We start from the raw sequence: 200,000 nt of genomic DNA, 5'->3' as shown, positions 1-200,000 counted from the left end.
AACTTGTACAGTCTTATTGGATTGGCTGTGCAGGGACGCGGTTCCAGGAAATAGCTCCACCGTACAGACCGTACCCGAAACCGACACAGGTGGTCAGGTAGAGTATACCAAGGCGCTTGAGAGAACTATGCTGAAGGAACTCGGCAAATTGCACGCGTAACTTCGGAAGAAGCGTGACCCCTTTTGACGCAAGTCAGATGGGGTGGCACAGACCAGGGGGTAGCGACTGTTTATCAAAAACACAGGGCTCTGCGAAGTCGCAAGACGACGTATAGGGTCTGACGCCTGCCCGGTGCTGGAAGGTTAAGAGGAGAGGTGCAAGCTTTGAATCGAAGCCCCAGTAAACGGCGGCCGTAACTATAACGGTCCTAAGGTAGCGAAATTCCTTGTCGGGTAAGTTCCGACCTGCACGAATGGCGTAACGACTTCCCCGCTGTCTCCAGCATAGACTCAGTGAAATTGAATTCCCCGTGAAGATGCGGGGTTCCTGCGGTTAGACGGAAAGACCCCGTGCACCTTTACTATAGCTTTACACTGGCATTCGTGTCGGCATGTGTAGGATAGGTGGTAGGCTTTGAAGCTTGGACGCCAGTTTGAGTGGAGCCATCCTTGAAATACCACCCTTATCGTCATGGATGTCTAACCGCGGTCCGTTATCCGGATCCGGGACAGTGTATGGTGGGTAGTTTGACTGGGGCGGTCGCCTCCGAAAGAGTAACGGAGGCGCGCGATGGTGGGCTCAGAGCGGTCGGAAATCGCTCGTCGAGTGCAATGGCATAAGCCCGCCTGACTGCGAGACTGACAAGTCGAGCAGAGACGAAAGTCGGTCATAGTGATCCGGTGGTCCCGCGTGGAAGGGCCATCGCTCAACGGATAAAAGGTACGCCGGGGATAACAGGCTGATGACCCCCAAGAGTCCATATCGACGGGGTTGTTTGGCACCTCGATGTCGGCTCATCGCATCCTGGGGCTGGAGCAGGTCCCAAGGGTTTGGCTGTTCGCCAATTAAAGCGGTACGTGAGCTGGGTTCAGAACGTCGTGAGACAGTTCGGTCCCTATCTGCCGTGGGTGTAGGAATATTGACAGGATCTGTCCCTAGTACGAGAGGACCGGGATGGACATATCTCTGGTGGACCTGTTGTCGTGCCAACGGCATAGCAGGGTAGCTATATATGGAAGGGATAACCGCTGAAGGCATCTAAGCGGGAAACCCACCTGAAAACGAGTGTTCCCTATCAGAGCCGTGGAAGACGACCACGTTGATAGGACGGGTGTGGAAGTGCAGTAATGCATGAAGCTTACCGTTACTAATAGCTCGATTGGCTTGATCGTTCTCATTGACCATGCTCATCAAGGGCCCGCAGGGGCCTTGATGATGCTGAAAACAAAGATGTGTTCATAAAAGACAAAAGAGGCATAACGCCTCGCCAGCTTCTCAGATTGTTGCGCTTCGCTGACCTGGTGGTTATTGCGGGGCGGCTGCACCCGTTCCCATTCCGAACACGGCCGTGAAACGCCCCTGCGCCGATGGTACTTCGTCTCAAGACGCGGGAGAGTAGGTCGCTGCCAGGTCTGCAAAACGCAACAAAACAAAATCTTCTCGACGCACAAAGGGCCTCAAGCCCATAACGAGGCCGCATACAACGCGGCCTTTTGGCTTTAAGGCCTATATACAGTATGAAACTTCAACGCACCGGATCTATAACCGGGCGTCCCTTACAGGAGCAGACAGCCTTCGGCAATCTGCTCCGGAAGTCGTGCAAACTGCGTCGCAGTTTACACACCGTGACAAAACCAAAAGGGTTTTGCACACCGGATAAGCCGAAAAGCGGCTTACCTAAATGGCGCGGGGTGGAGCAGCCCGGTAGCTCGTCAGGCTCATAACCTGAAGGCCGCAGGTTCAAATCCTGCCCCCGCAACCACCGAAACTTGTAACGACATCCATTCCTGTTCCCGCTCGGCCAGCACGGCCTCGCAGCGACGCAGGAATTTTGTCTTGTCGGCAAGTGATTTGAACTCTCCGGCAGAACGTTTGCGGACGAACTCCGAAGATTGTCCGTCGTCGAATGATTTGAGACTTTTGGGGCTCTGGAAGAATGGAGTTTCCGGCTCGGTTTGCGGATTGATTTAAGCTGCTTTTGCCTGGTGGTTCAAGCGGCGCTGTTTGATCGTGTCTCGTTTGATCCTTTCGCGTTCGAGCAGGATGGTCTGGCCGCGCCCGAAGTAGACGTCGGCCGGGGTGAGATTGTCGAGGCTCTCGTGGTATCGGCGATGGTTGTAGTGCTCGATGAAGACTGCGATCTGGGCTTCGAGGTCTTCTTTGAAGAAGTAGTTTTCCAGCAGGATGCGGTTCTTCAACGTCTGATGCCAGCGTTCGATTTTGCCCTGCGTTTGCGGATGGCCGGGAGCGCCATGAACCTGGTTGATCCTGTATGTCTCCAGCCATTCGCCCAGATCGGAAGCAACGTAACACGGGCCGTTGTCGGACAGCAGGCGCGGCCGGTGCTCGACCTTGACCTTGTCGCAGCCAGAGGCGGCCAGCGCCAAGTCGAGCGTGGCTGTGACATCGTCTACCTTCATGCTGGTGCACAGCTTCCAGGCGATGATGTATCGCGAGAAGTCATCGAGAATGGTCGACAGGTAGAACCATCCCCAGCCGATGACCTTCAGGTAGGTGAAGTCGGTTTGCCACATCTCGTTCGGCCGCGTGGTCTTGTCCTTGAACTCGTCATTGGCCTTGATGACGATATAGGCTAGCGACGTGATCAGGTCATGAGCTTTGAGCAGGCGATAGACCGAAGCCTCTGATACGAAATAGCTTTCCATGTCGGTGAATTTCACCGCCAGCTCGCGCGGGGACAGATCGGCGTGATCCAGTGCCATTTCGATGATCCTGCCCCTGATATCGTCTGGAATGCGGTTCCAAACCCGTGATGGCGCGGACGTCCGGTCTTCCAGTCCCTCGACACCGTGGGTCTGGAACCGGTCATACCATCTGTAAAATGTTGGCCTGGGAATGCCGAGCCTTTCGAGGGTTTGCCGGACCGACAGATGTGACTGCTCTACCAACCGGATGATCTCAAGCTTTTCGGTGGCGGAATATCTCATTCGTCGTCGCCCCCATGCCCGATCATGCTTTTTTTGAGCAGGCGGTTCTCCAGGGTGAGGTCGGCCAGCGCTTCCTTCAGTTCGCGGCTCTCCTTGCGCAGGGCTTTCACCTCGTCACTCGTTGCCGAACGAGCAGTGTCGCCTGCAAGCCGTTTCTTGCCAGCTTCGAGGAATTCCTTCGACCAGCTATAATACAGGCTCTCGGCGATCCCCTCGCGGCGGCAGATCGCGGCGATGCTGTCTTCGCCACGCAGGCCTTTCAAGACGACCCGGATTTTGTCCTCGGCTGAATGGTGCTTGCGCGTGGCGCGGCGGATATCCTTGATCGTCTTCTCGGCCGCCGACGTCTGCGGCCCGGATTTTTGTCTCATCTTCGCTTCCTTTAACAGAGCTACGACGAGCCGAAAATCCTCTCTTCCCAATTAAGCCAGTTCTGTCTCATGGGTGCTGATGTCGGACAATGCTGCACGACGAGGCCCGAGCCGATCTGCTCAACATTGATCGACATGCGACGACCGTCGTCGGTCCATGTGACGCCGGCTGCAATGTGATCAGGCGGGCAGCAGCGTAGGTATTCGGCCTCCGGCAGGGTGAAGAGCCAGTCGGCAATGTCGATCTTTTCGAGCGGAACGTCGATCTCTGCGGAATAGGCGGACTGGGAGAGAATTTAATCTAGGACCTTGACCATTGGAGTGTTCCTTCTGTTTGTTGGGCGACCGCCCGTTGACGAGAAGGAAAGTGCTCCTGATGCCCGCAGATGATAACGAACTGAATGGTCGAAACGGTTTTGCGCTGTAGGCAAAGATGAGAGCCCCACGGTTCGCTGAACATCTCTCTGTTTACGTCGACGTTGTCCGCACAGGGAGCTTCTCAGCTGCCTCTCGGCGGAGGGCTGTCACGCCTTCGGCTGTGGTTCGACAGATCGATGCGTTCGAACAGGACCTGGGCGTATCCCTCCTTGTTCGCTCGACACGGGCGTTGTCATTGACGGACGCTGGCCGTCACCTGTTTGAGCGCGCCCAGCGCCTGCTCGATGACCTGGCCGATACCCATGCCGAAGTTTCCGCCTTCGATAGTGCGGTCAGCGGCACGCTCCGCATCGCTTGTTTCCCAACCTTCGGGAAACGCTATGTCATTCCTGTTCTCGCATCGCTAGCGCAGGAACACCTGGGCCTGCATGTCGAGCTGGATCTTACCGAGCGGCTGGCTGATCCCGTGGCCGAACGGCTCGACCTCGTGGTGAGGATGGGGGAGCTTGCGGACAGCTCTCTGATTGCCACGAAACTTGCTCCGCTTGATCGCATCCTCGTTGCAAGCCCTGGCTATGTCGACCAATTCGGCGAGCCGGAAGACGAGACTGCGCTCCGCCATCATCGCCTTCTCGACAAGCTCCATGGCAATGATCTGCTCGGATGGTCTGACATTCTCGGCAGCCCAGCCGGCGAGGCCTGCAAGCAGGTGGCTTTCCGGTCCGATGATTTTGAAGCGTTAAACAGCGCCGCGATCGCAGGCATGGGTGTGGCGTTTCTGCCGAGCTGGGTTTCGGGGCCCTTCACGCAGGCAGGTAATCTCATCCGGCTGAAGCTCCGCGGCGAGCGATGGAACGAGCGATCGTCAGGCATCTATCTCCTGCGTGCCCTCCAGGTGCCGTCCGCCAAGGTCAGGGCGTTTACGGAAGCACTCAAGGCCCATATCGGCGCACCACCGAGGTGGAGTTGAAGTGGGGAATGCAACGGCCCGCAGATCAAATCCTGAGGAAGTCAGTGCTCCCACGACTTGCCCAGTAAAGGTTCGATTCTCATCAAGAGCGCTCACGGGCGGTGGGTCTGACGCCGCGCCCATCACGAAGGTCGCTCCAGCCTTCAGTCCATCCGCTACGCATTTTCGGCTAGAAAGATCTGAATATCCGTTGCAATGGAGACTGCTTCTCCCGGTAGCCGCCCTAGGAGTTTTGCGATGGTCTCAACCGCCAATCGGGCTTCCAGAAGTGGTCGTTGGTCAATAACCGCGTTGATCTTTCGGGACTTTAGCAACATCCGTCGGTTAGGCGTGAGTTCATGGGTGATGACCACAGTGTCGTCGATCCTCGCAAGGCGCTGGAGAGTGCTTACAATCGGCATTGCGCCTGCCGACAGATGATAGATGCCTCGCAATCCCGGGTCATCCCGAAAAGCAATCTCTACGACACGTCCTGCCTCCTCCTGATTTTCTCCAGTCTCCAGAACCGCAGCAAGACTGCATTCCGGGTAGCGTTCGGTCATGATGGCTCGAAAGCCGGCTTCCCGTTCGCGATGGCCGGTGATATCGCGTGAGCCTGCAACCACGACGACGCGACCGCCTTCCCGTCCGAGGAAAAGTCCCATCAGGTCACCGGCCACCCGACCAGCCTGCCTGTCGTCCGGCCCGACATAGGCGGCACGCCCGCAATCGGCGAGGTCGGTCGCCAGAGTAACCACCGGGACCTTGCGCGATAGGATTGCTACGGCTTCCCTAACTCGAATATCGTCAGGGCTGGTGATGACGAGGCCGTCATAGGAGCGACAATCGCGGACGGCGGCGGCGATTGCCGCAGGCTTTCGCGGGTCGATGTGATTGACGAAGAATTGCACGTTCAGCGTTGTGTACATTCGCGACGCAAGATCGATACCTTCGCGCAACGCCGCGTGAAACGGGTTGACAGGTGGTTGGATAAGGACCGCGACGCGTAGCGCGCGAGAGGGCGTGCGGTCTAAAGCCCGGTCAATACCGAGAGCACGTGCCGCAGCCAGCACGCGGTCTTCTTTGTCGGTACGCACGCCGCCCCGGTTGTTGAGAACTCGATCCACCGTCGCGGCCGATACCCCGGCTGCCTTTGCAACGTCCGTAATGCTTATCTTTCGTGCAATCATTTGCCTCTCCGCCGCGCATTCTGATTGAATCCCATCAAAATCCAACTTTGTAAATCAGATACCTCCAGTTAAATCTCTGGGCCAAGGAGGGTCGCCCACCAAGTGAGCGACGCCAGGGAAGGACCAGAACATTATGAGTATTACCGTTACCACGGCACCTTGCTGCTGGGGCGTTGACGACGTGCGCAATCCGAACCTCCCCCCGTGGGAGCTCGTTTTCGACGAAATCAAAGCGGCCGGATATGGTGGAATGGAGCTTGGCCCCTACGGCTATGTACCGCTGGACATCGATTTGGTGTCTCAGGCTCTGACGAGCCGAGGGCTCTATATCGTGGCCGGAACGATCTTCAATAATCTTGTCGCTCAGGAAAACCGCGATAGCCTGCTGCGCCAGACGGACGAGATTTGCGCTCTGATTGCCCGACTGCCGAAGCCCCCGACATCTTTGGGCCAGCGATTTTCAGCGCCTTATCTGACTGTCATGGATTGGGGGCACGACGAACGCGACTACGCAGCTGGCCATTCCGACAGAGCGCCCAGACTAGACGACGCGGCCTGGGCCGGGATGATGGACAATATCAGGGCGATATCCGATCTCGCCCGCGAGAAATATGGCGTTCGCGCCACCGTACACCCGCATGCCGGGGGCTACATCGAGTTCGAGGACGAGATTGCCCGTCTCGCTGCTGACATCCCCCGGGAGGTCGCCGGCTTCTGCCTCGACACTGGCCATACCTGGTATGCAGGTATGGACCCTGTCGAAACGCTACGTAAATACGCCAACCGGCTCGACTACATCCACTTCAAGGACATCGACAAGGCCGTCTTCGATCGCGTGATGGGCGAGCACATCCGCTTCTTTGAAGCCTGCGGGCAGGGCGTCATGTGCCCGATCGGCAAGGGCTGTATCGATTATCCCGCAATCCGCGCACTTCTCGACGAGCTTGGCTATGAAGGCTTCATCACCGTGGAGCAGGAACGTGATCCGCGCAACGCCGGCGGGAGCCTGGCCGATGTGAAACTGAGCCGCGACTATCTCAAGTCGGCTGGCTTCTGATAATCCGGGAGTAACCTCATGATTTACGGAACTCGTCAGACGAAACGACCCCTGCGCTGGGCTATGGTGGGCGGTGGCCGGGGAAGCCAGATCGGCTATATTCATCGCAGTGCCGCGCTTCGTGACCGCTACTTCGATCTTGTCGCCGGCGCCTTCGACCTTGATGCCGAGCGCGGCCGCGTCTTCGGTGTTGAGCTGGGGCTGGAGCCTTCGCGGTGCTATGCAGATTGGCGTGCGCTTTTCGCAGAAGAGGCAAAGCGTCCAGATGGGATCGAGGCAGTATCGATAGCAACACCTAACAATACCCATTACGAGATCACCAAGGCTGCGCTGGAAAGCGGGCTGCATGTGGTGTGCGAAAAGCCGCTGTGCTTCTCGGTGGCCGAGGCCGAGGATCTTCAGCGTGTTGCCGCAGAGCGTGGCCGTATTGTCGGTGTGACCTACGGATACAGCGGCCATCAAGTGATCGAACACGCCCGCGAGCTAGTTGCAGCTGGCGAATTGGGTGAAATACGCCTGGTAAACCTGCAATTTGCGCATGGCTTTCACAACGAGGCGGTCGAGCTTCAAAATCCGGCGACCCGCTGGCGCGTCGATCCCAAATTTGCCGGCCCAAGTTATGTCCTCGGCGATATCGGTACACATCCGCTTTATATCTCCGAGGTCATTCTACCGGAGCTCCATATCCAGCGGCTTCTTTGCGCCCGCCAGAGCTTCGTTAAGACGCGTGCGCCGCTCGAAGATAACGCGATGACCCTCATGGAATACGACAACGGCGCCTTTGGCACCGTCTGGTCGAGCGCCGTCAATGCGGGTTCCATGCATGGTCAAAAGGTGCGCGTCGTCGGATCGAAAGCTTCAATCGAGTGGTGGGACGAGCAACCGAACCAGCTTCGCTTCGAGGTTCAGGGCGAGCCGGTGCGAATTTTGGAGCGCGGTATGGGTTACCTGCATGCAAAGGCGCTTGCCGACGATCGTATCGGTGCGGGCCATCCGGAGGGTCTCTTCGAGGCCTGGGCAAACCTTTACGACCGCTTTGCCATCGCCATGGAAGCGCGCAACGAAAACGATGGGGAGCGCCTTTCAGGCCTTCGTTATCCGGGTATCGAGGCAGGCGTCGAAGGCGTTCGCTGGGTGGAGAATTGCGTTCGTTCGGCCGACCTCGGTGGGGTCTGGGTCGACTATCGGTAATTGGGTAGAGGGTGCGATGGTCGTACCCTCCCTCAAAGGGAGCTCTTAAGTAGGGAGGAGAGCAGCATGAAATCCAAATTGGTTATGGCCGCAATGTTGGCGGGCCTAATGGCTGGCACAGCACAGGCTGAAAATATCGGCGTGTCAATGGCCTTGTTCGACGACAACTTTCTGACGGTCCTGCGCAACGGTATGATCGACTATTCCAAGGAACTGAAGGATGTGAATCTTCAGATCGAGGATGCGCAAAACGACGTCGGCAAGCAGCTCAACCAGATCCAGAACTTCGTCGCCTCCGGCGTCGATGCGATCATCGTGAATCCGGTTGACACCGATGCGACGGCCGCCATGACGCAAGCTGCTGCCGCTGCGGGTATCCCGCTCGTCTACGTCAATCGCGAGCCGGCCAATGTGGATCAGCTTCCTGACAAGCAGGCATTCGTTGCCTCCAAGGAAATTGATGCCGGCACTCTTGAAACGCAGGAAGCCTGCCGCCTGCTGAAAGCCGCCGGCAAGACGGAGGCCAAGATCGTCGTTCTTCTCGGCGAACTTTCCAACCAGGCCTCCCGCATGCGCACGCAGGCTATCAAGGACGTGATCACCACGCCCGATTGCCGCTTCATGTCCATTGCGGAAGAACAGGTTGGTAATTGGTCTCGCACGCAGGGCGCTGACCTCGTCACCAACTGGCTGTCGGCTGGCATCAAATTCGATGCTGTTCTTGCGAACAACGACGAAATGGCGATTGGCGCCATCCAGGCGCTCAAGGCCGCAAACGTTCCAATGGATCAGGTGATCGTCGGCGGGATCGATGCCACGCAGGACGCGCTCGCGGCCATGGCAGCCGGAGACCTGGACGTGACGGTCTTCCAGAATGCCGCAGGTCAAGGCAAGGGCGCGGTCGATGCCGCGCTGAAGCTGGCCAAGGGCGATAGCGTGGAAAAGAAGGTCTATGTGCCCTTCGAACTCGTTACACCCGCCAATCTCAAGGACTTCCAGCAAAAGAACTGAGGTTGCAAGAACGGCGAAGGGGTCGAGCACCCCTTCGCAGATTTTTGGGAGGAGGATGTAAATGGCTAGTCCGGCCACGGCGTCAGCAATCAAGCAGGTACTGGAGAAGATAGAGATCGACGGACTCCTCGCGCTTGAGGGAATCCGCAAAGAGTTTCCCGGTGTTCTTGCGCTTGATAACGTCCAGCTTCGCGTCCGCCCGGGAAGTGTGCATGCATTGATGGGTGAGAACGGCGCCGGCAAATCCACTCTCATGAAGATTATCGCCGGCATTTACCAACCCGATGCAGGAGAAATCCGGCTGCGTGGAGAGCCGGTGACCCTGAAATCGCCGCTCGACGCTCTCGAGCAGGGCATCGCCATGATCCATCAGGAACTCCAGTTGATGAACTGGATGACGATTGCCGAAAATATCTGGATACGGCGCGAGCCGCGCAATCGCTTTGGCCTGATCGATCACGGAAAGATGGCCGAGATGACCCGCGAGCTCTTCTCGCGTCTCAATCTCTCACTCGATCCCGGCACCCAGGTTTCCGAGCTGACGGTAGCACAGAAGCAGATGGTCGAGATCGCGCGCGCCGTCAGTTATGAATCGCGTATCCTCATCATGGACGAGCCGACCTCTGCACTGACCGAGCGCGAGGTGGAGCATCTCTTTGCCATCATTCGCGACCTGAGGGCCCACGGTATCGGCATCATCTACATCACTCACAAGATGAACGAACTATTCGAGATCGCCGACGAGTTCACAGTCTTCCGCGACGGCAAGTATATCGGCACACATGCATCGAAGGATGTGACCCGCGACGACATCATTCGTATGATGGTCGGGCGCGAAATCACCAATATGTTTCCAAAGATCGACTGCCCGATCGGCGATGTCATTCTAGAGGTAAACAAACTCACGATTCCGGGTGTCTTCCACGACATTTCGTTTTCGTTGAGGCGCGGTGAAATATTGGGTCTCGCCGGCCTGGTCGGCTCAAAGCGCTCGAATGTCGCCGAAGCCCTTTTTGGCGTGAATCCTGCCGCAAGCGGCCAGATCCTCATCGATAACAAGGCGGTCACAATCAGTAGCCCGAACGAGGCGATGGCGCATGGCATGGCATTCCTCACAGAGGATCGCAAGGAGACCGGGTGCTTTCTCGCTCTTGATTGCCTGGAGAATATTCAATCCGCGCTGATCACGCGATCGCATGTCAAAGCAGGCTTCGTCGATCAGAAGACGTTGACCAGGCTGGCCGCGGATATGGCTGCGAAGCTTAGGGTCAAGACACCGAATCTCCACGAGATCGTTGAAAATCTGTCGGGCGGGAACCAGCAGAAGCTGCTGATCGCACGCTGGCTACTGACAAAGCCACGCATTCTTATCCTGGATGAACCGACGCGCGGGATCGATGTTGGCGCCAAATCGGAAATTCACCGGCTGATTACGGGCCTCGCGGCCGAAGGCGTCGCTGTCCTGATGATTTCGTCGGAGCTTCCGGAAGTTCTCGGTATGAGCGACCGGATCATGGTCATGCATGAGGGGCGCGTTTCCGGGTTTCTCGACCGCGCGGATGCTGACCAGGTCAAAATCATGGATCTCGCGGCGCGCTGACGCGGCGCCGAAGAGGAGGAGAACATATGAATACGATTTCGCAACAAGCTGCGGCCGTAGCAACGACGAAACGCAAGTTGCCGTCCGAGCTGAATATCCTGCTGGTTCTCATCGGCATCTCTCTGACCTTCGAGATCCTCGGCTGGATCCTGCAGGGACAATCGTTTTTGCTCAATCCCCAACGCCTGTCGATCATGATTCTGCAGGTGTCGGTGATCGGCATCATTGCGATCGGTGTCACCCAGGTCATTATTTCCGGCGGCATCGACCTCAGTTCGGGATCGATCGTCGGCGCGACGGCCATGATTGCCATGAGCTTTGCACAAATCGGCACTTTCGAGCGGGCACTGTATCCCGGCCTGACAGACCTTCCGGTTATTGTCCCTGTCGCGATCGGATTGATCGTCGGATTGATCTGTGGGGCCATCAACGGAGCCCTGATTGCCTATACGCGCATTCCGCCGTTTATCGCCACCCTCGGCATGATGGTGACGGCCCGCGGCTTTGCCAAATGGTACACGAAGGGGCAGCCGATCAGCTTTCCGACCGACAGCTTCGCAGCGTTGGGCAAAGGCATGACGCCGGTTCTGATCTTCCTCGTCGTCGCCGTGATCATGCATGTCGTGTTGCGTTACACCCGATACGGAAAGTTCACTTACGCAATCGGTGCCAATGCCCATGCGGCACGCGTGACCGGGATCGATGTCGAGCGTCACACTGTGAAGATATATGCCGTGGCCGGACTGCTTTCCGCTCTGGCCGGGATTGTGGTTGCCGCGCGCGGCCTCACAGCCCAGGCTGGCATGGGCCAGATGTATGAGCTGGATGCCATCGCCATGGCTGTCATCGGCGGCGTGTCGCTGTCAGGCGGACGCGGCTCCGTTCTCGGGACGTGTATCGGCATGGTCATCTTCGGCGTCATCATTTCCGGCTTCACCTTTCTCCGGCTTGATGCCTACTACCAGGAAATGCTGAAGGGCCTGATCATCGTGGCGGCTGTCGTCGCGGACGTTTATCGCCAGAAGAAGCGCGTCAAGAAAGCCTGAAGACCAGCCTTATGAAGAAGCTCGTTGCTGACCTCGACATGTCTCGCGACCTCCGATCATGGCCGCTTATGTGAAGTAAGCGGACCTTGCTGCGGGCCATCCCTCCCTGGCCCGCAGCCCCAAACAGTGCCGTCCAACACAATGTCAACACAACTCCGCCCGGAGGCAGAAATGCGCATCGCAATAGACCCGTTCATGCACCGTCACCTCAGCCTTGAGGAGCTGCCGCGCAAGGTACGCGAGCTTGGCTATAACTGGATCGAGATGAGCCCGCGCGCCGATTTTCTCGAATGGTTCAAGGCGCCCCGCGTCTTCCCGCAGCGGATGAAAGAATTCAAGAAAGCGCTGGCGGCGGAGAATGTGAAAATCGCCTCGCTACTGCCAATGTATCGTTGGGCTTCTAACGACGAGAGCGAACGACAGGCGGCGGTAAAACACTGGAAGCGCGCCATCGAAATCGCCGTCGAAATGGAAATCGATACAATGAATTCCGAATTTGGCCGCGGTCCGCACCCCGACAAAGGCGGCTGCTACTGCTGCCATACCGGCTCGATGATCGAGGCCTGCGAGGACGCCTGGTGGAGATCCATGGAAGAGCTCGTTCCGGTCTTCGAAAGGGAAAACATCCAGCTCAACATCGAGCCCCATCCGGAAGACTGGTGCGAGACACTGCAGCCAGCGCTCGACATCATCCGCACCGTCAATTCGAAGAACGTCAAGTTCCTCTACTGCGCGCCGCATACCTTCTACTTCGGTGATGACACCAAGGCCATGCTGCGCGAAGCAAAAGACGTTCTCGCCCACGTCCATGTAGGCGATACGTTCAATCACAAGGCAAGCTCGGGACTGCGATACATCCTCAACCCGCCCGGTACGCAGGCTCGTGTGCATCAGCACCTCAACATCGGCCAAGGCGAGGTTCCCTGGGATGACTTCTTCGGGACGCTGGGGGAAATCGGTTTTGACGGCATCATGACCGCCTGTGTTTTTGCTTGGGAAGATAAGGCGGATCACTCCGGCAAGTTCATGCTGGCGGAGATGAATCGCTACATCGAAAAATACTGGCCGAAATAAGTCAGGAGCCGCCTGCAGCGCATCTCAGGCCAATGCCAACGCAAGATCAACGGCGTGACCCTGTCGCCCGGTGGGGAAGCTGTGTCCTGCTTAGACCGTCGACCGCGCTACGGCGTTTACGGAGAACGAAATGAAAAAGTCTCTCGATCTTATCACAATCGGACGTTCCTCGGTTGACCTCTACGGAGCACAGGTCGGAGGCCGGCTGGAGGATATGGCGTCCTTCCAGAAATATCTCGGAGGTTCGCCGACAAACATCGCGGCCGGTGCTGCGCGCCTCGGGCTCAAATCGGCACTGATCACGCGTGTCGGCAATGAGCATATGGGCCGGTTCATTCGCGAGGAACTCCAGCGCGAAGGTGTCGATACCCGTGGCGTGGTGACCGATCCGGAGCGGCTGACGGCGCTGGTGTTGCTGGGCATCCGCGACGAGGATCATTTTCCGCTGATCTTCTACCGTGAGAACTGTGCCGACATGGCGCTTTCGGAAGACGACATGGACGAGGATTTTATCGCCGAAGCCCGCGCCGTAGTCGCGACGGGTACGCATCTAAGCCATCCCCGAACGGAGGCTGCCATGCTGAAGGCGTTGGCCGTAGCCCGCAGGAGTGGCGCCCGCACCGGTCTCGACATCGATTATCGTCCCAATCTCTGGGGCTTGGCCGGTCACGGAGACGGTGAGAGCCGCTATATTGAAAGTGCGGCCGTCACCGCCAAATTGCAGAGCCACCTGCCGTTGTTCGACCTAATCGTCGGAACGGAAGAGGAATTCCACATTGCCGGTGGCTCGGCTGACACGATCGAAGCCTTGCGGGTCGTTCGCGAAAGGACGCCTGCCGTCCTGATCTGCAAGCGCGGTGCGGCAGGTGCAGTTGCCATTGCCGGTCCCGTTCCGGACTCCCTGGACGAGGCGATTAGCGGTCGGGGATTCCCTATTGAAGTGTTCAACGTTCTGGGCGCCGGTGACGGCTTCATGGCCGGCCTGTTGAAGGGCTGGCTCGACGACGAACAATGGCCGAAGGCCCTCGAATATGCCAACGCTTGCGGCGCTTTCGCCGTCAGTCGCCACGGCTGCACCCCCGCCTATCCCTCGCTGGAGGAATTGAACTTCTTCCTCAATCGTGGCGTGGTCGAAAAGGCCCTGCGTCATGACAAGGTTCTGGAGCAGTTGCATTGGTCCACCAACCGGCGAGGCGATTGGCCGGTCATGCGGGTGTTCGCCTTCGATCACCGCATTCAACTGGAAGCCATCGAAGGTGCTACGCCTGAACGGATAGGTGAATTCAAGGAACTTTGCCTAAAGGCTGCGTTGAAGGTGCAGGATGGCCAACCCGGCTACGGTATTCTATGCGACAACCGCCTCGGGCGTAATGCTCTGCACGCGGCATCTGGTTCGAGGTTGTGGATCGGACGCCCGGTGGAGTGGCCGGCATCCCGCCCACTGGTGCTGGAACCGGAACTTGGTCCCGACTATGGCGCGCTCGCGGAATGGCCGCTTGAAAACGTCGTTAAGGTCCTTTGCTTCTGCCACCCGACCGACACGTTGGAAATGCGTGAGAAGCAGGAGGCTGTCGTCACGCGGCTGTTCCATGCAGCTAGGCGCAGTCGACTCGAATTCCTGCTGGAAATCATCCCGTCGAAGGTCGGTCCGGTGGATGACACGACTACCGCAGCCTTGATCAGACGGTTCTATGAGATCGGCATTTATCCCGACTGGTGGAAACTGGAGCCGATGGCCACGCATGAAGCGTGGAGCCAAACCTGCCAGGCCATTCACGATCACGACCCCCACGTGCGCGGCATCGTCGTGTTGGGTCTCGACGCACCGGAAGACGTGCTCGCTGAGAGTTTCCGAGTGGCGGCGGGTTATGATCTCGTCAAGGGATTTGCAGTTGGCAGGACGATTTTTGGCGAGGTTGCACGCAATTGGTTCGTTGGCAAGATCGATGACGACGCGGCGGTGATCGCTATGGAGAGGCGCTATCGACGTCTTTGCGACATATGGGATGAGGCGCGAGAAGCGGTAGGAACCGGACAACGCAAAAGTCGCAGCGCCGAAGAGGAGTTTTGAACATGACGAGACAAACTACTCGCCTGACGGCAGCGCAGGCCATGGTCCGCTGGCTTTCGGTTCAGATGAACGAGGACGGGGAGCGGTTCATCGAGGGTGTCTGGGCTATCTTCGGCCATGGTAATGTCGCAGGCATGGGAGAGGCCCTGCACGGTATCGGCGAAAAGCTGCCGACCTGGCGCGGCCAGAACGAACAAACGATGGCGCATGCTGCGATAGCCTATGCCAAGCAGAAGCGCCGCCGGAAAGCCATGGCCGTCACCTCTTCAATCGGTCCGGGCGCGACCAATATGGTGACGGCGGCTGCTTTGGCGCATGTCAACCGCCTGCCGGTGCTGCTTATCCCCGGCGACATTTTCGCAAACCGCCGTCCCGATCCCGTGCTTCAGCAGATCGAGGATTTCGACGACGGCACAGTCAGCGCCAATGACTGCTTCCGTCCCGTCAGCCGGTACTTCGACCGGATCATGCGGCCGGAACATCTTCTGACGGCTCTTCCACGCGCCTTGCGCGTGATGACCGATCCGGCCAATTGCGGCCCGGTGACGCTGGCCTTCTGCCAGGACGTTCAGTCCGAGGCCTGGGACTGGCCGGTCGCCTTTTTTGAACCCCGGATTTGGCGCATCCGCCGCCCGGAAGCCGACGCAAGCGAGGTCGAAGATGCGATCCGCATGATCCGCGCGGCGAAGGCGCCCGTGATTGTATCCGGCGGCGGTGTGCTCTATTCCGGCGCCGAACAGGTGCTCGCCGACTTCGCACGCAGACATGACATCGCCTTCGTGGAAACGCAGGCCGGCAAGGGCGCCAACCCGGCGAGCGACGACCTGAACTTCGGCTCTCCCGGCGTCACTGGTTCGGATTGCGCCAACCGGCTGTGCGGCAAGGCCGATCTGGTCATCGGCGTCGGCACGCGCTTCCAGGATTTCACCACGGGGTCGTGGACGCTGTTCGGCAACGACAGTTGCCGTCTCCTCAGCATCAATCTGCATGGCTACGATGCCGTCAAACATGGCGCTATCGGTGTGGTCGGTGACGCCAAGCTGACGCTCGAACGCATTTCTAGCGGGCTTGGCGATTATCGCGCGCCCGCCCCTGACAAAGGCAGCCGGGCCACTTGGTTGGAAACGGTGAAATCCGTAACCGCTGCCCCTGCGGACGAGCAGGGGGACATGCTGCCAAGCGATGCGCAGGTCATCGGCGCGGTGCAACGCATGGCAACGGACGACACGGTGGCGATGTGTGCCGCCGGCACAATGCCCGGTGCGCTCCAGGTTCTATGGCAATCCGCCCGCAATGGCTACCATATGGAATACGGCTATAGCTGCATGGGCTATGAAGTGGCGGGCGCGATGGGGATCCGCTTGGCCGACTCGTCCAAGGAGGTTATCTGCTTCGTCGGCGACGGCAGTTATATGATGGCTAATTCCGAACTCGTCACCGCCGTCATGATGCGCGTGCCCTTCACGGTCGTGCTGACCGACAACCGCGGCTACGGGTGCATCAACCGGCTGCAACAGGAATGTGGCGGCGCCGAATTCAACAATATGTACAAGGACTCGAATATCGAGGAGCAGCCGGAGATCGATTTCGTCGCACACGCCGCATCGATGGGCGCCCACGCCGAAAAGGCATTAGGCATTGCCGATCTCGAAGCGCGCATCGTCGCGGCACGGGGGCGCACCAAACCGACCGTCATCGTGATCGACACCGAGGCCGTGAGCGGCACGGGCGCGGGCGGGTACTGGTGGGACGTTGCGGTGCCGCAGGTGGGTGGGCCGGAGCGCCTCGAAAAGGCCCGTGCCCGCTACAACACCAATCGTGCGCTCCAGCGTCTGATGAACTGACGACAGGGAAAGGGTAGTCCATGGCAAATCTCATTCGCAAGCCTTTCGGTGACCATGGGAAGATCCATGAGATCACGCCGGCCGGGGCAGGATGGCGCTATGTCGGCTTCTCGCTCTACCGTCTGCGGGCCGGGGAGAGCGCCACCGAGTCCACCGGAGCGATGGAAGCGATCCTGGTGATGGTGGAGGGAAAAGCGATCTTTACCGCTGCGGATAAGGACTGGGGCAAGCTTGGCGATCGCATGGACGTGTTCGAGAAGACGCCGCCTCATTGCCTTTACGTTCCGAACGGAACGCAGTGGGAGGCGAAAGCGACGACCGACTGCACGACCGCTGTGTGCCTGGCACCAGGAAGGGGCGGCCGTGCCGCCCGCCGCATCGGCCCTGATGGTATTAGCCTTACCCAGCGCGGCGAATGTTCGAATGCACGCTATATCAACAACATCGCCATGGAGGCCGAGGACTACTGCGACAGCCTGCTGGTGACGGAAGTATTCACGCCCACAGGTCATTGGTCGTCCTATCCCAGCCACAGACACGACGAGGACGATTTTCCTCGCATCACTTATCTTGAGGAGACCTATTATCATCGCCTCAATCCACCCCAGGGCTTCGGCGTCCAGCGGGTGTACACGGAAGACGGGTCTCTTGATGAGACGATGGCAGTGAAAAACCACGATGTCGTGCTTGTTCCTCGTGGTCATCATCCCTGTGGGGCGCCCTACGGATACGAGATGTATTATCTCAACGTGATGGCAGGGCCGCGCCGTGCATGGCGCTTCCAGGCCGATGCGGATCATGAGTGGTTGATGAAGTAATTGAGCCAGGTGGTACGGGGATGACAAATCTTTTTACGTTGAAGCAGTGGCACGCCCACAGCATTCGATGCAGGCTATGAAAGTCCAATTCAGTTCAGCCTCGAATATGCTCCGCGGATCAACCTGTCGCCTTCGAAAGATGGAGTAAGGCTAGGAGTTTAGAGCGCGCGCAGTGCGGTGGGGCGTCGCCGGTTCATATCCCTTCAAGGCGGAGGCCACGGCAGCGTGGCGCCAAGTGCGGGCTTTCAATGCCTGTTCGTCGGCTTGACATTACAGCCGCTGATTATTTATAACCATCTGGTTGGAAATAATCAGATGGCGCACAGTGGGCAGGAAACGTGTTATCGACCAGCAGGCGGTGCTTGATGCCGCTGAACGGGTTGTCGGGCGGGATGGCGCGGCCAACCTGACCATCGATGCCGTTGCCAAGGAAGCGGGCATCAACAAGGCAAGCGTGCTCTATGATCACAAGTCGAAGCAGGCTCTGCTCGAGGCCGTCGTGGACCGCGCGTTTGAACGAGACAATGCCCATCATTTCGGGATCGAGGAACAGCTCGCCGATCCTGACGACAGGGCAATCCGTGGTCGTATCCTTGCTGCCGCAGCGCCGCCGCCGGAAGAATTCAGAGCCGTCGCGCTTAACCTGAGTGCGGCCCTCGCGCTCGATGCCACGCTGCGCTTGAAGATGCAGGAGAACCAGGCCCGCACCATAGCGCGCATAATGGAGACATCCGCTTCTGCGCGGGGCGCGCTTCTCGCCTATCTGGCGCTTGAGGGACTGAAATTCCTCGAGCATCTCGATTTCCATCACTTTCCCCGTGAGGAGCGCGACAGGCTTCTACGCGAAATCAACTGGCTCGTGACGACGCAACCGGGAGAGAGCGATCTTCCCGATATCGCGGCGGACTGATCCTCCCAAAAGACATCAGGTGAATGACATGACTAAGAGCAATGCCGCACAGGCCGCGGCCACGGATAAACTCGTTCCGTTTCAACAGATCTTTCTGACCGGAGGCAGCGGCTATGTCGGCCGTAATCTGATCCGGCATTTTGCCGCCTGCGGGGTCGCAATCAAGGCTCTTGCGCGCAGTGACAAGTCAGCGGAACTGGTGCGTTCTCTGGGAGCCACTCAGGTCCGTGGCGAACTGTTCGACGATGCGCTTTCTGAGGCCATGGCCGGCTGCGATGCGCTGATCCATGCGGCGGCAGACACCGACCACGGACCCGCCACGGATAGGCAGCGGCGCGTCAATGAAGATGGCACCCGTGCGGTCATGGAGGCGGCTCACCGCGCCGGTATTCGCAAGGTCATTCATCTGAGCACCGAATCCGTTCTCGCCACCGGCAGGGCGCTCGTCAACGTGGATGAGAGCACGCCATTGCCGCTGAAACCGGCCGGCGGTTATTCGCGCACGAAAGCGGCAGCCGAGCGCATCGCGCTTGCCGCCAATGCAGACAATTTTGCCGTCGTCGTCCTGCGCCCGCGTTTCGTCTGGGGGCGGGATGACACGACGGCACTTCCAGCAATCACCGAAGCGGTAAAATCCGGCAAATTTGCCTGGATCAGCGGCGGCACCTATCTCACCTCGACTACCCATATCGGCAATCTTTGCAACGCCGTTGAACTCGCGCTTGCCCATGGACGGGGTGGAGAAGTCTATTTCGTTTCGGATGGCGCGCCGGTCGCCTTCCGCACAATCGTGTCGGGGCTCCTTGATACGCAAGGGCTTCAAATTCCGGATAAGAGCGTGCCGCGCGCCGTCGTCCGTACCGTGGCCATCATCGGTGACATTCTTGCGGCAATCTCCGTCGGTAGGATTGTTCCACCACTGACAAGGCAGGCCTATGCCACCTCTGCGGTGGAAGTCTCGTTGGATATCGGCAAGGCCAGGCGCGAACTCGGATACGAACCGGTAATATCAAGGGAGGAAGGGCTGGCCGAACTACATGCGCTTCAGCACTGATAGTCTTCAAGGCGGATGCGTCGTCAGGCTTGCCCGCCTTGATCCAGTCCACCTTGCCCGCAAGATTGACAGGGCTGCATCCGATGCGGCCTTTCGTTTCTCCAACCAAGCGATCTGCTTCTGCAGCACATCAATAGTGCTGTTGTTTGGCAGTTGGATTGTAAGCAGGTGGGAGGAGAATTCGGACTCGGCAATCAGAAGAGGCAGTGATCTTCACCAAAAAAATTGACGCCTGAGGCCGTGCCCCGCTTAAAGGCCTTTTCGCTGAGGTTATAGCTCAGGTATTGGGTTAACCCGTAGGGGGATCAACCACTAAGGACGATTCGTCCACGGTATGAACATCGGCATCTACTATCGTTCCGCCGTAGGCGGGCTGATGCCTCAGGCGGCTCTCGCAAGCCGCCGGATCGTCTGGCGCGGTTGTCCATACTAGCGCATCAACGCATCGCGCATACGCTGAAGATCGTCGAAACCACTTTCCCGCGCAATCTGGCCCATGGGATGACGGGTCTCCTCGATCATCAGGCGAACGGCCCCAGGGTGCATCTGCTCGATGGCCTTGGTGGGCGTCTGTCCGGTTTTACAACCGCATGGGCACGGTACGCTTGTCTGGGCGATTGACGCCAACGGTCCAGGTGACTTCTCTCTTACCTGGACAGAGCGGGGTGGGCCGCCGGTGCGCGAGCCGACACGACAAGGACATCCGCCATATGCGGTCACTGGCCGCCAAGTCTGAAAACGGCCAAGACCAAGTGTGGCATTGCATTTTTTGACCTTCTCCTATAGTGACCTTTCGTCGCGAAAAACGGCCGCCACAGTGTGGCGGCCGCGCACACGCCAACCGGGCCTCATGCTCTTGCTGGCCAGCGTCTCCCGAAACAGCCGCCCGACATGATTGGGCGAAAATAGTCATCAGCGCCTTGGGGCGTTCGGTGCCTATGTTCAATAGGAGCGCTTAGTGCAAACCCCGATTACGATTATTGGTGCCGGTCTTGGTGGCCTGACACTCGCACGTGTCCTTCACCTTCATGGCATCCCCACAATCATCTACGAGGCCGAAGCCTCCGCAAACGCGAGACCACAAGGCGGCCTCCTCGATATCCACGACTATAACGGTCAGATTGCCCTGAGGGCTGCGGGGCTCTACGAGACCTTTCTCGAGCTCGTTCGCCCCGGCGAGGATGCAAAACGTGTCGTCGACAGGAATGGACATGTTCTGTTCGACAGTCCCGGAGATCATAGCACCCATCGCCCTGAAATCGACCGGGGCGATCTTCGGAACATGCTGATCGACTCCATTCCTCCGGAAACGATCAAATGGGACCACAAGGTCAAGTTGATAACCCCGCTCGGCACCGGCCGCCATGAGGTCGCTTTCGTCAATGGCTCCACCGTTACCACCGACCTGCTCGTGGGTGCCGATGGCGCTTGGTCGAAAGTTCGTCCGCTCCTGTCTGATGCCAAGCCTGTCTACTCCGGCATCTCGTTCATAGAAACGCTGCTTTTCGATGGCGATACGCGCCATAATGCGAGCGCGGAGGCGATTGGCAGCGGTACATTGATGGCCATCGCTCCGGGTCGGGGCATCCTCGCACACCGTTATGCGAACGGAACGCTGCATACCTATGTGGCTTTGACCAAGCCGGAGGAATGGACGAAGTCCATAGACTTCACCGACCCCAAAGCGGGCCTGGCTCAAATCGCAGTGCAATTCGAAGGATGGGCTCCCGCGCTCACCGCCCTCATTACAGATGGCGAGACCGATCCTGTGCTTCGTCCGATCCATGCCTTGCCAGTCGGACACCAATGGCGACGAGTGCCGGGCGTGACATTGCTCGGAGATGCCGCGCATCTGATGTCGCCGTTTGCGGGCGAAGGTGCAAACCTTGCCCTCTATGACGGCACGGAACTCGCAATAGCCCTCGTATCGTCACCCAACGATGTGGAAGCAGCGCTTGCGAACTATGAGAAAAGCCTTTTCCCCAGAAGCACCGAAGTTGCAAATCAGACAGCGCAAAACCTAAGTCGTTTTTTTGGCGACGATGCCCCTGGCAGCGTGGTCGCGCTCTTCGGCGGCATCTCGGGCAAGTAGGTGTAACCGTGTTGCCAATGTCTTCACTGGGCCGATCTGGGGAAAACGTCGGCTCGCTCTTGGCGGAAGGCTTGCAAGACCAAGGCGCAGTTCGAGGACGATTTCGCCAATGTCCAATGACGGCCCACAACCACAGGTGGCTGAGCTGCGCGGACAGAGATCCTAGGGGCTTGCGAGGCAGGCTCTGGTTCAGAGGCCGCCCGCACTTGCCGATAGTGCCCCTCAAACAGAAATTACACCCGAAAGGTCTGAAGATATGCAGTGACGAGGCGGACCAGATGGAGGTGTAGGCTGTCTTGAACTCCATTGGCCGTGTAGCCTTCTAACACCGAGCGAACGGGCCCTGCCATTGCATCGAACGCGATCGCTGCGCTCAAGGATGGATCGGCAAAAGACGCGTCCGAGGCGCTTGCGATCATGGATGCAATGGCCTCCACCGTCCGCGAATATACGCGTGCAACAAGTTCAGGCCCACCCCTTTCCGATGCGACCGCGTATAAGGCTTTTGCCTGCACTGGATCACTGAGCTTCACTGCGAGAAACGCAGAAACGAGAGAGGAAGCCATTTCGGCAACCCGCATGCCCTTCTGTTGGCGGCAGGCCTCATCGATGGCGTCAGCCATTGCGTTGAGGTGTCTCTCGAGGACGGCTGCGATCAGGGCATCACGGTTCGGATAGTATTGGTAAAGGCTCCCGATCGATGTCCCTGCGCGCTCGGCGATCCGTGTCGTCGTCGTTCCGCTCAAGCCGTACCGCGCCAAAACCTGAATGGCAGCGGCTTGCAGCGCATCGATAGTGGCCGTTGATCGGCTCTGGACCGGTGATTTTCTTGGCCTTAGAGCCTCTTTGACTACGCTCATGAAACGCGAATTCCAAAACCAAATATTCCTTCCCATAATTCCAAAAAGACATCAACGCCAGGAGATTTGTCATGAGCAACGACGATTGGATAGCGGCTTTTAAGCTGCGTACTCGTGACATGAGGCGGGTCGGCTATGGAGGCATGCAGCTTGTCGGCAACGACGTCTTCGGCCCGCCAAGAGATCGTGCAAGCGCCCTCCCAGCAGCGTGAAGCAGTCCTTAGTTGTCATCTGCGGGGCCGCCGAGAAGCTCGAATTGCCGGAGCAGGCGATAGCCGCCCTTAACGGCGTCACGGCCTCCAAGGCTTGACGGACCTGGGGCCTGCTCTGGCCCAGTCATGGACGCCTTTGACGGATGCTCTTGTCTCAAAAAGCGCTCTGTCGCGCATCCAGTACACCCTTTCCCTGAAACGCAACATTGAACCAAGAGGAACCAAATGTCCGACGGCCACAATACCCTCACTGTCCTGCTCTGGGAGGCAAGCGCCAAGCCCGGCAGGGAAGCCGACATGAAAGCATTCATGAGCAAGGCCGTCACGGCCTCGCGACATGATGAAGGTTGCATCGACTATGAAGCCCATGAAGTGGCCGGACAGCCCGGCAAGTTCGTCATTTACGAACGTTGGGTCAGTCGAGAAGCTCTTGAGGCACATCTCCATGCGCCCCGCATGGCGGAACTCGTACCGCAGTTGCTTGAAATGATGGACGGCACGATCGAAGCGGGAATTCGCTTTCTTGAGCCGTTTCGACCTGCGAATTGAAAGGGTTAAATGACCTGACAGTTACTTGAAGCGTTGACTGCCACGGAGGGACTTCTCCGAAGTCACCGGTCCCGCAGAAGTGGCTGGGTCCGATGTTTTTTATCTCCCACACCTTGCGGAACTCAGTCGAAATTGGCTGAGTTCCGCGAGGCACCAGCACCCGGATAGCAGACGACAATATGAATCCATGTTTGTTGTCTTGCTGGCGGCCCACATCGCCATTGGTTTCACCCTGTTGATCCTAATACCAATTCGGCAGCCAGTTTCGCTTTTGAAACATCTTGGCTGTCTCCCGATGGGTCGCAGCCGAGCAATATGCGGAGAACGTCGGCACCAAGAAGACAGTCCACGTACCTGCGAGACAGGATATCGGCATCTCCGGAGAAATGAGGAAACCCGATCCGGATGACTTGCAATGCCAGTTCTTCGAAGTGTTCTATGAACGCGCCATAGGCGAGTGGCAACAGAGCCGGAAAAGAACCAGCCTCAGCGATAACAAGACGCATGAGCGCAATGCTGTCAGGATGCAGAATCTTGAGACGCATCTCGATCCCGCTGGTTATCAGCATCTCCCGGACCGGCAGGTTCACAAGATTTTCATAGTATTGCCGCTCATTTTCATCGCGGGCGCGGCAAGCGTCCGTGACCGTTGCCGCAAAGAGGTCCTCCTTGCTTTCTGCGAACCTGTACAGCGTCATGAGCGAAATACCGGCCGCCTCAGCGACTGTTTCCATCGTGGTGCCGGCATAACCGGTTCTGATGAAACAGCGCTTGGCCGCATCGATGATCTCGCTCCTTCGCCGCGCCATTGCCCTGGCCTTGGGGTGACTTTCCGGCCACTCACGCATGCTGTTGACTCCATATGATAGTCAGGACTATCAAATAGCGCAGTGTTCAATACCGCGCGGTTTAACACATCGCCCCTGGAGTCTGCATGAGCAAAACGACGACTTTCGCCTGGACTGGGCAAATCCTGCTGGCTGCGTTTTTCGGCTACGCCGGCTGGACGAAGCTGACGCAGCCTCCGGAGGCCATGGCGGCGATGGGTTGGAATTGGACCCTGGAAGTTCCGACTTGGCTGATTACACTGATCGGCTCTGCGGAGAGCTTGGGCGCGATAGGCCTCATTTTACCTGCCGCACTCGGCATACTTCCTTGGCTGACGACCGCTGCAGTCGCGGGATTGCTCCTGCTCCAATTTGCAGCGATCGCCTTTCATGTCTCTCGACAAGAGTTTTCGGTACTGTGGCTCAATGCGATTGTCGTCGCGATCATCGCCTTGGTTCTGGCGGCACGCTTACGACCAAGCGGCCATCTTTTTAGATCTCCTGCATAAGATAGATCATTTTTTTGCCGCCGTATGACGGAGATTTCCTCCCGCCGCCTTTATCTAATCATCGACGACAGGCCCGATTATGTGGCCTCCCGTTGTCTGAACTCAGGGCCGCACCACATGCCGTGGAGACCAGCACTTGGGCTAGGCCGCGTCGATCAACATTTCGATAAAGGCACGAACAGCCGGGTTGGTACGGCGGCTTTGGGGCCAAACCACAGTGACGTTGTGTCGTTCGACGGCAAATTCTGAGAGGATCGGCGTCAATTGCGCCCGCTTGACCCAGGCGGTCGCGGCAAAACTTGTGGCCATTCCAATTCCGGCGCCGGCCGCGACTGCGGTCATGACGCCTTCGCTTGCATCGACAACGATACCCGATGACGGAACGATTTCGACCTCACGTTCCCTGATACGGAACGGCCATCGAAAAAGCTGGCCCGTGCTTTTGTACCGCAAATTGACCGTCTCATGCTCCGCCAATTCGTCAGGATGTCTCGGGGTGCCATGTTTAGCCAAATATTCTGGCGATGCGTAGCAGCAAAGTCGATGGGGCGACAGACGCCGTGATAGGAGACGCGAGTCGTCAAGTTCTCCGATGCGAATAGCCAGATCAACGCCCTCAGCGATCAGGTCGATCATCTGATCACTGAGACGCAAGTCAATCGTGACGGTCGGGTACCGCTTCCTGAATTCCGCAAGTATTGGAGCGATGACATGCAGACCGATGGGAAGCGACGCCGCAATTTTTAAGTTGCCGGAGGGTGCGGCGCGGGCGGCCTTGGCCACTTGCTCGATTTCTTCCGCGTCGCGAAGTAGGCGAAGCGCCCGCTCATGCAGTTCTCGCCCCTCAGTGGTCAGCGTCAACGAGCGTGTCGTGCGGGTGAAAAGCGAGACCCCGAGACGTTGTTCAAGTCGCTGAACGCTCTTGCTGACGGCCGAGGGGGAAATGGATAGCGATAGGGCCGCGGCCGTGTAGCTTCCCAAAGATCCCGCTTTCGTGAAGGCGATGAGGCCGGTCAATCTGTCCAAGGCGATTTGTTCCGTCATGGAATTATTAAAGTGAATTACAGCGCGATTATCAATGTCAAAACGACACCTTATTTGCTGAGAGACAACAGAATTTCAGAGAGATGAGGTTACAATGACCCAGATGATGCAAGCAGTCCGACTGCACGAATTCGGTGGCCCCGACGTTTTGGTTTATGAGGACGCTGCTCGGCCCGTGCCAGCGAGTGACGAAGTGCTGGTTCGTGTCCATGCGGCGAGCCTCAATCCACCGGATCTTTATTTGCGTGACGGTTATCGAGCGTTGCCTCCCGAATGGCGACCCAACGCTACCTTTCCGCTGATCCTTGGCACCGACGTCTCAGGTGTCGTCGCAGCAACGGGCGAACAAGTTTCGCAATTCAGTGTTGGGGACGAAGTCTATGCCATGGTCCGCTTCCCCGAGGATCTAATGAAAGGCAGTGGTGCTTACGCCGAATACGTCAGCGTGCCCGCATCGGAACTGGCGAAGAAGCCGTCGGGAATAGATCACCTCCACGCGGCCGGCGCGCCGATGTCGGCTCTGACAGTCTGGCAGTTTCTCGTGGAGCTAGGCCATGATGCACCCAATCCCTTTCAGTCCTTTCCGCATGCCCCAATTCCGCTTGAGGGCAAACGTGTCCTGATCAATGGCGCGGGAGGGGGCGTCGGCCATCTGGCAGTTCAGGTTGCGAAATGGAAGGGTGCTGATGTCACTGCGGTCGCCTCTGGGAAGCATGAGACGCTTCTTCGTGAACTCGGCGCAAGCCAGTTCGTCGACTACACCAAGACGTCCGTCGATGCAGCCGGACAGGATTTCGATCTGGTGATGGATGCCGTTGGGGGGCCGAACATTGAACGCTTCTTGAGCGTCATCAAGCCGGGTGGGGCTCTCTTCCTCGTCAATCCCTTGGGCTTTTCCGGCCACGAGGACGCCGCCAGGCGTGGGATTACCGTCTCATCCACCCAGGTCCGATCACATGGCGCGCAACTGGCTGAAATCGGTCGATTGCTCGACGACGGCACAATTCGAGTCGTCATCGACAGCGAGTTTCCATTGGCGGAAGCATCTGCTGCCCATCAGCGAGCTTCGCAAGGCAGCATTCAAGGCAAGATCGTACTGAGGGCGGTTTGATGACACCAGATCACACGAGTGCGGTCACTCCCCCCGAAGGCGCTACAACTAAGGCAAGCATGATGCTGATAGTAACAGGATATATACACGTCGATCCCCAGGGGGTTCCGCAATTTCTTGCGGAACTGAAGGATCTTGCGGCCATGACAAGACAGCGTTCTGGAAACATCTCCTATGATGCCGCAGTTGATGATCCCGCAGCGGGTAGGTTGTTGATCGTGGAACGCTGGGCCAATCAGGAGGCGCTTATTGCTCATCTTGATGCCCAGCAGACGAAAGCTTTCGTTGCGCGATGGCAGGGACGCATGCGGGGCGATGTGCGAAAGTTTGATGCTTCGAACGAACGGGGTTTGCTCGACTGAAAATCATCTCGAACGCCCGGCCCGGCCGGTTCAAGAGATCCCCACGGCCAAAATGAAGGCAGTAATGATGATCTAACAACCGGCGGGAGAATTGAGCGGAAATCGTTTGTCATCCTGCCCTCATTGCGCCGTCGGTTATCGCGTGAAGACGGTCTTTCCGCGCGTGCGGCCCTCGATCATGTTGCGGATCGCTTCGCGGGCTTCCGTCATCGGCACCACGGCACCTATCTCGGGCGTGATATTGTTGCTGATGACGAATTGCATCATGGCCTTCATTTCTTCGAATGTGCCCATAATGGTGCCGCGGATGTCGATCTGTTCCACGAAGATACGCAGCAGATCGGTCTCGGCGGTGTGGCCTGTCGTGATGCCGTTGATCACCAAAACGCCACCCCTTTTGACAGCTTTCAGGCTGTCTGCCCATGTCGCAGCTCCGATATTGTCAACGACCGCGTCAACGCGGCGCGGTAGGGCGTCGCCATGCCGGAATATCCGGTTGGCGCCAAGACGCTCGGCGATCGCTGCCCCTTCGTCGTTTCGCGTCGTGACCCAAACTTCGAAGCCAGCAGCCCGACCCATCTGGATGAGGGCCGTCGACATGCCGCCGGACGCCCCCTGCACGAGAAGGGTCTGGCCGGGGATCAGTCGGGATTTGGTAAAGAGCGAGCGATAAGCCGTCAGCCAGGCCGTGCCGAGCAGTGATGCATTGAGCGGGGACAAACCTTCAGGAATAGGCACAGCGTTGCGCCTGGGGACAGCGACATAGTCAGCCAGCGTTCCCGGCACAAGCTCGCTGAGAACATGCCAGTGAGGGTCAATCGTCTCGTCGCCCTTCCAGTCTTCCGTTCCCATTACGGGGTAGAGCACCACGGGCGTCCCATCTTCGAGCAACCCTGCGGCATCATTGCCCAAGATCATTGGGAATGGGATCGGCTCTTCTTGCGAGGTCATCCCGCGAAGTGTGAAAATGTCGTGCCGGTTCAGGCTGGCATGTGTCACTTTCACTCTGACCCAGCCCTCTCTCACGATCGGATCCGGACGTTCTCCGACGACGAGGGAGGCGAGTGGATCGTTGAAATTGGCTTCTTTCGCGTAGACGGCAAACATTGTCGTTCCATTCAGGTGGTTGAATCTTGATGCGGTGCGACCGAGGCTCCCTGACGGCTTCATCCTTCGGCCAAGGCTGGAGGGCTCCCGGCGTCCTCACTTCCGCGAACGCCGGGACCCTCGCTCATACCGTCCTTATCGTACCGCCATCGATGACAAACTCGGCGCCGTGGATGGCAGCAGCACGGTCAGAGGCGAGGTAGGCGATAAGGTCGGCTACCTCCTCAGGTTCAGCTCCGCGCCCAATGGAGATCCCGCCCAGCGCATCGAGCACGGACTGACGCGCGTCCTCGATCGTGCCGCCATTGGCAGTCCGAAGCATTTCGAGAAAGTCTCCAGTGGCCTCAGTCATGATCCAGCCGGGAGAGACGGAGTTGACCCGCACGCCTTTGGGACCGAGTTCTTTGGAAATTGACTTGCTGTAGGTCCTCAGGGCGGCTTTCGCAGCGGCATAGCCTGTGGTGGATTCGGGCAGCGGCAGGACGGACTGAATTGAGGTGATGTGCACCATGGTGCCCTTGCCCCGCTCCAGCATCTGCGGGATCAACAGGCGATCGAGCCTAACCGTCGCCAGTAGATTAAGGTTCAGCTCGGCGAGCCAGTGGTCGTCCGTCAGCGCGGCGAAGCCACCCGCCGGCGAAGCCGAGCCACCGATGACATGGGCAAGGATGTCGATGCCGCCCAGCCGCTCAACCGCTGCCTTGGCGAGCGCTTCACCACCCTCCGCAGTGGTCAGGTCCGCCTGGACGTATTCAACGCCATCGATAGGATCCTTGATCGTGCGGGCGGCGGTGATAACACGGGCTCCGCCGGCGAGAAAGCGCTCGACCGTGGCGCGGCCCAGACCCTTGGTGCCGCCGCTGACGAGCACGCGCTTGCCAGCGAACTCGTTTGGATCTGCCTGGATGCTCATACCGTGGTCTCCATGCTCTTGATGGCGTCGTTCGAAAGCGTTACGCGATAGGTGAAACGGATCGGGCTGCCCGGGAAGTCTCCATGAGCGGGACCTTCGAGCACGACATCGCCGTCTTCTTCCCGCACAGTGTCAGGCGTGAAGATCGCCTTGACCGCGATCGCTTCGTCCTTCAGTAACCTGCGGATCTCAGCCAGGCCTTCGTAACGCTTGCCGTTGTCGATGAAGACGGCGTCATTCGAGAAAGGCCTCATCATGCCGTCGATATCGAGACGGGCATTTGCCTCAATGTAGTCGGCGATTGGTTTGGGTAGGTTGGTCATGTCCATCTCCTTGATCGTGACGAGGCCAATTTAGCGATGGACTTTTCGCCCGATAAGCGTGACAAACCAGCATGGGGCATCACGGAAAACGGGACAATGACGCGCCATTCATTGATCGAGCTTGAGGCGGTTCTCGCTATCGTTCGGTGCGGCTCGTTTCGAGCGGCGGCGCTCGATCTCGGCATGTCGACCACGGCCATCAGCAACGCGGTGGGCAAACTCGAGCGTCAGCTTGACGTGCGATTGTTCAATCGCACCACGCGCAGCGTCTCGCTCACCTATGCGGGGCGGATCTTCGTCGCACAGATCAAGCCATCGCTTGAGGGCATCCAAAAAGCGATGAACACGGCGCGCTCCCAGCAGGAGACGCCGTCCGGCATCTTGCGCATCAATGCCTTCGCGACGGCGGCGCGCGAGATCATGGCGCCGCTGGTCCTGGGCTATCTGAAGCGTTGCCCGCAGGTTCATATCGACATCGTCACCGAAGGGCGGCTCGTTGACGTCGTAGCGGCGGGCTTTGATCTGGGATTGCGTAGCGCGGATCTGGTACCAAGCGACGCAATCGCCATACCGCTGGGTAAGATGCGACGCATGGCGGTTGCCGCATCGCCCGCGTTTTTCGAGAACCGCACCATCCCCAAAATGCCGCAGGATCTGCTTTCTTACCCCTGTATTCGCGGACGGCTTCCCGATGGTTCATTGCTCCGATGGCGGTTCGAGAGGGACGGCCATGAGCTGCAGCTCGACGTCGAAGGACCGATCACTCTCGACGAAGCCTCCCTTGCCCGGATCGCAGTAACGAACGGCGTGGGGATCGGCTACTTCATGGAGACCGATGTCCGCGAAGACATCGCTGCGGGACGGCTTGTGCGCATTCTCGAAGACTGGACGCCGCCGCTCGTGCCGCTGTGCCTATATTATTATAATCGACGAAATTCCTCCGCGGCTTTCCAGGCCTTTATCGCGCTCGCGCGCGACTTCGCCGCCGGACGGCTCGTGTGGCCTTGAGCCTTCTCGTGCGATTCCGCGCCGCGCGCCGCGGTGCGCCAGGCATTTCGACGACGCGACGATTTGGGCCACCAGCGAACTCTCGCAGCGTGCGGTCGATGCGGAGGCGGGCAGGTCCGGTTTCGCCGTCCGGCACCCCATCATCGGACAGTCCGTTATCGGCCCCCTTCGGACATTCCAAATGAACCAGATGCATGATCTGGCTCGCTTTTCTGCCGGCTTGGATCCGAAGTTATGGCGGGTCGTCGGTTCATGTCCCTTCAGGGTGAGGACATCAAAGACATACTGATCTTTATGCAACATCACGCTGCAATATCCGCAACTTTGCTCTCGTTCGTCCTCAGCATCGCCTCACGGATTTGCTGCCGCAACCATGCGCAGCCCAGATCGGTGTGCATGTGGAGCGGCCAAACCATTGCCACCGGTGGGAAAGAAAGTGCCAGTGGCAGCGGACTGACCTCGAGCCCCAATAGCGGCCCATAACGAAGCGCGATGCGCGAAGATACGGTGGCAATCACTGCAGATGAACGCGCGGTGGCCAATATCGACATGAAATCGGGAGCTGCCGCCACGACTTCCAGGTCTGCACCTGCATGTTCCAGCGCATCCTTAACGCAGCCATGAAGGCTGTCGGTTTGTGAGATCACCGCGTGCTGTGCGGCCATATAGTCATTGCGGCTCACTGGGTTGGAAAGGTTCAGTAGCTGCGGGTTGAAACAGCACAATACGCTGGACTGATACAGGGGCTCGCTATGGTGCCGTGAGTCGGGCAGATAACTGCACCCCACAGACAAATCGATGACACCCGCATCCAGCATCGCGTCGACCTCCTGCGCATCACCACCGCGGGCGAGAATACGGATGCCCGGCGCGATATCCCGCAACCGCGCCGTCAGATCGGGCAGCAATAGCAGTTCCACCTCGCTGGAAAGCCCCAGCCTGAATGTGCGTTGCTCGGTGGCTGGATCGAATGCATCCGCCATCAACACGGCCGCCTGCGCCTGCCGCAGAGCCTGCCGTACCGGGCCGGACAAATTGAGCGCCCGTGCGGTTGGCTTCATCACCTGACCGACACGGATGAAAAGCTCATCCTGAAACAGCGTGCGCAGGGTCGCTATGTTGTGGCTCATCGCAGGCTGCTGAATTTTAAGCCGCTGGGCTGCCCGGGTGACGCTCATCTCTTCCATCATCGCATCGAAAGCGACGAGAAGATTGAGATCAAAGGAACGAAGATTGAAATGATCGATGACGTGCATGAGCGGTATCGATTTGATTGCTGACCGAAGCATCCTTAGCTGATGGGCAGGAACTTGCAAGCCGTTCCGCACCCTCACGTAAGGAGCAAATCCATGCCATCCCGTCGTTCCATTCTCAAAAGCGCTCTGACCGGCTTCGTCACAGCACCCTTCGTCGCTCCATCAATCGTCTTCGCCAAGGCGCCTTATGCCGCTGTTCAGGCACCGGGTTTCTACCGGCTTAAGATCGGCTCCGTAGAGGTCACTGCCCTGTCGGACGGCACCATCGCCCTGCCGCTCGCCAAGCTCTACACCAACACGAGCGAACGACACGCGCAGGGCGCTTTGAATGATGCCTTTCTGCCCGAAATGGTACCAACTTCCGTCAACGCGTTCCTGGTCAACACCGGCGAAAGACTGGTGCTGATTGACGCGGGCACCGGTACCTATCTGGGCCCCTCACTCGGCAGGCTCGCTTCGAACATTGAGGCATCCGGTTACAAGCTGGATGAGATCGACGACGTCGTTCTCACCCATATTCATACCGATCACTCCGGCGGGTTGATGAGCAAAGGCAAACGCACCTTCTCGAACGCCACCTTGCGGGTCAATGAACGAGAGGCAAAATTCTGGCTGAATGCGGCAAACGCCAAGGCGGCGACAGGCATAGTAAAGCAGCATTTCGGCGAGGCGGATCAGTGCGTGACGCCATACGTGGAAGCCGGAAAATTCGAAACCTTCGCGGATAACGCAGCGCCTGTTCCCGGTCTTGGTTCCATTCTTTATGCGGGACATACGCCGGGCCACAGTGCCATCACGCTGGAAAGTGAAGGCCAGAAGATCGTATTCTGGGGTGACATCACCCATGGCGATATCCTGCAATTCGATGAACCCGGCGTCGCCATCGAATTCGATATCGATCAGAAAGCCGCTGTGGCTGCACGCGACGCTGCGTTCAAGCAGGCGGTGGCGGGCAAATATCTGGTGGCAGGCGCGCATCTCGCCTTTCCGGGTATTGGCCATGTCCGCAAAGACAGCACGAATTATGACTGGCTGCCCATCAACTACGCTTAAGGTCTGACAGCCGGCTCTAACAAGGCGAAACATGCGGATCCGTGAAGAGGCTGCACACCAGCCTCTTCTTCCATAGTGACGAACGTCGTTTTCGCTGCGGGCCTTGCCGCTTTCGACCTTCTGGAGCCGCGTGTCCATTCTCACCAATCTGCGCCACCTTGGCCTGGTTCGGGCCGGCCGAATTAGCGAATAGCTGGGCATTATACGTGTCCGATCCCACGCACAAAACCCCGTGTGCCCTGGCGACTGACAGCTAGGATGACGTCGGTTTGTATGCACGAACGTGGTCAATGAGCGCTCGCAGCTTGGGCGCCATATTCCGGCGATTGGGGAAGTAAAGGAAGAAGCCTGGAAATGGCGGCAGATAATCGTCCAACACCGTGATCAACTCGCCGCGATCGATGTATGAACGAAACGTCTCCTCCAACGCAAATGTAATGCCGCCACCAGCGAGTGCGGTCCGTATCATTAGATACAGATCGTTTGTGGTGATTTGCGGCTCAACGGCAACGTCGATAGAAATTCCATCCTCCTCGAACTCCCATCGGTAAGGCGCAGCACTTGGAGACGGACGCCAACCGATACAGCGATGACGCACAAGGTCCCGAGGATGGCGAGGCGTTCCATGGACCTCGAAATATCGCGGCGTCGCGACGACCACTTCTCGCTCTTCTTTCGTCAGTGGCACCGCGACCATGTCCTGCTCGATCACATCACCCAGCCGGACCCCCGCATCGAAGCCGGCAGCTACGATGTCAAAGACGTCGTCGGTCACCGTGACGTCGATCGTGATGCGGGGATGGGCTTCAGCGAAGGACGCGATCAGCGGGCCGGACAAAAACTGTTCGGCAATCGATGTCACCGCGATCCGCAGCAAGCCGCTCGGTCTTGCGTCACCCGCTACATTCTCGAACGCAGATCTGACCTCTGCCATTGGTTGGGACAGTGTTTCGCGGAAGCGGTTGCCCGCCTCGGTCAGCCGCACACTACGGGTCGTGCGGCTAACGAGCGCGATGCCGCAGATATCCTCGAGTCGGCGGATGCCCTGGCTTACGGCCGAGCGTGTAACCCCCAGCCGGTCGGCCGCGGCCCTGAAGTTCCCCTCTTCGGCGACCGCCAGAAACACTGGCACCAAGTTTAGGTCAATTGTCATTGTCGCATCCTGCTAACCAATCACGTTAGCGGAAAGGGAATACAAGCGACAATCAAATTTGTCTACCTATTGCTCGTGGCCGACAAACGTATCTCGCACAGCACGGCAGGCAACAAACAACGATCATCGAAGGAGATATTCCAATGACGAACATCAAGATCACGCTCGCAGCAGCATTGGTTCTGGGGATCTGCGCCGGACCTGTCGCTGCACAGGATAGCACGTGCCCCCGGGAAGGCGCCGAGGCTCCTCTCGCGCTCCATGCCGACTGGATCATGAAGGGCTGGGAGCGTCATGAAGGCGATGGTAAATTCGTGTTCGCAGAAAAGCTGAACAAATATTACGACCTGGAAAACACCAAGGGGGTTTTCTACGACAATTTTGCGCCTGGTAGCACACAGCTCTTTGACAATTCGGCTCGCTACGGCGCCAACTGGGAGGCATTGCAGAACGCCGCCCGATCCGTTCGCCACGGATTGACCGGAGGCCATGACGCAATCGTCGGCGACACAGTTGCTTCGACGACTCTTGGCTTCGTTGGCCGCATTGATCGTCTTGACGGCAAGGTGATCGCTTTTGATGGCCGCTCGCAGCTGGGCTGGGAATGCACTGGTGGCAAATGGAAGATCCGGCACGAACTGAACTACGCCTGGGTCGTCGAACCCGAGACCATTCAGTCTTTCCTGGGCAAGACGGAGGCGGCACAATGACGACCGCAACGCCTTCACACCCTTATGTCGGCATGTGGGTGACCGCAGACGGCCGCATCCGGCACCAGTTGCTTCCGAATGGCCGCTACGACGAGGCCCGTGGCCGACGCGAAAGTGCCTATCAAGGACGATACGAGGTGTCGGGAGATCACATCGAGTACTGGGACGACACCGGCTTTACTGCCGACGGCGATTTCGTCGATGGCGTCCTGTACCACGCGGGAATGGTTCTCTATCGCAATCAGTAGTCTGGACACGCCGGCATAGCCAATGCCGGCGTGTCCAATTCTTTCACTCGATGGGAACATCTGCGTCCGTGAAAAACAGATCAAAAGAAAGCGATGATAATGAGTAAAATCGAAGAGCAGCTCGAGAATTTGGCCTCGCCAGAAGACAGACAAAAACACCTTCGTGGTCTTGCCGTTCTCAAACAGATCGGAGGTGAGAATTTTGGAGGGCCGGTAAGCCAGCTTGCGCGCTTCTCGGAAGATCTGGCGCGGTTCACTATTCAATATCCCTATGGCGATGTGTTGTCGCGGGATGGTCTTGATCTGCGAACACGCCAGATTCTGACCACGGCCACGTTGCTGGCCCACGGATCGGCGCAATCTCAACTGTCTTTTCACCTCAACGGATTATTGAATGCCGGGGGAACCCCCGATGATGTTGTCGACCTGTTGTTTATTTCCGCGGGTCTTGTTGGGTTTCCGACGGCGATCAACGCCGTTCCCATCGTCCGCGATATTCTCGCCGAGCGGGGCGAAACCAGTAATGCCACGGAGGCTCAGGCATCACCTGCCATCCCGGATATCTCCTCCGACCGTCTCGCTGTCCTTGATCGAGTTGCGCCCGAGTTCCTGAAGTGGCGCGAACAGGTCCTTGACGAAGAGATCTTCTGCGCCGTGCACCTGGAGCCGAGGCTGGCCCATCTCGCGTCCGCTGCAATGCTCGGGGCGAGGGGGAAGGTGGGGGCGAGCTTCGACGCCCACATCGCTTCGGCTTTGGCTACGGGCGCAACCCACAGCGACATTGTCGAAATGGTTATCCAACTGAGCGTCTATTCCGGGTTCCCTGCAGCGCTCAACGCTGCTGGCAGAGCGAACAATGTCCTGGTGGCTTCCGAACGACCACAAGCGAATACCCAGAAAAGAGTCCAGACCACCAAAGATGATGAGAAGCGCTTCATGAGCGGGGCCGCAACACTTGCCGCAACATCAGGAGGATCCGGCGCTGATGTGGTCGACAGCTTCAAAGATATTGCTCCTGGTCTGGGTAGGCTTATTGTTGCGCATTGCTACGGCGATATCTTTTCACGCTCAGCGCTTGACCCCAAGGGACGCGAGCTGGGTGCAATCTCTGCTCTCGCCGCCCAGGGAACTATCGCGGCGGAAAAGCCGCTGGGCGTCCATGTCGATGCAGCTCTCAATCTCGGGGCCACCCGGGAAGAGATTATCGAGACCCTCTTCAACGTCATTCCCTATGCTGGCTATCCATTGATCGAAAAAGCTCTGCTGATTGCCGATGATCGTATCTCGTTATTCAACGAAAAGCAGGCTGCTGACTCCGCTTCGTGATGACTGAGGCGCTGGGGTTCCGACCCCTTGGCAGTTTCACGAGCGCTCAAATCTCCATGCGGCAGATGCCAGCATCCACATTGGCGCGATCAGACAATCTCATTGGAGCTTCGTTCTACCGATCCTTGATCGTCACGGGCGATGCTAGCCCAAACCTACGAACGATGGAGTGGATCATGTTGGGCGGTGCAGCAGCCACTTTCATTCGAGCGATGCGAGGGGAGCGTGCCGCCGGGCGGTTGCTTCTTGAGAAAGAGGTCAATGGAGGTTTCCCGAAGGGTGCTACGGAGCCGGAAATATTTACATGTGACGTTGATGTGGATTTCGTTTGCCCCAAAGAGTGCGTTGAGACCGGATTTATTTTCTCATCGGACGAAACCAAATGCTGCATTGCATCATTGATGGTGGTTGTGGGCGGAGATGTGAACCGGGATATGTTCCATTGAACCCTTAGGCAACCTACACAAGCTATGCTCGTTTTAAGAGAGGGTCCGCATTGGAAACCATCGAACCATCCCGCCAAAACGTTTTGCCCCCAATCCCGGCCGTTACCGGAAATCCCATTTATCCAGCGGCACTCGTGCCCGAACTGGAAGAGGTCATTGCGAGGCCCGAGCGGACGTCCCCGGTCGGGCTTGAACAGTATATTGCCGGTCGCACGCTTGTTAGTGGCGATAGTCCGGCGTGGAACGACATGTTCGTGCAGGTCTATTCCCGTCTCAACAAGCAGGAGCCATTTCTTGTTCCTGCTGTTGCAGAACCATTGATCGTTTGGGTGATGTCAGGCGAAGCTGTCGTTGAGGAACGCGACCTTGACGGGGACTGGGTCGCCAACACGGTCACAGTTGGTGATTTTTTCCTGACCCGCTCCCCCACCCCATACGAGATGCGCTGGCGCGCCATCGGCGACGCACCTTTCCAGGTCATGCACCTTTATCTCTCCGTTCCGCTGTTCGAGCGCGTCGCCTATGATGTGCTGGGCTGCGCCGCTCCTCCCGCACTCCGCGATATTTCAGGGGGTAAGGACACGCAGCTGTCACTCCTTCTTTCCGTGATCCACCAAGAACTCACGTCTGAGAGGAAAGGAAGTCAGCTGTTCATTCAGGGTCTTGCCCAGACACTAGCCGTGCATCTGATCCGAAATTATGCCGCGAGTGAAGCCGCGGATGATCGTCAGAATGCACTTCCAGGCTTCAAGCTTCGTCGAGCCGTCGCATATCTTGAGGAAAATTTAGCCGAGCCGTTCAATCTCGCACAGATTGCCGAGACAGTCGGCATGAGTGAATTCCATTTCAGCCGTTTGTTCAAGAAGGCGACCGGGCTCTCGCCCTCGCGCTACTTCATTCGCCAGCGCGTTGCCCGGGCACAGCTTCTTCTGCAGGAGACGGATACGAGCATCATCGAGATTGGCATGTCCGTCGGCTATTCGAGCCCAAGTCACTTCGCCCAGGTCTTCCGTCGGGAAACCGGCCTGCCGCCGAGCCACTACCGGCGGGGCTGATTTTTTTGCCTTGTCGCGATTTCGAGCAAGAGCGCGCCAGGCTCCCAAAGGTGCGAAAGATCGTTTCCGGGTGTTCCGTAAATACCCGGGAGGCAGCGATGAACAACGGTCGGGAACTGCAGCATTGGTGTGATTAGAAGCTAAAGGCTCTTGTTTCGGTGAAACTCAACCCGCACAGTAAGTCACTGACAATTTTGCGCGGAAATTCTAAGTGGTATGACTAACGAAGACATTGAGAGGATTTCCGCTTGGGTAGCACAGCAAGGGCTTCACGGAGCAAGCGAGTCCGTGTTGCTCGGCGGCTTTTGTGCAGCATGTCGTGACGCCGGTTTACCGCTTGACCGCAGTCTTGCACTTATTGACACGCTGCACCCGGTTCACGAGGGGCGCGCCTTTCGATGGGACAGTCAGCAAGTCGTGGAGACAGAGTTTGAGTATGGTCCTAGCAGTTCTGGAGACGCCTTTGAAAATTGGAAGCGCTCAGCCTTCTACTATCTCTGGGCTGGGAAGGAGTCCGATGTCCGACGTCGTATCGGACGAGGAGACCCGACCGATTTCGCGATGCTCGACGACATGCGTAACTCCGGGGTTATAGACTTTGTGGCCTTCATCCATCGATTTGAGAAGCAAGGGACCATTGGAGAGATGGACTGCTTCTTCTCTCACTTCGCGACTCGCGACCCCAGTGGTTTCTCTGATGTCGATCTTCAAAACCTTCGCAAACTTTTGCCGGTTCTTGCATTGGCGATTAAAAGCACTGCGCTTGCGCGGATCGCAAGGACGATTGCCGAAGTCTATCTTGGGCACGACGCAGCACGAAAAGTTTTCGAAGGTAAAATCAACCGGGGCGCGTCGGAACGGATATCCGCGGCCCTGTGGTTCTCGGACCTTGCAAACTATACAAGAATTTCTGCCTCAGTGTCGCCTGAGGAGATCATTCCTCTCCTGAATGATTACAGTGATGCGGTCATCTCAGCAGTCCATGAGGCTGGCGGGACGGTCCTGAAATTAATCGGAGATGGTATCCTGGCAATTTTCAGGGCGGATCGACAGATTGATGCTTGTGACGCCGCGCTGCAGGCCGAAAACCTCCTCCGCCTGAGGCTGAGATCCCTTAATACCCGGAGGACATCGGAAGGCCGTCCCACAACGGAAGTCTGTCTCGGGCTACATATCGGTGATGTCTTCTACGGGAATATCGGAAGCGAGGACCGGCTCGATTTCACTGTGATAGGTCCCGCCGTAAACGAGGTAAGTCGCATCGTTTCATTGTGTCGGTCGCTGGATGTAAACCTGCTAACCTCTTCAAACTTCGCAGACTGTATGGAGGGGCGTAATCGCCAGCGTCTTGCATGCGTAGGCCGGTTCGCACTCAAGGGCGTAGAAGGCGCGCAAATGCTTTACACGCTTGATACTCCCCATCATGCCGTCGGCTGAAAGAGAGTTTTTGCTCCATCAAGCGCCGTTGGCACGCTTGCATCAGCAGCATCAGCTCCAGACGAGTGGCCTCACCTGTAGTGTGTCTCGTCTCCCTAAACATGCCCTGATTTCGGGAAGCGGATAATGGGCCCCCTACCTGATACTTTGATCGGCTCAGCAAACGCAATAGCGCGCGTGGCTGCGGCCGCATGCTCGTTTACGTCGAAATCGACGAAGACTTTCAGTTGGTCTGGCTAGTCCGTCGTTAAACTGGCCTGCCGCCCCAGTCACCATCGCCGAGGCTAGTTTTTAACATCTTACGTTTCGAGCAAGATCGCGACAGGTCGAGCAAGAGCCCGTGAGAAGGGCGCTGATGAACGGCTTAAATTCCTCCTTGTTAAAACGAAACGCCCACCGCGGTGGTGGGCTTCAGACAAGGAATGAAGACAATGACCAACCTCAATGGAAAGATCGCACTGGTGACCGGAGCATCGAGTGGCATTGGAGCCGCGACTGCTGCGAAGCTTGCTGAAGCCGGTGCAAAGGTCGGTATCGCTGCACGGCGCACCGACAAGCTCGAAGATCTCAAGAACCAGATTGAAGCCAAGGGCGGCGAAGCTCTTGTGATCGAAATGGACGTGGTTGACACGAACTCGGTCGATGCGGGCGTGAAGAAGCTGATCGATGCCTATGGTTCGATCGACATCCTCGTCAACAATGCTGGCCTGATGCCGCTCTCCGATATCGACCAGTTCAAGGTCGACGAGTGGCAGCGAATGGTGGACGTTAATGTGAAGGGCCTGCTCAACACGACGGCAGCCGTTTTGCCCCAGATGATCAAGCAGCATTCAGGCCATGTCTTCAACATGTCCTCGATCGCTGGCCGCAAGGTGTTCAAGGGTCTGTCGGTCTACTGCGCGACAAAGCATGCGGTCACGGCTTTCTCTGATGGCCTGCGTATGGAAGTCGGCCAGAAACACGGCATCCGCGTGACCTGCATCCAGCCCGGCGCCGTTGCCACCGAGCTCTACGATCACATCACCGATCCGGGCTACCGCAAGCAGATGGACGAGCTGGCGAGCCAGATGACCTTCCTCCAGGGCGAGGATATCGGCGACACCATCGTCTTCGCCGCCCAGGCCCCGGCTCATGTGGACGTCGCCGAGCTGTTCGTTCTGCCAGTAGAACAGGGTTGGTAACAGACCGGCCCTGAAGGGTCCCTGCCTAGATGCAGGGACCTCTCAAGGGAGATTGTCATGAAGGAATTACCCGCATCTCAAGCATATCGCGTTCTGGAACCTGGCCCAATCGTCATGGTCTCAACGAGCGATAACGGCAAGCCCAATGTGATGACAATGGGCTTCCATATGATGATCCAGCATGACCCGCCGCTGATCGGTTGTGTCATCGGGCCGTGGGATCACAGCTATCAGGCTCTCCGAAAAACCGGAGAATGTGTCATCGCAGTCCCCGGTCTGGATCTCGCCGAAACGGTTGTCGACGTCGGCAATTGTTCGGGCGATCGGGTAGATAAATTCCAGAGGTATGGTCTCAAAACGCGACCTGCCAAGGACGTATCAGCCCCGCTCCTCTCAGACTGCCTGGCCAACATAGAATGCCGGGTCGTCGATACCAGGCTTTCGGATCCCTACAACCTCTTCATCCTTGAAGCGACGAGGATCTGGATCAACGAGACCCGAAAAGAGCGTCGAATGATGCATCACCGCGGCGACGGCACGTTCACCGTCGATGGTGGCATGCTCGATCTCAAAGAACGCATGGTCAAATGGCGCCATCTCCCCTGAGAGGCGCCGGGCCCAAAAAAATCACCTGCAACCCATTACGAAAGGAAGACAACCATGACTGCGTACCTCGTCGTTGACCTCGACATTCACGACATGAAGTCTATCGAAGATTACAGGTCAAAGGCATTGCCGCTCGTCGCCAAAGCCGGCGGCAAGCTCATCGCAATCGACGAAACACCACTGGAGCTGGAGGGCTGGACCGCCACCAACATGCTTATCATCGAATTTCCGGACAAGGATGCGATCCGCCAGCTCTTCGCATCCCCCGAATACGCGCCCTTGGCCGCTCAGCGGCAGGCTGCGGCCGCATCGCGCATCATCGCGATCAACGGCGTCTGAAAGGAGCAAGATCACGACAGCTCCCGCAAAGACGCGGCAGATCTTTTCCAGGCATGCCGTCACTATGCGGGTGTTGCCCTAACCGAGAAGGAGACCTGAAATGGCTGACCTCACCGATGTGGCCTACTTCACCGCAAAGCCGGGCCGCTCAGGAGATCTGGGTGACGAACTGCTTCAGCTCGTCGCTCCGTCCCGAAACGAGGAAGGCTGCCTCCGCTACGAGATCCACCAGTCCAATGACGTTCCCGACGTGTGGATGGTGCTCGAAGACTGGCGGCACGCCTCCGACTTCAAACTGCATATGAGCACACCTTACGTCGAGGTCTTCATGGCGAAGGTCCCGGACCTTTGCGTCGAAGACGTTGAAATCTGCGGCTACCAGCAACGGTCGCCGCAGGTCTGAAACAGAAAGGAGTATATGAAATGAGGACGCAAAACCCTAAAGTCTGGCTCGTAACCGGATGCTCTACAGGCTTCGGTCGCTATATCGCGGAACACCTGCTGGAAGCCGGTGAAAAAGTCGTGGTGACGGCTCGCAAAACCGACAAGATCGCGGATCTTGAGCAGAAGGGCGATGCCCTGATCCTCCCGCTCGACGTCATCGATCGGGATCAGTGCCAAAAGGTTGTTGACGCTGCAGAAGCGCACTTCGGACGCATCGACGTTCTGATCAACAACGCCGGGATCGGTTTCTTCGGTGCTATTGAAGAAACCGCCGAAGCCGACGCCCGCCGCCTGTTTGATGTCAATTTCTTTGGTGTCGCCAACACGATCCATTCGGTGCTTCCGCATATGCGAGCCCGCCGCGGTGGTACGATCGTCAATCTGACATCAATCGGCGGCCTGGTTGGCTACACCGGCGTAGGCTATTACTGCGCGACCAAATTTGCCGTGGAAGGCCTGTCGGATACGCTCCGGAAAGAAGTCGTCCCACTCGGGATCAACGTCATGACCGTCGAGCCAAGCGCGTTCCGGACGGAATGGGCAGGCTCGTCGAACGAGGTCTCCGCGTCCATTGAGGATTACGAGGCGACAGCGGGCGAGGCACGTCGTGCTTACCACGCATCGGTCGGAAAGCAGGCCGGTGATCCCGCGCGCGCAGCAAAGGCGATCCGGAAAGCCGTGCTGGCGCAACAGCCTCCGCATCACCTTCCGCTCGGCAATGACGCCGCGGACGCAGCCCTGAAGAAGGCTGAAGACCTCAAGGCGAACGTCCTTGCCTGGGAAGCTTTGTCTCGTTCCGCCGACTTCCCGACAAACTGAACCAATCCAGTTAAACCCAAACACGAAACCAACACTGCCGCGGCCTTCGCCACGGAGAATGAAGGAGTGTGTCATGTCAAAGCGATTTGATGGAAAGGTAGCAATCGTAACGGGCGGTGGTTCCGGTATCGGCGCCGCCATTGCTAACCGGCTTCTTGAAGAAGGAGCGTCCGTGATGATCTCCGGCAGGACGGAGAAGCGGTTGTCGGACGTTGCCTCCAAGATGCCGGCCGACCGCAGTGGCACCTTTGTCGCGAATGTTTCTTCACGGCCGGACTGCGACGCCCTTGTTGCCGCGACCGTGGAGCGCTTCGGCCGGATCGACACTGTCGTCAATGCCGCCGGCATGAATCTCGTCGGCACCATCGAAGAGACGAGCGATCAGGATTGGGACGAGTGCATTGCCTCTGACCTCTCCGGTGTCTTCTACATGAGCCGTGCAGCGGTCCCGCATCTGAAGGAGACCAAGGGTTCGATCGTCAACATCGGCTCCGTGTCATCCCTTGGTGGCGGCTGGAGCCATGCGGCCTATAATGCTGCAAAGGGTGGGGTTGCGAATTTGACCCGCTCAGCAGCCTGTGACCTCGGCAAGTTCGGTGTCAGAGCCAATACAGTGGCGCCCGGGCTTACTGTCACGGGAATGGTGGATGCTATCATGGATGACGACGCGCTTCTCGATAAGGCGTGGGACCGGATTCCGTTGCGACGGGCAGGCCAACCTGAAGAGATTGCCTCGGCGGTTGCTTTTCTTGCCAGTGATGAAGCGGCCTGGATCACCGGAATTGTCCTGCCTGTCGATGGGGGCCAGACCTGCACCGATGGCGGCCCGGAATGGGGCAAGTAAAAAGCACGAGAAGCCCGGACCATCGTCCGGGCTTTTCTTTTGATCGGGTGCTTCGCTTAGCGGCGGGCGTCGAGGCTGAAACGGCCTGCGCCGAACGCCACGACCTGGAGCAGGCCGCCGGCCATTGCGATGTTCTTGAAGAAGTGGATGAACTGGTTCAGGTCGCTGAGGTTGTTGTGGAACGTCAGTGCCGTGGCAACGCTGAACAGGGCAAGGATCAGAGCGACGATGCGGGTCTGGAAGCCGAGGATCAGGGCAATGCTGCCCAGGAGCTCAGTCACGACCGCTGCACCGTAGGACAGCGGCGGGAAGGGCAGGCCGACCATATTGATATAGCCGATCGTCCCAGCTGGATCAGAGATCTTACTGATTCCGGACAGAAGGAAGATTGCCGCCAGCAGGACGCGGCCGGTGAGAGGCGTGACGCCGTTGATGAGGGCCGAATGGGAGAGAGTTTCAACGCGCTGGGCGATTGCTTCGGAATAAGACATGGACGTTCTCCTTAAGTTTGGGGCGTAGCCACCGTGGCTGCGTCGTGGGGAGAAATTGCCATCATCCAAGCGAACGAAAAAGCTGGATAATATCGCCGATTATCGTCGAGAAAATCGAATGATGGAAGCAAAGAAAAACCCGCGCTTTTTGAGGGCGCGGGTCCGACTGGAGGGTCGAGAAATCAGATAACGGAGAGCAGCCCTCCATCCACGAGGAGCGTGGTACCAGACACATAGCTCGATAGGTCCGAGCCAAGGAAGGCGACAGCATCTCCGACTTCTGCCGGTTTGCCAAGCCGGCGAAGCGGCGTCCTCTGGCGAAAGCCCTCGGAGGCCTGTGCGATGCCGGGGCTGGTGCGAAGAAGCTCGGTGTCGATGGTGCCGGGTGCGACTGCATTGACGCGGATTCCGTCAGGGCCAAGAGCGTCGGCCAATGATTTGGCCATCAGCACAACGCCGCCCTTGCTGGTCGAGTAGGCGACGGTGATGCCGGCGCCAGAGATCCCGCCCATGCTTGCCATGAGGACAATGCTGCCCTGCTTGTTGAGTGCTTTCATCTGACGCGCAGCTGCCTGCGCTCCAAATAGCGGGCCATCGAGATTGACAGACATCAGGCGGCGGTAATCGTCTTCCGGAACCTCCGCCCCGTCTGTCTTCAGCGTAATGCCTGCATTTGCGACCATGACATCGACGCCGCCGAATTCTTCTGCCGCCGCAACGAGGGCGTCGTTGTCAGCCTTGCGGCTGACGTCTGCTTTCACGAAGACGGATTTTGCCCCCAGTTTTCTGATCTCGGAGGCAGTCGGTTCACCGCCTTCGCGCGGTGCTTCCACGACGTCAGAGACGATAACTGCTTTGGCGCCATGTTCGGCAGCCCGGATGGCGATCGCACGGCCAATGCCGCTTGATGCGCCGGTTACGATGACGACCTTGCCGTCGAGAATGTTGCTGTTGCTCATTGTGGTGATCCTTAATGTTCCGGCACTTTGGGAGCCGAGGAGGGCAGGGCGTCGAGTTGTTGCAGAAGATAATAGAGGTTGGCCACGCCCCAGTGTTCGACGATCTGGCCGTCGCGAATGCGCATGGCGTCGACGGTTTCGAACTTGATCTGGCGGCCCGTTGGCGCGATCCCAAGGACGACGCCCTGATGCGTGCCGTGATAGGTCTTGAAAGTCGTCACGATGTCGCCGTCGACCGCTTGCCAGTGAATTTCGGCGTGGAAGTCCGGGAAGGCTTCGCGCAGAGCATGGTAAAGGCGGCGGGCTCCTTCCTTGTCTGGCGTCCCCCCAGGCTGCGGTGTGTGGTCCAGAAAGTCTTCGGCGAAAAGCTGGTCAAAGAGCTCGAAATTACCGCCGGACTGCACCTCGAGTGTGTTACGGCGGACGACTGCTTTCAATGCTTCGTTTTGGTCAGACATGGGATGTTCCTTTCAAGATTGAGCGTCAAAGTTCGAAGCCACCAATCGTCATGCCGCCATCGACGGTCAGCATGTGTCCGGTGACATAGGAGGTGGCTTCGGAGGCAAGCCAGATTGCCGCGGCCGCGATTTCCTCCGGCCTGCCGCCGCGTTTGGCAGGAATGGCGTTTTGAGCGAGTGCGGCAAAGGCGGGGTTTTGTTGGCTGTTTGCCACAACCATTGGCGTTTCAGTCCAGCCGGGCGCAATCGCGTTGACGCGGATGCCGTGCGCCGCATTTTCCATCGCGACAACCCGGGTCAGCCCTTGCACGCCATGCTTTGAAGCAGCGTAGGCACTCATGCCTCCTAGTCCCGTCAAAGCAGCGACCGAAGCTGTGTTTACGATCGAGCCACCGCCACTGCGCTTGATCAACGGGATCTGGTACTTCATCCCGAGAAAAACACTTTGCAGATTGACGGCGATCACCCGTTGAAAATCCTCAAGAGCATAGTCTTCGATGCGCTTCGCAGGGCCGGTTATACCCGCATTGTTGAAGGCCGCATGGAGACAGCCGGATGTAGAACCGATCTGCTCGATCCATCCGACGACCTGGAGTTCGCTTGCTACGTCAAGTTCGGTTGTGAACACCCTGCCATCTTCGGCTCGGATGAGCTCTGCAGTTTGGGTGAGCGCGGCGGCATCGCGATCAGCCAGATGTACTGTTGCGCCGTCGCGAGCGAGCCCAAGTGCTATCGCCCGACCGATCCCAGAGCCTGCACCGGTGACCGCGACAACCTTGTTTGAGAAAAGCGAGGACATGACTTCTCCTTACCAGCCGATCGCAATCGGCTGGTCTGGTTGGAGCTGAATTTTAAGATTGATTTAGGCGGGTTTAGTTGCGGGCAGCGACAAGAGCAGCTGCAGTGCGGGCGACGATCTCGCCCTGGTGGAAGGCACCCGCGAGATCGATCTGCGAAGGCTGGCGCGACCCGTCGCCACCGGCAACTGTCGTTGCCCCGTAAGGAGCGCCACCAACAATTTCTTCAGTGCTCATCTGGCCCTGGTGGCTATAGGGCAGGCCGACGATGATCATGCCAAAGTGCATGAGGTTGGTGATGATCGAGAACAGGGTGGTTTCCTGTCCGCCATGCTGGGTGCCGGTCGATGCGAACGCTGCGCCCACCTTGCCGTTGAGAGCTCCCCGTGCCCACAGGCCACCGGCCTGGTCGAGGAAGGCCGCCATCTGCGACGACATCCGCCCGAAGCGTGTTCCGGTACCGACGATGATCGCGTCATAGTCGGCGAGTTCCGCTACCGTCGCAATCGGTGCGTCCTGGTTGATCTTGAAATGAGCCTTTTCGGCAATTTCGAGCGGGACAGTTTCCGGGACGCGCTTGATCGTCACATCGGCGCCGGTGCTTCGTGCGCCTTCAGCGATTGAGCCCGCCATTGTCTCGATGTGGCCGTAGGACGAGTAGTAGAGAACGAGAACCTTGGTCATTTCTGTAACTCCGTGGGTATGTTGGTGTCGATGAAAGCAACATCTGTTTTTTCATCGTTCGATAAAAGCTGCATAATTTGATCCATAGCGTTCGATTTAATCGACTGTATGTGGCGCCAGAGATCCAAAATTGCCTTCCCTGTAATCGCTCTCTATGGAACGATTTCAGTCCTTCAGCAGGTTGAGCGCGACCAGCGGCTGCCCGAAATGCTGAAGGGACCCGGAGGCTTTGAAACTGCCTAGATCAGACGGAGCGAAACCCAGACGAGCAATGAGGTCTGCTACCTTCTTGCTGGCCTCCGGATAGTTACCTGATAGGAAGAGAACGCGCTTTCCACTCGTTTTCTCCGGATCGGCAGCCAGAACGGCGGCCGGGAGGGTGTTGAACGCCTTGACAAGCTGGGCGCCGGGAAAAAGCTCTGCGACGATCTCCGATGATAGTCGGCCACCGAGGTCGCGCGGTTTGAAGGCGGGAAAGTCAATTGCATTTGTCGCATCGACGATCGTGCGGCCATCCCAGGCAGTCTTTCTGCGGGCGACGTCCGGCACGGCGTCGTAAGGCACGGCCAGAATAAGGACGTCCGACTGAAGAGCCTGATCGAGTTCGACCGCCTCCACCTTGGTATCGAACTTCTCGGTGATTGACTGAAGCGAAGCCGGACCGCGGGTATTGGCGATAACGGCATACACGCCTGCTGCATGAAAACGTTCGGCCAGTGCAGAGCCGATCGCACCGGAACCGATGATTGCATAGGTCGTCATGGTATTTCTCCTTGGTTGTATTTGATTTCAGGTGAAGTTGTCGGGGAGGGGAATGAACTCGTCGTCGCCGGGCACGCCGGGGAATTGTCGTTCGCGCCACTGGTCGGCAGCATGGCGAATGCGCTCCTGGTCCGTGGCCACGAAATTCCAGCGGATGAACCGCTTTTCAGGAAGCGGCTCGCCTCCGAAGGCAAGAAACCGGGCTGGATGGTTCGCTTTCACCACGATCTCGGCGCCCGGCTTGAACACGATGAGACGATCCGGACCATATGTACCGTCTTGCCCGATGATCTCGATTGTACCGGTGACGACGAAGATCGCTCGCTCGATATGCTCTCCGTCGATCCTGTAGCGGGCTCCAGCCTGAAGTTGGATCTCTGCAGAGAAGAGGTCAGAGAAGGTTCTGGCAAGTGAGCGCCGTCCGTGCAGGTTGCCGGCGAGAAGCTTCATATCGATGCCCTCGCCATTGATCGTTGGCAGTTCATGGGTGCCAAGGTGCTGAAAGAGCGGCCCAATCTCTTCCGATTGTTTAGGGAGAGCGATCCAGCTCTGCAGGCCCGTGAGTTTGCCGCCGTCCTTGCGGATATGTTCCGGCGTCCTCTCCGAGTGGACAATGCCGGAACCGGCGACCATCAGATTGACTTCCCCGGGGTTGATCGCCTGCACGTAGCTTTCGCTGTCACGATGCAGCAGCTCACCTTCTAGAAGGTAAGTGAGTGTTGAAAGGCCGATATGTGGGTGAGGGCGGGTATCAATCCCTTCTCCAGCACCGAACCGCACAGGTCCGAAACTGTCGAGAAATATGAACGGCCCGACCATCTGGCGCATGGCTGCGGGCAGGGCCCGGCGGACGGAGAAGCCTCCGAGGTCACGGGTCGAGGGCAGGATAACCTGCGCTATGTCAGCGTTCGACAAATAAGACATTGTCAGCTCCGGCGGTTGAATTCGATGGATTGAAGGTAGGCCCACTAGACGTTTCGGAAAACTGAGATAATTTTGACGAAAACGTTCGAGGAATTGGAAATGTCAGACCCCGGCCAGCCGACGCTGGATCAGCTCAGAGTTTTCATCACGGTCGTCGAGACAGGCAGCTTTGCGGCCGCGTCCAGGAAGCTCAACCGTGCTACTTCTGTGATCAGCTACACGATTGCCAACCTCGAAACGCAGTTGGGTGTCACGCTCTTCGACCGGCTCTCAACGAAGAAGCCGCAGCTGACGTTGGAGGGGAGGACGGTCCTCGCTGAAGCTAAGGGCGTCGCCCATGGCATCGACAATCTCCGGGCTAAAGTTAAAAGTATGCTCCGCGGCGTGGAGCCGGAGGTGCACCTCGCGCTGGACGTCATGCTACCTGCCGCCCGCGTCATGGACGCCTTGAAAGCTTTTCGAAAAGAGTTTCCCAGCGTATCTCTTCGGCTTTATGTCGAAGCCTTGGGCGCCGTGACGCAGATTGTGCTCAATCGAACCGCCGCGATCGGCATCAGTGGCCCACTTGATGTCGAAATCGCGGGCCTGGAGCGCATCGGGGTGGGCTTCGTAAAGCTGATCCCCGTCGCCTCGCCGGATCATCCCTTGGCGGGTGGTTCTCATCCTCCGGGCGCGGCCCGAGGTCATATCCAGCTGGTCTTGACAGACAGATCACCTCTTACCCAAGGGCACGAGTTTGCTGTTGTCGGGAACCATACGTGGCGCCTCGCTGATCTTGGCGCCAAGCACATGCTGCTAAAGGAAGGCATTGGCTGGGGCAACATGCCCGAACCAATGGTGAGAGATGATATACAGGCAGGGCGTCTGGTGCACCTTGATCTCCCTGACTGCAAGGGCGGTCCTTATCGCCTTCAGGCTGTTTACCGAACGGACACACCTCCAGGACCGGCCGCCCGCTTCTTGATCGACCATTTCCAGAGCCAAGATATTGATGATCCAATAGCGGCTGGTTAGGACTTTGGAAAATGCCACAGTCGGGAATTGCAGTGGCGCTGCCATGACCAATGCACTCGAAGACACCAATCGTCGCAGCTTCATCGCTTTCGCTCTGGCCGCCAGCACTGTCGACGTCGCCATTGCGGACACAAGCGCAGCGAACGCCGCCAGCAAAGCTTCGGCTACGGAGAACAAAAAGCACCAGCATGCGTAATTGGCGCCGAAGCGTAGCGCCCTTTCAGCGTCTATGAATGCCCCCAGTCCGTAGGAACCTGCGGCTTGATCTATATGTTCTTCGGCCGGCGAAGAGGGCATTCGGCGTCTGTGGCAGGGGCAACTGAACGCGAATGGGCCGATCTCCGCAACACACCTCACCGTGCTGGACAGCTTGGAAAGTACGGAGAAATTCCATAACACATCTTATCTGGCAAAAAGCCCAGTTCGTCGCTGCACAAGTGAGACTTCGTACAAGTCTAGGTGCAATCAGGCCCCCGCAACCATCTTTACTTGCGACTTGCCCGCCCCTTCGGCGGGCTTTTGCGTTTTTACCGATAGCGTCAGGATTCCAGCGAGATCACCGCGAACGTCGATCTCGAGTTTGCCTTTGACGGGCGTCAGGATGATGTCCTCGACAAGTGAACGGATTACGTTCGCCGCTTCAATACGCTTCTCCTCGGAGTCGTCCTGGAGCGTTTCGTAGAGTTGCTGAACTCGCTTACGATATTGCTGCGCCATTGCAGGATGCAGAAGGGGAGGCGGCTCGTCCGCGGTCGTGAGGAATGCGCTGAGCTCGGCCTTGCGGAGCTTCAACAGATCGCCACGTTCCTTCACGGCTTCGATGGAGATGGCCTCTTTAAGATAGAGGTCCATCAACCGGCCTTCCTCCCGGCTGATCTTCTCAATCTCAGCTTGAGCCGCATCGATATTCGCGCGGCTTTCCATGCGCAGACGATTTGTCTCCTGTGTATAGGCGTCGCAGAACTCCGCAAAGATCGCTGGATCAAGCATCCGGTTTCGGAGCGCGTTGAGCACGCGCGATTCCAACTCGTCGCGGCGAATGTTGACACGGTTGTCGCAGGTGTCCTTGTTCCGCGCGGTCGAGCAGCCGATCAGATTTACCGAGATCGCCGAATAGCCGCCTCCGCAGTAGGCGCATTTGGTAAGCCCTGAGAAGAGGTACTTGGGTCGACGGCGCGTGTTGATGACGGCGACATCGGCGTGGCCGGTTGCGCCGGGCTCGATCCTGTTCTCTCCTTGACGGACCTTTACTGTCTGCCACAGTTCGTCGCCGATGATGCGCAGTTCAGGCGCCTCCTGAACGACCCATTCTGACTCCGGGTTGGGCCGCGCTTGGCGCTTGCCCGTATCGGGATCCTTGACGAAGCGCTGACGGTTCCAGACAATCTCGCCGATATACATCTCGTTGTGAGGATGCCGTTCCCGCGTTTCGGGTTGCCGTTGATCGTGCTGAAGCCCCAGTCGCCCCCGGAAGGGGCCGGTATTCCCTCCTTGTTGAGCGCGAACGCGATGGTCTTGGCAGACTTTCCGGCCGCGTAGTCACGGAATATCCGTTCTACGACCCTGGCCTGGGCCTCGTTGATGGTGCGGTCACCGCGAATAGGCTCGCCATTGCCGTCCAGCTTTTTGACGACATCGTAGCCGTAGGCGTTCCCGCCGCCCGATTTGCCGGCCTCGACCCGCCCGCGCTAACCGCGGCGCGTCTTGTCGGTCAGATCCTTGAGAAACAGGGCGTTCATTGTGCCCTTGAGGCCAATATGAAGATGCGAAACTTCACCTTCGGACAGTGTGAAGATCTTTACGCCCGAATAGGACATCCGCTTGAACAAGCCGGCGATGTCTTCCTGATCGCGCGACAGGCGATCCATCGCCTCGGCCAGGATCAGATCGAAACGACCGCGCGTGGCATCCGAGATCAGCGCCTGAATGCCGGGTCGAAGAAGGGAAGCGCCCGAGATCGCGTGATCGGTGTATTCCTCTACGATGTGCCAACCTTGCTTCTCCGCGTGAAGCCGGCACATGCGGAGCTGGTCCGCGATGGAAGCATCGCGTTGATTGTCGGAGGAATAGCGGGCGTAAATGGCGACTTTCAATTGGGGTCTCCCGTCTTCAGGAGCCGTCCGAACCCCGTTTGTTCGACTGCGCCTCGAAATTCTGACGAGCCATCTGCCTGCCGAGCAACCGGGCGAGTTGCACGAGACGGGGATCTGGATTGCCGCGCGGGGTAAGTGCCAGTTCTGGCGCGTCCAGAAGCATCGCTGCGAGCAGCTCTTCGCGCTCGCTTTCCGATACCCCAGTCCCTGATGGGCGTGCTTTCTGGCTCATGCCCCGCAAAATTCACGCTAAAACCCTGATAAACAACTGAATTCAAAGGTGAGCAGGCGGCGATGGTCGGGGCGGATGCGCGCGTCACGGAGCAGTCCAGCGAAGCATATCGTATGCTGGCATAGTGAAATGACCTACGAAAACTCCGTGAAACCGATCCGTGGCGCATATAAACTTCTCGGTGACCATCCTCCCGCGCTAATTCCATAATGGCAAGGCAGATCGTGAACGAGATTGATAGTATCGTATTGCATTTCGCGCTACAAGTCGCTATTTTCCCCGTAAAGGAGATAAGTTATGGTCGCCACTGTCGAACGCAAGGAATACCCGATCTCAATGCGCTTGCCTGAAGCAGACGTCGCAATGATCGATCGTGCGGCAAGCCTGCGCGGCCGCTCACGAACCGATTTCGTGCGGGAGGCCGCTGTGCGCGCCGCAGAAGAAGTTGTTATGGAGCAGGGGCTCATCCGCATGAGCCCGGAAGGCTTCGCTGATTTTATGGGTGTCTTGTCCCTACCGGCCGCTCCTGTTCCCGAGATGGTGGAACTGGCCAGGCGGCCTGCGCCATGGGAAGCCGGTTACGAGCCGAAGCGATAAGCCGTGGCTTTATCGGCTCCAGAACCGCTCACGGCGGCGCATGATGTTTCCGAGTTTTCCTGCAGTAAACCGACGCTCGATCATTGGCTGAAGACGCGCGCGCTTTCCAATCAGGAGAAAGGTTTCACTGCGGTTCTCGTCGTTCACGAGGCCTGGCGCGTCGTCGGGTATTACGGCTTGGCGCCGACCGCTGTCGTTCCTGCGATCCTGCCGCGCTCGATCCGCACCGGGCAGCCGCCCGATCCGGTTCCCTGTCTTCTCCTCGGCCAGCTTGCCACGGACACGGAATGGGCGGGGAGAGGCATCGGTACAGCTCTGGTGAAACATGCCCTTGAGCGATGCGTCCAGGCCGCCGCTCTGATCGGCGGGCGGGCGTTGATGGTCAACGCCGTCGATCACGAAGCGGCTCAGTTTTGGCAGCGCCGAGGTTTCATGCCCTCGAAGGACGATCCGCTCGTCCTGTTTCGCTCCATCGCCGCAATCGCCGCATCGCTGACGGAGGCGCGGTCGCAAGGGCAGGGCAAATAATCTGAAGTTTTCCCAAGCCAGGCAATTGGGCAAAAGGCATAACGAAGCATTTGATAATGGACCACGAAGACGACATTCTCGTTTCACAATATTCTGAGTATCGGAAAGCTCTCCGCGACATAGAACTGAATAGCCCCGAGTTTCGTAGACACCCTCGGGCTACGTTTTCTGTTGGCGCTCGAACTCGACCGACGACAGCATTCCGTTTCTGACGTGCTTGCGTTTCGGGTTGTAGAACATTTCGATGTAATCGAACACGTCCTGGCGGACTTCGTCTCGTGAGCGATAGACCCTGCGGCGTATGCGTTCACGCTTGAGAAGGTTGAAGAAGCTTTCGGCGACCGCGTTGTCGTGGCAGTTTCCACGACGGCTCATTGAATGAACCAGATTGTGGTGCTTCAAGAACGAAGCCCAGTCCATGCTGGTGAACTGCGAGCCCTGATCCGAATGGACCAGAACCTCGTTCTTCGGCTTGCGTCGCCAAACCGCCATGAGCAAGGCTTGCAGCACGATGTCCGTGGTTTGACGGCTCTGCATTGCCCAGCCGATCACCCGGCGGGAATAGAGATCGATGACGACAGCAAGGTAGGCGAAGCCCTCGCAGGTGCGGATATAGGTGATGTCTGTGACCCACGCTTTGTCCGCAGCTCCGACGTCGAACTGCCGGTCGAGCGCATTGTCGACAACGACAGAGGGTCGGCCGCCATATATGCCGGGACGGCGCTTGTAGCCGATCTCAGCTTTGATCCCGGCAAGCCGTGTCAGACGTGCGACGCGGTTCGGGCAGCACATCTCTCCCTGATCAAGCAGATCGTCATGAAGCTTGCGATAGCCATAGACCTTACCGCTCTCCTGCCAAGCCTGAAACAGTAGATCGGTCTGTCGTTTGTCTTTGCTGGCCCGTTTGCTCAACGGGTTCTTCAGCCAGGCATAGAATCCGCTCGGGTGAACATGAAGAAGCCGACACATCGCCCGCACCGAGAACCGCAGGCGATGCGGGGCAATGAACGCGTACTTCACTTTGCATCCCTGGCGAAGTACGCGGCCGCTTTTTTTAAGATGTCGCGTTCCTCGGTCACGCGAGCCAGTTCTCGCTTGAGCCGTCTGATCTCCTCGGCCTCATCGCTGCCCTTGCCGTTCGACGTGCCGAACTTCTTCTTCCACTCGTAGAGCGAATGCTGGCTGACCCCCAGCCGCTGAGAGACCTCCGCTACCGGATAGCCCCGCTCGGTGATCTGATGCACCGCGTCGCGTTTGAACTCTTCCGTGAAATTGGCTTTGCCCATGTAGGCCTCCTTGCCTCAGTCTTAGGGAAGAAGGCGTCTACAAATCTAGGGGCTATTCAATGATCGAGAGTCGTTCGATCGAGGACAGCGATGGCTGGAGCATCGTACAGATGCTTGCACTTCAGAAGGCGCGAACACTGCGGGCCGAGGAAGAGTACAACAACACGGCTGAAAAAATGACTCGCCTTTGGCTGCACGGTCGGGTCAGCGAGGAAGCACTCCGATCCGTCAAGATCGGGCTGAAGGATGCCGCCAATCACAACGTTGCAACAACCTTGGCGATGTGCCCTATCCTCTTTGATTTGAAGCAGTTCCTGATCATCAACGGGACGTCTATCCCGTTTATCATTGCCGACAATCCTGTTGTGCAAACAAACTGGTTCGGACGAGTCAGAGAGCCCCATCGAATGGGCGGCCTCACTCGCGCCGGTCTGCAAATGTTGATGCCACTTTCGCCTCGCTTCGCGGTGCTCTTACATGACCCGAACGTCTACGGAGCGGATGCCGATGGCAACGTCATCCGACTGAAAAGACGTGACGAGGTTGTAGCACTCAACGAGCTTCAGTGGTTGAACGCGCACAAGAACGTGTACTTTCCTCCCTCTTTTGCTGCCGATGACCTTGATTCCATAATGCGCATTTCACGGGCCGGAACTGCATTGGCAAATTTCACTCGAGCCGAACGCGTTGGCGACAGTTCAAGTTGGAAGATGACAGACAAGGATGAATTTGCGCCACCATCTGAAGGAGTGTCTTCTGAGCTTGTTCTCGTTTCGGGCGGATCTCTATCCAAAGACATTCGCTTGCGCGCGGTCCGTATTCGCAGCCGACCTCGCTATCACGACGACGGTTCCATCGGTTCGTTCGTCCGCGACCCTATTTGGGAGGTGATCGTCGACGACTTTGCAAGGATTGCCACCACACAGGAAATTACCTTGTCTGACTTCTGGGATTTTGTCGCCGACCATCCGTATGAGAACCAAGTCCGCCCGTGGCTGCGGAAGAGCGCACGACGTGGTAGGCGAAAGCTTCTGCGCCGAGCATCGTCAGGTTATATCTGATAGTTATTCGGCCAATATCGTTCATTCCATAATATGGTATTTACATTCTTGGACCCGTTTACCAAGGTGAAGCTCGTTACGCTACTGTACGAAATAGGCCGCTCCGGTCGCCGGTAAGAAGAATTTTTAGTAGGTCATTGGGCGGTTGCGACGATAACAAGTTAAGATTAAATCCTGCCCCCGCAACCCAAAATCCCTATGATGCCAAAGAGCCCCTCCGCGGGCTTTTTGCGTTTCTGGGTCTCGGAAACCGCAGTCTGTGCGATCAGATCCGCGATAACTGCCTTCTGCTCTAGGAAAGCCGGGTTTTTCTGGCCGCAGGCAAAGGCCAGATGCCGCCGGCCTCGTCTATGCGACCGACTACAATGCGGGGCTGGAAATCATCGAATACGGCGGCTGAACCGCAAGACGACAGCTTACCCTTCCTTTCCAACAAGATTGCGGTCACGGGCTTTTCATCCGGCGCCCGCTTCTGAGGCGGGCGTAAAGTCTTTACATTCCCCTTTCTTGATTGGCATATTCGAACATTGGGAAACGGAGGCGGTCTTTCTTCCGAGGGATCGCGGCATTGTTCGATGTCGTTTGCTGACCATGTCAGGGAAATCGAAAGCGTCAGCCAGGGTGTGCAGACCGGGCGTGACGATATCGTCGTGGAGTCCTGGCGGCGCTGCCTCGAGGATTACCAACTCGATCCCTCCCGCGCCCGCGAGGCGGTCATCGTCTCGGAGACCCTTCTGCGCGAGCACCGGCAGCAATCGGAGGATCTTGTCCGCATCGCCCGGTCCGGGCTGGAACGGCTCTATCATCAGGTTGCCGAGCAGAACTACGTGCTGCTTCTATCCGACCGGCAGGGCGTGACGGTCGAATTCCTCGGCGATCCCTCCTTCAACAACAACCTGCGCAAGGCCGGGCTCTTTCTCGGCTCGGAATGGTCGGAGCCGAGAGCTGGAACCTGCGCCGTGGGTGCCTGTATCGCTACCGGCGAGGCACTGACGATCCACCAGACCGACCATTTCGACATGACGCATACGCCACTTTCCTGCACGGCGGCACCGATCTATGACATGCATGGATCCCTGACGGCGGTGCTGGATATCTCGCTGCTCAGTTCGCCGATCCTGAAGACCAGTCAGAACATCGCGCGCCATTTCGTTTCCTCGACGGTGCGCCGGATCGAACTCGCCAATCTGATGGCGCACAGCCGCAACGATCTGGTGCTGCGCTTTGCGGCGGCACCTGAGTTTCTCGATGTGGATCCGGAAGCCGCCATCACGCTTGATGGCTCCGGCCGGATCAGCGGCATGACCCACGGAGGCGCGCGGATTCTCGCGACTTCCTGCGGTCTGGACTGGCGTCGCCCGCAGGACATCATCGGCCAGCCGGTGGTGCGCTTCTTCGATGCGGACGTCAACGAACTCGCCGCGCTCACCCGCAGCCGGCTGCCGCAGGACAGGCGCATCGCGATCCGCGATGGCAGCACGCTCTATGCCCATGCGATCGAACCGCAGCAGAAGACCCGGGGCGTTCCGCTTTCTTCCGAACGGTCCGCCGTTCCGGCCGTCGGCCGGCTCGGCGGCGATACGCCGGAAATGGATGCACTGCGTCGCAAGGTCACCCGGCTCGGGCGCACGTCGCTGCCCATCCTCATCCAGGGGCCGACAGGAACCGGCAAAGAATTCCTCGCGCGCATCATCCATGATGCGAGCGGATTGAAGGGCCGGTTCGTCGCGATCAATTGCGCCGCCATTCCCGACCAGTTGGTGGAAAGTGAGCTGTTCGGCTATCTTCCCGGCGCATTCACCGGTGCGCTGACCAAGGGGCGCAAGGGACTGGTCGAGGAAGCCGATGGCGGCACGCTGTTCCTCGACGAGATCGGTGACATGTCTCCGACCGCGCAAAGCCGGTTGCTCCGCGTGCTTGCAGAAGGAGAGGTACTGCCGGTTGGCGGTTCCGTGCCGCGCAAGGTGGATTTCCGGGTTGTCTCCGCTTCGCACCGGCCGCTATCTTCTCTGGTGGAGGAAGGCCTTTTCCGGGAGGATCTTTATTATCGCCTCAATGCGGCGATGCTCGTCCTGCCGTCGCTTCGCGACCGTGGCGATTTTCCCTGGCTGCTCGACCGTCTCCTGGAAAAGCACGGGACGGCCGGTAAGCCGTTGCGCCTTTCCGATGCGGCGCGCTGCGTGGTTCTCGGATATGACTGGCCGGGAAACATCCGCGAGTTGGACAATGCGCTGGCCTTTGCTGCCGCTCTCTGTGACGGAGGTCTGATCGAGGTTTCCGATCTTCCAGAGCATCTTGGCAGGACGCGTTCGTCGGCGCCGACAGACAAGCGTGAAGCCGAGCTTCGCGCCGTTCTCTCCGCCTGTGACGGTAATGTTTCGGAGGCGGCCCGGCGTCTCGGGATCGACCGCACCACGCTTCATCGGCAGATGCGGCGTTTCAATATCGGCAAGCTTCACTGAGGTGAGCATGGTGCCGCACCTGTGGCGCCACACTTGTCGCATCTCCCGGCGGAAAAGCATTGGCTTGCCGGATGAAAATCTAGGAAACAGCGGCTTTTCCGGGGGTCGGTCCACCATGGCACGCACCTTGCTGCCTAGTCTGCATTACAAAAGCAGAAAAGGGAGTAAACATGCGAGCCCTCCGTTTCCACGCAGCCAAGGACCTGCGTATCGACGACATTCCGGAACCGAAGAACCCGGGCAAGGGGCAGGTTCTTGTGAGCAACCGCTTCGTCGGCATCTGTGGCACCGACCTTCACGAATACAGCTATGGCCCGATCTTCATTCCGACCGAACCGCATCCGTTCACCGGCGCGCATGGCCCGCAGGTTCTCGGCCATGAATTCGGTGGTGTGGTCGAGGCGATCGGCGAGGGTGTTACCTCGGTAAAGGTTGGCGACCGTGTTTCCATCCAGCCGCTGGTGATGCCGCGTTCGGGCGACTATTTCGCCGACCGCGGGCTTTTCCACCTCAGCACGGAGCTAGCCCTGGTGGGCCTGAGCTGGGATGGCGGCGGCATGGCAGAAGCCGCGATCGTCAACGAATATAACGTCCAGAAAATCCCGGATGAGATGACTGACGAGGAAGCCGCGCTGGTCGAGCCGACGGCGGTTGCCGTCTATGCCTGCGACCGCGGCGGTGTGTCCGCCGGCAACAGCGTTCTCGTCACCGGAGCCGGCCCGATCGGCATGCTGACGCTCCTTGCCGCGCGCGCGGCTGGAGCTGCCCAGCTCTTCGTTTCGGACCTCAACGATGCCCGTCTGGAATATGCGAAGGGCATCCTGCCTGACGTCATCACCATCAATCCCAAGCGTGACAATGTGGGCGACGTCGTTCGTTCGCTGACCGAAGGCAATGTCGGGTGTGACGTTGCTATCGAATGTGTCGGCAACGAGCATGCTCTCAAGGCCTGCGTCGATGCCGTGCGCAAGCAGGGCGTGGTGGTGCAGACCGGCCTGCATCCGCATGAAAACCCGATCGACTGGTTCCAGGTGACCTTCCGCGATCTGGAAGTGAAGGGTTCCTGGGCCTATCCGACCCATTACTGGCCCCGCGTCATTCGCCTCATCGCCTCAGGCCTGCTGCCGGCGAAGAAGGTCGTGACCAAGCGCATCACGCTGGATACCGCGGTCAAGGAAGGCTTTGACGCCCTTCTCGACCCGGCCGGTACGCATCTGAAGATCCTGATCGATCTTTCGAAATAAGGCGTCTTCCGCGTCGCCTGCCGGGAAGAGGAGCCCGGCTGGCGTTTGCGGCGATCCCTTGAGATGCCGCCCGCAGAGGCCGCGGCATCGCATCAGGCAGTTTCAAGCAACCATGGAGGAGATGACATGCTTGACGGAAGCCCCAATACCAAAATCGATACCGTTCTCGCCAAACTCGGCCGCGCCCTTGAACAGGGTGATGTCGAGGCCGCGGTCAATCTGTTCCAGGCGGATTGCCATTGGCGCGATCTCGTTACCTTCACCTGGAACCTCAAGACACTGGAAGGTCGGGAGCAGATCCGCGACATGCTGCAGAGCCAGCTTTCGTCGGTTAGGCCCGAAAACTTCGTGCAGGATGCGAAGGAGCCTGCAAGCGAAGACGACGGCGTGACCCAGGGCTGGTTCGAATTCGAAACCGGTACCGCGCGCGGCTACGGCCAGATTCGCCTCAAGAACGGCCTGATCTGGACGCTTCTCACCACCATGAGCGAGCTGAAGGGCCATGAGGAGCCGAAGGGCATCCGACGCCCGATGGGCGCCGAACATGGCCATGACAAGAGCCGCAAGAGCTGGAAGGAAAAGCGCGAGCAGGAAGCTGCCGAGCTCGGCTACAATACTCAGCCCTATGTCGTGATCATCGGCGGCGGGCAGGGCGGCATCGCGCTTGGCGCGCGCCTTCGCCAGCTTGGCGTGCCGACCATCATCATCGAGAAGAACGAGCGGCCGGGCGACAGCTGGCGCAAGCGCTACAAGTCGCTGTGCCTGCATGATCCCGTCTGGTACGACCACCTGCCCTACATCCCTTTCCCGGAAAACTGGCCGGTCTTCACGCCCAAGGACAAGGTCGGCGACTGGCTGGAAATGTACACCAAGGTGATGGAGCTCAACTATTGGGGCTCGACCACCTGCAAGTCTGCGTCGTTCGACGAGGCCACCGGCGAATGGACCGTGGTGGTCGATCGCAACGGCGAAGAGGTGGTTCTGCGGCCGAAGCAGCTGGTGCTGGCAACCGGCATGTCGGGCAAGCCCAATGTTCCGAAGGTCCCCGGACAGGATATCTTCAAGGGCGAGCAACAGCATTCCTCCCAGCATCCGGGACCCGATGCCTATGCCGGCAAGAAGGTCGTGGTGATCGGCTCGAACAACTCTGCCCACGACATCTGCGCAGCGCTCTGGGAAGCAGGAGCCGACGTCACCATGGTGCAGCGCTCCTCCACCCATATCGTTCGGTCGGAATCGCTGATGGAAATCGGCCTTGGCGATCTCTATTCTGAAAGAGCGGTGGCCGCCGGGATGACGACGCGCAAGGCGGATCTGATCTTCGCCTCGCTACCTTATCGCATCATGCATGAATTCCAGATCCCGCTTTACAACCGGATGCGGGAGAAGGATGCGGACTTTTATGCCGCGCTGGAAAAGGCCGGCTTCATGCTGGACTGGGGCGCTGACGGTTCAGGCCTGTTCATGAAGTATCTGCGGCGCGGTTCCGGCTATTACATCGATGTCGGGGCCTGCGATCTGGTGATTGACGGTTCGATCAAGCTCAAGTCCGGCTCGGATGTCGAGCGGCTGACGGAAGATGCCGTGGTGTTGAAGGACGGCACGGTGCTACCGGCCGATCTCGTCGTCTATGCGACCGGCTACGGTTCGATGAACGGCTGGGCCGCCGATCTCATTTCCCGTGAAGTAGCCGACAAGGTCGGCAAATGCTGGGGTGTCGGCTCCGACACGCCCAAGGACCCCGGTCCGTGGGAAGGCGAGCAGCGCAACATGTGGAAGCCGACCCAGCAGGAGGCACTGTGGTTCCACGGCGGCAACCTGCATCAGTCCCGGCATTATTCCCAGTATCTCTCGCTGCAGCTGAAAGCCCGCCAGGTGGGCATCGATACGCCGGTCTATGGGCTGCAGGAGCGCCATCACCTGTCATGATCGAGAATGCCGCGCCGGTCACAGACACCGGCGCGGTATCGTTTTCTGACGGTTTCATGACGGAATTGGAAGAAGGCTGAAAAGGGCCGTTAAGCGGCTGACACGGACAGCACCTAAACACATCGGACATAGCGCGGACAACGTCCCGCCTCCAGTGTTTCAAGGTGCAGCCCCATGAAAATCGTCCAGATCAGCGATACGCATTTCAGTCCGTCCAAGCCGCATTTCAACGGCAACTGGGAACCGGTACGCCGCTGGATCGAGGCAGTGAAACCCGATCTCGTCGTGCATACCGGCGACCTCACCATCGACGGTGCCGACAAGGAAGACGACATCGTCTTCTCGATGGCGCTGCTCGATGAACTCGACGTGCCGGTGCTTATGGTGCCCGGCAATCACGATGTCGGCCATATGCCTGGCTCTCATCAGCCGATCAATGACGAGCGCCTTACCCGCTGGCGGCGTCTCGCCGGCCCTGACCGTTTTGCCAAGGATGTGGGCGAGTGGCGGCTGATCGGCATCAACAGCCTGCTCGTCGGTTCCGGCCATGCCGAAGAGGCGATGCAGCTCAACTGGCTGGCGGAACAGCTGGAGACCCGCGACGGCCGCCGTGTGGCGATGTTCGCCCACAAGCCGCTGTTCGTCGATGATCCTTCTGAAGGCGATACGGGATACTGGGGTGCAACGCCGGCAGAACGCCAGCGTCTGATCGATCTTATTGCGGCTCATGACGTGGCGCTCTACGCCAGCGGTCATCTGCACTGGACATGGCAGGGTGCGTTGAACGACACCAAACTCGTCTGGGCGCCGCCAACATCTTTCATTCTCGACAAGATGGAGCGCGAGATGCCGGGCGAGCGTCTTGTCGGCGGCGTGGTGCATTACCTCGGCGATGAGGTGACGAGCGAGGTCTTCGCTGTCGAAGGGACGACTGCCCACGTTCTCGATGACGTCATCGATGAGGTTTATCCGCGTGCTGCCGCTGTTCCGGTGGAGACGGCCCAATGAGCGCCTTCAGCCTTCGCGGCATCGAAAAATCCTATGGCGGCAACAGCATCCTGAAGGGTGTCAGTCTCGAAGCCGAGGCTGGTGAATTCATCGCGCTGGTCGGGCCGTCGGGCTGCGGCAAGAGCACGCTTCTGCGTATCGTCGCCGGTCTCGACCATGCCGATTGCGGCGAGATCGTCATCGGCGGTACCGATGTGGCGCACAAGGCAGCCGGAGACCGCAACGTCGCCATGGTCTTCCAGTCCTACGCGCTTTATCCGCACCTGACCGCCGCGCAGAATATCGCCGTGCCGCTTGCCATGCGGCGGCTGAGCACGGCCGGCCGTCTGCCTGTGATCGGCGGGATGATCGGCAGCCAGCGCCAGATCCGCGCCGATATCCAGCGTCAGGTCAACGAGATGGCGACGTCGCTCAAGATCGATCACCTGCTCGACCGCAAACCGGGGCAGATGTCCGGCGGCCAGCGCCAGCGCGTGGCTCTTGCCCGCGCCATGGTGCGTCATCCCAACGTCTTCCTGATGGACGAGCCGCTTTCCAATCTGGACGCAAACCTGCGCGTTCATGCCCGCGGCGAGATCGTCGAACTGCATCGCAAGGCCGGCGTGCCGACGCTTTACGTCACGCATGACCAGTCGGAAGCGCTTTCCATGGCTGACCGCGTGGCGGTAATGATCGGCGGCCGGATGCTGCAGCTCGATACGCCCCGCAACATCTATGACGATCCCGCCCATATCGAGGTCGCCCGCTTTCTGGGCCAGCCGCGCATCAACGTGATCTCCACCCGGGTCGATGACAGCGGTCTGGTGCAGGCCGGCGACATCAGGCTTGCCACGCGCAGCTATCTCGTTGCGGGCGCACCGGTTTCCGTCGCCTTCCGACCGGAGTTCGTCCGGCTTGCGGCAAGCAGCGAAGGTGGGCTGCCGGCGAGCGTAGAGCGACTGGAATTCCTCGGTTCGGAAGTCGTGGTGTTTACCCGGCTGGCGGCGATGGAAACCATCGTCGTCGCGAAGATATCGCCCGCCGAGGCCATCGGCCTGTCGGCCGGTCAGCGCGTCGACCTGAAGATTGCTCCCGAAGCGTTGATGGTCTTTGACGAACACGGCGCAAGACTGTCGGCGGATGTCGCTTCGGTCGCCGGGCATCGGGTGGAGGCGCTTCATGGCTAGCCTCGCTTTCGACGGGATGCAGGCGGGTTCGGCTCATTCGCCGGCAAAGGTCGCGCGCCGTCGGGAGGCGCGTATTGCGCTTCTTCTGTCCGCACCCGCGCTCGTGCTGATGCTGCTCTTCATCATCCTGCCGACGATTGCCGTGATCTTCCTAGGCTTCACCGATTTCGAACTCGGTTACGGCAGCTTCCGTTTCGTCGGCTTCGAGAATTATGCCGACCTGATCAGCGACCGGACCTTCCGCAAGTCTCTGTGGAACACCGCGGTCTACGCGGCCATCGTCGCGCCTCTATCCATGGCGCTCGGCCTTGGCATCGCACTTCTCATCGAGGCGGAAGGCTGGGGCAAGGGATTTTTCCGCACGGCCTATTTTCTGCCGGTCGCATCGCTGCTCGTCGCCATGGCGACCGTCTGGCAATATCTCTTCCACCCGACCATCGGCCCGATCAACGCTCTTCTCGATCTGGTGGGCATCACCGGTCCGAACTGGCTCGGCGCGTCCAGCACCGTGTTGACCAGCCTTGCGATCATCGGCATCTGGCAATCGACCGGTTTCAACATGGTGCTGTTCCTGGCCGGTCTCTCCGCGATCCCACGCGAACTCTATCAGGCGGCGGAGATCGATGGCGCGCGCTCGGCTTTCTCGCGCTTCGGTCTCGTGACGTGGCCGATGCTGGGGCCGACCACGCTCTTCGTCACCACGATCAGCATCATCAACGCGGTCAAGGTGTTCGAGACGGTCAAGACGCTGACTGAAGGCGGCCCCAACAAGGCTTCGGAGGTTTTGCTTTTCACCATCTACCAGGAAGGTTTCGTCTACCTGCGGGTCGGCTATGCCTCGGCCATGACGGTGATCTTCCTCGCGATCCTCGTGTCGCTGATGTTTCTCCAGTACCGCGTCATGGACCGGAAGGTGCACTACGCATGACGAACGACGCTCTTTCTCTCGGCCGCATCCTCCGACTTTCGGTTCTGACAATCGGGGCGATCGTTTTCCTCGCGCCCTACATCTTCATGATCTCCACGGCCGGCAAGGCGCAGAGCGATATCTTTTCGTCGTCGCTCTCGCTGATCCCGCAAACCTGGTTCTATGTGGAGAATTTCTCCAAAGCCCTCAGCCGCGTCTCCATGGTTAGCCTGCTTCTCAATGGCGTGGTCGTCTGTGGCCTGATCCTGATCGTGCAGGTGGTGGTCGCCATTCCCTGCGCCTATGCCATGGCAAAGCTCTCCTTCCGGGCAGCGCGGCTGATGATGGCGCTGGTCATGCTCGGCCTGCTGGTGCCGATCCATGCGACCGCGCTGCCGCTTTATGTCGCCTTCGACAGGATGTCGGTGCTGAACAGTTACTTCGCCCTTGTCGCGCCCTTTTCGATCTCCGTCTTCGCCATCTTTCTCTTCCTGCAGTTCTTTCGCGGCATTCCTGATGACCTGATCCATGCGGCGCGGCTCGACGGCATGTCGGAGACGGGCATTGTGATGAGGGTCATCGTGCCCAATGCCTGGCCAGCGATCACCGCCTTCTCGATCTTCTCGGTGGTGGCCCACTGGAACGACCTGTTCTGGCCGCTGATCGTCGTTACCAACCAGGCCTATGCGACGCCGCCGCTCGGACTTCTCTATTTCCGCGCCGCGGAAGCCGGCGACGACTACGGCGCGCTGATGGCCGCGACCCTCATCATCACTCTTCCCCTCGTCCTCGCCTTCCTGCTCGCGCAGAAGCGGTTCGTCGAGGGTATCACCATGACCGGTCTGAAAGGCTGATCGGTCCAACCCAGGAGCACAGCGATGACTCTCTTCAAAAAGGCGATTGCCGCGGCGGCCGTGACGCTGGCGACAATCGTTCCGGCCCATGCCGAAACGACGCTCAATGTTCACTATCCGATGCCCGGTTTCTTCAAGGACGTGATGGACACGATCTCGAAGAAGTTCATGGAAGAAAATCCGGATATCAAGATCACCTTTGCCAATCCTTCCGCGACCTATGAGGAAGGCATCCAGACCATTATGCGTCAGGCCGGCACGGCCGAAATGCCTGACATCACCTTCATCGGCCTCAACCGCCTGCGCATGGTCAACGAGCGCGATATCCCGGTCGATCTCGCGCCGTTCATCGCCAAGGACGGCAACATGGCCGAGCAGGGCTTCTCGGACAACATCCTGAAGCTCGCCCAGGTCAAGGGCAAGCAGGTCGGTCTCGCCTTCGCGACGTCTAACCCTATCATGTATTACAATGCCGACCTCGTTCGCAAAGCCGGCGGCAACCCGGATACCCCGCCGAAGACCTGGGACGAAGTGATTGCGCTTTCCTCCAAGATCAAGGCGCTCGGCGACGGCAATGAAGGCATCGACTTCCGCTGGCAGGGCGACGACTGGATGTTCTCCGCACTTCTGTTCGGCGCCGGCGGCAAGATGCTGAACGACAATGAAAGCGCAGTCGCCTTCAACGGTCCGGAAGGTCAGAAGGCTATTGAACTGCTCGACCGCATGGTCAAGGAAGGCGGTCTGCCGGTCTTCACCAAGCAGGCCGGTGAGCAGGCCTTCGTTGCCGGCAAGGTCGGTTTTGCCTTCCAGACCACTGGCGCGCTGCGCAACACCATCAAGAACGTTGGCGACAAGTTCGACCTGCGCACCGCCCAGATCCCGCTGATCGATCCGGTGAACGGCAAGCTGCCGACCGGCGGTAACGCCGCTGTCATGCTGACCCGCGACGTCGCCAAGCAGGATGCCGCATGGAAGTTCATCAAGTTCGCCGCTGGCCCCTTCGGCGCCTCGGTCGTCGTGCCGGGCACCGGCTATGTGCCGAACAACGAACTCGCTGCCGCTTCGCCTGAATATCTCGGCAACTTCTATAAGGAAAACCCGCTCTTCGTCGCTGGCCTTTCGCAGATGCCGCGTATGATCCCGTGGTATGCCTTCCCGGGTTCCAACGGCGTAAAGGTCACCCAGACGATCGTCGAGAACCTGTCGCGCGTGGTCGAGCAGACGGCTTCGCCGAAGGAAGCTCTGGATGACGCTGCTGCCGAAGTCGAAAGCCTGCTGCCGCGCAGTTGAGGCATCTCACTCACGAGGAGCCAAGAAGCGCCGCCCGAATGGGCGGCGCTTTCGTCGATGCAGGAGGAAGATGAAAGCGTCAGCTCAGCCGACGCACGGTGCCGCCGGCATGCAGCTTGTAACCGATCATCAGGTGACGCGGGGTCGCGGCGTTGTCGGCGATATCGAGCAACAGCGAGGCGGCGGTTGCGCCCATGCTGGTATCGGGCATTTCCACCGTCGTGAGCGGCGGATCGATCAGGCGGCCGATGGCGATGCCGTCGAAGCCGACAACGGAGATGTCACCGGGAACTGTAAGCCCTTCGCGCCTGATCGCCCCAATGACCCCCAGCGCGAGGAGATCGTTGGAAGCGATGATGGCCGTTGGTCGCTGGCGTTTCAGAGGTTCGGCAAGATCGAGTTCGTCATGACCCGTGACGAAGGGGATCTGCAGCGCATCGAGCACGGGCAGACCGGCGGCGGCCATGGCCTCGCAATGGCCGTCATAGCGCAGCTTGGCCCGGTCGGACGCCTCGAAATGGCCGGAGACGAAAAGGATTCGCCGATGGCCATGTTCGATCAGATATTCTGTGATTTCCTGCCCGGCGAGCCGGTTGTCGGTCGTCACTGCCGCAGGAAAGCGTGGTGTTGGCAGGTTGTTGAGCAGCACGGTTGGCGGCATGGCAAAGGGCAGGGACAGTTCGCTCTTCAGCGGGTTGCACACCGTAAGGATCAGGCCTGTTGGCTTCTCGGAAAGGAGATATTCGATGGCTTCCGCCTCGCGCGCCGGGTCGTAGTCCGATTGTGCGATCAGTACGCCGATCCCGGAAACGCGCATGCGGTTTTGGATGCCGAGCAGCGAAGCGGCAAAGACGGGATTGGTGATGCTCGGGATCAGCACGCCGATGGCGGACCGGCGGCGGATCATCGGGGCGGGGCGTTCCGTCCGGCGATAACCGAGGTCGGAGGCCGCCTTGCGCACGCGCCGCACCATGCCTTCGCTCACCGGACCGCTGCGGTTGAGGACCCGGCTGACGGTGGCTGTCGAGCAGCCGGCTTTGGATGCGATGTCCTGAAGCGTCGACATTTGGCCCTCGGCGCGGTTTCGGGTCCTTCGGTCCCCACGGACCTGCCTGGCGATGATCCGATAACGGGTCGTTGTGACACTGGTTTGAAGGTCGTCACAAAGAGAGCGGCTGCCGCCGGTTGATATTCTCGGCGGCAGCCAGTCTTTTCACTCGGCGGCGACAGCAGTCTTGTGACTGTTCAGCGCGATGAGATTGCGGGCGCGTTCAAGGCTTTCCGGCTGTTCGGCACGGTAGCGGGCGCCTATTTCCATCATCAGCACGGTGCCGGGCAGGAATTCCAGCTCGCTGAAGATGTCGTCCCAATCGATGTCGCCCCAGCCGAGCGGCATGTGAAGGTCGCCGATGCCCATCGCGGTGTTTTCCTGCGGATGGTAGCCCTGATAAAAGCCCTGCGGACGGCCGAAGGAATCATGGACATGCAGATGCCCGGCGACGGGCGCCATGGCACGGAGTTGGTCGCGGAAGTTGAGCCCGCGATAGGTCGATTCGATATAGGCGTGGCTGAAGTCGATCAGCGCGACAATGTTCGGATGGTTCAGGGCCTTTACGGTTGCCGCCACCTCGGCCGGCGTCTGGCGATACTGGCCGGGCTCGGTGGTGAAGATGTTCTCCAGCGCGATCCTCACGCCATACGGCTTGCAGAACTCGGCGAGTTCGAGCAGCGCCTCCCGTTCGCGAAGGTCAGCTCCGGCGCGTTCGGCAATCTGGTCGGCGCGCAGGCAACCGCCGTGCTGGACGAGGATGCGTGCACCAACCCGGTCGCAGATCTCGACCAACGCCTTGGCGGCGTCAAGCTGGTAGCGGCAGGTCACCGGATCCATGAAGTTCGAGGATACGAGGCCGTGCACCGTGTAGCGGAAGTCGAACTGGCTGGTGAGCGCGATGAGGCGGTCGGCCCGTTCCCTGATGATGCGACCGCCGGCGATCAGGTCGACACTCGTGATGCCGAGTTCGACCGTGTCGACGCCGATTTCGGCAAGTGCGCGCAGATCCTGTTCGAGGCTGGCGAATTCGCCGTCTTTCGAGCCGACGTTGAAGCCGGTTCCAATGATATTGCTCATGGTTATCTCCCGAGAGGTGTGAGGAAGGTCATACGTGTTCGGTGATCTCGGCGCGGAGGCGCAGCGCAAGGTCGGGGTTGTCGGAGGTCAGATGGCCGATGCCCCGTTCGAGCCACGGCCGGATCAGTGCCTCCTCGTTGAGCGTCCAGACGCAGAGGCGTTCGAGCGGCAGCCGTGCGGTGATGAGGTCCCATTCGGCCTGCATCAGTTCGTGATGGATGGCGACGATGTCGACGAGGCCATCGACCTGGTCGAGAAAGGCGGCAAGTCCGCCCTGCCGGTCGGCCCAGTCCTTGTTCACTGACACGAGACGGGCGACCTGCGGCGCGGCTTTACGGCAGCCTTCGAGGATCGAGGTGTCGAAGGAGGTGAGGTGCGAGCGTTCCGTGACGCCGAAGCGGATTGTTTCTTCGACAACCTTTTCGACGATGCCCGGATAAGGCTTGCCGTTTTCATCGATCTTGATCTCGATGTGCAGGTCCTTGCCCGAGGGGGCAAGAACGGCAAGCACATCGGCGAGAGTCGGGATGGTATCGTCGGAGCCCTTCAGCTTCGTCGTCTTGCGGGTCTCAGGCGAAAGCGCGCGAACCGGGCCGGTGTCTTCGGCGGTGCGGTCGAGTGTTGCATCGTGGATGACGATCAGCTCTCCCGCATCCGTCAGGTGAACGTCGAATTCCACGGCGTCAACGCCGAGCGCAAGCACGTTGCGGAAGCCGGTGAGGCCGTTTTCGGGCCAGAGATTGCGGGCGCCGCGGTGGCCGGTGATCTTTGTCATGGGTCTGTCCTGATCGATGAGTTTGAAAACGTTCAGCGCACGGTGGGGTCGAGTTTGTCCCGCAGCCAGTCGCCGACGAGCGAAATGGAGAGCGTCGTCAGCATGATGACGAGGGCGGGCGCGAGCATGATCCAGGGTGCGCGGGTGAGATATTCGCGGCCGAAGCCGACCATGTTGCCGAGGCTGGTTTCGGGCGGCTGGACGCCGAGGCCAAGGAAGGAAAGTCCGCTTTCCATGAGAATGATCTCGGGGAAGGTCAACGTCATCGAGACAATGAGGGTCGAGGCGACGTTTGGCAGAATGTGACGCATGTAGACCCTGAGCGGTGTCGCGCCGAGCTGCACCACCGCGGCGGCATAGCCCTGCGCGCTTGCCGAAATCGCAAGGCCGCGGGCGATGCGGGCATAGCGTTCCCAGCCGTAGAAACCCATCAGGCAGACGAGCAGCGTCATCGACGAGCCGAAGAAGGCAAGCACGGCGAGCGACATGATGAGGAAGGGAAGCGCTGCCTGGAAGTCGGCGAGAACCAGCACCAGATGCTCGACGGTGCCGCGGAACTTTGCCGCGAGAAAACCGAGCGTGGTGCCGAAGACGGCGGAAATGATCGTCGCGCCGAAGGCAATGACGAGCGACACGCGGATCGACTGGATGAGACGCGAAAGGACGTCGCGGCCGAGTTCGTCGGTGCCGAGCAGGTGGCCGGGATGGCCGGGCAAAGCGAGACGGCTTCTGAGGTCCATGGCGGTGATGCCGTAGGGTCGGATGCTGTCGGCGAAGACGGCGACGAACACCATTGCCGCAAGCCAGAAGATACCCAGTCCGACGGATAGAGGCACATTGCGGCGAAGCATGCGGATCAGGCGCATGGTTCCCCGCGGGGCTGGATGAGCGTGAGAGATCTCGATGGAGGTCATGGCTTCATCCTCTTCAATGGGCTGCCTGGGTGCGAAGCCTGGGGTCGAGCCAGCCGTAAAGCAGATCGACAACGAGATTTGAGAACACCATGGCGGCGGCGATGATCAGCAGGATACACTGCACGACCGCGAGGTCGCGATTGGTGACCGAGACCACCAGCAGGCGGCCGATGCCGGGCCATGAGAAGATCGACTCGACCACGACCGCGCCGGCGATCAGCGAGCCGACCATGAAGCCGACAATGGTGACGATCGGGACGGCCGCGTTCGGCAGGGCGTGGCGCCAGACGACATCAGGCCATTTCAGCCCCTTGGCGGAGGCCGTGCGGATATAGGGCTGGCCCATCACCTCGATCATGGCGCTGCGGGAGAAGCGGGCGAGGATGCCGATGCCGCCGATGCTCATGGTCAGGGTCGGCAGGATGCCATGCATCCATGTGTCCTGCCCACCGGACGGAAGCACGCCGAGGATGACGGAGAAGATCAGCACCAGCAGCAGGCCCATGACGAAGGATGGGATGGTGAAGCCGAAGATCGCCGCAAGGATCACGCCTCGGTCGATGCTGCTCTGGCGGTGAAGCGCGGCATAGACGCCGGCGGGAATGCCGATGGCGAGCTTCAGCAGCAGGGCCGGAATGGTAAGCTGCAGCGTGGCCGGCACGCGTTCGATGACGAGTTGCAGGGCGGATGCCTTGTCGCGCATCGAGACGCCGAAATCGCCGGTGAAGATCGACTTGATATAGGCGAGGTACTGGATCCACAGCGGCTGATCGAGGCCCCAGGCGGCGCGGAAGGCATCGATCGATTCCTGCGGCACGTCGGGGCCGAGCATGACCTGTGCCGGGTCGCCGGACATGCGCAGCACGATGAAGGCGAAGGTGACTACCGCGAGAATGGTGATGAGTGCCCTGAACAATCGCGTGAGAACGAAACGGATCATGATTTCCCTTTCCTCTTCAGGCGGCCATCGAGGCGTCGTCGCCGTCGATCATGTGACAGGCGGCGGTGCGGCCGTTGCCGAGTTCGCGCAAAGCCGGAACCGAACTGCGGCAGATATCGCCGGCAAACGGACAGCGCGGGTGGAAGGCGCAACCTGCCGGACGATTGGCCGGGTTCGGTGGTTCCCCCTGCAGGATCATGCGGCCGGTCAACGGTTTTCCCGGAACGGGTACGCTTGAAACCAGCGCCCTGGTGTAAGGATGGCGGGGTGAATGAAAGATCACGTCCGACGAGGCTTCCTCGACGATCCGGCCGAGATACATGACGGCGACACGGTCGGCGATGTTGCGCACTACTTTGAGGTCATGGCTGATGAATACCATGGCGATATCGTTTTTCTCCTGCAGATCGCGCAGCATGTTGACGACCTGCGCCTGGATGGAGACGTCGAGCGCCGAGACCGGTTCATCGCAGACGATGAGTTTCGGGCGGGTTGCGAGCGCCCGGGCAATGACGGCGCGCTGGCGCTGTCCGCCGGAGAGTTCGTGGGGATAGCGGTCGGCCTGATCGTGGCGCAGGCCAACGGCGGCCATCAGTTCCTCGACGCGGGCGGCACGTTCGTTCTTTTCAAGCAGGCCGTGAATCTCGAGTGGTTCACCTATCTGGGTAGCGATGGTCAGGCGGCGGTCGAGAGCTGCAAGCGGATCCTGATAGACGAGCTGCATGCGGGCGCGCAAAGCTCGCCATTGCGGCGTGCCGAAGGTAGGCATGGGTTGTCCTTCGAAGGTCACTTCGCCGCTCTGGGCGGGGTCGATACCGAGCAGCATGCGCCCGAGCGTCGACTTGCCGGAGCCGGATTCGCCCACGATGCCAAGCGTCTCTCCGGGCTGGACGGTGAGGGACACGCCATCGACAGCGCGGACAGGTGTGGGTCTGCCCAGCAGGCCGTGGCGGATCTGGTAGATGCGGACGAGTTCTTCGGCCTTGATGAGAGGTTCTGACACTTAGACGCTCTCCAGTATCTTCGTCTCGACGCGTCTGATCGTCTTGACGGGAACGGGGTTGAGGCAGGCGAGCAGTCGGCCGTCGTTCATCGTCTCCAGCGCGGGCCGCAGGGCGTGGCAATCGTCTTCGGCGTGGGCGCAGCGCGGGGAAAAGGCGCAACCGGTCGGAAGATGCTTCGGGTTCGGCACAGTGCCGGGAATGGGGATCAGTCTTTCGCGCGGTCCATCGAGGCGCGGGATCGCGTCGAACAGGCCGCGGGTATAGGGATGGCGAGGTTCGCCGAAGAGCTGGGCGATGCCGCCTTCTTCGACGATCCGGCCTGCATACATGACGCAGACGCGCTCGCAGACCTGGCTGACGGCGCCGAGATCGTGGCTGATAAAGACCGTCGCCATGCCGGTTTCATTGCGAATCTGGATGAGGAGATCGAGGATCTGCGCCTGGATCGTCGCGTCGAGCGCGGTCGTGGGTTCGTCGGCGATCAGGAGGTCGGGCTCGCCGGCAAGCGCCATGGCGATCATCAACCGCTGGCACTGGCCGCCGGAGAATTCGTGAGGATAGAGATCGAAGCGGCGGCGAGCATCGGGAATGCCGACCATATCGAGCAATCTCAGGGCTTCGGCCTTGGCCGCCTCTCCACGCAGGCCGCGATGGAGGGAGAGTGCCTCGGTGATCTGACGGCCGATCCGCAAAACGGGATTGAGCGAGCTCGACGGGTCCTGGAAAATCATTGCGATCTTGCCGCCGCGCACGGCTTCCAGAGCAGATCTCGGGCCGCCGCAGAGTTCCTTTCCGTCGACGCGGACCGATCCGCTGACGGTCGCCTTGCCGGGCAGAAGCCCAAGCGCCGCAAGCCAGGTGACGGATTTTCCGCAGCCGGATTCGCCGACAAGGCCGAGAGCTTCGCCGGGTTTCACATCGAGATTTATGCCGTGCAGGACCTGCACGCCGTTAAAGGCGACTTTCAGGTCGCGGATTTCCACGAGATGGGTGTTCATGGCGATCACCTTTCAAGGGCAGTTAGGGCTTTATGGCCAATGCGGAGCAATCGGGCACTCGCCTGTGGCATTGCAGGATGAGAGATCCGGCGGCGCGTGGCCGCCGGATCGCATCGGACCGATCACATGGTCCAGTTGTTGGAACGGAAGTCCATGGCGAAGGCCGGCGCGGCCTTCCACTTCAGCGAGGACTTCATGCCGGTGAAGACCGCGTTCTGGTGCAGGACCTGATAGGCTGGGTCTTCGCGTTCGGCGATTTCCAGCATGCGGGCGATGGCCTTCTTGCGCAGCGCGCGGTCTGTCGAGGTTTCCATAACGACGGAAAGTTCGTTGACCTCGGCATTCGACCAGTCCTTCTTCTGCTGCATTTCGCCGTTCGGGCCGAACTGCACCACCATCGGGGTGATCGGGTCGTTGATGGTGTTGGAAGCGGACCAGTCGCGTACGCCCTTGACGCCCTGCGGATCGTGGATCTGCGCCCAGTTTTCCTTCATCTCGATCTCGACGTTGAGGCCGACCTGCTTCCACATCTCGACCATGATCTGCGCGTTGGCGGTCTGGTTGGTGTAGTAGTTGTTGAGCAGGCGGTAAGGGATCGGGTCGCCCTTGTAGTTGGCTTCCTTGAGGAGCTTCCGGGCGAGGTCCGGGTTGAATTCCGGTGCGGCCCAGCCATCGATGAACATGTCGGTGGCCTTGAAGGATTCAAACTGCAGACCGGCGGGAACGACGGTCAGGCCACCCCAGAGGGCCTCGACGATCGCCTGACGGTCGATCGAATGGGTCATGGCGCGACGGACCAGCGGGTTGGCGAGGATTTCGTTCTGGGTGTTGAACACCGAAATGCGATGGTTCCAGATGGTCGAGCTCTGCACTTCGAAGCCGGGTGCTGTCTGTACCGTTGCAATCTGGTCCGGCGGCAGATCGCACGCGAAGTCGTACTGGCCGGAAAGCAGGCCGTTGACGCGCGAGGCGACTTCCGGAACCTCGACGAAACGGATTTCCTCGAGCGGCGGGCGGCCACCCCAGTATTCATCGAAGGCGACAAGTGTTAGCGAGACGTCCGGCTTGTATTCGCCGACCATGTAGGGGCCGGTGGTGATCGGCTTGCGGGCCCAGTCGGTGTAGCTTGCGGCTTCATCCCAGGCGCGGCGGTTGGCGATCTGGCTACCGCCGGAATAGAGCCGGCCTTCCAGCGTTACGTCCGGCGTGGCGTTGTGGAAGCGGACGGTATACTTGTCGACGGCTTCGACACCGGCGAGTGCCGGCCACAGGCGACGGCCGATGCCGGGAACGATTGCCGGCAGTTCCTTGACGGTGGTTGGCTTGTTGTCGGATTCGAAGATCGTCTTGCCGCCCTTCGGTTCGGTATTGCCGAACACGCGCTCCTTGGAGAAGGAGAAGACGACGTCGTCCGCCGTCAATTCGTCGCCGTTGTGGAACTTCACGCCCTGGCGCAGCTTGAGTTCAAGCGTCTTGTCGTCGATGCGGCGCCATTCTGTGGCGAGGCCGGGAACTGGACCCTGGTTGCCCATCCAGTCACGCAGGATCAGACCTTCCCAAAAGTTCGGGAAGAAAATGCGCTCGCCGACGTTGGACTGTTCGTTCCAGACGTCGAGGGTATTGTTGTTGGTGATCTTCTGCACGGCGATCGTCACTGAGGGGCGCTTGCCCTGGCTGAAAACCGAGCGTGGCAGGATGAGGCTGCCGGCGGTCGCGCCCATAAGTCCGAGCGCGTTACGTCGTGTGATGGGAAGCATCGGGATACTCCTTTTCGCAAGAGGACGGCATGGAAAGCGGAAGCAGTGTTCTTGCGCCTTCCGGATGTCCGTCTGTTAATGGACCCATGAATTTTTGGTGATATTGCCCGCCGCGGAGGCCGCGACGCGCAGCGATCAGGCGTCCACGGGGAGATCCGCGACATCGCGTCCAAAGGAATGGCGCGCTGGCGGGGACAGGACCGTGTCGAAAGCTCTTGAAAGTTCATCCGCGCCGGTGGCGACGCAGATTGCGCCGGCGCCTGCCAGCACTGCGTGACGTCCTTCCCGCGGATCGGCGGGATCGACGAAGCCGATAGCCCTCATGCCGGCGGCGACCGCACCCGTAATGCCGTGGGCGCTATCGTCGATGACAAGGCAGCGCGAAGGTTCGACGCCGAACCGCTCGGCGCAGAGAAGAAAGAGATCCGGCGCAGGCTTCGGCCTGTCGACCATCTCGGCGCTGAAGACGTTCGGCGAAAACTCGTTCCAGAGATCGAACAGGCCAAGACTGTTCTTCAGCCGCTCCACCGTGCTGTTGGAGGCGACGCATTTCGGTTGACGCAGGGCGCGCACGACCGGGACGATGCCGGGCATCGGGGTCAGCGCGTGGGCGAACTCGGGGTAAAGATTGGCCGAGGCTTCTGCGAAGACACTTTCGACATCCTCTATGCCCAGTTCCTCGGCGCAGATGCGTTTCGCGTCCGTTTCGGAGTAGCCGGTGAAACGGCGGTGGACCTCGGCATGGGAAATGTCCGAGCCGGCGTTGCGCAGGGCCTGCCAGAATACCCGGCTGGCAAGCGGCTCGCTGTCGATCAATACGCCGTCGCAATCGAAGATGATGAGATCTGCTGTCACTATTCCAATGCCCGTCCTGTCCGGCTTTGCCGGGGCGGAGACGCAGGATCGGTAAAATCTGCCTCGTCGCCGCCATGTGGTTGCCGATCGGGGGAGTTTCCGGGACATTGCGCCTGGACCCGCGATCGTCTATGCGGCGTCTCTAGGTTACATATGTTACGCCAGTGTGACATTTGAGCGGAGGTTGTTTTGGAAAATCAGGAACTGATGGTGCGGGCCTCGTGGCTTTACCATGTGGAGGGGCTGACCCAGGCGCAGATCGGCGAGCGCATGAATCTCACGCGCCGGCGGGTCAACGAACTTCTGGCTGCCGCTCTGGAGAAGGGTGTGGTTCGTGTCAGCTTCAGTTCACCGCTGGCGGAAAATGTCGAACTGGAAGCGCGACTATGCGAACGTTACGGACTGCAGGACGCGGTTGTGGCCCCGACGCCGGAAGATCTCTCCCATATGCATGCGGTCATAGGCCGGGCATCGGCGGCATTCCTCGATCGTTTCATTCAGGTGCGCAAACCTGCCTCGATCGGTGTCGGTTGGGGGGCGACGCTGCACGAGACCGTCCAGCAGATGACGGGTACGAGTGAGCCGGAAATGCGGATACGCTCGCTGATGGGCGGCCTGACCCGCGGATCGGAGATCAATACCTTCGAAATCGTCAGAAGCCTGGCCAAGGTGCTGAACGCTAAATGCCATTACTTCGCGGCGCCGATCTATGCGGGCAGCGAGGAGGCTCATGACGTGATCATGGCGCAGCCGGTGTTTCGCGATTTTCTTCGGGACGGATCGAGTGTCGAGCTTTCCTTCCTGAGCGTCGGTGATGTCACCGGCCAGTCCCTTCAGGTTCGCTATGGCCTGCCGCAGCATGTCGATATCGGCGAACTCGTCGCCGCTGGAGCCGTGGGAGATTTGCTCGGGCGTTATCTCGACAGGGACGGGCGGCCTGTCGACCATCCGCTGAACCTGCAGGTGATCTCTCCCGATCTCGACGCCTATCGCGGTATTCCGACCCGGATCATCGCCTCGGGCGGACCGCACAAGCATGCGATCCTCGGTGCGACGCTCAAGGCGGGGTTGGCAACGGTCGTCATTACGGATGCAGACAGCGCCCGCTGGCTGCTTTCAGAACGGAGTTGACGGGCCTGTGATGGAAGGCGGGCAACTCCCGGGGAGCTGCCCACTTTTCGAATTTATCAGGCGTGATGGCAAGGTGCTAAATGACGTTCCACGCCGGTCTCGGGTCTGCGCACTTGCGCAGAAACGGCTTCGAGACCTTGATGACACCTTGCCCCGAAACCTGCCGGTTGATGTTGATGACAAGCGGGCGGGTCGCGATGCGCAAGGTCGTCGCATTGATCCCGGCTGGCACCTGGAAAGGCGGAATCTTGAGCCAGCCGGAAAAGCCGTCGGCTGCAAGCGGTAGATCCTGTGTCGTATAGTCCGCATTCTGCAGGCCGCCGCGGGCAATGAAGGCCTGAGCATTGGCGGCATTGTAGAATTCCATCTGCCAATAGACGGAAAGCCAGCCATCCCAGGGGTTGAGTTCCACATGGACGCCCGATTCCAGCCAGTCGGTTCCCGGGACTATACCGGCCGTAGAGAGAGTCAATGCGGCGCTCCTGGCGACGCGCCATTCCTCGTGGCGATTGCCTGAAAGCGTGCCGCTTGGCGTGATGGTAACCACCTGCGTCTTGTAGCTTCCCGTGGTCTCGACCGAGCATGCAGCCGTGCTGTCGCCGCTGGCACGCGTGATCGCGAGCGTGCTGACGCGTGTGCCCGAGGTGCCGGCGTTGCTTGCGGCGGTCGTGGATGCGAAGGCCGCGTCGCTCCAAAGGTTCGAAGCGGAGAGCACGGCAGTGTCAGCGACATTGATATGTTCGCCGGCGCTTACCATGGATTGCAGGATCGGCAGAAGGACGCCGGACATGCGTTCCGCGCCCTTGGGATTGGGATGAAGGACATCGCCGCCGAACAGGGTCGGGTCAAAACCGGGATAGTTGAAACCCAAGCCGGTCAGATCGCAGACCCGCAGCCCTTCGCGGGTTGCCTGCGCCTTGATCCACGCGTTGACGCTGGCAACCATGACTGCCTTTTCCGATCCTTCCTCCCAGGCACCCCGGTCCGTGATGGTCTGGATGACGGTCCATATGCCTTCGTCGCGCAGCAGGGTCAGTTGCCTGTCGAGGCGCTCGATCAGCTTGCGAGGGGAGTTCATGCCTTCGCCGCTTGAAATATCGTTTGTGCCGATGTCGAGATAGACGATGCCCGGCAGCATCGAGGCGACATAAGGAGTCCTCGAGATGGTTCCGGGAGCGTTGCCTTCCGCAACGATATGGTCGCCGCCGCGCCCCTGGAAGGCGCCGCTGATATAGTTGTCGTTGCCCAGATTGTTGTTCAGGTCATACCAGGCGTCGAGGTTGAAGCGATTGTCGCGCAGCCTGATCCAGGGAAGAACGCCGCGCACGATGCTGGTCGCCAGATCTTTCGGAATGCCATCCGCAACGATCGCCCAACCGCCACGCTGGATGAAGGAGTGGCCAAAGCCGACAACCTTTGCGCTTGCGGCCAGAGGCAGCGCCGGAAGCGGACGGCGGACGTTGATGGCAAGCGCCTGGCTTATGCTGCGTTCGCCATCGCTGGCCGTCAGGATGATCTTCGGCGAGGGGGCGGTGCCGTGGTTCAGCGGGCTTGTGCCCGTTACGAGGTTGTTGCCGGACAGCGCGAACATGCCGCCGGCATCATCGTCCAGGGTGAAGCTCCACGAGCCGGACGTGGTATTTTCCACCGAGATCTCTCCGACCTGAGAACCGGCGGCGCTGTCGTCATCGATCGCCTGCCCGGACAGGCGAATGAATGGTCGGCCGGCCGCAAGAGCCTGCCCCGACAATGAAAGTCCGATACCGATCATGGCCGCACCTCCGCCGAGGACGGCGCGACGGGTGGACAGCAACGAGGATTTCGGTTCATGGCAATTCCCTTCCTGAAGAACTGCCTGAAAGCCTAGCGTGCTCCTGGATGAGGGGGACGCGAAGCCCATTTTTGACCGCCGGTTTCGCATCGGTTTCTCCTCTAATCGCTTGTTCTGACTACTATGAGTAGCGAATGCTCAGGGCGCGGTCTTCCCCGGTTTGCAACCGTTTCCCACAAGATAGCGGACCAGTATCGGCGCCATGATCTCTCCCGCCCTTTCAGGTCGTGGATGCAGCCCGTCGGGGATCGCGTTTTCGAGGTCGGCTTCTGAAAGGGCATTCCACGCAGGCCTGAAATCGACGAAACCCATGCCGCGACTTTCGGCTTCCTCTCGATGGGCGTCTATGTAGGAGGACAGAAACGGCCTCATCCAGCCGCGCAGGCCGAAAACCGGGTTCATTGCCATGACCACGATCCTGGCCTGTGGGGCGCCCTTATGCAGACCGTCGAGGATTGCTGCGACGTTCGAGCGGCTGGTGGAAACGCTCATCCAGCGATCGATGGCCGCATCGTTGGCGTAGAACTCCATCAATATGATATCCGGCTTCTCTCCCGCCACCCGGTCTATCTGGCCGAGCGCCCAATTGGTGGTGGAGCCGGCCAATGCCACGGTCCTGACCGCCACCGGCTCCTGCAGGCAGGCGGAAAGGGTCTTCTCGAGCATCTCCGGCCAGCCTCCCCGAGACGTGAGAGAGGTTCCAAGCGCTACGATTTTCAATGGCGGGTTCTCGCCGATATTGGTTTGAGCTTGAGCCGAAAGTGACGTCAGAAACAAGAAGGCTAGTGAAACGAGTTGTCTTCCGATCACCATGGTGTGGTTATCGGCCTGTTGTTATTACCAAATTTCTCTGGCGACAGGCTGCTGTTTCTCTTTGGAATTATCCTGGCTGGAACGCCAACGGCTATCGAATTGTCGGGAACGTTGCGCAATACCACTGCATTCGCTCCTATCGTTACATTGTTGCCGATCGTTATTGCGCCGAGTATTTTCGCGCCCGCGCCGATATCGATGTAATCGCCTATCGTCGGTACGTCTTTCGGCTTTTCGGCAATCTTGTTTCCGATTGTTACGCCGTGGCGAATTCTGGCGTAATCCCCTATCCTGGCTTCCGAGTTTATAACGATGCAGCCGGTGTGTTCTATGAGAAAAGCTTTTCCTATCCGCGCATTCGGTCCGATATAAACGCCGAGAAACATCTCCGATACTTTCATCAGGAAGAAGTGCAGCATCTTTGCCGGAAATCTCACGGGCAAAAATCGAGTATTTCTCGAAAAAGTTCCATACCTGTGTATCGCTCCCGCCCAAAACCCCTGGGACACGATCGGATACCTGTAACGTTTATAGTCAGATATGATAACTTTCATTCCACTTCTCATTTCCTGGCGTAGATGCCAATTTTGAAGTTCTCTCCCAGTTATTTTGTCGTTTTTCTTTTGCCTGGGATGAAGTTCTCGTTAGGCGTGCCGAGAAGACAAAGGACGCCAATGCCAACATGAACGGTGTCGTTGTTGAGCTGATGGCGTTGTCGGTACGGCAATACACGAAGAAACTGACGCACATGAGGACGAACGCGAAATTGCGCCCGGTTGCCGGTCGCAGCCATATCGCCACGCACATCAGGGCGATGAGAGCGAAGATCACGGTTGCACCGACGTAGCCGGTTTCCACGGTAACGCGGAGATATTCGTTATGGGCGGCCATTGTCTGGGCAAGGAACGCAACATCGCCGGGAATGACCAGAATCTGATGTCCAAGTCCAATACCGAAATAGGGATAGGCGTCAGCCACTCGCTGGAGTGCATCCCAGATCAGGTCTCGACCGCTGAGGGATTCACTGCCGAAACGGGTGAGAATGGATTCGCCGAAAAGAAGCACGAAACCCGCGGCGGCCGGAATGACCGCGCCGACTGACGCCGCGCGCATGAGGAAACTGCGGTTGACCATGACGAAGTACACATAGCCGCAGATGGCCACGGAAAGAGCGAGCGGCATGCGGGCGGCAGAGAGAACGAGAATGATCAGGTTTACGAAGGCCAGCGGAAGATAGATCTTCTTGTTCAGGAAGGCGGCTCCGAGCATGGCCGCAACGGAGCCGAGATAGCCGGCGGTGCCGAGGCCTGCCGGAATGCTGCTACCCTGCAGGCGTGGCGCACCGAGGAAGTCGACATAGAAAAGCGTTCTGATGCCCACCACCTCATAAATGCTGCCCATGACCACCATGATGATGGGCAGCGCGGTCAGGAGCCGGATCATCGTGTTCCGATCCTTCTCGGTCGGCGTTCCGGCGAGCAACAGGAATGTCGCGCTCAGACTGAAGACCGAGCGGACATAACGATTGAAACTCAAATTGTAGTATGAGGACAGGAATGCCGATATCAGCGTCATCAGCAGCATAAGTACTATCAGTATAAGTACGTCCCACCGTACCTTGCGCGTGAACAGGAACAGCATCCCCAGGCCGAAAAGCATCGACTTTTCGACAGGGTTGGAATCGATGTGGACGAAATTGTCCACGCCGACACCTACGAACAGGATGAAAAACGTCAGGGCATAGCGAAAAAGCATCTGCCAGTTATCCCCTTGCTCCGTTCATGCCAGCCTCCCGATAGATGATACGGATCCCATCCGTAGACCTCTATCGGGAATTCATGGCAAGACAAAGTCCTACTGAATGATACGTCCGGTGACGGCCTTGAAGCGGGACGCGAGTTCGTCACGCTTGCTTTCGAAGACACGATCATCGCTCAGATAGGACGTTGCGCCGGCTGCCTTGCGAAGCGCTTCGGTCGTTGCGTCCAACGCGCGTTTGTCGATGAACTTGCGCAGGGGTGTCGCCACACCGGATGTCAGCGCCGGCTTGGCGATGTGCTTGTGAAGTCCGACGACGATATTGCGCCGAGGGATCCACCACGGGGTCTGCCGGACCTTCTGGTAGTTCTCGTAGTGGCGAAGTGCATTTTCCGGTCTGGCATCGCGTACGGCGAAATTGCCGGCGCGCAGCGGCAGCGTCGCGTTGCGGATCAATTCGACGGCCGAACTGGAGGGCAGGCGGATCGCGTTGTAGGGCATGTCCAACGACATGGTCCAGTCGAGCCATTTGAAGGTGTTGATTTCAGAAGACGTCTGCACCGGGATCCACGGCACGCGCAGCGTATCGGCGACGATGGCTGCATGCATGGCGTCGGCGATGACCAGGCGGGCGGTTCGCAGCCTTTCGGTCGTCGCCTTGCTCTCCCAGCGAGGGCTCAGATATTCGATGCCGGCAGCGGCGCAGGCTTCCTCGAGTTGTACGTCGTCCATGCCGAAATGGTGGGGCATGAAGACGATGCCGTGCCGCTCGCTTTCCGGCGCCGGCTGGCACTGCGGAAGGTAGCTCAGCAGGGCCGCGCCGTCGGTGACGTAGGCATCCGATCCAAGATTCATGATCTTCGCAGACAATGGCCCGCGTACGCAGGCAATCGTTGTCTTGGACAGGATGCTGCTGTCAGGCAGTGGGCCATAGCCGACGCCGCTGCTGAAGATCACCCATTTCTTGGCATCAGGCATGGTCTGGTCGATGAGGGTGCCGATGCCGCAGAACAGGGTCTCTGCGTCGTCGCGCCAGAGGCCGGGAGCAAGAGATTCCCAAAGCCAGCCGTTGATTTCGTCGCCGTAGTTGCTGAGCGAATGGCGATAGTAGTGAAGCCTGAAACTATCGTGCATAGGGGCCTTTCCGAAGCTTTTTCAGAGCCAGAGTTGCTACCGACTTTACGTTGGCGGGATAGATGCCGGAAAGCTCCCCGATCGCAGTCACGAGGACATAGATCAGTATGCCGACCGCGACTTCCAGCAGAAGCGTTACGTAAATGTCGTGCGTTAGATCGAAGCTGCGCAGAGCGAAGACGGCAGCCAGCATGAGCAGGCTGGCGGTCAACGGACCTATGCAGCGGGCAAAGACGTTGCGGAACGTGAAGCCGAGGCTTCTGCGGATGGCGATGGCGTTCAAAAGGACGAACAGATAGACGCGCGCTACATGTACGAGGAGAACAACCTCGATGCTGAACTGCGATGAGAAGAACACCGTCACGACGGTAAACAGCAACTGGAAGAGGGACTGCCGCCGGAGGAAGCCGGTGTTGCCGGTTGCAAGCATTGCGGACGGAAACATGTAGTTCAGCGGCAGGGCAACAAAGCTGAGGCACAACCAACGCAACATGCCTCCTGCCTGCTCCCAGTTCTGGCCGAACAGCAAGGTAACCACATCCGATGATACCAGAATGACGCCTGCAAAGACTGGGTAGGCGATGACCGCGAGAGCACCGACATAGTCGCCGAAAACCTTCCGCATGCGTTCCGCGGGCAGATCCGGTTGCGTCAGGGAACTGACGGCGACATTTGCCACGGGCTGCAGGGTGAATTGCAGCAGCAGGTCGAAGAGGCGCCAGGCAATGCGCAGATTGCCGAGGATGACGAAGCCGAAATAATGCCCGATGAAAAGGTCGATCACACGGCTGTTCGCCATGCCGATCAGGTTGGCCAGAGACACGTCGAAGCCGGCGCGTGCGAGGGGTTTAAGCCTCGCCAAACTGAACCGCATGCGCGGCATCCAAGGCCGATAGGCTGCAAGCGCGAGACTGTTTACGAGAGTGAACAGCAGTTTCTGGGCGACCAGTGCGTAATAGCCGTAGCCCATATGGGCCATGACCACGGATACGATCCCGCTGATCAGCGTCGCGCTTACATTGCGGAATGCGATGCCGCGGAAAGCGAGGTCACGACGTAGCAGATATTCGTTCGCCAGAGTGACGTTCTGGATGAGGGGGATGGGGGCGAGCAGAAACAGGATGATCGGGATCCTGTCGTCTCCATAGAGATCTCCGGCAAAGGCGCCCAGGCCGATAATCACGGCCATCAACACCACGCCAAGTCCGACCAGGAACCAGTGCGAGGTGTGCACATCGACGTTGTCCTGATCCTTGCTTTGCAGCAAGGCCTCGACCTGGCCAAAACGCGCGGCGATCGTCAGCAGGTCGACGATGGCTGCGGCCATCGCAACCACACCGAAATCCGATGGCGCAAGCTGCGCCGCCAGATAGAAGAACAGCGCCGTTGCGGCGAGCTGTTGTCCCCAATTGGCCGCAAAGCTCCAGGCGGAGGCGGCTATCGTTGAGGTTCTCCGGCTCATGATCGCGTGCCTTTCTGCAGCAAGCGCTCCAGCTTGCGCTTTGCAAGCGGTGGAACGACCAGCAGGCTTTCAGGGGACTGCAGGATCAACCGCACCGCCTTGGCGAAATTGCGCTGGCGCAGCGCGATTTCGATGCCGCCGAACGAACTCAATCGGCGAAGCATCGTCGAACGGTATGTCAGGGCGGCGACGGACTTCTCCGAGACCATTCCTCGATATTCGGAAAGGAACCGGCCGATGGCGTCCGACATGGATTTGAAGTTGACTGCCTGGGACTGGCTGAGCGATGCCGGTCTGCGCCGGTATATATAGCCGTCATGGCCCACGCCGAGGCATTTCATTCCCTTGGCGAAGAGGGTGGCATAGAAGATGAAGTCTTCGCTGACGCGCATGTCGAGCGGGAAGCCGACACCCTGCTGGTGCAGCCAGTCGCGCTTGATCATGGCCTTCATGTATCCGGGTCGGAGATAGCGGTCGATCTTGCCCTCTTCGGCGAAGAAGGTCTCGGCGGTGAAGGGTTCTACCTTTCCGGGCGTCAGGAAGCGGAAGCCCGAAAATTCATGCGGGCCGTCGGGGTAACGCCTGACGCTCTGGTTGTCGACGGCGGCATTCGCATCGCTGCCCGAAACGGCGGCAACGAGTTTCTCGATGCGGCGCGGATCGTAGAGGTCGTCGGCGTCGAGGAATGTGACCCATTCTCCGCTCGCCATCGCCATGGCCTTGTTGCGTGCGGCCGAGGGGCCGCCGTTTTCGTCTAGCAGGACAGGTTGGATGCGGGCATCGGCGGCGGCAAGACGCTGGATGATCTCGCGCGAACGATCCTTGGATGCATCGTCCACGACGATGCATTCGACGTCCTGATGGGTCTGCCCCAGCACCGAGGCGATCGCCTCCTCGATGAACTGCTCGCCGTTGAAGCATGGAATGACGACGGATACTTTCATTCTTTCCCACTTCTCCTGGACCATGTGCCGAAGACCGGACGCGCTTGCATGCGACCGCTTATTCTTTCACCCGGTCCTTCAGGCGTCCGAACTTCAGGGTTTCGATTCCGCTGCGAATGACCTGTGCCGGGTTGCCGGCGGCGGCGCTGTTCGGAGGAATGTCCTTGGTGACCACGGCTCCGGAGCCGATGACGCAGTTGTCGCCGATCGTCACGCCGGGGAGAATGATGCTGCGGGCGCCGATGAAGCAGTTCTTGCCGATCCGCGTGTCCGTCTTGATGGCGCGGGTCATGTCATGGGCGAGGATGGCGGCATCGAATGCGATATAGGTGCCTTCGCCGATATGGATGCCCCTTGGGTGGGTCTTGTCCAGCCGGGCACTCAGCGACATGACAACGGTCGGGTGGATGTCCATGCCCCAGACCTTTGTCAGGTAAAGGCGCTTGCAGCCGACAACGAGACGCTGGAGCTTGATGAATTGGTTCAACGAACGAAGCATGGATGACCTTATCGCTTATACAACTGGTGCGTCGGGATTATCTGGCAAACGCCCGCGTCAGGGCCGAAAAGTAATCCTTCCAGGGCATTTGCCCCCGGGCGGCGAGCATGCTTCCAACGAGAAGCTTGCGCCCCAGCGCCTGTATCTCCGAGGGGCGCGACCGCACATTCTTGGCGATGGCCCGAAGAGAGCCGGGATAGTATTTTGCCTTCAGGGCTTTATTGGGGTCGCGGTGGCCGATACAGCGAGCGTCGACATAGGCGGCCTTGCGGGCACCCTGAAATGCACGCATCGCGTAGTCGGTATCCTCGCCGCCCGAAAGGGCTGCGCCAACACCGAGCTGCTCGTCGAAGCCGCCGATCCTTGCGGCAAGCGCGCCGCGTAGGAAGATGGTGTTCGACGAGGCAAAGGAGATAACGGTCTGCAACCGGGGCCTGGTTGCCGTGTAAGACGCCGCCGAACGCGGTTCCATGCCGTAGCGGCAGTACCAGAAATCGAGCGACGGGTCGGCGGAGAAGGCCTTGTGGATGGTGTCGAGCGTATCTTCGGGATACCAGCAGTCGTCGTCGGGGAAGGCCACGATGCCGTTGAGTGCGAGACGACGCTTGGCGTCTTCACCGGTCAAGAGCATGTTGCGCGCGGCCGATAACGACCGGCGATCCGGGATGGCGGACACCTGAGCCCAGGCGGGGCCGTTTGCGATGAAGCGTTCCGCGGTGGCGGCGTCACAACGCTGCAGCAGGAGGAACAGGACGACGTCCACGTCCGGATTACGCTGCTTGAAGGCATCGATCGAGCCAAGCATCCGGGTGATGTCGTCATCGCGGCCCGACTGCATGTCCGTGGTCGAAAACAGGGTGATGGGGAGCGCGGCTCCACTTTCGGTCATGGGCAAACTTCCTGCAACTCGGTTACTTTGTTTTCGCGGGTTTTGCCGAACGGCCTGCCGTTGGAAATGGCCAGCGAAGGAACACGCCCGGCGACTTCCATGTCAAGCTGGCGCAAGCGTCTTGTTTTGGGCATTGTTGCTGGTTGCAACGTGTTTCCGTTCAAGTCTTTCAGCCCCAGATTGATTTTCGGCTATAGTTATTTGGCGGGTTCGTACGGCTTCTCTTGCGACACGGCAGGCGTTATTTGTGCGGAGCCGCGTCGGCTACAGATGCCATCGGTCCCAATGCGTATTCCCATGGGTAATACTATAGTCCGAGCCATCGCAGATCATCAACCCCGATTTGCCGCACTGCACAATTAACCTTTACGGGCCAGTCGGCCAACCTTCCCGGTGGCAAGGGAAACCCCTTGGCGCGCAATGGTTTGGCGTCCGGTGAACGGTTTATCCGAGCAGATTGGATGTCGAGTGCCAGCGCCAGGCGGTGCGAATGATATCCTCGAGCGAGGATTGCGGTTCCCAGCCGAGCACCTGCCTTGCCTTGTCGTTATTGGCGACAAGAGCGGGTGAATCTCCCTCGCGGCGGTCGACATAGTCCACCGGGAAAGCGCGCCCCGAGACCGTCTCGATCGTCTGGAGCAGTTCCTTCACGGTCGTGCCGGTGCCGGTGCCGAGATTGAGCGCCACAGAGGATCCGCCATCCAGAAGGTATTCCAGGGCGCGGACATGAGCATCGGCGAGATCGAGCACGTGGATATAGTCGCGCACGCAGGTGCCGTCCCGTGTCTCATAATCGCTTCCGAATACCTTAAAGCCGGCCCGGCGTCCGAGGGCGGCCTCGATCGCGAGCGGAATGGCATGGGTTTCTGGGGTATGCCATTCGCCGATGCGGCCCTCGGGGTCGGCGCCTGCCGCATTGAAGTAGCGCAGGACGGCGGAACGCAGGCCGACATAGGCGTCATAGTCCGCCAGCGCCTGCTCGATGATCCACTTGGTGCGGCCGTAAGGATTGATCGGCTGCTGGCGGTGGGTTTCGTCCATCGGAACCTGTTCCGGCAGACCATAGGTCGCGCAGGTGGACGAGAAGACGAAGGCCTTGATGCCAGCTGCCTGAGCCGCAGACAGCAGGGTGAGGGAGCCGATCACGTTGTTTTCGTAAAAGGATGGCGGGTCCTTGACGCTCTCGCCGACCTCGATCAGCGCGGCGAAGTGCATGATGGCCGCTGGCTTGTATTTGCTCAGGACCTCGTTCAGGCGGGTTCGATCACGGATGTCGCCCTTTTCGAGAGGACCCCATTTGACGAATTCCGAATGGCCGTTCGACAGGTTGTCGTAAACGATCGGCAGGAAACCTTTTTGCGAGAGTTGCAGGCAGGTGTGCGAGCCAATGTAGCCAGCACCGCCGACTACCAGAACAGGCGTTTCCGTCATCAGTAATAAGGCTCCCGTTGCAGTGCACACTTTTCTAGGGACTGTATCAGCAAAAGACAAGCCGGCGTTTCCGCCGGCTCTGCTTTCGAAATAACCCTATATGGGAGAAGGAAAATCAAAGGCAGACTGTCTGCCTTTGATCTCTTTTCCCGCCGGCCGCTCAGAATTCCGTGTCGGCGCCCGGCACTTCGGCGGTGTCACGACCGCCGATGATGATGGAGCGTTTTCCGACGTGGTTGGCCGGGCCGACAAGCCCTTCCTGCTCCATGCGCTCCACCAGCGATGCCGCCTTGTTGTAGCCGATCGAGAGCCGCCGCTGGATATAGGAGGTCGAGCACTTCTTGTCGCGAAGGACCACCTTGACCGCCTTGTCGTAGAGGTCGCTGGCATCCTCTTCGCCAATGGCAGACTTGTCGAAGACCGCGCCGCCATCCTCGGGCGCTTCTTCCGCCTCGTCGGCGTCTTCGGTCACGGTGCCGAGATATTCGGGGCGGCCCTGCGTCTTCAGGTGAGCGACGACCTTTTCGACTTCCTCGTCGGAAACGAAGGGTCCGTGGACGCGGGCAATGCGTCCGCCGCCCATCATGTGCAGCATATCGCCCTGGCCGAGCAGGTGTTCGGCGCCCTGTTCGCCAAGAATGGTGCGGCTATCGATCTTCGACGTCACCTGGAAGGAGATGCGTGTGGGGAAGTTGGCCTTGATCGTGCCGGTGATGACGTCGACCGAGGGGCGCTGGGTTGCCATGATGAGATGGATGCCGGCGGCACGCGCCATCTGCGCGAGACGCTGGATTGCGCCTTCGATCTCCTTGCCGGCAACCATCATCAGGTCGGCCATCTCGTCGACGATGACGACGATGTATGGCATCGCAGCGAGATCCATTTCCTCCTGCTCGAAGATCGGCTCACCCGTCGAACGGTCGAAACCGGTCTGGACGCTGCAGAGGATCGTCTCGCCCTTGGCACGGGCCGAAGCGGCACGGGCGTTATAGCCGTCGATATTGCGCACGCCGAGCCGCGACATCTTGCGATAGCGGTCTTCCATCTCGCGGACGGCCCATTTCAGCGCCATGACGGCCTTCTTGGGATCGGTCACGACGGGGGTCAGCAGGTGCGGGATACCGTCATAGACGGAAAGTTCCAGCATCTTGGGGTCGACCATGATCAGGCGGCATTCTTCCGGCCGCAGGCGATAAAGCAGGGACAGGATCATGGTGTTGATGGCGACCGACTTGCCGGAGCCGGTGGTGCCGGCGACAAGCAGGTGAGGCATCTTGGCGAGTTCGGCGATTACCGGTTCGCCGCCGATGGTCTTGCCAAGCGCCATGGCGAGCTTGAAGCGCGTCTCCGTGTAATCATGGGACTCGATCAGTTCGCGCAGATAGACGGTCTCGCGCACCGGGTTCGGCAGTTCGATGCCGATGACGTTGCGACCGGGCACGACTGCAACGCGAGCAGATAGGGCTGACATGGAGCGGGCGATATCGTCCGACAGGCCGATGACGCGGGACGACTTCACGCCCGGTGCCGGCTCGAATTCGTAGAGCGTGACGACCGGGCCGGGGCGAACGTCGATGATCTCGCCTTTAATGCCGAAATCCTCCAGCACGCTCTCCAGAAGGCCGGCGCTCTGTTCCAGCGCTTCGGGCGTCATCGCCGTCGTTTCCTGGAACTGCGGTTCCTGGAGGAGGTCGATAGGCGGGTATTCGTATTCACCTTCGGCCAGAGCCACTACCCGGCGGAAGACCGGCTGGCTTGGCTGCAGCATGGGAACGGCATCAACGATCACGTTTTCGACCGGCGCTTCCGGTACCGGTTCCTGGAGAACGGCGGCTTGCGCTATCTCCTCGACGATCTCGGCGGAAGCTACGTCCTGATCTGGTTCACGCAGCCCGACTTCGCGGTAAAGCGCGATGACCGACCACTCCGGCGCCTGGAAGGCCGGCAAAGCCACCTGCGGCAATATGGGAGCGGGCTGTGGCGCGAGAATCGAGGCCCTTACAACGGTTGCCTTCACGACAGGAGGCTTGCGCGCGGGTGCTGCCGCCGGACGGACCGGCTGCGCCATTCTGGCGAAAACCGGATTCTGCGGTGTGACGGTGTCTGCGCGAAGCGGTTCGATATCGTCGGCGCCGCCATCGAGGTTCATTGCTTCCCAGAAGACATGGTCCGAGAGATAGGCAGCATAGGCCGGTATGGTGGGAGCGGGCACGGCTGCCGATGTATTGCGTTCAGCCTGTTCCTGCGGCTGCGACGAGGTGTTCGGCTGCTGCGGCTCGACAATGGTCGCGACCGGAGCGGCCACATTCATTTCGGGGGTCTGTGTCTGGGACTTTTCCAAAACGGCGGCCTGCTGCAATCCGGCAGACGCAGCTTCTTCCCGCTGGCGAGCGAGTTCTCGACGCAGCTTGTAGGTGAGGGCGCGCGCGCCGGTAGCGTCCGGCGGCTGGGGCAGTATGACGGACAGCCCGGCGCGGCGCTCCTCGCGGGGAGCGGCAGGCTGCGGAGGCGTTGCCTGCGCGGTTACGGCCGCGGCGACTGCCGGGGCGACGTTTGCAGTTGGCGCTGGCACGGGTTCCGGAACGGCCGATGCTGGCACGACCGGTGCCAGTTCGGCGTTTTCTGGCGCCGGCCGACGGCTTATCGCGGTCTCCGGTGTTCGTGTGAAACGCACGTTCGGCGCCATGGCAAAGGCGCTCTGCCAGGCCGGCATTTCGGAGCGGCCCTCGATCTCGCTTGCCGCAAGGGCATCGGTATGGTGACCGTTTACACTCGGGGGTGCGGCGGGCGTTCTTTCCTGACGTGCGGCTTCAGGGCGCCGAAGCACCGCCGGAGCCGGCTCGTGGGCGTTTCCTTCCCCTATGTTATTGTCAGGATTCAAGAAATTGGAGCGGGGGAGATGCATGGCAACCTGTACACTCGTTATACGCGGACAATGAACATGCCTTTTCAATAGAAAATAAACGTTAACCACCTCTTGCCGAGGCGGCGGACATGCCCTGTTTCGGGGCGCTCAGGACGAGTGCAGAGCGCCAATTTCCAAGCAGGTTCAAGGCCTCTCGTGAGGTAAAAAAATTTTGTTAAATTTGCTTCTTCGAATGAATGGACGCGTCAGGCAACATGATTGCTCGACTGGGGGCGCAGTTGCACGATGTCCTGATCCACCAGAGCCAGTGCCTGATCGAGATGTCCCTCGAACACGAGGCTGCCTTCGTCTGAGATGACGGTGATTTCCGGCATGCCGGCGAGCCTGACGGCATGGGATTGCGACAGGCCTTCTTCGATGCCCTGCCGCAACAGGTCATAGTAGCGCGTACCGGGGCCGGTGATGGTGATCGGCATATGTTCATAGAGGCTGAGAAGCCGGGATAGCCCGTTGCCGAGTGCAAGGCCCGCCTGCCGGAAGGCATGGACGCTGCCTCGGTCGCCGCGGTTGGCAAGTGCCGCGATCTTGTCCACCTCCGACAGGGGCACGAATTTTGCCGGCAGCGTGTCGATCGGTACCTCGAAGGCGGTCCGCAGAATAGCGTAGAAGCCGGCATAAGCCTCGATGCAGCCGCGGCCACCACAGCGACAGAGCGCACCGTTCGCCAGATGCAGCATATGCCCGAAGTTCGGAGACGCGAGGACGTAACCGCCAACCGGAGATTGCGAGGCGAGGCCCAGACCGATGCTGTGGCCGAGGGAGAGTGCCGCAAGCGAGCGTCTGGCCATTTGTCCCGATCTCTCGACACGGCCAGCAAGTGCGCCCGCTACGAGTTGCGTCTCGTTGGCAAGCAGGATCCGGGCTTTCCAGTCTCGCGACAGAAGCGACTGAAAGTCGATCTGTTCGCTGCCGAGCACTGGGGACCAGATGAGGATCGGCCGTTCCGCATCGACCAGCCCCTTGCTGCTGATGGAAATTGCCAGCACCGCATCCCTGTCGAGGGCGGCGCGGCTTACGGTTCTTTCCAAGCCTGCCTCAAGGGCCGCGGAAAAGGCGGCTGCTCCGCCGGATGGCATTCGGGGTTCCGCAAAGCGGTCGATCAGTCGGCCGGAGTAATCCACAAGCGAGTATTCGAAGGTGTCGGAGGAAATGCTGACGATGATGAGATAGCCGCAATCGCGTCGCGGTTCGAACAGGACGCGCGGGCGGCCTCTTCCGCCTACCGGCTGGTGCTCGGATTTCACCAGGATTTCCGCGCGCTCGAGTTCGGCCGTGATGGCGGAAACCGTTGCGGATGACAGGCCGGTCGCAGCGGAAAGTTCAGTGTGGGCCAGCCGGCCGCCGCGCCTCAGCGCCGCGAGCACCAGCGCGCTGTTCTGCCGGCGGATGATTTCCGTGCTGCTGGATTTCGTCGGAAACATCGATCCCCGTTCCTGCCCGTCACCAACCTGCCGGTAGCGTGGCGAGTGTTCGCCACAACAACCGAAGGCATTTCCCTGTCAACCTGCAAAAGCCGTTGAGCCGTTTTTCGGTCGATTTTTCACCTGCGCAGGATTGCAGATGATGGCCGGATTTTACCGGAAATTGTCGTGTTGACAGTGCCTGTAATCTCTGACATCTATTTTCTCGACTGTCGAGAAAAATATTGGAGGCTCGACGGCACAATCGTGGCAGCCGGCGGGAGCAGAGGAATTGCATCCGGCAGCCCACATCGGGAGGACATCATGAAATCTATTTTCAAGCTGATGGCGGGAACTGCCATCATCGTTTCCATGCATTCTGCCGTTGCCATGGCAGCGGACGTCGTCGTTGGCGTTTCCTGGTCGAATTTCCAGGAAGAGCGCTGGAAGACCGACGAGGCCGCGATCAAGAAGGCGCTTGAAGCTGCCGGAGCCAAGTACATTTCCGCCGACGCGCAGTCCTCGGCTGCAAAGCAGCTGACCGATGTCGAATCGCTGATTTCCCAGGGTGCCAACGCCCTGATCGTACTTGCGCAGGATTCCGATGCGATCGGTCCCGCCATCGAGAAGGCCACGGCTGAAGGTATCCCGGTCGTCGGTTATGACCGCCTGATCGAGAACCCGGAAGCCTTCTACATCACCTTCGACAACAAGGAAGTGGGCCGCTTGCAGGCGCGCGAAGTGTTCAAGGTCAAGCCGGAAGGCAACTACGTCTTCATCAAGGGCTCGTCTTCCGATCCGAATGCTGACTTCCTTTTTGCAGGCCAGCAGGAAGTGCTGAAGGAAGCAATGGACGCAGGAAAGATCAAGAATGTCGGCGAGGCCTATACCGACGGCTGGAAGCCCGAGATCGCCCAGAAGAACATGGAGCAGTTCCTGACGGCCAACGACAACAAGGTTGATGCGGTCGTCGCTTCGAACGACGGCACCGCAGGTGGCGCGATTGCGGCTCTGGAAGCCCAGGGGCTTGCCGGTTCCGTGCCGGTTTCGGGTCAGGACGCGGATAAGGCTGCCCTGAACCGCGTCGCGCTCGGCACCCAGACCGTTTCGGTGTGGAAGGACAGCCGCGAACTCGGCAAGAACGCTGCGGAAATCGCTCTGCTTCTCGCTGGCGGCAAGACCATGGACGACGTCCCCGGCGTGCAGAGCTTCAATGGCGGCCCGAAGGGTGTTGCGATGAAGTCGGTCTTCCTCGCCCCGCTTCCGATCACCAAGGACAACCTCAACGTCGTGATCGACGCTGGCTGGATCAGCAAGGCGGAAGCCTGCCAGGGCGTCAAGGCGGGTTCTGTCGCCGCCTGCAACTAAGCGGCGGGCGCAATGCCTCGAATGCCGCAGCGGGGTCGCTGCGGCATTTGTCGCGCGATAGGCGAAGGGACGAAAAACCTTGTCATCAGTGAATGAAGAGTGGAGGGGCGGCAACGCAATGGCCGGCACGATGCAGACCACAACATCGAAGAATGCAGGAACGTCCAGCGGCGGGGCAATCGCCTCGTTCTTCCGGGCGACGGAGATCGACACGCGCCTTCTCGGCATGGTCGGGGCCCTTCTCATCATATGGATCGGCTTCGAGATTCTGACCGGCGGATTGTTCCTGACGCCCCGCAACCTGTGGAACCTTTCGGTGCAGACCTCCTCGGTGGCTGTGATGGCGACCGGCATGGTTCTGGTCATCGTCACGCGCAACATCGACCTTTCCGTCGGTTCCATTCTCGGCTTTACCGGGATGATCATGGGTGTGCTGCAGGCCAAGCTGCTCCCGGGCATTCTCGGTTTCGACCATCCCGCCACATGGATCCTCGCTCTTGCCGGAGGCATCGTCGTCGGCGGGCTGATCGGCATGTTCCATGGCGCGATCATCGCTTTCCTCAACGTGCCGTCCTTCATCGTCACGCTCGGTGGCCTGCTGGTCTGGCGCGGCGCGACATGGTTCGTCACCAGCGGCCAGACCGTTGCCCCCATGGACGCCAATTTCCGTTTGATGGGCGGCGGCACCGATGGCTCCATCGGATGGACCGCAAGCTGGATCGTCGGCGTCATCGCCTGTATCGGCATCGTTGCCGGGATCATTCATTCGCGCCGTCAGCGCAAGCGTTTCGGCTTTCCGCAGCGGCCGCTCTGGGCAGAGTATTTCCTCTCCGCACTCGGTTGCTTCATCGTTCTCGGCTCCGTGCAGGTGGCAAACAGCTATTACTGGCCGACGAACATCGCCCGGCGCTATGCCGATGCCAACGGCATTGCATGGCCAGATGGCGGGCTGCTGATTTCCCACGGCGTCGCCATTCCTGTGCTGATCGCGCTCGGCGTCGGCCTTGTCATGACCTTTGTCGCCACGCGGCTGCGGTTCGGGCGCTATGTCTTTGCAATCGGCGGCAACCCGGAAGCGGCGGAACTCGCCGGCATCAAGACCCGCTGGGTCACGGTCCGCATCTTCGCGATCATGGGCATTCTCTGCGCCATCGCAGCCGCAATCTCTACCGCCCGCCTCAATGCGGCGACCAACGCCCAGGGCGAACTCGACGAGCTCTATACGATTGCCGCAGCCGTCATCGGCGGCACGTCCCTTGCCGGTGGCACCGGCACCGTTGCCGGGGCCATCCTGGGCGCGCTGGTCATGCAGTCGCTGCAGTCCGGCATGGTGCTTCTCGGCATCGATACACCCTTCCAGCGCATCGTCGTCGGCGTCGTCCTCGTTGTCGCCGTCTGGCTCGATACCGTCTATCGCGCTCGCGCCAAGTAATCAGGAGTTTCCATCATGACGGAGCAACGCACTCCCCTCGTGGAAATGAAGGACATTTCCATCTCCTTCGGCGGTATTCACGCCGTCGACAGGGCATCCGTCGATCTCTTTCCCGGCGAAGTCGTGGCCCTTCTCGGCCATAACGGTGCGGGCAAATCGACGCTGATCAAGATCCTCTCCGGCGCCTATCGGCGCGATAGCGGCGATATCCTGATCAACGGCACGTCGGCCGATATCCGCAATCCGCGCGACGCCAAGGCTTATGGCATCGAGACGATCTACCAGACGCTCGCGGTGGCCGATAACGTCGATGCCGCCGCCAATCTCTATCTTGGCCGCGAACTGAAGACGCCGTGGGGCACGCTCGACGACGTCGCCATGGAAGCCAAGGCGCGCGAGGTGATGGGCCGTCTCAACCCGAACTTCAAGCGCTTCAAGGAACCGGTAAAGGCTCTTTCCGGCGGTCAGCGGCAATCTGTGGCGATCGCCCGAGCAATCCTGTTCGACGCCCGTATCCTGATCATGGACGAACCGACTGCGGCGCTCGGGCCCCAGGAGACGGCGCAGGTCGGCGATCTCATCCGGCAGCTGAAGTCGGAAGGTATCGGCATCTTCCTCATCAGCCACGATATCCACGACGTCTTCGATCTGGCGGACAGGGTGTTCGTCATGAAGAACGGTCAGGTGGTCGGGCATGCGCGCACCGAGGATGTCACCAAGGACGAAGTGCTCGGGATGATCATCATGGGTAAGTGCCCGCCTGGCGCGATCCCCGGTCCGGGCGCCATGCGCGGCTGACGAATTGCTTTCGGCACTCGTGCCGGAAGCTTCCTCCCGGACAAGATATGGCGTCCTTTGCGCGTGTCAGGTCTTATTGCGTCTGTTCGATGCCGGCGAAGAGGTCGTCGTCGAGGTGCACGAAGCCATTGTCCTTCTGCCGGGATCTCAGCACATTCGGCGTGCAGCCGAAGGTCTGGCGGAAACGTCGGCCGAAATGGCTGGAATTTGCAAATCCCACTTCAAGCGCGATGTCGATCAGCGGCTTCGAGGTCTGCAGCACGAGGCTTCGGGCGCGCCGCATCCGCAGTCTCGCATAGACCGCGCCGGGCGACATCTTGAGCCTGCGGTGGAAGAGCCGTTCCATCTGCCGGCGTGAAAGGTTCATCGATTTCGCGACATCGTCCATCGAAACCGGCTTGTCGAGGTTGTTCTCCATGAAGATCAGCGCAAGCCGCATCTTGGAGTCCTTGTGCTCGGTCGAAAGCGGGTTGCGCGGCTGGATCTCGCGGCCTTCGCGCCGACGCTCGATCTGCAGGATCTGAAGGGCGTTCTTTTCGGCCGTATTGCCGATGTGCCGGCGCACGAGGCTCGCCGCGAGGTCGGCCACCGCGCTTCCGCCAGCGCAGGTGATGATATCGCGATCCTCGACGTAAAGCTGGTTGCTGACAAGCCGGTGGTCGGGAAACCGGTCGAGATAATCGTGATGATGCAGCCAGCTTACGCAGGCGGTGCGGTTCTTCATCAGGCCCGCCTGCGCCAGAATGAAGCTGCCGGTGCAGACCCCGATGACTTTCACCTTTTCATTGATGGCGCGCTTCAGATAGCGCTCCATCTCCCCGTCGATCGGGTTCTCGACATTCAGCAAGCCGCCGACGACGGCCAGATAGTCGAATTCCCTGGGCGCCGGCAATCCGGTTCCCGGCGCGATCTGCACGCCGCAGCTTGAGCGGATGAAATGGCCATGGGCGCTGAGGATCTGCCAGTCGCAATTCTTGCGTGTCGAGCGATCCTCGTCGTCGCTGGCAAGCCGCAACGTATCGACGAACAGCGCAAAGGCGCTGAGCGTGAAGCTCTTGCTCAGGATGAAGCCGACCTTGAGGGGCTGGCGCGGCTTGATGGGCTCGGAACTGGTCATGATGCGATCAGCAAGGCTTTCCCGAACGGACAAAAGGGATATCGACGACCGGCGATTTTACCGCCTTCAATCAAAAGCGCCATCCGTGTTTTTTTGAAGCATCGACATGCGGAATTTCGTTGAGGTCGACGAGGGGGCGGCGGGCAATGTTTCCGGTGTGAAGGATGATTGAGCGAAGGGCAATCAGCGCTCCAGGATCGCGGCACAATCGTTTTCTGTGCATTGTCTCGAACCACACCTTAATCTGGACCAACCGAACCGTTCCTGCCGGAAGTTACCTTGTTATACTCCCTTCGGGCGTTATGGTCCGGTCCGTTTACGGCAGGCTTTTGCGGAGACAGATCGGTCGCCGCATGTTTGGTCGGCCGATAGCCCAGGTTCTACGCACGACGGACGAGACGCATTCCATGATATTCGGCATGCCCTATGGCGACCTTCTTCTTCTGATCCTCGCCCTGCTTGCGGCCGGCGCGCTTACCGGAGTGCTTGCCGGCCTGTTCGGCGTCGGCGGCGGCACTGTCATCGTGCCGATCCTCTACGAACTCTTCCGCATTCTGGAAGTGCCGGAGGCAGTGCGGATGCAGCTCTGTATCGGCACCTCGCTTGCGGTGATCATTCCGACTTCTTTCCGTTCTTTCCTGACCCACAAGCGCAAGGGCGCAGTCGATCTTTCGGTGCTGCGCATCTGGGCGGTGCCGATCGTCGCCGGCGTACTCGGCGGCAGCGTGATTGCCCGCTATGCTTCACCGGAAATCTTCAAGGTCGTCTTCGTGGTGGTGGCCGGCTTTTCGGCGATACGCCTGTTGTTCGGCCGTGACAGCTGGCGTCTTGGCGACGACCTGCCGGGCAGCCTGCCGATGAGGATTTACGGCGTGGTGATCGGCGTGCTGTCGTCCCTGATGGGTATCGGCGGCGGACAGCTTTCCACCATGGTCCTGACCTTTTACCGCCGGCCGATCCATCAGGCGGTCGCCACGTCCGCCGGCGTTGGCATGCTGGTGTCGGTGCCGGGTGCGCTCGGCTACATGTATGCCGGCTGGGGTCGCGCCGCCGATTACCCCGATGTCATGGCGCTGCAGTTTCCGCTCTCGATCGGGTTCGTCTCACTGATCGGGGCTGCGCTCTTCATCCCGACCAGCGTGATGTGTGCTTCATTCGGCGCGACGCTCGCGCATGCGCTTTCCCGCCGCAAGCTGGAGATCGCCTTCGGCCTGTTCCTGCTGGCAGTCAGTGTCCGCTTCCTGCTGACGCTTTGACAGGCTTGCCCTCCCTCACGGATGGCTGGCGTCCGGGTCCGTTGGCGTTCCGGTGACCAGCCGGGGCACGGCGGCGATGAGCGCCTTTGCCGCCGCCGATTGCGGATTGCCGATCACAGCGTCGGCCGGTCCCGTCTCCACGATTCGGCCCTCATGCATGATCGCGATCCGGTGCGAGACGGCTCTCAGAACGGCAAGGTCATGGGAAATAAAGAGATAGGCGATGCCGCGTTCCTGCTGCAACTCGACGAGAAGTTCGAGAATGCGGCGTCTCACCGAGGCATCCAGTGCGGATACCGCCTCATCAAGGACGATCAGCGACGGACGCGTGGCGATGGCGCGGGCGATTGCCACGCGTTGGCGCTGGCCGCCCGATAGCTCGCGGATCGAACGCCCGGCATAGGACGCTGGCAAGCCGACGCGTTCGAGCAGGCCGGCGATTTCGCGTGACCGTTTTGCCCGCTCGACGATGTCGTGAATGCGCAGCGGATCCTCGAGCACGGAGCCGACCGTTGCGCGCGGGTTGAACGCGCCGAGCACATCCTGAAACACCATCTGCATTCCGCGGCGCTGTTGCCTGAGCCGCGAACCGGAAAGCGCCAGCCAGCCCTCACCGGAGAAATGCACCTGTCCGGCGTCGGCGGCAAGCAGCCGCAGCAGCACGCGGGCGAGCGTCGATTTCCCGCTGCCCGAGGCGCCGGCAAGGCCGAGCGTCTGTCCCTCGGCGAGTGTGAACGACACGCCATCGAGGGCCGTGATGCGGCGGCCATGGCGCATATAGCTTTTGGTCAATCCATCGACGGTCAGAAGGGTCATCGGGGAGTGTCCCTTCCGACCAGCGGCGGCGAGGACAAATCGAGATGGTTCGCGATCAGGCTTCTGGCATAGGCGGTTTGCGGGGCCGCGAGCACGGTTCGGATCGGGCCTTGCTCGACCAGATGGCCACCCTCGAAGATGGCAACGCGATCGGCAAACCCCGAGGCAAGCGCCAGATCATGGGTGATGAAAAGCAGTGTCATGCCGTTTTCGCGGACGAGTTCATCGAGCAGAGAAACGATTTCGGCCTGCACCACCATGTCGAGCGCGCTCGTCGCCTCGTCTGCGATCAGGAAGGAGGGGCGGGCGGAGATGGCCGTGGCAATTGCGATGCGCTGGCGCTGGCCGCCGGAAAACTGGTGCGGATAGGCCTTCAGCGCCTTTTCCGGATGGGGAATGCGAACGCGGTGCAGTAGATCCAGCGCAAGTTCATACGCTTCCTTCCAGCCGATGCCGAGATGCCGGCGGGCGCCTTCGGCAATCTGCTCGCCGATGGGCAGGACAGGATTGAGACTCGCTGTTGGATCCTGAAAGACAAAGCCGATGTCCCGACCGGGTCTCGGTAGTTCGCTCCGGGAGGGCCAGTCGATTTTGCCCCGGACGCTTGTCCCTTCCGGCAGCAGGCCGGCAATGGCGCGGGCGAGCGTGCTTTTTCCCGAGCCGCTTTCGCCGATGATGGCGAGCCGCTCGCCTTCGATCAAATCGAGGCTTACATCGCGAAGTGCTGCCGGCTGTGTGGCGTCCTTTCCGTAGGTTATCGAGAGCTGCCGGATGGTGCAGAGAACGTTGCTCATGGCGTGTCATCCTTCCCGTCCTTCAGCGCCCTGTCCAGGCCTTCGCCGACGAGATAGACCGCGATCACCGTGACAACGAGAGCGAGCCCCGGAACGATCGAGAGCCAGGGCGATGAACGCAAAACGTTGCGCCCCTCCGCAATCATCGAGCCCCAGGTGACCATGTTCGGGTCGCCAAGTCCGAGGAAAGAAAGTGCCGCTTCGGTCAGAATCGCCGCGGCGACGATGACGGCGGAGAGCGCGAGCACCGGCGGCAGGACATTCGGCAGGATTTCCTTCAATGCGATTTCGACCGGATGCATGCCGATGACGCGGGCGGAGGCGACATAGTCCTGCTCTCGCGCCGACAGGACCTGCGCACGGGTCAGGCGTGCCGGGTCCGACCATGCGCCGAGTGCGATGGCCAGCACCACCACCGGCATCGATCCTCCCATGACGCTGACGAAGGCGAGCGCCAGCAGGAAACCGGGAACGATCTGGAAGGCGTCGACGACGCGCATCAGCGCTTCATCGACAAGGCCGCCGGCAAAGCCCGCAGTCAGGCCGACGCTCAGTCCCAGCGCAAGGGCTGCGATGGCGGCCGCCAGTCCGACGGCAAGCGAGGTGCGCGCACCATGCAGCAGGCCTGCAAACACGTCACGGCCCAGCCGGTCGGTGCCGAGGGGAAGAGCGGGATCGGTGAAAGGGGCGACAAGGGCGCGGCCGGCTATGCGCAGCGGATCACCGGGCGAGAAAACCGGCGCCAGCAGGGCGATCAAGGCAAGCAGGAGCAGCAGGGCAAGACCGATCGCACCTTCGGGCGTGGCCAGCAGCTTTTTCGCGAGCCTCAAGGTGTGGCCTCCGAAACGCCCACTCGGGGATCGAGCCAGGAATATAGCATGTCGATCACGAGGTTGATGAGGATCACGAGAATGGCGGAGGTGAGGATGATGCCCATCAGAAGGGGGGCGTCGCGACCGCTGACGGCTTCCTGCGCCAGCCTTCCGAAACCCGGTATGGCGAATATACTCTCGATCACGACACTGCCGCCGAGCATGGCGGCGGACCGCAGGCCCAGCATGGTGACGAGCGGCAACAGCGCGTTTCTTGCAACGTGGCGCAACACGATCCGTGTCCGTGAAAGACCACGAGCGCGGGCGAAGAGAACGAACTCGAGCGTCCAGACCTCGGCCATGCCGGCGCGCATCACGCGAAGGAAGAGAGCAAGATAGATCAGCGCGAGGGTTGCGACGGGGAGAGCGAGGTGTGCCGCAATGTCGGCCGCGCGCGCGAGGCCGGTACGGCCCGAGGCAATGGTCTCGATGCCGGATACCGGCAGCCAGCGAAGCTGGACGGAAAACAGGATGCTGAGCATCAGGCTGAGCCAGAAGCCCGGTATGGCATAGAGGATGAGCGATGTGGTGGAAAGCAGCCTGTCACGCAGGCTGCTGGGTCTGGCGCCAGCGAGAATACCGAGCGCTGTGCCGAGACCGAAGGCAAGTGCTGTGGCGCTGCCCATCAGGAGCAGGGTGTTTGGAAGGCGTTCAAGGAGAAGGCCGAGTACGGGTCGGTCGAAGGCGACCGACCAGCCGAGGTCGAGCCGGGCAAGCGAGGACAGGTAGAGCCAGAGCCTTGCCATCATCGACTGATCGAGGCCGTAGCTCTGCCTCAAGGACTGGACGAGAGAGGGATCACCGCCGCCGATCGAGACGAGATAGGCGTCAACCGCATCGCCGGAGGCGGATTCCAGCAGGAGAAAGGTCAGGAACACGATAATCAGCAGCACCGGAATGCTGCTGATTGCACGTCTTCTGATCAATCGGATTGCGCGCGTCACGCCCGGGCTGGCCTTGGTTGGTCAATGAGAAGGGGCCAAGCTAGCACGCTGCACCATCAGGATTGAAGCGCCGTGTCGGCCCAGTTGGAGACCGCCCAACGCGGATTGCTCGCGACGTTGAGAACCGTGTCGCGCGCCACGGTGATAAAACCCCATTCCGCAACGTTGATCAGCGGCAGGTCGGCTGCGACGCGTTGCTGGAATGTCCGGTAAAGCGCGGTGCGGGCATCGGCATCCACCGTTTCCGCAGCCTTGGCGATGATGCCGTCGAGTTCGGCACTGGCATAGCCGCCCTGATTGGAGAAGGGCACGCCTGCCGGAATGCCGGATTGAACGAGAATGGTCGTCGAGATTGCCGGGTCGCCGCGGAAGACCGGGGGCGCCACCGCCAGATCGAAGTCGTGATCGGTGTAGACGGCTTTCTGATGCGCGGCCGAGTCGGCGTTGACGAGTTCGGCGTCGATGCCGACGACTGCAAGCGCCTGACGGAGATAGTCGCCGAACTGCCGTGTCTCGTTGAAGTAGGGGGCGGGCCGAAGCTTCAGCGAGAAACGCGTGCCGTTTTCGCTGCGCGGGTATCCCGCCTCGTCCAGCAGGGCATTGGCCTTGGCGACATCGAAATCATAGGTCTGGACGTCCGGATCGTAGAATTCCGGTGCGTTCTTCGGAACAGGCCCGGTGGAAGCTGTGGCATAGCCGAGGAAGATGGTGTCGACGACGAACTTGCGGTCGATGGCATGGGCGATTGCCTGCCGCACCTTGAGGTCGGCAAGCTCCTTGCGGCGGTGGTTGATCTCGACCACGAGCTGATAGGTGAGCGCTTCATAGCCCTTGGTGATGACCTTGATGCCCGGAACCTTGGAGATGCGGTCGAGGTCTGCCAGCGGCACGGCGGAAAAGGCGGCGAGCTGGATTTCTTCCGCTTCCAGAGCCGAGGCGGCCGCTGCGCGGTCCGGGAGCACGCGATAGATTACCTCATCGAGCTTCGGCTCGTCCTTCTCCCAGTAATCGGGATTGCGTTCCAGCCGGTAATATTCGCCCGGCTTGTGCTCGGCAAATCGGAAGGGGCCAGTGCCGACGGGGCTGGTGTTCGCCGGGTTCGCGGCGATATCGGTTCCCTCGTAGAGATGCTTTGGCACGACGCTGCTGACGACGGGCAGGGCGTTGCGGATCAGCTGCAACGGCGTAGGCTTAGAGAAGCGGCAGATTGCGGTCAGCTCATCGGGCGTCTCGACCGTGTCGAGATTGGCGAAGACGATGCGCCCGAGGTTTTGCAGCGGCTTCCATATGTTCAGGGCGGAGAAGGCAACATCGGCGGAAGTGAAGGGCTTGCCGTCATGCCATTTCACGCCCTCGCGCAATTTGAAGGTGATGCTGCGGCCATCTTCCGCGCCTTCCCAGGAGAGCGCGAGCCGTGGCGAAAGGCCGTCTTTACCTTCGAAGGAGGCTTCTGCCAGAGGTTCGACGACCTTGCTGGAGATGAAGAAGACGCCGTTCGATGCCACGATTGCCGGGTTGAGGTTCTTCGGCTCGGAGTCTGCCGCAACGATCAGACGCCCGCCGCCTTCAGCGCTCTGGGCAAAGGAAAACGATGGCAGAGCGGTGGAAGCGAGCAGCCAGCCGGCGCCCTTCAGCAGGGAACGGCGGGAAACGACAGAATGGGTCATTGATCTTTTCCAGGTGGGATTGCGGTGCCGTCATATTCGGCCGTAAAGCGGGCCGCCGGAAGTCATGAAAATCCTGTCCATCCAGCGGTCGTGGCAAATCATTGTAAGGACTGCGCCGGGAAAGAAAAGGTCGTTCACCTGAGGAGGATGCTGGAAAGTGTCCGGTGCAGTTCGGCGCGGTAGCTGTCATCCTTCCGGGCCGTCTCTGTGAAGCGCGCAAGGTAGGGGCGGGTGGCGGCAGTCATCGCCATGGCGCTGGCAAAGGCATAGAACAGAAAGTCCGGATCGCCGGCTGGAGCCTTGCCGCGTGCCTGTGCGACCCGGATGCGGGCGACGAACAGGCCTCGCATCATGGCGCCGATTTTTTCGAAGGCATATTCGAAGCGTTCATCCCGGTCGGCGAATTCGTTGAGCATGAACATTGCGAGTTCCGGGCGATCGCAAAGATGGTTGCAGAGCACTGCTATGGCCTGAGGCAGGGCATCTTCGACATCCGGTTCCGGAAGATTTCGCAGGCGATCAACGAGTTCTTCAGCGACGCCGTCGATCGTCGCTTTCCACAGTCCGAGCTTGGAGCCATAGAGGCGGCCGACATAGGCGACGTCGACATCGGCTCTCTCCGCGATCAAGCGCAAGCTCGTGCCTTCATATCCGAATTCGGCGAAGGTGAAGGTCGCCTTCTCGACGATCGTTCCGGCTTTCAGCTCCTGTCCCAGCGGCGGGCGGCCACGGCGACGCGTTTCCTTCATACTGTTACTCGGCCTCAGCGACCACCGGTGTTGCCGGTGTGTCGGGTTTCAGCCGGAACCAGGCCACATAGAGCGCGGGCAGGAAAACAAGTGTCAGCAACGTGCCGACGATGATGCCGCCCATCATTGCGTACGCCATCGGCCCCCAGAACACTTCGCGGGCAATCGGGATCAGGCCGAGACTTGCGGCGGCGGCGGTCAGCAGGATCGGTCGCGTTCGATGCTGGGTCGCTTCAACCACCGCCTCCCATGGCGCCTTGCCCTCCGCTCGCAATTCCTCGATCTGCACCACCAGGATGACCGAGTTGCGGATCAGGATGCCGATTAGCGCGAGTACACCGAGGATTGCCACGAAGCCCATCGGAGCGCCGCTGGGCAAAAGGGCCGCGACGACGCCGATCAGGGCGAGCGGCGCGACGGAGAACACCAGGAAGAGCCGCGAAAAGCTCTGCAGCTGGACCATCAGGATGGTCGCCATGGTCAGCAGCATGTATGGCACGACGGCGGCAATCGGCTGCTGGCTTTCCGCGCTGGATTCCACCGTGCCGCCGATCTCGAGCGTGAAGCCCGGCGGTAGCGTTTTGCGGAATTCATCGACGTCGCCCGTCAATTGTTCGACCACGGTCGCCGGCTGGGTCGCGTCGAGAACGCCGGCCTTTACCGAGATCGTCGGTATGCGGTCGCGCCGCCAGATGACCGGCTGTTCGGTCTCGTAGCGGAAGTTGGCGACTGCGGCGAGAGGCACCGAGTTTCCGTTCGAGCCGGTAAGCTGCAGGTCTTCAAGCGTGTCGATCGAGCTGCGCTCCTGCGGATTGGCGCGGGCCACCACGTTCACGAGATAGACGTCATCATTGATCTGGGTGACGGTCGTGCCGCCGACGACGCTGTTGAGGACTGTCGCGATGTCCTTGGACGAGACGCCGAGCAGGCGGGCCTTGTCCTGAAGCACATCGACGCGTAGCACGCGAGCCGGTTCCATCCAGTCGTAGACCACGTCGCCGACATGCGGGTTGCGCGCCATGATGCCGGCCAGTTCCTGCGCCTTCAGCTTCAGGGTCTCGATGTCCTCGCTGGAAATGCGGTACTGGACGGGTCGGCCGACGGGCGGGCCGATGTCGAGCAGCTTCACATAAGCGTCTGTCGCCGGGAAGGTCTTCTTGAGATAGTCCTGAAACTGGCGCTTGAGCCTGTCGCGGGCTTCCAGATCCTTGGTGATGATGATCGTCTGGCCGAAGGCCGGATCCGGGGGCTGCACGTCGAAAGCCAGAACGAAGCGGACCGATCCCTGGCCGACATAACTCGAATAGCGGATCACGTCGGGATTGCCGGCAAGCTGTTCCTTCTCGAAGCGTTCGATCTCGGCGTTGGTTTCGGCAATCGAGACGTTCTGCGGCAGCGACCAGTCGACGATGAGTTCCACGCGGTCGGAGGACGGAAAGAACTGCTGCTGGACGAATTGCATGCCATAGATCGACAGCCCGAAGACGGCGATGGTGGTGGCGATCGTCGCATAGCGCCAGCGCATGGTCAGATGCAGGAAGTTTTCGAATATGCGGCCGGCGCGGCTCTTCTTGTGTTCGTGCTTCTTCAGCTTTTCCGACAGGATGGTTGCGCCGAGCAGCGGCGTGAAAAGAACGGCCACGATCCATGAGGTGAGAAGCGAGACGGCGAGCACCACGAAGAGGGTGAAGGTGAATTCGCCGGCCGCACTGCTGTTCAACCCGATCGGGATGAAGCCAGCGACGGTGACGAGGGTGCCGGTCAGCATCGGAAAGGCGGTCGATGTGTAGACATAGGTTGCCGCCTTCTTCATGGGATCGCCAAGTTCGAGGCGCGCCACCATCATCTCAACGGCGATCATCGCGTCATCCACCAAGAGGCCAAGGGCGATGATGAGCGCGCCGAGCGAAATGCGTTGCAGCGAGATTTCGAGCAGCGACATGACGAGGAAAGTGATCGCCAGCGTCAGCGGGATCGAGAGCGCCACCACGAAACCGGCGCGCAGGCCGAGCGATACGAAGCTGACCACCAGAACGATCACGACCGCTTCGAACAGGGCCTGGGTGAAGCCGGAAACCGCTTCCTCCACCACCTGGGGCTGGTCGGAGACGAGATGCACGCCGACGCCGACAGGAAGCTTCGACTCGATGTCGTGCATCTCCGCCTTCAGCGCCTTGCCGAATTCGAGAAGGTTGGCGCCCTGTTTCATACCGATCGCAAGCCCGATGGCCGGCTGGCCGTTGAAGCGGAAGAGATCGCTCGGCGGATCGGTATAGCCGCGGCGGATGGTGGCGATGTCGCTCAGGCGGAAGAAGCGGTCGTTGACGCGGAGATTGACCTCCCTCAGGCTTTCCTCGCTGGAAAACTGGCCGCCGACGCGAACGCTGATGCGTTCGGGGCCGGACTGGATGACGCCGGAGGGCGCCGTCGCATTCTGGGCCTGCAGGGTTGAGAGCACGGCCGTCTGGTCGAGGCCGAGAGAGGCGAGCTGGCGGGTGGAGAATTCGAGGAAGATCACTTCATCGCGTGCACCGACGAGATCGACCTTGCCGATATTGTCGACCGCGAGGATTCGGGTTCTGGCTTCCTCGACATAATCGCGCAGTTGCCGCTCGCTCAGCCCGTCGGCGGTGAAGGCGTAGATGTTGCCGAAGACGTCGCCGAAATCGTCGTTGAACTGCGGTCCGACGACACCGGAGGGGAATTCCCCCTTGATGTCGGCCATCATGTTGCGGATCTTCTGCCAGATCTGCGCCACGTTGCGGGCCTTGGTGGTCGGCTTCAACTCGACGAAGATCAGGGTGGAGCCAGGACGGGTGATCGACTTGGTGTAGTCGAGGCTGTCGAGTTCCTCGAGCTTGCGTTCGATGCGTTCCGTCACCTGCTTCGTGGTGTCGGAAACAGAAGCGCCCGGCCATTGGGCCGAGATCGTCATGGTCTTGATGGTGAAGGAGGGGTCTTCCTCGCGACCGATTTCCACGAAGGAAAGCGCGCCGGCCAACATGAAAATGATCATCAGGTACCAGACAAGCGATCGATGCCTGAGGGCCCAATCCGAAAGGTTGAAGGACTTCATGGCTTGTTTCCTTCCGGAAGAATGACTTTCTGACGGTCCTCGAGCGTGTGTACGCCGGCAATCGCCACGCGGGCGCCCGGCTGGAGGCCGGTGGCAACAGTGAAGATCCCGTCCTCACGATGGGCAACCCCGATCTCCTGCTTGACCGCGATGCTGTCCTTTTCGTCGATCAGCCAGACATAGGCCTTGCCGTCCTGTTCGAGCAGGGCGGAGGCCGGAAGCGTCAGCGCCGGGGTGCCGTTACGCTCCAGCGTGGCACGAACCGTCGTGCCGAGACGGAAGGATGGCGGCGGGTCGATGAGCGCGATGCGAACGCGCAGTGTGCGCGTGATCGCATCCGCCTCGGGAGCGACTTCGCGCACGCTGCCCGCAACGACGGCGCTCGGGTCCATCTGCAATGCGATCCGGAACTTCGTTCCGATGGCGATGGGGCCGCTGTCGACGGGAATATCGACGACCGCGTCCCTGAGATCAGGCCGCGCGATCGTCACCACGGCATCGCCGGGTTCGACAATCTGTCCGACTTCGGCAGCGGTGGCCGTCACGACGGCATCGAAGGTCGCTTCGACCTGGGCATAGGAAAGCTGTTCCTCCGCCTTTGCCAGTGCCGCCTGGGCACGGCTTACCGTGGCTTCCGCTGCAATCGCGGCCTGATCGGCGCTTTCGACCGTGGACTGGCTGGACGCCTGTGTCGTCAGAAGCGCACGCTGGCGCTCGGCAGCGGCCTGGGCGTTGGTGAGCTGGGCAAGCGCGCTTCCGACCTCGGCGGAAGCCGAGCGAACGGCAAGCTCCAGCGCCGTCGGATCGATTGCAGCAAGGCGTTCGCCGCGAGCAACCGTGTCGCCGACATCGACATCGCGGGAAATGAGGCGGCCGATGATGCGGAAACCGATGTCCGTCTTGATCTGCGGTTCGACCGTTCCCGCATATTCTTCGCTGCGCGCAGGTTTCAGTTCTGTAACGGCCGTCAGTACCGGCCTCGGCTGTGTAGTCTTGTCGGCGTCCTCGCTGCTGTCGCAGGCTGAAAGCGCGAGCGTTGCGAGCATCAGGCAGCCCGCTCTTCGGATGAAGCCGTTCATTGGGTTACCTCCGGAAGAACGGTGACGGTCTGCCCGTTGCGCAGGAGCTTGGTGCCCTCGCTGACCACGATCGTGCCGGGTTCCAGTCCGTCGGACACGAGTATCCGGCCCTTTTCATAAAGGAAGATATGGATCCTGCGCCGCTCGACGGTATTGGTCTTCGGATCGAGCACCCAGACGGCGGGCTCCCCGGCCTCTGTCGCAAGTGCCGTCCACGGAAGCGTGATGATCTCGACCTGCTGCAGCGTACCCGTGCCGGTAACGGCGGAGCCGAGGGTCATCGCTTCGGGCGTGTCTGCAAGGCCGACCTTCACCCGCACGGTGCCGGTCGATGGATCGACGGTCGGCGAGATCTCGCGGATCTTGCCGATGGCCGTTACCTTGGGATCGTTGACCAGCGCAATATTCATCTCGTCGGAGACACGCGCGCCGGCGTTGATGAAGGGCGTTTCATAGAAGCGGAAGATCGCGTCCCGCTGGCCGTTATGGGCAAGACGGAAAACCGTCTGCGCCGCTTGCGTCAATTGCCCGATTTCCGCCTTGCGCTCGACGATGACGCCATCGGCCTCGGCCTTCAGGAGCGTGTAACCGAGCGCTTCCCTGGCGTTGGCTAGAGCGGCGCGAGCACCCTCGGCGGAGTTGACCGCGCTGTTATAGGCAGCGTTAGCCGCATCGAAGTCGCTGCGGGTGGTGAAACCCTTGGTCAGCAGTTCCTGCTGGCGGCGCAGCGTTGCCTGACGCTGGTCGACCAGCGATTCCGCAGAACGGACCGTTGCTTCCGCCGAAGCAAGGTCGGCCTGCTGTTCCTCGGCATCGAGCCGCGCCAGCACGTCACCGGCTTTCACCTGGCTTCCGACATCGGCATTACGCTCGATGATGCGGCCGGAAACCCGGAAGGAAAGGTCGCTCACCGTGCGCGCGCTGATTTCACCCGTCAGCGTGATGGTGCGCGCATAGGGGGCCTTTTCCGCAACGATCGTGCGTACGAAGGTTTCCGCGCGGGGTGTCTCGCCCTTTTCGTCGCCGCAGCCGGAGAGCGCCAGCGGTATCGCCAGCGCCACGAGCGCCGGCCAATGCCGCCAGCCGATCGATGTCTGCTGTCTGGACCACGGATGCGCTGGCGCGCGCCGACGAGGGAAAGGTAGCATCCGTTTCCTGCTCCGGTTGACGGTATTGGAATGCAGCCCCTTTTTGTGGGGCCGCGCAAGTTGAATTTAATCAATGAGTGTTGATTAAATTCTTCCAATCGGAAAGCAAGCGGAATTTCGGATCAGGCCCCTGCGGCGCTGTGGGCCGTATCCCTTGCGCGGGCAACCCATGCCGCACCTTCGTGGGCATGATGGAAGCCGTTGGAGAGTGGGGCCGATGGATAAATCGCGCGCAGTCTCTCGATCGCTTCGGCAGGCTCCATGTTGCCGTCGAGAACCGACCGGTAAAGACTTGCGACGGCTACCATGTCGCAATCCTGTGGCGAGAGGCGGAAGCCGGAAATCCCGACAGCCGTCAAGTCGGCCAGCTCGCCGAGCAGCGCCTGACAGGTGTGGGAAACGGTCTGGACGCCGTTGAGCACCAGAAAGGATTGGCGGTCGAGGGTTTTCACCGGCAGACCGTCGGGATCATCACCGCAGACGAACTGGCAGTTATCCTTGATATGGCCCTTTGCGCGGGCATGGGCGCAACGCGCCGAAATCGCAAGCGGCATGCGGCCGAAGGCAAAGACTTCCAGCGCGATATCGGGTGTTTGTTCCGCGATTGCTTTCACCGAGGAGAAAGGTAGTTCCGGCGGCAGACAGATGCTCGTTGCGCCGCGTCCGCCCAGAAGTCTCGCCGTCGCCGCGTTGTAGACGTTGACCAGCGGACCTATCGAATGGGGCTTGCCATTCAGCAGGCCGAGCGCGGAAAGATCATTCGCTTCAACCGGATGCTCGCTGTTGGCGATCATGTCGCGGACATGGCGGCTTTCGCGTTCCAGCGTCACCAGCGCGAGCGTCGAGAGTACGACGGTCTTTCCCGCGGCTTCCAGCCGTTCGATGACATCGGCGAGATGGGGTTCGATGAAGTGCTGGCGCTTGGAACAGACGGTTTCGCCGATTACGATGCGGTCGAAGGGTGCTTCGTCGGCGATGCGGAAGTGAAAATCGCGCCACTTCGGGCCGTCCCAGAGATAGTAGACGGGACCCATTGTCAGCGAGGGGGTCGGATGGGGCATGGTCATCTCCAGCGCTTTTCGTAGGCCCCCGACGTGGTCTTCTGACCTTCGCTCAGGGTGCTGAGGCGGGAAAGCAGCGCGGTCCGGCTTGCCGGTTCGGCGGCCAGCGCTTTTTTGAGGGTCGAGACGACTTCCGCGACATAGGCCTTGCCGCGCTGACGTCCCTCGATCTTGAGCGCGCTGACGCCGGCCGCCTTCAGGGCTTCGATCTCGCCCATGACATCCAGCGAGACAGGATCCTCGAATGCATAGGCATGGGTTTCGGCAATGTCGAAGCGTCCCTTGCAGAGGGTGGGATAGCCGGCTGCCTCTCCGCGCGGGAAACGGTTGATGGTGTATTCGCCGAGTTCGGAGACGAGATCGTCGCCTTCGTTGCGATAGTGAACATGGCTTGCGGGGGAACAGACACCGTTCATGTTCGGCGACTTTCCCGTCGCATAGGAGGACAGCGAACAGCGGCCCTCCGCCATGACGCAGAGGCCGCCGAAGACGAAGACCTCGATTTCGCAACGGATCTGTCTGGCGATGCGGGCGATGTCGCCGATCGTCAGCGTTCTGGGCAGGACCACCCGTTTGGCGTTGAAGGCGTCGATCAGGAAATTGATGGCATCGGCATTCGATGCGGAAGCCTGCACGGAGACATGTAGCCGTTGTTCCGGGTAACGCTCCGCGACATGGGCCATGAGGCCGAAATCGGCGAGGATCAGGGCATCGGCACCGAGTGCGACCGCATCGGCGGCGGCGCGGTACCAGATTTGCTCGTCGCCGGCGCGCATGAAGGTGTTGAGGGCGACAAAGGTCTGGGTGCCGCGTTTTCGGGCGTAAGCGATTGCTTCACGCAGTTCCTCGCGGCTGAAATTGAGGCCCGGGAAGTTGCGTGCGTTGGTTTCGTCGCGAAAGCCGCAATAGACGGCATCGGCGCCGGCATCGACGGCTTCGCGGAAGGCGGCGGGCGTGCCGGCGGGGCAGATCAGTTCCATGCGGTGTTCTCCCCGGTGAGCGCCCGGCGGCGGATTTCGCTGGCAACGCGGCTGAAGATCGGTCCGAAAGGCCCGGCCAGGGCGGAGAGATCGCGGGGCAGGTCTATGTTGCAGTCGTCGAGCGCATTGCGCATGGCGAGCATGGCTTCCATGTCGCCGGTAACGACGAGATCGCGGGAAAAGAACAGCGCATCGGCATCGCAGCGTCCTTCAAGCAAGGCGAGCAGCAGGAAGAGCGGACCTTCCACCGATGCATCGGCCTCAGTGACCGAGGACTTGCGCTGCACCTTGATGGCGGGTGCTCCCGGATCGACGATGAAGGCGAGCGGCAGGTCGGCGGGCAGAAAGGCGAAGCGCTTCGCCTTGTGCTCTCCCAGCCGCTCGAACAGCTTCGGATGCTCCTTCAGCATCCGTCTGAACAGCATCCCGGTCGCTCGATCGATCGCCGGAAGCGGCATGAGGTCGAGCGGCATTGCGAGCGTTGCAGGAAATTTCATGGGCCTCGGTCTCTCGGGGACAGCTATCGGATCGCAAGCTAGCCGTAGCGACGGGCAACGGGTTTGAGCTATCGCAAAGACGGGGAGATTTTGCCGGGCCACACATTTGACATGACAAGCCCTCCCTCTCCGCCCCGCCGCTATGACAGCCTCCAGCATTTCGCCGCCGAGCTTGAGCGAACCGGGCGGCTCAAGCGGATTTCCCGTCCTGTCTCGCTGGTGCATGAAGTCACGGAAATCCATCGCCGCGTGCTGGCAGACGATGGGCCGGCGCTGCTCTTCGAAAAGCCGGTGAATGCTGCGGGCGAGGTGGTGCCCGTGCCGCTGCTTGCCAATCTTTTCGGGACACGCGAGCGCATTGAGTGGGGTTTCGGCCTGGCCAGCGGCCGGATCGGCGACCTTGCCGCTCTTCTTGGGGAATTGCGGGAGCCAAGGCCGCCGGCCTCGTTTCGGGAAGCGCTTGGCAAGCTGCCGTTGGTGCATTCAGCACTTTCGCTCGGGGTGCGCCGGGTTTCGCGCGCGGCCTGCCAGGATGTGGTCTGGCAAGGCGATGATCTCGATCTTGGGCGGTTGCCCATCCAGTGGTGCTGGCCGGGAGAACCTGCGCCACTCGTCAGCTGGCCGTTGGTGATTACCTGTTCGCCCGACGATCCCGATGACGTTAACGTCGGAATCTACCGCATGCAGGTGCTGGGCAGGGACCGCCTCATCATGCGCTGGCTCGCCCATCGGGGCGGCGCGAAACACCATCGCCAGTGGCAGAAGCTTGGGCGGGACATGCCTGTTGCCGTGGTAATCGGCAGCGATCCCGCTACCATTCTTTCAGCGGTGATGCCGCTTCCGGAAGGCATGAGCGAGCTTGGTTTTGCCGGCGTCCTGAAGAGAAGACGCAGCCGGGTGGCGAAAGCCGTCAGCCAAGCGCTTCTCGTTCCGGCCAATGCCGAGATCGTGCTGGAGGGAACCGTTTCGATGACCGAGACGGCGGAGGAAGGGCCTTACGGGGATCACACCGGCTATTACAACTCCGTCGAGCGTTTTCCGGTGATGACGCTTTCGGCAATCACCATGCGGGAGAACCCCTTCTACCTCTCGACCTATACCGGCCGTCCGCCGGACGAGCCTTCGAAGCTCGGCGAGGCTATGACCGAGCTCTTCATCCCGCTGGTGAAGAAGCAGTTTCCCGAAATCTCCGACCTCTGGTTGCCGCCGGAAGCCTGTTCCTATCGCGCGATGGTGGTGTCGATCGACAAGCGGTATCCGGGGCAGGCGAGGCGGGTGATGATGGGGCTTTGGTCCATGCTGCCGCAATTCAGCTATACGAAGCTCATCATCGCCGTCGATCCCGATGTCGATGTGCGAAACTGGGACGATGTTGTCTGGGCGCTCTCCACCCGCTTCGATGCGGGCAGGGATACCGTGCTGATCAACGACACGCCGATTGATTATCTCGACTTTGCCTCGCCGAAGCATGGTCTTGGCGCGAAACTCGGTCTCGACGCGACTGTCAAGATCGGTCCGGAGACCGACCGGGAGTGGGGCCGAGTCCTGAAGATGACGCCCGAGGTCGGGGCGAAGGTCGATGCCATCTGGCACGAACTCGGACTTGGAGATCCGGCATGACGGGCACCAGCAAACGGGTGGTGCTTGGAGTGTCCGGCGCTTCGGGGGCGGCGATTGCGCTGAGGATCGGCGAGCGGATTGCCGCGCTTGCCGGTGTCGAGCTGCATCTCGTCGTGACGCGTTCGGCGCTCAGGACCTTTACCCAGGAACTCGGCGCGGATGCCATCGGCCGGCTGGTCGGGCTCGCGGACCGCTATTACAAAATCGATGACATCGGTGCCGCCATCGCCAGCGGATCATTCCGCACCGCGGGCATGATCGTTGCGCCCTGCTCGATGAAGAGCCTTGCCGGGATCGCGACGGGGCTTTCCGACAATCTGCTGGTCCGGGCAGCCGATGTGCATTTGAAGGAACGGCGTCCGCTTGTCCTTCTAGCAAGGGAAACGCCGCTGCATCTCGGCCATCTGCGCAACATGACCGCCGTGACGGAAACGGGGGCCATCGTGATGCCGCCGGTGCCGGCCTTCTATCGCCGGCCGCAGACGCTGGACGATATCGTCGACCACATCGCCGCGCGCGCCATCGATCTTCTCAAGCTGACGGAAGAGCCGCTCGCCGTCGAATGGCGGGGAGAGCAGGGCAGTTAATACGAAAGCGCCGTTATCGGGTCTGCGCCGAAAAGCGCGGCGTGACCGCCCATCAGCAGCCAGATTGTGATGGCGGCCGTGATCGCCAGAGACAGGGCAAGCGGCGCATCGATGCGAAGACGGGCCTTGCCCTTGAACAGGCCGGCAAGGGGCGTCATCGGGTAACGGGCGGCAAGTGCCGGCCAGCCGGAGCCGATCCGCCGGCGGGCGCGCCGGTCGAGAATGAAAAGTCCGCCCACGGAGAACAGGCCGAGGCCGCCGAACAGTACGAGCGAGCGGAGGTCGCCGTTGACCACGAGGTGGCCGAGCGACCAGAGCGTGAAGCCCCATTGCACCGGATGGCGCGTGATCTCGACGATTGCGCCGGGCTCTTCGCCATGGCGAAAGCTGATCGAGAATGGATTGGTCGAGAGCAAGCCGGCGGTCACCAGAATGAGGCCGAGCGGGGCAAGCACAAGCGTCACGATCGCCTGCCAGCCGGCCGGTGCCCAGAGTTCGATATAATCGGTGTTCAGTGCGGCATGGAAAAGCCAGGCGAGCACGATAACCGAAACCAGAGAGTAAAGGCTGAGGTAGGTCCTGCGTCCAAGCAGAGCGATTGCACCGGCGCGGACCGGTGGCAGTGCCGGGATCGAGTGCAATGCCAGAAAGGCGACAAGCGCCATAAGAAGCTGGCTCACATCAGGATCTCCCGCCCCTCCGCCTCGGCGACGCACAATGCCTCGATCATCAGCTTCTCGGCAGCGACGTGCCGGCGGATGCACTCGAAGAAGCCGCGAAGCATGTAGCCTACCGTGTCGAAAGACAGGCGGCAACGACCTTCGATCATCGCTTTCAGCGTCAGGGAAATCTCTTCGGCCGCAAGCCCGTCGCAGCGGTGCTCGCCCTTCAGTCGCTCGATCATCATCGCGGCGAAACACGACCCGGCGCTTCGGTCGAAATCGGGGAAAAGAACCCGTTCTTCCAGTTGCTGCGTCTGCCGGAGCAGCGGCGTGGCCGACTGCGCCACCTCGCGGCAAAGGTCCTCGTTGATGTCGAAAGGCAGCGAGTCCGCAATCTCTTCGAGCTTGAGACAAAGGGTAAGCAAAGCATCGTGGTTCCTGCCGAGGGCGGCAAGATCCTGTGCATTGAGTGGTGATCGGGACGTCATCTCCGCCTCCTCATTGTCCGACGAACAGGATGGCCGCGATGGCGACGGAGGCGAGCACCGCCGAGATGGTACCGCCGCGCTGAAGCACACCCATCCTGTGCAGGGTGACGGCGAAGCCGACGATAACGGGTGTCACCACGGCAAGTCCGATCTGTGCGTCTGTCATAAGCAGAATCTCCTTCGATGCTGCAGACTATGCCCGCCAACTGCGCGCTTCTTTGTGTTTGCTCAAAGAGGCCGGCGATGGTGGCGGCTAGAAAAGCGCCATGAACGCAAGCGCCAGATCACCGAACCAGTCCGTCACGAGTGTCGCCGAAGAGGAGGGCGATACGCTTCTCCTCTGGATACTCGTATGGAGCGAACTCGTCGCCTTCGGCATCCTGCTTGCCGGGTTCCTTGTAATGTCTGTACTGGAACCGGAGCGTTTCGCAGTAGCGCGGCACTATCTCAATCCGGGGCTCGCGGCGTTCAATACGGTCATTTTGCTCTCCAGCGGATGGCAGGCGGCGCTCGCCGCCCGTAGGGCTGCATCCATCATGGAGGTCCGTCGCTCACTGTGTTTTGCCGCGGCTCTCGGCTTTGCCTTCATGGCGATCAAGCTTGCCGAATATGCCGGCGAGATCGGGCATGCGGGGGAACAGGCGCTGAGCGGCTTCTTCGAGATCTACTTCCTCATCACGGGCTTCCATCTGCTGCACGTCGTCTTCGGCTCGGTCATCCTCCTCATTGTCGCGTGGCGGCCGGCACGGCAGAACGTGTTGCTGATCACCACGCTCTGGCATGTGATCGATCTCGTCTGGATCGTCATGTTTCCCATTCTCTATCTGGCATGATGCGATGACCGACGCTTCCTGGGGGAAATTGTTCGGCAACTTCGCGACGCTGATGGTGTTCTCTTCCGGCGGGGCTGCGCTCGCGGCGCTCAGCGGGGGTCTTCTGGTGCCAATCGCGGCGGTCCTGCTGATCGCCGTGGCGAAGACGCGTCTCGTTATTCTGGATTTCATGGGGCTCCGCTCCCAGGGGCGCGGCATGCGTCTGGCGCTCCTTTCATGGCCGGTGCTTTTCCTCCTCGCGGCGTTCGCGCGGTCGGCTGCGTTCGCCTTGTTCGTCGTCGCCTGAGCGGATCGTTCGCTTGTTTGCAGAAGCGCAAAGAAGGCTTTCTCCCTGCCGCTAGAAAGGGAGCGTCCCGCAGCCTGCGCGTCCTGATCATCGCGCGGGCTGCGGGCGGGGATTTCAACAGGCCGGCGGGTACTGACCGCGGGCGAAAGAAAGGACCAGGGGATGGCAGAGCGCCTGACCAAGACAGGGGCCCGCAATGTCTTTTACGGCGGGTCCATCTTCTTCTTCACGATCTTCGTTGGGCTTACAGCCCACAGTCATTACTACATGCGTACCACGTCCACGGACGAGACGACGCTGACCGACAGCGTCGCCCGGGGCAAGCATGTCTGGGAGAAGAACTCCTGCATCAATTGTCACACCCTGCTGGGTGAGGGCGCCTATTTCGCGCCGGAACTCGGCAATGTCTGGAAGCGCTGGGGTGGTGACACCGATCCCGAAGGTGCGCGCGAGACGCTGAAATCATGGATGGCGGCCCAACCCTCCGGCATCGAGGGACGGCGGCAGATGCCGCAGTTCAACCTGACGGAACAGGAACTCAATGATCTTTCCGATTTCCTCGAATGGACGAGCCGGATCAAGACGCAGAACTGGCCGCCGAATGACGCCGGCTGAGCAACGTCGATCCAAGGAGAACCTACTCATGAAGTACCAGACACAGAAGGTCGCGATGCTGTATTTCTACGGCGCGCTCGGCCTGTTTCTCGCTCAGGTCCTGTTCGGCGTGCTCGCCGGCACGATCTATGTCCTTCCCAATACGCTTTCCGAGCTGCTGCCCTTCAACATCGTCCGGATGATCCATACCAACGCACTGATCGTCTGGCTGCTGATGGGCTTCATGGGCGCCACCTATTATCTCCTGCCGGAAGAGGCGGAGACGGAACTCTACAGTCCGAAAATCGCCATCGCGCAGTTCTGGCTCTTTCTCGTGGCGGCGGCAATCGCCGTGGTCGGCTATCTCTTCCATATCCATGAGGGGCGCGAGTTCCTCGAACAGCCCTTCGCCATCAAGGTCGGCATCGTGATCGTCTGCCTGATGTTCCTGTTCAATATCACGCTGACGGTGCTGAAGGGCCGCAAGACGGTCGTCACCAACATCCTGATCTTCGGTCTCTGGGGTGTGGCGATCTTCTTCCTTTTCGCCTTCTACAATCCGGCGAACCTCGCGCTCGACAAGATGTACTGGTGGTACGTCGTCCATCTGTGGGTCGAGGGCGTTTGGGAACTGATTATGGCCTCCGTGCTCGCCTTCCTGATGATCAAGCTCAACGGCATCGACCGTGAAGTGGTCGAGAAGTGGCTCTATGTCATCGTCGGTCTGGCGCTGTTCTCCGGCATTCTCGGAACGGGCCACCATTACTACTGGATCGGCGCTCCGGGCTACTGGCAGTGGATCGGCTCGCTGTTCTCCACGCTTGAAGTCGCTCCGTTCTTCACCATGGTCATCTTCACCTTCGTCATGACCTGGAAGGCCGGCCGCAAGCATCCGAACCGGGCGGCGCTGCTCTGGTCTATCGGCTGCTCGGTCATGGCTTTCTTCGGCGCGGGCGTCTGGGGCTTCCTGCACACGCTGTCGTCGGTCAACTATTATACCCACGGCACGCAGGTCACCGCGGCCCATGGCCACCTCGCCTTCTTCGGCGCCTATGTGATGCTGAACCTTGCCGTCATGGCCTATGCGGTTCCCGAGATCCGCGGACGCCAGCCCTATAACCAGTGGCTTTCCATCGCAAGCTTCTGGGCCATGTGCACGGCAATGTCGGTCATGACCTTCGCGCTCACCTTCGCGGGCGTGCTGCAGGTGCATCTGCAGCGGGTTCTCGGCGAAAGCTACATGGCCGTGCAGGACCAGCTCGCCTTGTTCTACTGGATCCGCCTCGGCTCTGGCGTCGTCGTGCTTGTCTCTGCACTGATGTTTATCTGGTCGATCCTGGTGCCCGGCAAGGAGCGCGAGCCCGCCTTCGGCGGCATCGTGGAACCGGCTGAGTAACGAAAACGGCCGTCTTCTCCTTTCGGGGGCGGCGGCCGCATCAAACGTCCTTGCCCGAAAGGAAAACACCCCATGAACCTGATGCTCACCAATCCGCCTTCGCCCGACATCCCGGCCTATTCTCCGGCGGGCAACGAATGCGCGCTTTTCGAGACCGCCTGGACGCGCCAGCTGCCGCTGCTGCTCAAGGGGCCGACCGGATGCGGCAAGACCCGTTTCGTCAGCCACATGGCGGCCCGACTCGGCCTGCCGCTTTCGACGGTTTCCTGCCATGACGACCTTGCCGCCGCCGACCTGACCGGCCGCTACCTGCTCAAGGGCGGCGATACGGTGTGGGTGGACGGGCCGCTGACACGCGCCGTGCGCGAGGGCGGGATCTGCTATCTGGACGAGGTGGTGGAAGCCCGCAAGGACGTGGCCGTTGTACTCCATCCTCTCACCGACGACCGGCGCATCCTGCCGCTCGAACGCACCGGCGAACAGCTCGAAGCGCCGCCGGGCTTCATGCTCGTCGTTTCCTACAATCCCGGTTACCAGAACCTCCTGAAGACGCTGAAGCCCTCCACCCGCCAGCGCTTCGTCGCCATCGAATTCGATTTCCTTCCGAAGGATCGCGAGATCGAGGTCGTATCCTCCGAGAGCGGACTTGGCCCCGGAGAGGTTGCCCCGCTGGTCGAACTGGCGCGGCGGTTGAGGGTGCTCAAGGGCCACGACATCGAAGAGGGCGTATCGACCCGTCTCCTCGTCTATTGCGCCAGCCTGATCGATGCCGGCCTTTCACCGCGCGATGCCGTCCGCTCGACCATGATCGAGCCTTTGACCGACGAGCCGGATGTGCGGGCTGCACTGATCGAACTATCGCAGGCGGTTATCCGCTAGGAGACGAGCGATGCTGGACTTCCTCGAGCTTGAAGAAACCGTGGGGCGTGCCTGGCATAACATTGCCGGTAATACCCGGACATGGCCGCGCTATCCGCAGGCTGCCATATCGCTGGAGGAGATCCAGCCGATGCTGGCCGTCTGCTTTCGCGGGTTCGGCGGCGAGCGCACGGTGCAGGTGGCGCCGGCCCGCGGACGAACCTCCGGTCATCGGCTGAAGTTTCGCCAGCGTCTGGGTCTTGGAGAGGAAAAGCTGGTGCAGCCCGGCCGCGACCACGCCACGCTCATGCTTCCCCCGGTGATCGATCTGATGCCGGAGGCCGATCTGAACCGCGATCTTTATGTCTGGCTGGCTGCGATGATGGCGGTGATGCCGCTGGAACCGGTGCCGGATGCCGATCCCCTGCGGCGGGATCTTTCTGTGCTTGAGCAGGCGCGGGTGACGGTGGAAGATGTCATCGCAGCCTTTCCCGGCATGGCGGATCGGTATGCCCGTTTATGCCTAGCGCTCCTTGCCGAACGCCGGCGGGGCAAGCTGCCGCGCATCGAGCAGATGGTGGAGGAACGCATCGTCGATCTTCTGCGCAAGGGGGCGGGCCTCGCTTCGCTGCATCCGCCCGTGATCCTGCCGGCGAAGGCGCCGCCCGGATACCTGCCGATGCTGCCGGTGCCGCTCTGGCCGGATGCGTTGCTGCGCGAAGAAAGTGCCCTCCGCGAGGTGGAGGATCGGCCGGCTGCGGGCGGCGACAGGCAGGCCATGGCTGCGGGTCGGCACATCGCGACACGGGAGAAGACCGATGGTCGCGACAAGGATCGCAGCCCGTTCATCCTCAACCGGTTCGAAAAGATCCTGGCGATGGCGGAAATGGTCAATGTCGACCGCCCCGGCGACGACAGCGACGATCACGATGCAGCGGCGGCGGAAGAGCTTGACGACATGACGCTCGGCGAACGGAAGGGCCGGCCATCCGCCCGTTTCCGTTTCGATCTCGATCTGCCGCCCGAAGCGCTGGACCGCACGCCATTGACGGCCGAGCTTTCCTATCCGGAATGGGACTACAGGCAGGGCGTCTATCTCAAGGATTATTGCCGGGTGCTTGCAACACCCGCGCCGGAAGAGGGAGCTTCTCTGGCGACGGATGCGGCGATGAAGGGCCTGATGCGCCGGGTGCGGCGGCAGTTCGAAGTGCTGCGCCCGAAGCACGAAATGCTCCGTGCCCAGCTCGATGGCGTCGATCTCGACCTCGATGCCGTCGTGCGCAGCCGCAGTGATCTTGCCGCTGGCGGAGAGGGCAGCGACCGCATCCATCTGATGAGCCGGCCGCAGGCCCATGATCTCGCCGTGACGCTGCTTGTCGACGTTTCTCTCTCGACGGATGCATGGTTCGACGACCGTCGCGTGCTCGATGTGGAGAAGGAGGCTCTGCTCGTGCTGGCCAATGGCCTTGCCGCCTGCGGCGACAATCATTCGATCCTGACGTTCACCTCCCGGCGCAGGTCGTGGGTCCGCGTCGAAACCGTGAAGGACTTCGGCGAGAAGATGGGACCGGCAATCGAACGGCGTATCGGCGCGCTGAAGCCCGGCTACTATACCCGGATCGGGGCGGCGATCCGTCATGCCTCTGCGGGGCTCGCAAAGCAGCCGAACCAGCGGCAGCTGCTATTGGTACTGACGGACGGAAAGCCGAACGACGTCGATCACTATGAGGGCCGTTTTGCGCTGGAGGACAGCCGCCGCGCGGTGATGGAAGCCAGACGCAAGGGTATCCGGGTGTTCGGCGTGACGGTCGACCGCGATGCCAAATCCTATGTGCCGGCGATCTTCGGCCAACACGGTTATGCGATCGTCTCCAATATCGCGAAATTGCCGGCAGCCCTGCCGGCGATCTATCGCAGCCTTGCGGGTTAGGCGGTCCGCGAGGCGCGGAAAAGGCCCGGCATCGGGGTGTTGCCGGGCCTTTTCTCATTCAAGTGTGTTTGACGAGTTGGGGTTTCAGGCGGCTCTCGAATGGGTGCGGCCGGCTTCGCCGAGATAGGCGTCGAAGCTTGCGGCGACAACGCGGATCACGAAGCGATAGTCGCTGCTTACGCGAATGATGCCATCTCCGATCTCGATGATGCCGTCACTGGCCAGTCTCTCGATCATCGTATTGCCTTCCGTCAGCAGGCCGGTGTCAAAGCCGTGGCGGCGGGCGAGGCCGTCGAGATCAGCCTCGAAATCACACATCAGGCGTTCGATCACGTCGGCGCGAAGCCGATCCTCCCTCGTCAGCCGGTAACCCTTCGAGGTGGCAAGCTGTCCCGAGGCGATCCGTTGGGCATACTGGCCGATGGCGACTTCGTTCTGCACATAACCTTCCGCGGTCCTGCCGATGGCGGATGCGCCGAAGCCGATGAGCGTGCGGCAGGCGTCTGTCGTGTAGCCCTGAAAATTGCGATGCAGGCGCCCGTTTTCAGCGGCAAGGCTGAGTTCGTCTTCGGGACGTGCAAAATGATCGAGGCCGATGCGCCGGTAGCCGGCCGCAACAAGCGTTTCGGCGATGGCCTCCGCCTGGGCATGACGCTCAGTGGTATCGGGGAGGGTCTGTTCGTCGATCAGTCGCTGATGTTTCTTGAAAGAAGGAATATGAGCATAGCCGAAGACCGCGAAACGATCCGGCTGCATGGCGATCGCCGTTCGGGTGGTCTCGATGCAGGAGGCGACGGTCTGGTGGGGCAGGCCGTAGATCAGATCGAAGTTGATGCTGTCGATGCCGGATCCGCGAAGCCTATCCGTAGCCCATGCCGTCTGCTCCGCGGTCTGTATGCGGTTGATGGCCTTCTGCACGACCCGGTCGAAGCTCTGGACCCCGAGGCTTGCGCGGGTAACGCCGGCTTCGGCGAGTGCGCCGATCATGTCGCCGGTCAAGGTGCGTGGATCGATCTCGACGGCGATGTCCACGCCGGGCATTACGTCGAGCCTTTTCTGCATGAAGGCGGAGAGGTCGAGGAATTCCTTGGGCTTCATGATCGTGGGCGTGCCGCCGCCGAAATGGATGTTGCGTACCTTCAGCGGCTTGCCGGCCGTCTTTGCGACGATGGATATCTCGCGCTTGAGCACGTCGAGATAGTCGAGGATCGGCTCGTCCTTGAGGGTGATCGAGGTATGACAGCCGCAATACCAGCACATCGACCGGCAGAACGGGATGTGAAGATAGAGCGATACTGGCTCGCCCGCCGGGATCTGGGTGAGCCAGTCGCTATAGGTGCCGGCGCCGATGGAGGGGGAAAAACGCGGCGCGGTTGGATAGCTGGTGTAGCGGGGCAGGCGGGCTTCGCCGTATTTTTCGACGATATCAAGGGACATGGGGCGGCACTCCGTTCGAAACTGCCAGGAGCCTAGATCGCGGTCCGCTTTTGCTCTTTGCCAAATCCCAAGCAACGGAGCGAAAGCTGGATGATGTTCTCGATATTATTTGCGCAGCGACAAGTTCTCATCGCTCCCTTGGGGCTAGGTTTCGCTCGCAGGCCGGAGCCCGGGCCTCACAAAGACGACTTCGGGCCGATGAAGGACAAGAACGACCCATGAACCAGACCACGCAAGAAAAGCCCTCGATCGATGTTCGCACCGTGCCGCCGGCCGAGCGGCATCCCCGCATCTTCGGCATGCTCAATGCACTGCTTCCCGGTGGGGCCATGCTGATCACGAGCGATCACGATCCGCGACCGCTGCACTATCAGCTCGAGATGCATTTCTCCGGCATGTTCGGCTGGGAATATCTCGAGCAGGGTCCGGACGTCTGGCGCGTCGAAATCGAGAGGCTGCAGAACAGCGGCTGCGACTGCTGCTGCGGCGCGGATCATTGAGGCGCGTAGTTTCTCGCTGAGTGAGGTGATCGATATGCCGGGAGCAAGCCTTTCCCGCTGGACCATGAGCTATTTCGCCGCCGCCTGTCTTCTCCTGCTTGCGGGAGAGGGCTTGCTGGCGGTGGGTTATGGCAATCCGGTTGCCGGCATTTCCGGCGGCGATGTGCTGGCCGTCGTTCATCTGATTACCGCCGGATGGCTTGGTCTCCTGATGTCGGGAGCCCTGCTGCAGTTCGTGCCGGTGCTCGCGGCAAAGCCGCTGCGGGCTGGGAGGCTGGCGCTTCCGGCCCTCGTTGCGATCCTTGCCGGCGAAGTCGGGCTGGTGTCCGGCTTCGCCCTTATTGCCTCGGGCATGGCGGTGTCGGAGCATCTTCTGGCCTGTGGAGCATTGCTTCTGGCGGTGGGTTACCTCGGCGTGGCCGTTATGGTGGCACGTACATTTCTCGACGCCCGGCCCCTGCCGCTGGCGGGGCGTTTCGTGGCGCTCGGTATCGTCGGCCTGATCGGCACGCTGTGTCTCGGCGTCTTCATGGCGTTCGGACTGTCGGGATTGCTGCCGGGGGAACTTCTGGCGCTCGTGACCGATATTCTGCCTTTGCACGTGATTTTCGGGATTGGCGGCTGGCTGACGCTCTCGGCGCTCGGCGTGAGCTACAAGCTGTTGCCGATGTTCCTGCTTGCGAGCGAGCCTTCCGGCCGCCGGCCCAATACGGTTCTGCTAGGCGGGGCTTCCGTCCTTGTGCTTCTCGTCTTATTGGTGCTGTTGACCGTGTTCGATGTCAGCGGCGTGTTTGCCGCCCTGTTGCTCGGGATCGTTACGGGCATCGGCCTCCTTCTTTACGGTCTCGACCTCTCGGCGATCCTGAAGGCTCGGCGGCGTCGGGAGATGGAGTTGAACAGCATTGGGAGCCTTGCGGCTTTCCTCTGGCTTTTTATCGCATTCGTCTGGCTGGCGGTGGCGTTTCTCCTTGACCGGCTTGAAGAGCAGATGCCGGCCATCGTCTATCTTGCCGGCTTCGGCTGGCTGACCGGTCTCGGTCTCGCCCAGCTCTACAAGATCGTGCCGTTTCTCACCTGGCTTGAATGCTATGGCCCGGTGCTGGGACGCGTTCCCACGCCGCGGGTTCAGGATATCGTGCGCGAGCAGCGTGCCCGACTGTGGTTTCTGGCCTTTCATGCGGGCGTGACGACCGCCACGCTTGCCCTCATGATTGGTCACTCCTTCCTTTTTCGCGTGGGCGTTGTTCTGCAGTTCGGAGCAACTCTTGCGCTGGTCCTTGAATTCTTGCGCGCAAGACGTCTTGCAGATGTCGATGCCGACTTGCGCTTGCCGAAAGGCACCATCCGCCCCTATCTCTTTCTGCCATCCCCCGACCTCAGGAGGTAATGATGACACGACCATACAAGGAACTCGATGTGCGCCCCATACTGCGCAATGGAGGTGAGCCGTTTCAGGCCATCATGGAGGCTGTGCAATCGCTCGCGCCGGGTGAAGGGCTGCGACTGCTGGCGACTTTCAAGCCTGAGCCGCTGTTTCGCGTGATGGGCAAGCGCGGCTTCGGCCATGAAGTCTCGCAGATCGGCGGAGGTGACTGGCAGGTGCTCTTCACGCCTGAGGCCGGCGGTCCTGCTGACATTTCCGCATCGGCCAGCGGAAACGACGCCGCTGCATGGGCCGAGCCGGTGTTTCATCTCGACCTCACCGATCTTGATCCGCCGGAACCGATGACGCGCATTCTGGCGAGGATCGAACTCATGGATCCCGGCGAGGTTCTTTTTGCCCTTCTTTCACGGGAGCCGGTTTTTCTCATGCCGGAACTGGAGAAGCGCGGGCATCAATGGGTCGGCAATTTCGATGAAGGTGGCTCTGCCTATCGGATGCTGATACGTGTCGGTGAGGCCCGGGAGTAACTGACGTGAGCGACGATGCTGTGAGTGCCCTCGTGGCGCGTATCTATGACGCGCTGAGTGGTATCCTTGATCCCGAAATTGGCGGAAACATCGTCGATCTCGGGCTGATTTATGAAGTCACGGTAGACACCGACGGTGTCGTCGCGATTGCCATGACAACGACCTCGCGCGGTTGCCCGGCTGCGGGTTTCCTGAGGGACGCGGTCGAGGCGAGCGTGGTTGGGGTCGACGGGGTGAGCCGGGTGGCTGTCGAGTTGGTTTACGAGCCGCGCTGGACGCCGGACAGGATCCGCGCCTCCGCGCTGACGGTCGTCAGCCGGCATTGAGCAGAGGCATTGCAGGTTCATGAACGAAAACGCCCGGTCTGTGAACCGGGCGTTTTCGTTTATCCTGCTGCTGTCAGCCGCGGCGAACGCGGGCGAGCATCGGACCGTATTCCGCAAGGAAGAGGCCGAAGGCGGTCAGCCATGCCAAACCGGCAAGACTGTAAAGCGTCATGGCCTGGTCAGGCAGAATGTCGGCAAGCGGTCTGAGGATCGCGGCCATGAGGATTGCGGCATAGGAAACGTTGGTAAGCCATGAGGACGCCAGTTGCCTGCCGGTGTGGCCGCGAGTGGCGCGGGTCATCACCGCCAGCATCATCGCCGTCATCGCCCCGACTGTCATGACATGCATGATCGCGGTATCGCCGAGGCCGATGCGGTCACCGAGCGCGATTGCCGCAAATCCCAGCGGCAGGAAAGCGTAGGCGACATGCAGGATGAAGAGCAGCTTTTCCGGCCACACCGCCAGACCGCGCCAACGCCTCAGCCTTGCTGCATGGGCGATGCCGGCGATCGCGGCAAGCGCAAGCGTTGCCGGCTCATTTGGGCGAAGGCTCCAGCAGGCCAGCGCCAGCGCGCCGATTATAATGACCGCTGTGTCGAAGCGTCCGTAAGATGCCGGAAAACGCGTCTCACCCTTCTGGTTCAGCCAGTTGCGGCTGAAGCTCGGAATGATGCGACCGCCGATGATCATGATGAGGACGAGATAGGCTGAAACCGCCAGTCTCTCGACCATACCGCCGTGCTCTCCGGCCAGCGTGTCCAGATGGAAACCGATATTGGCGAGCGACAGCACGGTCAGAACGCCGAGCACCTTCAGATCCTTCCACTTGCGTCCGGTGATGATTTCCCGGGAGCAAATGAAGAGCAGAACCGGAAGGAAAAGGCTCTCGATGGCGACCGAGGGCACAATGCCGATCAGGTCCGGCCAGAGCATCAGCAGGCGGCCTGCCACCCAGAGCGCGAACAAGCCGGCGAGCGGCAGTCCCGAAACCGGCAGTCGGCCGGTCCAGTTGGGAACTGCGGTCAGAAGAAATCCAGCGACCACGGCAGAGGAAAAGCCGAACAGCATTTCATGGGCATGCCAGTGATGAGCGCCGTAAGAGCCGCCGACTTCGACAATTCCGGCCAGCGCCGCGATCCAGAGGATCATGGCCGTCATGGCGACGATTGCCGCGCCGAGAAAGAAGGGGCGAAAGCCATAGGAAAACAGGACCGGTCCTGTTTTGGACAGTCCGCGTGGAATTCCGCCCGCCGGGCGGCTCGTCTGTTGGCTGGTGTTCATGGAGCGTCTCCGACTGCTTGATAAACCGCAATCGTTTTAGAAAGAAACTTTTTGCCGCTCTTTGTGCATTCGCAAGCAAATGGCTGCGCGGTTCTTCTTCTGATCTTTGTCATTTCATGACCTGCCAAAATGACGCAGTGAAAACCCCCGTCGAAGAAGTTTGTTCTGGCACAAATTACCTTTTACGATCGGGAGTAGAACTCTTGTCAACGGACGATATCCGCTCCGCTCTACCACAAGGAGACATTCCGATGACTGAGCAGTTTCAGGTAACCCGCCGCACAATCCTGGCCGGCGTGGCCTTTGCCGGCGCCCTGGCGCCGATCATCAATACTTCCGAGGCCCGCGCCGAAGGAGGTGGCATCAAGACCAATGCGGCAGCAACCGCTGCCGACATCGCCAAGCTTCCCCGGGAAAAGGTCGAACTGGTCAAACCTCCGTTCGTCCACGCCCACACGCAGAAGGCCGAAGGCGGTCCGAAGGTCGTCGAGTTCACTTTGACGATCAAGGAACAGAAGATGATCCTGGACGATGCGGGCACGGAAGTGCACGCCATGACCTTCAACGGTTCGGTTCCCGGCCCTTTGATGGTGGTGCACGAGGGAGATTATGTCGAGCTGACTTTGATCAACCCGGACACCAATACGCTGCAGCACAACATCGACTTCCATGCTGCAACCGGTGCACTGGGCGGCGGCGCGCTGACGTTGGTCAATCCCGGAGAGCAGACGGTGCTCCGCTTCAAGGCCACCAAGGCCGGCGTCTTCGTCTACCACTGCGCACCTCCCGGAATGGTTCCGTGGCACGTTACCTCGGGCATGAACGGCGCGATCATGGTGCTGCCGCGTGACGGCCTGAAGGATGCCAAGGGCAACGACCTGACCTATGACAAGATCTACTATGTCGGCGAACAGGACTTCTACGTTCCCAAGGACGAGAACGGCAACTTCAAGAAATACGAGAGCGCCGGCGATGCCTATGCCGATACGTTGGAGGTCATGCGGTCGCTCACTCCGAGCCACATCGTCTTCAACGGTGCGGTTGGCGCGCTCACGGGCCAGAACGCCATGAAGGCAGAGGTCGGCGACCGGGTCCTGATTGTCCATTCGCAGGCCAACCGCGATACCCGTCCGCACCTGATCGGCGGGCATGGCGATTATGTCTGGGCTAACGGCAAGTTCCACAACGCGCCGGACACCGACCAGGAAACCTGGTTCATCCCCGGAGGTGCCGCAGGCGCTGCCTACTACACCTTCCATCAGCCGGGCATATATGCCTACGTTAACCACAACCTGATCGAGGCCTTCGAGCTTGGCGCCGCCGCCCACTTCACTGTCACCGGTGAATGGAACGACGACCTGATGACCTCGGTACTGGCGCCGAGCGCAAGCTGAATGACAGAGGATCCGCGTCTGCCGCAAGCGGGCGCGGATCCGCCACGTCCATCGCGGCCTTGGGGAGGTCGTCATGCTTTCCGTTCATGCAAATCGTTCCGTTTCCGCCCTGTCGCTGATGCTGCCGGGGGTGCTGCTGCTTGGCCTTGCGGGGGCGCTTGCCCTACGCACCGGTATCGTGCCTCAGCCCGGCGTGGTTTCGGTGGCATCGCCGGAGACCGTTCTCATCGAGCCGCGGGCCTTCAGCTACCGGCAGGCGGGCGAGTTCTTCAAAGCAGGATTTGCCGTCGATGCCCCGATGCTGGAACGGGAAGCTGCCCAGGCTTTAACGATCACCAGATACCAGATTTCTGCCGCCGAATATGACCGTTGTGTCGCGGACGGAGCATGTCCGGCGCGGGAATCGAAGATGCCCTCTTCTTCCGACATGCCCGCGACCGGCGTCAGCTATGACGATGCGACCGGCTATGCGGTCTGGCTCAGCCAGCACAGCGATGCCGTGTGGTCGTTGCCGAGCGACGAGCAGCTTGCTTTCGCTGCAGGCTCAAAATTTCCAGACGATGCGCTTGGCGTCGATCCCGACAGCAAGAACCCTGCGCTCAGATGGCTGGCCGACTATCAGCGTGAAGCCGCCCGCAAGGCATCGCGGGAGCCCGCTCCGCAACCCTTCGGATATTTCGGCGAGAACGAATATGGACTTGCTGATTTCGCCGGCAATGTCTGGGAATGGACGACCACTTGCAACCGCCGCGTCAACCTCGGGGCCTCGGGCGAGGTCATCGACAGCGTCGAAAGCTGCGGCATCTATATCGCCACCGGCAAGCATCGTGCGCCGCTCAGCGCCTTCGTGCGTGAGCCGAAGGGTGGCGGATGCTCGGTGGGTACACCCCCCGATAATGTCGGCTTCCGTCTTGTGCGGGACGAACGCTGGATTGCGCGCCTCTTTTTTACCTTCCGCCAGGCAAGGCTCTAGTCTAAAGGAATCGATGATGTTGCATTTGCGGATACAGGGCGTGCGCACGCGCGCACCCTGTTCGTAACGTTCGATGCCGGAGGAAAGGGTTGCGGGAGTGAAGATTGACCGGACCGTCGTGAAGACGCTCCCGTTGTTCGATCGCATGAGCGACGAAGAGCTGGACAGGCTGCTCTCATACGCGACTTCGCGTCGTGTGCCGCAGGGCGAAGCCGTGTTCGAACAGGGACAGCCGGCAATCAGTTTCTTCCTTCTCCTCCATGGACGTCTCAAGGTCACTCAGGTGACGGAGGACGGGCAGCAGATCATCGTGCGTGTCGTCCATCCCGGAGATCTCTTCGGTTTTGCCAAGGCGCTGCAGCGGACGGATTATCCCGGTACCGCGATTGCCGCGGCCGAGAGCGTGACGCTGTGCTGGCCGACCGATCTCTGGCCGAATTTCGTCGAGCATAATCCCCGCCTCGCTGTCAGCGCCATGCAGACCATCGGCCAGCGGTTGGAGGAGGCTCATACCCGCATTCGGGAGATGTCGACCCAGGAAGTGGAGCGTCGCGTCGCCCATGCGGTGCTGCGTCTGGCGCGCAAGGCCGGGCGAAAGGAAGCTGGCGGCATCCGCATCGACTTCCCGATTTCCCGGCAGGACATTGCCGAAATGACCGGTACCACGCTGCACACCGTCTCGCGCATTCTCAGCGCCTGGGAGTCGCGCGGCTTCGTCGAGGGCGGGCGCCAGAAGTTGCTGGTGATCGATCTTGAAGGCCTTGCCGAACTGGCGGACGGCGCTCGAGATTAATTTCCATCAGTATTGAACACGCCGGCTTCGCCGCTTCGCACAAATTGCGCTTTGCTATTTGTGCAATGACAAAGAAGGTGCGGGCTCACGGGCGTATCTCCTTGTTCAACAGGCCCGAGGGGCCTCTTTCAAGGAGCAAGACAATGACCATGATGATGAAGCGTCTCGTTGCCGCCGCCGCGATCCTCGCCGCTTTTGCCGGCACTGCCGCTGCCGCAGATTACGAAGTTCATATGTTGAACAAGGGCAAGGACGGTGCGATGGTCTTCGAACCGGCAGGCATAAAGATCGCAGCAGGCGATACTGTGACCTTCATTCCGACCGACAAGGGCCATAATGCCGAGAGCATCAAGGGCATGATCCCGAATGGTGCCGCCGAGTTCAAGGGCAAGATGAGCGAGACGATCAAGGTGACCTTCGACGTGCCCGGCGTCTACGGTGTCAAGTGCGCACCGCATGTGGGCATGGGTATGGTCGGCGTGGTCGTCGTCAACGATCCGAGCGCGAACCTCGATGCCTTCAAGACCGTCAAGCTGCCGAAGAAGGCCCAGGAGCGTATCGACGCCGCACTTGCCAGCGTGCAGTAATATAGCTTACCACCGCGTCCTGCGGGACGTCCCAAGGGCCGCTCCTGCAAAGAGAGCGGCCCTTTGTCTTGTGAGCGCCGGCCTAGACGTATTCCAATGCTCGCTACCGGGAAACACGTCAGGATGCGATTGCCCAGCCCAGCGCCGAGGCCGCGCCCCAGATCAGCCCGCCGGACGTGCCGAGTGCGATTGCGGCAAGCACGATGCCGAACAGTGTCGCGAGGCCGTCTCTTTCCATGAGGCCAATGGCTATTACCACGAGTGCGCCCACCGGCAGGAAATTGCCGAAGGGAATGGGCAGGGCGATGGCCACGGCGAGAAGGAAGACCGGAACGCCGAGCAGCGTCTGTGCCCTGTGGCCGGTGAGCGCCCGCAACCGACCACGTTGCAACAGGGCCTCGACCCTGCGGACGAGGGGCGCGGTATGGCGGACAACGAGCGTCACGATGGATGCCGAGAGCTTTCGGTCAGCGAGTGCGCGCGGCAACCAGATGCGCCTGTAGCCGGCGATGATCTGCAGGGAAACGATGGCAAGGCAGGTGCCGAAGAACATGCCGAACGGTCCGGGGATCGGGGTTAGCGCCGGCAGGGAGAGGATGAGGATTGTGAAGGCGATGCTGGTCCGGCCCATGGCGTCCAGCAACTCTCCGAGCGAAAGCGTGCCTGCGCGGGTGGCGGTTTCGGCCAGGGCCTCGAGCTTGGCGGAGGTAATGCCGGCGCGTTGCTCTTCGGTTTCGTCCTTCACTCGGATCCTCTTTTCTGTTGGAAGCGATTTCCGCCATCACCCTTGGCACGGGCTGGCCGGACTGATGTAAGAACGCGGGCCGACGGGGCAAGGTTCGGCACAAAAAGGCCCATATTGCTTACGGCCGGGACTAGGTATTCCATTTCGTAATACGAAAAGAGCCGGCGCAAAGGCCGGCTCTTTCGTTTCCACCGTCAGTTTCTGAGGTCAGATGTTTTCAGCGATGGTTTCCCGGCTGTGCTGTAGTTCCTCTTCCCGTTCCCTGCGGTTGTAGCGGATCGAGGACCAGAGCGAGATGCCGATCAGGGCGGCGCCGCCAAGGCCGGTGATGACCTCGGGGATGTGTACCAGCGTCTGGCAGTACATGATCACCGAGAGGATCAGGATGGCGTAGAAGGCTCCGTGTTCCAGATAGCGGTATTCGGCGAGCGTTCCCTTATCGACCAGCATGATGGTCATCGAGCGAACGTACATTGCGCCGATGCCGAGGCCGATCGCGATGACGAACAGGTTCTGGCTGAGCGCGAATGCGCCGATGACGCCATCGAAGGAGAAGCTGGCGTCGAGCACTTCGAGATAGATGAAGGCGCCGAGGCCACCCTTGGCGGCCGCCGACATGGTCTTCTGCGACTGGTCGAGCAGGCCGCCCAGAACTTCCACCGCAAGGAAGGTCAGAAGGCCGTAGATCGCGGAATGCACGAAGGTATTGGCTTCCTCGCCTTCCAGCAGGTTGGAGAACAGGAGGATGAGGAGCAGCACGAAGGCGATCTCGATACCCTTAATCGAAGCGGAGCGCGCCATGTGCTTCTCAAGGAAGACGATCCAGTGCACTTCTTTTTCGTGGTCGAAGAAGTAGGTGAGGCCCACCATCATCAGGAAGGTACCGCCGAAGGCGGCAATGGGCAGATGCGCGTCGTTCATGATGCGCGCGTATTCAGCCGGTTCGCGCGCCGCAAGGAAGAGCGCCTCGATCGGGCCGATACCGGCGGCGATGACCACGATCAGCAGCGGGAAGACGATACGCATCCCGAACACGGCGATGATGATACCCCAGGTCAGGAAGCGATGCTGCCAGACGGGGGTCATGTCCTTAAGCTTGTTGGCATTGACGATGGCGTTGTCGAAGGAAAGCGAAATTTCCAGAACGGCAAGCACCGCGCAGATGAAGAAGACAGTCGCCATGCCGCCAAGCGTGCCGGTGGTCTGCCATCCGAGCCATGCACCGATCGCGAGGCCGGCGGCGGTGACGATAAAAGCCCATTTAAAGTAGGAAAGGGTTGGTTGTCCGGTCGAAGGCGTGCTCATTGGCGTGCCTCCGGAAGGTTGAATGCGAAAAGATACAGGAAATCGGCGTGCACGGCGTCGCATGCACGCGGGAGAGGCATGATCTGAAGAGTCATGTTTTTGAATCCGCCGGCTCATCTTGCTGGCGGTACCGACATCACGAGAGCGCCGTAAACTCTCGCCAGAGGGGCCCGGCACCAGAAGTTTGGTCCGCAACGCAAGGCACAAGGCGTTGCGCGACAAGCCGGTTTTATCTCAGCGTGACCATCCGTCAAGCCTTGAATCCGCCAACCCGCTGCTCAGGTAGGGTCGCGCGTGCAAGATTTCCAGTGCGGGCTTAATTTTTGTCAGAAACAATCAGTCGCCGAGTTCGATCGAGAATGCGGGGCTGCCTGCCAGCGTGTTGCTGACCGTGCAGATTTCCTCGGCCGCGTGGATGATCTTCAGGCGAGTGTCGGCTTCGACCTCGCCTGCAATGGTGATGCGGACATCGAAGCGCGTGACCCGTGAGGGGCCTTCATGGGCTTTCTCGCCTTTCACCTCGGCAGTGATGCCGGTGACCTTGTCCATGACATGCATCTGCGTTGCGGCGATGCGGGCGCTCATGGCGAGACAGGCGGCAAGCGATGCGTAAAGCAGGTCAACGGGGTTGAAGCCTGGCTGGCTGTGGCCGGTGACGATATCGATTTCGCCTCCGGTGGCCGATACGACATGAGGAAAGCCGCGATGGCCGAGCGTTGCCGTTGCGCCAGTCTGTCTCGTCTTCAGTTCCGTCATGGCCTCGATCCCTTTTCCTGTCCGTCATGGCTTACGCTTGTCCAGGCTGGCGGGCAAGTCGAGCATCTCTTTGACTTGATAAGCAACACGTTCAGGATCGCACGAAAAAGCCCACGGTTGCCGCGCGGCCAGCGGCGTCGATGACCGTCAGCGTCGAATAGCCGACACCTTCCGGTGTCCACTCAGTCGTGCGCCGGCGAGTGGGTTCGGAAAGCGGCTTGCCATTGGCAAGCCAGCGGAACGGCGCTCGCCCGGACTGCAGTTTTAGGGCAAGGGGCAGGGGCGCGCCATCTGGACCGATGCCGAGTTCGATCTGGGCGCCTTCCGGCGGATAGACGATCTGCGGCGGTTTTTCGCGCGTCGAGGCGGACAGGAGACCGCTCGGATCGAGCGAGAAGCGGCGCTGGCTGATCGGCAGCTCCGATTGGGCGATGCGGTTTGCGCCGCGCGGGGCGGAGGGAAGCGGAGTGCCTGACAGTCCCGATTTCGAAAAGGCTTCGAACAGAAGGGGAGCCGCCGTCGCATAACCGGAAATGCCTGCTACCGCGGCATTGTCGGGGCGGCCGATCCAGACGCCGAGGACATAACGGCCGTCGAAGCCTACAGACCAGGCGTCACGATAGCCATAGCTGGTGCCGGTCTTGTAGGCGATGCCGATGGTGGGGCTGCCGGATGGAGGCAGAACGCCCGAGAGGATGTCGGTGACATTCCATGCGGCGACGGGTTCGAACAGGGCGGCGGTGTTCTCTATCTCGCCGGGCTGGTCGTTGATACCGTCACCCAGCCGAACCGGCGTCCTGCGGTTGGCGAGGCCGGCATAGAGCTGGACGAGTTCCTTGAGCGTCAGGCCGGCGCCTCCGAGCGCGATGGCAAGTCCGGGTGCTTCCGCGGTCGGCAGGCGCGGACGCACCTCGGCGCGACGCAGCCTTACCATCAGCTTCGAAGGGCCGAGCGCATCGAGTAGCCGCACCGCTGGTACGTTCAGGGAGAGTTGCAGGGCCTGGCGGATGCTGACATCACCCTGATAGCTCATGTCGAAATTCTTCGGCCGATAACCGAAGAAGTCCGCCGGGCGATCCTCGACGATGGTTTCCTGTGCGACCAGTCCTTCCTCGAAGGCCAGTCCGTAGATGAACGGCTTCAGTGTCGAGCCGGGCGAGCGGCTGACGCGGGTCATGTCGATCCAGCCGGAGCGGGAGGCATCGAAATAATCGGCCGCGCCGATCTCGGCGACGATTTCCCCGGTCTCCGCATCGGCCATCAGCATGGCGAGCGACACCTTCGGATCGAGACGTTGGGAGGTTGCTCGCGCAACGGTTTCGAGCCGCTGCTGCACATCCCGGCGAAGCGTTGTCCGATATGTTGTTTCGGTCGGCGCCTTGCGTCTTGCTGCTTCCGCCAGATGGGCGGCGAGTGCCGGCAATTGCAGGCGTTTTTCCGGCAGGGGGGCGATTTCGGCGCGGGCGATCTCGCCGGATTCCAGCACGCCGGCGTTTTCCATCCGTTGCAGGACACGCTTGCGGGAGGCTTCGGCGTTTTCCCTGTAGCGGTCGGGGCGGCGTCGTTCCGGCAGTTGCGGCAGCGCGACCAGCAAGGCGGCTTCCGCCGTCGAGAGACGTTTCGGTTCCTTGCCGAAATAGGCAAGGCTTGCCGCCCGCACGCCCTCGAGATTGCCGCCATAGGGCGCGTGGGTGAGATAGAGGTCGAGGATCTCCGATTTTTCCAGCCGCCGTTCGATCTGCAGGGCGCGGGCAATCTGGATGAGCTTGGCCGTCAGCGACCGTTCGCGACGCGGCTCGATCAGGCGGGCGACCTGCATGCTGAGCGTCGAGCCGCCCGAAACGATGCGGCCATTGGTCAGCAATTGCCAACCGGCGCGGCCGAACGCCATGAGGTCGATACCGGAATGCTCGTAGAACCGCCGATCCTCATAGGCGACCAGCATTTTCACGAGTTGCGGATCTACATCGGCAGCCGTCGTCTTCAGACGCCACAGCCCGTCCTTCGTCGCGAAGGCACGCAGCAATTGCCCATCGGCGTCCAGCACTTCTGCCGAGACCGTGGCGGCCTCCGGCAATGGCGGCGGGAAGGCGCGATCGGCTGCGTCGAGGGCAAGGAGCGCCACGGTTGCTGCAACAGCAGCACCTGCAAGGCTCCAACCCGCGACGCGCAGCTTTCCCATCACCCTTTTCCCGTTACTCCGCCGCCGAGACCTGCATGCGGCCGGTGGCTGTGCGGGCCGAGAACTGCGGCCGGTACATGTCCTCGACCGAGGCCGCCGGATGCTCGTATGTGCCGGGCGTCACGGCGCGGACGACATAGGCGAGGGTGATCTCGCCGTTCTCGTTGGCCGGCCGGTCGATTGCCGCGACGAAGCGGTCGTTGCGGAATTCGAGATGGGCCGTTTCCGTCTCGCCGATCCAGTCGAAGTTGGCGAGTGCCGCACTGTCGACGAGGCTCGGATTGTCGATCTCGAAGCCGGCGGGAAGCAGGTCGGTGATCAGTAATTGCGCCGGCCAGTCGTCATTTTCGGTGACGTTGAGAACGACGACATAGCGCTCGTTCTGTGCGGCTTCGCTGACATTCGCCTCCTCGCCATCCAGCGTGTAGTAGGTGCGGGTGATGTCGAAGCCCTCGCCGCCGGCCGGCAGCGGAGCCTTCGGTGCCGCGACCGTGGTGATTGCCGCTGAAACCGGATCGCTGCTTTTATTGGTCAGCGTGACGGCATGCTGGAGCAGGGCGTCGCCGGTGATGCTCGCCTGATAGGTGCGGTTATGCTGAGCGCCGTTGACGTCGAGCGACAGGCCGTCGTCACCCTTCTGCAGGGCGCGGGCGGCCAGCAGAAGCCAGGTCTGCTCCTGGGTGCTGAGATACTGCTTTTCACGCCATTCGTCGGTCACGACCTTGGCGAGTGCCGGCACGATCGGCGGAACCGGGCGGCTTTCGGCGGCAAGCGCAAGCACGGCCGCCCCATCGCGCAGCGACGAGCCGTAGTCCGAGCGGTTGAGGCTGACCTTGGTCAGGCGTGCTTCTTCCGACATGCCGGCTGCGTCGAGGAAGACCGAGCGCGAGCGTTCGGCATCGCCATAGAGCGAAAGTGCCGCGGCCAGATGCGCCTTCGAAAGCGGGGTCGGGAAGTCGCCGAGCATGGTATCCGCATAGTAGCGCAGGTCACTGATCGCGGCCTTGCGATTGCGCGCCAGCACGTAGAGCGAATAGGCGATCTCGTTGCCGCGGCTGCGGATATCGGCGTCATAGCCGATGCGGTTCTGCAGGTTTTCGATTGCCTGCAGCATCGCCTGTTCCGGCACTTCGAACTTCTGCTCGCGGGCGCGGGTGAGGAAATCGGTGACATAGGCATCGAGCCACAGGTCCTCATAGCCCGGAGCCCAGAGGCCGAAGCTGCCGCTGGAGGATTGGTAAGAAAGAACCCGGTAGATCGCGTCCTGCACCCGCTTCTTCACATCCTCGTCGTCTGGCAGGCCCGAGATCTTGGAAAGCTCGCTCAGATAAAGCAATGGCAGCGCACGGCTGGTGGTCTGCTCGGCGCATCCATAGGGATAGCGGTCGAGACCCATCAGCAGGGCCGGAAGGTCGAAGCCATCGGCGCGGCTGACATTGAGGCTGACCGCCGCATCCTGCAGCAGGCTGTCGGCGAGCAGGTCGGCATCGACGGTCAGGCTCTTGCCGGGAGCGAGAGACAGAACCCGGCGTTCCGTCACCGGTAGGGATACCGGGCGAACGGGGACTTCGAGGCTCTGGTCGAGCGACAAGCCGGAAGCGTTGGACAGCGCGATGTCGATGGTCGCCGGGCCCGGCTCGACGCCGGTGACGGGCAGTGTCACGATCGTCTTACCACCGGCTTCCAGGCTGATGGTCTGGGTCGTGGCCTGTGGATCGATGCGAACCGCATCGTTGGACGAAACCGCAAGAGTGTAATCGCCGGTGGGCGCATCGGTTGCGGCGATGTCGAGACGCAGTTCGGTTTCGTCGCCGGGGGCGAGGAATTTCGGCATGCTGGCCGTGACCACCACCGGATCGCGGATGATGACATCGGTCTCGGCATGGCCGACGCCGGATTTCGACCAGGCGACGGCCATCACGCGGGCCGTCCCGTTGAACTGAGGAATATCGAAAGACACGGTGGCGCGGCCATCGGCATCGAGCTTCACCGGACCGGCGAAGAAGGCGACCAGCTTTTCCTTCGGCGGATTGCCCTGAAGCGGGCTTTGTGCACCGTCGCCACCTGTGCGCAGGCGTCCCATCGCGCCGAGCGATCCGTCGATCAGGCGGCCGTAAAGGTCGCGGATCTCAAGACCCAGACGGCGCTGGCCGAAATACCAGTCTTCCGGGTTTGGGGTTTCGTAACGGGTCAGGTTGAGGATGCCGACATCGACGGCAGCGACCATGACATAGGCTTCCTCGCCAATGCCTGCGCCCGGCACCTCGATGGGGATCTCAAGCGGTTGACGCGGCAGGGTCTGCTTAGGCGGATCGAGCTTAATGGCGAGCTTGTCCTTGCCCGGATCGACCTTCAGCCAGCTTACGCCGATGGCGCGCGCCGGCATGCGGCTTTCCTGCGCGTCGCCGGGCCGGAAGAGTGTTGCGGTAACATAGGCGCCGGCACCGAACTCGGCGGTGACAGGAATGGCGACTTCTCCGCCTTCGGCGGGAATGGTCGCCACCTGCGAGGTGACGAGGGATTCGGTGCCGACGGTTACAAGCAGTTCGCCGGCAAAGCGCGGCGAGACCTTCAGCGTCGCCGTATCGCCGATGGCGTAGCTTTCCTTGTCGAGCCCGATTTCAAGCGCATCGGGTGTTTCCGTGGTGCTCGCCTCGACAAACCAGCCGGCGTCGAATTCCACGCTGGTCGCGGGACCGTTGAGGATCGCCGTTTCGATTTCGAGGCGGTAGCGGCCCCATTGTACCGGGGCGGATACCTCGGCTCCATCGGCGGAAATATCGACGGTGCCATCCGCCACCTGCTTGGTGCTGATGATCGGCTCGTAGCGCCAGGATGTACCCTCGCGATACCACTGGTAATTCCGCTCGAGGCTGACGAGTTTCCACTTTGCGCCGGAAAGCGCCTGACGCTTGCCGTCGGGACCGAGCGCGATGACGTTGAACTTCGCGATCGAATTTTCGGCAAGGTCGCCGGTGAATTCGGGCTTGATGCCGATCATCGGGCCTTCGGGGCGAACCGGAAGCGTGAGCTTGCGCTCCACGGCGCGGCCACCACCTTCGACAAGGCGCAGCACGACTTCGGCGTTGAGAAGCTGCGTTGTCGACGGCAGTTCGCCAAGTTCGACGTCGAAGGTCGTCTTGCCGTCCTCATCCAGCGGTTCCAGCGCTTCAAGCGGCACCTGGGTTTCTTCGCCGGCCTCCTCGTCGGCAAGGCCAAAGACATAGCGCTCATAGTCCGGATGGCTCCGGGTCGGGCGGATGTTGACCTCACCTTCCAGCGACAGGCCGGCAGCGGGTGCGCCATAGAGATAGCGTCCGTCGACGCTGACCGGGACAGAGGCGCCGGCTTCGATGTCCTTCGCTTCGCTGGTGATGTCGAACTCCAGCCTATCCGGCACGAAATCGTCGACCAGGAAGGTCTGGCGAGCGATGGCCTCCTTCTTCGGATCGGTGTGGATCGCGAGGCTCCAGGTGCCGCGCATGGAATTAGCGAGCAGGGGCAGCTCGACAGCATAGCCGCCGAGCGTTTCGCTGGTGACCACCATGCGGCGGAATTCAACGCCGTCCGGCCGGGAGAAGATGAAGGTCAGCGGCAGCCGGTCGATGGAGTCGGCCTCGATGTCGCGGGCGAGAGCTGCGGCATGCACGGTCTCGCCGGGGCGGTAGATGCCGCGTTCGGTCCATGCGAGAAGATCGATCGCGCCGGGAGCAGGCCGGCCGGTGACACCACGGTCCGAAAGGTCGAAGCCGGCGCGGGTCATGTCGAGGAAAACGTTGTCGTCGTCCTGCGAACGGGCGGTGATGACGGCCGGAGCAAGAGCCGCGCCGGCGCGGATCAGGCCGGCATCGAAGCGGGCATGGCCATAGTCATCCGTCTTCGCCGTTGCCAGCACCTCGTTGTTCTTGGCGATAAGCTGGAGATCGACGCCAGCCAGCGGCTTTGCCGTCGCAAGCGAGCGGGCAAAGACGTGCAGACCATCGGTGCCGGCAAAGGTGGAAAGCCCGATATCGGAGACGACGAACCACTGGGTCGGACGGCTGTCCCAGTTCTCGGAGCTGGCATTGGCGACGGATGCCGTCATCACGTAGATGCCGGGCTTGCGCTGGGGCAGGACCTCATCCACCGGGAAGCTGGTGACGACGTCCTTGTTGAGTTCGGTGGCGATATCGATCGAGCCTTGCCACACGAGTTCGCCGGTTTCGCTCTCGATGCGGTCGGCGCTGTAGCCGTCGAGCTGGGTGAGGAACTGAGAGGCGGAAAGCAGGGGAGCGACGTTGCGGTCGCCGATGCGGTAGAGCTTGAGGTTGGCGCTGTCGGTGTTGACCGAAACCAGCGGGATGCCGCGCCGCGCCGTGGACGGCAGGACGAAACTGTCGCCGGTGAAGCGGACCGATGCGGAACGGTCGCGGACATAGATGTCGAGATCGACCTGCGCTTCGAGGCTTTCCTTGACGGAGGAGGGCAGGCCGGCGCGCAGCGCCAGCTTGTAGCGGGCGCCATGGGTCAGGCCTTCGACGCAGATCTGGTTGTCCTTGGCTTCAAGTGCCTTGGGTGCTGCGCCGTCGAGTGTCACGAAGGGCGTGTAATCCACCCCGCGCTTGACCAGTGGATCGGAGAACTCGACGCAGGCGCGCGGCGTCAGGCTGTCGGCATCGACGCTATTGGATACGACGCGAAAGCCCTTGCGGGAACGCAGGTCGTTATAGGCGGCCTGCACTGTCTTGGCGGTGACGAGCTTGAGGCTTTCCTTGTAGGCGTTCAGCGCGTTGCGGTAGTCCTCGGAGTTCTCCAGCCCCTTGGCAAGGGTGGCGAGTGCATCGGCGCGGGTTTGGGTGTCGCGGCTCAAGAGGTAGCCATTGAGTGCGGCGAGCACGCCCTGTCCGGTGACGCTGCTGTTGCCGGTAATTGTATTGGCAGCACGGGCCATTTCCAGCCAGATGGCGGTGTCGTCAGGCGTGATCGCGAGCGCACCCTTGAAGGCATAGAGTGCCGCGTCGATGTTGTTGTTTGCGAGCGACTGACGGGCGATGACGAGGAGGGCGCCCTGGCCGAGTTGCTGCTGGTCTTCTCCGAGCGCGAGGTCTGCGCGCTGCGTGCGGGCATCCTCCATCAACTGGTCGGAGACGAAATCGGGACGCTTGGCTACCCCGAGATCCTCCGCAACGCCCGCTTCCACTACGCGACCGGCAATCGCGCCGGCAAAGGTGTTGAGCTGGTTGAAGTCGGATTTCAGGAAACACCACTTCACCTTTGGATTGTAGGTGAAGGCGCGGCAGGAGCCATCGGCGATGCAGCTTGCCTCGCACTCGTCGAGCGAGAGGTTCTTCTCGGTTCTGAGATCAAAGCCGAAGTAATCGCCGTCCGGAGTCGTGACGATGCTGCGGGTGTCGGCCGCGACAACAGGCGTTGCCAGCAGCGAGATTGCCAGGAATTTTGCGAGAAAACCAAAAGCCTTGCGCCCAGACATCCTGTCCCTCCCACGCTGACCGTTTTATTAGGAGGTACTCTTCTTCCATAACAACAGCTTGTCAATTGGACCGAAGATGAGGCTGTGCGTGATGACACAGTCTCGTTTTATTTTTCGGTGGGCACCGAACGGACGTTCACATGGGCGAGACGTCCGGCGCCCCAGCCATTGATCGCGGCGCCAAGGCCGAGTGCGACGAAAAGTAGTGCCGATGCCGAAAAACTTCCCGTCCAGCTTCTTATCAGCCCGACCAAAAGGGGGCCGATTGCCGCCAGAAGATATCCGATGAACTGCGCCATCCCCGAGAGATGGGCGGCGACATGGGAATCCGGCGAGCGTAGCACGATGGCGGTCATGGCAACGGCAATCAGGCCGCCCTGACCAATGCCCTGAAGCACGGCCCATATCCATATCGTGGAGAGTGGTGCGAAGAGGAGACCGAGCAAGGCGACGACTGCGAATACGACCAGCGTAACATTGATAAGCCGCTGGTCGCGTCCGCGCACCGCGATCTGCGGCGATATGATGCAGGACGCCGACTGTACCATCACGGAGACCGAGACGATGGCGCCGGCGGTCACCCCGTCGATGCCGCGTTCGCGCAAAATGGGGACCAGCCAGCCGAAGACGCAATAGGCGAGCGCCGATTGCAGCCCCATGAATAGCGTGACCTGCCAGGCCAGCCTGTCGCGCCATAGGCCTTCGATGCGAATGCCGCTGCCCTTGGCGGGTTTGGCGCTTCGCAATGCCTGCGGCAGCCAGATTAATGCCACCACAAAGGCGGGCAGTGCCCAGAAGGCAAGCGCCGCGCCGAGCGAACCGCCGAAGGCTTTTCCCACTGGCAGGCTTAAGCCCGCAGCGCCTGCAGCTCCGGCACAGAGCGCCATGGTGTAGAAACCGGTCATCAGCGCCGTGCGATCGGGAAAATCCCGTTTGACCAGGCCCGGCAGGAGCACATTGCCGATGGCAATGCAGGCGCCAGCAAGGGCGGTGCCGAAGAAGAGCAGCGGAAGCGAGGAAAGGCCCCGCAACGCGGTTCCGGTTGCCAGCAGGAAGACGGCGAGGAGCAGGGTTCTTTCCGCACCGATCCTCTGGGCAAGGCGAGGCGCCAGCGGAGAGAAGAGACCGAGGCAGATGACGGGAATGGTGGTGAGCAGGCTGGTGCCGAGGGCGGAAAGCCCGAGTTCGGAACGGATTTCAGGCAGCAGGGCCGATGCACTGGAGAAAACCGGGCGAAGGTTGAAGGCGATCAGTACGAGGCTGACGGCCAGCAGCCAGCGAGTGGCCGGACCTGTGGTCTCGGTGATGGCGGTTGAAGGCGCATCTTCGGCGTCGATCAGAAGCTCGTCCGCGAGGTCGAGCGTATGGCTATCGGCGTTGTCGGTCATCAGTCGTTCCGGCGGTCGAGATAGGCAAAGACCGGGGCCATGAAACGACGCACGGCGGCGTCCGCCTTGTCGGGCTCGCCGGTTTCGATCGCATCGACGATTGCCATATGGGCGGCCATGTCGGGTTCGGGCAGGTCGCCCATAGTCGTGGCCTCGATGGTTTCCGCGATGGTGGCGGAGAAGAAGTCGTAGAGCTCGACCATGGCCCGATTGTTGGAAGCAGCAACGACGGCCCGGTGGAAGGCGAAGTCGCGCGCGATGAACGCAGCGCGGTCGCCCTTGTCGGAGTTGCCGCGCTGGGCGAGCAGGGCGCGCAGGCGGGCGATGGTTGCGGCGTTGGCGCGAAGTGTGGCGAGACGGGCTGCCTCGACGTCGAGGGCGCAGCGTGCCTCGAAACGATCGCGCAGGCTGGCCCGACGAGCGAGATCCAGCGCGCCATCGGTTTCCACAAGGGAGCGCACATAGGTTCCCGAACCGTGGCGCACGTCGAGAAGTCCCTGCGAAGCCAGAACCCGAACGGCCTCGCGAATGGTGCCACGGCTGACGCCGAGCGTTTCCGAAAGGGAAGCTTCGTTGGGAACGCGGGAACCGACCGCCCAGCGACCGCTACGGATTTCCGCGCGCAGCGCTTCGGCAGCGGTATCGGCGAGACTGGTTTTGTGAAGCGTCTTCATGGCATGATGATTAAGTCATCAGATGACTTTGGTCAAGCTTGCCGTTACAAGATGTCTGCTGGCCGCTCATTCAGGATGTCAGTTCGCTCCGACCAGCCTGCCGGGCATTGAACTCACGAACCTGTTCCAGAAGCCATTGCGAAAAGGCGGTGGCGGGTGGGTAAGCCATCTTCGAAAGGGGCCTGACAAGGTAATAGGCGCTGGCGCTCCTGACCTCATGGTTCCAGGCGCGAACAAGTTGTCCGCTGGAAAGCTCGGGTTCGATCAGGAAGGTCGGGACAAGGGCGATGCCGAGACCCGCGAGGCAGGCCTGCACCACGTTGGAAATCTGTTCGAAGCGCATGCCGCCACCGCGGCCGTTTGGTATGTCCAGACTTGCGAACCAGTGCTCCCATGCGCGGGGGCGCGACGCGAGATCGAAGAGCGGCATGGAGAGCAGGTCTTGCGCACTCGCGACCGGGTGATCGCGCAGGAAGGCCGGGCTGCAGACAGGCGCCACCATCTCCTGCATCAGGAACTGGCAATCGGTGCCGGGCCAGTTCGGATCACCGATATGAATGGCGGCGTCCAGCCCGGAGCTTTCGAAATCGAACTGCCCGATGCGGGTGGCGAAATCGATGATGATAGAGGGATTGCGGGCGAGGAAGTCCGGTATGCGCGGCATCAGCCAACGGGTGCCGAACGTCGGCAGCATCGCAAGACGCAAATGGGTGTCGCCCGCCTTGGCCATCGCCTCCAGCGAAAGCGTACGGATCGTCGCCAGCGCGTCGCCGATGCCCTTGGCGTAATCGCGGCCGATGGGTGTCAATTCGACGCCGCGATTGTTGCGCTCGAAGAGCTTGACGCCGAGCTGATCTTCCAGAAGGGATATCTGCCGGCTGATGGCCCCTTGCGTCAGCGCCAGTTCGTTGGCTGCGGCGGAAAAGCTTCCAAGCTTGGCCACGGAATCGAAGGCCGCGAGCGCGCTGGTGGAAGGCAGGAAACGGCGTTGATGGGTCAGCATCCGATATGAATAGACCTGATGGCAGCATGAGTAAACATGGCTTGCGCAAGGGGGCGATTTCGTCAATCTGGCCTAAAATCTGAAGAGGATATGAGTGATGAGCGATATGCGGCCCTTTTCCTGGAGCGATCCTTTCCTGATGGCGGAGGCTCTTTCCGAAGACGAGCGGATGATCCAGTCGGCGGCAGCGTCCTTTGCCGAAAGCGAGCTTTTGCCGCGCGTGAACGAGGCGTATCTCGGGGAAACGGTCGAGCCGGAAATCTTCCGCCTCATGGGGCAGGCCGGTTTGCTCGGCCTGACGCTGCCGGAAAAATACGGCGCAGCCGGTGCGAACTACGTGTCCTACGGCCTCGTCGCCCGTGAAGTGGAGCGCGTCGATTCCGGTTATCGCTCGATGATGAGCGTGCAGTCGTCGCTGGTCATCCATCCTATCTATGCCTATGGCTCCGAGGAGCAGAAGGACAAGTACTTGCCCGGTCTCGTTTCTGGCGAGTTGATCGGTTGCTTCGGCTTGACCGAGCCGGATGCCGGCTCCGATCCGGGCGGCATGAAGACACGCGCCGAGAAGATCGAGGGCGGTTATCGCCTGCGCGGTTCCAAGATGTGGATTTCCAATGCGCCGATCGCCGACGTTTTCGTCGTCTGGGCGAAGTCGGAAGCGCATGGCGGCGAGATTCGCGGCTTCGTGCTGGAAAAGGGCATGAAGGGCCTGTCGGCGCCGAAGATCGGCGGCAAGCTTTCCCTGCGTGCCTCGGTGACCGGCGAGATCGTGCTTGATGGCGTAGAAGTTGGCGAAGACGCATTGCTGCCGGGCGTATCCGGTCTCAAGGGGCCGTTCGGCTGCCTCAACCGCGCCCGCTACGGCATTTCATGGGGTGTGCTCGGTGCGGCAGAAGATTGCTGGTTCCGTGCCCGTCAATACGGCCTCGAGCGCAAGCAGTTCGGCAAGCCACTGGCCGGAACGCAGCTTTACCAGAAAAAGCTTGCCGACATGCAGACGGAAATCACGCTTGGCCTTTTTGCCTCGCTGCGCGTCGGCCGGCTGATGGACGAGCACCAGTTCGCGCCGGAAATGATCTCGCTGGTCAAGCGCAACAATTGCGGTAAGGCGCTCGATATCGCCCGCATGGCCCGCGACATGCACGGCGGCAACGGTATCCAGATCGAATACCATGTCATGCGCCACGCCCAGAACCTCGAGACAGTGAATACCTACGAGGGAACCCATGACGTGCATGCGCTGATCCTCGGCCGTGCCCAGACCGGCATTCAGGCGTTCTTCTGAGTCTTCTCCCGATCGCCAAACCGGATCGCAGCTCACGCAAAAGGCCCATCATTCGATGGGCCTTTTGTTTTTCCTTCTTCACCCGAAGCGCGCGACCTGCCTCAGTGCCGTCCGGCCCGTCCGGGGGTGGAGGAATAGGTCGCGGAAACCGGGTCGCTGGCGGGGAAGGAATCTTCCAGACCTTCTTCGAGCTGGGTTTCCAGTTCTTCGGCATCCTGCGAGCGGCGCGCGCTCAGCACGGCATCCGACAGGCCGGTCTCATCCGTTCCGAGACGGTCGCGCATGGCGGACCGATCGTCGGCACCGGCAAACGAACCGACCTCAAGCAGGAATGCGCGGGCCTTTTCCAGCGCGTTATGGTGATTGATGCCGTTCATTTCGGTCTGCTTCATGTGAACCGAAACGATCTCGCCTCCATCGCAGACGAACTCGACCGTGAAACCCGGTTTGCGGCCCGCATCTTCGTGAACCTGTGTACTGATGACCTGCATCGCCTTTCTCCCTTCTGGAGCGCTTCGGCGAAAATGGAAACGCCGAAGCGGCTCTCATTGTTGTGAGTATGTTCCGGTGGGCTGATCGGCAGCCTTCTCCCGGAAGTACCTGTCCGGGAGATACAACGTTCGAACATCCTCAAGGTTCCACAGCGACGATGGTTGAAAAGAAGGAATTCATTAACCAAAAACAACATGAATTCATGGAAAACCGAACAATACTGGATGGACCGCGTTCTGTTGCAAAAGGAGACAAATCATGCAGCCAAACGCAGAAGCACTTGAGGCCGATACGGTCCTGATCGTCGAGGACGATGCGCTGATTTCCATGGATGCGGCGGAAAGCGTCGCCCGTGCCGGTGTGAACGTCATGACGGTGGAAACTGTGGCGGATGCACTCGAGGTTCTGGATCACGAGCGGATCTCGGCGGCTATCCTAGATTTCCATGTACGCGACGGCGCCGTCACACCTGTCGTGGAGCGATTGCAGCGATCGGGCGTTCCCTTCCGCATCGTGTCGGGTTCGCCGCTTTCTGAAATCGCAGCTAAAGGCATCCCGCTCGACCTCTGTGCTCAGAAGCCGGCGGATTATCTGAAGGTTCTCATTTCCTTGATCGGTGATCGGCCCTGGGTTTCGCTGAGGGCCAGTCATTGAAGCTTCGCCCGGAAGATCAGGCCGTGCGGCGCTGGTCCAGAAGCCGTGTTAGTGTACGCTCGACGACGTCGACCATCACCATGGTCTGGTGATCGACCTCGATATTCAGCTCGTCGCCCGGCTTGTAGCGCGGGAATGTGGTCTGGCGCAGCGTTTCGGGAATGAGGTTGATGGTGAACTCGTTCCTGTCTGCGTCGGCAACCGTCAGGCTCGCGCCGTTGACGGCGAGAAAACCACGCGGAAAGACGTATTTCGCCCATTCCTCCGGAACCGCAAAGCGGATGAAGGCGCCGGGCATTTCCATCTTCGCATCCACCAGCTTCGCGGTCGTCGCGATATGACCGGCGATGGCGTGGCCGCCGTTCTCGTCGGTCGGCTTGGCGGAGCGCTCGATGTTGACGTCATCGCCCTGATGCAGGGTGTCGAGATTGGTACGCGACAGAGTCGCATCCATGGCGTCGAAGGTCACGGTGTTGCCGCTGATCGAGGTTGCCGAGAGGCAGACGCCTTCCACCGCAACGCTGCCGCCGATCTGCAGGTCCTCCAGCAGGTGTTCGGGAAGTTCGACTGAGAGCGTGGTGTAACCGTCATGGCGGATGATGTCGGTTACGGGGGCCACGGTCTGAACGATACCGGTATACATTGCCAATCCTGTGTGTTTCCTCGGCGCACAACCGCCGGAACTTTAGCGAAATCCTCACAAAGGTAATGTCTGTCCGACCAAAGACAACCGCGAAATCGGGACGCTGCGTCAAGATTTTCTGAACGGTCATACTGGAGACCTTTGCGAGTTGCAAAGCGAGGCCTGCTTTGCCATGAAACGAAAAATGGTTCGGCGACCGAGGGACATGGAAGGACATCCCCAATGCAGCCCCACGCCTTTTGGCAGGACATTCATCCGGCCGGCAGTTTCGATCCTTCCGGTCCGCATGAGGCGCGCTTTCCGGCTACGCTCGACAATGGCCGGCAGATGCTCCTGCCGATACGCACGCTTGCGGACGGGCGGCACGGGATTGCCTCGCTGATCGTCAATCAGGCAAGCTTTGCCGTGTTGCGCGCCCTTGCCGAAGATCTCGCCGCAAAGCTCGAAGCCTATCGGCCGGAAGTTATAGTCGGACTTCCGACGCTCGGCCTGACACTTGCTGCTGCCGTTGCCGAGGCCCTGGGGCATACGCGTTATGTGCCGCTCGGGACCTCGCGCAAGTTCTGGTACGAGGACGAGCTTTCCGTTCCGCTGACCTCGATCACCACCCCGAACCAGCAGAAGCGGCTTTATGTCGATCCCCGCATGTTGCCTCTCATCCAGGGGCGCCGGGTCGTGCTGATCGACGACGTGATGTCGAGCGGCGCTTCCATGGCTGCGGGGCTTTCCCTGCTTGCGGCGGTCGGCGTCGAGCCGGTTGCGGTCGGGGCGGCCATGCTGCAGACGGACCGTTGGCGAAAGGCCATAGCTGCGGCTGGTACTCAATGGCCCGAGCGCGTAGTCGGGGTATTCTCGACGCCGCTTCTGGTTCGAAGTGGCGATGGCGGCTGGGTTGCTGCTCCCCCCAGCCTTTAGAAGCGTTGAACGAGGCGTGCTGCGCGGCTATACCGGATCGGCCGGGCAAGCGTTTTATCGCCGGGTAGTTTTCTTTGATTTGTCATATTGGAACGGTAGCTTCGGGCATGTCGAAAATTCTCTCCATCGCACTCAATCCCGCTATCGATATTTCCAGCGACGCGGACGAAGTGCGGCACACGCACAAGACCCGTACGCATAACCAGCGCCAGCACGCAGGCGGCGGCGGCATCAATGTAGCGCGCATCATCGTCGAACTCGGCGGTCATTGCGAACTGCTCTACCTTTCCGGCGGAGCGACCGGCGAATTGCTGGAAACCATGCTGCGGCCGCTCGGTATCCGGCAGCATGTGATGAAGATCCACGATCCGGTGCGGGTCGCCTACAATGTGCACGAGCTTTCGACCAATCTCGAATACCGCTTCGTGCCCGAGGGGCCGCTGGTCAGCGAAGCGGAACTAGCGCCGGTATTCGATCTGCTCGAAACCACCGATGCGGATTACGTCGTCGCCAGCGGCAGCCTGCCGCGCGGCGTGCCGATGGATACCTATCTTCGCATGGCCGAAATCGCCCAGCGAAAGGGCCAGCGCTTCGTGCTGGACACATCCGGCGATGCGCTCCGCGAAACACTTGCAAGCTGCCATGTCTTTCTGGTGAAGCCGAGCCTTGGGGAACTCGAAGGGCTCGTCGGACGCAAGCTCGATCACGAAAGCGTCGGTCCAGCGGCTCAGGAAGTCATCCATCGCGGTGCAGCGCAGTATATCGCCGTCACGCTCGGTGCCGACGGGGCGGTTCTGGTCAGCTCCGACAGCATCACGCGCGTTCCCGCAATCAAGGTCACGGTGCAATCGGCCGTCGGCGCGGGCGACAGCTTTGTGGCAGGCATGACATGGTCGCTCTCCAAGGGGCGGGATATCGTCGACGCCTTCCGTCTCGGCATGGCGGCGGGTGCCGCGGCAGTGATGACATCGGGCACCGAGCTTTGCCGGCAGAAGGATATTCTGAGCCTTTACGACGCCAGCAAGGGCTGAAGTCGTCTGCGATTGATCGCGAACCCTGTTAATGAGACGGACGGAAATATTTCCGTCCGTTTTGTCCGATCCGAGTCCTTCGCTCAGCGAAGTCCGAGAGCGGCTTCGGTTTCAGCAACCTTGCGCTTCACCTCCATAAAGCTGTCGGGGCTGACCGACATGGAGTCGATGCCGCATTTCACCAGAAATTCGGCAAACTCCGGATGATCGCTCGGCGCCTGACCGCACAGGCCGATCTTGGCCCCGGCCTTGTTGGCTTCGGCGATGACCTTTTCGATCATCCACTTTACGGCTTCGTCCTGCTCGTCGAAGAGATCCGCCAGTTCGCCGGAATCGCGATCGACGCCGAGGGTCAGCTGGGTGAGGTCGTTCGAGCCGATGGAGAAGCCGTCGAAGCGGTCGGCAAACTTGGCGGCCAGGATGACGTTGGAGGGGATCTCGCACATCACATAGACCTGCAAGCCGTTTTCACCGCGCTTCAGGCCATTCTCCGCCATCACGGCAAGCACCTTGTCCGCTTCTCCGACCGAGCGGCAGAATGGGATCATGACGACGACATTGGTGAAGCCCATCTCGTCGCGCAGCCGCCTGATTGCCTTGCACTCGAGCGAGAAGCCTTCCCGGTATCGCGGTGAGTAATAGCGTGATGCCCCGCGAAAGCCGATCATCGGGTTTTCTTCGTCCGGCTCGAATTCCGCGCCGCCCAGAAGGCCGGCATATTCGTTGGTCTTGAAGTCGCTCATGCGAACGATCACCGGCTTCGGATGGACGGCGGCTGCAAGGCGGGCAAGGCCACGGGCGAGCTTGTCGACGAAGTAATCGGTCTTGTCGTCGTAGCCGGCGGTCAGCGCGGCGATCTCGGCCTTGGCTGCCTCGTCCTTCAGGCGGTCGAAGTGGACCAGCGCCATTGGATGGACCCGGATCGCATTGCTGACAACGAATTCCATGCGAGCAAGACCGATGCCATCGGAGGGCATTCGCCACCAGCGGAAGGCGGAGCCGGGATTGGCGAGATTGAGCATGACCTGCGTGCGGGTTGCGGGCAGGTCGCTGACATCGAGTTCCTTCACCGCATAGTCCGCAATGCCCTCGTAGACGAAGCCTTCATCGCCTTCGGCGCAGGAGATCGTTACCTCCTCGCCGCTGTGAAGCAATTCAGTGGCGTTGCCCGTGCCGACCACGGCCGGCAGGCCGAGTTCGCGGCTGACGATGGCCGCATGCGAGGTGCGCCCGCCGTGATCCGTCACGATTGCCGCGGCCCGTTTCATGATCGGCACCCAGTCGGGGTCGGTGGTCTGGGTGACGAGAATGGAGCCATCGATGAACTGGTCGATGTCCCTGACGCTTTCGATGAGGCAAACCTGTCCGCTGGCCACCGCATCGCCGATCGAAAGTCCCTTCGCCAGCACCTTGCCCTTGTTGTTGATGCTGTAGGACTTGAAGACGCCGGCGCCACGCCGAGCCTGAACGGTTTCCGGGCGGGCCTGAACAATGAACATTTCGCCCGTCTTTCCGTCGCGCGCCCATTCCATGTCCATGGGGCAACCGTAATGCGCCTCGATGATGACGGCCCAGCGGGCGAGATCGAGGATTTCCGGTTCGCTCAGCACATAGGCTGCGCGTTCGGCCTTGGATGTCGGCACGTTGCGCGTCGGTTTCTCGCCGGTCGCGTAGATCATCTTGATCGCCTTGGCGCCTTTCTTCTTCTCGATCAGCGGCTTCAACGCGGCGTCGGCCAGCAGAGGCTTGAATACCTGGTATTCGTCCGGATCGACGGCGCCCTGCACGACGTTTTCACCCAGACCCCAGGCAGCGTTGATCAGCACCACCTTGTCGAAGCCGGTTTCGGTATCGATGGAGAACATGACGCCCGAGCCGCCAATATCGGAGCGGACCATGCGCTGCACGCCGATGGAGAGCGCGACCTTCATGTGGTCGAAACCCTTGGCCTTGCGGTAGCTGATGGCGCGGTCGGTAAACAGCGAAGCATAGCAGCGGCGGCAGGCGTCGATCAGGGCAGCCTCGCCCTTGATGTTCAGGAAGGTTTCCTGCTGGCCGGCGAAGCTCGCATCCGGCAGGTCTTCCGCCGTGGCGCTGGAACGCACGGCAACCTCGATCTCTTCAAGCCCCGCACGTTTCGAAAGCTCGCGATAGGCGGCGCGGATCGCTGCTTCGGTTTCAGCCGGCCAGTCGCCCTTCAGGAAGATATTGCGGATCGCCTCGCCGGTTTCGGCAAGCGTCGCCTTGCCCGCCTCCCATTCTGCGAGAAGCGCGGTCATCCGGTCCCTCAGCTTGTTGGCCTCGACATAGTCCCAATAGGCGTCGGCCGTGGTGGCAAATCCCGGAGGCACCCGGATGCCCTTTGCGGCCAGGGTCCGGACCATCTCTCCGAGCGAGGCGTTCTTGCCGCCCACTTTGGGGACATCCCCGCGATTGAGGTTTTCGAACCATGCAATGGTTTGCAACTTTGCGGACATGAAGGCCTCCCGTGCCACAATAGCTTCCTTAGTTGCCAGAAACGCTCTGGATGTTGTGCAGCATAATCATATCGGCAATCGCTGCCTTGATAACGATCAAATCGACGTACGGCTCGCGGCTGGCGTCTATCGGCGCCCTCATGCCGCGCGGAGAGATTTGGTGCGCGCGCCTTCGATTTCCTGTGTCTTTTTGTCCGGTTTTTTCCGCAGAACTTGGTTTATTACTTGTCAAAAGAAGTCAAGTTTACTATCGAAGACGAAGTCGCGGCCCACCCGATCCCAAGCGGGCAGGGCTGTCTCGTCCTGTTCAGTCATTGCCAAAAGGAGTTCCCAGTGTTTCTTCGTCATTCGGGACCTTCCGCCGCGGCCGCCTTTGTGGCCTGCATGATGATCCTCGCCGCGCAGCCGGTCGTTGCTCAGGAGACGGCTCCCGCCGTCTCTGCATCGGAGGCTCCGGCCGCAATGCCGGTTGCTCCCGCGCCTGCCGTAAGTGCCGATACCACCGCTCCGGCCCCGGTTATCGCGCAGGAGGTTCCTGCCTCGGCCGCATCCGACGCCGCTCCCGTTGCCGGCGAACAGGCTGCTCCTGTTGCTGTCCAGCCGGTTGCGACCGAGCAGCCGGTAGCACAGCAGCCTGAGAGGTCGCAGCCTGTCGCTCGGGACGCTGCCCCGGTGGCAGTCGAACCGGCGGTTTCCGCTCCTGTTGAAGCCGCTCCGATCGAGGCTACGGAAACCCTCCTGCCCGATCTCTCCGCTCCGCGCGGGGATCTACCGCACAACCTTTCGCCTTTCGGCATGTTCATGGCTGCCGACTGGGTGGTCAAGTCCGTTATGATCGCGCTGGCTCTTGCCTCGCTGGCCACCTGGACGGTCTGGCTGGTCAAGACGCTGCAGCTCACCGGCGCTCGTATCCGTGCGAAGAAGGGTGTGCGCGCAGTTATCAAGGCCGCAACGCTTGGGCAGGCACTCTCGCATGTCGAACGCCGCGGTGGCGTCGTGGCCGGCATGGTACGCGCTGCCAATCACGAGGTTCGTCTTTCGGATGCTGCCATCGATTATGCAGGCGGCGAGGGCGTCAAGGAACGTGTTTCCTCCGCTCTGGCACGAATTGAGGTCGGCGCGGGCCGGAACATGGCCAAAGGCACCGGTGTTCTTGCGACCATCGGTTCGGTTGCTCCGTTCGTCGGCCTGTTTGGCACGGTTTGGGGCATCATGAATTCGTTCATCGGCATTTCCCAGTCCAACACGACCAACCTTGCCGTCGTCGCGCCCGGTATCGCCGAAGCGCTTCTGGCAACCGCGATCGGCCTTGTCGCCGCTATCCCCGCGGTCATCATCTACAACATGTTCGCACGCTCCGTGACAGCCTATCGCCAGCTTCTGGCGGATGCCGCGGCCGGCATCGAGCGGCTCGTCAGCCGCGACCTCGATTTCCGCAAGGTGCCGAATGACGGTCGCCATGCCAGCGTGAAGTTTGCTGCGGAGTAAGAACGATGGCAGGCGGTATTCGCGAGAACCACTCCGGCGACGAACTCCAGGAAAGCCACGAGATCAACGTCACGCCATTCATCGACGTCATGCTCGTGCTGCTGATCATCTTCATGGTGGCGGCGCCGCTTGCCACCGTCGATGTCAGCGTCGACCTGCCTGCCTCCACCGCCAAGCCGGCGGAGCGTCCCGATGAGCCGGTTTATGTGACGCTCAAGGAAGACATGTCGCTGGCGCTTGGCAACGAGACCGTGGCGCGTGATGCTCTCGGCACGAACCTGGACCGTCTGACCGAAGGCAACAAGGATGCGCGCATCTTCCTGCGCGCCGACAAGGCTGTCGATTACGGCGCGTTCATGGAGGTGATGAACCTCCTGCGTGACGCCGGATACCTGAAGATCGCCTTGGTCGGCCTTGAAACGCTGCCTGCTGCACAGGCGCCCGCTGCATCGAACCCGGCCGCACCGACTGCTCCTGCCGAAGGCCAGACCCCATGACTGGCCCTGGCGGATTTCGGTCTCGGTTCGCTGTTGGTGAACTGCTGCTGTGGACGTCCGCCGCCGTGCTGGTGGCGAGCGCCCATGCAGGCGCTGTCGCCTTTCTGATGCGGTCGACGCCGGAACCCTTGGGTGAACCCGCGCCGCCGGCTGCTATCATGATCGAGATGGCAGACATACCGGTGGCAGCAAACACCGAAGAAGAACAGATCGTAAATGATCAGACGGATGCGGAAGAGGTGAAATCGGATTCCATCATTCCGGAGCCGATTGTGGAGCCTCCGCCGGCGCCCGATCCGGAACCGACGCCTGAGCCAGTAGAAGAAGTGGTTGAAGAGCTGCCGCCGCCGGAACCGGAACCCCTGCCGGAGCCTGTTGAAGAGCCGCCGCCGGAAGTGGTGGAGGAGGTCGACCCGATCGAGCAGCAGGTATTGGCTCAGCTCGAAAACGTTGCCGTGCCGGTCCCGGTGGTACGCCCTCCCGAACCGAGGAAGGTCGAGGAACAGCCCAAGAAGAGGCCGGAAAAGAAGGTTGAGAGGAAGAAGCCGACACCACAGCCTCCTGCTTCTCAGGCCGCCCGTCAGGCGAAACTCGACACCATGAAGTCTGACCGCACCGCGGCCAAGCAGACGAGCAGCGGCGGCAACAACAGCATATCGCCTGCAAAATGGATGGATCGCGTTCGAGCTCACATTCTCCGGCGCGCAAAAACGGTGCCCGTAAAGCAATCAACTATCGTAAATCTGTACTTCACGTTTGATGGCTCTGGGAACGTACTTTCCGTTTCCGCAAAGAGTGCGTCGGACGATGCAGCACTGGAGGCGGCCGCTATCGCTATCGTACGTCGTTCTTCACCACTCCCGCCGCCGGTGGATAACGTTGCCAACCATTTGTCTGTCGCTGTGAAGTTTGACGCTAGATAATTCGGCGCCAACCGGTGTCTGTGGACAGACCGTGTTTGCTGACCTGGCTCGGGCCTTGAACCCATCAGGCTGATTGAGTTGCGCTTCCCTTGGGCTTAACCGAGCTGAACCGGAGGGAAGCGCATCTCCGGTGCCGGCCCCGCCGCCGGGCGTCAACAAGACGATCACGGCACCAGTGCGGTTCAATCTCCGGTAAGCAGTAAACCCCTTGCCATGTTGCGCTGCGTCGTACAGGTTTAGCTGTCGACGGAGCCAGAGGGATTTCATGGAATTGCTGCAGGCCTATGAGGCGGAATATGCGTTGATCGAGTCCTGGCTCGATATGGTTTTGCCTCAGGCTTGTGTCGATGCCGGTCTCGAAGTCATGGCGTCTAAACCGCCCGAGCATGTGAGCATCATTGCCCGCGACGAACGCTGGCTGCGTGTGTCGCAGGAGGATTGCGTCGATGCGCTCCTCAACGTCTACACCAACACCACCCGCTGCAATGTGGTGATTATAGCCGATCCGTCGACGCCGGCAGATTTCCTCGCCGAAAAGGTCAGGGCGACGACTGTCGGCGCCAAGCAGATCGGCTGGACGTTTCTGGCGGTGGACGACCGCCGCCTCGTCTGTTTTTTCGAGGATATGGATCTTACGGCCTCATCGGGCCGCAATTCCGGCTGGGTGGCGCGCGATCTTGCCCGGATGCTGCGTTGGCTGTTGTCCAGAGGCACCGCTTTTTGAGCCCGACCCGCGACGAAGCGTAGAACTCCAGACGCGGCATTTTCTTTGAGACAATGGATTCAGTCAGGGAAGGCTTACGCTCTTCCCGACAGTGGTCTCTCACACGCAGACAGATTCGGCCTTCACGACGAGGGACAGCACCCTCTCCACAAGTTCATTGGTCGGCACCGTTGTTGCGAGCCGGATCCAGTTCATTTCACCGATATCCTTCGCAAGCTGGCGTTCCAGAATATCCGTCGTCGCATCCGACTGTCCCTGCGGGCGGGCGGCGATCCTGGCTTTCAGGGTTTCGGCGTCTGCCTCCAGCCATATGCCGGTGAAGGCTATTCCGGCCTCGGCTGCAACGGACTCGATGTGCCTGCGTTCCTCCGGCCGGTCGAACACGGCATCCACCACGACCGCGCCATTGCCGGCGATGATTTTCGCGGCGCGGGTGGCGAGGCTGTCATAGACCCTTTGAGAAACTTCAGGCTGGTAGGCCTCAAGCGGCAGACGCTCGTCGACGGCTATGCCGAACATCGCCTTGCGTAAGCGGTCGCTTTCCAGAAGCCGGGCTCCGGGTGCAGTTCCAAGCCGTGGCGCAAGCGCATCGGCCAGCGTCGATTTGCCTGAGCCGCTGAGGCCGCCGATCGCGATCAGCCGGGGTGTGCCGGGTTTCAGCAGTTCGGCCGCGAAGTCGAAATAGCGGCGGGCGCTCTGTGTAAGGCCACCATTTGCGTCGCCTGCTTCCTCGATCTGGGTTCCCGTCACATGCGCGCGCACGGCGGCCCGCACGGCCATGAAGAAGGGAAGCAGGGCATAGCCGTTATCGTCGCCGGTGCGGTCGAGATAGCGGTTCATCACGATATTGGCGAAGTCCGGGAAACCGCGGTGCCAGAGATCCATCAACAGGAAGGCAAGATCGTAGAGCACATCGACGGTGGCGATCTGGTCGTTGAAGTCGATACAATCGAACATGCGTGGACCCGCAGCGCTCATGAAAAGGTTCCGGAGGTGGAGGTCGCCGTGACAGAGGCGCACCTTGTCCTGCTCCTCGCGGCAGTCCATTAGGGATGCATGACCTTGCCAGGCGGCGCGGAAAGTCTTGGCCAGACGCGCGATCTCTTCCGGCGGAAAGATATGGCTGGTGGCAAAGCCGGCCTCGTTGATATCGAGCACGCCAGCCAGATTGGCGGAGCCGCTACCGGCGTGAACGACCTGCGCCTTGGCATGGAAGCTTGCGACGAGGCCGGCGGTTTCCTCCATGATCCGGGTCGTCAACCTGCCTTCCTGCGCCATGCGGTCGAAGAGGTCATGCTGGGCAAAGCGGGTCATCTCGACGATCACGTCGACTGATTCGCCGGTTCCGTTGAAGGCAAGCCGGCCATCGGCTTCGCGGGTGATCCGGCGGATGCCGAGATAGAGATCGGGGGTCGCACGGCCGTTCAGTTCGACCTCGCGCTGGCAGTAATAGAGCCTGAGATCGTATGTTGAGAAATCGACATAGGGTAGCTTCACCGCCCGCTTCAGCTTGAAGGCGCGGCCATCGATCAGAAAGACGAAGGAGATATGGGTCTCGATGACCTCGACCCGTCCGGAGAAGCCGTAGCTTTCGGCGCTGCCGAGGAATTCGATGGCCGCCGACTGATCGTGAATATCCATTCGCCCTCCGCGGGAGCCGTCAAGTTCACTCCCGGTACCTTGTCCGATTCCGACAGGGAAGGCCAGTCTTTCGCGCCCGACCTTCGTCGCAGACCGGTCTTGGAAGCTAAAGCCTGGAATGAAAAAGGCCACACGATCCCTGCGGATCGCGCGGCCTGATATTGTTTATCGGCTAGTATCAGCCCACGTCGAACTTGACGCCTTGGGCGAGCGGCAGGGTGCGGCCGTAGTTCACGGTATTGGTCGCGCGGCGCATATAGGCCTTCCAGGCGTCCGAACCGCTTTCACGGCCGCCACCGGTTTCCTTTTCGCCGCCGAAGGCGCCACCGATTTCGGCGCCCGAGGGGCCGATGTTGACGTTGGCGATGCCGCAATCCGAGCCACGGTCCGAAACGAAGGCTTCCGCCTCGCGCAGATCGTTGGTGAAGATCGAGGAGGAGAGGCCCTGCGGCACGTCATTGTTCAGCGCGAGTGCATCGTCGAAGTCGCTATACTTGATGACGTAGAGGATCGGGGCGAAGGTTTCCTCGACGACCGGGCCGGTCTGGGCCGGCATCTCGACGAGAGCCGGGCGCACGTAGAAGGCGTCTGCGGCTTCTTCGGTATTGACGCGGTCACCGCCCGCCACCTTGCCGCCGGCTGCCTTGGCGGCTTCAAGGGCCGTCTGCATACGGTCGAAAGCGCCCTTGTCGATCAGCGGGCCGATCAGGGTGCCGGTTTCCAGCGGGTTGCCGATGGAAACTGAGCCGTAGGCCTTGATGAGGCGCGGAACCAGCGTGTCGTAAACGCTTTCGTGGACGAACAGGCGACGCAGGCTGGTGCAGCGCTGGCCGGCCGTGCCCATGGCGGCAAAGGCGACGCCACGCAGGGTCAGGTCGAGGTCGGCGGTCGGGCAGACGATTGCCGCGTTGTTGCCGCCGAGTTCGAGGATCGAGCGGCCGAAACGGCCGGCGACGCGCGGACCGACGGCGCGGCCCATGGCGGTGGAGCCGGTTGCGGAGATCAGCGGAACCTTCGGATTGTCGACGAGGATTTCACCGATGTCACGGCCGCCGATTAGAAGCGTCGAGAGGTTTGCCGGAGCCTTGTTGCCGTCTGCGACATAGCGGCTGACAGCCTTTTCGAAGATCGCTTGGGTGGCGATGGCGGTGAGCGGGGTCTTTTCCGATGGCTTCCAGATGGTCGAGTTGCCGCAGACGAGCGCCAGCGCCGAGTTCCACGACCAGACGGCGACCGGGAAGTTGAAGGCGGAGATGATGCCGGTGACGCCGAGCGGATGCCAGCTTTCCATCATGCGGTGTTCTGAGCGTTCGGTGGCGATCGTCAGGCCGTAAAGCTGACGGGAAAGGCCGACTGCGAAATCGCAGATGTCGATCATTTCCTGAACTTCGCCGAGACCTTCGGATGTGATCTTGCCGACTTCGATGGAGACGAGACGACCGAGGTCAGCCTTGGCGGCGCGCAGTTCCTCGCCGAGCAGGCGGATGAGTTCGCCACGCTTGGGAGCCGGTACGAGGCGCCATTCGAGGAAGGCCTGGTGGGCGGCTTCGATTGCAGCCTTGGTGCCGGCGGCGTCGATTTCGCTGAGGGCGGCGATCTGTTCGCCGTTGATCGGGGAGCGGACGGTTAGCGAGCCGCCGGTCAGGGCCGAGGCGGGTACGCCGAGCTTGGCCATGATGGATGCGACTTCCGCTGCGAAATTCTGTTTGGCAAGGGTCATGGAGTTCCTTCCGGTATCCTGTTGTGTTCCGTTGTCGTTTCGTGGTTCGGCGTGTTCCGCTTTCAGAAGCGTTCGCCGGCAAAATGGGCGATCTGGGCGCCTGCCTCGTAATAGGCGCCCTTGAGGTTGCGAAGAGGGGCCTCTTTCACATCCGTAACCGGCAATGGCATCTCCTCCTCGGAGAGTTCGCCCAGAATATGGCGTGCCAGCGTCTTACCGAAAACCGTGCCGGGTGCAATGCCGCGGCCGTTATAGCCGGAGAAGCCCACGACATTCGGCGCGAACTTGTGGAAGCGCGGAATGGCGTCGTCGGTCATGCCGATGCGGCCAAACCACTCGGCCTCGAAGGCGATATCCCCAAGTTCGGGGAAAAGCCTCTTCAGCGAGCGCTTCGCCCAGGAGCGATGGATGGACGCGCCGGTATTGCGCAGCGCGCCGACGCTGCCGAATACAAGGCGACCGGCCCTGTCCATGCGGAAAGAGGAGAGGATTTCCTTGGTGTCCCAGCATCCCTCGCGGCCCGGCAGGATCTTTTCGAGCTGGGTCTTCGACAACGGCACCGTGGCGAAGTTGAAGTAGGGCAGCAGCACCTGTTCGTTGCGAACCTGTTCCCATGGGCCGGTCGAATAGAATTCCGAGGCGACGACGATCCAGTTGGCCGTGACGGAGCCGTTCTTCGTCCTGACGATCCAGCGGTTGCCGTTGCGCTCGGTCGAGATGGCGGCGCTGCCGGTGTGGATCTTCGCGCCGGCGGCTATGGCCGCCTTGGCAAGGCCGCGCACATAGGCGAGCGGCTGCAGCGTACCGGCGCGCATGTCGAGAAGCGAGCCGCTATAGGCCTTCGTTCCAATACGCTTTGCCGTTTCCTCTGCTGAAAGGACACGGACATCGGCGCCTCGTGCGGCCCATTGCGCACAGCGCTCCTTGATTTCCTTCAGGCCTTCCTCGCCGACGGCGCAATGCAGGGTGCCGTTCTTCTCGATCTCGCATTCGATGTTGTGTTTTTCGACCAGTTCACGCACCAGCAGGGGCGCATTGCCGAGAAGGTCGAGTACCCGTTCGCCATAGACCGGGCCGAGTACGCCCGGAATTTCCAGCGGCATGACCCACATGCCGCCATTGATCAGGCCGACATTGCGGCCCGCGCCGCCAAAGCCGATTTCGGTGGCCTCGAGCAGGACGACCTTCGTGCCCGCCTGAGCAAGATGAAGGGCAGCGGAAATGCCAGTGTAGCCACCGCCGACGATCACGACGTCCGCATCGGCATTGCCGGACAGGGCTGGAGTCGAAGGGGCCGCGGGAGCGGTTCTTTCCCATAGACCGTGGGAGCGGGGGTCGTTCAGCATGATGCCATCCTCTGACGTGGCCGTGACAACTGGCCTCAAAGACGCGTTCCGGGCGGGATGGCACGGCGGCTGCTTCGTCCCTCCCCGGAGGAAGCAGCGTTCGTCGGCGCGTCATTCCGAAACGTAAAGTCTTGCGAAATTTAGAAGACGAAACTAACCCGTTCCAACGATAATTTCTCAAGAGTTCATTCCAGAGGCGCATGACATGCTGGCGGCCAGACGCTTTCTTCCGTCACTCTCCCTGCTGGCCGCTTTCGAGGCCGCGGCGCGCACCGGCAGTATTACGGCGGCGGCGCGTGAACTGGATCTCACCCAGAGCGCGGTCAGCCGCCAGATCAAGGCACTGGAAACCCAGCTCGGCGTGGAGCTTTTCCTGCGCGAGCGTCAGACGATCCGCCTCACCGTTGCCGGTGACGGCTATGCACGCGAGATCCGCGAGGCCCTGCGTCGCATCTCCAGCGCCTCGCTCAACCTTCGGGCAAACCCGGATGGCGGCTCGCTCAATCTCGCCATTCTGCCGACCTTCGGCGCGCGGTGGCTCGCCCCGCGGCTGGGCAAGTTCCTGTCCGCTCATCCCGGTATCACCATCAATATGGTCACGCGCCTGTCACCTTTCGATTTCCGGCTGGATTCCATCGACGCGGCCATTCATTTCGGCGATCCGGTATGGCCCGGCGCGGAGCTTGATTTCCTGATGCGGGAGACGACGCTGCCGATGTGCAGCCCGGCATTCAGGGACGCACACAAGCTGGACGAGCCGGCGGATATTCTCGATGCGCCCCTGCTGCACCTGACGACGCGTCCGGATGCCTGGGAGCGCTGGCTGACAGGTCGCGGGGTGGCCTTCGAAAGTGTCCATGGCATGTTGTTCGACCAGTTCGCCACGGTGGCGCAGGCGGCCATTGGCGGGCTTGGCGTTGCGCTTCTGCCCGTCTTTCTGTTTCGTGATGAACTGGAACGGGGCGAACTGGTGCCGGCAATCGAGGGTGAGGCCGAGAGTGCCGAACGCTATTATCTCGCCTTCACGCGGGAGAGGGCTGACTATCCGCCGCTTTCCGCATTCCGGGAGTGGATCGTCGAGGAAGCGCGCGATGCGCTCGTTGTCAAAGGGTCTGGCTTGTCGCCAGAATGATGGCGAAGACAAGATGGGTGATGTGATGCAGCGTCTGGTCGGTGCCAAGCAGCCACCAGAAGCCGGTTGTCGTCGTGGTCAAAGCGTAGTGCTGCTGGATGATAGCCTTCGACCGATCGATGGCGAAGTGGATGGCAAAGTCGACGGCGCCGATCCATGCCAGCGGCGGGGCGAGCGTGGCAAAGATTGCGGTGGTCAGGGCACCATGGACGGCGGCATGAATTGTGAGCGGCACGAGCCAGCCTTGCACCCGTTCCTTGCCGAGCGCCATCCATTTGGTCTGCAAGATGAAATCCGCAAGCAGATGCTTGGCCAGAAACAACGCGATACCGTTCATCATCCACGTGGTGGAGATCTGGTCAGGCAAGGTTAACATCATACTCCCTTCGGCAGGGTGGGCTGCGGACCAAGGATAAACCGGCGCGTAAAGCAATGGGAAGACGGATTCTGAGCGAGCTGGTGTTGCGATGTGTGAAATGTTGACGACATCGGAAAAGATCCGATGTCGCGGTTATCGTGAATTAAGATCTTTCGCTGTCGCTAAAATGTTCTACCAGCCCTCGCAAAGTACCTTTTCGAGCATGTCGGCGAAGAAATCGGCGCTCTCGCGGCTCAGGCACAGCGGCGGTTTTATTTTCAAAACGTTAAGATGATCGCCTGTCGGCTGCATGATGACGCCGAGATCCAGCAGCCTGTCGCAGATTGCCGCGGTCTCTTCCGTTGCCGGCTCCAGCGTTTCCTGGTCGCGGATGAATTCCAGCCCGAGATAAAGCCCCATGCCATGGACGGCGCCGACCAGCGGAAAGCGCTGACCGAGCGCCTGAAGCCGGGATTTCAGGTAATCGCCGGTGTCGCGCGCGTTCTCCTGCAAAGCTTCATCGCGCATGATATCGAGCACCGTCATGCCGACGACGCAGCTGACAGGGCTGCCGCCGGCAGAGGAGAAGAAATAGCCTTCCTTTTCCAGGCTGTCGGCGATTTCCCGGCGGGTGATGACAGCGCCGAGTGGCTGGCCGTTGCCCATTCCCTTGGCGATGGTGACGATATCGGGAACGACGCCCTGTTCCTCGAAGCCCCAGAAGTAGTGTCCAAGACGCCCGTAGCCGACCTGAACCTCGTCGGCGATGCACACGCCGCCACGCTCGCGCACCTTGGCATAGACTTCGCTGAGATAACCCGGGGGCAGGGGAATGCCGCCCGCATTGCCGTAGACGCTTTCGCAGATGAAGCCCGCGAGGCCTTCGCCCACCAGATCGAGCGCTTCCAGCGCCGCCTCGACGCGCGCAACATAATCCGGGGTCGATGACGCCCCGCGAAAGGGGCCGCGATAGGTGTTGGGCGCGGTGACGGGGTGCACCCAGTCGGGACGCGTTTCGAGCGCTTTCGGGTTGTCGGCGATGGAGGTGGAAACGGCGTCGCTCGCCACCGTCCAGCCGTGATAGGCCTCAAGCAGGCTGATGATGTTGCGGGCTCCGCTATGGGCCCAGGCGAGGCGCAGTGCGAGGTCGACGGCTTCTGAACCGCTGTTGACGAGGAAGACCGTATCGAGGCCATCAGGCGCAAGCGAAGCCAGACGGTCGGAAAATTCCGCGACGGCCGCATAATGGAAGCGCGAGTTGGTGTTGAGCAGCGACCACTGACGGCCGGCAGCGCGCGCGAGTCGCGGATGGCCGTGGCCGAGGATCGTGACGTTGTTGACCATATCGAGATAGGCGCGGCCAGTCACATCGAACATGTGTTCCTTCCAGCCGCGCTCGATTTGCGGCGGTTCGGCGTAATAATTCTTCTGCGGCCTGGCGAAGCTCTTGTGCCGCTTTTCCAGCAGTTCGCGGCTCGTGGGGGCGGGCGCATCCAGATCGACGCCAAGGAGTGGTGACGGCGACGGAGCAAGCCTCGACCACGCGGCCGCGTGCCCGGGTCGGGCAAAGAGTGGCGGCACGAGGTTGGCGTCGCGGCAAAGCTGCAGCCTGAGACCACCGACGGAGCCCGGATGGCCGGAGACAACGCCGATCGGATCGCCCGCGGAGACCGCGGTCTCATGTTCGAGCGGGGATTCAAGCCCGTCGAGATGCAGGCGAATGTCCGGGGACGAAAGAATGAGGTGATGGCCATCCTTCAGCAGCGTTCCGTCGAAGGGGGCGACAGCCTGCGCTTCAGCCGGCACGCAGACATCGACATGCAGCGCGAAAGTCGCAGGCGCGCGCGGCAAGAGCGGCTGGGTGTAGGACAACCGGTATTCGCCGTAGCGGGTCGAGGCCGCGCCGGTTTCGGTGGCGGCCCGGGCGAGCACGCGCCAGTCGATTTCCGGGTCGGACCAGTTGTTTTCCGCAAGCTCCGCACTCAGTACCGAGAGATCGGTCAGGTGAATGGCTTCCGGTGCGATGTCCGGAAGGAGACGGCCGATCGCCGGCAACGCCTTGTCCGCGATGCCGGTAAGCTGGAGGATTGCGGTCTCCATCAGCACGAATGGAACCGAGGTCGCAACCTCGAACATCTCGCGCTCGTGGTCGGCATTACCGATGACATATTCGTTGTCCGGATCGATGGCGAGCTGCTGCTCGGTGCTGGCGACAAGCACGCCGGCACGGGCGACGACCAGAGGCCAGAGCGCCCGCAGCTCTTCTTCGTTCAGCGGATGGATATTCTGGAACGCGCGAATGGCGGGCAGAATGAAGAAAGGGTCGCCGTCTGCATGGTGCAGCAGGGCGGTGCAGGTCACCGCAAGGTCGGCCACCAGCCAGCCGGAGATGACGTCGCCGAAGTCGATCACGCCATCGGGCATCAGCCGGCCGCCGGCATCGGGCCGGGCCACGACGTTGTCGTCGGTGATGTCGTGATGGATCGCCTGGGTGCGGAGCGCCGGCGCGAGGGGCTGAATGCGCTTGACCGCTGAAATCATCGCCTTGGCGATGCGGTCGCGGCGATCCTGATCGGTCACGGATTTCAGGAGATGCAGGGCGACCGGGCCGGCGCGGCGAAGATCCCATTGCAGATCACGCTGCAGGCCGGCGTGGCTGAAGCCTTCCAGCCCTCTGGCGATGCGGGCGGAAACCGCTCCGAGTTCGGCAACCACGGAAGGGGCTAGATACTTGCGGCGGGTCAGGGATTCGCCTTCGAGGAAAGTCAGGAGCCGGACCTGATAGTCTTCGCCTTCCAGCGAGAGGAAGAGGATGTCCTCGCCGGTTTCCGGTGCGGCAACCGGCTGGGGGATGCGCGGCATGCCGGGCAGTGAGCCGAGATGACGCATTGCGGCATTCTGTGCTTCCAGCTCTACGGTCGCATATTCCGCACGGCAGATCTTGAGAACGAAATGGGCTTCGCCGGTGTCGATCAGGTAGTTGCGATCCTGCTGGCTTCCCAGTTCGCGGATCGTACCTTCCAGCCGGTAATGGTCCTTCAGGATTTCCCGGGCCTGCGCCTCCGACACATTTGGTCTCGGCAGCTCGGTGCGCTGAAGAAGAGCGGAGTCCGGCATGCTTGTTTCCCCTCGTGAATCACAGCTGTGACATTATCAGAGGAAGTGACCGCGTCCATACCACGCCGCAACGGGACGGCGGGTCGCCGTCCCTTGTGTCGAGCTGTCTTCAGCCCATGCGCTCGGAAGCGTAGGAACCCGGGCTGGCCGGGAAGACGACGGTGCGGTTGCCGTTGATGAAGGTGCGATGATGGATATGGGCGTGTATGGCGCGGGCGAGCACCTGGCTTTCGACATCGCGGCCGATCGAAACATAGTCATCCGCGGACTGGGCATGGGTGATGCGGGCAACGTCCTGCTCGATGATCGGGCCTTCGTCGAGGTCCGCGGTGACATAGTGGGCGGTTGCGCCGATCAGCTTCACGCCACGTTCGAAGGCCTGCTTGTAGGGGTTTGCGCCCTTGAAGCTCGGCAGGAAGGAGTGGTGAATGTTGATGATCTTGCCGGACATCTTCTTGCAGAGGCTGTCGGACAGCACCTGCATGTAGCGGGCGAGCACGATCAGTTCCGTGCCGGTCTGCTCGACGAGGTCCAGAAGCTGTGCTTCCGCCTGCGGCTTGTTCTCCTTCGTCACCTTGATGTGGTAAAAGGGTATGTCGTGATTGACCACGACCTTCTGGTAATCGAAATGGTTCGATACCACGCCGACGATGTCGATAGGCAGCGCGCCGATCTTCCAGCGATAGAGAAGGTCGTTCAGGCAGTGGCCGAAGCGCGATACCATCAAGAGCACCTTCATCCGCTGCGCGGCGTCGTGGAATTCGCAATCCATGCCGAACTTCTCGGCAATCGGGGCAAAGCCTTCCACCAGCGTGTCGCGCTTTGCGCCTTCCTCGGAAATGAAGCTCACGCGCATGAAGAACTTGCCGGTGCCGAGGTCATCGAACTGGGAGCTATCGACAATGTTGCAACCGGCGCCGGCCAGATAACCGGAAATGGCGGCGACGATGCCCCTCGTGGACTTGCAGGAAACCGTCAGTACATAGCTCGTCATGTTCTCATCCTCTACTCGCTCGGCAAACCGCGCGGGCTGTCTCTACTCTAATCAAAAGGCGTCGGATAGATCCGACGCCATGATTCGGGAATGGCGAATTGTCGCCCGAACGGAAGTTCCGGCAGCCCTAGATATCGAGTGTGGTGGTGCGTTCCCACTCGGTAAAATGGGCGGCGTAGGCGTTCCATTCATTGTGCTTGAGCTTAAGATAGGCGGCGGAAAACTCCGTTCCCATTGCGCCTTTCAAAAGCGTATCCCCGTCGTATTCACGAAGCGCATCGAGAAGATTGAGCGGAAGACGCGGCGCGTCCTTTACCAGATGGCCTTCCTGATACATGTCGATATCGTAGTGCGGGCCGGGGTCGGCCTTGTTGCGGACGCCGTTGATACCGCAGGCGATGATGACGGCCTGCAGGAGATAGGGGTTCACGGCGCCGTCAGGCAGACGCAGTTCGAAGCGGCCGGGGCCGGGCACGCGCACCATATGGGTGCGGTTGTTGCCGGTCCAGGTGACGGTGTTCGGCGACCATGTGGCGCCGGAGATGGTGCGCGGCGCGTTGATGCGCTTGTAGGAGTTGACCGTTGGATTGGTAATGGCGGCGATTGCCGAGGCATGCGCCATGATGCCGCCGAGGAAATTTCGGCCCTTGGCCGAAAGGCCGAAGTCCGCGTCGCCATCGGCAAAGACATTGACCTTGCCGTGTGCATCCCAGACCGAGATGTGGCAATGGCAGCCATTGCCGGTCAATCCCTTGAAGGGTTTCGGCATGAAGGTAGCGCGAAGCCCATGTTTCTCCGCGACCGATTTCACCATGAACTTGAAGAAGGAGTGCTTGTCGGCGGTTTTCAGCGCGTCGTCGAATTCCCAGTTCATCTCGAACTGGCCGTTCGCGTCCTCGTGGTCGTTCTGGTAGGGACCCCAGCCAAGTTCCAGCATGTAGTCGCAGATTTCGGAAATCACATCGTAGCGACGCAGCAGCGCCTGCTGGTCGTAGCAGGGTTTCTCGGCAGTATCGGCTCGGTCGGAGATTTCCGAGCCGTCGGCGGAAATCAGGAAGAATTCGGCCTCAACGCCGGTCTTTACGCGCATCCCGTCGGCGGCGGCTTCCGCGATCAGCCGTTTCAACACGTTGCGCGGAGCCTGCTCGACCGGCTTTCCTTCCATGTAGCAGTCGGCCGCCACCCAGGCGACTTCCTTCTTCCAAGGGAGCTGTATGACGGAAGAGGCGTCCGGCAAAGCGAAAAGGTCTGGATGGGCCGGCGTCATGTCGAGCCATGTGGCGAAGCCGGCAAAACCCGCGCCTTCCTCCTGCATGCCCTTGATCGCCGCGGTGGGAACGAGCTTTGCCCGCTGTCCGCCGAAGAGATCGGTATAACTGATCATGAAATATTTGACGCCATGCTCCTTGGCATAGCTTTCGAGATCCAGTGTCACTTCGTTCCCCTTTTGGATTTTATGAAGACACTTCTGGCGATGTAAGCGGGGTTGGCTGGGAGGATCAGAAACCTCCCTTGCCGGGGTACCAGCTGGTGCCGGCAAGTGGCACCTGCGCCATGGCGGCGGCTTCCATGGTCAGCGCGCAGAGGTCTTCCGGCTCCAGATTATGAAGCTTGTTCTTGCCGCAGGCGCGGGCGATGGTCTGGGCCTCGAGCGTCATGACCTTCAGGTAGTTTGCGAGCCTGCGGCCGGCGATCTCCGGATCGAGCCGCCTGGCGAGTTCCGGGTCCTGCGTGGTGATGCCGGCGGGGTCCTTGCCCTCGTGCCAGTCGTCATAGGCGCCGGCCGTGGTGCCGAGCTTTTGGTATTCCGCCTCCCAATGGGGATCGTTGTCGCCGATGGCGACCAGCGCGGCGGTGCCGATCGAAACGGCATCGGCGCCGAGCGCCAGCGCCTTGGCGACGTCGGCGCCCGACCGAATACCACCGGAAACGACGAGCTGGACCTTGCGGTGCATGCCGAGATCCTGAAGCGCCTGCACGGCCGGACGGATGCAGGCGAGTGTCGGCATACCGACATGTTCGATGAAGACGTCCTGCGTTGCTGCGGTGCCGCCCTGCATGCCGTCGAGAACCACGACATCGGCCCCGGCCTTCACGGCCAGTGCCGTGTCATAGTATGGGCGTGCGCCGCCGACCTTGATGTAGATGGGTTTTTCCCAGTCGGTGATTTCGCGCAGCTCAAGGATCTTGATTTCCAGATCGTCGGGGCCGGTCCAGTCGGGGTGACGGCAGGCCGAACGCTGGTCGATACCCTTGGGCAAAGTGCGCATTTCGGCGACGCGGTCGGAAATCTTCTGGCCAAGCAGCATGCCGCCGCCGCCGGGCTTGGCGCCCTGTCCGACCACGACCTCGATCGCATCGGCGCGGCGGAGATCCTTCGGGTTCATGCCGTAGCGGGAGGGCAGGTACTGGTAGACGAGCTTTTCCGAGTGGCCGCGCTCCTCGTCGGTCATGCCGCCGTCACCCGTCGTGGTGGAGGTTCCGGCGAGCGTCGCGCCGCGTCCTAGCGCTTCCTTGGCATTGCCGGAAAGCGCGCCGAAGCTCATGCCGGCAATGGTGATCGGGATCTTCAGCTCGATAGGCTTCTTAGCAAATCGGGTGCCTAGAACGACCGAGGTGTCGCATTTCTCGCGGTAACCTTCGAGCGGATAGCGGGAGATCGACGCGCCAAGGAACAGGAGGTCGTCGAAATGGGGCACCTTGCGCTTGGTGCCGCCACCGCGAATGTCATAGATGCCGGTTGCTGCCGCGCGGCGGATTTCGGCAAGCGTATAGTCGTCGAAGGTGGCTGACTTGCGCGGCGGGGTGTAGGGGTTCTGATAGCTCATGGCTGTTCCTCGCCTCAGTACGCGTCGGCGTTGTCGATGTTGAAATTGTAGAGCTTGCGGGCGGAGCCGTAGCGCTTGAACTCTTCCGGCTTGACGTCTTTGACGCCTGCCTTCTCCAGGAGAGCGGCGAGCTTTTCGAGATGCTTCGGCTTCATCTGTTTTTCGACGCAATCCGCGCCGAGGCTTTTCACCGTGCCGCGCACGAAGAGCTTCGCTTCGTAGAGACTGTCGCCCAGGGCCTCGCCGGCATCGCCGAGCACGACCAAATGGCCTGATTGCCCCATGAAGGCGGACATGTGGCCGATGCTGCCATGGACGACGATGTCGATACCCTTCATCGAGATGCCGCAGCGCGAGGCGGCATTGCCCTTGATAACGAGAAGCCCGCCGCGGCCGGTTGCGCCGGCATATTGCGAAGCATCGCCTTCGATGACGACAGTGCCGGACATCATGTTCTCGGCGACGCCGGGACCGGCCGAACCGTGCACGGTGACCGTGCCGCCGTCGTTCATGCCGGCGCAATAGTACCCAACGGAACCCTTCACCTCGACGGTAACGGGGCTGTCGATGCCGACGGCGACGGCGTGGCTGCCGCGCGGGTTCACCACTTCGAAGACGGTGTCGTTGGCACCCTTCTCTATCTGGTGAAGGGCGCTGTTGAGTTCGCGGAGCGGCGTTTGGGAGAGGTCAAAGACTGGCATGGTTCAGGCGGCTTTCTCGTGATCCCAGAAATAGACGGTCGCCGGTTCCGGCTCCCAGATCCTGGCGTTTTCGATGCCGGGCAGGCCGACGAGTGCACGATATTCGGAGCCGAAGGCGACGTACTGGTCGGTCTCGGCCATTACTGCAGGCTTGCAGGCGATCGGATCGCGCAGCACGCCGAAGCCGGATTTCGTGCCGACGACGAAGGTGAAGAAGCCATCGAGATCGTCGAGGGCGCTTTCCAGCGCCTTGCCAAGATCCTTGCCCTTGGCCATTTCCGCGGTGAGATAGGCGGCTGCGACCTCGGAGTCGTTGTCGGTTTCGAAGGCCATACCTTCCCGCTTCAGCTCGCGGCGCAGGTTGTTGTGGTTCGAAAGCGAGCCGTTGTGCACGAGGCATTGGTCGGGACCGGTGGAGAAGGGGTGGGCGCCGAGGGTGGTGACCGCGCTTTCCGTCGCCATGCGGGTGTGGCCGATGCCGTGGGTACCGCCCATGGCGCGCACGTCGAAACGGGAAACCACATCCTTCGGCAGGCCGGTTTCCTTGTAGATCTCGACGCTCTCGCCCGAACCCATGATCCTGATGTCGGGACGGATTTCGGCGAGTACTGAGCGGATCTCGCCAAGCTTGCCTTCCTCGATCTCGATGACGGCATGGGTGCTTTTCAGCGTCACGCTTGCCGGAATTCCCGCCTTGGCGAGGTCCGCTTCCAGGCCGGGTAATTCCTGTTCCGGCTCGGTGGATTGTACCGTGATCTTGGCCCTGCCCGCGGGCGCGCCGCCATAGATCGCGATGCCCGCCGAATCCGGCCCGCGGTCGGTCATGGTGATCAACATGTCCGAGAGCAGGGCGCCAAGTTGGGGTTCAAGGCTCTTGTCCTTGAGGAACAGGCCGACGATTCCGCACATCGCTCTTCTCCTTGCCAGTGTGCAACTGCACAATGGCTAGCAAAGGAAAAACTCCAAATCAACCCGAGAGAAATTTAATTTCCTACAGTGAAATTTATGTTGAATGTGGCGAAGGTTTAGCCGTCAATTCACAGGCTGCGGCCCTTTTTCGGCGTGGTGCCGTAGAGTTCCCGGTAGCGGCGGGCAAAATGGGCGGGGCTGGCAAAGCCGCAGGCGAAGGCGATTTCCGACACGGAAAGGGCGCTCTGTTGAAGCAGCTTGCGGGCGTGTTCGAGCCTGAGCCGACGGTATTCCTGCAGGAAGGTCGAGGCGAGATGTTCGGCGAACAACCGGTCGAGATGGCGGGGCGTGATACCGGCAAACCGCGCCATGGCATCCCGGTCGAGCGGATGTTCGATCGTCGCTTCCATCTTCTCAAGCACTGCGAGCAGCGCCGGATGATGAAGGCCATGGCGTTCGGCGAGTGAAGCCCGCTGAGGTTCGGCGGATGAGGCGACATGGGTATGCAGGTACCAGTCGCTGACGCGGGTGGCGAAGGCGGGGCCGAAGCGGGCGGATATCAGTGCATGCATCATGTCGAGAGGCGCCACACCGCCGCCGCAGGTCAGGAGATTGCGGTCGAAGATATAGCGCGCCTGCTCGGGCTTGAGGCCCGGAAAATCCTCGATGAGAGCAGGTGCGTGTTCCCAGTGGATGGTGAAGCGGTGATCGGTCAGGAGGCCGGCGGCAGCAAGCAGATAGGGTCCGCCCGATATCCCGCCGATCGTCACGCCATCACGCTCGAAGGCGCGCAGGCTGGCATGAACGGTCGGCCATTGCCAGCCGGAGGGATGGCCGCCGGCAATGACGAAGAGCGAATGCAGACGTTCCCGCTTCGCCGAAGCCAGCGGTTCGGCGGGGACGACGGCGCCAGAAGAGGAGGGAACAAGTTCACCTGACGGCGAATACACGTGGACGCGATAGAGTTCCCGCCCGGCAAGCAGGTTGACCGCCCGCAGCGGCTCGACGGCGGAGGCATAGCACATGAGGGCAAAGCCGGGGATCAGAATGAAACCCACATCCTGCACATTGTTGTCGGTTTCCCGCATGCTGCTCCGCGTCCCGGAATTTCGATGCCAATTGCCGTGCGGCCAGAAAACATGAGTGCGGAAAAGCTTGCAAGGGAGATGCCGGCTGGGTGCCTTTTCAGGCCGGCTCCACGAGAACGATGCCGAGTACGATGTCACGGCTGTAGCCCAGTGTTTCGAGGAGATCGTCGACGTCGGAACCGGTTGTCCGGCCGATCTCCATGAGAACCACGATCGTATCGGCTTCATGAACGAGTTGGGGAAGACATTTCGCTGCCGGTGTTCCGCAGGCGTTGATGACCACCATGTCGGCATTCGAAGGGTGAGAAATATTGTCGTAGCGGGAGAAGGTGCGACCGATGCCGGCGAAAGCCGTCACTTTCCCCGCCGAGGCTAGATGTTCGTATTTCAGGAGTTCCGCGAGCGGAGCTGATCCTTCCGTTGCCGCGTCGGCAAGGCCCGTTACCCCCTGTCGAGGCGCAGTGCCTAGGCGTGTTACCTTTGGCTTCAATGCACCGGGGGCGTATAGAATATCGCGGCCGGCGTCGACCAGCGCCTGCACGACGTCCGCTGCCACCCCGCGCGGTTCGTCGATATCGCCGATGCCGAGCAAGAGAACCGTCCCTCGACGTCCCGATGGCATGGCAGCCTGTAGCCTGTCCGCCACATCGTGAATGCCGTCATTGGCAGCCCGGGGCGATGCCGTGCGGGTTGACCGGCCAAACCGCAGGAGCCGTGAGAGGCCGGAGGATTTCCGGGTTGCCTGCATCGCGGAAGAGACGCGGCCAAGGATCGGGAAGCCGGTCTGTTTCATGAGGGTTTGTTCCGACAAGCGTCTGGAGACAGGCAGGCGGGTCAGGAAGGTGAGGCCGCTACCGATGGCGAGGCCGCCAAGCAGGACAGCCCCCAGAAGAGGCCATATCCTGACGGGTGGTTGCCTTTCCACCGGCACGGCGGCAGTGAGGATGCGTGAATTGAGCGTCACAAGGGATTGCTGCCGCCTGTATTCCTCTACCCGGTCCATTGCTTCCCTGTAGGGCGCGTGCGTCGCTTCGGCCTCGGTCTCGAGCTGACGCAGCCTGCTTCGGACGGCAGCGCTGTCGACGCTTGCTTTTGTCAGGATCTCCAGTTGACCGGCAAGCGAACGGGTGTTGGCGGTTGCGCGCTGGTAGCTGGATCGCAGCGATTGCCTGAGACGGTCGATCTCCGTCCGCATCGTCTGCTTCACACTGGTCATCTGCGTGTCGATGGCGCGCATCTGCGGATGGTCCGGGCCGAGATGGATGGCGAGTTCCGAATACCTCTCCTGCAACGCATCAAAACGTTCGCGCAAGCGCGCGATGGCGCCGGATTGAAGGACTTCGGGAATGGTTCCCTGTTCCAGCGAACCGACTGTCAGGTTGCGCGCCTGTTCGTATATGGTGCGCTGCTGTTCCTCGGTATTGCGGGCATCAAGCAGTTGCTGGTTGAGGTTGGCGAGCTGCTGGTCGGCCAGCTGTCCCACCTGCTCGGCACCGACAAGGCCGTTTTCCGCCTTGAACGTTTCCAAGGCGAGATCGGCCTTGCGAACGCTCTCTCCCAGTTCGTCCACCCTTGCGGTGAGGGCATCGGCGGTGCGTTTCGTCTCTTCATCGCGCGCCTCCTTCAATTGCCGGAGATAGACGTTTGCCGCGGTGTCGGCGATCTGTGCCGCACGTGTTCCGTCCGGATGTTTGGCGGTGATCCTGAAGACGCTGGATTTGCCGGCCCTGGCGATGGTCAGGCGCGCCCGCAACCTTTCGGTGATGGCGCTCGGCATAGCGGGAGGGGCCTGGTCCGATAAGGCGCTTCGCGTGGCGAAAACCGGGTCGTTTGCCAGGTCGAGTTCGGTGGCGATGGCGTCGAGAACCCGGCGTGACTGCAACACATAGATCTGACTGTCGAGAGTGGACGGATCGGGGCGGGTGCTTCTTACCCCACCATTCGTGTTGGTCGTTGCGAGGTCGGCCGGGTCTACCAGCAGTTCCGTGGTCGCGGCAAAGCTCGACTGTTGGCGGAAGACATGGATTGCAGCCAGGAGAGCACAGAACGCGACGGCGCAGGCCACGAGGAGCAGCCAGCGTTTCAACAGTCCCGTCTGTCGCAAAATGCCGATACCCGTTCTCCCGTCAGAAGCGCCATATCGCGGATTGCCGCCTTACCAAGCGTTTTCCGCGTCGATCCTGTCCACGTACGTGTCCGGTCCAATCGCATTCGGCCGCGAGCGCACCTCCGACCGAGCGCGATTTCGGATAAATCCTCTCCACTCCACACTTAACCAAGCCTGAACGCAAGCTATTGCAAGTATTAACCTTGCTCGCAAGCAAGCGGTGCGTGGAAGGCGGCACAACACCTGATGTTAAGAGTTGCCAGCGTTGAGAATAGGCCATCGCGAGGCATTCTCCCGGAGTTGCAGATTTTCTCCGGAGCCGCAAACCAGGCAGGTGAAAAATGGCGTTCAGCTCTTCCACAGCCGGATCGATTCCGCTCGGCAAGTCAGGCTCTCCACTCGTCGTGCAGGTCGTCCGTCAGTATCCGCCAAGTCGCGGCGGGCTGGAAGACGTCGTTTCCAATCTCAGCCGGTTGCTTTTGAAACGGGGTTTCCGCGTTCGCGTCGTCACGCTCGATCGTCTCTTCGTGGATCCCGGTACGACGCTGCCCGCGCATGACGTGATCGACGGTGTCGAGGTGGTGCGTATCCCGTGGAAGGGAAGCTCCCGTTATCCCGTCGCTCCGCAGGTGTTCCGCCATATCGGCGATGCGGATCTCGTGCATGTGCATGCGATCGACTTTTTCTTCGATGCGCTGGCCTGGACGCGACCGTTTCACGGCAAACCGATGGTCGCGACGACCCATGGCGGTTTTTTCCACACGAAGAATTATGCGGCGATCAAGAATGTCTGGTTCAAGACGGTGACCCGGCTTTCGGCGTCCGCCTATCGCTCCGTCGTCTGCTGCAGCCAGTCGGATCTCGACCTGTTCGCGCAGATCGCGAACCGACGTTCCGTGCTCGTCGAGAACGGCGTCGACAACGAGAAATTCGCGCGTCTTTCTTCGCCGGTGCCGCAGCGCCGCATCATCACCATCGGGCGCTTTTCCGTGAACAAGCGGCTGGACCGGCTGTTCGACACCATCTACGCGCTCAACAAGATCGAGCCCGGCTGGGCACTCGATGTCGTTGGCTCCGTCTCGGATCACAGCGAGGCGGATATCCGCAACGAAATCGCGCGTCGCGGACTGGAGGGGCAGGTTACCCTGCATGTCGGGCTGGAGAATTCGGAGGTCCGCAAGCTGATCGGCCTCGCATCGCTTTTCGCTTCCGCATCGGAATATGAGGGTTTCGGCCTCGTTGCCGTCGAGGCGATGAGTGCCGGTCTCGTTCCGGTCCTGCATACCAACGACGCCTATAATGCGCTCGGCAATCGGCATGGCGGCATCTTCCTTGCCGATTTCGCCCGGCCGGAAGAGGCGGCGGCGGCTGTCCGCAAGGCTTACCAATACCTGTCGTCCGATCCGGAAGCTGTTCGCAACGCCATGATCGATGCGGCTGCGACCCATGCCTGGGCGAGCGTCGCGGATCGTTATGCCGCAATTTACGAGGATGCGCTTCGCGGACGTCCTGTCCGGGCGAGTGCCTGAGCCGATGGTCGAGCCTCGCATGCCCCGCCGTGTGCTCATCGTTAGCGGCCAGCATTTTGCTGCCGCGCCGCGCAAGGTCGACCTGCATTTCATGGCCGACGCCTTGCGGGCGCAGGGGGATCACGTCGATTTCCTCACCTGCCGGCTCAGCCCGATCAGCCGTTTCCTGAAGGACGGGCGCTATGCCTATGCCCGCAGGCGGGTGCTCAATCGCTGGGTAGAGATCGGTCCGGGGTTCGAGGAATTCATCTGGTTCGCTCCTTTCCACCCGATGAACCTGAAGAAGCCGTTCCTCAATCGCCTGTCCGGGCTCTTCTTCCGGCATTATGCGGATCTGCTGCCGAAGGCTGTGCAAGATCGCCTTCCGGGCTATACTCATGTGCTGATCGAAAGCGGGCCTGCGCCGCTTCTCACCCCGCTCATTCGCCGCAAGGCACCGGATGCGCAGATCGTCTATCACGCTGCCGACCGGCTGAAGACCATCGGGGTGCATCCGGTGATCGAAGAGGTGCTCAATGAGAGTATCGGTCTCTATGACCTCGTCCACATCATGGCGGAGGCCATGCGGCCGGATTTTCCCGCCGATGCGCCGGTTCTCTATCTGCCGCACGGCATCAGCAAGGGGGTCTTCGATCAGGCAACTGCAAGCCCCTATGCAAAGCCGCTCAATGCCGTCAGCGTCGGCGACATGCTGTTCGATGCCAATGTGATCGATACGCTTTCGGCGGCCAATCCGGATTGGACATTTCATCTCTTCGGCAAGAAGACGCTCCCGGCAAAGCCGCGGGATAACATTGTCGTCCATGGCGAAATCGCCTTCGAGACGATCGTACCTTTCATCAAGTTCGCCGATATCGGTCTCGCGCCTTATCGCCTGAGTGACGGTGCCGACTATCTCAGCCAGTCGAGCCTGAAGATGATCCAGTACAGCTATTCGAGGCTGCCGATCGTGGCGCCTGCATTCGCGGCAGGGGGACGGGCGCATGTCTGCGCCTACGATCCCGCGGATCTGGCATCCATTCGCGAGGCTTTTTCAAAGGCCGAAGTCTACGACCGCAGCAGGATCGACGTGTCCGGGATCAGAACCTGGGAAGAAGCCGTGCAGGTTATCTTCCCGGCAGACAGGTCAGGTTAACCACATTTCAAACTCATCCGCCCGGAAGGCGGCGCAGAAGAGCAATTTTCAACGATTTCCCACTACAAGCGCTGGATGTACGCACCTGTATGATGCAGGGCCTGGATAGAGGTAAAATGGTAAAGCGGATCGTCGCAAACTCGGCTCTGAATGCTGCCGCAGGCATGTCCCTGCTGATGATCGGTTTTGCCTGCTCCATCATCACCGCCCGTCTTCTCGGGCCGGAAGCCAACGGTATCATCGCATTCTCGCTCTGGCTTGCCGCCACGGCAGCGCTGATTGCCGAACTCGGTACCGGCATCACCCTTCTCCGGTTGCTGCCCCAGCTTCGCGCGCAAGGGTATGGTGACGACGCTCGGCGTGGCTTTGCGGTCTATCTGCTTCGCCCGGTCGTCCTTGCGACCATTGCCATCACCATACTCTACGGCGGCATCTACTGGCTTGCGGAACACGAACACTGGGCCACGAATACACCCGTCGTGCTGATCTTCACCGGCATCCTGCTGTTCGTGCAGTCGATCGGATCCTTTACAAAGAATGTGATGCTCGGAGAGCAGGACGTTGCCGCCTTCTTCCGCATATCGGTGGTGGCAGGTTTGTTGCAGTTCGGGGGCGTGCTGTTCGGCGCGATCTTCTTCGGGATACCCGGGGCGCTTTGCGGCTATATCCTCGGCTTCATCGTCCAGTTTTTCTATTCGCTCAGCCTGTTCCGCAGTCCGGCCAATCTGTGTGGTATCGCACCGCGCTATCTGGTGACATCGTCGGCTATGCTGTCGGTGCAGTACATCATCGAGTCGATCTTCCTCACCCGTGTCGAGATCTACTTCCTCGAACGTTCCCATGGCGTCGAGATGGTGGGTTACTATGCGGCTGCGTTGTCGCTGGCGAACCTTGCCCTGCAATTGCCCGTCCAGCTGACTGGCAGCCTCGTCCCTTATTATTCGGAGAAGATACATGCCAACGGGCATGGGCGCTTGCCGGTCGAGGTGTTCGAAAGCGTTGTCCGCAGCCTGTCCTACATCACTCTTCCGATGAGCTTCGGGCTTGCCGTCATCGCGCCGCGTCTGGTGACGACCGTCTTCGGCGAAGCCTTTTCGGAAAGCGGCCCGATGCTCACCATCCTCGCGCTGGTCACGCCGATCTATGTCTTCGGGCTTGTCTGCTCGCAATATCTGCTGTCGCTCGACCGGGTACGTGCCCGTCTCATCATATGCTTCATCGGGGCCGTCATCATGGTCGGTGGGGCCTTGTTGGTGGTGCCCGAATTCTCCGGCGAGGGTGCGGCATCCATCCGTTTCGTCGTATTCCTGGTCATGGCGATCCTGACGCTGCGGCAACTGGAATTCGTGGGATCGTTGCGCAGCATGTATGTGACGCTCGTCAAGGTGACGATTGCCGCAACCCTTTGCGCAGGCGCTGCCTATGGCGTTCTTAACGTCGTTCCGGGCTTGGCGGGCCTGGTTCTGTCAATTGGTTGCGGCGCGCTTGTCTATATCGCGGCCCTTAGGTTGTTCGGGGCCATTCCGGCGGAAGATCTCGTAGCCATTGAGAGCATTGTGGTGCGCCTGCCGGGACCGGCGGCATCGCTGGCCAACAGGCTGCTCGGTTTTCTTGTCGCCAAGCCACGGGTCTTCGAGGGGAGTAACTGACGCGGGGTTGCGCGCGGTGAAGGGGGAGCCATGAACGCCTTGTCGAAGTTGCCAATGGAAAACTCAGGACCTGCCCTGAAGCCGGCCGTGTCGGCGGCGCGGCCGGTCACGTTTTCCGGTAAGGTCGGCCTTTTCATGCCATCAGCCGCCCCGACCCACGATCTCGCAGTGCTGTTTGTCAGCCCGTGGGGGCTGGAGGAGCTTTGCGTTCACAAATTCTGGCGGGTGCTTGCCGATGCGCTTTCGGCGGGCGGGATCGCCAGCCTGCGCTTCGACTATTCCGGGACCGGTGACGCGTTGGACATTGCCGATGGGGCGGCTTCCGGGCTCGCTCTCTGGGAAAACGATATCGTCGAAGCGGCAGCGCAGTTGCGGACCTTGTCCGGCTGTAAAACCGTTGCCGTCGTGAGTCAGGGGCTTGGCTCCATGCTTGCCCTGCGGGTGCTGGAACGGCTGGATGACGTCGCAGGCATTGCCTGCCTTGCGCCCGTAACCTCGGGCCGCGCCTATCTCAGGGAATTGCAGATCTGGTCCCGCATGGTGGATGAAGGGCTTGGTATACCGGAAAAGGACCGCATTCGCGATCAGGTCTCGATAGCCGGGCTGCGCATGCCGGAGGACATTGCGGCCGATATCCGCAAGGTCGTGGTATCAGGTACCGCTACTCGCTATGCCTTTGTCGCGTGCCGCCCGGACCGGCCGGGAGACAGGGAACTTGCCGAAGCGCTGCGGCGCGACGGTGCCGATGTTCTCGAGATCAATTATGCCGGTTATGATGCGTTCATTTCCAACCCGCTGATTTCGGTCATGCCGGAGAGCGTTGGCGAGAAGCTGGTGTCGTGGGTTTCTGGCCTGCGGGGTCCACAGCCTGCAAGCGGAGACCGTGTATCATCGATGACCAACGCGCCGAGCGAGTTGCGTGGCCCTGAATTCCGGGAACTGCCGGTAACCTTCGGCAACCACGGCAGGCTCTATGGCGTCCTCTGCCAGCCGCTCGGTGAGCGGAAGGGCGCCACGACCATCATTCTCGGAACGGCCTATGACCGGCATGCGGGCTGGGGACGCTCCGGCGTCGAAATGGCGAGGCGGCTTGCGGGCGAGGGGATCGCGTCCCTGCGGTTCGATGCCGCCAATGTCGGTGACAGCCCGCCGGTGCCGGGTGGGCCGGAGCAGATCCTCTACAATCCCTCGCAGCTCGACGATGTCGCGGCCGCTGTCGATTTTCTTGAAAAAAGCGAACTGCTGCCGGCGGTCATCTGCGGTCGTTGCAGCGGCAGCTATCTCGGATTTCGCAGCGTCGTCGCCGATAAACGGCTTCAGGGCGCGGTGATCGCCAATCCCTATGCCTTTCAGTGGGATCCGGCGCTCGATGTCGATGTTGTCATCCATTCCGCCCCGCGCCAGCTTCACGAATATCGCAGTCGGATGCTGAAGCTCGAGACATTTCGTCGTCTGGCGAAGGGGGAGGTCGATGTCGTGGGGGCGGCAACGAACATGGTGCGGGCCGTCGCGCGCCGGCTGAAGCGTTATCTGCTGCCGGTTCTCAACCGCTTTTCAGGCAGCGGTTCGCTGCATTCCCAGATTGTTGGCGAGTTCCAGGCGTTGCAGGATCGCGATGCAGCGATAGGCTTGATCTACAGCGAAGACGATGTCGGCCTTGTGCATCTCGCCGAGCATTTTGGCGAGGGCGGACGCGGGCTTTCCCGTTATTCCAATGTCCGGATGACGATCCTGCCGGATGCGGATCACAATCTCACGCCGGTTGCCGCACGCGAAGCCTATCTTCGCGCGGTACAGGACATGGCGGTTCTCAAAAACTGAAACGGCGCTGCGAGCCGAGGTGGGAGACTGTTCCCGCCGGCTTGCCTTCTCCAGACGCGCCCGTAGGGCGAAGGCGGATGCGTCGGCTTGCGCCCGGCGGAAGATGGAACCAGTTTTCCTCCGCGTCGTGGGTCTCTGTCGCGATATGGACGGACTGGGCGAAAACGCTGGTGGACAGGTCTAGCATCCAGCCTTCCTCTGTCTCTTGCAGGGCGAGCGCCAGTTCTGCCGGGTGAAGGGCGGCCTTGCGGCCCTGCGGGAAATGAAAGGCTTCCGCGAGTACGGCACCCGTTTCACCATCCAGAAGGCGTGCGACGGTTATGTCATGGGACGGCGGGCCGAAACGGAAGGCATAGGTGGTATCGAAGAAAGCGCCGAACAGATCGGTGCAGGCGATCGTTTCACCGGCATGGGGCGCAAGTACCATCTCGCGCTTGCCGCTCACGACGGGCTGTAGGCCTTCCCGAAGGCACGCGACTTCAATAACGACTTCCCTGGTGGTTGTGGTGTCGTTGAGGAGGTGAACGTCAAGGCCGTTGGTGCCCTCGTCGGTCAACGCGACCTGCAATGGGCGGAAGGCACGCTTCAGGGCATGCCAGACGGACTTGGGCTTTCCGGTTGAATCGACGACGCCCCAGCCGGCGCCGGGCTGAAGATCCTGCAGGGTCCAGACGAGGGCGCCGTTACAGGTCGATTTCGGCCTGCGCCATTCGGCATAGGTCTCGGTTACGACCTCGGCGACGGCGGCGCGGGAGAAATCGAGATAACGGCCGGCATCCTCGCGGCGCAGGCGGGCGGGGTCGAAGCCGTAGAGATCGCCGAGATAGTGGTCGCGGACATCCTCGAAATCCCAGGATGCCCCACGGTCGCGCGGCACACGCGCCTTCCAGCGGGGATCATGAGCGGGTGCGACCGGAAGGTGCCGGTCGAGGGTTTCCTGTTCGGGCACATTGGCGAAGGCGAGGCTCTCGGCGGCGAAACGCACTTCGGCGCGACGGGCGTCCTCCAGCGGGCGGCAATAGGCGCCGACGCCATAATAATGGGTGACGCCGGAATTCGGCGAGAAGGGCATGGTCCCGCCGGAAGGCGAGTTCTCGACATAGGCAACGCCTGGCCGTGCATCGGAAACGATACGGGCAAGGACTTCCGCAAAGAACGGCGTTTTCCAGATCCGTTCCGGCAGGCCCAGCATGGCGGCCTGCTGGTAGACCTCGCTGCCACCGCAGACGACGGCGAGCGATGGCGACGCCTGTGTTGTCGACAGCAATTGCCGGATTTCGGTGTCGATCGAAGCGAGGAAGGCCTCGTCCGCGACGGGATAGTCGAAATTCGCGAACATCAGGTCCTGCCAGACCATGATGCCGAGCCGGTCGCAGAGGCGGAAGAAATCGGGGCTCTCATAGCTCATGGTGCCGCCGATGCGGATCATGTTCATGTTTGCCTCGGCCGCCTTTGCAAGCCAGGGAGCGTAGTCTTCTGCCGCGCCGGGTAGGCGAAGGATATCGGCATTGGTCCAGACGGCGCCGCGGCAGAAGATGCGCGTGCCGTTGACCAGAAGAGCGAAGTCCTGCCCGTCGGTTCCACGGTTGATCTCGATTCGCCTGAAACCGGTGAGGCCGAGCGAATGGCGCTTGCCGTCGATGTCGAGGGTGACGTCATGCAGTTTCGGTTCGCCGTGGGTGCGTGGCCACCATGGCTGCACCTCGGGCAGGGAAAGCTTGGCCTGCCAGCGTCCGTCGGCGGTTCGTGCGAAAACGGCTTGCCGACCGTCGCAGCCGAGGCGAAGGCTTTTGGCGGTCTCCGGCAGAAGAAATGAAACCGAGAGGCTTCCCGTTCCGTCTTCCGCAAGGCCGCTGCGGATCGAGAGATCCTTGACACCGTCACCTTCCGTCCTGATCAGGCTGATCGGGCGAAACGGGCCGACAGGGTGAATTTCCGGGCACCAGCCGGGCATGCGCCCGAGCGGCGTGGTCCGGACAAGCCTGAGACCCTGATTGTCCATCAGGCCGGAACGCCAGCGGGCTCGGGGGCCGCGCTTGGCGAGTTCATCTACCAGCGCGCGGAAGCATATGGCGATTTCGTCCCTGCCGGTCAGGACAAGTTCGAGGTCATGCGCCTGATACATGCTTGAGGAGGAGAGCCTGAGCTCTCCGTTCAGATAGATTTCGGCGATGGTCGCAAGGCCGGCGAACCGCAGGATGGCCGGCCCCGGCTCTTCGCCTTCCAGCGAACGGAAATACCAGGCGTCCTTGTCATGCAGGGACTGGGGCTTTTCGGGATCGAAGAGGCCGGCCCCGGCAAGGGCTGAGGCGACGGTTCCGGGAACCGGCGCGGGGATGCGGGCGGACGGACGATGCACGTCGCGCGCGGTGACATAACGTCCCGCCTCGGTGACGAGCATCGTCCAGCCGCTTTCGAGCGGTCGCTCGTCAGCGCCGAGATAGGTCGTCATGCCGGTCATGTGTCAGCGCGCCCCGTGAAATTGCACCCGATTGTGCTCTAGGCCGGATCTTGTCTTCAGGAAAGCGTCTTGCCAAGCTCGCTCATCAGTCTGTCCCAGGCTTCCGCCGCCGGGTCGAGAGCCGAAGCCAGAGGATCGAACTTCTTGCGAGTGACGGCGCGTGCAAGCTGGAACTGCACCGATTTCGCCACTTCCGAAATCTTCAACGCCTGCTCGACGACCGGAACGAAGCTCTCCTCCGAAAGCCAGGTGAGATGGCTTGCCAGAAGTTCGAAATTGGCGCCGAACTGACGGAGCGTGTTGAAGGCGTATTTGTGGAAGTAGCCGAACGGACGCTCCGCGATCGCCTCGACCTGTGCCGGAAAGACGGCAGCAAAGGCCGCGATCGGGTTGGCGTGAGGCCGGCGGTCGTAGTGACGGCGGAGCAGTTTTGCGGCGACCGTGCGCTTGTGTTCGCGGGGAACCGGTTTTGCCGGAAACTTGGCGAACTCCGTGTAAGGCAGGAAGGGCAGGGTGCCTTCCGAGACGTTCAGCTGGAAGAGGCCGTCGAAGTCCTCGCCATCGACATGGAAGAAACCGCCATTGTGGAAATAATCCATGGAGCGACCGGCCATGTCGAGCCGGTTGATCGCGACCGTCGTCTTGCCGTGGTCCTGCCTGTAGCCGACACCGCGGGTGTCGGGCATGTAGAAGCTGTCCATCTCGACGAGGCAGATGCGGCCGCGCCGGATCTGTTCCGTGACATGAGCCTCGACGCTATCGAAGATCGCCAGTTCCGTGACGCGGATACCGTAGAGTTCCTCGAGGTCTTCCAGCGGCACCTTGAAGAAGGTGAACTGGTCGCCCTCGAAATCCTGCGTCAGGGTGAAGCCCAGCATGGCTTCGGGCGCGACATGATGGCTTGCCAGCACCTCGATCCAGAGGTCGACATAGCAGTTGGTCTCCGGCCACATCCGGTCGCTCGCATGCAGGGCATGCGTTACGTATGTGGCCGGCTCGATGCCGGGAAAGACTGCGTTCATCGGTCGGCTCAGCCCCAGAGTGCTGCGCGGACCGATGCCGGCCATGCCTCGGTGTCGAGGCCATGGTGATGGAAGAGCGCAAGCGCGATGCGCTCGAGGCCGAAGCCGACGCAGGCCGTGTGCGCGACGGCTCCGTCCGCAAGGTTGAGGCCCCACTTCGTGCCGAAGGCGTCCTGATGGTAGTTGAAGCTCATGCAGGCCGTGGGCTTGGTGACCGATGTAATCGGGATCAGCAGTTCGAACTTCAGGTTCTGGTCGCGCTGGTTGTTGGCCATCATCTTGCCGGCGCGGCCGAAGAAAGGATCGTTGGCCACGTCGATTTCGACCGGAAGCTCGACTTCGGCCATCATCTTGACGCCACGGTCCATCCAGATCTGGCGGAACTCGGTGACGTCGGCCTGCGTGCCCATGCGGACATATTCGCGCATGCGGAAAAGCTGCTGGCGCGCCGGGTCGTTCGATGGTTCGTGGCGGAAGCAGTAGGACTGCAGGTCGTAGAGGCCGCCGGCTTCCGGCAGGTTGCCGCGTTTGGCGACGGTCGGATAGAGCGGATAGCAGGCCGCCGGCGTCAGCACGATATCGGTCGCCTTCTGCTCGGCCGTCCAGTCGCTGCCTTCGTCCATGCATTTCAGCAGGCTGACGTGATCCAGTTCGCAGCCGCAGAAGCTGTGCACCGTGCCCGCAAGCTGCGGGAAGCTCTTCATGTAGCCGCTCTTTTCGAAATAGGCCCGGTTCATGCCGGGCGGAAAGCGGATCGCTTCCGCGCCGTCGGCAGCGCCATAGCGGTCGATGAGGCGTTCGAACGCCGCGATCACGTCTTCGAAGCGGCCGCTGCGGCCGTAAAGGCCGTCGACACCGGTTTCGATCAGGAGACCGCTTTCGAAGAGGCGGTCGAGAAAGCTTACCTGCATATCCATGGCTTTTACCCCAGCAATCCGGTTTCCTGCTTGTGAACGAGCAGCATGGTGGAGGTGTTGGCGAGAATGCGATCGTTCGAGATCATCAGTTCCGCCGAGTGGGCGTCGCGCAGATGGCGACCGAGACTATAGGGCGTACCGTTCTTGTAGCCCATGATGCCGCAGATGCGCATGGCCTGGTTGATGACCGGCAAGATCATCTCCGAGGAGGCGATCTTGACGTTGTTCATTGCAACGGCGAAGCCCATTGAAGACAGGCGGTCGGAATCCTTGCGTGCGGTTTCGAAGGTTTCTAGGCCGGTCACGATATTGGCGCGGATCGCCTGCAACTGGCTCGACATTTCCGCGAGTTGCACGAGGCCCGGAGGCTGCGTGCCCGGCGCCTTGCGGGCGGCGGCGCGGACGAAGTTCTGGGCGCGGGTGAAGGCGTCGACGGCGATGCCGTACCAGAGGGCGCTCCACAGAAGATGCGCATTCGCCAGCATCGACTGTGCGGCGATTTCCGCGAAAGGCAGCGGCAGGATCTGTTCTGCCGGAGCCTCCCCGCGGAAGATAAAGCCATCGGAGCAGGTGCCGCGCATGCCAAGCGTATCCCAGGTCTGGGTGTGCTCGAGCGTGTACTGGTCCTTGGTGAAGACGGTCATCACCTGATCGGTGGATGCTGCATCCTTGTGGCTGCGGGAGGTAATGAGGATCGCGTCGGAATCGGCACCGTAGGAGATGACGGTTGCGTCCTTCTCCAGGCGGCAGACGCCGTCCTTGACCTCAATGGCGCAGATGCTGTTGCGCATGTTGCCGCCGATGCCGGCTTCCGTGGTTGCGGAGCCAAGCAGGAGCTGTTCGGCGACGACGCGGCGCATGAAGGCACGGTGCCATTCGGCCTCTCCCCCGTGGGAGACGAGGCTCGACGTCTTGATCTGGTGCATGGCGAAGATCATCGCGCTCGACGCGCAGGACTGCGCCAGCAGGGTGCAGGTTTCGGCGATCTCGGCGTGGGAAAGTCCCTCGCCGCCGAACTCGACCGGGATCATGATGCCCATCAGCCGTTCGGCCTTCATGGCGTCGATCGCCTCGCGCGGGAAGCGTCCCGCCTTGTCGACTTCATCCGCATAGGCTGCCGCTACCGCCGCCACGCGTGTCACCCTGCTTTTCAGGCTCTTGTCGATAGATCTTGCCGAGAGGTCCATTATGCGACCTTTCTGTCTTCCAGGATCGTCGAGAGAGTGGTCTCGATAGCGGCGATGCTGACGAAGGATTTGCGGTTGAGCAGATGGTCCGGGAATTCCAGATCGAAGGCTTCTTCAAGACCAAGCATCAACTGGACGGAGGCGAAAGAAGAAAGACCGGCTGCGTAAAGATCGGCCTCATCGGAAATCGCCTCGACGGATGTTGACAGTCCACCAACCTTGGCCAGCAGAGAACGAATGGTTTCGTTCATGTTTCTCCCCTTCTTGTACATGAATTTCCAAATTTCGGGGAATTTCTACTGCAGCAAGGCATAAGATTCCGCTAAGTCACGTAGTTAAATAAACGTGATTGCGTCTTATCAATTTGAATGAATTGTATGAAGGCGGCCGGAAAAGTCTTTCACGGCAGGAAACTTGCTGTCGCGTTTTCGCGGTGGCCGCTCAAGGATAACGATGGGTTGTCCCATTTCGGTCCAGTATTGCAAAGGTGTCGCCATCAGCTTCGTGGATGGCGCCTTCGCCGACCGCGACCTTGCCGTAACCGCCCGGCAGATCGAGAATATAGGTCGGAATGCAAAGGCCGGAGACCCGGGCGCGAAGCTCGCGCATGATGGCCTGCCCCTCGGCGATCGTCAGGCGGAAATGTCCCGTTCCGGGCGCCATGTCGGGATGGTGCAGATAATAGGGTTTTACGCGAGCCTCGACGAAAGCGCGCATCAGTTCCGCAAGGATTGTGGCATCGTCGTTGATGCCGCGCAGCAGTACGCTTTGGCTGACCATCATGATCCCCGCATCGACAAGCCGGCCGCAGGCATCCCGTGCGGCCTTTGTCATCTCGCGCGGATGGTTGGCATGGAGCGCCAGATAGACGGTCTTGCCACCGGTTTTCAGCGCTTCGATCATCTTGGCGTCGACGCTATCAGGATCGACGACGGGCACGCGGCTGTGAATGCGAACGATCTTCACATGCGGCATCGAGGCAAGCTCGACCATGATGGCGCGGAGCCGGCGAGGCGACATTACCAGCGGGTCGCCGCCGGTCAGGATCACTTCCCAGATCTCGTCATGGCTGCGGATATAGTCCAGTGCGGCTGCAAGCTTCTCAGAACTCAGGTTGCCGTCCCCCTGTGGCCCCACCATTTCGCGGCGGAAACAGAAGCGACAATAGACCGGGCAGACATGCACGGCCTTCAACAGAACCCGGTCGGGATAGCGGTGAACGATGCCTTCGACGGGTGTGTGAGCATGATCGCCGATCGGGTCGTCCCGTTCGCCTTCGGCTTCCACCAGTTCGGCGGGCGTTGGCAGGAACTGGGCGGCAATCGGGTCTGCCGGGTCCGTCCGGTCGATCAGTCCGGCGACCGTCGGCGTGAGCGCCACGGCATAGCGATCCGCGACCTGCCGGATGCCGGAGGTGTCTGAGGTCGGCAGTAGCCCGGAGGCGACGAGATCGTCGATGGTGCGCAGGGTGTTTGCGCTCAACGGGTAACCTCCGCAACGGGAGCCCACATGACTTGATCGATCCTGAGCGCGCCGGTTGCCAGCATCACGAGACGGTCGAAGCCGAGCGCGATGCCGGAGGCTTCCGGCATGACCGCCAGCGCATCGAGGAAATCCTCGTCCAGCGGATAGGTCTCGCCGTAGATGCGCTGCTTTTCCGCCATCTCCGCCTGGAAGCGGCGGCGCTGTTCGGCTGGATCCGTGAGCTCCCCGAAAGCGTTGGCGAGTTCGACGCCGCAGGCATAGAGCTCGAAGCGTTCAGCGACACGCGGGTCGCGGGTGGACGGACGTGCAAGGGCCGCTTCGGCAACCGGATATTCATCGAGAATGGTGGCGCGTCCGAAGCCGAGATGCGGCTCCACCTTCTCCACGATCACACGGCTGAAAAGATCGGCCCAAGTGTCGTCGTCGGCGATGCGGATACCGGCTCGTGTGAGTTCAGCGGCGAGGCGGTCGCGATCTGTTGCGCCTTCGGGCTCCACCGAGGAGAGGAGATCGATCCCCGCGTGACGCTCGAAGGCCTCTGCGACTGACAGTCTTTCCGGCTCGGCAAAGGGATCGCATTCGCCGCTGCGGAAGGCGAAGCGGCTGGTTTTTGTAGTGTCGGCCGCGAGTTGGAGGATCTCAGCGCAATCCGCCATCAGCCGTTCATAGCTCTCTCCGGCCCGGTACCATTCCAGCATGGTGAACTCGGGATGATGCAGCGGACCACGTTCGCGGTTGCGATAGACATGGGCAAAGCAGGCGATCCGTGGCTCGCCTGCTGCGAGCAGCTTCTTGCAGGCGAATTCGGGGGAAGTGTGCAGGTAGAGCGGTGCCGCCTCGCCGTCATTGCCGATGGCTTCGGTTGAAAAGGCATGCAGATGCGCCTCGTTGCCGGGGGAAACCTGTAGAGTGGCGGTGTCGACCTCGATGAAATCGCGCGCAGCGAAATAACCGCGCAACGCCGCCTGGATCGCATTCCGTCCAAGCAGGAAGGGCCTGCGATCGGCATGGATCGAGGGCATCCACCAGGAGGGAGAGGCGGGTCTGCGATCGGTCATTCAGGCTTTCTCTGTCCTTGTTGCAACACGGGCTGGCTATTTCGCCGATTTTAGGTTAGTTGCGCCCAAGAAATTTGATGACGTCATACGGACGGCGGGTCGTCCTTTACGATGGCTCACAGGCAGATACAAGGAATTCCCATGGTCAAGATCATCGCTTCTTCCGTCCGCAAGGGCAATGTCCTCGAGGTCGACGGCAAGCTCTACGTCGTGCTTACCGCCCAGAATTTCCATCCGGGCAAGGGCACGCCGGTTACCCAGGTCGATATGCGCCGTATCGTCGATGGCGTGAAGGTTTCCGAACGCTGGCGCACGACCGAGCAGGTCGAGCGCGCTTTCGTTGAAGACCTGAACTTCCAGTTCCTCTACGAGGACGGCGAAGGCTTCCACTTCATGAACCCGGAAAGCTATGACCAGGTCGTCGTCGACGTGGATACCATGGGCGACATGAAGGCCTACCTGCAGGAAGGCATGACCTGCGTCCTGTCGATCCATGAAGGCATTCCGCTTTCCGTCGAACTGCCGCGTCACGTCACGCTCGAGATCGTCGAGACCGAACCGGTCGTGAAGGGACAGACCGCTTCTTCTTCCTATAAGCCGGCAATCCTTTCGAACGGAATCCGCACTCTGGTGCCGCCGCATATCGACGCCGGCACCCGCGTCGTCATCGCGACCGAAGACAATTCCTACGTCGAGCGCGCGAAGAACTAATCTGGTTCGACTTCGTTTAAAAGAAAGGCCCCCGGAACTTATGTTCCGGGGGCCTTTCTTTTTGTTGCTTCGGTTCTACGAACGCGGATAGATTTTCGCTTCGACGGCTAGGCGGCACCAGTTTCGGTCGCCGATTTCCTTTTCGCATTCGGAGACCGTCGCCTCCAGTTCCGCTTCCGCCTTTTCCCGCGCTGCCGTTTTGGCTGCTATCTCGCGGTTTCGCTGATCTTCGAACTGCTCCTTGCGGGAGGTATAGGCCGAGGCCACGTCCGCGCCGCAGATCGCGGTAACGCGACCCAAGTCGGCACCCCGGATCGGATAAAGCCAGTCGGGATCGTAACCGCGTTCCTTGGCCACGGCGAGGACGGAGTCCATGTCGGTCGTGCAGATGATCGTGGTGTCGATACAGCCGGCCTTGCGGAGATGCTGATAGATCGAGTCTTCCTTGACCTTGTCGTAGCGTCCGGGTGTGATCACATCGAACCCGTCCTTCTTCTGGCCATCCGCGCAAGCTCCGGTCATCTTGCGGAAGTCGCGGTATTCGATCGCGGTTTCCAGCGCGCTCATGTCGAAGATGTTTTCGGCAAGCCGTTCGGTGTTATCAGCGGTTTTCGATGTGCTTTCGGCCGTTCTGGCCGTGTTGTCAGCCGTTTCCCTTGTATTATCGGCAATCTGCTTGACCGATTCCTCCATGCTGAGCAGCTTCTGCTGGACATGAGCCATGAATTCGCTTCCGCTGGCAATCCGGCCTTCCGGCGATCCTCCGGTGGTCGACCAGAGGCCGAGGCAGGTGAGTACCGCGCCGAATACGGCGGACGATTTGGTGAGGTCGCTTTCCCAACCTAGCCTGCGGGCCAGCGGATAGGCGCTTATCAGGAGCACAACGCCGGCGGCGAGCATCCAGTAGATGTAAGGCCCTACCGGGGTGGCGAGATCACCTGCAAGCCCGATGGCGCCGCTGATTACGCCAAACTCCAGTAGCTTGCCCGCGCCGGTAAAGTTATTGGAAAATTTCTTGAGCACGGCTTTTTCCCTCTCATTTCGAGGGCAGTTGATAGCGGTCAACGCTTACGGTCCGGCGAAGCTGAAGGCTAAAAATCTATGCAATGCCGCGTTCGGTGCCGGAAAAAAACCGGGAGAATGGTTCTCCCGGTTTCTTGTCAGATGATGGATCTGATGCTTATTCGATGCCGCCGAGGCACATGTACTTGATCTCGGTGTAGTCATCGATGCCGTACTTGGAGCCCTCGCGGCCGAGGCCGGACTGCTTGATACCGCCGAAGGGTGCCGTTTCGGTGGAGATCAGGCCGGTGTTGATGCCGACCATGCCGTATTCCAGCGCTTCGGCGACCCGGAAGATCTTCGCCACGTCCTTCGAGTAGAAGTAGGAGGCAAGACCGAACTCGGTGTTGTTGGCGAGTTCGATGACCTGCTCTTCGGTTTCGAACTTGAAGAGCGGCGCGACCGGGCCGAAGGTTTCCTCGGTGGAGACCCGCATGTCGGGCGTCACGCCGGTCAGGATGGTCGGTTCGAAGAACAGGCCGCCCTGGGGGGCCGGCTTACCACCGAGTTCGACCTTGGCGCCCTTGGAAACGGCGTCGGCGACGTGTTCCTCAACCTTCTTCAGGGCGTTCTTGTCGATGAGCGGGCCGGTGGTGACGCCTTCGGCGAAGCCGTCGCCGACCTTCATCTTGCCAACGCGTTCCGCGAGCTTCTTGGCGAAGGCGTCATAGACGTTGGCCTGAACGTAGAGACGGTTGGCGCAGACGCAGGTCTGGCCGGCGTTGCGGTACTTGGAGATCATCGCGCCTTCGACGGCCGCATCGAGATCGGCGTCGTCGAAGACGATGAACGGGGCGTTGCCGCCGAGTTCGAGGCCGAGCTTGAGGATCTGGTCCGCACCCTGACGCATCAAGATCTTGCCGACATTGGTCGAGCCGGTGAAGGTGAGCTTGCGCACCTTGTCGTTCGCGCAAAGCTCCTGGCCAACCATGGCCGCGTCCGTGGAGGTCAGCACCGAGAACACCCCGGCCGGTACGCCAGCACGCTCGGCAAGGATGGCTAGCGCGAGAGCCGAGAGCGGCGTCTGGGCTGCCGGCTTCGACACCATGGCGCAACCGACAGCGAGAGCCGGAGCCATCTTGCGGGCAAGCATGGCGTTCGGGAAGTTCCACGGCGTGATCGCGCCGACGACGCCGACCGGCTGCTTGACAACGATGATCCGCTTGTCGGCCTGGTGGCCGGGGATCGTGTCGCCATAGACGCGCTTGGCTTCCTCGCCGAACCATTCGACATAGGATGCACCATAGAGGATCTCGCCGCGGGCTTCCGGCCACGGCTTGCCCATTTCCATGGTCAGGATGGTGGCGAGGTCATCGGCATTGGCAACCATCAGGTCGAAGAGCTTGCGAAGGACCGCGGCGCGCTCCTTGCCGGTCTTCTTCGCCCATGCCTTCTGCGCGATATAAGCCGCGTCGATGGCGCGGGCGACCTCCACCTTGCCGAGAGCCGGCAAGGTGGCGATGACGTCGCCCGTCGAGGGGTTTGTGACTTCGAAGGTCTTGCCGCTCTCGCTCGCGGACACCCATTCGGTGCCGACGAGGGTTTTGTCGGTGACGAGCGACGTGTCCTTCAGCTTCGATGTGAGAAGGGTCGATATGGTCATGACTTGGCCTTTGCTGCGCATTCGCGGAGAGAGGTTTCGATGATATCGAGAGCTTCGTTAAAGACTTCGTCCTGAATGGTGATCGGGGACAGGAAGCGGATGACATTACCGTAGACGCCGCAAGTCAGGAGAACCAGACCCTTTTCCAGAGCCTTCAGGCGAACGGCGTTGGTGAAGTCGGCATCCGGTTTGATCGAGCCGGGATGGCCGAATTCGACGGCAACCATGAAGCCAGGGCCGCGGATGTCGGAGATCTGCGGAATGTCGGCGCGCAGGCCTTCGAGGCGTTGCTTCAGGCGGCTGCCGAGCTGGTTGGCGCGGTCGCACAGCTTTTCTTCCTCGATGACGTCGAGAACGGCATGGGCGGCAGCGATCGCCAGGGGGTTTCCGGCGTAGGTGCCGCCGAGGCCGCCGGGGCCGGGAACGTCCATCAGTTCGGCGCGGCCGGTGACGGCCGAAAGCGGGAAGCCGCCGGCAAGGCTCTTGGCCATGGTGACGAGATCAGGGGATACGTCATGGTGTTCCATCGCGAACAGCTTGCCAGTACGGGCAAAGCCGGTCTGCACTTCGTCGGCGATCATCAGCATGCCGTGTTCGTCGCAGATCTGGCGAACGGCCTTCATCAGCGCGCGCGGAACTTCGTAGAAGCCACCTTCGCCCTGGATCGGCTCAAGAATGATGGCGGCGACGCGCTTCGGGTCGACGTCGGCCTTGAACAGCTTGTCGAGAACGTCGAGCGATTCCTCGACGCTGATGCCGTGCATCTCGATCGGGAAGGGAACGTGGAAGACGTCGCCCATCATCTGGCCGAAGCCGACCTTGTAGGGGACGACCTTGCCGGTCAGGGTCATGCCCATGAAGGTGCGGCCGTGGAAAGCGCCGGTGAAGGCGATGACGGCGTTGCGGCCGGTGGCGGCGCGGGCGATCTTGACCGCGTTTTCGACGGCTTCCGCGCCGGTGGTGGTAAAGATCGTCTTCTTCGGGCCGGAGATCGGAACGAGCTTGTTCAGGCGCTCGGCCAGGGCGACGTAGTTTTCGTACGGCATGACCTGGTGGCAGGTATGGGTGAAGGCATCAAGCTGCTTCTTTACGGCCTCGATGACCTTGGGATGGCGATGGCCCGTGTTGAGAACGGCGATGCCGCCTGCGAAGTCGATGTAGCGATTGCCTTCGACGTCCCAGATCTCCGCATTCTCTGCCTTGGCGGCATAGATCTGCGTCGTCATGCCGACGCCACGGGAAATGGCCGCGTCCTTGCGAGCTGCGATTTCGGAGTTTTTCATTCTCGGATTCCCTTTGGTAGCAGTTGACCTTCGGCGTCGGGCTTATTTTCGATCGCGAGGTTGCATATTCCCTACATTTTTTCTGTAGACTTGCAATATGGTTTGACGCATTTATCACGCATGGCAATGACAACGCGCTGACAGGGACCGGCCTATGGATGACGTCCGCTTCAAGATTGCCGAAGCCGCCCGTATGGCGGGGGTTTCCGCCTCGACGCTGAGACTTTGGGAGACGCAGGAACTGATCCAGCCGATCCGCACGCCCTCGGGCCAGCGGCTCTACGACCTCGCGCTTGTCGAGCGCTTGAAGATAATTGCATGGCTTCGTAGCGAAAAGGGCCTCAACCCGGCTGCGATCCGCGAAAGCCTTCGCGAGGAGGTTCCTCCGGCGGTGGAGGCCGAGATCGCTGAAATCCTCGAGGACGACGACACGGAGACCTCCGAAATCGCCGTCGGGCAGAAGGTGCGGCGGCTTCGACGGGATGCCGGGAAAACGCTTGAGACCGTGGCGCAGGCGACGGGCGTTTCCGTTTCTCAGCTTTCGACCTTCGAGCGCACTTCATACGGCCTGTCGTTCACGGCGCTGCATACGGTCGCAAGCTATCTCGGGACGACAGTCGCCAATCTCAGCGGGCAGGAGCAGGGGGATGGCGGGGAATCCCTCATCCGGGACGGCAAATGGCCGACATGGCCGACGACTTCATCCGGCGTGACAATCCAAGTGTTGGCGGAAGGGCGCAACCAGATGGAATGCAATCGCTTCCAACTTGCTCCCGGCGCATCGAGCGAAGGCGCCTATCAGCATGAGGGCGAGGAATTCATGCATGTGCTATCAGGCAGTCTGGAGATCATTCTGGACGGCGACCGGTTCTTCGAGCTCAATGCCGGCGACAGCTTTTATTTCGAAAGCCGCAGGCCGCATTCCTGGCACAATACGTCCGATGGAGAGACGGTGCTTATCTGGATCAATACGCCCGCCACTTTCTGACGGCTTCACGGTCGCCTTCCGGCGAGCGATGATTAATCGACATTACGGGCATGAAAAAACCCGGTGGCTCTTGGAGCTACCGGGTTTTCAAAGCTTGGTTGAAAGCCGACCTTAGTTGGTCTTCGGCTTCTTGCTGTCGAAGGCATAGCCACCGCCGATAGCGACGTTCAGCGAGACGTAGTCGGCTGCCATCTGCTGTACGGCCTGGGCTAGGCTTGCCTGAGCGGTCGATACCGAGCGCTGGGCATCCAGAACGTCGAGCAGCGAGGATGCGCCGTCGCGGTAGCTGGCGGTCGAAAGCTGCAGGGCTTCCTCGTAGGAGCGAACGGTTGCGGTGAGTGCGGCCACGGTCTGGCTGTCGCGGTTGACGGCGGCCAGTGCGTTCTCGACTTCCTCGACGGCGCTCAGCACGGTCGACTTCCAGGCGAGATAGGCTTCGCGAGCCGAGGATTCCGCGATGTCGACATTGGCCTTCAGACGACCGCCATCGAGGATCGGCAGCGAAAGGCTCGGGCCGAAGGACCATGAGGTGAAGGATCCCTTCAGCGGCTTGGTCGAGATGTAGGACGGGGTGATCGAGCCGCCCAGCGTGATTGTCGGGTAGAGCTGGGCTTCGGCCACACCGATTTCGGCGACGGCTGAAGCCAGCGTACGTTCGGCCTTGCGAATGTCAGGACGGTTGCGGATCAGGTCGGCCGGAACGCCGGCATTGACGCTGCGGCGAGCGACCGGCTGGGGCGCCCCCTTCTGCAGTTCGGAAACCAGCGCGGAGGCAGGCTTGCCGAGCAGCGTTGCGATGTGGTGAGCCGACTGGCGGAAGTTGGTTTCCAGGCCGGGCAGATCAGCCAGCGTGGAGTTGACCAGACCTTCGGACTGCACCACGTCGAGACGCGAAGCCGCACCGGCTTCAAGCTGCAGCTTGGTGAGTTCCAGGGTTTCGCGACGCGATGCCAGGTTCTTTTTGGCGATGGCGATGCGCTCCTGGTAGTACCGGGCGTTGATGTAAGAGGTCGTCAGATCCGACAGGTAGGAGAGCTTGGCGACATCCGCGCTTGCGTAGGCGCCGTCGAGCGAGGCCTCGGCCCCTTCCTTCGCACGCTTGTACTGACCGAAGAGGTCGAGCAGCCAGGATACGGTCAATCCACCGCTGGTCGTCGAGCGCGTGTCCTGCTTGCTGAAGCCGCCATCGGCGCCGCTGACAGACTCGCTGGCGCTGCCGTCCAGGCTGGGCAGGGCGCCCGCGCCGGCCACAGTCACATTCGCCTCGGCGGCGGTGATGCGTTCCAATGCCTGAAGAATGTCAAGATTCTGGTTCAAGCCTTCATCGACATAGGCATTCAGCCGCTTGTCGTTAAAGGCCGTCCACCAGGGGGCCATGGCCACATCGCCGGTGCTCTTGGAGCCGCCTTCGCCGAATTTCTCGGGAAGGGGCATTTCAGGAGCCTTGTGATCCGGGCCAGTGACGCAACCCGAGAGCAGAAGTAATGCAAGGGGGGCGGCTACGCGTATGGATACCATCATACTATCCTAGTTTTTTGCTCGGTTGCGTCGCGCGTCAGGCGCGTCGTCATATGTCTCTGGCGCTGCGCCTATCGTTCCAAGAGGAATCAATTATGGTAAATATCTGCTTAACGTAACGATATCCATATCCTCATGACAGCGCTTCCTTCGGTTTTGCACGGGTTGTGACTTTTCGGACGACCACGAAGAACGACGGCACGAAGAAGATGCCGAGCGCCGTGGCTGCCAGCATGCCGCCGAGAACGCCGATACCGATCGAGTTCTGGGCAGCGGAGCCAGCGCCGGTGGCGATGGCAAGCGGCACGACGCCGAGGATGAAGGCCAGCGACGTCATGATGATGGGACGAAGGCGCAGGCGTGCTGCCTCCAGCGTCGCATCCATCAGGCTGGTGCCGCCCGTCATTCGGTCCTTGGCGAACTCCACGATCAGGATGGCGTTCTTCGCGGCGAGACCGATGGTCGTCAGCAGGCCCACCTTGAAGTAGACGTCGTTTGCCTGGCCGAAGTAGTAGGCGGCGGCGAGAGCACCGAGCACGCCAACCGGGACGGCCATGATAACCGAGAACGGAATGGACCAGCTTTCATAAAGCGCCGCAAGGCAGAGGAAGACGATCAGGACCGACAGGGCATAGAGCGCCGGGGCCTGAGAGCCGGACAGGCGTTCCTGATAGGAGATGCCCTGCCAGGCCACCGTGTAGCCGCCTCCGAGGTCGGCCGTCAGCTTTTCCATTTCGTCCATGGCGTCGCCGGAGCTGACGCCTGCACCGCCTGCACCTTCCAGGGAGATGGCGCTCGTGCCGTTGAAGCGGGCCAGTGTCGGTGCGCCGCCCACCCAATCGACCTGGCTGAAGGCAGAAAAGGGAACCATCTCGCCTTCGGAGTTGCGGGCGTACCAGTGGGTCAGGTCGTCGGGCTGCATGCGATAGGGCGCATCGCCCTGCACATAGACGGGCTTCAGTTCGCTGTTCAGCGTGAAGTCGTTGACATCCCGGCCGGCGAAGATCGTCGACAGCATCGAATTGACGGAAGCAAGGTCGAGACCCATGGCGCCCATCTTTTCCTGATCCAGCAGGATCTTCAGCTGGCTTTCCGCATCGGGGCTGTTGGAACGCAGGGTGCTGATCTTGGCATTGGAGCTTCCGAGGCCAATGAGCTTCTTGGATGCCTGGGTCAGCGCATCGGTTCCGGTCTTGCCGCTGTCCACGATATACATCGAGAAGCCGCTGGAGTTGCCGAGGCCGGGAATGGCCGGCGGCTGCAGTGGGAATACCTGCGCATCCCGGATGGTGAAGAAGTAGCCCATGGCGCGCCGCACGATGGCGGATGCTGCCAGATCAGGGCTCTTGCGCTCATCGAAGTCTTTCAGCTTGGCGAAAACCATCGCGTAGTTCTGTCCCTGGCCGACGAAGCTGAAACCGGAGACGGCGAATACGTCCTTGACCGCATCCTTTTCCTTGTCGAGGTAGTAATCCTCGATCTTCCTGATGACTTCCTGCGTGCGGGCTTCGGTCGCGCCGTTCGGAAGCTGGACGATCGTCATGAGCACGCCCTGGTCTTCCTGCGGAAGGAAGGAGCTGGGCAGGCGGGTGAAGATCCATGCGCAGCCGCCGATGACGATCACGAACATCAGCATGACGCGCATCGGACGCTTCAGGAGGTAACCGATCGTCGAGACGTAACCATTGGTCGTGCGGTCGAAGGTCCGGTTGAACCAGGCTGCGGGGCCTCTCTTCGGCTTCGTGTGGTCGACAGGCTTCAGCATCGTGGCGCAGAGCGCCGGCGTCAGAACGATGGCTACCACGGCCGACAGCAGCATCGCCGAGACGATGGTGATGGAGAACTGGCGGTAGATGATGCCGGTGGAGCCGCCAAAGAAGGCCATCGGAATGAACACGGCGGTGAGCACGAGCGCGATGCCGATGATGGCGCCGGTGATTTCACCCATCGATTTTTCCGTCGCCTCAAGCGGTGACAGGTGCTCCTCGGACATGATGCGCTCGACGTTTTCCACGACCACGATGGCGTCGTCGACGAGCAGGCCGATCGCCAGAACCATGGCAAACATGGTGAGCGTATTGATCGAGTATCCCGTTATGGCAAGGATGCCGAAGGTGCCCAGCAGAACGACGGGAACGGCGATCATCGGAATGAAGGTCGCACGCAAATTCTGCAGGAAGATCAGGAGCACGAAGAAGACGAGCACGATTGCTTCGATCAGCGTGTGAACCACTTTCTCGATGGAGAGCTGAACGAACGGCGTCGTGTCATAGGGGTAGGTGATGACCACGTTTTCCGGCAGCGACGGCGCCACGGTGTTTAGCGCCGCCTTCACACGCGCTGCGGTGTCGAGAGCGTTTGCACCGGTCGCGAGGTTGACGGCGAAGCCGGTCGCCGGATTGCGGTTCGACCGGGTGTTGGTCGAGTAGCTTTCTTGGCCGATCTCGATACGCGCCACATCGCTCAGGCGAACGGTCGCGCCGTCGGTCTCTACCTTCAGGATGATCGATTCGAAGTCGGAAACGGTCTGGAGCTGGCTCTGCGCCGTGACGGTCACGTTGAGCTGCTGCCCCGGAGCCACCGGCTGTGCACCGAGAGAACCGACGGAAACTTGCGTGTTCTGGGCTTCGATGGCCGTGGTGATGTCTGTCGGGGTGAGCTGGAACTTGTTCAGCTTGAAGGGGTCGAGCCAGACGCGCATGGCGTAGCCCGTACCGAAAACCTGAATGCTGCCCACGCCTTCGAGACGCTTGATCTGGTCTTCGATCTGGGTGGAGAAGATATCCCCGAGTTCGACCGGCCTGCGCTTGGCGTCGGTGGAGACCAGCGCGCCGACGAGAAGAATACTGGAAGTCGAGCGGGTTACCTCGATGCCGGCGGTCTGTACGACATCTGGGAGCTGAGACTGAACGAGCTGCAGCTTGTTCTGCACCTGCACCTGGGCGATATCCGGCTCGATGCTGTTGCCGAAGGTCAGCGTGACCGTCGCGCGGCCGGTGCTGGACGACGAGGTCATGTAGGTCAGGTCGTCGAGGCCGGTCATGCCGTCCTCGATGATCGTGGTCACCGACTTCTCGACCGTCTCGGCGCTCGCGCCGTTATACGTCGCGGAAATGCGCACGGTGGTCGGCGCTATCTCTGGATACTGCGAAATCGACAGGGTCGAGATTGCCAGAGCGCCGCCCAGCATGATCACGATCGCGATCACCCAGGCAAAGATCGGGCGGTGGATAAAGAACTTGGCCATTGGTTACCCCTTTGCGCCTGATTGCTGCCCGTAAAGCCGCACGATCATGGCTTTGCAGCCGGGGCCGCTTCCGGCGCCTTGGGTGCTTCGACGACGAAGCCGTTTTCATCCACGGTGGCTTCCACCGGCGCGACGGTCGCGCCGTCACCAATCCACTGAAAGCCATCCACGATCAGCTTGTCGCCATCGGCGATGCCATCGGCGACAAGCCAGTTGTTGCCGGAAACGCTGCTCTGTTCGAACACGCGCGTCTCGACAACGTTCTGGGCGTTGACGAACTTGGCGGTGAGTTCGCCGCGAGCATTGCGGGTCGCCGCACGCTGGGGAATGAGGTAACCATTTTCCTTGCCGACGGTGACGCTTGCACGCACGTACATGCCGGGCAGAATCAGGTTGTCCGGATTGTCAAAGACCGCACGGATCGAGAAGGTGCCGGTGGTCTCGCTGACGGCCATTTCAGACATGTCGAGCTTGCCGATGATCGGATACTGGGTGCCATCCTCCATAGTCAGCCGAATATCGGCAATCTGGCCGCCGGGCTGGTTTACGCGACCGGCGGTGATGGCTTCACGCAGACGCAGGAGGTTTGCGCTGGACTCCGTCAGGTCGATGTAAATGGGGTCGAGCCGACGCAGAGTGGTCAGCTTGTCCGTCTGGTTGGCGGTGACCACGTTGCCGATGGAGAAGGTCGAGACGCTGGTAACCCCTTCGAAGGGCGCCTTGATATCGGTCAGCGCAAGATTGATTTCCGCGGCGTTCAAAGCAGCCTTTGCCTGGGCCACATCTGCTTGCGCCTGCAGCAGCGTTACCTTGGCGTTTTCATATTCGATCTGGGTCGCGCCGCTGTTGACCAGTCGCTCATAGCGGGCAAGGTTCGATTGCGCTGTCGGTACACTCGCCTCGGCCTTTGCGAGGCTCGCCTGCGCCTGGGCCACTTCGGCGCGGTAGGTGTCATCCTCGATCTTGTAGAGAAGGTCACCCTCGTTGACTTCGCTGCCTTCCTTGAAGGCGATCTGTTTGATCACGCCGCTGACGCGCGGGCGGATATCCGCGGTCTGGAAGGCGTCCGCACGACCCGGCAGAAGGCTGCTCAGCGGATGTTCGGCCTTTTTCATCGCCACGACGCTGACAGGTGACGGCGGGCGTTCGGCGCCTGCTGAGCCTGCATTCTTGCCCGATGAGCCGGAATCACTGCAACCTGCGATGACGGCGGTGAGCAATACGATTGCCGAGGTCAGGTGAATGCGTCGTTTCATGGTTTTTCCACGTCGAGATTGAGGCAGCCCAGGACGCATCGCTATAGCACGCAGGCGCAACGGTGAAATTAACTCTCGTTAATTTTTGTTATTGGTGCTGCGTGTGACGAGATAGCCACGGGACTCGCCATTGCAGGCAGTCTTGCGAAGTGACGTATGTTAAAATTCGTCACTTATCAAGGGTGGTTTGCAGCGCAGCATTGATCAGACGAGCAACTTCCTCGCAACGTGTTGCCAATATGTCGGGCTGCTCGTTGGCGATCATGACAGGATGTAGAACGCAGGCGAGGGCATAGAACGCGGCGTCGGCCGCGCGACGGCTGTCCTGTGGGGCGAATTCGCCATCTCTGGCGCCGTCCACAATGATTGCTTCAAGCGCGCTCCGCACGATATCGCGATATCGGTGTCCGCATTGAAGATCGTCTTTTGCCGTCAGCAGGATCATTTCAAAGATATAAGGATTTTCCTCAAGGTCGCGCCTGTGACTGGCCATCAGGTGGCGCGCGAGGTCAAGTAGCCTTTCACGCGCCGGCCGACTGCTATCGACCGAGGCAAGGCCGGCGAACTTGACTTCCATATGGCGGGCGGCAATCGCATCCACCAAGCTCGCCTTGGAATGAAAATGCTTGAACACGTTGGCGGGAGACATGCCCAGCGCATGGGCGATGTCGGCGATGGCCGCATTGGCATAGCCTCGGGTGCGGAAGAGTTCTTCCGCCTTGTTGAGGATGTCCTCCCGGGTCTCGCCCGCAGGCCGGCGCACACGACGGGGCTGTCGCTCGGCGGCTACGTCCGAACAGGAGGCTGTCGTTGTGCGATGGGCCTTGCGTGCGTCTGACACGGGAACGTCACCTCCGGGGGAAATAGGTGGCCAGGTTCTCTCTTATACGATCGCGCGGCGTTTCTCCGCGATTATCCGGCTCGAATGTCTCGCCGGTGATCGCCTCATAGGCCTTAATGTAAACCTTGGAAGTCTGTTCGACCAGTTCCCGTGGGATTTCCGGAATATCGTCCTTGTACGGATCGCAGCGCTCGGCGACCCAGGCGCGGACGAAATCCTTGTCGAAACTCTCCGGCCGTTTTCCAGCCTCGAAGCTCGCCCGATAGCTGTCCGCGATCCAGTAGCGGCTGCTGTCGGGCGTGTGGATTTCGTCTGCGAGCAGAATATTGCCGTCAGCGTCGGTGCCGAACTCATACTTGGTATCGACAAGAATGAGGCCGCGTTCGGCAGCAAGCTTCTGCCCGCGGGCAAAGAGCGCAAGTGCATAAGCCGCCACGGTGTCCCACTGGTTCTGGGTCAGCAGGCCTTCCGAGACGATCTGTTCCGGTGTCAACGGCTCGTCGTGCCCGCCATCGAAAGCCTTGCTGGTCGGCGTGATGATTGCCTGGGGCAGGGCCTGATTGTCACGCATGCCGTCCGGAAGCGTAACGCCGTACATCGTCCGCTGACCTTTCTTATAGAGCGTCAGAATGGATGTACCCGTGGTGCCGGCGAGATAGCCGCGCACCACCATCTCTACCGG

179 protein-coding genes, 1 tRNA gene, 2 rRNA genes and 2 pseudogenes (2 of these 184 only partly in view) are annotated in these 200,000 nt (G+C 60.7%); 83 read left to right on the top strand and 101 right to left on the bottom strand.

The window, feature by feature from the left end; translation table 11 throughout:
- The 3 genes from NBH21_RS21525 to NBH21_RS21515 form a co-directional block, all read left to right on the top strand.
- Window positions 1-1,332 (top strand): 23S ribosomal RNA (locus tag NBH21_RS21525); it begins 1,466 nt to the left of the window's first position.
- Window positions 1,333-1,457: 125 nt separating this feature from the next.
- A 5S ribosomal RNA gene (gene rrf, locus NBH21_RS21520) occupies window positions 1,458-1,572 on the top strand.
- 273 nt (window positions 1,573-1,845) lie between these two features.
- Window positions 1,846-1,922: transfer RNA gene (locus NBH21_RS21515), tRNA-Met, on the top strand.
- A gap of 205 nt (window positions 1,923-2,127) precedes the next feature.
- Here the strand turns inward: NBH21_RS21515 and NBH21_RS21510 are convergent.
- Window positions 2,128-3,479, bottom strand: a protein-coding gene (locus NBH21_RS21510; protein ID WP_250914837.1) for an IS3 family transposase whose coding sequence is annotated in 2 segments (ribosomal slippage) — window positions 2,128-3,143 and window positions 3,143-3,479 — 1,353 coding nt in all. Because the reading frame shifts where the segments join, the coding sequence is not laid out codon by codon here.
- 89 nt (window positions 3,480-3,568) lie between these two features.
- Window positions 3,569-3,775, bottom strand: a pseudogene (locus NBH21_RS21505) (hypothetical protein); the annotation flags it as partial.
- A 137-nt stretch (window positions 3,776-3,912) separates the two neighbouring features.
- Here NBH21_RS21505 and NBH21_RS21500 point away from each other — a divergent pair.
- The gene (locus tag NBH21_RS21500; protein ID WP_250914838.1) at window positions 3,913-4,827 is read left to right on the top strand and encodes a LysR family transcriptional regulator; all 915 of its coding nucleotides are present in this window, start codon (window positions 3,913-3,915) and stop codon (window positions 4,825-4,827) included.
- A gap of 155 nt (window positions 4,828-4,982) precedes the next feature.
- Here the strand turns inward: NBH21_RS21500 and NBH21_RS21495 are convergent, their stop codons facing one another.
- The gene (locus NBH21_RS21495; protein ID WP_250914839.1) at window positions 4,983-5,996 is read right to left on the bottom strand and encodes a LacI family DNA-binding transcriptional regulator; all 1,014 of its coding nucleotides are present in this window, start codon (window positions 5,994-5,996) and stop codon (window positions 4,983-4,985) included.
- A 133-nt stretch (window positions 5,997-6,129) separates the two neighbouring features.
- On the opposite strand from NBH21_RS21495, the gene NBH21_RS21490 reads away from it, so the two are divergent.
- From NBH21_RS21490 to NBH21_RS21440, 11 genes are all read left to right on the top strand, one after another.
- Complete coding sequence (locus NBH21_RS21490; RefSeq protein WP_250914840.1) at window positions 6,130-7,053, top strand: TIM barrel protein; 924 nt, start codon at window positions 6,130-6,132, stop codon at window positions 7,051-7,053.
- Window positions 7,054-7,071: 18 nt separating this feature from the next.
- Complete coding sequence (locus NBH21_RS21485; protein WP_250914841.1) at window positions 7,072-8,244, top strand: Gfo/Idh/MocA family protein; 1,173 nt, start codon at window positions 7,072-7,074, stop codon at window positions 8,242-8,244.
- An 84-nt stretch (window positions 8,245-8,328) separates the two neighbouring features.
- A complete protein-coding gene (locus NBH21_RS21480; protein WP_425340462.1) occupies window positions 8,329-9,255 on the top strand; it encodes a sugar ABC transporter substrate-binding protein in 927 nt (308 codons plus the stop codon).
- A 61-nt stretch (window positions 9,256-9,316) separates the two neighbouring features.
- Entirely contained in the window at window positions 9,317-10,855 is a 1,539-nt protein-coding gene (locus NBH21_RS21475; protein WP_250914843.1) for a sugar ABC transporter ATP-binding protein, read from the top strand.
- A gap of 26 nt (window positions 10,856-10,881) precedes the next feature.
- Window positions 10,882-11,901: an ABC transporter permease gene (locus NBH21_RS21470; RefSeq protein ID WP_210058652.1), complete on the top strand. Its 1,020-nt coding sequence runs from the start codon at window positions 10,882-10,884 to the stop codon at window positions 11,899-11,901.
- Window positions 11,902-12,072: 171 nt separating this feature from the next.
- Entirely contained in the window at window positions 12,073-12,975 is a 903-nt protein-coding gene (locus tag NBH21_RS21465) for a sugar phosphate isomerase/epimerase family protein (protein ID WP_210058651.1), read from the top strand.
- Between the two features lie 130 nt (window positions 12,976-13,105).
- On the top strand, window positions 13,106-15,046 hold the full coding sequence (locus tag NBH21_RS21460) for a bifunctional 5-dehydro-2-deoxygluconokinase/5-dehydro-2-deoxyphosphogluconate aldolase (protein ID WP_250914844.1): 1,941 nt from the start codon (window positions 13,106-13,108) through the stop codon (window positions 15,044-15,046).
- Between the two features lie 2 nt (window positions 15,047-15,048).
- Window positions 15,049-16,890 carry a 3D-(3,5/4)-trihydroxycyclohexane-1,2-dione acylhydrolase (decyclizing) gene (gene iolD / locus NBH21_RS21455; protein WP_250914845.1) on the top strand — a complete coding sequence of 614 codons (1,842 nt, stop codon included), beginning with the start codon at window positions 15,049-15,051 and terminating at the stop codon, window positions 16,888-16,890.
- 20 nt (window positions 16,891-16,910) lie between these two features.
- Entirely contained in the window at window positions 16,911-17,708 is a 798-nt protein-coding gene (iolB, locus tag NBH21_RS21450; protein WP_250914846.1) for a 5-deoxy-glucuronate isomerase, read from the top strand.
- A gap of 325 nt (window positions 17,709-18,033) precedes the next feature.
- The gene (locus NBH21_RS21445) at window positions 18,034-18,618 is read left to right on the top strand and encodes a TetR family transcriptional regulator (RefSeq protein WP_250914847.1); all 585 of its coding nucleotides are present in this window, start codon (window positions 18,034-18,036) and stop codon (window positions 18,616-18,618) included.
- Window positions 18,619-18,646: 28 nt separating this feature from the next.
- Window positions 18,647-19,672, top strand: a complete 1,026-nt coding sequence (locus NBH21_RS21440; protein ID WP_250914848.1) for an NAD-dependent epimerase/dehydratase family protein — start codon at window positions 18,647-18,649, stop codon at window positions 19,670-19,672.
- A gap of 429 nt (window positions 19,673-20,101) precedes the next feature.
- Here NBH21_RS21440 and NBH21_RS21435 read toward each other — a convergent pair whose 3' ends face one another.
- The gene (locus NBH21_RS21435) at window positions 20,102-20,218 is read right to left on the bottom strand and encodes a helix-turn-helix domain-containing protein (protein ID WP_250914849.1); all 117 of its coding nucleotides are present in this window, start codon (window positions 20,216-20,218) and stop codon (window positions 20,102-20,104) included.
- Window positions 20,219-20,630: 412 nt separating this feature from the next.
- On the opposite strand from NBH21_RS21435, the gene NBH21_RS21430 reads away from it, so the two are divergent.
- Window positions 20,631-21,764, top strand: coding sequence for an FAD-dependent oxidoreductase (locus NBH21_RS21430; protein WP_250914850.1), 1,134 nt, complete (start codon window positions 20,631-20,633; stop codon window positions 21,762-21,764).
- A gap of 233 nt (window positions 21,765-21,997) precedes the next feature.
- Here the strand turns inward: NBH21_RS21430 and NBH21_RS21425 are convergent, their stop codons facing one another.
- A complete protein-coding gene (locus NBH21_RS21425; RefSeq protein WP_250914851.1) occupies window positions 21,998-22,624 on the bottom strand; it encodes a TetR/AcrR family transcriptional regulator in 627 nt (208 codons plus the stop codon).
- Window positions 22,625-23,061: 437 nt separating this feature from the next.
- Between NBH21_RS21425 and NBH21_RS21420 the strand changes: the two genes are divergently transcribed.
- On the top strand, window positions 23,062-23,385 hold the full coding sequence (locus NBH21_RS21420; protein WP_250914852.1) for a putative quinol monooxygenase: 324 nt from the start codon (window positions 23,062-23,064) through the stop codon (window positions 23,383-23,385).
- A gap of 227 nt (window positions 23,386-23,612) precedes the next feature.
- Here the strand turns inward: NBH21_RS21420 and NBH21_RS21415 are convergent, their stop codons facing one another.
- Window positions 23,613-24,233, bottom strand: coding sequence for a TetR/AcrR family transcriptional regulator (locus NBH21_RS21415; RefSeq protein WP_250914853.1), 621 nt, complete (start codon window positions 24,231-24,233; stop codon window positions 23,613-23,615).
- Between the two features lie 86 nt (window positions 24,234-24,319).
- Here NBH21_RS21415 and NBH21_RS21410 point away from each other — a divergent pair, with 86 nt between their 5' ends.
- Complete coding sequence (locus NBH21_RS21410; protein ID WP_250914854.1) at window positions 24,320-24,721, top strand: DoxX family protein; 402 nt, start codon at window positions 24,320-24,322, stop codon at window positions 24,719-24,721.
- A 141-nt stretch (window positions 24,722-24,862) separates the two neighbouring features.
- Here the strand turns inward: NBH21_RS21410 and NBH21_RS21405 are convergent, their stop codons facing one another.
- Window positions 24,863-25,765 carry a LysR family transcriptional regulator gene (locus NBH21_RS21405; protein WP_250914855.1) on the bottom strand — a complete coding sequence of 301 codons (903 nt, stop codon included), beginning with the start codon at window positions 25,763-25,765 and terminating at the stop codon, window positions 24,863-24,865.
- 94 nt (window positions 25,766-25,859) lie between these two features.
- Here NBH21_RS21405 and NBH21_RS21400 point away from each other — a divergent pair, with 94 nt between their 5' ends.
- Together NBH21_RS21400 and NBH21_RS21395 are read left to right on the top strand one after the other, a co-directional pair.
- Window positions 25,860-26,876, top strand: a complete 1,017-nt coding sequence (locus NBH21_RS21400; RefSeq protein WP_250914856.1) for an NADP-dependent oxidoreductase — start codon at window positions 25,860-25,862, stop codon at window positions 26,874-26,876.
- A complete protein-coding gene (locus NBH21_RS21395) occupies window positions 26,876-27,238 on the top strand; it encodes a putative quinol monooxygenase (RefSeq protein ID WP_250914857.1) in 363 nt (120 codons plus the stop codon). The genes NBH21_RS21400 and NBH21_RS21395 overlap by 1 nt, the downstream gene beginning before the upstream one ends.
- Before the next feature lie 135 nt (window positions 27,239-27,373).
- On the opposite strand, the gene NBH21_RS21390 is transcribed toward NBH21_RS21395, so the two are convergent.
- The 3 genes from NBH21_RS21390 to NBH21_RS21380 all read right to left on the bottom strand — a co-directional run bounded on the left by NBH21_RS21390 (window position 27,374) and on the right by NBH21_RS21380 (window position 29,581).
- Window positions 27,374-28,345, bottom strand: coding sequence for a zinc-binding dehydrogenase (locus NBH21_RS21390; protein ID WP_250914858.1), 972 nt, complete (start codon window positions 28,343-28,345; stop codon window positions 27,374-27,376).
- A gap of 124 nt (window positions 28,346-28,469) precedes the next feature.
- On the bottom strand, window positions 28,470-29,258 hold the full coding sequence (locus NBH21_RS21385) for an SDR family oxidoreductase (RefSeq protein WP_250914859.1): 789 nt from the start codon (window positions 29,256-29,258) through the stop codon (window positions 28,470-28,472).
- Complete coding sequence (locus NBH21_RS21380; RefSeq protein WP_250914860.1) at window positions 29,255-29,581, bottom strand: nuclear transport factor 2 family protein; 327 nt, start codon at window positions 29,579-29,581, stop codon at window positions 29,255-29,257. Before NBH21_RS21380 ends, NBH21_RS21385 begins: the two co-directional genes overlap by 4 nt.
- Window positions 29,582-29,677: 96 nt before the next feature.
- Here NBH21_RS21380 and NBH21_RS21375 point away from each other — a divergent pair, with 96 nt between their 5' ends.
- A complete protein-coding gene (locus NBH21_RS21375) occupies window positions 29,678-30,589 on the top strand; it encodes a LysR family transcriptional regulator (protein ID WP_250914861.1) in 912 nt (303 codons plus the stop codon).
- A gap of 302 nt (window positions 30,590-30,891) precedes the next feature.
- Here the strand turns inward: NBH21_RS21375 and NBH21_RS21370 are convergent, their stop codons facing one another.
- The gene (locus NBH21_RS21370) at window positions 30,892-31,845 is read right to left on the bottom strand and encodes a LysR family transcriptional regulator (protein ID WP_250914862.1); all 954 of its coding nucleotides are present in this window, start codon (window positions 31,843-31,845) and stop codon (window positions 30,892-30,894) included.
- 93 nt (window positions 31,846-31,938) lie between these two features.
- Between NBH21_RS21370 and NBH21_RS21365 the strand changes: the two genes are divergently transcribed.
- Window positions 31,939-32,898, top strand: a complete 960-nt coding sequence (locus NBH21_RS21365; protein ID WP_250914863.1) for an MBL fold metallo-hydrolase — start codon at window positions 31,939-31,941, stop codon at window positions 32,896-32,898.
- 253 nt (window positions 32,899-33,151) lie between these two features.
- On the opposite strand, the gene NBH21_RS21360 is transcribed toward NBH21_RS21365, so the two are convergent.
- Entirely contained in the window at window positions 33,152-34,051 is a 900-nt protein-coding gene (locus NBH21_RS21360; RefSeq protein ID WP_250914864.1) for a LysR family transcriptional regulator, read from the bottom strand.
- Between the two features lie 143 nt (window positions 34,052-34,194).
- Between NBH21_RS21360 and NBH21_RS21355 the strand changes: the two genes are divergently transcribed.
- The 12 genes from NBH21_RS21355 to budC all read left to right on the top strand — a co-directional run bounded on the left by NBH21_RS21355 (window position 34,195) and on the right by budC (window position 43,506).
- A complete protein-coding gene (locus tag NBH21_RS21355; protein WP_210058641.1) occupies window positions 34,195-34,761 on the top strand; it encodes an invasion associated locus B family protein in 567 nt (188 codons plus the stop codon).
- A complete protein-coding gene (locus tag NBH21_RS21350) occupies window positions 34,758-35,009 on the top strand; it encodes an Atu4866 domain-containing protein (protein WP_210058639.1) in 252 nt (83 codons plus the stop codon). The genes NBH21_RS21355 and NBH21_RS21350 overlap by 4 nt, the downstream gene beginning before the upstream one ends.
- Before the next feature lie 99 nt (window positions 35,010-35,108).
- Window positions 35,109-36,335 carry a carboxymuconolactone decarboxylase family protein gene (locus NBH21_RS21345; RefSeq protein ID WP_250914865.1) on the top strand — a complete coding sequence of 409 codons (1,227 nt, stop codon included), beginning with the start codon at window positions 35,109-35,111 and terminating at the stop codon, window positions 36,333-36,335.
- Window positions 36,336-36,511: 176 nt separating this feature from the next.
- Window positions 36,512-36,781, top strand: coding sequence for a hypothetical protein (locus tag NBH21_RS21340; RefSeq protein WP_250914866.1), 270 nt, complete (start codon window positions 36,512-36,514; stop codon window positions 36,779-36,781).
- A gap of 50 nt (window positions 36,782-36,831) precedes the next feature.
- On the top strand, window positions 36,832-37,836 hold the full coding sequence (locus tag NBH21_RS21335; protein ID WP_250914867.1) for a helix-turn-helix domain-containing protein: 1,005 nt from the start codon (window positions 36,832-36,834) through the stop codon (window positions 37,834-37,836).
- A gap of 216 nt (window positions 37,837-38,052) precedes the next feature.
- Window positions 38,053-39,273: an adenylate/guanylate cyclase domain-containing protein gene (locus NBH21_RS21330; RefSeq protein ID WP_250914868.1), complete on the top strand. Its 1,221-nt coding sequence runs from the start codon at window positions 38,053-38,055 to the stop codon at window positions 39,271-39,273.
- A gap of 431 nt (window positions 39,274-39,704) precedes the next feature.
- Window positions 39,705-40,454: an SDR family oxidoreductase gene (locus NBH21_RS21325; protein ID WP_210058634.1), complete on the top strand. Its 750-nt coding sequence runs from the start codon at window positions 39,705-39,707 to the stop codon at window positions 40,452-40,454.
- 57 nt (window positions 40,455-40,511) lie between these two features.
- Window positions 40,512-41,060 (top strand): flavin reductase family protein, encoded by a 549-nt coding sequence (locus tag NBH21_RS21320; protein ID WP_250914869.1) that lies wholly within the window; start codon window positions 40,512-40,514, stop codon window positions 41,058-41,060.
- A gap of 54 nt (window positions 41,061-41,114) precedes the next feature.
- Window positions 41,115-41,399, top strand: coding sequence for a DUF1330 domain-containing protein (locus tag NBH21_RS21315; RefSeq protein WP_003518744.1), 285 nt, complete (start codon window positions 41,115-41,117; stop codon window positions 41,397-41,399).
- A gap of 100 nt (window positions 41,400-41,499) precedes the next feature.
- The gene (locus NBH21_RS21310; protein WP_250914870.1) at window positions 41,500-41,802 is read left to right on the top strand and encodes a putative quinol monooxygenase; all 303 of its coding nucleotides are present in this window, start codon (window positions 41,500-41,502) and stop codon (window positions 41,800-41,802) included.
- A gap of 20 nt (window positions 41,803-41,822) precedes the next feature.
- A complete protein-coding gene (locus NBH21_RS21305) occupies window positions 41,823-42,662 on the top strand; it encodes an oxidoreductase (RefSeq protein ID WP_250914871.1) in 840 nt (279 codons plus the stop codon).
- Window positions 42,663-42,735: 73 nt separating this feature from the next.
- Complete coding sequence (budC, locus tag NBH21_RS21300) at window positions 42,736-43,506, top strand: meso-2,3-butanediol dehydrogenase (RefSeq protein ID WP_250914872.1); 771 nt, start codon at window positions 42,736-42,738, stop codon at window positions 43,504-43,506.
- A gap of 56 nt (window positions 43,507-43,562) precedes the next feature.
- Here the strand turns inward: budC and NBH21_RS21295 are convergent, their stop codons facing one another.
- The 7 genes from NBH21_RS21295 to NBH21_RS21265 form a co-directional block, all read right to left on the bottom strand.
- A complete protein-coding gene (locus NBH21_RS21295; protein WP_112682971.1) occupies window positions 43,563-43,997 on the bottom strand; it encodes a DoxX family protein in 435 nt (144 codons plus the stop codon).
- Between the two features lie 182 nt (window positions 43,998-44,179).
- Window positions 44,180-44,956, bottom strand: a complete 777-nt coding sequence (locus NBH21_RS21290) for an SDR family oxidoreductase (RefSeq protein ID WP_250914873.1) — start codon at window positions 44,954-44,956, stop codon at window positions 44,180-44,182.
- A gap of 11 nt (window positions 44,957-44,967) precedes the next feature.
- Window positions 44,968-45,414, bottom strand: coding sequence for an ester cyclase (locus NBH21_RS21285; protein ID WP_250914874.1), 447 nt, complete (start codon window positions 45,412-45,414; stop codon window positions 44,968-44,970).
- A gap of 25 nt (window positions 45,415-45,439) precedes the next feature.
- Complete coding sequence (locus NBH21_RS21280) at window positions 45,440-46,213, bottom strand: SDR family NAD(P)-dependent oxidoreductase (RefSeq protein ID WP_250914875.1); 774 nt, start codon at window positions 46,211-46,213, stop codon at window positions 45,440-45,442.
- Window positions 46,214-46,286: 73 nt separating this feature from the next.
- Window positions 46,287-46,895, bottom strand: a complete 609-nt coding sequence (wrbA, locus tag NBH21_RS21275) for an NAD(P)H:quinone oxidoreductase (RefSeq protein ID WP_154962234.1) — start codon at window positions 46,893-46,895, stop codon at window positions 46,287-46,289.
- 165 nt (window positions 46,896-47,060) lie between these two features.
- Entirely contained in the window at window positions 47,061-47,657 is a 597-nt protein-coding gene (locus tag NBH21_RS21270) for an NADPH-dependent F420 reductase (RefSeq protein ID WP_250914876.1), read from the bottom strand.
- A gap of 27 nt (window positions 47,658-47,684) precedes the next feature.
- The gene (locus NBH21_RS21265) at window positions 47,685-48,581 is read right to left on the bottom strand and encodes a pirin family protein (protein WP_250914877.1); all 897 of its coding nucleotides are present in this window, start codon (window positions 48,579-48,581) and stop codon (window positions 47,685-47,687) included.
- Between the two features lie 99 nt (window positions 48,582-48,680).
- Here NBH21_RS21265 and NBH21_RS21260 point away from each other — a divergent pair, with 99 nt between their 5' ends.
- Both NBH21_RS21260 and NBH21_RS21255 read left to right on the top strand, forming a co-directional pair.
- Entirely contained in the window at window positions 48,681-49,595 is a 915-nt protein-coding gene (locus NBH21_RS21260) for a LysR family transcriptional regulator (protein ID WP_250914996.1), read from the top strand.
- Window positions 49,596-49,638: 43 nt separating this feature from the next.
- The gene (locus NBH21_RS21255) at window positions 49,639-49,791 is read left to right on the top strand and encodes a hypothetical protein (protein ID WP_210059102.1); all 153 of its coding nucleotides are present in this window, start codon (window positions 49,639-49,641) and stop codon (window positions 49,789-49,791) included.
- A 269-nt stretch (window positions 49,792-50,060) separates the two neighbouring features.
- On the opposite strand, the gene NBH21_RS21250 is transcribed toward NBH21_RS21255, so the two are convergent.
- The 4 genes and pseudogenes from NBH21_RS21250 to NBH21_RS21235 form a co-directional block, all read right to left on the bottom strand.
- Entirely contained in the window at window positions 50,061-50,996 is a 936-nt protein-coding gene (locus tag NBH21_RS21250) for a recombinase zinc ribbon domain-containing protein (RefSeq protein WP_250914878.1), read from the bottom strand.
- A gap of 98 nt (window positions 50,997-51,094) precedes the next feature.
- Window positions 51,095-51,145 (bottom strand): annotated as a pseudogene (locus NBH21_RS26180) (hypothetical protein); the annotation flags it as partial.
- 138 nt (window positions 51,146-51,283) lie between these two features.
- A complete protein-coding gene (locus NBH21_RS21240) occupies window positions 51,284-51,688 on the bottom strand; it encodes a recombinase family protein (protein WP_250914879.1) in 405 nt (134 codons plus the stop codon).
- A 16-nt stretch (window positions 51,689-51,704) separates the two neighbouring features.
- On the bottom strand, window positions 51,705-51,920 hold the full coding sequence (locus NBH21_RS21235) for a hypothetical protein (RefSeq protein WP_250914880.1): 216 nt from the start codon (window positions 51,918-51,920) through the stop codon (window positions 51,705-51,707).
- Between the two features lie 297 nt (window positions 51,921-52,217).
- On the opposite strand from NBH21_RS21235, the gene NBH21_RS21230 reads away from it, so the two are divergent.
- Both NBH21_RS21230 and NBH21_RS21225 read left to right on the top strand, forming a co-directional pair.
- On the top strand, window positions 52,218-52,517 hold the full coding sequence (locus NBH21_RS21230; protein ID WP_250914881.1) for a type II toxin-antitoxin system TacA family antitoxin: 300 nt from the start codon (window positions 52,218-52,220) through the stop codon (window positions 52,515-52,517).
- Between the two features lie 3 nt (window positions 52,518-52,520).
- The gene (locus NBH21_RS21225) at window positions 52,521-53,045 is read left to right on the top strand and encodes a GNAT family N-acetyltransferase (protein ID WP_250914882.1); all 525 of its coding nucleotides are present in this window, start codon (window positions 52,521-52,523) and stop codon (window positions 53,043-53,045) included.
- Between the two features lie 159 nt (window positions 53,046-53,204).
- Here NBH21_RS21225 and NBH21_RS21220 read toward each other — a convergent pair.
- Window positions 53,205-54,331 (bottom strand): IS3 family transposase gene (locus NBH21_RS21220; protein ID WP_250914883.1). Its coding sequence is split into 2 segments (ribosomal slippage): window positions 53,205-54,106 and window positions 54,106-54,331, totalling 1,128 coding nucleotides; the frame shifts between segments, so codons are not numbered across the junction.
- Between the two features lie 59 nt (window positions 54,332-54,390).
- Here NBH21_RS21220 and NBH21_RS21215 point away from each other — a divergent pair.
- The 9 genes from NBH21_RS21215 (at window position 54,391) to NBH21_RS21175 (ending at window position 66,252) form a co-directional block, all read left to right on the top strand.
- On the top strand, window positions 54,391-55,392 hold the full coding sequence (locus NBH21_RS21215) for a DUF4238 domain-containing protein (protein ID WP_250914884.1): 1,002 nt from the start codon (window positions 54,391-54,393) through the stop codon (window positions 55,390-55,392).
- 575 nt (window positions 55,393-55,967) lie between these two features.
- The gene (locus tag NBH21_RS21210) at window positions 55,968-57,854 is read left to right on the top strand and encodes a sigma-54-dependent Fis family transcriptional regulator (protein ID WP_250914885.1); all 1,887 of its coding nucleotides are present in this window, start codon (window positions 55,968-55,970) and stop codon (window positions 57,852-57,854) included.
- A gap of 170 nt (window positions 57,855-58,024) precedes the next feature.
- Window positions 58,025-59,098 carry a 2,3-butanediol dehydrogenase gene (locus NBH21_RS21205; RefSeq protein ID WP_250914886.1) on the top strand — a complete coding sequence of 358 codons (1,074 nt, stop codon included), beginning with the start codon at window positions 58,025-58,027 and terminating at the stop codon, window positions 59,096-59,098.
- A 126-nt stretch (window positions 59,099-59,224) separates the two neighbouring features.
- The gene (locus NBH21_RS21200; protein WP_250914887.1) at window positions 59,225-61,027 is read left to right on the top strand and encodes an NAD(P)/FAD-dependent oxidoreductase; all 1,803 of its coding nucleotides are present in this window, start codon (window positions 59,225-59,227) and stop codon (window positions 61,025-61,027) included.
- 174 nt (window positions 61,028-61,201) lie between these two features.
- A complete protein-coding gene (locus NBH21_RS21195; protein WP_250914888.1) occupies window positions 61,202-62,035 on the top strand; it encodes a metallophosphoesterase family protein in 834 nt (277 codons plus the stop codon).
- The gene (locus tag NBH21_RS21190; RefSeq protein WP_250914889.1) at window positions 62,032-63,201 is read left to right on the top strand and encodes an ABC transporter ATP-binding protein; all 1,170 of its coding nucleotides are present in this window, start codon (window positions 62,032-62,034) and stop codon (window positions 63,199-63,201) included. The genes NBH21_RS21195 and NBH21_RS21190 overlap by 4 nt, the downstream gene beginning before the upstream one ends.
- 16 nt (window positions 63,202-63,217) lie before the next feature.
- Window positions 63,218-64,129, top strand: a complete 912-nt coding sequence (locus NBH21_RS21185; RefSeq protein WP_250914997.1) for a carbohydrate ABC transporter permease — start codon at window positions 63,218-63,220, stop codon at window positions 64,127-64,129.
- A complete protein-coding gene (locus NBH21_RS21180) occupies window positions 64,126-64,962 on the top strand; it encodes a carbohydrate ABC transporter permease (RefSeq protein ID WP_250914890.1) in 837 nt (278 codons plus the stop codon). The genes NBH21_RS21185 and NBH21_RS21180 overlap by 4 nt, the downstream gene beginning before the upstream one ends.
- 24 nt (window positions 64,963-64,986) lie before the next feature.
- Window positions 64,987-66,252, top strand: a complete 1,266-nt coding sequence (locus tag NBH21_RS21175) for an ABC transporter substrate-binding protein (protein WP_250914891.1) — start codon at window positions 64,987-64,989, stop codon at window positions 66,250-66,252.
- 79 nt (window positions 66,253-66,331) lie between these two features.
- On the opposite strand, the gene NBH21_RS21170 is transcribed toward NBH21_RS21175, so the two are convergent.
- From NBH21_RS21170 to NBH21_RS21130, 9 genes are all read right to left on the bottom strand, one after another.
- Entirely contained in the window at window positions 66,332-67,318 is a 987-nt protein-coding gene (locus tag NBH21_RS21170) for a LacI family DNA-binding transcriptional regulator (protein ID WP_250914892.1), read from the bottom strand.
- Between the two features lie 147 nt (window positions 67,319-67,465).
- Window positions 67,466-68,380 carry a TIM barrel protein gene (locus NBH21_RS21165; RefSeq protein WP_250914893.1) on the bottom strand — a complete coding sequence of 305 codons (915 nt, stop codon included), beginning with the start codon at window positions 68,378-68,380 and terminating at the stop codon, window positions 67,466-67,468.
- 28 nt (window positions 68,381-68,408) lie between these two features.
- Window positions 68,409-69,155, bottom strand: coding sequence for a glycerophosphodiester phosphodiesterase family protein (locus NBH21_RS21160; RefSeq protein ID WP_250914894.1), 747 nt, complete (start codon window positions 69,153-69,155; stop codon window positions 68,409-68,411).
- A gap of 32 nt (window positions 69,156-69,187) precedes the next feature.
- Window positions 69,188-70,021, bottom strand: a complete 834-nt coding sequence (locus tag NBH21_RS21155) for an ABC transporter permease (protein ID WP_250914998.1) — start codon at window positions 70,019-70,021, stop codon at window positions 69,188-69,190.
- Between the two features lie 61 nt (window positions 70,022-70,082).
- The gene (locus tag NBH21_RS21150) at window positions 70,083-71,009 is read right to left on the bottom strand and encodes an ABC transporter permease (RefSeq protein ID WP_250914895.1); all 927 of its coding nucleotides are present in this window, start codon (window positions 71,007-71,009) and stop codon (window positions 70,083-70,085) included.
- 16 nt (window positions 71,010-71,025) lie between these two features.
- Window positions 71,026-72,012 (bottom strand): ABC transporter ATP-binding protein, encoded by a 987-nt coding sequence (locus NBH21_RS21145; protein WP_250914896.1) that lies wholly within the window; start codon window positions 72,010-72,012, stop codon window positions 71,026-71,028.
- A complete protein-coding gene (locus tag NBH21_RS21140) occupies window positions 72,013-73,011 on the bottom strand; it encodes an ABC transporter ATP-binding protein (protein WP_250914897.1) in 999 nt (332 codons plus the stop codon). It lies immediately after the preceding gene.
- Between the two features lie 122 nt (window positions 73,012-73,133).
- Entirely contained in the window at window positions 73,134-74,768 is a 1,635-nt protein-coding gene (locus tag NBH21_RS21135) for an ABC transporter substrate-binding protein (RefSeq protein ID WP_250914898.1), read from the bottom strand.
- 135 nt (window positions 74,769-74,903) lie between these two features.
- Window positions 74,904-75,623, bottom strand: coding sequence for an HAD family hydrolase (locus NBH21_RS21130; RefSeq protein WP_250914899.1), 720 nt, complete (start codon window positions 75,621-75,623; stop codon window positions 74,904-74,906).
- A 207-nt stretch (window positions 75,624-75,830) separates the two neighbouring features.
- Here NBH21_RS21130 and NBH21_RS21125 point away from each other — a divergent pair, with 207 nt between their 5' ends.
- Complete coding sequence (locus NBH21_RS21125) at window positions 75,831-76,754, top strand: sugar-binding transcriptional regulator (RefSeq protein WP_425340461.1); 924 nt, start codon at window positions 75,831-75,833, stop codon at window positions 76,752-76,754.
- 76 nt (window positions 76,755-76,830) lie between these two features.
- On the opposite strand, the gene NBH21_RS21120 is transcribed toward NBH21_RS21125, so the two are convergent.
- The 12 genes from NBH21_RS21120 to NBH21_RS21065 all read right to left on the bottom strand — a co-directional run bounded on the left by NBH21_RS21120 (window position 76,831) and on the right by NBH21_RS21065 (window position 91,862).
- Window positions 76,831-78,525: an SGNH/GDSL hydrolase family protein gene (locus NBH21_RS21120; RefSeq protein WP_250914901.1), complete on the bottom strand. Its 1,695-nt coding sequence runs from the start codon at window positions 78,523-78,525 to the stop codon at window positions 76,831-76,833.
- A 198-nt stretch (window positions 78,526-78,723) separates the two neighbouring features.
- Entirely contained in the window at window positions 78,724-79,398 is a 675-nt protein-coding gene (locus tag NBH21_RS21115) for an SGNH/GDSL hydrolase family protein (RefSeq protein ID WP_425340458.1), read from the bottom strand.
- A complete protein-coding gene (locus NBH21_RS21110; RefSeq protein ID WP_250914903.1) occupies window positions 79,392-79,952 on the bottom strand; it encodes a serine O-acetyltransferase in 561 nt (186 codons plus the stop codon). Before NBH21_RS21110 ends, NBH21_RS21115 begins: the two co-directional genes overlap by 7 nt.
- Window positions 79,933-81,153 (bottom strand): O-antigen ligase family protein, encoded by a 1,221-nt coding sequence (locus NBH21_RS21105; RefSeq protein WP_250914904.1) that lies wholly within the window; start codon window positions 81,151-81,153, stop codon window positions 79,933-79,935. Before NBH21_RS21105 ends, NBH21_RS21110 begins: the two co-directional genes overlap by 20 nt.
- Window positions 81,154-81,252: 99 nt before the next feature.
- Window positions 81,253-82,290 (bottom strand): polysaccharide pyruvyl transferase family protein, encoded by a 1,038-nt coding sequence (locus tag NBH21_RS21100; protein ID WP_250914905.1) that lies wholly within the window; start codon window positions 82,288-82,290, stop codon window positions 81,253-81,255.
- Window positions 82,280-83,752, bottom strand: coding sequence for an oligosaccharide flippase family protein (locus tag NBH21_RS21095; RefSeq protein ID WP_250914906.1), 1,473 nt, complete (start codon window positions 83,750-83,752; stop codon window positions 82,280-82,282). Before NBH21_RS21095 ends, NBH21_RS21100 begins: the two co-directional genes overlap by 11 nt.
- Window positions 83,749-84,696, bottom strand: a complete 948-nt coding sequence (locus tag NBH21_RS21090) for a glycosyltransferase family 2 protein (protein WP_250914907.1) — start codon at window positions 84,694-84,696, stop codon at window positions 83,749-83,751. The genes NBH21_RS21095 and NBH21_RS21090 overlap by 4 nt, the downstream gene beginning before the upstream one ends.
- A gap of 58 nt (window positions 84,697-84,754) precedes the next feature.
- Window positions 84,755-85,195, bottom strand: coding sequence for an acyltransferase (locus NBH21_RS21085; protein ID WP_250914908.1), 441 nt, complete (start codon window positions 85,193-85,195; stop codon window positions 84,755-84,757).
- 37 nt (window positions 85,196-85,232) lie between these two features.
- Complete coding sequence (locus NBH21_RS21080) at window positions 85,233-86,084, bottom strand: glycosyltransferase family A protein (RefSeq protein ID WP_250914909.1); 852 nt, start codon at window positions 86,082-86,084, stop codon at window positions 85,233-85,235.
- A gap of 444 nt (window positions 86,085-86,528) precedes the next feature.
- Entirely contained in the window at window positions 86,529-87,515 is a 987-nt protein-coding gene (gene galE, locus NBH21_RS21075; protein WP_250914910.1) for a UDP-glucose 4-epimerase GalE, read from the bottom strand.
- 160 nt (window positions 87,516-87,675) lie between these two features.
- Window positions 87,676-90,441, bottom strand: a complete 2,766-nt coding sequence (locus tag NBH21_RS21070; RefSeq protein ID WP_425340460.1) for a DNA translocase FtsK — start codon at window positions 90,439-90,441, stop codon at window positions 87,676-87,678.
- A 185-nt stretch (window positions 90,442-90,626) separates the two neighbouring features.
- Window positions 90,627-91,862 carry an ROK family transcriptional regulator gene (locus NBH21_RS21065; protein ID WP_250914912.1) on the bottom strand — a complete coding sequence of 412 codons (1,236 nt, stop codon included), beginning with the start codon at window positions 91,860-91,862 and terminating at the stop codon, window positions 90,627-90,629.
- Window positions 91,863-92,165: 303 nt separating this feature from the next.
- On the opposite strand from NBH21_RS21065, the gene xylF reads away from it, so the two are divergent.
- The 3 genes from xylF (at window position 92,166) to NBH21_RS21050 (ending at window position 95,439) form a co-directional block, all read left to right on the top strand.
- Complete coding sequence (xylF, locus tag NBH21_RS21060; RefSeq protein ID WP_250914913.1) at window positions 92,166-93,209, top strand: D-xylose ABC transporter substrate-binding protein; 1,044 nt, start codon at window positions 92,166-92,168, stop codon at window positions 93,207-93,209.
- Between the two features lie 130 nt (window positions 93,210-93,339).
- Window positions 93,340-94,641 carry a sugar ABC transporter permease gene (locus NBH21_RS21055; RefSeq protein WP_250914999.1) on the top strand — a complete coding sequence of 434 codons (1,302 nt, stop codon included), beginning with the start codon at window positions 93,340-93,342 and terminating at the stop codon, window positions 94,639-94,641.
- A 15-nt stretch (window positions 94,642-94,656) separates the two neighbouring features.
- Complete coding sequence (locus NBH21_RS21050) at window positions 94,657-95,439, top strand: ATP-binding cassette domain-containing protein (protein WP_250914914.1); 783 nt, start codon at window positions 94,657-94,659, stop codon at window positions 95,437-95,439.
- Window positions 95,440-95,512: 73 nt separating this feature from the next.
- Here the strand turns inward: NBH21_RS21050 and NBH21_RS21045 are convergent, their stop codons facing one another.
- Window positions 95,513-96,556, bottom strand: coding sequence for a GlxA family transcriptional regulator (locus NBH21_RS21045; protein ID WP_250914915.1), 1,044 nt, complete (start codon window positions 96,554-96,556; stop codon window positions 95,513-95,515).
- A gap of 407 nt (window positions 96,557-96,963) precedes the next feature.
- On the opposite strand from NBH21_RS21045, the gene NBH21_RS21040 reads away from it, so the two are divergent.
- The gene (locus NBH21_RS21040; protein ID WP_250914916.1) at window positions 96,964-97,812 is read left to right on the top strand and encodes a sulfite exporter TauE/SafE family protein; all 849 of its coding nucleotides are present in this window, start codon (window positions 96,964-96,966) and stop codon (window positions 97,810-97,812) included.
- Between the two features lie 15 nt (window positions 97,813-97,827).
- Here the strand turns inward: NBH21_RS21040 and NBH21_RS21035 are convergent, their stop codons facing one another.
- From NBH21_RS21035 to ubiT, 12 genes are all read right to left on the bottom strand, one after another.
- Window positions 97,828-98,628, bottom strand: a complete 801-nt coding sequence (locus tag NBH21_RS21035) for an ABC transporter ATP-binding protein (RefSeq protein WP_250914917.1) — start codon at window positions 98,626-98,628, stop codon at window positions 97,828-97,830.
- The gene (locus tag NBH21_RS21030) at window positions 98,625-99,422 is read right to left on the bottom strand and encodes an ABC transporter ATP-binding protein (RefSeq protein WP_250914918.1); all 798 of its coding nucleotides are present in this window, start codon (window positions 99,420-99,422) and stop codon (window positions 98,625-98,627) included. The genes NBH21_RS21035 and NBH21_RS21030 overlap by 4 nt, the downstream gene beginning before the upstream one ends.
- Window positions 99,419-100,252 carry an ABC transporter permease gene (locus NBH21_RS21025; RefSeq protein ID WP_250914919.1) on the bottom strand — a complete coding sequence of 278 codons (834 nt, stop codon included), beginning with the start codon at window positions 100,250-100,252 and terminating at the stop codon, window positions 99,419-99,421. Before NBH21_RS21025 ends, NBH21_RS21030 begins: the two co-directional genes overlap by 4 nt.
- Complete coding sequence (locus NBH21_RS21020) at window positions 100,249-101,238, bottom strand: ABC transporter permease (protein WP_250914920.1); 990 nt, start codon at window positions 101,236-101,238, stop codon at window positions 100,249-100,251. The genes NBH21_RS21025 and NBH21_RS21020 overlap by 4 nt, the downstream gene beginning before the upstream one ends.
- Before the next feature lie 56 nt (window positions 101,239-101,294).
- A complete protein-coding gene (locus tag NBH21_RS21015; RefSeq protein ID WP_250914921.1) occupies window positions 101,295-102,905 on the bottom strand; it encodes an ABC transporter substrate-binding protein in 1,611 nt (536 codons plus the stop codon).
- A 134-nt stretch (window positions 102,906-103,039) separates the two neighbouring features.
- A complete protein-coding gene (locus NBH21_RS21010) occupies window positions 103,040-103,654 on the bottom strand; it encodes a TetR/AcrR family transcriptional regulator (protein ID WP_250914922.1) in 615 nt (204 codons plus the stop codon).
- Window positions 103,655-103,658: 4 nt separating this feature from the next.
- On the bottom strand, window positions 103,659-106,730 hold the full coding sequence (locus NBH21_RS21005) for an efflux RND transporter permease subunit (protein WP_250914923.1): 3,072 nt from the start codon (window positions 106,728-106,730) through the stop codon (window positions 103,659-103,661).
- On the bottom strand, window positions 106,727-107,809 hold the full coding sequence (locus NBH21_RS21000; protein ID WP_250914924.1) for an efflux RND transporter periplasmic adaptor subunit: 1,083 nt from the start codon (window positions 107,807-107,809) through the stop codon (window positions 106,727-106,729). Before NBH21_RS21000 ends, NBH21_RS21005 begins: the two co-directional genes overlap by 4 nt.
- A complete protein-coding gene (locus NBH21_RS20995) occupies window positions 107,806-108,957 on the bottom strand; it encodes an efflux RND transporter periplasmic adaptor subunit (protein WP_250914925.1) in 1,152 nt (383 codons plus the stop codon). The genes NBH21_RS21000 and NBH21_RS20995 overlap by 4 nt, the downstream gene beginning before the upstream one ends.
- 122 nt (window positions 108,958-109,079) lie before the next feature.
- The gene (ubiV, locus tag NBH21_RS20990; RefSeq protein ID WP_250914926.1) at window positions 109,080-110,018 is read right to left on the bottom strand and encodes a ubiquinone anaerobic biosynthesis protein UbiV; all 939 of its coding nucleotides are present in this window, start codon (window positions 110,016-110,018) and stop codon (window positions 109,080-109,082) included.
- 2 nt (window positions 110,019-110,020) lie between these two features.
- The gene (ubiU, locus tag NBH21_RS20985; RefSeq protein WP_250914927.1) at window positions 110,021-110,998 is read right to left on the bottom strand and encodes a ubiquinone anaerobic biosynthesis protein UbiU; all 978 of its coding nucleotides are present in this window, start codon (window positions 110,996-110,998) and stop codon (window positions 110,021-110,023) included.
- The gene (ubiT, locus tag NBH21_RS20980) at window positions 110,989-111,495 is read right to left on the bottom strand and encodes a ubiquinone anaerobic biosynthesis accessory factor UbiT (RefSeq protein ID WP_250914928.1); all 507 of its coding nucleotides are present in this window, start codon (window positions 111,493-111,495) and stop codon (window positions 110,989-110,991) included. The genes ubiU and ubiT overlap by 10 nt, the downstream gene beginning before the upstream one ends.
- Before the next feature lie 111 nt (window positions 111,496-111,606).
- On the opposite strand from ubiT, the gene NBH21_RS20975 reads away from it, so the two are divergent.
- Both NBH21_RS20975 and NBH21_RS20970 read left to right on the top strand, forming a co-directional pair.
- Entirely contained in the window at window positions 111,607-113,115 is a 1,509-nt protein-coding gene (locus tag NBH21_RS20975; RefSeq protein WP_250914929.1) for a UbiD family decarboxylase, read from the top strand.
- Window positions 113,112-113,702, top strand: a complete 591-nt coding sequence (locus NBH21_RS20970) for a UbiX family flavin prenyltransferase (protein WP_250914930.1) — start codon at window positions 113,112-113,114, stop codon at window positions 113,700-113,702. The genes NBH21_RS20975 and NBH21_RS20970 overlap by 4 nt, the downstream gene beginning before the upstream one ends.
- On the opposite strand, the gene NBH21_RS20965 is transcribed toward NBH21_RS20970, so the two are convergent.
- Genes NBH21_RS20965 through NBH21_RS20955 form a run of 3 tightly spaced genes read right to left on the bottom strand, consistent with a single transcriptional unit; the run spans window position 113,699 to window position 115,018 of the window.
- Entirely contained in the window at window positions 113,699-114,382 is a 684-nt protein-coding gene (locus NBH21_RS20965; RefSeq protein WP_250914931.1) for an NnrU family protein, read from the bottom strand. The genes NBH21_RS20970 and NBH21_RS20965 overlap by 4 nt on opposite strands.
- Complete coding sequence (locus NBH21_RS20960) at window positions 114,379-114,852, bottom strand: hemerythrin domain-containing protein (protein WP_250914932.1); 474 nt, start codon at window positions 114,850-114,852, stop codon at window positions 114,379-114,381. The genes NBH21_RS20965 and NBH21_RS20960 overlap by 4 nt, the downstream gene beginning before the upstream one ends.
- Before the next feature lie 10 nt (window positions 114,853-114,862).
- Window positions 114,863-115,018: a hypothetical protein gene (locus NBH21_RS20955; RefSeq protein WP_099059362.1), complete on the bottom strand. Its 156-nt coding sequence runs from the start codon at window positions 115,016-115,018 to the stop codon at window positions 114,863-114,865.
- Between the two features lie 100 nt (window positions 115,019-115,118).
- Between NBH21_RS20955 and NBH21_RS20950 the strand changes: the two genes are divergently transcribed.
- From NBH21_RS20950 to NBH21_RS20925, 6 genes are all read left to right on the top strand, one after another.
- Window positions 115,119-115,685 carry a cytochrome c oxidase subunit 3 gene (locus NBH21_RS20950; protein ID WP_250914933.1) on the top strand — a complete coding sequence of 189 codons (567 nt, stop codon included), beginning with the start codon at window positions 115,119-115,121 and terminating at the stop codon, window positions 115,683-115,685.
- Between the two features lie 4 nt (window positions 115,686-115,689).
- The gene (locus NBH21_RS20945) at window positions 115,690-115,971 is read left to right on the top strand and encodes a cytochrome C oxidase subunit IV family protein (RefSeq protein ID WP_250914934.1); all 282 of its coding nucleotides are present in this window, start codon (window positions 115,690-115,692) and stop codon (window positions 115,969-115,971) included.
- 162 nt (window positions 115,972-116,133) lie between these two features.
- The gene (locus NBH21_RS20940; RefSeq protein WP_250914935.1) at window positions 116,134-116,586 is read left to right on the top strand and encodes a c-type cytochrome; all 453 of its coding nucleotides are present in this window, start codon (window positions 116,134-116,136) and stop codon (window positions 116,584-116,586) included.
- Window positions 116,587-116,614: 28 nt separating this feature from the next.
- Window positions 116,615-117,961, top strand: a complete 1,347-nt coding sequence (locus NBH21_RS20935) for a nitric-oxide reductase large subunit (protein WP_250914936.1) — start codon at window positions 116,615-116,617, stop codon at window positions 117,959-117,961.
- A gap of 72 nt (window positions 117,962-118,033) precedes the next feature.
- Window positions 118,034-118,840 (top strand): CbbQ/NirQ/NorQ/GpvN family protein, encoded by an 807-nt coding sequence (locus NBH21_RS20930; protein ID WP_250914937.1) that lies wholly within the window; start codon window positions 118,034-118,036, stop codon window positions 118,838-118,840.
- A gap of 10 nt (window positions 118,841-118,850) precedes the next feature.
- The gene (locus NBH21_RS20925) at window positions 118,851-120,749 is read left to right on the top strand and encodes a nitric oxide reductase activation protein NorD (protein WP_250914938.1); all 1,899 of its coding nucleotides are present in this window, start codon (window positions 118,851-118,853) and stop codon (window positions 120,747-120,749) included.
- An 84-nt stretch (window positions 120,750-120,833) separates the two neighbouring features.
- On the opposite strand, the gene hemN is transcribed toward NBH21_RS20925, so the two are convergent.
- Window positions 120,834-122,186, bottom strand: coding sequence for an oxygen-independent coproporphyrinogen III oxidase (gene hemN / locus NBH21_RS20920; RefSeq protein WP_250914939.1), 1,353 nt, complete (start codon window positions 122,184-122,186; stop codon window positions 120,834-120,836).
- Window positions 122,187-122,404: 218 nt separating this feature from the next.
- Between hemN and NBH21_RS20915 the strand changes: the two genes are divergently transcribed.
- The 4 genes from NBH21_RS20915 to NBH21_RS20900 are packed head-to-tail and all read left to right on the top strand — an operon-like array spanning window position 122,405 to window position 124,923.
- The gene (locus NBH21_RS20915; RefSeq protein ID WP_099059354.1) at window positions 122,405-122,686 is read left to right on the top strand and encodes a DUF2249 domain-containing protein; all 282 of its coding nucleotides are present in this window, start codon (window positions 122,405-122,407) and stop codon (window positions 122,684-122,686) included.
- Between the two features lie 34 nt (window positions 122,687-122,720).
- Window positions 122,721-124,073 carry a hypothetical protein gene (locus NBH21_RS20910; RefSeq protein WP_250914940.1) on the top strand — a complete coding sequence of 451 codons (1,353 nt, stop codon included), beginning with the start codon at window positions 122,721-122,723 and terminating at the stop codon, window positions 124,071-124,073.
- A 2-nt stretch (window positions 124,074-124,075) separates the two neighbouring features.
- Window positions 124,076-124,597 (top strand): DUF2249 domain-containing protein, encoded by a 522-nt coding sequence (locus NBH21_RS20905; protein WP_163905904.1) that lies wholly within the window; start codon window positions 124,076-124,078, stop codon window positions 124,595-124,597.
- Window positions 124,598-124,602: 5 nt separating this feature from the next.
- A complete protein-coding gene (locus tag NBH21_RS20900; RefSeq protein ID WP_250914941.1) occupies window positions 124,603-124,923 on the top strand; it encodes a metal-sulfur cluster assembly factor in 321 nt (106 codons plus the stop codon).
- A 73-nt stretch (window positions 124,924-124,996) separates the two neighbouring features.
- Here the strand turns inward: NBH21_RS20900 and NBH21_RS20895 are convergent, their stop codons facing one another.
- On the bottom strand, window positions 124,997-126,205 hold the full coding sequence (locus NBH21_RS20895; RefSeq protein WP_250914942.1) for an NnrS family protein: 1,209 nt from the start codon (window positions 126,203-126,205) through the stop codon (window positions 124,997-124,999).
- 251 nt (window positions 126,206-126,456) lie between these two features.
- On the opposite strand from NBH21_RS20895, the gene nirK reads away from it, so the two are divergent.
- From nirK to NBH21_RS20875, 4 genes are all read left to right on the top strand, one after another.
- A complete protein-coding gene (gene nirK / locus NBH21_RS20890) occupies window positions 126,457-127,599 on the top strand; it encodes a copper-containing nitrite reductase (protein WP_163901662.1) in 1,143 nt (380 codons plus the stop codon).
- A gap of 73 nt (window positions 127,600-127,672) precedes the next feature.
- Window positions 127,673-128,572 carry an SUMF1/EgtB/PvdO family nonheme iron enzyme gene (locus NBH21_RS20885; protein WP_250914943.1) on the top strand — a complete coding sequence of 300 codons (900 nt, stop codon included), beginning with the start codon at window positions 127,673-127,675 and terminating at the stop codon, window positions 128,570-128,572.
- A gap of 97 nt (window positions 128,573-128,669) precedes the next feature.
- A complete protein-coding gene (locus NBH21_RS20880) occupies window positions 128,670-129,365 on the top strand; it encodes a Crp/Fnr family transcriptional regulator (protein WP_163901660.1) in 696 nt (231 codons plus the stop codon).
- Between the two features lie 149 nt (window positions 129,366-129,514).
- Window positions 129,515-129,952, top strand: a complete 438-nt coding sequence (locus tag NBH21_RS20875) for a pseudoazurin (protein ID WP_425314401.1) — start codon at window positions 129,515-129,517, stop codon at window positions 129,950-129,952.
- Between the two features lie 118 nt (window positions 129,953-130,070).
- Here NBH21_RS20875 and NBH21_RS20870 read toward each other — a convergent pair whose 3' ends face one another.
- From NBH21_RS20870 to NBH21_RS20835, 8 genes are all read right to left on the bottom strand, one after another.
- A complete protein-coding gene (locus tag NBH21_RS20870; protein WP_250914944.1) occupies window positions 130,071-130,697 on the bottom strand; it encodes an exopolysaccharide biosynthesis protein in 627 nt (208 codons plus the stop codon).
- 207 nt (window positions 130,698-130,904) lie between these two features.
- Window positions 130,905-132,002 (bottom strand): DUF475 domain-containing protein, encoded by a 1,098-nt coding sequence (locus NBH21_RS20865; protein ID WP_250914945.1) that lies wholly within the window; start codon window positions 132,000-132,002, stop codon window positions 130,905-130,907.
- A gap of 336 nt (window positions 132,003-132,338) precedes the next feature.
- Window positions 132,339-132,758, bottom strand: a complete 420-nt coding sequence (locus tag NBH21_RS20860; RefSeq protein ID WP_250914946.1) for an OsmC family protein — start codon at window positions 132,756-132,758, stop codon at window positions 132,339-132,341.
- Window positions 132,759-132,849: 91 nt separating this feature from the next.
- The gene (gene pbpC / locus NBH21_RS20855; RefSeq protein ID WP_250914947.1) at window positions 132,850-134,940 is read right to left on the bottom strand and encodes a penicillin-binding protein 1C; all 2,091 of its coding nucleotides are present in this window, start codon (window positions 134,938-134,940) and stop codon (window positions 132,850-132,852) included.
- Between the two features lie 13 nt (window positions 134,941-134,953).
- Window positions 134,954-140,410: an alpha-2-macroglobulin family protein gene (locus tag NBH21_RS20850; RefSeq protein WP_250914948.1), complete on the bottom strand. Its 5,457-nt coding sequence runs from the start codon at window positions 140,408-140,410 to the stop codon at window positions 134,954-134,956.
- A gap of 107 nt (window positions 140,411-140,517) precedes the next feature.
- Window positions 140,518-141,798, bottom strand: coding sequence for a CynX/NimT family MFS transporter (locus NBH21_RS20845; protein WP_250914949.1), 1,281 nt, complete (start codon window positions 141,796-141,798; stop codon window positions 140,518-140,520).
- On the bottom strand, window positions 141,798-142,472 hold the full coding sequence (locus NBH21_RS20840) for a FadR/GntR family transcriptional regulator (RefSeq protein ID WP_250914950.1): 675 nt from the start codon (window positions 142,470-142,472) through the stop codon (window positions 141,798-141,800). The genes NBH21_RS20845 and NBH21_RS20840 overlap by 1 nt, the downstream gene beginning before the upstream one ends.
- Before the next feature lie 70 nt (window positions 142,473-142,542).
- The gene (locus NBH21_RS20835) at window positions 142,543-143,475 is read right to left on the bottom strand and encodes a LysR family transcriptional regulator (protein ID WP_250914951.1); all 933 of its coding nucleotides are present in this window, start codon (window positions 143,473-143,475) and stop codon (window positions 142,543-142,545) included.
- Window positions 143,476-143,581: 106 nt separating this feature from the next.
- Here NBH21_RS20835 and NBH21_RS20830 point away from each other — a divergent pair, with 106 nt between their 5' ends.
- Complete coding sequence (locus NBH21_RS20830; protein ID WP_425340459.1) at window positions 143,582-144,760, top strand: acyl-CoA dehydrogenase; 1,179 nt, start codon at window positions 143,582-143,584, stop codon at window positions 144,758-144,760.
- Between the two features lie 101 nt (window positions 144,761-144,861).
- Here NBH21_RS20830 and NBH21_RS20825 read toward each other — a convergent pair whose 3' ends face one another.
- Window positions 144,862-145,251, bottom strand: coding sequence for a hypothetical protein (locus NBH21_RS20825; RefSeq protein ID WP_250914953.1), 390 nt, complete (start codon window positions 145,249-145,251; stop codon window positions 144,862-144,864).
- 259 nt (window positions 145,252-145,510) lie between these two features.
- Between NBH21_RS20825 and NBH21_RS20820 the strand changes: the two genes are divergently transcribed.
- Window positions 145,511-145,906 (top strand): response regulator, encoded by a 396-nt coding sequence (locus NBH21_RS20820; protein ID WP_250914954.1) that lies wholly within the window; start codon window positions 145,511-145,513, stop codon window positions 145,904-145,906.
- Window positions 145,907-145,922: 16 nt separating this feature from the next.
- Here the strand turns inward: NBH21_RS20820 and NBH21_RS20815 are convergent, their stop codons facing one another.
- Window positions 145,923-146,549, bottom strand: coding sequence for a riboflavin synthase subunit alpha (locus NBH21_RS20815; RefSeq protein WP_250914955.1), 627 nt, complete (start codon window positions 146,547-146,549; stop codon window positions 145,923-145,925).
- Between the two features lie 222 nt (window positions 146,550-146,771).
- Between NBH21_RS20815 and NBH21_RS20810 the strand changes: the two genes are divergently transcribed.
- Window positions 146,772-147,464, top strand: coding sequence for a phosphoribosyltransferase (locus NBH21_RS20810; protein ID WP_250914956.1), 693 nt, complete (start codon window positions 146,772-146,774; stop codon window positions 147,462-147,464).
- A 107-nt stretch (window positions 147,465-147,571) separates the two neighbouring features.
- Window positions 147,572-148,495, top strand: coding sequence for a 1-phosphofructokinase family hexose kinase (locus NBH21_RS20805; RefSeq protein ID WP_250914957.1), 924 nt, complete (start codon window positions 147,572-147,574; stop codon window positions 148,493-148,495).
- A gap of 83 nt (window positions 148,496-148,578) precedes the next feature.
- On the opposite strand, the gene ppsA is transcribed toward NBH21_RS20805, so the two are convergent.
- The gene (gene ppsA, locus NBH21_RS20800) at window positions 148,579-150,972 is read right to left on the bottom strand and encodes a phosphoenolpyruvate synthase (RefSeq protein WP_250914958.1); all 2,394 of its coding nucleotides are present in this window, start codon (window positions 150,970-150,972) and stop codon (window positions 148,579-148,581) included.
- Window positions 150,973-151,305: 333 nt separating this feature from the next.
- Here ppsA and exbB point away from each other — a divergent pair, with 333 nt between their 5' ends.
- The 4 genes from exbB to NBH21_RS20780 all read left to right on the top strand — a co-directional run bounded on the left by exbB (window position 151,306) and on the right by NBH21_RS20780 (window position 154,604).
- A complete protein-coding gene (gene exbB / locus NBH21_RS20795) occupies window positions 151,306-152,460 on the top strand; it encodes a tonB-system energizer ExbB (protein ID WP_425340457.1) in 1,155 nt (384 codons plus the stop codon).
- 5 nt (window positions 152,461-152,465) lie between these two features.
- On the top strand, window positions 152,466-152,957 hold the full coding sequence (gene exbD / locus NBH21_RS20790) for a TonB system transport protein ExbD (protein ID WP_250914959.1): 492 nt from the start codon (window positions 152,466-152,468) through the stop codon (window positions 152,955-152,957).
- On the top strand, window positions 152,954-153,880 hold the full coding sequence (locus NBH21_RS20785) for a TonB family protein (protein WP_250914960.1): 927 nt from the start codon (window positions 152,954-152,956) through the stop codon (window positions 153,878-153,880). The genes exbD and NBH21_RS20785 overlap by 4 nt, the downstream gene beginning before the upstream one ends.
- Before the next feature lie 265 nt (window positions 153,881-154,145).
- Window positions 154,146-154,604 (top strand): hypothetical protein, encoded by a 459-nt coding sequence (locus tag NBH21_RS20780; RefSeq protein WP_250914961.1) that lies wholly within the window; start codon window positions 154,146-154,148, stop codon window positions 154,602-154,604.
- A 99-nt stretch (window positions 154,605-154,703) separates the two neighbouring features.
- On the opposite strand, the gene NBH21_RS20775 is transcribed toward NBH21_RS20780, so the two are convergent.
- The 3 genes from NBH21_RS20775 to NBH21_RS20765 form a co-directional block, all read right to left on the bottom strand.
- Window positions 154,704-156,245 (bottom strand): bifunctional aminoglycoside phosphotransferase/ATP-binding protein, encoded by a 1,542-nt coding sequence (locus NBH21_RS20775; RefSeq protein ID WP_250914962.1) that lies wholly within the window; start codon window positions 156,243-156,245, stop codon window positions 154,704-154,706.
- Between the two features lie 178 nt (window positions 156,246-156,423).
- On the bottom strand, window positions 156,424-157,965 hold the full coding sequence (gene amaB, locus NBH21_RS20770) for an L-piperidine-6-carboxylate dehydrogenase (RefSeq protein ID WP_250914963.1): 1,542 nt from the start codon (window positions 157,963-157,965) through the stop codon (window positions 156,424-156,426).
- A gap of 62 nt (window positions 157,966-158,027) precedes the next feature.
- The gene (locus NBH21_RS20765; protein ID WP_250914964.1) at window positions 158,028-159,311 is read right to left on the bottom strand and encodes an NAD(P)/FAD-dependent oxidoreductase; all 1,284 of its coding nucleotides are present in this window, start codon (window positions 159,309-159,311) and stop codon (window positions 158,028-158,030) included.
- 205 nt (window positions 159,312-159,516) lie between these two features.
- Between NBH21_RS20765 and NBH21_RS20760 the strand changes: the two genes are divergently transcribed.
- A complete protein-coding gene (locus tag NBH21_RS20760; RefSeq protein ID WP_250914965.1) occupies window positions 159,517-160,443 on the top strand; it encodes a LysR family transcriptional regulator in 927 nt (308 codons plus the stop codon).
- Here NBH21_RS20760 and NBH21_RS20755 read toward each other — a convergent pair.
- The 9 genes from NBH21_RS20755 to NBH21_RS20715 form a co-directional block, all read right to left on the bottom strand.
- Window positions 160,415-160,819, bottom strand: a complete 405-nt coding sequence (locus NBH21_RS20755) for a DUF3307 domain-containing protein (RefSeq protein ID WP_250914966.1) — start codon at window positions 160,817-160,819, stop codon at window positions 160,415-160,417. The genes NBH21_RS20760 and NBH21_RS20755 overlap by 29 nt on opposite strands.
- A gap of 174 nt (window positions 160,820-160,993) precedes the next feature.
- On the bottom strand, window positions 160,994-163,918 hold the full coding sequence (locus NBH21_RS20750; RefSeq protein WP_250914967.1) for an aminotransferase: 2,925 nt from the start codon (window positions 163,916-163,918) through the stop codon (window positions 160,994-160,996).
- 109 nt (window positions 163,919-164,027) lie between these two features.
- A complete protein-coding gene (gene purU / locus NBH21_RS20745) occupies window positions 164,028-164,912 on the bottom strand; it encodes a formyltetrahydrofolate deformylase (RefSeq protein ID WP_163901614.1) in 885 nt (294 codons plus the stop codon).
- Window positions 164,913-165,039: 127 nt separating this feature from the next.
- Complete coding sequence (glnT, locus tag NBH21_RS20740; protein ID WP_250914968.1) at window positions 165,040-166,347, bottom strand: type III glutamate--ammonia ligase; 1,308 nt, start codon at window positions 166,345-166,347, stop codon at window positions 165,040-165,042.
- Between the two features lie 64 nt (window positions 166,348-166,411).
- Window positions 166,412-167,740 carry an FMN-binding glutamate synthase family protein gene (locus tag NBH21_RS20735; RefSeq protein WP_250914969.1) on the bottom strand — a complete coding sequence of 443 codons (1,329 nt, stop codon included), beginning with the start codon at window positions 167,738-167,740 and terminating at the stop codon, window positions 166,412-166,414.
- A 14-nt stretch (window positions 167,741-167,754) separates the two neighbouring features.
- Complete coding sequence (locus NBH21_RS20730; protein ID WP_250914970.1) at window positions 167,755-168,441, bottom strand: GXGXG domain-containing protein; 687 nt, start codon at window positions 168,439-168,441, stop codon at window positions 167,755-167,757.
- 3 nt (window positions 168,442-168,444) lie between these two features.
- Window positions 168,445-169,350, bottom strand: coding sequence for a class II glutamine amidotransferase (locus NBH21_RS20725; protein ID WP_250914971.1), 906 nt, complete (start codon window positions 169,348-169,350; stop codon window positions 168,445-168,447).
- A gap of 128 nt (window positions 169,351-169,478) precedes the next feature.
- Entirely contained in the window at window positions 169,479-170,438 is a 960-nt protein-coding gene (locus NBH21_RS20720) for a GlxA family transcriptional regulator (RefSeq protein ID WP_250914972.1), read from the bottom strand.
- Between the two features lie 97 nt (window positions 170,439-170,535).
- Window positions 170,536-172,524 (bottom strand): GumC family protein, encoded by a 1,989-nt coding sequence (locus NBH21_RS20715; protein WP_250914973.1) that lies wholly within the window; start codon window positions 172,522-172,524, stop codon window positions 170,536-170,538.
- 362 nt (window positions 172,525-172,886) lie between these two features.
- Between NBH21_RS20715 and NBH21_RS20710 the strand changes: the two genes are divergently transcribed.
- The 4 genes from NBH21_RS20710 (at window position 172,887) to NBH21_RS20695 (ending at window position 178,679) form a co-directional block, all read left to right on the top strand.
- Entirely contained in the window at window positions 172,887-174,074 is a 1,188-nt protein-coding gene (locus NBH21_RS20710; protein WP_250914974.1) for a glycosyltransferase family 4 protein, read from the top strand.
- Window positions 174,075-174,093: 19 nt separating this feature from the next.
- On the top strand, window positions 174,094-175,209 hold the full coding sequence (locus NBH21_RS20705) for a GumK N-terminal domain-containing glycosyltransferase (protein WP_250914975.1): 1,116 nt from the start codon (window positions 174,094-174,096) through the stop codon (window positions 175,207-175,209).
- A gap of 116 nt (window positions 175,210-175,325) precedes the next feature.
- Window positions 175,326-176,858, top strand: coding sequence for an oligosaccharide flippase family protein (locus NBH21_RS20700; RefSeq protein WP_250914976.1), 1,533 nt, complete (start codon window positions 175,326-175,328; stop codon window positions 176,856-176,858).
- Window positions 176,859-176,912: 54 nt separating this feature from the next.
- Window positions 176,913-178,679, top strand: a complete 1,767-nt coding sequence (locus tag NBH21_RS20695) for an alpha/beta hydrolase family protein (RefSeq protein ID WP_250914977.1) — start codon at window positions 176,913-176,915, stop codon at window positions 178,677-178,679.
- Here the strand turns inward: NBH21_RS20695 and NBH21_RS20690 are convergent.
- The 7 genes from NBH21_RS20690 to epmA all read right to left on the bottom strand — a co-directional run bounded on the left by NBH21_RS20690 (window position 178,669) and on the right by epmA (window position 186,809).
- The gene (locus tag NBH21_RS20690) at window positions 178,669-181,131 is read right to left on the bottom strand and encodes a glycosyl hydrolase 2 galactose-binding domain-containing protein (RefSeq protein ID WP_250915001.1); all 2,463 of its coding nucleotides are present in this window, start codon (window positions 181,129-181,131) and stop codon (window positions 178,669-178,671) included. The two genes, NBH21_RS20695 and NBH21_RS20690, sit on opposite strands and share 11 nt — an antisense overlap.
- A 65-nt stretch (window positions 181,132-181,196) precedes the next feature.
- The gene (locus NBH21_RS20685; RefSeq protein WP_250914978.1) at window positions 181,197-182,162 is read right to left on the bottom strand and encodes a DUF1839 family protein; all 966 of its coding nucleotides are present in this window, start codon (window positions 182,160-182,162) and stop codon (window positions 181,197-181,199) included.
- An 8-nt stretch (window positions 182,163-182,170) separates the two neighbouring features.
- Window positions 182,171-183,079: an amino acid--[acyl-carrier-protein] ligase gene (locus tag NBH21_RS20680; protein ID WP_250914979.1), complete on the bottom strand. Its 909-nt coding sequence runs from the start codon at window positions 183,077-183,079 to the stop codon at window positions 182,171-182,173.
- Between the two features lie 5 nt (window positions 183,080-183,084).
- Entirely contained in the window at window positions 183,085-184,266 is a 1,182-nt protein-coding gene (locus NBH21_RS20675) for an acyl-CoA dehydrogenase family protein (RefSeq protein ID WP_250914980.1), read from the bottom strand.
- Window positions 184,266-184,517 (bottom strand): acyl carrier protein, encoded by a 252-nt coding sequence (locus tag NBH21_RS20670; RefSeq protein ID WP_250914981.1) that lies wholly within the window; start codon window positions 184,515-184,517, stop codon window positions 184,266-184,268. Before NBH21_RS20670 ends, NBH21_RS20675 begins: the two co-directional genes overlap by 1 nt.
- Before the next feature lie 190 nt (window positions 184,518-184,707).
- Window positions 184,708-185,748 (bottom strand): lysine-2,3-aminomutase-like protein, encoded by a 1,041-nt coding sequence (locus NBH21_RS20665; RefSeq protein ID WP_250914982.1) that lies wholly within the window; start codon window positions 185,746-185,748, stop codon window positions 184,708-184,710.
- Window positions 185,745-186,809 carry an EF-P lysine aminoacylase EpmA gene (gene epmA, locus NBH21_RS20660; protein WP_250914983.1) on the bottom strand — a complete coding sequence of 355 codons (1,065 nt, stop codon included), beginning with the start codon at window positions 186,807-186,809 and terminating at the stop codon, window positions 185,745-185,747. Before epmA ends, NBH21_RS20665 begins: the two co-directional genes overlap by 4 nt.
- Window positions 186,810-186,950: 141 nt before the next feature.
- On the opposite strand from epmA, the gene efp reads away from it, so the two are divergent.
- Entirely contained in the window at window positions 186,951-187,520 is a 570-nt protein-coding gene (gene efp, locus NBH21_RS20655) for an elongation factor P (RefSeq protein WP_250914984.1), read from the top strand.
- 75 nt (window positions 187,521-187,595) lie between these two features.
- Here the strand turns inward: efp and NBH21_RS20650 are convergent, their stop codons facing one another.
- The 3 genes from NBH21_RS20650 to NBH21_RS20640 all read right to left on the bottom strand — a co-directional run bounded on the left by NBH21_RS20650 (window position 187,596) and on the right by NBH21_RS20640 (window position 191,468).
- On the bottom strand, window positions 187,596-188,543 hold the full coding sequence (locus NBH21_RS20650) for a hypothetical protein (protein WP_250914985.1): 948 nt from the start codon (window positions 188,541-188,543) through the stop codon (window positions 187,596-187,598).
- 157 nt (window positions 188,544-188,700) lie between these two features.
- Window positions 188,701-190,185, bottom strand: a complete 1,485-nt coding sequence (locus tag NBH21_RS20645) for an NAD-dependent succinate-semialdehyde dehydrogenase (protein WP_250914986.1) — start codon at window positions 190,183-190,185, stop codon at window positions 188,701-188,703.
- Window positions 190,182-191,468 carry a 4-aminobutyrate--2-oxoglutarate transaminase gene (locus NBH21_RS20640; RefSeq protein WP_250914987.1) on the bottom strand — a complete coding sequence of 429 codons (1,287 nt, stop codon included), beginning with the start codon at window positions 191,466-191,468 and terminating at the stop codon, window positions 190,182-190,184. Before NBH21_RS20640 ends, NBH21_RS20645 begins: the two co-directional genes overlap by 4 nt.
- A 154-nt stretch (window positions 191,469-191,622) precedes the next feature.
- Between NBH21_RS20640 and NBH21_RS20635 the strand changes: the two genes are divergently transcribed.
- Window positions 191,623-192,456, top strand: a complete 834-nt coding sequence (locus tag NBH21_RS20635) for a MerR family transcriptional regulator (protein WP_250914988.1) — start codon at window positions 191,623-191,625, stop codon at window positions 192,454-192,456.
- A 111-nt stretch (window positions 192,457-192,567) separates the two neighbouring features.
- Here NBH21_RS20635 and NBH21_RS20630 read toward each other — a convergent pair whose 3' ends face one another.
- The 5 genes from NBH21_RS20630 to NBH21_RS20610 all read right to left on the bottom strand — a co-directional run.
- Window positions 192,568-193,974, bottom strand: coding sequence for an efflux transporter outer membrane subunit (locus NBH21_RS20630; RefSeq protein WP_250914989.1), 1,407 nt, complete (start codon window positions 193,972-193,974; stop codon window positions 192,568-192,570).
- Between the two features lie 133 nt (window positions 193,975-194,107).
- On the bottom strand, window positions 194,108-197,221 hold the full coding sequence (locus NBH21_RS20625; RefSeq protein WP_250914990.1) for an efflux RND transporter permease subunit: 3,114 nt from the start codon (window positions 197,219-197,221) through the stop codon (window positions 194,108-194,110).
- A gap of 44 nt (window positions 197,222-197,265) precedes the next feature.
- The gene (locus tag NBH21_RS20620) at window positions 197,266-198,477 is read right to left on the bottom strand and encodes an efflux RND transporter periplasmic adaptor subunit (protein WP_250914991.1); all 1,212 of its coding nucleotides are present in this window, start codon (window positions 198,475-198,477) and stop codon (window positions 197,266-197,268) included.
- 169 nt (window positions 198,478-198,646) lie between these two features.
- Window positions 198,647-199,318, bottom strand: coding sequence for a TetR/AcrR family transcriptional regulator (locus NBH21_RS26175; protein WP_250914992.1), 672 nt, complete (start codon window positions 199,316-199,318; stop codon window positions 198,647-198,649).
- A 7-nt stretch (window positions 199,319-199,325) separates the two neighbouring features.
- On the bottom strand, window positions 199,326-200,000 hold the 3' portion of the coding sequence (locus NBH21_RS20610; protein WP_250914993.1) for a phosphoribosylaminoimidazolesuccinocarboxamide synthase. It continues 276 nt past the right edge of the window; the window shows 675 of its 951 coding nt (coding positions 277-951); the start codon falls outside the window, past its right edge; the stop codon is at window positions 199,326-199,328.

The sequence above is a fragment of the Ciceribacter sichuanensis genome (genome assembly GCF_024055605.1).
Taxonomy (GTDB): Bacteria; Pseudomonadota; Alphaproteobacteria; order Rhizobiales; family Rhizobiaceae; genus Allorhizobium; species Allorhizobium sichuanense.
The sequence above is the reverse complement of the archived record's forward strand: the minus strand, read 5'-3'. Positions and strand labels throughout refer to the sequence as shown.

Coding starts and splice junctions, on each gene's coding strand:
- NBH21_RS21500 (WP_250914838.1), top strand. CDS start 3,913: ATGAGAGCCCCACGGTTCGCTGAACATCTCTCTGTTTACGTCGACGTT.
- NBH21_RS21495 (WP_250914839.1), bottom strand. CDS start 5,996: ATGATTGCACGAAAGATAAGCATTACGGACGTTGCAAAGGCAGCCGGG.
- NBH21_RS21490 (WP_250914840.1), top strand. CDS start 6,130: ATGAGTATTACCGTTACCACGGCACCTTGCTGCTGGGGCGTTGACGAC.
- NBH21_RS21485 (WP_250914841.1), top strand. CDS start 7,072: ATGATTTACGGAACTCGTCAGACGAAACGACCCCTGCGCTGGGCTATG.
- NBH21_RS21480 (WP_425340462.1), top strand. CDS start 8,329: ATGGCCGCAATGTTGGCGGGCCTAATGGCTGGCACAGCACAGGCTGAA.
- NBH21_RS21475 (WP_250914843.1), top strand. CDS start 9,317: ATGGCTAGTCCGGCCACGGCGTCAGCAATCAAGCAGGTACTGGAGAAG.
- NBH21_RS21470 (WP_210058652.1), top strand. CDS start 10,882: ATGAATACGATTTCGCAACAAGCTGCGGCCGTAGCAACGACGAAACGC.
- NBH21_RS21465 (WP_210058651.1), top strand. CDS start 12,073: ATGCGCATCGCAATAGACCCGTTCATGCACCGTCACCTCAGCCTTGAG.
- NBH21_RS21460 (WP_250914844.1), top strand. CDS start 13,106: ATGAAAAAGTCTCTCGATCTTATCACAATCGGACGTTCCTCGGTTGAC.
- iolD (WP_250914845.1), top strand. CDS start 15,049: ATGACGAGACAAACTACTCGCCTGACGGCAGCGCAGGCCATGGTCCGC.
- iolB (WP_250914846.1), top strand. CDS start 16,911: ATGGCAAATCTCATTCGCAAGCCTTTCGGTGACCATGGGAAGATCCAT.
- NBH21_RS21440 (WP_250914848.1), top strand. CDS start 18,647: ATGACTAAGAGCAATGCCGCACAGGCCGCGGCCACGGATAAACTCGTT.
- NBH21_RS21435 (WP_250914849.1), bottom strand. CDS start 20,218: ATGCACCCTGGGGCCGTTCGCCTGATGATCGAGGAGACCCGTCATCCC.
- NBH21_RS21425 (WP_250914851.1), bottom strand. CDS start 22,624: ATGAGCGTAGTCAAAGAGGCTCTAAGGCCAAGAAAATCACCGGTCCAG.
- NBH21_RS21420 (WP_250914852.1), top strand. CDS start 23,062: ATGTCCGACGGCCACAATACCCTCACTGTCCTGCTCTGGGAGGCAAGC.
- NBH21_RS21415 (WP_250914853.1), bottom strand. CDS start 24,233: ATGCGTGAGTGGCCGGAAAGTCACCCCAAGGCCAGGGCAATGGCGCGG.
- NBH21_RS21410 (WP_250914854.1), top strand. CDS start 24,320: ATGAGCAAAACGACGACTTTCGCCTGGACTGGGCAAATCCTGCTGGCT.
- NBH21_RS21405 (WP_250914855.1), bottom strand. CDS start 25,765: ATGACGGAACAAATCGCCTTGGACAGATTGACCGGCCTCATCGCCTTC.
- NBH21_RS21400 (WP_250914856.1), top strand. CDS start 25,860: ATGACCCAGATGATGCAAGCAGTCCGACTGCACGAATTCGGTGGCCCC.
- NBH21_RS21395 (WP_250914857.1), top strand. CDS start 26,876: ATGACACCAGATCACACGAGTGCGGTCACTCCCCCCGAAGGCGCTACA.
- NBH21_RS21390 (WP_250914858.1), bottom strand. CDS start 28,345: ATGTTTGCCGTCTACGCGAAAGAAGCCAATTTCAACGATCCACTCGCC.
- NBH21_RS21385 (WP_250914859.1), bottom strand. CDS start 29,258: ATGAGCATCCAGGCAGATCCAAACGAGTTCGCTGGCAAGCGCGTGCTC.
- NBH21_RS21380 (WP_250914860.1), bottom strand. CDS start 29,581: ATGACCAACCTACCCAAACCAATCGCCGACTACATTGAGGCAAATGCC.
- NBH21_RS21375 (WP_250914861.1), top strand. CDS start 29,678: ATGACGCGCCATTCATTGATCGAGCTTGAGGCGGTTCTCGCTATCGTT.
- NBH21_RS21370 (WP_250914862.1), bottom strand. CDS start 31,845: ATGCACGTCATCGATCATTTCAATCTTCGTTCCTTTGATCTCAATCTT.
- NBH21_RS21365 (WP_250914863.1), top strand. CDS start 31,939: ATGCCATCCCGTCGTTCCATTCTCAAAAGCGCTCTGACCGGCTTCGTC.
- NBH21_RS21360 (WP_250914864.1), bottom strand. CDS start 34,051: ATGACAATTGACCTAAACTTGGTGCCAGTGTTTCTGGCGGTCGCCGAA.
- NBH21_RS21355 (WP_210058641.1), top strand. CDS start 34,195: ATGACGAACATCAAGATCACGCTCGCAGCAGCATTGGTTCTGGGGATC.
- NBH21_RS21350 (WP_210058639.1), top strand. CDS start 34,758: ATGACGACCGCAACGCCTTCACACCCTTATGTCGGCATGTGGGTGACC.
- NBH21_RS21345 (WP_250914865.1), top strand. CDS start 35,109: ATGAGTAAAATCGAAGAGCAGCTCGAGAATTTGGCCTCGCCAGAAGAC.
- NBH21_RS21340 (WP_250914866.1), top strand. CDS start 36,512: ATGTTGGGCGGTGCAGCAGCCACTTTCATTCGAGCGATGCGAGGGGAG.
- NBH21_RS21330 (WP_250914868.1), top strand. CDS start 38,053: ATGACTAACGAAGACATTGAGAGGATTTCCGCTTGGGTAGCACAGCAA.
- NBH21_RS21325 (WP_210058634.1), top strand. CDS start 39,705: ATGACCAACCTCAATGGAAAGATCGCACTGGTGACCGGAGCATCGAGT.
- NBH21_RS21320 (WP_250914869.1), top strand. CDS start 40,512: ATGAAGGAATTACCCGCATCTCAAGCATATCGCGTTCTGGAACCTGGC.
- NBH21_RS21315 (WP_003518744.1), top strand. CDS start 41,115: ATGACTGCGTACCTCGTCGTTGACCTCGACATTCACGACATGAAGTCT.
- NBH21_RS21310 (WP_250914870.1), top strand. CDS start 41,500: ATGGCTGACCTCACCGATGTGGCCTACTTCACCGCAAAGCCGGGCCGC.
- NBH21_RS21305 (WP_250914871.1), top strand. CDS start 41,823: ATGAGGACGCAAAACCCTAAAGTCTGGCTCGTAACCGGATGCTCTACA.
- budC (WP_250914872.1), top strand. CDS start 42,736: ATGTCAAAGCGATTTGATGGAAAGGTAGCAATCGTAACGGGCGGTGGT.
- NBH21_RS21295 (WP_112682971.1), bottom strand. CDS start 43,997: ATGTCTTATTCCGAAGCAATCGCCCAGCGCGTTGAAACTCTCTCCCAT.
- NBH21_RS21290 (WP_250914873.1), bottom strand. CDS start 44,956: ATGAGCAACAGCAACATTCTCGACGGCAAGGTCGTCATCGTAACCGGC.
- NBH21_RS21285 (WP_250914874.1), bottom strand. CDS start 45,414: ATGTCTGACCAAAACGAAGCATTGAAAGCAGTCGTCCGCCGTAACACA.
- NBH21_RS21280 (WP_250914875.1), bottom strand. CDS start 46,213: ATGTCCTCGCTTTTCTCAAACAAGGTTGTCGCGGTCACCGGTGCAGGC.
- wrbA (WP_154962234.1), bottom strand. CDS start 46,895: ATGACCAAGGTTCTCGTTCTCTACTACTCGTCCTACGGCCACATCGAG.
- NBH21_RS21270 (WP_250914876.1), bottom strand. CDS start 47,657: ATGACGACCTATGCAATCATCGGTTCCGGTGCGATCGGCTCTGCACTG.
- NBH21_RS21265 (WP_250914877.1), bottom strand. CDS start 48,581: ATGTCTTATTTGTCGAACGCTGACATAGCGCAGGTTATCCTGCCCTCG.
- NBH21_RS21260 (WP_250914996.1), top strand. CDS start 48,681: ATGTCAGACCCCGGCCAGCCGACGCTGGATCAGCTCAGAGTTTTCATC.
- NBH21_RS21255 (WP_210059102.1), top strand. CDS start 49,639: ATGACCAATGCACTCGAAGACACCAATCGTCGCAGCTTCATCGCTTTC.
- NBH21_RS21250 (WP_250914878.1), bottom strand. CDS start 50,996: ATGTATATCGGCGAGATTGTCTGGAACCGTCAGCGCTTCGTCAAGGAT.
- NBH21_RS21235 (WP_250914880.1), bottom strand. CDS start 51,920: ATGAGCCAGAAAGCACGCCCATCAGGGACTGGGGTATCGGAAAGCGAG.
- NBH21_RS21230 (WP_250914881.1), top strand. CDS start 52,218: ATGGTCGCCACTGTCGAACGCAAGGAATACCCGATCTCAATGCGCTTG.
- NBH21_RS21215 (WP_250914884.1), top strand. CDS start 54,391: ATGATCGAGAGTCGTTCGATCGAGGACAGCGATGGCTGGAGCATCGTA.
- NBH21_RS21210 (WP_250914885.1), top strand. CDS start 55,968: ATGTCGTTTGCTGACCATGTCAGGGAAATCGAAAGCGTCAGCCAGGGT.
- NBH21_RS21205 (WP_250914886.1), top strand. CDS start 58,025: ATGCGAGCCCTCCGTTTCCACGCAGCCAAGGACCTGCGTATCGACGAC.
- NBH21_RS21200 (WP_250914887.1), top strand. CDS start 59,225: ATGCTTGACGGAAGCCCCAATACCAAAATCGATACCGTTCTCGCCAAA.
- NBH21_RS21195 (WP_250914888.1), top strand. CDS start 61,202: ATGAAAATCGTCCAGATCAGCGATACGCATTTCAGTCCGTCCAAGCCG.
- NBH21_RS21190 (WP_250914889.1), top strand. CDS start 62,032: ATGAGCGCCTTCAGCCTTCGCGGCATCGAAAAATCCTATGGCGGCAAC.
- NBH21_RS21185 (WP_250914997.1), top strand. CDS start 63,218: ATGCAGGCGGGTTCGGCTCATTCGCCGGCAAAGGTCGCGCGCCGTCGG.
- NBH21_RS21180 (WP_250914890.1), top strand. CDS start 64,126: ATGACGAACGACGCTCTTTCTCTCGGCCGCATCCTCCGACTTTCGGTT.
- NBH21_RS21175 (WP_250914891.1), top strand. CDS start 64,987: ATGACTCTCTTCAAAAAGGCGATTGCCGCGGCGGCCGTGACGCTGGCG.
- NBH21_RS21170 (WP_250914892.1), bottom strand. CDS start 67,318: ATGTCGACGCTTCAGGACATCGCATCCAAAGCCGGCTGCTCGACAGCC.
- NBH21_RS21165 (WP_250914893.1), bottom strand. CDS start 68,380: ATGAGCAATATCATTGGAACCGGCTTCAACGTCGGCTCGAAAGACGGC.
- NBH21_RS21160 (WP_250914894.1), bottom strand. CDS start 69,155: ATGACAAAGATCACCGGCCACCGCGGCGCCCGCAATCTCTGGCCCGAA.
- NBH21_RS21155 (WP_250914998.1), bottom strand. CDS start 70,021: ATGCGCCTGATCCGCATGCTTCGCCGCAATGTGCCTCTATCCGTCGGA.
- NBH21_RS21150 (WP_250914895.1), bottom strand. CDS start 71,009: ATGATCCGTTTCGTTCTCACGCGATTGTTCAGGGCACTCATCACCATT.
- NBH21_RS21140 (WP_250914897.1), bottom strand. CDS start 73,011: ATGAACACCCATCTCGTGGAAATCCGCGACCTGAAAGTCGCCTTTAAC.
- NBH21_RS21135 (WP_250914898.1), bottom strand. CDS start 74,768: ATGCTTCCCATCACACGACGTAACGCGCTCGGACTTATGGGCGCGACC.
- NBH21_RS21125 (WP_425340461.1), top strand. CDS start 75,831: ATGGTGCGGGCCTCGTGGCTTTACCATGTGGAGGGGCTGACCCAGGCG.
- NBH21_RS21120 (WP_250914901.1), bottom strand. CDS start 78,525: ATGATCGGTATCGGACTTTCATTGTCGGGGCAGGCTCTTGCGGCCGGC.
- NBH21_RS21115 (WP_425340458.1), bottom strand. CDS start 79,398: ATGGTGATCGGAAGACAACTCGTTTCACTAGCCTTCTTGTTTCTGACG.
- NBH21_RS21110 (WP_250914903.1), bottom strand. CDS start 79,952: ATGAAAGTTATCATATCTGACTATAAACGTTACAGGTATCCGATCGTG.
- NBH21_RS21105 (WP_250914904.1), bottom strand. CDS start 81,153: ATGCTTTTTCGCTATGCCCTGACGTTTTTCATCCTGTTCGTAGGTGTC.
- NBH21_RS21100 (WP_250914905.1), bottom strand. CDS start 82,290: ATGCACGATAGTTTCAGGCTTCACTACTATCGCCATTCGCTCAGCAAC.
- NBH21_RS21095 (WP_250914906.1), bottom strand. CDS start 83,752: ATGAGCCGGAGAACCTCAACGATAGCCGCCTCCGCCTGGAGCTTTGCG.
- NBH21_RS21090 (WP_250914907.1), bottom strand. CDS start 84,696: ATGAAAGTATCCGTCGTCATTCCATGCTTCAACGGCGAGCAGTTCATC.
- NBH21_RS21085 (WP_250914908.1), bottom strand. CDS start 85,195: ATGCTTCGTTCGTTGAACCAATTCATCAAGCTCCAGCGTCTCGTTGTC.
- NBH21_RS21080 (WP_250914909.1), bottom strand. CDS start 86,084: ATGACCGAAAGTGGAGCCGCGCTCCCCATCACCCTGTTTTCGACCACG.
- galE (WP_250914910.1), bottom strand. CDS start 87,515: ATGACGGAAACGCCTGTTCTGGTAGTCGGCGGTGCTGGCTACATTGGC.
- NBH21_RS21065 (WP_250914912.1), bottom strand. CDS start 91,862: ATGTTTCCGACGAAATCCAGCAGCACGGAAATCATCCGCCGGCAGAAC.
- xylF (WP_250914913.1), top strand. CDS start 92,166: ATGAAATCTATTTTCAAGCTGATGGCGGGAACTGCCATCATCGTTTCC.
- NBH21_RS21055 (WP_250914999.1), top strand. CDS start 93,340: ATGCAGACCACAACATCGAAGAATGCAGGAACGTCCAGCGGCGGGGCA.
- NBH21_RS21050 (WP_250914914.1), top strand. CDS start 94,657: ATGACGGAGCAACGCACTCCCCTCGTGGAAATGAAGGACATTTCCATC.
- NBH21_RS21045 (WP_250914915.1), bottom strand. CDS start 96,556: ATGACCAGTTCCGAGCCCATCAAGCCGCGCCAGCCCCTCAAGGTCGGC.
- NBH21_RS21040 (WP_250914916.1), top strand. CDS start 96,964: ATGATATTCGGCATGCCCTATGGCGACCTTCTTCTTCTGATCCTCGCC.
- NBH21_RS21035 (WP_250914917.1), bottom strand. CDS start 98,628: ATGACCCTTCTGACCGTCGATGGATTGACCAAAAGCTATATGCGCCAT.
- NBH21_RS21030 (WP_250914918.1), bottom strand. CDS start 99,422: ATGAGCAACGTTCTCTGCACCATCCGGCAGCTCTCGATAACCTACGGA.
- NBH21_RS21015 (WP_250914921.1), bottom strand. CDS start 102,905: ATGACCCATTCTGTCGTTTCCCGCCGTTCCCTGCTGAAGGGCGCCGGC.
- NBH21_RS21010 (WP_250914922.1), bottom strand. CDS start 103,654: ATGAAGGAAACGCGTCGCCGTGGCCGCCCGCCGCTGGGACAGGAGCTG.
- NBH21_RS21005 (WP_250914923.1), bottom strand. CDS start 106,730: ATGAAGTCCTTCAACCTTTCGGATTGGGCCCTCAGGCATCGATCGCTT.
- NBH21_RS21000 (WP_250914924.1), bottom strand. CDS start 107,809: ATGAACGGCTTCATCCGAAGAGCGGGCTGCCTGATGCTCGCAACGCTC.
- NBH21_RS20995 (WP_250914925.1), bottom strand. CDS start 108,957: ATGCTACCTTTCCCTCGTCGGCGCGCGCCAGCGCATCCGTGGTCCAGA.
- ubiV (WP_250914926.1), bottom strand. CDS start 110,018: ATGCCCCATCCGACCCCCTCGCTGACAATGGGTCCCGTCTACTATCTC.
- ubiU (WP_250914927.1), bottom strand. CDS start 110,998: ATGGAACTGATCTGCCCCGCCGGCACGCCCGCCGCCTTCCGCGAAGCC.
- ubiT (WP_250914928.1), bottom strand. CDS start 111,495: ATGAAATTTCCTGCAACGCTCGCAATGCCGCTCGACCTCATGCCGCTT.
- NBH21_RS20975 (WP_250914929.1), top strand. CDS start 111,607: ATGACAAGCCCTCCCTCTCCGCCCCGCCGCTATGACAGCCTCCAGCAT.
- NBH21_RS20970 (WP_250914930.1), top strand. CDS start 113,112: ATGACGGGCACCAGCAAACGGGTGGTGCTTGGAGTGTCCGGCGCTTCG.
- NBH21_RS20960 (WP_250914932.1), bottom strand. CDS start 114,852: ATGACGTCCCGATCACCACTCAATGCACAGGATCTTGCCGCCCTCGGC.
- NBH21_RS20955 (WP_099059362.1), bottom strand. CDS start 115,018: ATGACAGACGCACAGATCGGACTTGCCGTGGTGACACCCGTTATCGTC.
- NBH21_RS20950 (WP_250914933.1), top strand. CDS start 115,119: ATGAACGCAAGCGCCAGATCACCGAACCAGTCCGTCACGAGTGTCGCC.
- NBH21_RS20945 (WP_250914934.1), top strand. CDS start 115,690: ATGACCGACGCTTCCTGGGGGAAATTGTTCGGCAACTTCGCGACGCTG.
- NBH21_RS20940 (WP_250914935.1), top strand. CDS start 116,134: ATGGCAGAGCGCCTGACCAAGACAGGGGCCCGCAATGTCTTTTACGGC.
- NBH21_RS20935 (WP_250914936.1), top strand. CDS start 116,615: ATGAAGTACCAGACACAGAAGGTCGCGATGCTGTATTTCTACGGCGCG.
- NBH21_RS20930 (WP_250914937.1), top strand. CDS start 118,034: ATGAACCTGATGCTCACCAATCCGCCTTCGCCCGACATCCCGGCCTAT.
- NBH21_RS20925 (WP_250914938.1), top strand. CDS start 118,851: ATGCTGGACTTCCTCGAGCTTGAAGAAACCGTGGGGCGTGCCTGGCAT.
- hemN (WP_250914939.1), bottom strand. CDS start 122,186: ATGTCCCTTGATATCGTCGAAAAATACGGCGAAGCCCGCCTGCCCCGC.
- NBH21_RS20915 (WP_099059354.1), top strand. CDS start 122,405: ATGAACCAGACCACGCAAGAAAAGCCCTCGATCGATGTTCGCACCGTG.
- NBH21_RS20910 (WP_250914940.1), top strand. CDS start 122,721: ATGCCGGGAGCAAGCCTTTCCCGCTGGACCATGAGCTATTTCGCCGCC.
- NBH21_RS20905 (WP_163905904.1), top strand. CDS start 124,076: ATGACACGACCATACAAGGAACTCGATGTGCGCCCCATACTGCGCAAT.
- NBH21_RS20895 (WP_250914942.1), bottom strand. CDS start 126,205: ATGAACACCAGCCAACAGACGAGCCGCCCGGCGGGCGGAATTCCACGC.
- nirK (WP_163901662.1), top strand. CDS start 126,457: ATGACTGAGCAGTTTCAGGTAACCCGCCGCACAATCCTGGCCGGCGTG.
- NBH21_RS20885 (WP_250914943.1), top strand. CDS start 127,673: ATGCTTTCCGTTCATGCAAATCGTTCCGTTTCCGCCCTGTCGCTGATG.
- NBH21_RS20875 (WP_425314401.1), top strand. CDS start 129,515: ATGATGATGAAGCGTCTCGTTGCCGCCGCCGCGATCCTCGCCGCTTTT.
- NBH21_RS20865 (WP_250914945.1), bottom strand. CDS start 132,002: ATGAGCACGCCTTCGACCGGACAACCAACCCTTTCCTACTTTAAATGG.
- NBH21_RS20860 (WP_250914946.1), bottom strand. CDS start 132,758: ATGACGGAACTGAAGACGAGACAGACTGGCGCAACGGCAACGCTCGGC.
- pbpC (WP_250914947.1), bottom strand. CDS start 134,940: ATGGGAAAGCTGCGCGTCGCGGGTTGGAGCCTTGCAGGTGCTGCTGTT.
- NBH21_RS20850 (WP_250914948.1), bottom strand. CDS start 140,410: ATGTCTGGGCGCAAGGCTTTTGGTTTTCTCGCAAAATTCCTGGCAATC.
- NBH21_RS20845 (WP_250914949.1), bottom strand. CDS start 141,798: ATGACCGACAACGCCGATAGCCATACGCTCGACCTCGCGGACGAGCTT.
- NBH21_RS20840 (WP_250914950.1), bottom strand. CDS start 142,472: ATGAAGACGCTTCACAAAACCAGTCTCGCCGATACCGCTGCCGAAGCG.
- NBH21_RS20835 (WP_250914951.1), bottom strand. CDS start 143,475: ATGCTGACCCATCAACGCCGTTTCCTGCCTTCCACCAGCGCGCTCGCG.
- NBH21_RS20830 (WP_425340459.1), top strand. CDS start 143,582: ATGCGGCCCTTTTCCTGGAGCGATCCTTTCCTGATGGCGGAGGCTCTT.
- NBH21_RS20825 (WP_250914953.1), bottom strand. CDS start 145,251: ATGCAGGTCATCAGTACACAGGTTCACGAAGATGCGGGCCGCAAACCG.
- NBH21_RS20820 (WP_250914954.1), top strand. CDS start 145,511: ATGCAGCCAAACGCAGAAGCACTTGAGGCCGATACGGTCCTGATCGTC.
- NBH21_RS20815 (WP_250914955.1), bottom strand. CDS start 146,549: ATGTATACCGGTATCGTTCAGACCGTGGCCCCCGTAACCGACATCATC.
- NBH21_RS20810 (WP_250914956.1), top strand. CDS start 146,772: ATGCAGCCCCACGCCTTTTGGCAGGACATTCATCCGGCCGGCAGTTTC.
- NBH21_RS20805 (WP_250914957.1), top strand. CDS start 147,572: ATGTCGAAAATTCTCTCCATCGCACTCAATCCCGCTATCGATATTTCC.
- ppsA (WP_250914958.1), bottom strand. CDS start 150,972: ATGTCCGCAAAGTTGCAAACCATTGCATGGTTCGAAAACCTCAATCGC.
- exbD (WP_250914959.1), top strand. CDS start 152,466: ATGGCAGGCGGTATTCGCGAGAACCACTCCGGCGACGAACTCCAGGAA.
- NBH21_RS20785 (WP_250914960.1), top strand. CDS start 152,954: ATGACTGGCCCTGGCGGATTTCGGTCTCGGTTCGCTGTTGGTGAACTG.
- NBH21_RS20780 (WP_250914961.1), top strand. CDS start 154,146: ATGGAATTGCTGCAGGCCTATGAGGCGGAATATGCGTTGATCGAGTCC.
- NBH21_RS20775 (WP_250914962.1), bottom strand. CDS start 156,245: ATGGATATTCACGATCAGTCGGCGGCCATCGAATTCCTCGGCAGCGCC.
- amaB (WP_250914963.1), bottom strand. CDS start 157,965: ATGACCCTTGCCAAACAGAATTTCGCAGCGGAAGTCGCATCCATCATG.
- NBH21_RS20765 (WP_250914964.1), bottom strand. CDS start 159,311: ATGCTGAACGACCCCCGCTCCCACGGTCTATGGGAAAGAACCGCTCCC.
- NBH21_RS20760 (WP_250914965.1), top strand. CDS start 159,517: ATGCTGGCGGCCAGACGCTTTCTTCCGTCACTCTCCCTGCTGGCCGCT.
- NBH21_RS20755 (WP_250914966.1), bottom strand. CDS start 160,819: ATGTTAACCTTGCCTGACCAGATCTCCACCACGTGGATGATGAACGGT.
- NBH21_RS20750 (WP_250914967.1), bottom strand. CDS start 163,918: ATGCCGGACTCCGCTCTTCTTCAGCGCACCGAGCTGCCGAGACCAAAT.
- purU (WP_163901614.1), bottom strand. CDS start 164,912: ATGACGAGCTATGTACTGACGGTTTCCTGCAAGTCCACGAGGGGCATC.
- NBH21_RS20735 (WP_250914969.1), bottom strand. CDS start 167,740: ATGAGCTATCAGAACCCCTACACCCCGCCGCGCAAGTCAGCCACCTTC.
- NBH21_RS20730 (WP_250914970.1), bottom strand. CDS start 168,441: ATGCCAGTCTTTGACCTCTCCCAAACGCCGCTCCGCGAACTCAACAGC.
- NBH21_RS20725 (WP_250914971.1), bottom strand. CDS start 169,350: ATGTGCGGAATCGTCGGCCTGTTCCTCAAGGACAAGAGCCTTGAACCC.
- NBH21_RS20720 (WP_250914972.1), bottom strand. CDS start 170,438: ATGCGGGAAACCGACAACAATGTGCAGGATGTGGGTTTCATTCTGATC.
- NBH21_RS20710 (WP_250914974.1), top strand. CDS start 172,887: ATGGCGTTCAGCTCTTCCACAGCCGGATCGATTCCGCTCGGCAAGTCA.
- NBH21_RS20705 (WP_250914975.1), top strand. CDS start 174,094: ATGCCCCGCCGTGTGCTCATCGTTAGCGGCCAGCATTTTGCTGCCGCG.
- NBH21_RS20700 (WP_250914976.1), top strand. CDS start 175,326: ATGGTAAAGCGGATCGTCGCAAACTCGGCTCTGAATGCTGCCGCAGGC.
- NBH21_RS20695 (WP_250914977.1), top strand. CDS start 176,913: ATGGAAAACTCAGGACCTGCCCTGAAGCCGGCCGTGTCGGCGGCGCGG.
- NBH21_RS20690 (WP_250915001.1), bottom strand. CDS start 181,131: ATGACGACCTATCTCGGCGCTGACGAGCGACCGCTCGAAAGCGGCTGG.
- NBH21_RS20685 (WP_250914978.1), bottom strand. CDS start 182,162: ATGAACGCAGTCTTTCCCGGCATCGAGCCGGCCACATACGTAACGCAT.
- NBH21_RS20680 (WP_250914979.1), bottom strand. CDS start 183,079: ATGGATATGCAGGTAAGCTTTCTCGACCGCCTCTTCGAAAGCGGTCTC.
- NBH21_RS20675 (WP_250914980.1), bottom strand. CDS start 184,266: ATGGACCTCTCGGCAAGATCTATCGACAAGAGCCTGAAAAGCAGGGTG.
- NBH21_RS20670 (WP_250914981.1), bottom strand. CDS start 184,517: ATGAACGAAACCATTCGTTCTCTGCTGGCCAAGGTTGGTGGACTGTCA.
- epmA (WP_250914983.1), bottom strand. CDS start 186,809: ATGACCGATCGCAGACCCGCCTCTCCCTCCTGGTGGATGCCCTCGATC.
- efp (WP_250914984.1), top strand. CDS start 186,951: ATGGTCAAGATCATCGCTTCTTCCGTCCGCAAGGGCAATGTCCTCGAG.
- NBH21_RS20645 (WP_250914986.1), bottom strand. CDS start 190,185: ATGACCATATCGACCCTTCTCACATCGAAGCTGAAGGACACGTCGCTC.
- NBH21_RS20640 (WP_250914987.1), bottom strand. CDS start 191,468: ATGAAAAACTCCGAAATCGCAGCTCGCAAGGACGCGGCCATTTCCCGT.
- NBH21_RS20635 (WP_250914988.1), top strand. CDS start 191,623: ATGGATGACGTCCGCTTCAAGATTGCCGAAGCCGCCCGTATGGCGGGG.
- NBH21_RS20630 (WP_250914989.1), bottom strand. CDS start 193,974: ATGGTATCCATACGCGTAGCCGCCCCCCTTGCATTACTTCTGCTCTCG.
- NBH21_RS20625 (WP_250914990.1), bottom strand. CDS start 197,221: ATGGCCAAGTTCTTTATCCACCGCCCGATCTTTGCCTGGGTGATCGCG.
- NBH21_RS20620 (WP_250914991.1), bottom strand. CDS start 198,477: ATGAAACGACGCATTCACCTGACCTCGGCAATCGTATTGCTCACCGCC.